At 48.6% G+C, this 230,686-nt stretch carries 192 protein-coding genes and 2 pseudogenes (2 of these 194 cut by a window edge); 98 read left to right on the forward strand and 96 right to left on the reverse strand.

The window, feature by feature from the left end; genetic code table 11:
• The 10 genes from CWM47_RS18510 to CWM47_RS18555 all read left to right on the forward strand — a co-directional run.
• On the forward strand, positions 1–596 hold the 3' portion of the coding sequence (locus CWM47_RS18510; protein WP_100993939.1) for an alpha/beta hydrolase. It extends 307 nt beyond the left edge of the window; only the last 596 of its 903 coding nucleotides appear in the window; its start codon lies off the left edge, out of view; it ends in the stop codon at positions 594–596.
• Between the two features lie 8 nt (positions 597–604).
• Positions 605–2,692: an alpha-L-fucosidase gene (locus CWM47_RS18515; RefSeq protein ID WP_100989710.1), complete on the forward strand. Its 2,088-nt coding sequence runs from the start codon at positions 605–607 to the stop codon at positions 2,690–2,692.
• A gap of 140 nt (positions 2,693–2,832) precedes the next feature.
• Positions 2,833–3,996: an esterase gene (locus tag CWM47_RS18520; RefSeq protein ID WP_100989711.1), complete on the forward strand. Its 1,164-nt coding sequence runs from the start codon at positions 2,833–2,835 to the stop codon at positions 3,994–3,996.
• Positions 3,997–4,008: 12 nt separating this feature from the next.
• Complete coding sequence (locus CWM47_RS18525; RefSeq protein WP_100989712.1) at positions 4,009–5,088, forward strand: esterase; 1,080 nt, start codon at positions 4,009–4,011, stop codon at positions 5,086–5,088.
• Positions 5,089–5,279: 191 nt separating this feature from the next.
• Positions 5,280–6,389 (forward strand): alpha/beta hydrolase-fold protein, encoded by a 1,110-nt coding sequence (locus CWM47_RS18530; RefSeq protein WP_100993940.1) that lies wholly within the window; start codon positions 5,280–5,282, stop codon positions 6,387–6,389.
• Positions 6,390–6,400: 11 nt separating this feature from the next.
• Entirely contained in the window at positions 6,401–8,338 is a 1,938-nt protein-coding gene (locus CWM47_RS18535; RefSeq protein WP_100993941.1) for an alpha/beta hydrolase-fold protein, read from the forward strand.
• A gap of 176 nt (positions 8,339–8,514) precedes the next feature.
• Positions 8,515–9,627 carry an endo-1,4-beta-xylanase gene (locus tag CWM47_RS18540; RefSeq protein ID WP_100989713.1) on the forward strand — a complete coding sequence of 371 codons (1,113 nt, stop codon included), beginning with the start codon at positions 8,515–8,517 and terminating at the stop codon, positions 9,625–9,627.
• 40 nt (positions 9,628–9,667) lie between these two features.
• On the forward strand, positions 9,668–10,720 hold the full coding sequence (locus tag CWM47_RS18545) for a glycoside hydrolase family 43 protein (protein WP_100989714.1): 1,053 nt from the start codon (positions 9,668–9,670) through the stop codon (positions 10,718–10,720).
• 24 nt (positions 10,721–10,744) lie between these two features.
• A complete protein-coding gene (locus CWM47_RS18550) occupies positions 10,745–11,806 on the forward strand; it encodes an endo-1,4-beta-xylanase (RefSeq protein ID WP_100989715.1) in 1,062 nt (353 codons plus the stop codon).
• Between the two features lie 130 nt (positions 11,807–11,936).
• Positions 11,937–13,916, forward strand: a complete 1,980-nt coding sequence (locus CWM47_RS18555; RefSeq protein ID WP_100989716.1) for a sialate O-acetylesterase — start codon at positions 11,937–11,939, stop codon at positions 13,914–13,916.
• A 42-nt stretch (positions 13,917–13,958) separates the two neighbouring features.
• On the opposite strand, the gene CWM47_RS18560 is transcribed toward CWM47_RS18555, so the two are convergent.
• From CWM47_RS18560 to CWM47_RS18570, 3 genes are read right to left on the reverse strand one after another with little or no spacing between them, the layout of a single operon-like run.
• Entirely contained in the window at positions 13,959–15,455 is a 1,497-nt protein-coding gene (locus tag CWM47_RS18560; protein ID WP_100989717.1) for a TolC family protein, read from the reverse strand.
• The gene (locus CWM47_RS18565) at positions 15,433–18,645 is read right to left on the reverse strand and encodes an efflux RND transporter permease subunit (RefSeq protein ID WP_100989718.1); all 3,213 of its coding nucleotides are present in this window, start codon (positions 18,643–18,645) and stop codon (positions 15,433–15,435) included. The genes CWM47_RS18560 and CWM47_RS18565 overlap by 23 nt, the downstream gene beginning before the upstream one ends.
• A gap of 35 nt (positions 18,646–18,680) precedes the next feature.
• Positions 18,681–19,817 carry an efflux RND transporter periplasmic adaptor subunit gene (locus CWM47_RS18570; protein WP_100989719.1) on the reverse strand — a complete coding sequence of 379 codons (1,137 nt, stop codon included), beginning with the start codon at positions 19,815–19,817 and terminating at the stop codon, positions 18,681–18,683.
• A 713-nt stretch (positions 19,818–20,530) separates the two neighbouring features.
• On the opposite strand from CWM47_RS18570, the gene CWM47_RS18575 reads away from it, so the two are divergent.
• Complete coding sequence (locus CWM47_RS18575; RefSeq protein ID WP_100989720.1) at positions 20,531–21,931, forward strand: chloride channel protein; 1,401 nt, start codon at positions 20,531–20,533, stop codon at positions 21,929–21,931.
• 19 nt (positions 21,932–21,950) lie between these two features.
• Here CWM47_RS18575 and CWM47_RS18580 read toward each other — a convergent pair whose 3' ends face one another.
• A complete protein-coding gene (locus CWM47_RS18580; protein ID WP_100989721.1) occupies positions 21,951–23,207 on the reverse strand; it encodes a cation:proton antiporter in 1,257 nt (418 codons plus the stop codon).
• A 93-nt stretch (positions 23,208–23,300) separates the two neighbouring features.
• On the opposite strand from CWM47_RS18580, the gene CWM47_RS18585 reads away from it, so the two are divergent.
• Positions 23,301–24,695, forward strand: coding sequence for a DUF389 domain-containing protein (locus CWM47_RS18585; protein WP_100989722.1), 1,395 nt, complete (start codon positions 23,301–23,303; stop codon positions 24,693–24,695).
• On the opposite strand, the gene CWM47_RS18590 is transcribed toward CWM47_RS18585, so the two are convergent.
• From CWM47_RS18590 to CWM47_RS18640, 11 genes are all read right to left on the reverse strand, one after another.
• Positions 24,681–24,950: a hypothetical protein gene (locus CWM47_RS18590; protein ID WP_157815995.1), complete on the reverse strand. Its 270-nt coding sequence runs from the start codon at positions 24,948–24,950 to the stop codon at positions 24,681–24,683. The genes CWM47_RS18585 and CWM47_RS18590 overlap by 15 nt on opposite strands.
• A 37-nt stretch (positions 24,951–24,987) precedes the next feature.
• Positions 24,988–26,352, reverse strand: coding sequence for a sensor histidine kinase (locus CWM47_RS18595; RefSeq protein WP_100989724.1), 1,365 nt, complete (start codon positions 26,350–26,352; stop codon positions 24,988–24,990).
• On the reverse strand, positions 26,349–27,026 hold the full coding sequence (locus tag CWM47_RS18600) for a response regulator transcription factor (protein ID WP_100989725.1): 678 nt from the start codon (positions 27,024–27,026) through the stop codon (positions 26,349–26,351). The genes CWM47_RS18595 and CWM47_RS18600 overlap by 4 nt, the downstream gene beginning before the upstream one ends.
• A gap of 345 nt (positions 27,027–27,371) precedes the next feature.
• Positions 27,372–29,588: a bifunctional alpha,alpha-trehalose-phosphate synthase (UDP-forming)/trehalose-phosphatase gene (locus tag CWM47_RS18605; RefSeq protein WP_100989726.1), complete on the reverse strand. Its 2,217-nt coding sequence runs from the start codon at positions 29,586–29,588 to the stop codon at positions 27,372–27,374.
• 122 nt (positions 29,589–29,710) lie between these two features.
• Complete coding sequence (locus CWM47_RS18610) at positions 29,711–30,805, reverse strand: alpha-amylase family glycosyl hydrolase (RefSeq protein WP_100989727.1); 1,095 nt, start codon at positions 30,803–30,805, stop codon at positions 29,711–29,713.
• Between the two features lie 213 nt (positions 30,806–31,018).
• Positions 31,019–31,981: an N-acetylmuramoyl-L-alanine amidase gene (locus CWM47_RS18615; RefSeq protein WP_157815996.1), complete on the reverse strand. Its 963-nt coding sequence runs from the start codon at positions 31,979–31,981 to the stop codon at positions 31,019–31,021.
• A 45-nt stretch (positions 31,982–32,026) separates the two neighbouring features.
• Entirely contained in the window at positions 32,027–32,779 is a 753-nt protein-coding gene (locus CWM47_RS18620; RefSeq protein ID WP_100989729.1) for a hypothetical protein, read from the reverse strand.
• Between the two features lie 165 nt (positions 32,780–32,944).
• The gene (locus tag CWM47_RS18625) at positions 32,945–35,077 is read right to left on the reverse strand and encodes a sensor histidine kinase (protein ID WP_100989730.1); all 2,133 of its coding nucleotides are present in this window, start codon (positions 35,075–35,077) and stop codon (positions 32,945–32,947) included.
• Positions 35,078–35,137: 60 nt separating this feature from the next.
• A complete protein-coding gene (locus tag CWM47_RS18630) occupies positions 35,138–37,105 on the reverse strand; it encodes a DUF5995 family protein (RefSeq protein ID WP_100989731.1) in 1,968 nt (655 codons plus the stop codon).
• 23 nt (positions 37,106–37,128) lie between these two features.
• Complete coding sequence (locus CWM47_RS18635) at positions 37,129–40,164, reverse strand: caspase family protein (RefSeq protein WP_100989732.1); 3,036 nt, start codon at positions 40,162–40,164, stop codon at positions 37,129–37,131.
• A 122-nt stretch (positions 40,165–40,286) separates the two neighbouring features.
• Positions 40,287–42,242 carry a response regulator gene (locus CWM47_RS18640; RefSeq protein ID WP_100989733.1) on the reverse strand — a complete coding sequence of 652 codons (1,956 nt, stop codon included), beginning with the start codon at positions 42,240–42,242 and terminating at the stop codon, positions 40,287–40,289.
• Positions 42,243–42,985: 743 nt separating this feature from the next.
• Here CWM47_RS18640 and CWM47_RS18645 point away from each other — a divergent pair.
• The 8 genes from CWM47_RS18645 to CWM47_RS18680 all read left to right on the forward strand — a co-directional run bounded on the left by CWM47_RS18645 (position 42,986) and on the right by CWM47_RS18680 (position 52,032).
• On the forward strand, positions 42,986–43,663 hold the full coding sequence (locus CWM47_RS18645) for a hypothetical protein (RefSeq protein ID WP_100989734.1): 678 nt from the start codon (positions 42,986–42,988) through the stop codon (positions 43,661–43,663).
• Positions 43,664–43,675: 12 nt separating this feature from the next.
• Entirely contained in the window at positions 43,676–44,140 is a 465-nt protein-coding gene (locus CWM47_RS18650) for a hypothetical protein (protein WP_100989735.1), read from the forward strand.
• Between the two features lie 18 nt (positions 44,141–44,158).
• The gene (locus CWM47_RS18655) at positions 44,159–45,952 is read left to right on the forward strand and encodes a hypothetical protein (protein WP_100989736.1); all 1,794 of its coding nucleotides are present in this window, start codon (positions 44,159–44,161) and stop codon (positions 45,950–45,952) included.
• Complete coding sequence (locus CWM47_RS18660; RefSeq protein WP_100989737.1) at positions 45,949–47,613, forward strand: ATP-binding protein; 1,665 nt, start codon at positions 45,949–45,951, stop codon at positions 47,611–47,613. Before CWM47_RS18655 ends, CWM47_RS18660 begins: the two co-directional genes overlap by 4 nt.
• Positions 47,614–47,768: 155 nt before the next feature.
• On the forward strand, positions 47,769–49,559 hold the full coding sequence (locus tag CWM47_RS18665; RefSeq protein WP_170069436.1) for a WD40 repeat domain-containing protein: 1,791 nt from the start codon (positions 47,769–47,771) through the stop codon (positions 49,557–49,559).
• A gap of 80 nt (positions 49,560–49,639) precedes the next feature.
• Positions 49,640–50,782, forward strand: coding sequence for an outer membrane protein assembly factor BamB family protein (locus CWM47_RS18670; protein ID WP_170069437.1), 1,143 nt, complete (start codon positions 49,640–49,642; stop codon positions 50,780–50,782).
• An 80-nt stretch (positions 50,783–50,862) separates the two neighbouring features.
• On the forward strand, positions 50,863–51,810 hold the full coding sequence (locus CWM47_RS18675; protein ID WP_100989740.1) for an outer membrane protein assembly factor BamB family protein: 948 nt from the start codon (positions 50,863–50,865) through the stop codon (positions 51,808–51,810).
• A gap of 3 nt (positions 51,811–51,813) precedes the next feature.
• Positions 51,814–52,032, forward strand: coding sequence for a PQQ-binding-like beta-propeller repeat protein (locus tag CWM47_RS18680; protein ID WP_100989741.1), 219 nt, complete (start codon positions 51,814–51,816; stop codon positions 52,030–52,032).
• 145 nt (positions 52,033–52,177) lie between these two features.
• On the opposite strand, the gene CWM47_RS18685 is transcribed toward CWM47_RS18680, so the two are convergent.
• Positions 52,178–54,181 carry a heavy metal translocating P-type ATPase gene (locus CWM47_RS18685; RefSeq protein ID WP_100989742.1) on the reverse strand — a complete coding sequence of 668 codons (2,004 nt, stop codon included), beginning with the start codon at positions 54,179–54,181 and terminating at the stop codon, positions 52,178–52,180.
• Between the two features lie 172 nt (positions 54,182–54,353).
• Here CWM47_RS18685 and CWM47_RS18690 point away from each other — a divergent pair, with 172 nt between their 5' ends.
• Positions 54,354–56,336 (forward strand): cellulose binding domain-containing protein, encoded by a 1,983-nt coding sequence (locus CWM47_RS18690; protein WP_100989743.1) that lies wholly within the window; start codon positions 54,354–54,356, stop codon positions 56,334–56,336.
• A 77-nt stretch (positions 56,337–56,413) separates the two neighbouring features.
• On the opposite strand, the gene CWM47_RS18695 is transcribed toward CWM47_RS18690, so the two are convergent.
• Positions 56,414–57,931, reverse strand: a complete 1,518-nt coding sequence (locus CWM47_RS18695; protein WP_100989744.1) for a DUF4832 domain-containing protein — start codon at positions 57,929–57,931, stop codon at positions 56,414–56,416.
• 224 nt (positions 57,932–58,155) lie between these two features.
• Between CWM47_RS18695 and CWM47_RS18700 the strand changes: the two genes are divergently transcribed.
• The 3 genes from CWM47_RS18700 (at position 58,156) to CWM47_RS38190 (ending at position 61,731) form a co-directional block, all read left to right on the forward strand.
• Positions 58,156–60,780, forward strand: coding sequence for a DUF7133 domain-containing protein (locus CWM47_RS18700; protein ID WP_100989745.1), 2,625 nt, complete (start codon positions 58,156–58,158; stop codon positions 60,778–60,780).
• Positions 60,781–60,961: 181 nt separating this feature from the next.
• A complete protein-coding gene (locus CWM47_RS18705; protein ID WP_100989746.1) occupies positions 60,962–61,159 on the forward strand; it encodes a hypothetical protein in 198 nt (65 codons plus the stop codon).
• A 134-nt stretch (positions 61,160–61,293) separates the two neighbouring features.
• On the forward strand, positions 61,294–61,731 hold the full coding sequence (locus CWM47_RS38190; RefSeq protein WP_157815997.1) for a hypothetical protein: 438 nt from the start codon (positions 61,294–61,296) through the stop codon (positions 61,729–61,731).
• A 166-nt stretch (positions 61,732–61,897) separates the two neighbouring features.
• On the opposite strand, the gene CWM47_RS18715 is transcribed toward CWM47_RS38190, so the two are convergent.
• Positions 61,898–62,611: a hypothetical protein gene (locus CWM47_RS18715; RefSeq protein WP_100989748.1), complete on the reverse strand. Its 714-nt coding sequence runs from the start codon at positions 62,609–62,611 to the stop codon at positions 61,898–61,900.
• Between the two features lie 283 nt (positions 62,612–62,894).
• Between CWM47_RS18715 and CWM47_RS18720 the strand changes: the two genes are divergently transcribed.
• The 5 genes from CWM47_RS18720 (at position 62,895) to CWM47_RS18740 (ending at position 70,601) form a co-directional block, all read left to right on the forward strand.
• Complete coding sequence (locus tag CWM47_RS18720) at positions 62,895–65,306, forward strand: outer membrane beta-barrel protein (RefSeq protein WP_100989749.1); 2,412 nt, start codon at positions 62,895–62,897, stop codon at positions 65,304–65,306.
• A gap of 205 nt (positions 65,307–65,511) precedes the next feature.
• Positions 65,512–66,312 (forward strand): hypothetical protein, encoded by an 801-nt coding sequence (locus CWM47_RS18725; protein WP_100989750.1) that lies wholly within the window; start codon positions 65,512–65,514, stop codon positions 66,310–66,312.
• Positions 66,313–66,332: 20 nt separating this feature from the next.
• Positions 66,333–66,998 carry a hypothetical protein gene (locus CWM47_RS18730; protein WP_100989751.1) on the forward strand — a complete coding sequence of 222 codons (666 nt, stop codon included), beginning with the start codon at positions 66,333–66,335 and terminating at the stop codon, positions 66,996–66,998.
• Complete coding sequence (locus CWM47_RS40055; protein ID WP_100989752.1) at positions 66,995–68,308, forward strand: ATP-binding protein; 1,314 nt, start codon at positions 66,995–66,997, stop codon at positions 68,306–68,308. The genes CWM47_RS18730 and CWM47_RS40055 overlap by 4 nt, the downstream gene beginning before the upstream one ends.
• Positions 68,309–68,621: 313 nt before the next feature.
• Positions 68,622–70,601 carry a response regulator gene (locus CWM47_RS18740; protein WP_100989753.1) on the forward strand — a complete coding sequence of 660 codons (1,980 nt, stop codon included), beginning with the start codon at positions 68,622–68,624 and terminating at the stop codon, positions 70,599–70,601.
• A 188-nt stretch (positions 70,602–70,789) separates the two neighbouring features.
• On the opposite strand, the gene CWM47_RS18745 is transcribed toward CWM47_RS18740, so the two are convergent.
• The 6 genes from CWM47_RS18745 to CWM47_RS18770 form a co-directional block, all read right to left on the reverse strand.
• Complete coding sequence (locus CWM47_RS18745; protein WP_100989754.1) at positions 70,790–72,043, reverse strand: MFS transporter; 1,254 nt, start codon at positions 72,041–72,043, stop codon at positions 70,790–70,792.
• 63 nt (positions 72,044–72,106) lie between these two features.
• Complete coding sequence (locus tag CWM47_RS18750; protein ID WP_100989755.1) at positions 72,107–73,366, reverse strand: arsenic transporter; 1,260 nt, start codon at positions 73,364–73,366, stop codon at positions 72,107–72,109.
• Between the two features lie 489 nt (positions 73,367–73,855).
• Positions 73,856–75,061, reverse strand: a complete 1,206-nt coding sequence (locus tag CWM47_RS18755; protein ID WP_100989756.1) for an endonuclease/exonuclease/phosphatase family protein — start codon at positions 75,059–75,061, stop codon at positions 73,856–73,858.
• 46 nt (positions 75,062–75,107) lie between these two features.
• Positions 75,108–76,058 (reverse strand): hypothetical protein, encoded by a 951-nt coding sequence (locus CWM47_RS18760; RefSeq protein WP_100989757.1) that lies wholly within the window; start codon positions 76,056–76,058, stop codon positions 75,108–75,110.
• Positions 76,059–76,135: 77 nt separating this feature from the next.
• Positions 76,136–77,518 carry a sensor histidine kinase gene (locus CWM47_RS18765; protein ID WP_100989758.1) on the reverse strand — a complete coding sequence of 461 codons (1,383 nt, stop codon included), beginning with the start codon at positions 77,516–77,518 and terminating at the stop codon, positions 76,136–76,138.
• On the reverse strand, positions 77,518–78,198 hold the full coding sequence (locus CWM47_RS18770; RefSeq protein WP_100989759.1) for a response regulator transcription factor: 681 nt from the start codon (positions 78,196–78,198) through the stop codon (positions 77,518–77,520). Before CWM47_RS18770 ends, CWM47_RS18765 begins: the two co-directional genes overlap by 1 nt.
• 615 nt (positions 78,199–78,813) lie before the next feature.
• Between CWM47_RS18770 and CWM47_RS18775 the strand changes: the two genes are divergently transcribed.
• Positions 78,814–81,309 (forward strand): YbcC family protein, encoded by a 2,496-nt coding sequence (locus CWM47_RS18775; RefSeq protein ID WP_100989760.1) that lies wholly within the window; start codon positions 78,814–78,816, stop codon positions 81,307–81,309.
• A 9-nt stretch (positions 81,310–81,318) separates the two neighbouring features.
• Positions 81,319–83,187 carry a proton-conducting transporter transmembrane domain-containing protein gene (locus tag CWM47_RS18780; RefSeq protein WP_100989761.1) on the forward strand — a complete coding sequence of 623 codons (1,869 nt, stop codon included), beginning with the start codon at positions 81,319–81,321 and terminating at the stop codon, positions 83,185–83,187.
• Between the two features lie 219 nt (positions 83,188–83,406).
• Here CWM47_RS18780 and bla read toward each other — a convergent pair whose 3' ends face one another.
• The 8 genes from bla to CWM47_RS18820 all read right to left on the reverse strand — a co-directional run bounded on the left by bla (position 83,407) and on the right by CWM47_RS18820 (position 94,593).
• Positions 83,407–84,456, reverse strand: a complete 1,050-nt coding sequence (bla, locus tag CWM47_RS18785; RefSeq protein WP_100989762.1) for a class A beta-lactamase — start codon at positions 84,454–84,456, stop codon at positions 83,407–83,409.
• Between the two features lie 46 nt (positions 84,457–84,502).
• The gene (locus CWM47_RS18790) at positions 84,503–85,831 is read right to left on the reverse strand and encodes an amidohydrolase (RefSeq protein ID WP_100989763.1); all 1,329 of its coding nucleotides are present in this window, start codon (positions 85,829–85,831) and stop codon (positions 84,503–84,505) included.
• Between the two features lie 30 nt (positions 85,832–85,861).
• A complete protein-coding gene (locus tag CWM47_RS18795; RefSeq protein WP_100989764.1) occupies positions 85,862–87,043 on the reverse strand; it encodes a cystathionine gamma-synthase family protein in 1,182 nt (393 codons plus the stop codon).
• A 241-nt stretch (positions 87,044–87,284) separates the two neighbouring features.
• Complete coding sequence (locus tag CWM47_RS18800; protein ID WP_100989765.1) at positions 87,285–88,400, reverse strand: aminotransferase class I/II-fold pyridoxal phosphate-dependent enzyme; 1,116 nt, start codon at positions 88,398–88,400, stop codon at positions 87,285–87,287.
• 85 nt (positions 88,401–88,485) lie between these two features.
• Entirely contained in the window at positions 88,486–89,760 is a 1,275-nt protein-coding gene (locus CWM47_RS18805) for a tetratricopeptide repeat protein (RefSeq protein WP_100989766.1), read from the reverse strand.
• Positions 89,760–91,124 carry a hypothetical protein gene (locus tag CWM47_RS18810; protein ID WP_100989767.1) on the reverse strand — a complete coding sequence of 455 codons (1,365 nt, stop codon included), beginning with the start codon at positions 91,122–91,124 and terminating at the stop codon, positions 89,760–89,762. The genes CWM47_RS18805 and CWM47_RS18810 overlap by 1 nt, the downstream gene beginning before the upstream one ends.
• Before the next feature lie 186 nt (positions 91,125–91,310).
• Entirely contained in the window at positions 91,311–92,636 is a 1,326-nt protein-coding gene (locus CWM47_RS18815) for a DEAD/DEAH box helicase (RefSeq protein WP_100989768.1), read from the reverse strand.
• Positions 92,637–92,727: 91 nt separating this feature from the next.
• Positions 92,728–94,593 (reverse strand): outer membrane protein assembly factor BamB family protein, encoded by a 1,866-nt coding sequence (locus tag CWM47_RS18820; RefSeq protein ID WP_100989769.1) that lies wholly within the window; start codon positions 94,591–94,593, stop codon positions 92,728–92,730.
• A gap of 238 nt (positions 94,594–94,831) precedes the next feature.
• Here CWM47_RS18820 and CWM47_RS18825 point away from each other — a divergent pair, with 238 nt between their 5' ends.
• Positions 94,832–96,175, forward strand: a complete 1,344-nt coding sequence (locus CWM47_RS18825) for a DEAD/DEAH box helicase (protein WP_100993942.1) — start codon at positions 94,832–94,834, stop codon at positions 96,173–96,175.
• Between the two features lie 196 nt (positions 96,176–96,371).
• Complete coding sequence (locus CWM47_RS18830; protein ID WP_100989770.1) at positions 96,372–97,514, forward strand: DEAD/DEAH box helicase; 1,143 nt, start codon at positions 96,372–96,374, stop codon at positions 97,512–97,514.
• A 122-nt stretch (positions 97,515–97,636) separates the two neighbouring features.
• Here the strand turns inward: CWM47_RS18830 and CWM47_RS18835 are convergent, their stop codons facing one another.
• Positions 97,637–98,134 carry a DinB family protein gene (locus CWM47_RS18835; RefSeq protein WP_100989771.1) on the reverse strand — a complete coding sequence of 166 codons (498 nt, stop codon included), beginning with the start codon at positions 98,132–98,134 and terminating at the stop codon, positions 97,637–97,639.
• Positions 98,135–98,416: 282 nt separating this feature from the next.
• Here CWM47_RS18835 and CWM47_RS18840 point away from each other — a divergent pair, with 282 nt between their 5' ends.
• From CWM47_RS18840 to CWM47_RS18850, 3 genes are all read left to right on the forward strand, one after another.
• Positions 98,417–99,109: a YMGG-like glycine zipper-containing protein gene (locus CWM47_RS18840; protein ID WP_100993943.1), complete on the forward strand. Its 693-nt coding sequence runs from the start codon at positions 98,417–98,419 to the stop codon at positions 99,107–99,109.
• A 103-nt stretch (positions 99,110–99,212) separates the two neighbouring features.
• On the forward strand, positions 99,213–99,668 hold the full coding sequence (locus CWM47_RS18845) for a YybH family protein (RefSeq protein WP_100993944.1): 456 nt from the start codon (positions 99,213–99,215) through the stop codon (positions 99,666–99,668).
• A 224-nt stretch (positions 99,669–99,892) separates the two neighbouring features.
• Complete coding sequence (locus CWM47_RS18850; RefSeq protein ID WP_240625336.1) at positions 99,893–100,804, forward strand: alpha/beta hydrolase; 912 nt, start codon at positions 99,893–99,895, stop codon at positions 100,802–100,804.
• Positions 100,805–100,831: 27 nt separating this feature from the next.
• Here CWM47_RS18850 and CWM47_RS40060 read toward each other — a convergent pair.
• Positions 100,832–101,011, reverse strand: a pseudogene (locus tag CWM47_RS40060) (cupin domain-containing protein); the annotation flags it as partial.
• 12 nt (positions 101,012–101,023) lie between these two features.
• Entirely contained in the window at positions 101,024–101,599 is a 576-nt protein-coding gene (locus CWM47_RS18855; RefSeq protein ID WP_317046634.1) for a cupin domain-containing protein, read from the reverse strand.
• A gap of 266 nt (positions 101,600–101,865) precedes the next feature.
• Here CWM47_RS18855 and CWM47_RS18860 point away from each other — a divergent pair, with 266 nt between their 5' ends.
• From CWM47_RS18860 to CWM47_RS18870, 3 genes are all read left to right on the forward strand, one after another.
• Positions 101,866–102,957, forward strand: a complete 1,092-nt coding sequence (locus CWM47_RS18860; RefSeq protein WP_100993945.1) for an SDR family NAD(P)-dependent oxidoreductase — start codon at positions 101,866–101,868, stop codon at positions 102,955–102,957.
• Positions 102,958–103,079: 122 nt separating this feature from the next.
• Positions 103,080–103,364, forward strand: coding sequence for a hypothetical protein (locus tag CWM47_RS18865; RefSeq protein WP_100989773.1), 285 nt, complete (start codon positions 103,080–103,082; stop codon positions 103,362–103,364).
• A gap of 267 nt (positions 103,365–103,631) precedes the next feature.
• Positions 103,632–104,975, forward strand: coding sequence for a phosphatase PAP2 family protein (locus CWM47_RS18870; RefSeq protein WP_100989774.1), 1,344 nt, complete (start codon positions 103,632–103,634; stop codon positions 104,973–104,975).
• Between the two features lie 96 nt (positions 104,976–105,071).
• Here CWM47_RS18870 and CWM47_RS18875 read toward each other — a convergent pair whose 3' ends face one another.
• Both CWM47_RS18875 and CWM47_RS18880 read right to left on the reverse strand, forming a co-directional pair.
• Complete coding sequence (locus tag CWM47_RS18875) at positions 105,072–105,875, reverse strand: NIPSNAP family protein (RefSeq protein WP_100989775.1); 804 nt, start codon at positions 105,873–105,875, stop codon at positions 105,072–105,074.
• Between the two features lie 134 nt (positions 105,876–106,009).
• Positions 106,010–107,125 (reverse strand): glycoside hydrolase family 18 protein, encoded by a 1,116-nt coding sequence (locus tag CWM47_RS18880; RefSeq protein ID WP_100989776.1) that lies wholly within the window; start codon positions 107,123–107,125, stop codon positions 106,010–106,012.
• Positions 107,126–107,350: 225 nt separating this feature from the next.
• Here CWM47_RS18880 and CWM47_RS18885 point away from each other — a divergent pair, with 225 nt between their 5' ends.
• The 4 genes from CWM47_RS18885 to CWM47_RS18900 all read left to right on the forward strand — a co-directional run bounded on the left by CWM47_RS18885 (position 107,351) and on the right by CWM47_RS18900 (position 112,332).
• On the forward strand, positions 107,351–107,785 hold the full coding sequence (locus CWM47_RS18885; protein ID WP_100989777.1) for a VOC family protein: 435 nt from the start codon (positions 107,351–107,353) through the stop codon (positions 107,783–107,785).
• A gap of 177 nt (positions 107,786–107,962) precedes the next feature.
• The gene (locus CWM47_RS18890; protein ID WP_100989778.1) at positions 107,963–109,510 is read left to right on the forward strand and encodes a Dyp-type peroxidase; all 1,548 of its coding nucleotides are present in this window, start codon (positions 107,963–107,965) and stop codon (positions 109,508–109,510) included.
• Between the two features lie 189 nt (positions 109,511–109,699).
• Positions 109,700–111,496, forward strand: a complete 1,797-nt coding sequence (locus CWM47_RS18895; RefSeq protein WP_100989779.1) for a M61 family metallopeptidase — start codon at positions 109,700–109,702, stop codon at positions 111,494–111,496.
• A gap of 221 nt (positions 111,497–111,717) precedes the next feature.
• Positions 111,718–112,332 carry a DUF3137 domain-containing protein gene (locus tag CWM47_RS18900; protein ID WP_100989780.1) on the forward strand — a complete coding sequence of 205 codons (615 nt, stop codon included), beginning with the start codon at positions 111,718–111,720 and terminating at the stop codon, positions 112,330–112,332.
• 5 nt (positions 112,333–112,337) lie between these two features.
• On the opposite strand, the gene CWM47_RS18905 is transcribed toward CWM47_RS18900, so the two are convergent.
• From CWM47_RS18905 to CWM47_RS18920, 4 genes are all read right to left on the reverse strand, one after another.
• A complete protein-coding gene (locus tag CWM47_RS18905) occupies positions 112,338–112,640 on the reverse strand; it encodes a hypothetical protein (protein ID WP_100989781.1) in 303 nt (100 codons plus the stop codon).
• A gap of 247 nt (positions 112,641–112,887) precedes the next feature.
• Positions 112,888–116,271 carry a DEAD/DEAH box helicase gene (locus tag CWM47_RS18910; protein ID WP_100989782.1) on the reverse strand — a complete coding sequence of 1,128 codons (3,384 nt, stop codon included), beginning with the start codon at positions 116,269–116,271 and terminating at the stop codon, positions 112,888–112,890.
• A 58-nt stretch (positions 116,272–116,329) separates the two neighbouring features.
• Complete coding sequence (locus CWM47_RS18915) at positions 116,330–116,821, reverse strand: DUF6169 family protein (RefSeq protein ID WP_100989783.1); 492 nt, start codon at positions 116,819–116,821, stop codon at positions 116,330–116,332.
• A 232-nt stretch (positions 116,822–117,053) separates the two neighbouring features.
• Positions 117,054–118,289 (reverse strand): Bcr/CflA family multidrug efflux MFS transporter, encoded by a 1,236-nt coding sequence (locus CWM47_RS18920; RefSeq protein WP_100989784.1) that lies wholly within the window; start codon positions 118,287–118,289, stop codon positions 117,054–117,056.
• 120 nt (positions 118,290–118,409) lie between these two features.
• Here CWM47_RS18920 and CWM47_RS18925 point away from each other — a divergent pair, with 120 nt between their 5' ends.
• Positions 118,410–118,826: a hypothetical protein gene (locus CWM47_RS18925; RefSeq protein WP_100989785.1), complete on the forward strand. Its 417-nt coding sequence runs from the start codon at positions 118,410–118,412 to the stop codon at positions 118,824–118,826.
• An 88-nt stretch (positions 118,827–118,914) separates the two neighbouring features.
• On the opposite strand, the gene CWM47_RS18930 is transcribed toward CWM47_RS18925, so the two are convergent.
• The 3 genes from CWM47_RS18930 to CWM47_RS18940 form a co-directional block, all read right to left on the reverse strand.
• Entirely contained in the window at positions 118,915–119,112 is a 198-nt protein-coding gene (locus tag CWM47_RS18930; RefSeq protein ID WP_100989786.1) for a PIN domain-containing protein, read from the reverse strand.
• On the reverse strand, positions 119,094–119,315 hold the full coding sequence (locus CWM47_RS18935) for a hypothetical protein (RefSeq protein WP_100989787.1): 222 nt from the start codon (positions 119,313–119,315) through the stop codon (positions 119,094–119,096). The genes CWM47_RS18930 and CWM47_RS18935 overlap by 19 nt, the downstream gene beginning before the upstream one ends.
• A gap of 75 nt (positions 119,316–119,390) precedes the next feature.
• Complete coding sequence (locus CWM47_RS18940) at positions 119,391–121,265, reverse strand: M1 family metallopeptidase (protein WP_100989788.1); 1,875 nt, start codon at positions 121,263–121,265, stop codon at positions 119,391–119,393.
• A 222-nt stretch (positions 121,266–121,487) separates the two neighbouring features.
• On the opposite strand from CWM47_RS18940, the gene CWM47_RS18945 reads away from it, so the two are divergent.
• Entirely contained in the window at positions 121,488–122,642 is a 1,155-nt protein-coding gene (locus CWM47_RS18945) for an epoxide hydrolase family protein (RefSeq protein WP_100989789.1), read from the forward strand.
• A gap of 48 nt (positions 122,643–122,690) precedes the next feature.
• On the opposite strand, the gene CWM47_RS18950 is transcribed toward CWM47_RS18945, so the two are convergent.
• Entirely contained in the window at positions 122,691–124,070 is a 1,380-nt protein-coding gene (locus CWM47_RS18950) for a M20/M25/M40 family metallo-hydrolase (protein ID WP_240625338.1), read from the reverse strand.
• Positions 124,071–124,196: 126 nt separating this feature from the next.
• Between CWM47_RS18950 and CWM47_RS18955 the strand changes: the two genes are divergently transcribed.
• A complete protein-coding gene (locus CWM47_RS18955) occupies positions 124,197–125,780 on the forward strand; it encodes an amidase family protein (protein ID WP_100989791.1) in 1,584 nt (527 codons plus the stop codon).
• A 292-nt stretch (positions 125,781–126,072) separates the two neighbouring features.
• Here the strand turns inward: CWM47_RS18955 and CWM47_RS18960 are convergent, their stop codons facing one another.
• From CWM47_RS18960 to CWM47_RS18970, 3 genes are all read right to left on the reverse strand, one after another.
• A complete protein-coding gene (locus tag CWM47_RS18960) occupies positions 126,073–126,708 on the reverse strand; it encodes a YciE/YciF ferroxidase family protein (protein ID WP_100989792.1) in 636 nt (211 codons plus the stop codon).
• 272 nt (positions 126,709–126,980) lie between these two features.
• Complete coding sequence (gene ggt, locus CWM47_RS18965) at positions 126,981–128,723, reverse strand: gamma-glutamyltransferase (RefSeq protein WP_100989793.1); 1,743 nt, start codon at positions 128,721–128,723, stop codon at positions 126,981–126,983.
• Between the two features lie 44 nt (positions 128,724–128,767).
• Positions 128,768–129,916, reverse strand: a complete 1,149-nt coding sequence (locus CWM47_RS18970) for a glycoside hydrolase family 5 protein (protein WP_100989794.1) — start codon at positions 129,914–129,916, stop codon at positions 128,768–128,770.
• A gap of 108 nt (positions 129,917–130,024) precedes the next feature.
• On the opposite strand from CWM47_RS18970, the gene CWM47_RS18975 reads away from it, so the two are divergent.
• Entirely contained in the window at positions 130,025–130,888 is an 864-nt protein-coding gene (locus tag CWM47_RS18975; protein ID WP_100989795.1) for a sugar phosphate isomerase/epimerase family protein, read from the forward strand.
• Positions 130,889–131,004: 116 nt separating this feature from the next.
• Here the strand turns inward: CWM47_RS18975 and CWM47_RS18980 are convergent, their stop codons facing one another.
• Entirely contained in the window at positions 131,005–131,829 is an 825-nt protein-coding gene (locus CWM47_RS18980) for a M15 family metallopeptidase (RefSeq protein WP_100989796.1), read from the reverse strand.
• A gap of 30 nt (positions 131,830–131,859) precedes the next feature.
• Here CWM47_RS18980 and CWM47_RS18985 point away from each other — a divergent pair, with 30 nt between their 5' ends.
• Entirely contained in the window at positions 131,860–132,204 is a 345-nt protein-coding gene (locus CWM47_RS18985; protein WP_100989797.1) for a DUF4260 domain-containing protein, read from the forward strand.
• 18 nt (positions 132,205–132,222) lie between these two features.
• Here the strand turns inward: CWM47_RS18985 and CWM47_RS18990 are convergent, their stop codons facing one another.
• The 3 genes from CWM47_RS18990 to CWM47_RS19000 are packed head-to-tail and all read right to left on the reverse strand — an operon-like array spanning position 132,223 to position 134,590.
• Positions 132,223–133,263, reverse strand: a complete 1,041-nt coding sequence (locus tag CWM47_RS18990; RefSeq protein WP_100989798.1) for an AraC family transcriptional regulator — start codon at positions 133,261–133,263, stop codon at positions 132,223–132,225.
• The gene (locus CWM47_RS18995) at positions 133,260–133,844 is read right to left on the reverse strand and encodes a Uma2 family endonuclease (RefSeq protein ID WP_100989799.1); all 585 of its coding nucleotides are present in this window, start codon (positions 133,842–133,844) and stop codon (positions 133,260–133,262) included. Before CWM47_RS18995 ends, CWM47_RS18990 begins: the two co-directional genes overlap by 4 nt.
• Positions 133,841–134,590: a helical backbone metal receptor gene (locus CWM47_RS19000; RefSeq protein WP_100989800.1), complete on the reverse strand. Its 750-nt coding sequence runs from the start codon at positions 134,588–134,590 to the stop codon at positions 133,841–133,843. The genes CWM47_RS18995 and CWM47_RS19000 overlap by 4 nt, the downstream gene beginning before the upstream one ends.
• A 232-nt stretch (positions 134,591–134,822) precedes the next feature.
• On the opposite strand from CWM47_RS19000, the gene CWM47_RS19005 reads away from it, so the two are divergent.
• Both CWM47_RS19005 and CWM47_RS19010 read left to right on the forward strand, forming a co-directional pair.
• The gene (locus CWM47_RS19005) at positions 134,823–135,656 is read left to right on the forward strand and encodes a GLPGLI family protein (RefSeq protein WP_100989801.1); all 834 of its coding nucleotides are present in this window, start codon (positions 134,823–134,825) and stop codon (positions 135,654–135,656) included.
• A gap of 43 nt (positions 135,657–135,699) precedes the next feature.
• Entirely contained in the window at positions 135,700–138,687 is a 2,988-nt protein-coding gene (locus CWM47_RS19010; protein ID WP_100989802.1) for an outer membrane beta-barrel family protein, read from the forward strand.
• A gap of 14 nt (positions 138,688–138,701) precedes the next feature.
• Here CWM47_RS19010 and CWM47_RS19015 read toward each other — a convergent pair whose 3' ends face one another.
• The 5 genes from CWM47_RS19015 to CWM47_RS19035 form a co-directional block, all read right to left on the reverse strand.
• A complete protein-coding gene (locus CWM47_RS19015; RefSeq protein ID WP_157815998.1) occupies positions 138,702–139,439 on the reverse strand; it encodes a TlpA family protein disulfide reductase in 738 nt (245 codons plus the stop codon).
• Between the two features lie 571 nt (positions 139,440–140,010).
• A complete protein-coding gene (locus CWM47_RS19020) occupies positions 140,011–141,081 on the reverse strand; it encodes a M42 family metallopeptidase (protein WP_100989804.1) in 1,071 nt (356 codons plus the stop codon).
• Positions 141,078–141,692: a DUF3226 domain-containing protein gene (locus tag CWM47_RS19025; RefSeq protein ID WP_100989805.1), complete on the reverse strand. Its 615-nt coding sequence runs from the start codon at positions 141,690–141,692 to the stop codon at positions 141,078–141,080. Before CWM47_RS19025 ends, CWM47_RS19020 begins: the two co-directional genes overlap by 4 nt.
• A complete protein-coding gene (locus tag CWM47_RS19030; protein ID WP_100989806.1) occupies positions 141,689–142,777 on the reverse strand; it encodes an AAA family ATPase in 1,089 nt (362 codons plus the stop codon). The genes CWM47_RS19025 and CWM47_RS19030 overlap by 4 nt, the downstream gene beginning before the upstream one ends.
• A gap of 75 nt (positions 142,778–142,852) precedes the next feature.
• On the reverse strand, positions 142,853–143,278 hold the full coding sequence (locus tag CWM47_RS19035; RefSeq protein WP_100989807.1) for a helix-turn-helix domain-containing protein: 426 nt from the start codon (positions 143,276–143,278) through the stop codon (positions 142,853–142,855).
• 133 nt (positions 143,279–143,411) lie between these two features.
• Between CWM47_RS19035 and CWM47_RS19040 the strand changes: the two genes are divergently transcribed.
• The 8 genes from CWM47_RS19040 (at position 143,412) to argB (ending at position 151,003) form a co-directional block, all read left to right on the forward strand.
• Positions 143,412–144,116, forward strand: coding sequence for a ClpP family protease (locus CWM47_RS19040; RefSeq protein WP_100989808.1), 705 nt, complete (start codon positions 143,412–143,414; stop codon positions 144,114–144,116).
• A 192-nt stretch (positions 144,117–144,308) separates the two neighbouring features.
• The gene (gene clpX / locus CWM47_RS19045) at positions 144,309–145,541 is read left to right on the forward strand and encodes an ATP-dependent Clp protease ATP-binding subunit ClpX (protein WP_100989809.1); all 1,233 of its coding nucleotides are present in this window, start codon (positions 144,309–144,311) and stop codon (positions 145,539–145,541) included.
• Positions 145,542–145,986: 445 nt separating this feature from the next.
• On the forward strand, positions 145,987–146,586 hold the full coding sequence (locus tag CWM47_RS19050; RefSeq protein WP_100989810.1) for a hypothetical protein: 600 nt from the start codon (positions 145,987–145,989) through the stop codon (positions 146,584–146,586).
• Between the two features lie 120 nt (positions 146,587–146,706).
• Entirely contained in the window at positions 146,707–147,396 is a 690-nt protein-coding gene (locus tag CWM47_RS19055) for a hypothetical protein (protein ID WP_317046635.1), read from the forward strand.
• Between the two features lie 177 nt (positions 147,397–147,573).
• On the forward strand, positions 147,574–148,737 hold the full coding sequence (locus tag CWM47_RS19060) for an aspartate aminotransferase family protein (RefSeq protein WP_100989811.1): 1,164 nt from the start codon (positions 147,574–147,576) through the stop codon (positions 148,735–148,737).
• Positions 148,738–148,842: 105 nt separating this feature from the next.
• Positions 148,843–149,109 (forward strand): GxxExxY protein, encoded by a 267-nt coding sequence (locus CWM47_RS19065; RefSeq protein ID WP_317046636.1) that lies wholly within the window; start codon positions 148,843–148,845, stop codon positions 149,107–149,109.
• A 50-nt stretch (positions 149,110–149,159) separates the two neighbouring features.
• Positions 149,160–150,122 carry an N-acetylornithine carbamoyltransferase gene (locus CWM47_RS19070; RefSeq protein WP_100989812.1) on the forward strand — a complete coding sequence of 321 codons (963 nt, stop codon included), beginning with the start codon at positions 149,160–149,162 and terminating at the stop codon, positions 150,120–150,122.
• Positions 150,123–150,220: 98 nt separating this feature from the next.
• Complete coding sequence (gene argB, locus CWM47_RS19075) at positions 150,221–151,003, forward strand: acetylglutamate kinase (protein ID WP_100989813.1); 783 nt, start codon at positions 150,221–150,223, stop codon at positions 151,001–151,003.
• Between the two features lie 66 nt (positions 151,004–151,069).
• Here argB and CWM47_RS19080 read toward each other — a convergent pair whose 3' ends face one another.
• Positions 151,070–151,615, reverse strand: coding sequence for a C40 family peptidase (locus tag CWM47_RS19080; protein ID WP_240625340.1), 546 nt, complete (start codon positions 151,613–151,615; stop codon positions 151,070–151,072).
• Between the two features lie 284 nt (positions 151,616–151,899).
• Entirely contained in the window at positions 151,900–152,334 is a 435-nt protein-coding gene (locus tag CWM47_RS19085; RefSeq protein ID WP_100989814.1) for a cytochrome B, read from the reverse strand.
• A gap of 90 nt (positions 152,335–152,424) precedes the next feature.
• On the opposite strand from CWM47_RS19085, the gene CWM47_RS19090 reads away from it, so the two are divergent.
• Positions 152,425–152,727: a DUF4286 family protein gene (locus CWM47_RS19090; protein WP_100989815.1), complete on the forward strand. Its 303-nt coding sequence runs from the start codon at positions 152,425–152,427 to the stop codon at positions 152,725–152,727.
• Between the two features lie 25 nt (positions 152,728–152,752).
• On the opposite strand, the gene CWM47_RS19095 is transcribed toward CWM47_RS19090, so the two are convergent.
• A complete protein-coding gene (locus CWM47_RS19095; protein WP_240625341.1) occupies positions 152,753–155,089 on the reverse strand; it encodes an efflux RND transporter permease subunit in 2,337 nt (778 codons plus the stop codon).
• A 437-nt stretch (positions 155,090–155,526) separates the two neighbouring features.
• Here CWM47_RS19095 and CWM47_RS19100 point away from each other — a divergent pair.
• The 3 genes and pseudogenes from CWM47_RS19100 to CWM47_RS19110 form a co-directional block, all read left to right on the forward strand.
• Positions 155,527–155,946, forward strand: a pseudogene (locus CWM47_RS19100) (transposase); the annotation flags it as partial.
• A 57-nt stretch (positions 155,947–156,003) separates the two neighbouring features.
• Entirely contained in the window at positions 156,004–157,083 is a 1,080-nt protein-coding gene (locus CWM47_RS19105) for an IS701 family transposase (protein WP_100989818.1), read from the forward strand.
• Between the two features lie 15 nt (positions 157,084–157,098).
• Positions 157,099–157,731 (forward strand): NAD(P)H-dependent oxidoreductase, encoded by a 633-nt coding sequence (locus tag CWM47_RS19110; protein WP_100989819.1) that lies wholly within the window; start codon positions 157,099–157,101, stop codon positions 157,729–157,731.
• 108 nt (positions 157,732–157,839) lie between these two features.
• Here the strand turns inward: CWM47_RS19110 and CWM47_RS19115 are convergent, their stop codons facing one another.
• On the reverse strand, positions 157,840–158,592 hold the full coding sequence (locus CWM47_RS19115) for a hypothetical protein (protein WP_100989820.1): 753 nt from the start codon (positions 158,590–158,592) through the stop codon (positions 157,840–157,842).
• A 154-nt stretch (positions 158,593–158,746) separates the two neighbouring features.
• Here CWM47_RS19115 and CWM47_RS19120 point away from each other — a divergent pair, with 154 nt between their 5' ends.
• Positions 158,747–159,772: a LacI family DNA-binding transcriptional regulator gene (locus CWM47_RS19120; RefSeq protein ID WP_100989821.1), complete on the forward strand. Its 1,026-nt coding sequence runs from the start codon at positions 158,747–158,749 to the stop codon at positions 159,770–159,772.
• Positions 159,773–159,823: 51 nt separating this feature from the next.
• On the opposite strand, the gene CWM47_RS19125 is transcribed toward CWM47_RS19120, so the two are convergent.
• A complete protein-coding gene (locus CWM47_RS19125) occupies positions 159,824–160,690 on the reverse strand; it encodes an AraC family transcriptional regulator (protein WP_100989822.1) in 867 nt (288 codons plus the stop codon).
• 137 nt (positions 160,691–160,827) lie between these two features.
• Between CWM47_RS19125 and CWM47_RS19130 the strand changes: the two genes are divergently transcribed.
• Genes CWM47_RS19130 through CWM47_RS19140 form a run of 3 tightly spaced genes read left to right on the forward strand, consistent with a single transcriptional unit; the run spans position 160,828 to position 163,994 of the window.
• The gene (locus CWM47_RS19130; protein WP_100989823.1) at positions 160,828–161,742 is read left to right on the forward strand and encodes a dihydrodipicolinate synthase family protein; all 915 of its coding nucleotides are present in this window, start codon (positions 160,828–160,830) and stop codon (positions 161,740–161,742) included.
• A 3-nt stretch (positions 161,743–161,745) separates the two neighbouring features.
• Positions 161,746–162,750 carry a 4-hydroxyproline epimerase gene (locus CWM47_RS19135; protein ID WP_100989824.1) on the forward strand — a complete coding sequence of 335 codons (1,005 nt, stop codon included), beginning with the start codon at positions 161,746–161,748 and terminating at the stop codon, positions 162,748–162,750.
• Entirely contained in the window at positions 162,747–163,994 is a 1,248-nt protein-coding gene (locus tag CWM47_RS19140; protein WP_100989825.1) for an NAD(P)/FAD-dependent oxidoreductase, read from the forward strand. Before CWM47_RS19135 ends, CWM47_RS19140 begins: the two co-directional genes overlap by 4 nt.
• A 29-nt stretch (positions 163,995–164,023) precedes the next feature.
• Here CWM47_RS19140 and CWM47_RS19145 read toward each other — a convergent pair whose 3' ends face one another.
• From CWM47_RS19145 to CWM47_RS19155, 3 genes are all read right to left on the reverse strand, one after another.
• Positions 164,024–165,289 (reverse strand): BamA/TamA family outer membrane protein, encoded by a 1,266-nt coding sequence (locus CWM47_RS19145; RefSeq protein WP_157815999.1) that lies wholly within the window; start codon positions 165,287–165,289, stop codon positions 164,024–164,026.
• A gap of 169 nt (positions 165,290–165,458) precedes the next feature.
• Positions 165,459–166,862 (reverse strand): tetratricopeptide repeat protein, encoded by a 1,404-nt coding sequence (locus tag CWM47_RS19150; RefSeq protein ID WP_100989826.1) that lies wholly within the window; start codon positions 166,860–166,862, stop codon positions 165,459–165,461.
• Between the two features lie 124 nt (positions 166,863–166,986).
• Positions 166,987–168,000, reverse strand: coding sequence for an NAD-dependent epimerase/dehydratase family protein (locus tag CWM47_RS19155; protein ID WP_100989827.1), 1,014 nt, complete (start codon positions 167,998–168,000; stop codon positions 166,987–166,989).
• A 242-nt stretch (positions 168,001–168,242) separates the two neighbouring features.
• Between CWM47_RS19155 and metG the strand changes: the two genes are divergently transcribed.
• Complete coding sequence (gene metG, locus CWM47_RS19160; RefSeq protein ID WP_100989828.1) at positions 168,243–170,291, forward strand: methionine--tRNA ligase; 2,049 nt, start codon at positions 168,243–168,245, stop codon at positions 170,289–170,291.
• 53 nt (positions 170,292–170,344) lie between these two features.
• Here metG and CWM47_RS19165 read toward each other — a convergent pair whose 3' ends face one another.
• Entirely contained in the window at positions 170,345–171,604 is a 1,260-nt protein-coding gene (locus tag CWM47_RS19165; protein ID WP_100993949.1) for a DUF2264 domain-containing protein, read from the reverse strand.
• A 156-nt stretch (positions 171,605–171,760) separates the two neighbouring features.
• Here CWM47_RS19165 and CWM47_RS19170 point away from each other — a divergent pair, with 156 nt between their 5' ends.
• A complete protein-coding gene (locus CWM47_RS19170; RefSeq protein WP_100989829.1) occupies positions 171,761–173,521 on the forward strand; it encodes an ABC transporter ATP-binding protein in 1,761 nt (586 codons plus the stop codon).
• A gap of 10 nt (positions 173,522–173,531) precedes the next feature.
• On the opposite strand, the gene CWM47_RS19175 is transcribed toward CWM47_RS19170, so the two are convergent.
• Positions 173,532–173,843, reverse strand: coding sequence for a hypothetical protein (locus CWM47_RS19175; RefSeq protein ID WP_100989830.1), 312 nt, complete (start codon positions 173,841–173,843; stop codon positions 173,532–173,534).
• Positions 173,844–173,894: 51 nt separating this feature from the next.
• A complete protein-coding gene (locus tag CWM47_RS19180; RefSeq protein WP_100989831.1) occupies positions 173,895–175,184 on the reverse strand; it encodes a hemolysin family protein in 1,290 nt (429 codons plus the stop codon).
• A 117-nt stretch (positions 175,185–175,301) separates the two neighbouring features.
• On the opposite strand from CWM47_RS19180, the gene CWM47_RS19185 reads away from it, so the two are divergent.
• Positions 175,302–176,009: an NUDIX hydrolase gene (locus CWM47_RS19185; protein WP_100989832.1), complete on the forward strand. Its 708-nt coding sequence runs from the start codon at positions 175,302–175,304 to the stop codon at positions 176,007–176,009.
• A 42-nt stretch (positions 176,010–176,051) separates the two neighbouring features.
• Here CWM47_RS19185 and coaD read toward each other — a convergent pair whose 3' ends face one another.
• From coaD to CWM47_RS19205, 4 genes are all read right to left on the reverse strand, one after another.
• Complete coding sequence (gene coaD, locus CWM47_RS19190) at positions 176,052–176,513, reverse strand: pantetheine-phosphate adenylyltransferase (protein WP_100993950.1); 462 nt, start codon at positions 176,511–176,513, stop codon at positions 176,052–176,054.
• 92 nt (positions 176,514–176,605) lie between these two features.
• A complete protein-coding gene (locus CWM47_RS19195) occupies positions 176,606–177,496 on the reverse strand; it encodes a DUF3822 family protein (RefSeq protein WP_100989833.1) in 891 nt (296 codons plus the stop codon).
• 76 nt (positions 177,497–177,572) lie between these two features.
• Positions 177,573–178,112: an NUDIX domain-containing protein gene (locus CWM47_RS19200; protein WP_100989834.1), complete on the reverse strand. Its 540-nt coding sequence runs from the start codon at positions 178,110–178,112 to the stop codon at positions 177,573–177,575.
• Positions 178,113–178,212: 100 nt separating this feature from the next.
• Entirely contained in the window at positions 178,213–178,650 is a 438-nt protein-coding gene (locus CWM47_RS19205) for a CBS domain-containing protein (protein WP_100989835.1), read from the reverse strand.
• A gap of 139 nt (positions 178,651–178,789) precedes the next feature.
• Here CWM47_RS19205 and CWM47_RS19210 point away from each other — a divergent pair, with 139 nt between their 5' ends.
• Complete coding sequence (locus CWM47_RS19210; protein WP_100989836.1) at positions 178,790–180,280, forward strand: ATP-dependent DNA helicase; 1,491 nt, start codon at positions 178,790–178,792, stop codon at positions 180,278–180,280.
• Between the two features lie 154 nt (positions 180,281–180,434).
• On the forward strand, positions 180,435–181,046 hold the full coding sequence (locus CWM47_RS19215; RefSeq protein WP_100989837.1) for a DUF4126 domain-containing protein: 612 nt from the start codon (positions 180,435–180,437) through the stop codon (positions 181,044–181,046).
• A 153-nt stretch (positions 181,047–181,199) separates the two neighbouring features.
• Here the strand turns inward: CWM47_RS19215 and htpG are convergent, their stop codons facing one another.
• Complete coding sequence (gene htpG / locus CWM47_RS19220; protein ID WP_100989838.1) at positions 181,200–183,029, reverse strand: molecular chaperone HtpG; 1,830 nt, start codon at positions 183,027–183,029, stop codon at positions 181,200–181,202.
• A 197-nt stretch (positions 183,030–183,226) separates the two neighbouring features.
• On the opposite strand from htpG, the gene CWM47_RS19225 reads away from it, so the two are divergent.
• Positions 183,227–183,535: a rhodanese-like domain-containing protein gene (locus tag CWM47_RS19225; protein WP_100989839.1), complete on the forward strand. Its 309-nt coding sequence runs from the start codon at positions 183,227–183,229 to the stop codon at positions 183,533–183,535.
• A 183-nt stretch (positions 183,536–183,718) separates the two neighbouring features.
• On the opposite strand, the gene CWM47_RS19230 is transcribed toward CWM47_RS19225, so the two are convergent.
• The 3 genes from CWM47_RS19230 to rplS all read right to left on the reverse strand — a co-directional run bounded on the left by CWM47_RS19230 (position 183,719) and on the right by rplS (position 186,010).
• Positions 183,719–184,648, reverse strand: a complete 930-nt coding sequence (locus CWM47_RS19230) for a bestrophin family protein (protein ID WP_100989840.1) — start codon at positions 184,646–184,648, stop codon at positions 183,719–183,721.
• A 45-nt stretch (positions 184,649–184,693) separates the two neighbouring features.
• A complete protein-coding gene (gene dapF, locus CWM47_RS19235) occupies positions 184,694–185,467 on the reverse strand; it encodes a diaminopimelate epimerase (RefSeq protein WP_100993951.1) in 774 nt (257 codons plus the stop codon).
• Positions 185,468–185,635: 168 nt separating this feature from the next.
• Complete coding sequence (rplS, locus tag CWM47_RS19240) at positions 185,636–186,010, reverse strand: 50S ribosomal protein L19 (protein WP_100989841.1); 375 nt, start codon at positions 186,008–186,010, stop codon at positions 185,636–185,638.
• Positions 186,011–186,125: 115 nt separating this feature from the next.
• On the opposite strand from rplS, the gene CWM47_RS19245 reads away from it, so the two are divergent.
• Complete coding sequence (locus CWM47_RS19245; protein ID WP_100989842.1) at positions 186,126–187,643, forward strand: NAD(P)H-hydrate dehydratase; 1,518 nt, start codon at positions 186,126–186,128, stop codon at positions 187,641–187,643.
• A 396-nt stretch (positions 187,644–188,039) separates the two neighbouring features.
• Here CWM47_RS19245 and feoB read toward each other — a convergent pair whose 3' ends face one another.
• From feoB to CWM47_RS19260, 3 genes are all read right to left on the reverse strand, one after another.
• The gene (gene feoB, locus CWM47_RS19250; protein ID WP_100989843.1) at positions 188,040–190,157 is read right to left on the reverse strand and encodes a ferrous iron transport protein B; all 2,118 of its coding nucleotides are present in this window, start codon (positions 190,155–190,157) and stop codon (positions 188,040–188,042) included.
• A 70-nt stretch (positions 190,158–190,227) separates the two neighbouring features.
• Complete coding sequence (locus tag CWM47_RS19255) at positions 190,228–190,461, reverse strand: FeoA family protein (protein ID WP_100989844.1); 234 nt, start codon at positions 190,459–190,461, stop codon at positions 190,228–190,230.
• A 78-nt stretch (positions 190,462–190,539) separates the two neighbouring features.
• Positions 190,540–191,304, reverse strand: coding sequence for a sulfite exporter TauE/SafE family protein (locus tag CWM47_RS19260; protein WP_100989845.1), 765 nt, complete (start codon positions 191,302–191,304; stop codon positions 190,540–190,542).
• 281 nt (positions 191,305–191,585) lie between these two features.
• Between CWM47_RS19260 and CWM47_RS19265 the strand changes: the two genes are divergently transcribed.
• From CWM47_RS19265 to CWM47_RS19320, 12 genes are all read left to right on the forward strand, one after another.
• Positions 191,586–192,260 carry a heme exporter protein CcmB gene (locus CWM47_RS19265; protein WP_100989846.1) on the forward strand — a complete coding sequence of 225 codons (675 nt, stop codon included), beginning with the start codon at positions 191,586–191,588 and terminating at the stop codon, positions 192,258–192,260.
• A gap of 64 nt (positions 192,261–192,324) precedes the next feature.
• Positions 192,325–192,984, forward strand: coding sequence for a cytochrome c biogenesis protein CcsA (ccsA, locus tag CWM47_RS19270; protein WP_100989847.1), 660 nt, complete (start codon positions 192,325–192,327; stop codon positions 192,982–192,984).
• Positions 192,985–193,100: 116 nt separating this feature from the next.
• Positions 193,101–193,355, forward strand: coding sequence for a CcmD family protein (locus CWM47_RS19275; RefSeq protein WP_100989848.1), 255 nt, complete (start codon positions 193,101–193,103; stop codon positions 193,353–193,355).
• 63 nt (positions 193,356–193,418) lie between these two features.
• Positions 193,419–193,859: a cytochrome c maturation protein CcmE domain-containing protein gene (locus tag CWM47_RS19280; RefSeq protein ID WP_100989849.1), complete on the forward strand. Its 441-nt coding sequence runs from the start codon at positions 193,419–193,421 to the stop codon at positions 193,857–193,859.
• Positions 193,856–194,053 carry a hypothetical protein gene (locus CWM47_RS19285; RefSeq protein ID WP_100989850.1) on the forward strand — a complete coding sequence of 66 codons (198 nt, stop codon included), beginning with the start codon at positions 193,856–193,858 and terminating at the stop codon, positions 194,051–194,053. Before CWM47_RS19280 ends, CWM47_RS19285 begins: the two co-directional genes overlap by 4 nt.
• Positions 194,050–194,316, forward strand: coding sequence for a type II toxin-antitoxin system RelE family toxin (locus CWM47_RS19290; protein ID WP_100989851.1), 267 nt, complete (start codon positions 194,050–194,052; stop codon positions 194,314–194,316). The genes CWM47_RS19285 and CWM47_RS19290 overlap by 4 nt, the downstream gene beginning before the upstream one ends.
• Entirely contained in the window at positions 194,313–196,976 is a 2,664-nt protein-coding gene (ccsA, locus tag CWM47_RS19295) for a cytochrome c biogenesis protein CcsA (protein WP_100989852.1), read from the forward strand. The genes CWM47_RS19290 and ccsA (CWM47_RS19295) overlap by 4 nt, the downstream gene beginning before the upstream one ends.
• 35 nt (positions 196,977–197,011) lie before the next feature.
• On the forward strand, positions 197,012–197,239 hold the full coding sequence (locus tag CWM47_RS19300; protein WP_100989853.1) for a hypothetical protein: 228 nt from the start codon (positions 197,012–197,014) through the stop codon (positions 197,237–197,239).
• A gap of 73 nt (positions 197,240–197,312) precedes the next feature.
• Positions 197,313–198,593 carry a hemolysin family protein gene (locus tag CWM47_RS19305; RefSeq protein ID WP_100989854.1) on the forward strand — a complete coding sequence of 427 codons (1,281 nt, stop codon included), beginning with the start codon at positions 197,313–197,315 and terminating at the stop codon, positions 198,591–198,593.
• Between the two features lie 42 nt (positions 198,594–198,635).
• Entirely contained in the window at positions 198,636–199,265 is a 630-nt protein-coding gene (gene pyrE / locus CWM47_RS19310; protein WP_394342021.1) for an orotate phosphoribosyltransferase, read from the forward strand.
• Positions 199,266–199,378: 113 nt separating this feature from the next.
• Entirely contained in the window at positions 199,379–199,816 is a 438-nt protein-coding gene (locus CWM47_RS19315; RefSeq protein ID WP_100989856.1) for an OsmC family protein, read from the forward strand.
• A gap of 25 nt (positions 199,817–199,841) precedes the next feature.
• Positions 199,842–200,291, forward strand: a complete 450-nt coding sequence (locus CWM47_RS19320) for a (4Fe-4S)-binding protein (RefSeq protein WP_100989857.1) — start codon at positions 199,842–199,844, stop codon at positions 200,289–200,291.
• Positions 200,292–200,308: 17 nt separating this feature from the next.
• Here CWM47_RS19320 and CWM47_RS19325 read toward each other — a convergent pair whose 3' ends face one another.
• The 5 genes from CWM47_RS19325 to CWM47_RS19345 form a co-directional block, all read right to left on the reverse strand.
• Complete coding sequence (locus CWM47_RS19325; protein WP_100989858.1) at positions 200,309–201,658, reverse strand: dihydrolipoyl dehydrogenase family protein; 1,350 nt, start codon at positions 201,656–201,658, stop codon at positions 200,309–200,311.
• Between the two features lie 117 nt (positions 201,659–201,775).
• Positions 201,776–203,407, reverse strand: a complete 1,632-nt coding sequence (locus CWM47_RS19330) for an ABC-F family ATP-binding cassette domain-containing protein (protein WP_100989859.1) — start codon at positions 203,405–203,407, stop codon at positions 201,776–201,778.
• A 92-nt stretch (positions 203,408–203,499) separates the two neighbouring features.
• Positions 203,500–204,594, reverse strand: coding sequence for a formylglycine-generating enzyme family protein (locus CWM47_RS19335; protein ID WP_100989860.1), 1,095 nt, complete (start codon positions 204,592–204,594; stop codon positions 203,500–203,502).
• Positions 204,595–204,645: 51 nt separating this feature from the next.
• On the reverse strand, positions 204,646–206,220 hold the full coding sequence (locus tag CWM47_RS19340; RefSeq protein WP_100989861.1) for a sulfatase family protein: 1,575 nt from the start codon (positions 206,218–206,220) through the stop codon (positions 204,646–204,648).
• 80 nt (positions 206,221–206,300) lie between these two features.
• Positions 206,301–207,239, reverse strand: a complete 939-nt coding sequence (locus CWM47_RS19345; RefSeq protein ID WP_100989862.1) for a hypothetical protein — start codon at positions 207,237–207,239, stop codon at positions 206,301–206,303.
• Positions 207,240–207,351: 112 nt separating this feature from the next.
• On the opposite strand from CWM47_RS19345, the gene CWM47_RS19350 reads away from it, so the two are divergent.
• From CWM47_RS19350 to CWM47_RS19360, 3 genes are all read left to right on the forward strand, one after another.
• Complete coding sequence (locus CWM47_RS19350) at positions 207,352–208,023, forward strand: porin family protein (RefSeq protein ID WP_100993952.1); 672 nt, start codon at positions 207,352–207,354, stop codon at positions 208,021–208,023.
• A gap of 80 nt (positions 208,024–208,103) precedes the next feature.
• Entirely contained in the window at positions 208,104–209,219 is a 1,116-nt protein-coding gene (locus CWM47_RS19355) for a serine hydrolase domain-containing protein (RefSeq protein ID WP_100989863.1), read from the forward strand.
• Between the two features lie 380 nt (positions 209,220–209,599).
• A complete protein-coding gene (locus tag CWM47_RS19360; RefSeq protein WP_100989864.1) occupies positions 209,600–210,052 on the forward strand; it encodes a UPF0158 family protein in 453 nt (150 codons plus the stop codon).
• A 53-nt stretch (positions 210,053–210,105) separates the two neighbouring features.
• Here the strand turns inward: CWM47_RS19360 and CWM47_RS19365 are convergent, their stop codons facing one another.
• Positions 210,106–210,846: an EcsC family protein gene (locus tag CWM47_RS19365; protein ID WP_100989865.1), complete on the reverse strand. Its 741-nt coding sequence runs from the start codon at positions 210,844–210,846 to the stop codon at positions 210,106–210,108.
• 110 nt (positions 210,847–210,956) lie between these two features.
• Here CWM47_RS19365 and CWM47_RS19370 point away from each other — a divergent pair, with 110 nt between their 5' ends.
• Positions 210,957–211,676, forward strand: a complete 720-nt coding sequence (locus CWM47_RS19370) for a murein L,D-transpeptidase catalytic domain family protein (protein WP_100989866.1) — start codon at positions 210,957–210,959, stop codon at positions 211,674–211,676.
• Here the strand turns inward: CWM47_RS19370 and CWM47_RS19375 are convergent.
• Positions 211,646–212,848, reverse strand: a complete 1,203-nt coding sequence (locus tag CWM47_RS19375) for a L,D-transpeptidase family protein (protein ID WP_100989867.1) — start codon at positions 212,846–212,848, stop codon at positions 211,646–211,648. The two genes, CWM47_RS19370 and CWM47_RS19375, sit on opposite strands and share 31 nt — an antisense overlap.
• A gap of 100 nt (positions 212,849–212,948) precedes the next feature.
• Here CWM47_RS19375 and CWM47_RS19380 point away from each other — a divergent pair, with 100 nt between their 5' ends.
• Complete coding sequence (locus CWM47_RS19380) at positions 212,949–213,887, forward strand: hypothetical protein (RefSeq protein ID WP_240625345.1); 939 nt, start codon at positions 212,949–212,951, stop codon at positions 213,885–213,887.
• A 61-nt stretch (positions 213,888–213,948) separates the two neighbouring features.
• On the opposite strand, the gene CWM47_RS19385 is transcribed toward CWM47_RS19380, so the two are convergent.
• The 3 genes from CWM47_RS19385 to CWM47_RS19395 form a co-directional block, all read right to left on the reverse strand.
• Positions 213,949–214,221, reverse strand: coding sequence for a hypothetical protein (locus tag CWM47_RS19385; protein ID WP_317046638.1), 273 nt, complete (start codon positions 214,219–214,221; stop codon positions 213,949–213,951).
• 117 nt (positions 214,222–214,338) lie between these two features.
• Positions 214,339–214,911: a fasciclin domain-containing protein gene (locus tag CWM47_RS19390; protein WP_100989868.1), complete on the reverse strand. Its 573-nt coding sequence runs from the start codon at positions 214,909–214,911 to the stop codon at positions 214,339–214,341.
• A 143-nt stretch (positions 214,912–215,054) separates the two neighbouring features.
• Positions 215,055–217,466, reverse strand: a complete 2,412-nt coding sequence (locus CWM47_RS19395; RefSeq protein ID WP_100989869.1) for a gliding motility-associated C-terminal domain-containing protein — start codon at positions 217,464–217,466, stop codon at positions 215,055–215,057.
• A gap of 716 nt (positions 217,467–218,182) precedes the next feature.
• Between CWM47_RS19395 and CWM47_RS19400 the strand changes: the two genes are divergently transcribed.
• The 4 genes from CWM47_RS19400 (at position 218,183) to CWM47_RS40295 (ending at position 220,350) form a co-directional block, all read left to right on the forward strand.
• Positions 218,183–218,650 carry an FKBP-type peptidyl-prolyl cis-trans isomerase gene (locus CWM47_RS19400; protein WP_100989870.1) on the forward strand — a complete coding sequence of 156 codons (468 nt, stop codon included), beginning with the start codon at positions 218,183–218,185 and terminating at the stop codon, positions 218,648–218,650.
• A gap of 123 nt (positions 218,651–218,773) precedes the next feature.
• Positions 218,774–219,727, forward strand: coding sequence for an L-threonylcarbamoyladenylate synthase (locus CWM47_RS19405; RefSeq protein ID WP_100989871.1), 954 nt, complete (start codon positions 218,774–218,776; stop codon positions 219,725–219,727).
• 58 nt (positions 219,728–219,785) lie between these two features.
• The gene (locus tag CWM47_RS19410) at positions 219,786–219,980 is read left to right on the forward strand and encodes a hypothetical protein (RefSeq protein WP_100989872.1); all 195 of its coding nucleotides are present in this window, start codon (positions 219,786–219,788) and stop codon (positions 219,978–219,980) included.
• 202 nt (positions 219,981–220,182) lie between these two features.
• The gene (locus tag CWM47_RS40295; protein ID WP_394342022.1) at positions 220,183–220,350 is read left to right on the forward strand and encodes a DUF6169 family protein; all 168 of its coding nucleotides are present in this window, start codon (positions 220,183–220,185) and stop codon (positions 220,348–220,350) included.
• 112 nt (positions 220,351–220,462) lie between these two features.
• Here the strand turns inward: CWM47_RS40295 and CWM47_RS19420 are convergent, their stop codons facing one another.
• The 3 genes from CWM47_RS19420 to CWM47_RS19430 form a co-directional block, all read right to left on the reverse strand.
• On the reverse strand, positions 220,463–221,536 hold the full coding sequence (locus CWM47_RS19420) for a phosphotransferase family protein (RefSeq protein WP_100989874.1): 1,074 nt from the start codon (positions 221,534–221,536) through the stop codon (positions 220,463–220,465).
• On the reverse strand, positions 221,533–222,807 hold the full coding sequence (locus CWM47_RS19425) for an acyl-CoA dehydrogenase family protein (RefSeq protein ID WP_100989875.1): 1,275 nt from the start codon (positions 222,805–222,807) through the stop codon (positions 221,533–221,535). The genes CWM47_RS19420 and CWM47_RS19425 overlap by 4 nt, the downstream gene beginning before the upstream one ends.
• A 103-nt stretch (positions 222,808–222,910) precedes the next feature.
• Positions 222,911–223,828 carry a 1-aminocyclopropane-1-carboxylate deaminase/D-cysteine desulfhydrase gene (locus CWM47_RS19430; protein ID WP_100989876.1) on the reverse strand — a complete coding sequence of 306 codons (918 nt, stop codon included), beginning with the start codon at positions 223,826–223,828 and terminating at the stop codon, positions 222,911–222,913.
• Between the two features lie 72 nt (positions 223,829–223,900).
• On the opposite strand from CWM47_RS19430, the gene CWM47_RS19435 reads away from it, so the two are divergent.
• The 4 genes from CWM47_RS19435 to CWM47_RS19450 all read left to right on the forward strand — a co-directional run bounded on the left by CWM47_RS19435 (position 223,901) and on the right by CWM47_RS19450 (position 228,266).
• Complete coding sequence (locus tag CWM47_RS19435) at positions 223,901–224,950, forward strand: RluA family pseudouridine synthase (RefSeq protein ID WP_100989877.1); 1,050 nt, start codon at positions 223,901–223,903, stop codon at positions 224,948–224,950.
• 80 nt (positions 224,951–225,030) lie between these two features.
• The gene (locus CWM47_RS19440; protein WP_100989878.1) at positions 225,031–225,483 is read left to right on the forward strand and encodes a GNAT family N-acetyltransferase; all 453 of its coding nucleotides are present in this window, start codon (positions 225,031–225,033) and stop codon (positions 225,481–225,483) included.
• A gap of 134 nt (positions 225,484–225,617) precedes the next feature.
• Complete coding sequence (locus tag CWM47_RS19445) at positions 225,618–227,885, forward strand: transglycosylase domain-containing protein (protein ID WP_100989879.1); 2,268 nt, start codon at positions 225,618–225,620, stop codon at positions 227,883–227,885.
• A gap of 9 nt (positions 227,886–227,894) precedes the next feature.
• Complete coding sequence (locus CWM47_RS19450; protein WP_100989880.1) at positions 227,895–228,266, forward strand: hypothetical protein; 372 nt, start codon at positions 227,895–227,897, stop codon at positions 228,264–228,266.
• Positions 228,267–228,268: 2 nt separating this feature from the next.
• Here CWM47_RS19450 and CWM47_RS19455 read toward each other — a convergent pair whose 3' ends face one another.
• From CWM47_RS19455 to CWM47_RS19470, 4 genes are all read right to left on the reverse strand, one after another.
• On the reverse strand, positions 228,269–228,901 hold the full coding sequence (locus tag CWM47_RS19455) for an NAD(P)-dependent oxidoreductase (protein WP_100989881.1): 633 nt from the start codon (positions 228,899–228,901) through the stop codon (positions 228,269–228,271).
• Between the two features lie 70 nt (positions 228,902–228,971).
• Entirely contained in the window at positions 228,972–229,649 is a 678-nt protein-coding gene (trmD, locus tag CWM47_RS19460; protein ID WP_100989882.1) for a tRNA (guanosine(37)-N1)-methyltransferase TrmD, read from the reverse strand.
• Positions 229,639–230,232 (reverse strand): ribosome maturation factor RimM, encoded by a 594-nt coding sequence (rimM, locus tag CWM47_RS19465; RefSeq protein ID WP_100993955.1) that lies wholly within the window; start codon positions 230,230–230,232, stop codon positions 229,639–229,641. Before rimM ends, trmD begins: the two co-directional genes overlap by 11 nt.
• 154 nt (positions 230,233–230,386) lie before the next feature.
• Positions 230,387–230,686, reverse strand: the 3' portion of a protein-coding gene (locus tag CWM47_RS19470) for a 30S ribosomal protein S16 (RefSeq protein WP_100989883.1). 450 nt of this gene lie beyond the right edge of the window; the window shows 300 of its 750 coding nt (coding positions 451–750); its start codon lies beyond the right edge, outside the window — the gene reads right to left on this strand; the stop codon is at positions 230,387–230,389.

Here is a 230,686-nt window from a genome sequence, read left to right on the forward strand (position 1 = left end):
TGGCGGCTTTCATTCTGAAATATCGGTTGCCTAGTGACGCTATCATGCCCGACAAAAAAATAGGGCCGTTGCAGGATGCCCAACAGGCCATAAAACTGGTTCGTGATGGGGCCGCCAAGTGGGGTGTAGATCCGGCTAAAGTGGGCGTTATGGGCTTTTCAGCAGGTGGGCATTTGGCTTCGACTGCAGCTACGCATTTCGAGAAAGCCTATATCGACAATACCAGCAACACCAACTTGCGCCCTGATTTTCAGATTCTGATTTATCCAGTCATCAGTATGCGCGATAGCCTGACGCACGGTGGCTCGCATGACAATTTACTGGGCAAAAATCCATCGCGGCAGGACGTTGATCTGTTCTCCAATGAATTGCAGGTACGGGCCAACACACCCCCAACGTACCTGACCCACGCAGCCGATGATAAACTTGTTGACGTGGACAACAGCATTATCTATTTCGAAAAACTGAGACACCTGAACGTGCCCGTCGAAATGCACATCTACCCCAAAGGCGACCACGGCTTTATTTTCCGGCATCCCGGCTGGATGGAGCCGCTGTTTGCCTGGATGACCATCAATCAGTGGATTAAAAACTGAGTTTGACCATGACTAAGCCTTTCTTTATTCAACTTGTGTTTTTTGTGCTGACCAGCCTTTCCGGCTTTTCACAATCGACACCGCCACAACCCGTTGGGCCGCTGCCCAATGCCAACCAGTTGCGTTGGCAAAAAATGGAATATTACGCCTTTATCCATTTTTCGATCAACACCTATACCGACATGGCCTGGGGGCTGGGTAACGAAGACCCGAAGCTGTTTAATCCGACGAAACTGGATTGTCGGCAGTGGGCGCGTATCTGTAAAGAAGCTGGTATGAAAGGCATCATTTTTACGGCCAAACACCATAGTGGGTTCTGCCTGTGGCCCTCGAAATACACGGAGTATTCGGTGAAGAATGTGCCTTGGCGCAATGGGAAGGCCGATATCGTCCGCGAACTGGCCGATGCCTGCAAAGAATACGGCTTAAAATTTGGCGTCTACCTGTCGCCCTGGGATAGAAACCATGCCGACTACGGCAAGCCGGAGTATATCACCTACTTCCGCAACCAGCTGACGGAACTGTTGACCAATTACGGCGACATTTTTGAAGTCTGGTACGATGGAGCAAACGGCGGGTCAGGCTATTATGGCGGAGCCAACGAAACCCGTAAGATCGACGCTAAAACGTATTATGACTGGGCCAATACTTACAAACTCGTTCGGAAACTCCAGCCCAACATCGTGATCTGGAACGACGGGGGCGACCGCGCCGACCTGCGCTGGGTGGGAACCGAAGCCGGGTACGTTGGTGAAACCAACTGGAGTCTGTTGAACGCTACCGGCGACGTACCCGAAGAACAACTGCGCCACGGTGTCGAAAATGGCAATGCATGGGTGCCGGGCGAAGTAAACACGTCGATTCGGCCGGAGTGGTTTTACCACGAGCGCGAAGACCGGAAAGTGAAAACGCTTCCCCAATTAATGGATACCTATTATAACTCCATTGGTCGGAACGGGACGTTGCTGCTCAATTTTCCGATCATGCCGAACGGGCTGATCAATGAATTGGATGAAAAAGCCGTGCAGGCATTCGCTAAAGCGAGAAACGAAGCGTTCGCGGTGAATCTGGCCAAAAACGCAACGGCGACGGCTTCACAGGTACGTGGTAAAAACGCGGCTTATGCTGCCAATAAAGCCATTGATGCCGATCTGGATAGTTATTGGGCAACGGATGATGCCGTTCGTAACGCATCACTGACGTTGACTTTCAATAAACCTACAGCGTTCAACCGCTTTCTGGTGCAGGAGCCCATACGCCTGGGGCAGCGGGTGAAGTCGTTTACGGTGGAAGCACTCGTCGATGGCAACTGGAAAGAGATTGCCAGAGAAACGACCATCGGCTACAAACGTATTCTGCGGTTTCCAACCGTCGAAGCAACGCAATTGCGCCTGACCATTCTGGACGCTAAAGGCAGCCCATTGATCTCGAATCTCGACGTGTACAAAGCCCCGCTGATTCTGACTCCCCCCATGATCACTCGCAATCAGGCCGGGGATATTCAGATCAAAGCCGGTGACACAGAGTCTGAACTTTATTACACGCTCGATGGCAGCACGCCAACCGCAGCCTCTGCCAAATACACCGCTCCGGTGAAAACCGGCAATGGTAAAGTTGACCTGAAGGCGATTACTTACAATCCGTTCACCAAACAGAGCAGTGTACTCAGCGAAGAAAAGTTTGACGTCGCCCGTAGCGCCTGGAAAATCCTGAGTACGGAGTCGAAGTCGGCGTATCAGGCTTTAGATGGAAACCCAGGTACGTCCTGGCATCAGGATAAAAGCCAGACGATGCCTGCCGATCTGATCATTGATCTGGGGAAAGAGGAAAATCTTACTGGTTTTCGCTACCTGCCTGCCCAAAACTGGTGGGAAGAGGCCAGCATCATTACCCACTATGAATTTGAGGTGTCGACCGATAACAAAACCTGGAAGCGGGTCAGTGAAGGCGAGTTTTCAAACATCAAAAACAGCCCGTTCTGGCAAACCAAACCGTTTGCACCGATCCGCGCCCGATACATTAAACTGCGGGCATTGAAAAACACGCAGGACGGTTCCGCGTCAGGCTACGCGGAAGTGGATGTTGTTACCCAGTGAGTGAGTCTCTTTTGCGATCCAGTGTTTGTCATCCCGACGGCAGGAGGGATCTTCGGTAACTGCTAAAAAAAGCCTCCTACCGAAGATCCCTCCTGCCGTCGGGATGACATAAAACAAATACCCCTAAACCCTAATAAACCATGAACCAACAATCAGTACGTCGACTATGGGTTTGCTTGGCCTTATTCTGCCTGTATAACGGGGCACTGGCCCAGCCGCCCCGTGGTCCGCTGGTGGTGTCGCCACAGGTGAACGCCGACAAAACCGTCACGTTCCGGTATCAGGCTCCGCAGGCGAAAGCGGTGGAGCTGAGTGCGCAGTTTGAAAAAGCGCCCGTGCCCATGACCAAAGATGCACAGGGCATCTGGAGCGCAACGGTAGGCCCCGTCAAACCCGATATCTATCCGTACAACTTTCGGGTAGATGGCGTATCGGTGATGGATCCAGCCAATGTCGCGTTTTTTCCTAACGAGCGGTTCAAAGCCAGCCTGGTCGACGTGCCCGGCGACACGCCCCTGATCCACGCCATGCGCGATGTACCCCACGGGTCGATCAACTACGAATACTATCCGTCGATGGAAGGCACAACGGGCTCTGTGGTCGTGTATACGCCACCGGGCTACGACCAGTCGCCAACCAAAAAATACCCGGTGTATTACCTTATTAGTGGCACGACCGATACCGAAGAGACCTTTTTTAAGGTGGGTAAAACCAACCTGATTCTGGACAATCTGCTGGCCGAAGGCAAGGTGAAACCGATGATCATCGTGATGCCTTACGGCAACATCGCGGCCCGCGTCGCTGAGCAAAAGGGAGGTACAAAACCCGCCGACCCGACTGTGCGGGATGGGGCCGATGCCGTAAAACGCGCCAACGATTTCACAACAGATCTGGTGAGTAACGTGATTCCGTACGTCGAGAAAAACTACCGGGCTATAGCTAATCGGGAGAACCGGGCCATCGGTGGGTTTTCGCGAGGAGGTGGGCAAACGCTTCGGGCGGCCTTCAGCAACATGGACAAATTTGCATGGGTGTGCGCCTACAGTTCCTACCTGTCGCCCCAGGAGATAGATAGTAATTTCAGCCAGATCGTGGCCAAGCCTGAGCAAACCAACAAGCAACTCAAACTGCTCTGGGTGAGCGTGGGTAGCGACGATTTTCTGTACAAAGGCACAGTGGAGTTTATGGATTACCTGAAGGCGAAAAAAGTGAACTACAAAAGCCTGATCACCGGCGGGGGGCATACCTGGATGAACGTCAAAACGTATGTTGCCGCCACTACACCACTGCTATTCCAACAATAACCGGCTACGCCCATGAAACGCATTTTATATAGTTTTCTGGCAGTTTTTGTTTCGGGTATTGCTGTGTTGGCGCAGCAACGCCCGCCAGCCATCAGTTCGCCCGACGTGCACGCCGATCACAGCATCACGTTCCGGTATTTTTCCCGAAACGCGAAAAAGGTGATGGTTTCCGGTGAGTTTCTGGCGGCCCCTGTCTCCATGACCAAAGACACGTCGGGCATCTGGAGCGTGACGGTGCCCCCGGTGAAACCCGACATTTACCCGTACAGCTTTATGGTCGATAGTGTGTCACTGGCCGACCCGAGCAACACGTATATCTTCGCTAACGAACGCTTTAAACGGAGCATTGTGGACGTACCCGGCGATCAGCCGCTGGTGCATTCGTTGCAGAACGTCCCCCACGGTAAAATCAGCTACCGCTATTACAAGTCGGGTACGTTGGGCACGACTCGACAACTGCTGGTATACACACCACCGGGTTTCAACGCCAATGGCAAAACGAAATACCCGGTGCTATACCTGATTCACGGCGGCTCCGACACCGAAGAAACCTGGACAAAAGTTGGCCGCGCTAACCTGATCGCCGATAACCTCATCGCGCAGGGAAAAGCCAAGCCCATGCTCATCGTGATGCCATACGGCAACGTCCGCCCCGCGCCGATGCCCGAGTTTACCAAAGACATGGTCAGCGACATCGTGCCGTTTATCGAAGCTAATTACCCGGTCATAAAAGAGAGCAAAGGCCGGGCCGTGGCGGGTTTCTCGGTCGGTGGCGGGCAGACGCTGAACATCGGCCTGACCAATCCAGCCACCTTCGCCTATGTGTGCTCGTATGCGCCGTATACGGCTACGGATGAGTTTAAAACGAACTTTTCGAACTGGTCGCCCGATGCAGCTAAGCTCAACAGCCAACTGAAACTATTCACCATCAGCGTGGGTACGGAGGATTTTCTGTACGAGCCCGTGAAGCAAAACATTGCGATGTTTACCGAAAAGAAAATCAAGGTCGAACCGCTAATTGTACCCGGCGGGCACACCTGGATGAACTGCAAACTATACCTCGCCAATACGTTGCCGAAGCTGTTCAAGTGAGTGCGTTTTTTATCATTCCGTGTTTTTGTCATCCCGTTTTTGTCATCCCGACGCAGGAGGGATCTTCGGTAGCCGGATATTTTCAGCCTCACCCGAAGATCCCTCCTGCGTCGGGGTGACAAAAACGGGATGGCAAAAGCCACGGAATGATAAAAAACAACCCAATTTTCCTAACACAAACCGATACACAAATGACACTCAAACCACTCGCGGCCCTGTTCATGGCCGCTCTACTCAGCACAACCTGTTTCTCGCAGGGACAACCTACGGAGGATTTTAAACCCTCTTCGCTAAATCAACCAGGTCAGGAATACCCGATGGTGAACTCGCAGGGCTACGCCCGATTCCGAATACTGGCTCCCAAAGCCGATAGTGTCCGGGTAAGCCTTGGACTCGGCGGTCGGGGCGGTACCATCCTCACCAAAGGAGACGATGGCTATTGGACCGGTACAACGGAAGGCCCTATGGATGAAGGCTTTCACTATTATAATGTAAAGATCGACGGCGGGAAGTTCAACGATCCCGGTGCGCTGAATTACTACGGTTCCGTTCGGTGGGAGAGTGGCATTGAAATACCGGCTCATGACCAGGATTTCTACGCCCTGAAAGACGTACCCCATGGTAATGTGCAACAGATTCTGTTCCCTTCGAAAAGTACCGGTACATCGCGCCGGGCATATGTGTACACGCCCCCGGGTTACGAGAAAGACAAATCGAAAAAGTACCCGGTGCTGTACCTGCAACACGGCTGGGGCGAAGATGAAACGGCCTGGAGCAATCAGGGACACGCCAACCTGATCATGGATAACCTTATTGCCGACAATAAGACAAAGCCATTCATCATTGTGATGACCTACGGCATGACCAACGAAGTGAAATGGGGGAAAATACGGGATTTTAAAATCGAACCTTTCCAGACCGTACTGACTGAAGAATTGATTCCCTATGTAGATGCCAATTTTCGCACCCTCGCCAATCGGGACAACCGGGCAATGGCGGGGCTGTCGATGGGGGGTATGGAAACCAAAGCGATTACCCTCAATAAGCCGGAGGTTTTCGGATATTACGGTCTGCTGAGCGGTGGCCTTTACAATCCGGACGATGTCAACGGCAAGCCAAAAGCAAAGCTTATTTTCATTAGTTGCGGCAGTAAAGAAAAACCCGATGGCGTAACGAAGGCAGTGGCCGATCTGAAAGGGGCTGGATATAATGCGGTGTCTTATGTATCCGATAAAACGGGTCACGAATTTCAGACCTGGCGTCGCAGCTTGCACGAGATGGCTCCACTACTGTTTAAATAGAGGTTATGAAAATGAACATACATAAAAGGGCTGCATTCCTGGGCTTGGGCCTTAGTCTACTGCTTGGCTCTGCGGTCTTTTCGCAGTCTATTGAAAAAGAAGCCCCAAAAGGCTTCGATCTGGTACGTTCGGGCATTGCCACGGGTAAACTCGATTCGATTAGCTATCCATCGAAGACCGTGGGTACGTCCCGTAAAGCGTTGGTGTACACCCCGCCGGGTTTCAACAAAAAGACGAAATACCCGGTGCTGTATTTGCTTCACGGCATTGGGGGTGATGAAAAAGAATGGCTCAAAGGCGGCAACCCGCAAGTGATTCTGGACAATCTATATGCCGAAAACAAGCTGCAACCCATGATCGTGGTTATGCCCAATGGCCGCGCCATGAAAGACGACCGGGCGGTGGGCAACATTTTCGATAAAGACAAAGTGGAAGCCTTCGCCACCTTCGAGAAAGACCTGCTTACCGACCTGATTCCCTTCATCGAAAAGAAGTATCCAACCCTGACTGACCGCGAGCATCGCGCCATTGCCGGGCTGTCGATGGGTGGCGGGCAGTCACTGAATTTCGGACTGGGTAACCTGGACAAGTTCGCCTGGGTGGGTGGCTTTTCATCGGCCCCCAATACCAAACGGCCCGAAGAGTTGGTGCCGAATCCTGATGCCGCCAAAAAGCAATTGAAACTGCTCTGGATTTCGTGCGGAGACGCCGATGGCCTGATCTCGTTCAGCAAACGTACCCACGATTATCTGTATCAGAACGGCGTACCCCACGTGTATTATGTGGAGCCGGGAGGGCATGATTTCAAGGTCTGGAAAAACGGCCTGTACATGTTCTCGCAGTTTTTGTTCAAGCCGGTCGATGTGGCGTCGTTGACCAAATATAGCGTGCTGGGCACACCTGCGAGTACCAATATCCGCAATGGCAAATACCCGCAGATTTTGCCCGACAACCGCGTCGTTTTCCGCGTGAAAGCGCCCGATGCGCAGAAAGTGCAGGTGGATTTGGGAAAGAAATACGACATGGTGAAAGACACCAGCGGCTTCTGGACCGCCACCACCGATTCCATCAGCCGGGGGTTTCATTATTACTCGTTATTAATTGACGGCGTAGCTACCGCCGACCCAGCCAGCGAATCGTTCTACGGCATGAGCCGCATGGCTAGCGGCATCGAGATTCCCGACAAAGACGGTGGTTATTATGCCATGAAGGACGTACCCCACGGCGACATTCGCATCAAACGTTACCTCTCGAAAGCGATGAATAGCTGGCGCGAAATGTACGTCTACACGCCACCCGGCTACGACAAATCGACGGACAAGTACCCGGTACTCTATCTGTTGCACGGCGGGGGCGAAGATCAGCGCGGCTGGGCTACGCAGGGAAAAACGGATATGATTCTGGATAACCTGATCGCCGAGGGCAAAGCCAAGCCGATGGTAATTGCTATGCTGGATGGCAACGTAGGCATGACGGGTGGTATGGCCGGTTTCAACGAAAATGTACTGAAAGCGTTTGAGAATGAATTGAAACTAGGCGCAATTCCCTTTGTGGAAAGCAATTTTCGGGTAGAGCCCGATGCGAAGAATCGGGCTCTGGCCGGTTTGTCTTTGGGTGGGTTGCAGACCTTGTATGCGGGCATCAAAAATACCGGCATGTTCTCAAGTCTGGGTGTGTTCAGCTCGGGCTGGTTCGCCAACAATCCAACGCTGACCGATCCGCAGTATGAATTTATGAAAACCAATGCAACCACCATTAACGGCAACCTTCAACACCTGTGGATTTCGATGGGCGGTAAGGAAGATATTGCCTATCAGAACTGCCAGATTATGATGAAGAAGTTCGATGAGATGGGCATCAAGTACAGCTACAGCGAATACGCTGGCGGGCATTCGTGGCCGGTTTGGCGGCACGATATCATGCAGTTTTCGCAGGTATTGTTCAAGTAACGAATGAGTGGTTTGTTCTCCGGTGTTTTTGTCATCCCGAAGAATGAGGGATCTTCGGTAAATGCTGAAAAATGCTTGCTACCGAAGATCCCTCATTCTTCGGGATGACAAAAACCAAACCATCATAACTAAAACTCGTCAATAAATCCAGACTCAACTCAGTAATAATACATTTTATGCTCCTGAAAAAATACGCCTTAGCCATCAGTTCGGTCGTACTGGTATTGGCCAACCTGACGCTGCTAAATACCACGTTCGCCCAGCAAATCCCATCGCTAAAAGACACATTTAAAAAAGATTTTGGTATCGGTACCGCCCTAAATAACGCCCAGATCGACGAGCGCGACCCGCAGATGACGGCCTTCATTGCGCGTCAGTTCAACATGGCCACGCCGGAGAATATCATGAAGTCGGCGCTGATTCATCCCGGGTGGGACACCTACGATTTTACGATGGGCGACAAGCTGATCGACTTCGGCAGGAAGCACAATATCAAAATCAACGGGCATACCCTGATCTGGCACAGTCAGTTACCTCCGTTCATTCGCGGCATCAAGAGTCAGGATTCGATTCGCACGTTTTTTGCCGACCACATCAAAACGGTGGCGGGGCATTATAGTGGCAAGGTGTATTCGTGGGATGTAGTGAACGAAGCGCTCAACGAAGACGGCACCATGCGGAAATCGGTATTTTTGCAATACCTCGGCGAGGATTTTGTGACAGAAGCCTTCCGTCTGGCGCAGCAGGCGTCGCCCAAAACGGAGCTGTATTACAATGACTACAACAACGAACAGCCCAAAAAACGGGCGGGCTGTATTGAACTCGTAAAAAAGATCAAAGCTGCCGGGGTACGTATCGACGGTGTCGGCATTCAGGGACATTGGCACGTGGGCAAAATACCGCTGCAGGACATTGAAGAAAGCATCATCCAGTATGCCGCTTTGGGGGTGAAAGTCATGTTCACGGAACTGGACATTGAGGTGCTACCCCGCAATTTTCAGGGGGCCGATGTGGGGCAGCGCATGGTCGCCAATGAACAATCGAATCCGTATCCTACCGCCCTGCCAGACTCCGTTCAGCAACAACTGGCCGCTGATTACGAAGCCCTGTTCAAGTTGTTTCTCAAGCACAAAGACAAGGTTACCCGCGTCACGTTCTGGGGTGTGAACGATGCCAACAGCTGGCTAAACAACTGGCCCATTCGCGGGCGGACCAGTTACCCGTTATTATTTGACCGAAACAACCAGCCGAAGCCCGCTTTTGAGAAGGTGATTGCGTTGAAGAAATAAAATTTTTAAAGAGACTTGTTCGCCAATAAATCAATTACTTATGCAACGCGTATTTACAATTCTTACCCTGGTTGCTCTAACCAGTTTCTCACTGACCGCCCTCGGCCAAACCAGCGCGGGTAAAACTCCGGTTTCCCAGCCCCTGGTATCGCACATGTATACGGCTGACCCCTCTGCCCATGTCTTTAACGGCAAAATTTACATCTACCCCTCGCATGACATTGATGCCAAAGATGTTAAAGAGGATGATGAGGGAGGCCACTTTGCCATGCGCGACTACCACGTTCTGTCGATGGATAAGATCGGTGGCCCTGTAAAAGACAACGGTGTCGCGCTTGATATTAAAGACATCCCCTGGGCTGGCCGGCAGTTATGGGCGCCCGATGCTACGGTCAAAAACGGTATATATTACCTCTATTTTCCGGTCAAAGACAAAGAGGATATTTTCCGCATCGGTGTCGCAACCAGCAAAAGTCCAACGGGCCCATTTAAAGCCGAACCGGAGCCAATTAAAGGTAGCTACAGTATTGACCCCACCGTCTTTCAGGATAGTGATGGCAAAGCGTATCTCTACTTTGGGGGTATTTGGGGTGGTCAGTTGCAACGGTGGGATAACAACAAGTACAATCCGAAAGGGGCATTAAAGCAAAAAGACGAAGTCGCTTACCTGCCCCGCATTGCGCGATTAAGTGCCGATATGAAATCCTTCGCTGAGCCGGTTCGGGACGTGCAGATTTTGGATAAAAACGGGAAACCATTTCTGGAAAAGGACAACGATAAGCGCTTTTTTGAAGCGGCCTGGCTGCATAAATACAAGGGGAAGTACTACTTCTCGTATTCTACCGGCGATACGCATAATCTTTGCTACGCGATCGGCGATAATCCCTACGGGCCTTTTACGTACCAGGGCGTCGTGCTGAAACCCGTACTCGGCTGGACCAATCACCATTCCATTGTCCAGGTGGGCTCAAAGTGGTATTTGTTCTATCATGACACACAACTTTCCGGAAAGACCCACCTCCGGAATGTGAAAGTAGCGGAGTTGACCTATAATCCAGATGGTACGATTCGGCCGGTCGAAGCCTACAACTAATAAGCCTCTAAATCTGATCTTGTTATGCATAAACTTCCCGCATACGCCCTGATTGTTCTGACAGTCGCTTTTGTGGCACCCGAAAAAGGGCTGAAAGACTATTACAAAAACTACTTTCCCATTGGCGTGGCCGTCAATCCGCGCATGGTGCAGCCCGGTCCGGATGCTGAACTGATCAAAGCCCAGTTCAACAGTATGACGCCCGAAAATGCCATGAAAATGGGGCCAATTCACCCCGAGGAGAACCGTTACAACTGGAAAGATGCCGACGCCATCGCTGCGTTCGCCCAGCAAAATAATATTAAACTTCGGGGTCATACGCTCTGCTGGCATAATCAAACACCCACGTGGTTCTTCACCGACTCAACGGGTAAAAACGTGAGTCGGGAGGTGCTGCTGGCCCGCCTGAAACGTCACATCACCGATGTAATGGATCGGTATCAAGGGAAAGTTTACGCCTGGGATGTCGTAAATGAAGCGGTTCCCGATACCGGTAACGGTATCTACCGGAAATCGAAATTTTACGAGATCATTGGCGAAGATTATATCGAGAAGGCGTTTCAATATGCCCACGAAGCCGACCCCTCCGTGCAGTTGTTCTACAATGATTACAATACCGAAAATCCATCGAAGCGGGAACGGATTTATCAGCTGGTGAAGAAACTGATCTATAAGGGAGTACCCATTGATGGTGTGGGTTTACAGGCGCACTGGTCAATCTACGAACCGACCGCGCAGGAGCTTGAAGAATCCATCAACAAATTTGCCAGCCTGGGCCTTAAGATCCAGTTTACGGAAGTAGATGTTTCGGTATACCCCAAAGAACACGAGCGCCGGGCTCATCGGGATACCGATAAAAGCGAGTTCACACCAGAAATGAATGATAAGCAGGCCGCCCATTACAAAATGCTGTTCGAGGTGTTTCGGAAGCACCGCGACAAGATCACCGGCGTTACATTCTGGAACCTCAGCGACAAATATTCCTGGCTCGATAACTTTCCCGTTCCCGGTCGGAAAGACTACCCCTTACTATTCGATCAGAACGGCAAGCCAAAGAAAGCGTACGAAAACGTCGTGAATTTCTGAAGAATTACGAAGGCGCTATCATTACATACTTATGCGTTGATCCTGTGTAGAAACCGGCGAAAGTGAACGCGTAAAAACCGCGTCAGTGCTTCTACCGCAGGCCATCGAACGGGTAATCGGAAAAAGATAAATGAAACTCAATATGATATCCGCAGGCAGGCTGTGCCTCATTAGTTTACTTCTGATAAGAACGGTAGCAGCACAGGCGCAGCTTCGTTTGCCCAGATTAATCAGTGATGGCATGGTACTGCAGCGGGATAAACCCCTGAAGGTATGGGGATGGGCAACACCCGGTGAGCGAATTACTGTACGTTTCAAAAATAAGACCGTCAAAACGGTAACCGGGGCAGCCGGGCAATGGCAGCTTACGTTACCGTCCATGCCGCCGGGAGGCCCGTTTACGATGGAAATCGCCGGAAACTCAAAACTCGAACTGACCAATATCCTGATTGGCGATGTCTGGTTTTGTAGTGGGCAAAGTAACATGGTCCACCAGTTGAACATCCATGACGTAACCTATGCCCGGGAAATTAAGGAGGCCAATTACCCACAAATACGACAGTTCTGGATTCCAACCCTGACGAATCTGCAGGCACCCCAAAGTGACCTTCCGGCTGGTCAGTGGAAAGCCGCCGTCGGGGAGGACGTCAGACCGTTTTCGGCAGTGGGGTATTTCTTCGCTAAAAAACTGTATGAAAAGTACCATGTACCAATCGGTATTATCAACGCGAGTGTAGGGGGTACACCCATCGAAGCCTGGACGAGCGAAGAAGGGTTAAAGGATTTTTCGGACCTGAAAGCAACCATTGACAAGAACAAAGACACGACCTACATCAACAGCATTAGCCGAAGACAACCTGCAACGGTCAACAGACCAGCGCCACCCGTCGATTTAGGGGTGACCGGTTCGACAAAATGGTATGATTTATCGTATGCACCGAAAGGCTGGCGGCCAATTAACGTTCCGGGCTATTGGGAGGATCAGGGTATTAAAGAGCTGAATGGCGTGGTGTGGTACCGACGGGAAATCGACATACCGGCTTCGATGACAGGTAAACCCGCCAGAGTCTTTCTGGGTCGAATCGTTGACGCCGATGAACTTTACATCAACGGCAAGTCGGTTGGCAAAACCACGTACATGTATCCCCAGCGTCGGTATCCGGTTCCGGCCGATGTTCTGAAAGCGGGCAAAAACATACTTGTGGTGCGGGTAACCAACAACGCTGGTAAAGGCGGCTTTGTACCCGGCAAACCGTACTGTATTTTCGCTGGTGCCGACACGGTTGATCTAAAGGGAACCTGGCAGTATAAGGTGGGTACGGCTTACCGGCCAATCGCCGGGGGCAATCCAGCCGGGGGCAATCCAGCCGGGGGCAGTCCAGCCGGGGGATTCAATGCCCAGAATCAGCCAGCAGCCTTATACAATGCGATGGTAGCCCCGGAAATAAATTACGCCATCACCGGTTTTTGCTGGTATCAGGGTGAGAGCAATGCGGGTAAGCCGCAGGAATATACAACCCTGCTGCCCGCCTTGATTCGTGATTGGCGACGTCTCTGGAAGCAGGGTGAACTCCCATTTCTGTATGTGCAGCTTCCCGGCTTTATGGAGTATAACTATCAACCAGCCGAGAGTAGCTGGGCCATTTTGAGGGAAGCACAGCTTAAGGCTCTATCGGTACCCAACACGGCAATGGCGGTGGCCATTGACCTGGGTGAATGGAATGATATTCATCCCTACAATAAGAAAGACGTGGGCGAACGACTGGCTCTGGCTGCGCTGAAAACAGCCTATCACGAAAACCTGGTTTATTCTGGCCCCACCTATCAGTCAGCCAGAATTGACGGTAACAAAATAGTGGTCAGTTTCACCAATGTCGGCAGTGGGTTGATTGCCAGCGACGGTGACGACCTCGGTGAATTTGCCATTGCAGGCCCTGACAAGAAATTCGTTTGGGCGAAAGCGAAAATTGATGGTAACCGCCTGATTGTGTGGAGTGACGAGGTCGCCAATCCCCACTATGTGCGTTATGCCTGGGCTGATAATCCCGTCAACCCCAATCTATCTAACAAAGAGGGGCTACCCGCATCTCCTTTCCGAACGGATCAATAAGCATTACCTGAATTGCCGCTTGTTTGCCGAATATTGTCAACGCTACTCCCAGCCGCCACCCAACGCCCGGTACAGATCCGTCAGGGCCAGAAATTGAGACTGCTTGGTTGTAATAAGGGCTAGTTCCGCTTCCAGCACGCTCCGTTGGGCGGTAATTACTTCCAGATACGACGCGTACCCACTCCGAAACAAGTCGTTTGATGTCGAGACGGCCTGCTCCAGAACGGCTACTTCCTGTGCCTGGAGTTCGGCTACTGTCCGGTAATTCTCAACGCCCTTCAGTTGGGTCGAAACCTCGCTGAAACCCGTTAGAATGGTTTGTTGATAGCGAAACAGCGATTCCCGACTCTGCGCCACCGATTGCTGGTAGTTGGCTTTGACAAAGCGTCGGTTCAGGATTGGTGCCGATAAACTGCCCAGCAAACCCGCAGCAATGGACATCGGATTGAAGAGTACCGCCGTTCGGAACGCGTTCAAGCCTACGTAAGCCGTCAGGTTCAGGCTGGGCAGAAATTCCGCACGGGCCACGTCGATGTCAATATTGGCGGCCTGAAGATCGAGTTCCGCTTGTCTAATGTCGGGTCGGCGAATCAGCATCTGTGCCGGGATACCCGTTAACGCCTGACCGGGAAGTTCACGAGCCTGAAGGGAATTGCCACGGGCAATGGGTTGCGGATAGCGTCCCAGTAATCGGTTCAACTGATTCTCGTTCTCGACAATCTGCTGCTGAACCTGTCCCTGCCGACTTCGGGTATTGAGAAGCTGGGCAGAGAATTGCTGAACGGCCAGTTCCGTTACCCGGCCCGCTTCTTTTTGTATGCGGACCAGAGTCAGCGCGTTCTGTTGATAGTCAATATTTTTTTGGAGAATTTCCAGCTCGCCATCCAACGCCAGCAGGGCGTAATAATGCCGCGCAATTTCAGCCACCAGGCCCGTTATGACCGCGTGACGCCCTTTTTCGGAAGCCAGAAGCCGTATATAAGCTGCTTTTTTTCGGTTGCGGAGCTTCCCCCAAATATCGACTTCCCATGTGCTGCGGGCACCCAGAAAATAGTCGGGGGTGGGGGTGGGGGTAAGCTGATTTCCCTGAACATTGTCGGATAAGTTCGTGTCGTAATTTCCAACACCTGTCATCGTGTAACGTCCGTACCGATCGACTCCCGCCGATGCCACCGCGTTAACCTGGGGAGCCAGAAATCCCTGGCTGTAATTGAAGGAAGCCCGCGCCATTTCGATCCGTTGTGTCGCAACCCGTAAATCCAGATTACCCGCCAGAGCGGTGTCGATGAGTTGCGTCAGTTGAGGATCGGCAAAGAACGTCCGCCAGTTCTGACCGGCAATACCCGCCGAATCCGATTGACCCCTGAAGGTAACAGGTACGGGCCGGGTTGACGATTTTATTACCGTATTGGGTAATTGACAACTGCTCAGAAACAGCAGACAGGCAATACTGCCCTGGGCTAGTATCTGGTGTAAGGGCTTGATTATAATTGTATTGCTCCGGTTGCGCGGTGAATTAATTCGGGATGGCCGTTCCATTTATATGTGTTTTGGTGGATATACTATTGAGCTCGGGCGTCTGCGCAGGATGGCCCTGCGGTTCGTCGTCGGTTGGGTGTTTGGGTTGAAAGCGTTCGGCGAGTTTGGCGAAGAAGACGTACAGGCCGGGTACGATTATCAGCCCGAACAGCGTACCCGTCAGCATACCGCCAGCCGCTGCCGTTCCAATGGATCGGTTGCCCAATGCACCGGCACCCGTGGCCATACAAAGGGGAACCAGACCCGCGATGAAGGCGAAGGAGGTCATCAAAATCGGGCGTAGCCGGGAAACAGCCCCTTCTACCGCTGCCTGCAAAATCGGTAACCCTTCCTTTTGGCGCTGGTTGGCAAACTCGACAATCAGAATGGCATTTTTGCCCAGTAGTCCGATGAGCATAACGAGGGCTACCTGCGCATAGATGTTGTTTTGCAGGCCCATCAGTTGCAGAAAGAAAAATGAGCCGAATATGCCCGTTGGCAGCGATAGTAGTACAGAGAGTGGCAAAAACACACTCTCATATTGGGCCATGAGGAGTATATAAACGAACACCAGACAGATCGCGAAAATGTAAATCGCCTGATTACCGGACTCAACCTCCTCCCGCGACATCCCCGACCATTCGTAAGCGAATCCTTTGGGCAGTTCCTGAGCCGCTACTTCCTGAACGGCCCGGATTGCATCACCGCTACTGTAGCCCGGTGCGGCATCGCCATTGATCATCGCCGAGGTGTACATGTTGTAGCGGGTAAGCTGTTCGGGACCATAGACGCGCTCCAGTCTGACAAAGTTGGCGTAGGGGACCATTTCGCCCTGGTCGTTTTTTACGCGCATGTTCAGCACATCTTCGGGCTTGGTTCGGTAACTCGGGGCGGCCTGTACCATCACCTTGTACATTTGGCCAAACCGGATAAAGTTAGAGGCATAGAAACTGCCCATCATCGTTTGGAGTGTACTCATGGCATTGTCGATTGACACGCCTTTCTGGGAGGCTTTTTCCTGATCGACATGCAGCAGATACTGGGGAAAATTAGGGTCGAAGCTGGTAAACGCATCACTGATTTCGGGCCGTTTTTTCAGTGCCTCGATAAAACCCTGCGCTGCTTTGGCCGTTTGGGTCAGGTCTCCACTGCGACCCCTGTCCAGCATTCGCAATTCAAAACCACTCGAATTACCGAAGCCCGGAACGGTGGGTGGCGGGAAAAACTGAATAGTCGCGTCGGTGATGCCTTTCGTTTTTTCTTCGAGGGTCGCAATCAGCTCCTGCATCGACAGGTTACGTTCGTCCCAGTGCTTCAGGTTAATCATCCCCATGCCATAGGATGCCCCCGCGCCGTCGGTCAGCAGGCTATAGCCCGCCAGCGTCGATACGTTTTCGACCGATTCCTGTTGGGACGCTATCGCTTCGATGGCATCCATCACCTTCTCGGTCCTGTCGACGGTAGCCCCCGGCGGGGTGGTCACATTGACGTAAATCATGCCCTGATCTTCGGTAGGGATGAAACCGCCCGGCAGAATGGTGCTGATGCCCCAGGTAGCCACAATGAACAACAAGAGCAGCCCCCACGTAATAACGCCACGGTTTGCTATCCGACTGATCAGGCCCTGATACTTGCCCGCCAGCGACTCATAACCCCGGTTGAATTTGGTAAAGAAGCGACCCAGCACTCCCGTCTTTTCACCGTGTACGGGCCGAAGCAGAATGGCACAGAGAGCCGGGGTAAGCGTGAGGGCATTGACACCGGAAATAACAATGGCAATGGCCAGCGTGAGCGAGAATTGCCGATAGAAAATGCCCACCGGCCCCGACATAAAGGCCACCGGAATGAACACTGCCGACATCACCAGCGTGATGGCTACGATAGCCCCGGCAATATCACTCATCGCCGAAAACGTGGCGGCTCGGGGTGTCAAATGGAGTTCCTCCATTTTGGCGTGAACAGCCTCAACCACCACAATGGCGTTATCGACCACAATCCCGATAGCCAGTACCAGCGCGAAGAGGGTAAGCAAATTGATGGAGAAACCAATCAGGCTCATGAAGGCAAACGTGCCTATCAACGCCACCGGCACGGCCAGAGCGCAAATCAGCGTGGAACGCCAGTCCTGCAAAAACAGGAACACGATAATGAACACCAGCACAAAGGCTTCGATGAGTGTGCGAATCACTTCATGAATGGATGCGTCCAGAAAACGCGATACATCGTAGGCATAATTGTAGGTCATACCCGATGGAAACGAGCTTTCTTTCAACTCCGCCATTCGTGTTTTTACGTTCGCGATAACGTCGCTGGCGTTGGAGCCGGGCCGCTGTTTAAGCATGATGGCCGCCGAGGGCCGTCCGTCGTTTTTGGAGAGTACGCCGTAATCCTGCGAGCCAAATTCAACATCGGCAATATCTTTCAGGCGCAGGGGTGAGCCGTCGGCGTTGGTGCGCAGGATGAGGTTTTCGTACTGGGCCGGTTCGAAAAACTTACCGGTATACCGGAGTACGTATTGGAGCGTTTGCGGGTCCTGGTCGGCACTTTCGCCCGCTTTGCCGGGAGCCGCTTCTACATTCTGCTTACGAATACCGGCAATCACTTCGTCGGGCGATATGTCGTAGGCCGTCATGCGGTCGGGCTTGAGCCATACCCGCATGGAGTAGTCGCGACTGCCCATGATGGCCGCAAAACCGACTCCGTCGATCCGCTTAAGTTCGGCCAGCACGTTGATATCGGCGAAATTGTAGATGAATTTTTCATCCACTTTCGGATCGTCACTAACAATGTTGAGGTACAGCAACATACTGTTCACCTCTTTTTCGGTCACGACCCCGGCCTTGATCACTTCTTCGGGCAGTTCGTCCATAACGGTCGTCACGCGGTTTTGCACGTTAACAGCTGCCAGATCGGGGTCCGTACCGACTTTGAAGAAAATGGTAATGAGCGAGGTGCCGTCATTCCCCGACATCGACGTCATGTACGACATATTCGGCACCCCGTTAATAGCGCGTTCAAGGGGAGTTACCACGGCTTTGACGCACACATCGGCACTGGCGCCGGTGTATCGGGTGGTTACCGTGACGGATGGGGGCACGATGTCAGGAAATTGCGTAACGGGCAGACCTGTCAAGGCCAACACACCCATCAGCACAATGAGCACCGAGATGGCGGTTGAGAGCAAAGGCCTTTTAACGAATATAGAAAACATAGGTATGACGGATTAGTGGGTATTCAGTCGGCTGTCTAGTCGCGGGCCGAGGCATATAACGCCTGTAAACTTTTGGCAGGAAGTGGTTTAGGGACAATGCTCATGCCCTCTTTCAAGCCCTGAATACCCTCATACACGATGCGGTCGCCGGGCTTGAGGCCCGATTGAACGATGTAGAACTGGTCGACCCGGCTGCTGGGGATAAAACTTCGGGTTCTGACTTTATTGGTGCCATCAACGACATACACGAAGTTTTTGTCCTGCACCTCGAAGACGGCTCGCTGAGGCACCAAAACGGCATCGTCCACGTCGGTTGTCAGGCGGACTTTGCCTGTAGCTCCGTGCCGGAGCAGGCGCTTGGGGTTGGGGAAGGTAGCCCGAAAGGCAATGGTACCTGAATTGTCCTCAAACTCGGTTTCGGCCGTTTCGATTTTCCCCTTGTAGGGGTATGGTGAATCATCGGCCAGAAGCAGATCGACTTCACGAACGGTCGTTTTTTCGGGGTCGAGCCGTTTTTTGATGAATGACAGATACTCTTTCTCCGATACGTTAAAGTACGCATACATCTCCCGAAGGTCGGAGATGGACGTGAGCAGCGCACCTTCTTCAATCAGGCTGCCCCGTTTGAAGGGAATCCGGTTAATTACCCCATCGAAGGGTGCGCGGATGCTGGTTAGCGAGACATGAAATCGGGCTTTACTTAAGGCCGCCCGGGCACCGTTGACAGCCGCCCTGGCCGTTTCCTTTTTTGCTTTGGCGAGCTTCAGTTCAGAGGGTGAAATGACATTTTTATCGACTAACAGTTTCACCCGACCCATTTCTACCTCGGCCGATTGTTCATCGGCCAGTGAGCTTTCCAGACTAGACTGTGCCCTGTCTACTTCAACCTGATATTCTGTTGGGTTGAGTTGAAAAAGAAGCTGGCCCTGCTTGACGGACTTGCCTTCATCGACCAGGATTTTATCCAGATAGCCCGCTACTCTGGCCCGGACTTCCACATTCTGCACGGCTTCCAGATTACTGGCGTAATCGTGGTCGAGTGTTGCGTCCTGGTTAGTCAATTGAATTACCGGAAGCGTTGGGGCCGATTCCTGTTTTTTCTCGCTTCGGACTGAGCAGGATGCTAATATAAGTGTACAGAGTAGGGCAGGTATACCTGAGTAAGCGCGCATAGATAAACTTGGGTCTGGTAGCGGGATGATTTTTTAGTCAGGCTTCTATCCGAATAGGAGATAGTTGCCTTTATCACACTGGCAAATACGATTGACCAAGTAAAGAGCAGCTTAAAAAATTATTAGAATTTCATTAGAGAAACTTAATCAGAGGGTATGCAACCCGCAAAAACACAATATTTCGTTTGACATATCCTGTTTCATATAAGTACACGCCACACACGATGTAGCTGAACACAAAATCGGTACCGGAGATCAACGCTTCAGTACCGATTCGATTGGGCATATTCAACTATGAAAAAAATAATGCAAATCTGGGAGGTTCAGGTGGACATGAAAGGTGCTTGTGTATTTATCTGTGATTTGTTCTTTATATAGATAATGCCTTGTTGATGTATTATGTAATGTTGAGGCTGTCTATGATTTTATTTCTTTTACAATATTCTCGCTTAATATCGAGTTTTTGTCATCCCGACGAAGGAGGGAACTTCGGAGAAGGTAGAGTTTTTCATTTCCCCGAAGATCCCTCCTTCGTCGGGATGACAAAAACTCGTTTGGAAACAAAACCCTAAACAATCTCGATACAAAGGTTATCACTACCGGTTATAACGGAATTAAAGAGTACTTAGAATTTGCTTAGACTTTCGGTTGCGCCTAATCATCTGCCTATGGCTGGCGTTATCAATACGCATCCGACTCAAATTTTTTACTGCATGGCGAATAGACCTTCCCGATATGCACAGGTGCTGGCCTGGCTCGATCAGCACATTATCAAGCGATTATATACCGAGCGTGTTCGCCGAATTATTCTCCAGAGTCTGCCGTTCTGGGTAGCTTCCCTGCTAACCGGACTTGTCGCCGTTGGCTACGAAGAACTGTTTGTCTGGGCTGAGAAAACCAGTTTCACCTGGATTCAGGACCATCCAATTCTCACCTTTATTACGACGCCTGTTGCCTTTCTGGCTGCCTGGTTTGTGGTGGCAAAACTGGCACCGGCAGCACGAGGTAGCGGCATACCGCAGGTTATGGCTGGGATTGAACTCTCGAACCCAACCACGCATGGCCGTACGGCCTACCTGCTGAGTATGCGGGTAGCCATTGTGAAGGTCCTTAGTAGTGTTGTCTTGCTGATCGGGGGCGGGGTTATTGGACGGGAAGGGCCGACCATCCAGATTTCGGCGGCTATTTTCAGGGCTATCAATCGGTTGCAACCGGCTGGCTGGCCGCAGCTATCCCGACAGATTGCACTCGTTACGGGTGGAGCGGCTGGTTTGGCGGCTGCGTTCAATACTCCGCTGGGCGGTATTGTCTTTGTGGTCGAGGAACTCACCCAAACGCATATCACCCGCTTTCGCACCGCTGTTTTTACTGCGGTTATCATTGCCGGTATGACCGCGCAGGCTATACAGGGGCCTTATTTATACCTGGGCTTTCCCAAAGTTACGGTTTCGACAGGCTGGTTTCTGGGCGTTATTGTGCTGGTAGCTATGGTTGCCGGTTTGGCAGGAGCTGTATTTGCCAAAGCGTTATTATGGGTAAATGACTTCCGTCGTCGGTTTCGCACGGTGGGCGAGCAGGCGGCCTGGGTAGCGGCTTGCGGGCTTGTACTGGCCGGGCTGGCTTACCTGATTGGGACCGATGCTGTGGGTACAGGCAAACCCATTATTAACCGGCTTTTGTTTCAGAACGATCACCTCACGGCCTGGTACCTTTTTCCGGTACGATTTGCGGGTATGGCGCTGAGTTACAGCAGTGGAGCCGCAGGTGGTATATTTGCCACGTCATTAAGTGCCGGGGCTATCCTCGGCGATGGACTGGCCCGGTTGATCCAGGTAACGCCAAGCGATACGAATCTGGTCATTCTGGTGAGTATGGTGAGTTTCCTGACTGGCGTTGTTCGTTCCCCGTTTACGGCGGCTATTCTGGTACTGGAAATGACCGACCGGCATTCGGCCATTTTTCAATTACTGCTGGGTGGTCTGATGGCGCAGGGAGCCGCGTCGCTGATTGATCCGGTTTCGTTCTATGAGCATCTTAAAGCCGGATTTGTCCGCGAAACTATGGCGCAACCGCTTAGTAATGAGCCAAAAGAGAAAGAAATTGAAGCTGACTAGGAGCGCGTATGCATGTGTTCTAATCCGCTTCGTCGGACGGGTATAATCGCCGAATGAGTCGCTCCATCGTCAAGCCCTGCCCGATTACGGAGAACAGGACAACTGCGTACGTAATGGTCACGATGAAGTCCTTCTGAGGTAAGGAACCGTCGATAGACAACGCCATTGCAATAGAAAGGCCACCCCGCAAGCCGCCCCAGGTCAGCATGATTGGCGCATTTTTGTCGAGGTCCAGCCAGCGTCGAGCCAGGGTAAAGGGGATGAGAATTGCCAGATACCGGGATACCAGGACCAAGAGCACGACCAGCAAGTAAATGGACCATTGCGTAATTTGAAAGTCGACCAGTAGCAGTTCAACGCCAATTAATACAAAAAGCAATGCGTTCAGAATCCCATCGACAAGCTCCCAGAACTTGTCGACATATTCTTCTGTGAGTTCGCTCATGGCATCCTGACGACGGTGATGACCGCCCACCAACAGGCCCGCGACAACCATAGCCAACGGCCCCGAAATATGTAGTTTCTGTGCCAGCAGATACCCGCCCATCACACCGGCAAGTGTTACAATAACTTCGGTTTGATAGTGGTTGATCGACCGCAAGACCCAGAACATGCTGTATCCCAGCGCAATGCCAAACAGAACACCTCCTCCGGCTTCTTCGAGAAATAACAAGGCGATCTCACCGGCGCTGATACTGTCTGCTCCGTTGATGACAATTCGGTAAATAGACGCAAACACAACAACCCCTACGCCATCATTAAAGAGTGATTCGCCAACAATATTGAGCTTAACATTGTCTGGTAGTTTGAACTTGGATAAGATTCCTAACACAGCAATTGGATCGGTAGGCGAAATTAACGCGCCAAACAGCAGGCAAAGTGGGTATGAAAAAGGCAGCGTGAGGTGCCTGGTTAGGAAGTAGAGCCCTGTTCCAACCAGGGCCGTACTTAGTAAAACGCCAACAAATGCAAACAGCATAACAGAGCGTCGTTCGACCCGGAGTTTGGCCGAATCGGTATGAAAAGCGCCCGCAAACAGCAGGAAACTCAACATCACATCGAAAAGCGCTTTCTCAAAGTCAATTTCGGCAACAGTCTGACGAACAAACGCCAACTGATCCGGGTAGACCGAGTTTAAGCCAATCAACAGGACTGAGAAGCCCACTGAACAAACCATAATGCCAATTGCATCGGGGAGCTTGAGCAGTTTTGTGTTCAGGTAGGCAAACGCGGCCGAAGCAACGATAAGTAGGGTAATGAGGGTAAATAGATCCATAAGCGAGTAGCGGAATTGAGCAAGTTTACATTAACTTTCCATTAAAACCGCGTTTTGTTTAGTATTAGTAACGAGTAACCGAATGTATAAATAATGACTCTCAACGACCAAAATACACCCCAAACTAAAAAGTCGGATACGTTAAGCCGCATCGGCGGGTTCCTGCGGGAACGGTTTAGCCTGGATGAGGATAAACAGGACGAAGCGGATGTAATTGAGTCGCTTCGTCGGGGGATCGACTTTCGGGGTATTAATCTTTGGACGCTCATTTTTGCCATTTTTATTGCTTCCATTGGTCTTAATGTTAACTCAACGGCCGTCATCATCGGCGCCATGCTGATCTCGCCATTAATGGGACCAATTATGGGAGTCGGGCTGGGTATTGGCATCAATGACCTGACAATGATTCAACAGGCACTGAAAAACCTGAGTATCGCCGTTTTTATCAGTCTGCTTACCTCTACCATTTATTTTTTAATCAGCCCGCTTCATATTGCTCAGTCGGAATTGCTGGCCCGGACGTCGCCCACCGTCTGGGATGCGTTCATTGCCTTTTTTGGTGGCTTGGCGGGTATTGTGGCCGGGTCACGACGGGATAAAATTACCAATGTTGTGCCGGGAGTAGCCATCGCTACGGCGCTGATGCCGCCCATCTGCACGGCGGGTTATGGGCTGGCATCGGGTAACCTGTATTATTTTGCCGGTGCATTTTATCTGTTCCTTATCAATAGCGTCTGTATCAGTTTAGCCACCTTTCTGATTGTCCGGTTCCTTGGGTATCATCAGAAACAATACCCCACGCCTGAAGTCGAACGGCGGGTGCGGAACACGATCTGGGTTGCGGTGCTGATTGTAGTGGTGCCGAGCAGTTATCTTGGGTATCAGATTGTTCGTAAAACCATTTTCGAGCAGAATGCAAAACGATTTATTACGAATGAATTCAAGTTCGACAACAGGCAACTTGTCAGTTACACTGCCCGGTACAATCGACATCAAAGTACACTGGAGCTTTCGCTGGTTGGCGAGCCCTTGGTAAAGGACTCGATCAATCTGCTGCGGGCTAAAATGCCACCTTACGGAATGGACGATGCCCAACTCATCGTCAAGCAAGGCAATTTTAAGGATGCCGAAATCGACGTCGATGCACTTAAGAATACGGTAACCGACCAGGTCATTAAATACAGTCAGTCATCCATTGCCCGCAAAGACCACATTATCGACTCACTGCGCCGGTACATCGACCTGACCCAATCGACGCATTTATCGGTAGCAGATCTGCGAAATGAACTCAAAACGCTCATGCCCGATGTGCAAACCTTTACCGCTGCACAGTCGCTGGTGATGAACCGGAACAGCACCCGGCCCGATACGGTGATGCTCGTGTACGCCCGGTTTTCCCGGAAGCATACCAAAGCTGAACGACAGCGCATTGAAAAGTGGCTTCAGAGCCGTACGAAAAGCAAGCGTATCAAGCTATTGGTAGAATGAGCCGGGAATACCGGCTAACCAGGCAATTAATAGGGTTAGAAGAACTATGGCGCTGATTAACAGGAGTAACCAGTCTGGTTTACGCGATTCTTGTTCGTACGGGTATTTTGATTTAGGGCGGGTATTCGGTGGGTTTGCCGGATTGAAAGGAGAGTAGGAAAGAGTTGCGTTTTTATCGGTCATCTTCGGGTCATGTTTAGGCATACGGACGGCTTTTCCGCTGGCCAAAATTGCCGGATGCGACTTAAAATTCACTGATAAACTCCTTAGAAATCCCTTAGAATTGGCGGGTTTACCGAGGTAATTCGATGCTAAAAATAGTTGGTTTGCCAGCCATTGACGTAACCTGGATTTTGCCCTGATGCAGGCGAATGATTCGCTCCACGAGCGAAAGGCCAACGCCATAGCCGCGTACATCGGCGGTTTGGCGGCTTCGGTAGAAAGGCTCAAAAATATAAGGCAGGTCGGCCGATGGGATGGAATGCCCTGTATTCTGAATGCTGATTGTCAACTTGCTTGGATCAAAACTAATGTGAATCAGTGCCTGCCCATCATCGGAAAATTTGCAGGCATTTTCCGTCAGGTTTTTCAACGCCGTTGCCAGTAAGGTTTTATTCCCCTGCACAGCCAGTTGGTCAGGATCATCGGGCAAGGCGCCAAGTTCTATGTTTACCTGATACCGTGAATTAACGGCTGTCACCTCATCCCGAATATCCCAAACAATCTCGTCCATTCGTACGGTATCGGTTAGCAGTCCGATGGCATCCTCCTGATTGACCTGCGAGAGTTTCAGTAATTCTTTGGTGAGTGTTGCCAGTTCGCTCACATCGTCGAGTACCGATTGAATCGTTTGCCGGTAAGCCTCCGGTGTTCGTTGATTTAACAGGCTGACTTCCAGTTGTGAGCTAATTTGCGTTAGTGGGTTTTTCAGCTCGTGTGAGACATTCGCCACAAACATCCGCTGCATCCGAAATGACTCGGCCACCCGGTCCAGCAAGCGGTTAATCGTAGCCGATAAACGACTGATTTCATCCGCATCGCCCTCAATCGCCAATCGCTCATCCCGATTACGGGGAAAGATGTCACTTACTATTCTGTCGATCTGCTGCATTGGCTGCAGGGCATCTCCGGCAAAAAACCAGCCTGAGAAGGCCGTAATCCCCGCAATCAGGCAGAATAAGGCCGCTAATGCCCATAAAAGCCGTCGTAAAAACTCATCGCCGTAGACGTTTACGGCACTGGCTATCACCACAAACTGACCCGACGCAGTCATGAATCGAGCCCCCGATACATAGTACCCATTCTGTTGAAAATCTTTCTGTTTAGCCTGTCGAATATCGGCTAGCAGGGCTTTTGGTATGGTTAGGCGCAGGTCTTCGTTGGTAATAAAGATGACTGAATCCCGGCCATCGAACACTATGATTTTCTGGCTGGGTAACTGATCTTTCCGTATACGGCCCAGTTGGTGAATCAGCTCGGTATCCAGCCGGTGCCGAATGAGCATATCACCCATTGTGTAAGCCTTTCGGTCGAGTCGCCGGTAAAAATCAGACGAAATAAAGTACCAGCAAAAGGCATAGATGCTCACAAAGGCCAGTAGTAAAATACTGGATACCAGTCCGGTAAAGCGTAAGGTTAGCCGGTTGCGAATTGTCATTCTTCTTTTAACATATATCCCATACCGAAGTGCGTGTGAATCAGCTTTTTCGGGAAATTCCGGTCAATCTTTTTACGCAGGTAGTTAATGTAAACTTCCACAACATTGGTGCCTGTATCGAAATTTATATCCCAGACGTGTTCGGCAATTGAAGGTTTCGATAAGACCCGTCCCTGATTACGCATGAGAAATTCCAGTAGCGCAAATTCGCGTGCGGTCAGTTCAATTGGTTGCTCGTCGCGCGTAACTGTCTTGGCATCCAGGTTCATTTCTATTCCGCCGTATCGTAACGTTTGGGCGGTCAACGATACCTGCGTACCCCGCTTGGTCAAGGCACGTATGCGGGCCAGCAGTTCGGCAAACTGGAAGGGTTTGGTCAGGTACTGGTCGGCTCCGGCGTCGAAGCCAGAAATCTTATCCTCTGTTTCACCCAGTGCGGTCAGCATCAGAATGGGGGTAGTTAGCCCCTCAGCCCGTAGCTGCCGACAGAGTTCATAGCCATTTAAGCCGGGCAGAATCAGGTCGGTAATGATGGCGGCATAGTTATTTTTCAGGGCCAGTCGTTTGGCAATTAACCCGTCGTAGGCAATGTCGACCTCAAACTGGCTTTCTTCGAGCCCCTGCTGGATCGCCTGCAACGTTTTGGGTTCGTCTTCAATGACAAGGAGTTTCATGTTGAATTACGCTAAGGGTAGTTTGTTCAGCAACAAGCTGCTCGTTTTACGGTGAAGAACGAACCAGATTCACAGGTTATTACGCGATTCGTGCGCCTATTGTTTTCGGCTCTCATCAATGTTGCGATAGAGCTAATTTCAGTTGGTTGACGATTTCGTACAACGGAGTACCACTTCGTTGTACAGAACCGCGCAATTGTTTTCGGCTCTAATCAAATTTCAAGGTTCCTTATCACTCTTATATACTTTTCAGGTACAAGCATGCATACGAGTTTTTCATAACGTCGGCCCGAACGGTCACGATAAACACCCCTGTTATCAAACGCTGGCTATAACACGCAGGAATCAGGCTTCTATCAGGACGTCATTTATTCGTTGCAGCAGCGTTTCTACGTCCTGTTGCCGGGCTAGACGATAGCGTGCAAACGATATTCCCGGCCCTACTTTCATTGTGTAAGCCCAATTTGGCAACTGACGAAACATATCCTCATCGGTGGTATCGTCGCCAATGCTGACAATAAAGTCATAGTGTTTCTGGTCCACGAGTGTCATGGCTACCGTGCCTTTGCTGTGTTGAGCAGGCTTAACTTCTACAACTTTATTGCCCTGAATAACAGTCAGTTGGGTAGACGATGAGACGCGTCGTAGCTGTGTGGCCAGGTCAATGGCATGACCTTCTACATCGTCGTTTTCTACTTTACGGTAGTGCCAGGCTATCGCCGTTTCTTTGCCCTCAACGAATGATCCGGGGAAACGATCAACAAATTGATTCATGGTTAAGCGAACGGGTTCAACCCAATCGTCACTCGATAAATCGAGTCGTTCCCAGGGGTGATCCGGTTTTTTCAGGAAGGCTCCATGTTCGGCTACCAGATGAACGGGAATATTTGTAAATATCTTCTCCAGAAACGACCGGTTACGACCACTAATAACCACTACATCGCTGCTCTGGGCCAGGTGTTCGAGTATGGTTTTTAAGGACTCAGACAGCCGGGCATCGGCCGGGTCGTTGACGATGGGAGCGAGGGTTCCATCGAAATCCAGCAGGAGCAGGCGCTTACGGGCTTCGCTAAACGTGGAAACAAATGGCTGAATGGGCAGGTCGGTTTCTAAATCGGTTGGTTTGCTGATCATTGTGTTAAAAGCTGAAAGGAAATCATGGCTCCACCGGAAAACGTTATGGTTTTGCAGATGCTTTCGCATGTGCACCAATCGTTCCGCCTGTTCGACCAATGGCATGACTAGAGCCTGTTTGATGGCATCTGCCACCTCCTGAGTATCGGTTGGATTAATGATGATGGCATCCGGTAATTCCTGCGCGGCTCCGGCTAATTCACTTAGAATCAGTACGCCTTTGTGATCCCATCGACTTGCAACAAATTCCTTGCAAACCAGATTCATGCCATCGCGAATGGGTGTGATCAGGGCAATGTCGCAGGCTGTGTACAGGGCCATCAACTCCGTGAAGGTCAGTGACCGGTACGAATACACGATGGGGCGCCAGCCAATGGTACCAAACAGCCCGTTGATACGCCCAACCGTTTCTTCAATTTCCCGCTTGAGTTCCTGATACTGCCCGATTTTATCGCGCGATGGAACTACTGTCATGACAAAAGTTACCTCGTCATGCCAATCCGGGTTCTGAATCAGGAACCGTTCGTAACCCAATAATCGGGAGGTAATGCCTTTCGTGTAATCGAGCCGATCCACCGAAAAGATTATCTTGTTGTGCCGAAGTAAATTTTTGTAATGCTGCTGGGTAGCAAACACTTCCGTGTCCTGTCCGCTTATATTAAACTTATTGAAATCGACGCTGATTGGGAAATCCTTGACAACGACCGACCGGTCGGGAAGTACAATTCGGTGATCAATTATGGGAAGGGTTAGTACCTCGGAAACACTCTGCAGGAAATGCTGGACGTAATCGGTCGTATGAAAACCAACAACATCAGCACCCAATAGGCCCTTGATAAGCGCCTGCCGCCAGGTTCGGGGCAGTAGTTTAATGATCTCGTAGTTCGGAAACGGAATATGAAAGAAGTAGCCTATGGAGGCTGATGGTATTGCCTGTCGTACCAGATCCGGCAGTAACATTAATTGGAAATCGTGAATCCAGACTAGATCGCCGGGCTCGATCAGTGCGGTTAATTCTTCCAGGAATCGAGTATTTGCCTGTTGGTAACAGTCAAAATCGTGTTCTTTAAACGATGCATAGGAAGGGAAGTAATGGAATAAAGGCCATATCAAATCGTTGCTGAACCCTTCGTAAAACCCTTTGTTAACCGCTTCGTCCAGGTAAACCGGATGGGCTACGAAGGTCTCATTTTCCAGCGCATCCGGCCCAAGCGCCTGAAGGGCTGAATCACCATGACCAATCCAATGGATTTTTGCCGCAGCGTTACCCTGATTCTGACCCATCTGTTCCGCCATCGACAGCACCGCCGAAACCAGCCCACCCGAATTCTGGAGGAGTGATGGTCCTTCAGATGTTTGCTGAATCGAGAACGGTAAGCGATAGGAAACAATAAGTAATCGTTTAAACGAAGAATTAAATGTGTTCATAGTGTTGATGCGCTACTGAACGCCCAGTGTCGACTAACAAAAGACGCGTCAACGACTTAGAGTAGGCTTAAGCAAACCTTAGAAACTCCTTAGAAACTCACCTCCGATTTATTGGATCCAGATTATCGACCAACTAACTCGCGCAGTGTTGATGAGAAATGCTCGTCGTATAGATAATCCTCCCGGTATGTTTTGATTGGGAGTTTACTGGCCTGGTAATCAGAACAGTAGCCATTGTATTGATCGGTAATTGAATTGGGGTCGATTTTTCTTTCCTGCTCAATAGCCGTTTCTCCGGTAAGCGACTTGTTCGCCCGTTCGTCGTCGACCAGCAGGCAATGATGGATGCCAGTTACTGCTGTCAATTGGTTCGTATAGGTTCTGATATCGTTCAGGATTTGGTCAGAGTCGGGCAAGGTATGCACTGCGTTTAGCCGGAGAACATCGACGTGGAAATCCCGAAACCACATCAGGGCATTGTCAATAATGTGTCGACGTTTGGCTTCCCGATGAGCATCGTGGGCGAAATTCGACTCATCCCGGTCTGCTTCCCTGTCGTCTGCATGGCGGCATGTTGCGTAGTCATTCTGCTTGCCCATCTCGGTGTAGTTCACATCCAGAACGACGGCGATACCGTCAAAGTGACAGATATTTATCAGGTGATGCAATTGATAAGGGCCACCAAAGCCAGCTTGTAGAGCATATGGGAAAAAGTCGGAAGTTGACTCAGGAGAGGATGAAATTTGCTTTATAAGCAGGGCATTGATGCCCAGTTTTTTCAATTTTCCCAACTTCTTGATGACGGCATCAACTGTTCCTTCGAGGCTGAACGTTTGTATATTGAGTTCAAAAAGAGTGTACTCATCCAGGGGTGGGTTGACCCAGCAGGAGTCTTCCCAGTAGAATTTGCTTGTGTCCACTGCCTGAGAGGAGCCGTTTACACCCTGTGGTTGGGTCAGCGATGCCGGATCGGCATATTTCTTATCATCATCAAGTATAAACGCGTAGGTATCACCGGGCTTCAGTTGGTCGGTGTCAAGGTGCCAGTAGCCTGAATTGTCGGCCGTTAACGGGAGGTATACAGACTCGTCATTGATGGCGAGCGCCACGTGTTTGGTTTGGGGAGCCCATATCGTCACATGGGCTTTTTGATCAGCGCTAAACGTAACGCCAAGCGTTCGTCTGGTTATATCGAATTGGTTTTTTACAACATTCATAAGTAGACAGGATAAACAGGCGTTGCTAACCAGCAATTCTGTAAGACAGTTATCAGGCTACTTTTGTTGCTTGGACCAGGCCCGACGTAAACCAAAGAACGCCGGGCCTACTTAAAATAGGCTTAAGATGATATTAGAAATTACTTAGAATGGCGCATCATCATATTGCTTCTTAAGCCAATTGCCGAAAACACCGCCATATTGCCGGGATACTTACTTGTTGATATTAATGATCACACCGGACTGAGTCGATTCGCTGACGGCTTCAGGAACGTCAACTGGCCTTACTTCTGTATCGTTGTAAGGTTCGTCTTCCCAAGCCGCCGATCTGGCCTGGGGCAGCAGTGGAATCATGGCCTCTTCGGATGTCAGCACCGGCCCCTCGATCAACTCGAAGTCCCGGCTTTGCTTTGGCGTAAAGGCTGCAGCCTTTACGCCGGTCAGTACCCGCGACCAGTTAAACGCTGGCCCAAGGTCCCACTTGCCACTGGCGCGATAGTTAATGTGCGATACAATACCCTTGAAGGTCAGAACATCAGGCGTTGTGAGGTAGCGTTTTGGTTCGGGGATAAATTGTCGGGGAATGCCATACTGCGTTGTCAGGTAGCGGAGCAGCACAATCAGGCTGTCGTACTGTTCATCGGTAAACGTAGCGTAGTTCGACTGACCCCGGAAGGGGGCAGGGATTTTCTGAAACGCGTCCGGTTGGGTCAGGGTGCAGTAGGTATCCCCATAAATCGTTTGAAGCCCATCTGGCTTGGGAGTCAATGGCCCGTAATTGGAAATCTCGATACCAATGGTGCGCTTGTCCTGATTATTGGCTGCGTTGCCAAGGGCGTCGCCCCCCAGGTTTCCTGACCAGAATTTGGCCGAAAATAACTGATAGATGGTGCCGTCGCGGGCAATCACAAAGGGCACCGACACGTGGTAATCCTGACGAGTGAGCGTGCTCATGTCACCACTCAGGCCACCAGCCGTGAAATGCAACACGATACGTTCTTTTGTGTAGACAGTATCATGGTAGTATCCGGACCGATGGGCGGGCGTACAGAGCAGCCCATTGAGGGTTAGTGACTCGTTGGGAACCGGCACGGCGATAGGACGAAGGGTGTACTCGCTCCCGTTACCGGTAAGGCGAAAGCGCTTTTCCAGAGCTGGTAAATTTGAGAAAACCATAAAAAGGAAGGATTGGGCTGACATTATTAGGTGAGACGGGTGGGCTTACAGATCAATTTCAGCAATAAAATCAGAGATTCTACCCCCAAGTTTGTCCTGAATCTGCGTTCGGATTCGGGCATATACGTCTTCATTCAGCGTCCCGGTTCTTGAGCAATAGTTCAGCTTGGTTTTGTCTTTGGTAGATTTGAAGAATAATATTTTCCTGATCTCGTTTGACGAGGTAAGCAAAAACGTACCCATTTGCAGTATAACAGTACCGTTCTCTTCCCGGGCCAGACCGATCTGGAAAGCGCCTTTGGATTGCGAGTGCGTATTTTTCTCAAAGGCACTTATTTTGCCGTTACTGTCGCTGAGTCCTTTGAGTGCCTCCAGCGTTTTGGTAATGACCACCATAAATGATCCGCCGAAGGCTGCCGTCAGAATACTGATAATGGCATTCTCGGCCTCGAAGACCGTGCCACTCGATTCGAAACTGGCGAATTCAGCCGCTTCAATGGCCCATCCCAGGTTATTCAGTACCCGCACAAACTCTTTGTACCAATCGACCAGTTGATTTTCGTCCGGGAATTTTTTGTTGGCGGCCAACTGGGCCAGCAGGACTGAATTGAGTACGTCGCTGCGTCGCTGTCCATTTATATCAGAGACGAACGATACCAGCGATTTGGCGTTCATGAACGACTGTTCGACACCTTCGGTCATGTCGGGTGCCTGCCAGCCTCGTTCGCTTGGGAATGCTTTTTTTGCATCCTCAAATTCCAGGTCCTGAACAAATTGTATAGGGTCATGTACTAGCATAATCGTAGGGTATGAGGAGAAGTTTAACAGGAAGAAATCAACAAAACAAAAGTAGATGAACCGGCCTTTGCAGACTTCCGCCTTTAGGACAGATGCTTTAGGATATCGGCCATTTTGCCCCGTATTTTCGGTTGCTACCCTAACCCCGAGAAGAAAAATCCTGCACTAACCGGCAAATGGAGGCAGTTGAATAAGGAACTCTGATCCTTCCCCAAACTGACTCTCCACACTCATTACTCCGCCATGCCCTTTTGTGATAACGTCATAACTTAAACTCAAGCCTAGACCGGTTCCCTGACCGGTTGGCTTGGTCGTGAAAAATGGTTGAAAAACCTTCTTCCTGATGCTTTCAGGGATACCCGTACCATTATCGCAGATACGAAGTTCTGCCTGTCCATTGCTAAAACTGGTACGTAAAAGAATCACCGGTTCATACCCTTCTTCCGCTTTTCGCTGGCGCTCCCGTACGGCGTAAAAGGCGTTGTTATACAAATTGATCAGTACCCGGCTTAATTCCTGAGGTACTACCCACTGGGGGGGTAATTTCGGGTCGAGGTCGGTTTGCAGGGTTGCCTGGAATGTGCTGTCTTTTGTGTGCAGATTCTGGTAAGCTAGTTGAAGGTATTCCTTCGCCAGGGCATTGAGGTCGGTCAACTGGCGTTCGCCTGACGTAGTGCGGGCATGTTCAAGCATTGCCTTGAGGATAGCCTCCGCCCGTTTTCCATGCTGGGTAATCTTCTGCAAATTCTGACTAAGCTCATCGGCAATACCAACCAGCTCGTCGGTATGTCCGGCCAGGACATTCTCTTTCAACTCATCGACTAATTCGGTACTCACTTCCGAGAAGTTGTTGACGAAGTTTAACGGATTTCGTATTTCATGAGCGATGCCTGCGGTTAACTCACCCAGAGAGGCCATTTTTTCTTTCTGGATGAGTTGGTCCTGGGTAGTCTGTAGCGTTGTCAGGGTCGCTTTTAAGGTTTCTTTCTGGCTATGAAGTTCACGGGTACGAATCTCAACCTGTTGTTCGAGAACCTGATTCTGGGTTTCGACCAACTGTCGGTTATCTTCCGAAAGCCGGAGTTGTTCCTTTATAGCCTCGTCCTGTTTTTCCTTCAGCAGATTTACCTTATACGAAAGCGCAAGGGTGAACAGAATAATTTCAAAACCTGAACCAATATGAATGCTGTTGTACGTCCAGAATAGATAGGGTAACTTCCCGTATGCGTACAACAGAAAAATAAAAATTGACGCGAAAAATACCAGATTCCCAACAAAGTAGAACAGAGCGGGCTTGAAGCCCTGTCGGTAGATGACGAAGGCAGTCACAATACTGTATACGCCTTCTGCCAGGGCAATCAGCGGAATAACGTCAATGGTTCTGCCGGTGCCGTTGCCCCAATAGGCAGTGATGACAAAGAGAATTGTACCCAGCACATAGGCGGCAATGGCCACCAGACCTACCCTGTAAAAATAGCTGGCCTGTTGACGTAATCGAAGGAAGTAAATTGTAAAGAGGACATGCATAAAGCCCGTCAGGCCTTCCAGCAAATTTCCGTAACGTTCAAATATGGGATTGTTTGCCCACAAAAACTCAGCCGTAAACCCCCTGTATAATGCCAGTTGCGCCCCAACGCTCAATACCCAGATGGCATACAGGAGGGTGTCCCGATCACCAAGCCGGACGAACAGCAACAGACTGTAAACAACAATGATAAGGATAAGCCCATAGTACAATCCATAAAAAAGATCATCGGTATGAACAGCCCCGAGCAGGTTAATTGCCGACCGGGCGTTTACATACAAGGCAGTCGTATAAATGCCCTGCATGTAAATGTAGAGCGTATGCGTCTGTCCTTTTGGTACATGCAATGGATAGATCAGTTTACTGAATCGGAAAAGCTCACGCGACTCGGTGACGAGCCGACCAAACTGTTGCCGGTTAACGATTTGGTTGTTGGCTACTTCAAAAACATCGATCCGCTCCGTACCGGAATAGACAAAATGCAGAAAGAAAGCGTCAGACACCTGATTCGTCAGATCGACGCGAAACCAGTAGGCCCTTTGATAGTCATCAGGGTGTATTTTCTGGTTTTGTGTGGGTGTAAACAGATAGTGACTACGATTTTGCAGTAACGAATCAATAGAAACCCGGCCGGGCTGGACCTCCAGCATCGAACTGTTTTTGAACAGATCATAGGCATGGGCCGGATCGCGAAGGAAGACAGTCTGGCCTTGCCCCTGCAGGCAGAGCAGGTAACTGATAATGAACCCAAGTAACCGAATAGTAGTCAGCATAGAACATTTTTCAAGTTAATATCAGTAACCAATTCGTTGGCAGGCCTTTGCTGGGGTTGTTTAGCTAACCAGGGGTAGCAGACTGCTCCGCAGCATCACGTCTATTTTCTGCGCGGGGGTACCAAATTCGTTTCGGGCGATCAGCGAAATCAGTAGACGAAAGGGGAGGGGCAGGTCTATAACTTTTGTGCCAGAGGCTACCGACCGGGCTTCAAGACTGGCAATTAACTCCTGTCGGTGAGTCTCGTTGGTTACTGCCTGTAATGCCAGACAGTCGCGCCAGGATTTTGCCCGGTTTTTTACCATGATCGAGCGCTCCATTGCCTTAAATCGAGTGTCGATCAGGCTCAGCGTTCGGCCGAGTGGGCGAAAAATCCGCCCCACGTTATCGTTCATCTGACCGTACATGTCATCGAAGAGGCCGTTCATCCTGTCGAAGTCGCGGGTGATGAGCGCCAGATCTTTATCACCGAAAACCTCCGTCAGCACAATGGGCAGGTCGAAGGTGATGTGGGCATTCGCTGCGGCAAAAATATGCTGGTTCGTTATCAGGTTCCGGCGGGAAGCATCAAAGGACAACTGCCAGGGAGCAGTTGCCGGTTTGCCGTCGAAGTAGCAGTTAATGGCGTCGAAATAGCGGTTGCCAAATCCCACATCCAGGCGTTCCATATCAACAGGACTCTCAAAAATTCCCTGTTTTAGTCCATCAGCTACCCGTTGCGTAACAGCCCGGTAAACGGCCGTAAAAAGCCCAATGGGATTGTTTTGCGCCCGAAAAAGCCGCGACAGTTTATCGAGGTAAAAAATAACATCGTTGATACGGTCGAGTTTCGGAATTCTAAAATCGGGCTGAATCGAATCCCAGTCGTCGGTCAGAGCTGAAGGCAGGTAAAACTGTTCACTTTTGGCCGCATTGCTGTAGGCCAGAAACTGGTTAATCATGCCATGACTAAACGCTCTGCCCAGAGCAGCCATAAGCACATGCTGGTTGTCGAGACCCCGAATGTTTTTATCGAACCATTGTACCGACTCCATAATGAATGAATCATCGACTTCGGGCGATGCCACCTGGAGCATGTCGGCATACTTGTCGCCAATAAAAAAACGGACAAAATAGGGCGATAAACGCTTGAGTGGGCCAATGATCATTCGCTCGTTCATCAGATCGATGCAGGCTTCGGTCAGTTCGGTGCCCTCTACCGACGGCCCCGACTGGTGTGCCAGAATAGCGTCCATCAGGCTCTGGCAAGTCGTTTCATCTTCCGACAGCAAGTCGGCGTCGATGCCCATCATCGTGCCGACCACATGCCAGAGATGCAGGTACGCTTCCCGTTCTTCGGGCGTTAAGGTAACCCCCAGTTGCTCAAGGCCCCTGATAATAACGACGCCGAACGAGAGTAATGTGCCAATCAGGTCTTCCTGGTTTATGGGTATACCGTAGGTCTGGGTGTCCCAGTTCCGCTCCAGGGCAAAATGGCGGATAACCGCATGCATGAGCCGTACTTTCTGAGCCGCTACGATGGCCGTGCCGTCCTGCTCGAAGTTGTCTTTGGTGAGTATATCGACAACGAACTGAGCTGTTTCCATGAGCCTTCGGCTAAACGCGTTCAACGAGCCGTCATGAACCCGCAGCCGACCGGTTTGGTAGAGCACCTTCGCCCCGCGCCAGCAGGTGTAGCAGAGGGGTAGGGATTTGCAAAGCAGGATGAGCAGTATTTTAGGTCCATGTTGCCGAAACACTTCGGCCGCAATCATCAGTTTGAAGGGTTCGGCAAAGGCTGGTAACTGGCGGGTCTTCACAAAATACCCTTCCACGACCTCTTTGACGGCCTTAGGCAGAGCATCGAATGCCGGATTCGGAAACTGTCGATTGCGGACGAGCATCTGAAAAATCTGATCGATCTCGCCTTTCTGGTTCGTCGCCAGCAGCGTATCAATTACCTGATCAGCCAGAGGGTCGCCCATCAGGCGCTTGCCTGCTAGAAAATCATCTGCCCAGCGGGTTGGGGTAACGGCGGTAATGGACATAGACGGTCGGGTGGGGACAAGGGTCAGACAGGGGCTACAAGCTCGTTTTTCAGGCGGGTGATGAGTGATACATATTTTGACGATACACTCAGGAAACCTTTGTCGTTTGGATGAATCTCGTCGTACCAGTAATCGGCCGGTTGCGCAGTTTTTCGGACAGTACCGCGCAAATCCAGATACGTCACGTTCGAATAGGTTTCGGCTAACTGACGAAGCTGTTCGTTGAATGTATCCACAATAAACCAAACAATGGCATCGCGTTCATCGGAATCGGTAATGCTATTTTTAGTCAGCACATCGCCCATCCAGATCATCTTTCCGGGGCGGTTATCCTGTCCGGCGGGAATAACATAATCGTACCCGTGAACGACTACCTGTACCGTCGGATAGCCCTGTTCTACCAGCCTCAAAATACGCGTATATCGGTCTTTCACTCCCGTTAAACTCGTCCAGAAGGCATCTGTCAGGTAACGCTTAGGCCCATCCATACCGACTATAGGCTCACTGCGGATAAAACTGGTAAAATAGGTGCCAAGTAAATCATTGCCCCCGCCACTGAGCAGGAAAAAATCGGGCTTAACCTGGGCAATAGCTTCCAGAAACTCACTGTTTTTTAGGTAGTCCTCCAACGTTGCACCAGCAGCTGCTACGCTGAATACCGAATACACACCCGACAGATAATCGATCACGTCGCGCAACAGGAACGGGTACTGAAACCAGGAATCACCTTCCGCAACGATGCGTATGCGATCGGGATACCGCACCAGATTCTGCCGGTACTGTCGGTTTTGAAGCTGGCGGGCCACCTTGTTGGCGAGGGCAAGCGACAAATCAGCAAAAAGTCCCCGCTGTTCATCGGTAATGCCCAGAACCCGAAGGTCAGGTCGGAGTTTCAGCGTAGGGTTCAGACTCGCGTCGGTATTGGTTTCGAAATACAATCCCAGCGCGAAATCAGCTAATTGATTATCCCGTGCAGCATCACCCGGCAGGGTCAGCATCTGGTTCAGCTCCTCCGTGCTTACTGTGTTAACTAATGGATTAATTAATTGCAGCGTGAGTGTCTGGCTGCTCCACTCAGGAAGCGGTTCTGTCTCGTCGGTGTCTGTATCAACACCGCCCCGATTCGCCTTGTTTTTTTGTAAATCCGACAGCACAACGGGAGATTCCAGTGCCTCAAGAGTGAAAAACGCCAGTGTTTTTTCGGATAAAGGGTCTGTTGTAATCAGTAGTTTAAAATATTCTGTAGACGACGGCCAGTTATATTGACGAATGACCTCTTCCAGCCGTAGACGAATGCTGTCCATTCGGCCGGTGGGTGATTTTTTGTCGGCAAGACCCAGCGAAACCCGTTGTCCCGGTTCAAGGCGGCAGTTGATGGGCAAAAAGCCGGGATAAGCCATAAAATCCCTTGACAGGTATAAAACCGTACAATACAGGGGCCGGTCGGTGGGGTTTGTCAGGTTTACCGTCAGCGTACTCGTCCACTGACCAGCCGCCTGAACGAACGAAACCGGAATAGGGGCCGGGTGAGCCTCCGTTAGTGTAAGCGGTTGTTCTCCCTGCCGGGCTAGTTCAACCGTCAGCAAGGGTGCCGTTGCGGCAGGGTTACGTAGATTCCTCAGGTATTCCCACTGGGCAATGTGTCGTAAATAGTTGGTGAGCCGGGTTACTACCTGAGGCTCATCGGCGGGAAGCGCTCTAACCAGCGGCTGGTTATCATTCTCGGGGTGAGTGAGGTAGTAAAGCCCATAACGACAGTGAAGTGTATAGTCGGCATTCGTTTCGACTTCCTCCGGAATGACAACCCCGTCGGTGAGTGACTGGCCAGTGGTCTCCGCCGGACGAGTCAACAAGTCGGCGATATCAGCCGATGGGCCACCATGATTGATCAAATGCAATCGGATGGCCTGCATCATCAACCCCTGAATTGTTGCCTGGTAAACCTGCGTTTTGTCTAACCGGGACTGAACGTCATCGGTCAGATCGAGAACCGTATAGTCTGACCCGATCTTGTTTATCTGAGCCGGGAAGCTTTCGCTGCCGGTCGAATCCTGTATTTGTATGAGTTGATCGGTATCGCTGACGCCATGAATTGCGCCAACATCAAGCAACCAGCCTTTCTCTGTATTGTATGTCGCCGAAACCCTGAGCGTATCAGGGTCGAGGGGGCGATTTAGAAATCCCCGGTTCAGTAGCAGGTCATGTTCACTGCCAACTACGTATACACGTGGTTGTTGGTCGAAACTAAACCGCATGTACTGGCGTACCCGGTTGTGCAGGTCCCGGTACGACACATCACCATGAGCGGCATTGAGCACGGTTAACAGATTCTTCGTGAAAATACCGTCTCCATTTACTTCTACCGCACTTTCGTCAGACTCACAGGCGGCCATCTGGACATGGTCGCCCTGGGGCATGGCCACTTCCAGACCCTGTTCGTTGATCTGTTCGGCAGACAGGACATTGTGGAAGAAAAAAGCCTCGTACGGTCGGCAGGGCGCCGACTGCGATAAGCGTCTTTCGCGAACATCCTGCCCGGCCATTGCTTCGGTCAGTAGATCGGCGGCCCGGGTATTGTCGCCGGAATGGCAGCAATCAAACAGGGTTACGACATGCGCACCCGTAGCGCTCAGGGGAGCAATCAGGTAGCGAAGTTCTTTGTCGGTCAGTAAAAACTCCCAGGGCTTTGTTGTTTGTGCATCATGGCAAACCAGGCACTCAAGTTTACCATCCGTTTCTGTAGTCCATATAGACCGGTCGGCTTCTTCCTGCGCCCCATGCCCGGCAAAATAAAACAGGATCGTATCGGCTGGCCCGGCCTGGGCAAGATGTGTCCGGAACCCATCGATCAGAGCCGCCTTTGACGCTTCGTTATCGGTAAGCAACCGTAGATTGAGGGTAAAGTCGGGTAAATTTTGCAGGTAACGGGCAACGGCCCGGGCATCGTTGGCAGGCCCTCTCAATGGCCTGACTCGTTCATAGGCCCCTACACCTATTACCAGGGCATAAAGCGAAGGGTTGTTTCCTGACGGGCTTGATTCGGTAGTTATATGGCTCATGGAAAGAGGTTTATGAACGTGCTGGATGATCTATGCGGACTACTGATGTAAAAGTAAGCTACTGATCAAAGATACTTTTTCGACAATCGGCCAAGTTGATATGACTTTGGGGCAGGCCCAATTCAGTACTGTTTAGTCATATACTCTGACGGGGTTTTCTCGAAAAAATCTTTGAAAACCGTACTAAAATAGGCGGGGCTTTCATAGCCAACCATATAAGCTGCTTCAGACACGTTGTTGCCCTGGCGCATAAGTTGCACCGCTCGTTTCAGCCGATACTGCCGAATAAAAACAGTGGCGGGCATATTGACAAGAGTGGTTAACTTTCGATGCAGCGTTCGGCGGCTCATACCAATTTCGCTGGCCAGTTCATCGACCCCGAAAGCTCTATCGTCAAGTCGCGCTTCAATGAACTTATTCAATGTATGAATAAAGCTGTCTTTTTGCGCTTCCGTCGCTACTGTGTTTTCTGAATGGGTGAGTTGATTGTAATAGTGTTCCCGTAACTTTCGTTGCCTGTCAAGCAGGTTGTGGAGCCGTAATTTGAGTTCGTCAATATGAAAAGGCTTGGTAATATAGTCATCTGCTCCATGCTGAAACCCATCAATACGGCTCGGCTGCGATACTTTCGCGGTTAACATCAGCACGGCAATATGATCGGTCTCCGGGTTTATTTTAAGTCGACGGGTCAGTTCGTAGCCATCCAGTCCGGGCATCATGATATCGGTAAGGATAACATCCGGGAGTTCATTGCGGGCTATTTCCCAGCCTTCAATACCGTCGTTGGCCGTTATTATCCGATAGCTTTGGGCGAGTTCAACAGATATAAAGGTGCACAATTCCTGATTGTCCTCCACAACCAGAATCAACGGCTTGTCCTTTTCGGATGAGGGGTGAGTAACGGGCGAACCGAACGAACTCTCTACCGGCAGGGCAGGGGCTGGCTGTGTCGTTTCAACTTCATGATTTAAGACAGGGGAAAGGGGCAGGTCAACCAGAAACGTTGTACCCGAGGGTTGATCCATGCCATACGGAACACTATATACGCTTACACTCCCGCCCATGAGTTCGGCCAGTTCTTTCACCAGCGAGAGGCCAATGCCCGTTCCAGGAGTAGACACATAAGTCGATGACTCCACCTGATAGAACCGGTTGAATACGTATGTCAGTTTTTCGGGGGCAATACCGATACCTGTATCCAGTACGGTCAGCTGTATACGATCCTTATGGCTGGCAAGGCGAACGTGTATGGAGCCCTCCTTCGTAAACTTCAGGGCATTGGAAAGTAAATTATGGATAATTCGCTCTACTTTATTGGGATCAAAATAAAACAGGGATGTTAACTGACACTCGTAGGACAAGCGCAACTGTTTCTGTTGCGCAATTGGCTCGAAGGCACGAACAACCTGTCCTATAAAATCCCCCAGGTTAGCGGCTGATTGTACGAGGGTTAGATGCCCTGATTCCAGCTTAGCCAAATCCAGCAACTGATTGATCAGCTGCAACAGCAGCTGCCCGTGTCGTTCAATACTGCGTAATCCTTCCTGTAAGTCAAAAGGCTCGCGGTATCGCTGTATCAACTGCTCCACCGGCGAGAGAATCAGCGTGAGTGGTGTACGTAACTCATGCGTGATGTTGTCGAAAAAGCGGGTTTTCAGGGCATCGACGACTTTCAACTGGTTGGTTTCCCGCATCTGCCTGATGTGTTGTACCGTTTTTTCGATGGTTACCTCCAGATCCGAGAAATCAATCGGTTTACAGATAAAATCAAAAGCGCCCCGGTTCATCGCCACGCGAATGTTTTCCATATCGTCGTAAGCCGATATAATCACTGTGCCCAGTAACGGATTTAGTGCGGGTAGTTGGGCGAGAACAGTCAAACCATCCAATTCCGGCATGTTAATGTCCAGCAGCACTATATCGATGTCGGGCTCCTGCCGAATTTTTTTCAGGGCCTCCAGCCCGTTGGTCGCGAAGCGAAACGCATACACGTTCTGCTGAATTTTGGTTCGAAATTTACCCAGGAATAGAGGCTGTAAATCTTCTTCATCATCGACGACAAGAATGGTGGTTGTCATTTAAGGTAGTACAGCAAGTTCAGGTAAAGAGGATACGTAAATGTATGTATAAGCGATACTAAAATAGCTTTTTAAATGAGCTTAATACGCTTTTGTAGAAAAAAACATACATGTGGCCGAAATACGAAACAAATTGGCCTGATTTAAGAAGCGATTTTTTGAAAACAACCAGACTTTTGATACACAACTGATTCGGAGTTATGTGTTTCGCTGGAAGTGGCCCATTCGCGGAGTATCTGGATAAATTTTTCTCAAAATCTATTTATTCGCATTCTTGCGCATCTCGACGAAAATTTCTGTGTTTCTTCTGCCGAAATTATAGTTTTTACTTTTTTAACCTGGCCGGACTCGGTCATACGCTTGTACAGGGTAATTTAGTATAATCAAAATAAAGTCAAGAAAATTTTCATTATAAAACGCTTAAAAATGATTTTCGGAGCTTTAATTAAACAAGGTTATTTCCCTTATATGTACATGCATTGTATTGATTCGTGGCATCGGGTTGTATAAGTGTTTTGGGTGAAATTAATTTTTTAAATTAAGTAAATTCAACTCCATACTACTTAATAGCTTTATAGAGAAAATCGAGTTTATAGCGCGTTGAACTTTAACCAAGATATAATTGACATAACCTGCTTCTATTGCTACATACTTTTCTGAAGTTTGGTAATAAAATTCAGTTAGAATTGCAATTGAAGAATGCCGAATCTACTCTTAACTTGTGCTGATAAATCAATAAAAAAATGAAAGCAATTATTTTTTTTGTTCTCATTTCGGCCAGCAGTGCTCTAGCACAAAACCGATCTATCTATCTAAAAGTCAAGGATGTAAAAACAGATACAGCCAAAAAGCAGATTGTTTTTCGTTACCAACTGGGTAATATTGCGCCAAAAGATTCACTGGGAGTAATTATAAGAAGAGCAAATGGCCAATTAGTTAAACTTAACTCTGTTTACGGTGATGTTGGCATGACATTAACAGACGGAAGGAAGAAAACTATATTCTGGAATCCCGTTGCTGATCGCCAAAAATTTGATGAAGATATTGGCATATTTTTTATTGTTAAAATTGGCGAAAATCAAGGCCTTACCAGAAAGCAATATTTCGACTTGGGGCGGTGGACGGCTAGTGCCGGTTTGGTTGGCTACAGCGCCTGGGAAGGGTTAAGTATTGGTAAGGCGATCCGGACTTACAATAGTTATAACGCACCAATTAACATTTCGGCTAAAGAGAATCTGGATGCGGAGATGGATAATATTCAACATCGTCAGCAGCAATTCTATCGTATAGTGGCTGTTTCAGTAGCAACTGTATTAGCTAATGTTACTATATCACTGATTCAGTCAAAATTTAAGCTCAAACCAACCAGATTTGGGTTAACCGGTAACAAGTGCTGTGTTGGTGTTGCCTATAAATTTTAAGCATCTGATCTGATGAAAAAATATATACTCTTTATGCTAATTATACTGCCCATTTTTTGTCATGCGCAGGGTCGTATTTTTAAAGGAATTGGTAGCCTTGCCCGGCATAATAAGGTTGCCAGAAGTGCTGATACAGCCTGCGTTTGTCAACACTTGAATACCGCAGTACTTTTCCCCAGGCCACCAGAAATTTTTGCCTTTACAGATACACTGGCCAATGCATCGAACTTCACCATAAAAGCCTGTATCAAAAACCTGAAATCGGCCGAGGGTATACGGTTGACCCTGAATGGGGAAGAACAATCTATTCGTGAACAGACGACATCGTTTGCCATTGCTAAAGATGAGTCGTGCCCTACGGGCTATTTTTTTAGCTATACACTTACACAGTCTACTTCCCGCAATACCGTGAGTCTGGAGGCTCGTAATGAGGGCGGTGCAACCCTGCGCTATCTGGACGTTCCTGTTGTCAAATAAACTACCAACCCTCAACTCATGGCACAACCATTAGTCGTTATTGCCTATGCCAATAATCCGGAGCATCCGCTGCCGGGCCTGCGTGAGGAAGATGATCAGGTGCATCAGTACCTGCAAAGTCGATCGGCCATTCAGCCCTTTCGGATTGTCCGCGAATCGTTTGCTACCCGCGACCGGCTGGTGGCTCTGCTCACAACGCCCGAAGATAGGGATTCACTAGTGATGTTTTCCTACAGTGGCCATGCGGCTGGCGATCGATTGATTACCGAAAACGAAACAACGAACGCCAGCGGGTTGTCCAGTCTGCTCAGTCAATGCGCCAGCCTGAAACTGGTGGTGCTGAACGGATGCTCTACAGTTGGGCAGGTTAAGCTGATCATGTCGGCCTTTGAGAAACAAAATAGACCGGCACCGGTCATCGTTGCCACCTCGGCAACGGTGGGCGATGGGGCCGCTAAAGATTTTGGCATTACATTTTTCCGGCAATTGTTTCTCTATAACAGCTCGCTGGAACGAGCGTTCGATACGGCTCTGGGAGCCGCTCAGACACAGGTGGCCGGTTCGGAGATACTCGTTGACAAAGGTGCTGGACGAGGAGCCGTCGATCTGTCGGTCGATGATGACCGTGTCTGGGGTATTTATCCGTCGTCCGGCGATTCTGAAAATTCACTAAACTGGACGTTGAGCCGGGAGCTGTCGCCCCAAACGGCGGTTGCGTATGAACCTAACCGTGAGTTGTTCAGAAGCCTCATTGTCACGCTGCGCAAATTCAACCCCAGAATACAGGAAATCTGGGACAATGAACAGGGCATGCTCAACGATTTTTCACCTTACGATGATGACTTGCTAAAGAGTTTTCCGCACCCTATCAGCGTTCAGCTTCGCAAACTTCGGGCCATCCGGGGCCGGAGCGATGGTGAGGAAATGAAGTTTTACAATCAGGCAGGCCGCGATCGACTCTGGCAGTTGTTACGAACCTATCAGACGATCATTAACATTATGATGGGTATTCTACAGGCTGAATGGTGGAACAGTCTGAGCAGCTCCCCGATAATGGATTCCTCAACGGTTGGGTCGGCCGGCCTTTCCGGTTACGGCCAGCGCCCGAAATATGAATTAGCCAGTCAACTGGCAGATAAACTTAGGGAGCACCAAAATACCCTGTTTGTGACGGAGCTAATGAGTAATGAAAGTCTATTCGCTCAAATTGCCAAATCCGGCGTCTATTTTGATGGCTTACAAGCTGGAATTGAGCGAATGTCGGAATCAGAAGCGAATGGCGGCTGTCAGCTTGCCGAAAAGCATTTATCTGAACTTCTGAAAAACGTGGCGTTCCTGACACAGTATAAGCTGATTTCGGTCAAGAACATTTCGATTGTTAAAAACAGAGTAGCTACCCAGCCCCGCTACACGCACCGAATCTACCAGTATTGGCAGACCTACCTTGATCCTATTCTTCGCAATACAACCTCCGATTATTTCCTGGACAATACGTCGGTATTACTGCAAAAAAAGACCGGGAGCCCCAGCGAATATCTGAATTTGTCGCCTTTCTTGATCGACGAAAATACCTTTCAGGAAAAAGCGACACTATCGAATCTGTTTGCCTGGCAGGTTATCCGAAGAAATGGGGAAGAGTTGGTATATGAACACCTGCTTCGCTACGATGGGCCCCGCCTAACGCTGTGCGAAGTGGACCCTACTATAGCTACGGATGAGGAGCAACAGCGCAATCTGCTGTATTTCGAAATGAAAAAACAGTTGGATGCTTACTTCGGATTAAAAGAACCTCAAACGTCGGCACGTGCATGAAAAGCCCCTTCAAATTTCTGGATGCCTATACGCTGGCCGACAAAGCCGTGTTTTTTGGCCGGGCAAAGGAAAGCAAAGCGCTTTACCAGCACGTACATGCTACTTCACTGGTGCTGGTTTATGGGTTATCGGGAACGGGAAAAACCAGTCTGGTTCAATGCGGATTGTCCCAGCGTTTCGATGGCCCGGACTGGTTTCCGTTCTTCTTCCGGCGGGGTGACAACATAAATGAGTCGACTCTGGATGCGCTAAGTAAAGCGTTGGTTCGCCCGGCAACTGCCAATGATTTACCTACACTGGTTAATTCGATTTTTCGCCATTATTTACGACCTGTCTATCTCATCTTTGACCAGTTTGAAGAGCTGTTTACCGTAAAAAACTCTGCTTTCGACGATGGTGAGTCGGTTGTAAACGCCAAAAAAGAACAGGAACAGTTTTTTGAGTCGTTACACGCCTTACTGATTCGCTCGGAAGTTCCCTGTAAAATTCTGCTCATCATGCGGGAGGAGTTTATTGGTCAACTCTATGAATATGAGCGAATTGTGCCCACACTGTTTGACTTTCGACTTCGGGTGGAGCCGATGACTGCGGGCACGATTCAGCAGGTGGTTGAGAAAACGTTTGAGCGGTATACCATCACGAGTGAGCCCACCGTAACAGAAGCAATTACTAAAAACCTGCTGCGGGGGCAAGCCACAAGCCAACTGGCCTACCTCCAGGTGTATATGGACCGGCTCTGGCGCGAAGCTCAGGAACATGCCCAGCGGGAGGGGCGGTTGCCACTGGCTGATAAACCGGTGCGGATCACCGAAGCAACGTTACAGCAAACCGGCGATGTGAGTAATGTCCTGAACCGCTACCTGAACGAACAGGAACACGACATCCAGACAAGGCTCAGTTTGCCGGACGATGCCATCATGAAAGTGCTGGACTACTTTGTTACCGCTGAGGGGACAAAACAGCCTATGGCCTACAAACTAGTCAACGATCAGCTTTTGGTGAGCAAGATTGAAGTACCCGACCTGACAGGGCAACGACTCAGCAACTGCCTGCTCGACTTGGAAAAAGCGCGGCTTATTCGTCGGGATGATAGTTTTCTGGAGTTAGCTCACGACTCGCTGGCGGGTATTATCGACCAGAAACGAACGGCAGAACAGCGGCTCCTGAACAACCTGATCCAGAGTTTTAAAGTCAACTATGAATTGTATACCCGGCAGGGAGGATTACTAAATACGCAACAGGTTGCTCTTTATGACCAGTTCGGGCAAAAGCTGGTGCTGGAACCAGCCGTGGTCAACTACATTGAGCAAAGCCGGACCGAGAACACACGGGAAGAAGATGCACTCCGAACAACAAATAACAAGTTGAAGCGGCAAGCCCGGATGCTGATCGGTTTTGTTGCTGTTGTGTCTGGTCTGGGCATAGTGAGCGGGATTTTTTATTTCCAGTCTCAGCGGAATTTGAACGAGGCTAACCGGGAGAAAGCTAACCTTCTCCTGATTGATGCAGAGACATATATAAAGAGTAAGGACTTTGGCGAAGCAAGTACAAATATCAAACGAGCCCGGTTACTGCTACCAAATAATGAACCCCAACTTAGCACCAAGGCATTAACGCTGAGCAAAAGTATTCCCGGAAACGCTTCTAAAAAAACTAACTGATGAAGGCGTCAATCTTACTTCTCCTCTTTTTACCAGTTCACTGTTTTTCTGTTCAAGCTCAACAAAAAGCTAGTGATAAGCCTCCATGTGTTTTATTGACGCGGTTGTTGAAGCAGGCTGAAAATTTCGAAGCGGCCAAAAATTTCAAGGGTGCCTTGAACAAGTTAAATTCTGCCCGAATAGCCGCCAGGAATTGTGATGACGAGAGTTCGACCCTTGTCGATAATCGGATAGATAGTGTTTATCAAAAGATTATTGACTTAAAAACGAAAGCTGAACAGGCAAGCGCCGAAGCCAACCTGGAAAGAAAAAAGGCATTGAACGCTAGTAAAGCAGCAATTATATCAAAAAGACAGGCAGAGTATGAGAGAAATGAAGCACAACGGGCAGTTGTAGCGGCAAAGGTAGCCAATGAAGAAGCTTTGAGGGCGGCCCAACGAGCTGTTCTTGCCGCTCAACGTGCCGATAATTTGGCTCGGATTACAGAAGCGTCCCGTCTAAGAACACTCGCTTTGCAGGTGAAAGACGATGAGCCAACCCTGGCGTTACAACTCATAAAGAGAGCCTGCGATACATCTTATTTCCAGTATAGTTATGCCACAGAGACGCTTCACTCAATCGTATCGACAACGCATCCAGCGTCCTTCTACCTCAAAAAATTCGAGAAAAGATCGGATGATGTCAGCAGCGTTGTGCTGTCGAAAAATGGGCAATTTCTGGTCATTGGCCAGTATTCAGACTCGTTAACGATATGGGATCTGACCAAAACGCCAGATCAGGGAGTTGACCAACCAACCGCAATTGCCGCCGGGCAGAAAGGGGCTGTGCTAAGTCTGGCAACATCTGCTGATGGGAGCGTTATCGCTAGTGGCGACACCAGGGGGAGCATCCATATACGAAGCAGTACACTGGAAACGCAACTAATTCTGGCCGGGCATGAGGGTGCTGTTCTGAGCGTTGCCATAGCCGAAGACAAAAGCCATGCTGTGAGCAGTGGGGAAGATAAAACGGTATGCGTTTGGGATTTAACGACCGGAACCCTCGAAAAAAAACTATCCCTACAAAATGGTAATACCTTACTACAGTATGGCGATGTTATACAGGTCTGTTTTTCGCCGGACGGCAATTGCATTGGTACAGCCGGAAATGATGAAGTTGTTCGGGTTTGGGATTGGCATAGCGGAAATGTACTCGCCACGCTGGAGGGCCATCTCGGCGCCGTACGCTGCGTGGCCTTTTCGCCGGATGGAAAATACATCATCAGTGGGGGAGACGATAAAATGGTCAAGGTGTGGGATTGGGCGAAAGGGCTACTCATTCACTCCCTTTCGGGGCATCAGGGCGCGGTGAACAGTGTGGCTTTTGCATCCGATACGGCTGATTATGTTCTGAGCGCCAGTCAGGATAATACGGTAAGGGTCTGGGATTTACGCAACAGCCGGATGTGCCGTGAATTACGGGGGCACAATAAGTCCGTTTTTGCCGCCGGGTTCTATGACAACAGCCGCTATATATACAGCGGAAGTTATGACCGTACCGTCAAGCTTTGGGACTGGAAGCAGGACCACATGGTAAAGCCAAATTTTCTGGCAGTACAAAGTAGAAAAAACGCAACCACCATAACCTCTGATGAACCAAAACGCCAACGGGATGAAGGTAGCCCGGTTGCCTTTTCGATAAGTGACACGACACGGTTCAGTCAATATGTGATTACGCAGGGTTCTGAAAAAACGATCTGGTTATGGAATGCCGCACCGGCAGCTAAACCGGCTTATATCCTTTATGATGTAGACAACGAGTCGGGGTCTTTCACGGAGGATATACCCATTATCAACTCAAGGCTATTGTATCAGGCTCTTTATCAAAAACTGATCAAACAGAACGGGAAGTTAATTCCCGGTATGACGACCGAAGATCGGTCAAGATTTTTGACTACCTCTCAATAACTAATGGTATGCCTGCTCATTTTACAACTCACACCAAATTTGTTGACTCAACTCAAGATCGAAAAAGATACATCCACACCATGTCAAAACAGCTTTATAGTCTCATTCTGGTACTTGGTTTAGCCTTTCTAGTAATCAGTTGTTCGGAGTGGAAGGTTTCCCCTTTCGACATTGCTTACCCTATCGTATATATTGGGGCAACGAATGGGAAAGTCTATGCTCTGAATGCCAATACAGGTGAAAAAGAGTGGCAGTTCGTTTCCAGTAGTCCGATAACGGCGAGCACTTCTTTCGCAGATGGGGTACTTTACGTCGTCAATCATGATGGTAATGTCTATGCACTGGATGCTAAAACGGGTACGCAGAAATGGATTTTCGCTACGGGCGGAAATAGCTATTGCAGCCCGCTGGTAGCCGGAGGAGTGTTATATGTGGGAAGTCTTGACCAAAAAATGTATGCTATAGATGTCAAGACCGGCCTAAAAAAATGGGAATTTGGAACGGGCGCACAGATCAGGTCTAATCCGGCCCTATTTGATGGTAAAATTTACTTCGGCAGTTACGATCACTCGTTTTATGCACTCAATGCGCAAAATGGTAAAGAAGTTTGGCGCGTTGAAACGGGCAGCACGATCTGGTCTTCACCAGATTTTTCAGAAGGCCCCGGATTAGTGTACGTTGGCAGTGCCGACCATAAGGTATACGCTTTCAATATGAACACTGGTGATCCAGTCTGGGTTTTTGAAACAGATTGGACAGTTGATTCAAGTCCCTTTGTGGCGTTGAATAATAAGGTATACATCGGTAGTCGTGACCACAATGTATATGCCTTGAATATGTATAATGGCAAAATAGATGGGGTATATAGGGCTAACGCCGAATTCTATTCAAGTCCAATAGTCGCGAACGGAATTCTGTATTCGGGCAATGATGACAGACACGTATATGCGCTTGATGCGGTTAATATGAAAGATAAAAAGTGGGAATTTTTAGTGGGTGCAGACGTCAGTGCTAGCCCTGTTCTGGCAAATGGACTGCTGTATATAGGAAATTGGGATAGAAATTTCTATGCGCTGGATCCGGTGACGGGGACGGTCAAATGGAAATTCAACGACGTAGAAGATGGTGCGCCTAACGTGCAGGTAGATGGTGCGGCAATGGTTGTGCTGGGAGGGAAAGTTATTGGCTTTTATCCATCCACTACTGGCTTACAGAACAAGTAAAAGGGCCATCATGAAGCACTGATATACTGAAAGCTCCGGGTCGGAGAGAATGATTGAATCACCAAAACTACATTGACGCCATGCGAAAATATCTTTGTGATTTTACGTTACTCCTTGGCTTGGTCTTTCTATTGACCAGTTGCTCGGAGTGGAAAGTTGCTCCCTTTATCTTTAATCTGAAAGGGCCTATCGTGTATTGTGCCTCTTCGAACAGCAAAGTCTATGCGCTGGATGCCAATACGGGCGAAAAAGTATGGGAATTCTACACCGGGCAGCCGATAAATGCCAGTCCTTTTTTCGTTGATGGGGTACTCTATGTCGTCAATCAGGCGGGTAAAGTTTTTGCCCTGGATGCCAATACGGGTACGCAGAAATGGGCATTCTCAACTGGGGTCGCCGATGGTTACGGGAATAGATACTCAAGCCCGATAGTAGCCGAAGGATTGCTCTACGTAGGTAGTACAGATAAGAAGATGTATGCCCTGGATGCCGACACCGGCCTGAAAAAGTGGGAATATGCAACGGGTGGGGAGATAAAGTCCAGTCCTTTGCTATACGACGGGAAAGTTTTCTTCGGTAGTTATGACTATTCATTTTATGCACTTGACGCGAAGGCAGGCACTAAAATATGGAGTGTAAAGACGGGCAATACAATCTGGTCGTCACCCGCTGTTTCTGCAGCGCTCGGCATTGTTTATGTTGGTAGCGCTGATCAAAATTTATATGCATTCAACTCGGGAACCGGCGATAAGGTCTGGGCCTTTCCGGCAGGAGGAAAAGTTGATTCCAGTCCATTTGTGGCACCAAACGGACTGGTATATGTAGGGAGCCGTAGCCGCGATCATAAAGTATATGCTGTGGACTTGTTGAGCGGTCAGAAAAAAGGGGAGTACGGCGCCAATGACGATTATTTTTCAAGTCCGGTCGTTGCAAATGGGTTTGTTTACATCGGCAATGACGATAAACGAGTTTATGCGCTTAATGCCGCCTATCTGGCAGAAAAAAAGTGGGAATTTTCTGTGGGCTAGTTCGTGAGTTCCAGCCCTGTTCTGGCGAATGGGCTTCTATATGTGGGTAGCTGGGATAAAAACTTCTACGCGCTGGATCCCATAACCGGTAAGGTTAAATGGAAGTTTTCGGATGTGCAGGTAGATGGCTCATCGAACGCACAGGTAGATGGTGCATCGATCGTTGTGCAAAATGGAAAAGTTATCGGGTTTTATCCATCCGTAAGTGGCGCCAACAATTAGCAGGCACACCCACTGACTAAAGATTCTCGTTTAGCCAAAGTTCGATCAATTTTCTTTTGCTAATTGATTGATATAGAGTCTACACTGGCTACATATGGGTATCGGCCTGGGGTTATCCCAAACGTTTGCCGGATAAAATAGACCCCTAAAACTTCAGATTCTGAACCCGAACGGCGTTTAGAATCGCCAGCATTGCCACGCCAACATCGGCAAAAACCGCTTCCCACATCGTAGCAAGGCCACCCGCTCCCAATACCAGCACAATGCCTTTGACAACCAGAGACAGAGTGATGTTCTGCCAGACAATCCGGCGGGTTGCCCGCCCAATGGCAACAGCCATAGCAATTTTGGCCGGTTCATCATTCTGAATGATCACGTCCGCCGTCTCAATGGTTGCGTCAGACCCCAGGCCCCCCATGGCTATCCCCACATCTGCCAGGGCTACCACAGGGGCATCATTGACACCGTCGCCGACAAAGGCTAGTTTCGACTTCGGATTAACTGACAGATCAGATTTGAGTCGCTCAACCTGAGCTACTTTGTCTTCGGGCAGCAAATCACCGTACCACTCGTCAACACCAACCTGTTTCGCCACCGCTTCGACTACGGCCGACTTGTCGCCCGACAGCATGACCGTATAGATTCCGTCTGCTTTCAGCCGTTTTACCGCTTCGGCTGCGTCAGCTTTTAGTTCATCGGCGATGGTGAAATAGCCCGAAAAGGCTCCGTCGAGAGCGGTCATGACAATTGTGAAGGGAATTTGGGTCAGGGCTTCATCGAACGGGATGCCGAATTTTTGCAGCAGTTTGGCATTGCCTGCCAGCATCTGTTTGCCATCGACCAGCCCTTTCAGGCCATGACCGGGAATTTCTTCCACGCCTTCGACGGAAATCGATTCATACCCTTTCCCTCCGTCCTTGCCACGGGCATAGTCCAGTATGGCCGTGGCTACAGGGTGGGTCGATTTACTTTCCAGGGCCGCTGTCAGTCGGGCCAGTTCCTGCGCATTTATGCCCACCGGTTTCACTTCCTGAACGGCAAAGACACCTTTTGTCAGCGTACCTGTCTTGTCCATGACAACGGTTTTAAGCTGGGTCATCAGGTCCAGAAACACCGAGCCTTTAAACAAAATACCCTGCTTTGATCCCGCGCCGATTCCACCAAAATACCCAAGCGGAATGGAGATGACGAGCGCACAAGGGCAACCGATAACCAGAAATACCAGGCCCCGATACAGCCAGTCCCGAAAGACGTATCCGTTCCCCTGATCATGGGATAAGAAAAAATAGGGGGCAATGGTGATGAGTAAGGCCAGGCCGCAAATAGCTGGCGTATAGATTTTTGCGAAGCGGGCTATGAACTCCTGCGTCTGTGCTTTACGGCCCGTTGCCTGCTGCACGAGTTTGAGAATACGCGACAGTTTGGAATCCTGGTAGGGGGTAGTTACATCCATTTCCACCAGAGACTGCCTATTGATCATGCCCGCCAGAACCGCTTCGCCTTTTGCAATTGTGCGGGGTACACTTTCGCCCGTTAAAGCCGCTGTGTCGAACGTGCCCTGATCGGAGCGCATTGTTCCGTCGAGCCCTACTTTCTCGCCCGGCTTCACCTGAACCACAGCCCCAACCGCCACCGTGGCGGCCTTCACCGTCTGGGGCCTGCCCTGTTGAAGCACGGTCACTTCATCAGGACGAACATCCAGCAGGGCCTTAATGGACCGACGCGCCCGAAGAACGGCCGCATCCTGAAACAACTCGCCGATGGTATAGAACAGCATGACGGCTACCCCTTCCGGATATTCGCGAATACCGAAAGCGCCCAATGTAGCCACGCCCATCAGAAAGAATTCAGTGAATACATTACCACTCGCAATGCCTTTCCAGGCTCGGTTTACTACTGGCCAGCCAACAGGAAGGTAAGCGGCAACATACCAGATAAGACGAACCGGGTCTTTGAACCAACCTGCGTACTTATCCAGAACGATACCTGCCAGCAACCCCAGCAGGCTGATAATAACGGGAGCGTAGGTGCGTAACGTTTGTACAGGGCCGGTCTTAGTCGGAGCAAGATCTGCTGCGGGTATGGTTTCTTCTTCGATTAGTTCGACGTCATCGTCGTGGTCGTGCTCGTGGTTATGCTCGTCTGCCATGTATTGTTGTTTTGAACTAAACTCAATTAATCGTCAATAGGCTTTTTACAACCGTAAGCTTTTTATGTTCAGGCGTATAGCCCCGTATGCTCACTTTATTCGAAAGTATGGTTATATGCTTATTTTATTATACTTTATGCTGTCATCTCAACTTCTAAATCGACCTTGACGCATGAATCAATCTTTACTTGCAACGATCCGTTTTTGGGTGTGGTTCACGGCCATTCTTATAACAAAGATGGCTGTGGCAAACCCCAGGCCTGTAGGAAGTGTAGGCGCAGTCCCAACGATCACCGTTTCACCCGCTTCGCTGACCATTCTGAATTACAGCGAATATGAAGGCCAGTATCCAGCAACGTATACCGTGTCAGCCACTGGCTTAACGGCAGATCTGGTCATAACCGCCCCGCCTTTTTTCCTCCTTAGCGCTCAGGGAAACACCGGTCCCAGTCTAACTATTCCCGCGACGAATGGTACCATTTTATCTACTCAAATTTCGGTAATTCTACTTTCCTCCTCTCCCGGTACATTAACAGGCGTTGTTACAAATAGCAGTGGTTCGGCTGTAACCACCGTAGCCGTCAGCGGTACGGCCCTGGGTCAATCCGAGACCGTAAGCCCAACCACACTGAATCCGTTTACGACCACAGTTGGTCAGCCCTCCACAGTGCAATCGTATACCGTGACCAATCGGGGAGGATTGTCCGTATATGTTTCTGCTCCAACTGGATTCGAGATTCGCACGGGGACTAATCCCTTTGGCTCAAGTCTGGTGATCAATCCCAGCCTGACCTTTGCCAGTACACAGATCGATGTGCGGTTGACAGGTGCGGTGGTTGGGCCAGTCTCGGGGGTGATTTCGCAGGACACGTATTATCATGCTGCTCATGGGGTTTATCCGGTCGCTGTAAGTGGTACTGTTTCGTCCGGCAGCGCACTCCCGGCTCTAAGCGTCGCTTATCGGGACGCTGACTATGGTAACCGAACCAATCAAATCATCCGACCTTACCTTCAGCTCAGAAATGAGGGAACTACGCCAATTCTGTACAGCCAGCTTACGCTTCGCTATTGGTTTACCTCCGAAGGCAGTTCACCACCAACCAATCTGGCGGTCTATTATTCTCAACCAGGACTTGTGCAGATGAGGTATGTGGCGCTGGACCAGCCCCGACAGGGTGCTTTCGGCTATGTCGAGTATAGCTTCAAAGGCACTGGCAGCCTACCGGCCAATGGCAATTCAGGACCAATCGAGACTGGTATTCAGAAGGCTGACCGCTCAAACTTCAATGAGTCGGATGATTATTCTTACGCGGCTAATTATGCCGCCTATACGCCAAACAGCCGCATCACGGCCTACCTGAACGGGATGCTTCTTTGGGGGCAGGAACCGTCACTAGCTACACCGCAGACTATCGTGCGGGCCTATTCAGCGGCCAGGAACAGCCCGTCGGCTTCGCAGATTACTACCCGGATCGATCTGCGTAACGAGGGCAATACACCAATTCCGGTGCAGGATTTGAGCATTCGTTACTGGTTCACGTCCGACAATGGTCAACTGGCCCAGGTCCATGTGGACTATGCCGATATCGGGGCTGCTAACGTGCAGGCTCGGGTGGTTCCGTTAGCTCAGGCAGTACCGGGTGCTGACAGCTATGTAGAACTCAAGCCCGTAAGCAATGCGACACTGGCCCCAATGAGCAGTTTGGGTGCAATTGATTTCCGGCTGATGCGTTCGGACAATGGCTTACTGGATCAGCGGAATGACTACTCCTACGCGGCCAACTACGGCACAGTGGGGCTAAACTCACATGTCGGCGTCTATCTGAAGGGGGTGCTGGTCTATGGCAGTTCTCCTGAAGGAACTTCCGGACGAGTGGCAGCAGTTGACGAGTTGCTGCCCACGCTTCAGCTACGGGTGCTGGGCAATCCTGTGGTCGGTTCTCAAGCAGAAATGGAGATCAGCGGGGCCGCTGGTCAGTCAGTTACGCTGCGGCTGTTGGACTTGCAGGGGCGGTCGTTGCACGAACAGCGTATTGAGCAGGCCGGTACGCTGGAACGGGTGCGCGTGCCGATGGGCAATGGACAGGATTTATTGCTCTTAAAGGTGAGTACCGCGACGCAGCAACAGCAGGTGAAGCTGATCAGATCCAGATAATCCAGTTAATTGTCCAGCAAAAAGCCCGGATCGGAAATGATTCGGGCTTTTTTTATCAGTGCTTATCCTGTCGATGTTTATGGCCCGACAATAAGAGTATGCTTCAGGTTATTGTACCCTGTGCGATCTTCCCAAAGGTCCGTATTGGCCAGCCTGATACTATAGTTCGGATTTTGGGCGAGTGAACTATACCCGTCAGGCAGGTTCAACAGTAGTTCGTAGCGACCTGCTTTAAGGGCAGCCGGAAGCTGAAGCGTATGGCGTAGCTGATGAGAGCCGGGAGATAACCGTCGGACATCCGTTTTTAGTGTAATGCTATGAATGGCACCATTATCCGTATTTCGCAGGATGAGTTGAAAAGGCCTGGGATTGTAAGGGGCGCTATAGCCTACATTTTGCAGAATCAGGTCAATCTGTAGTCGCTGGCCTGCCTTAACATGGTCAGGAATTGTCGCTGACCGTAGTACGAATCGGTAACCCAGCCGACGACGGATATTGTCCATACATCCCTGCGTTTGCCAGTCATTGTTTACCTCGTTATTGTAGCTGGCATTCAGGTAGCTGTAGTGCATCAGGGCCATTTCCTCCTCGGCACGACCCAGAGGGGCACAGTCATTTTGCGGACTGAACGCATCGTCACAGGTTTCGCCCCCCACCGCCGTATACCGACTATCCTGCGCCATATACCGACGTAGGGGAATCGTGGCCGGGCCGCGCTTTGTCGAGGAGTTGCCGACATCATAAAAGGTGCCGTAATCATCTGCACTGGCTAAAAAGCAGTCGTTATGAAAGCCGATTCGAGCGAGGTCGGAAGTGGTGTATCCATCCCCGGAGTTCATGGCGGCCGATGTAATTGGTGCTTTGGGTCCATACGCAAACCGCTGCTTGATCTGTGGGGTGCGAACCTGCACCATGCGGTCTTTAGGCAAGGCTTTCAGCAGAGCGGCCAATACCTGATTACGATCCCGCCAACTGCTGTCGGGTACCACGCCAAGACTATTGGTCGACGCATCGCCAAAATAATCAGTGAAGTAATTTTCGCCCCAAATGCCAATAAACCCCATTTGCAGCACGGCAATAACAGCGGCATGTTCATGAAGCAGGGGGCTTAACTGGCTGATATGCGTCAGCACGATTGCTTTAGGGGCATCGCCATAAGGTGGACAAATTTTGTATTGATCCGGACAGGTACCCGTTGTCGCCTGTTCCGTATAGGCAAACCGGAGAATGAGCTTAACGCCCGCCTTTTTGGCGATAGCAAAGTCATTGCTTACTTTTTTAAGGAAATCCTCGCTCAGTGGGCTGCTTTTAAAGGTTTCCAGTCGATAGCTCCGATACACTAGAGAACAGTTAATCGAATAAGTGGCCTTGGAAACGCGCTGGGACTGGGTTCGATACAGTGCCAGTTTAGCCGAATCGAGGGGTACGAATCGAGCGGAAGACGTACTGATCGGGATATAAAATCCCCGTTCGGGGTTCGGGAAATCCTGCTGACTTTCTATGTAAGTCAAGTGATGGTTCTGTGCCTGGAGAACTGTCTGGCTAAGCAACATATAGACAACTAATCCCGGCAACAGCCGTAACAGGTGGATCATGGGTGATAAATTACTTGTACGAGGCTAAAGTTAAGCAAAAGCCTACGGGCAGTACAACCCGGTACGGATAAAGTCCGATAGATTTACTCGCTTTTGTGTCATGCTTACCGGAGCTGCAATCCTTACTAACAAGATATACTGTCGGGACTGATTAAAACCAGTGCTATAGAGTGCTTTAGTTATGCAGGCATCAATCATCCACGATTATTAATCAATCGCAACGCATGTACAAGATTTCGTTAAGCTTCTTTTCCGCCTTTCTGCTGAGCTTTGGCACAAATCAGGACTTGGGGCAGAGCAAGAAACAGGCCGTTGTCACGGCGGTTTCCCAGGTACCGGATTATCCGGCTGATTTACAGGTAACGCCTTTCACCGGCCCTGATCTGACTCCCAGTCCGGCGTGTCTGGCCGTAGCTCCAACCGGCGAGGTATTTGTTGGGGTCGATAAGCAGGGGTCGCTGGGTAAAAAACCGAACATGGGTAGCATTGTGCGGCTGGTGGACCAGAATAACGACGGGAAAGTAGACCTGCATACAACGTTTGCCAGCGTAAATAACCCAAGGGGTATCATTGCCCTGGGCAACCAGTTGTTTGTGTTGCACGCCGTTTTCTCGCCCGAAACCGGGAAGGCTACGGGAATGAATCTGGTGGTATTTGAGGACAAGGATTGGGATGGACAGGCAGATGGTCCGTCCAAACCGCTGGTCGAGCATATTAGTAACGCCAAATTTATTCAGGAGCGGGGAGTGGATCATGCAACCAATGGTATCCGAATGGGGATCGACGGCTGGATATACATTGCCGTGGGCGACTTTGGTTTCCATGATGCGGTAGACCGCTCGGGGAAAAAGCTAACCATGCTGGGCGGAGGGATTGTCCGGGTAAGGCCGGATGGGACCGAAATGGAAATATTCTCCCACGGCACGCGTAACATCTACGACGTAGCGATTGACCCGTACATGAATATCTTCACGCGGGACAACACCAATGATGGAGGAGGCTGGAATATTCGTTTCAGCCATCAGCTTCAATCGGGCGAGTACGGCTATCCAATGTTGTTCAAGCATTTTACCGACGAGATCATTCCCGCTCTGGTCGATGTTGGTGGCGGGTCAGGTACGGGTGCTTTGTTTTTGGATGAACCTACCTGGCCGCAAAAGTACAATAAGGTGCCCATGATGGCCGATTGGGGTCGCAATCAGCTATACATTCACCGGGTCACGCCCGACAAAGGCTCGTTCACTCAACAGGAAGAAGCCTTTATCAAACTACCCCAGATTACCGATGTAGACGTGGATGGCTCGGGCCGACTGTATCTGTCAGCCTGGAATGGGGCGGGTTATTCGGGAAATCCTGACAAGGGCTACGTCGTGCGGGCGGTGCCGCAAAACTGGACCTACCAGCCTTTCCCGAATCTTAAAAAAGCCTCGGTAAAAAAGCTGGGCACATTGCTTACCTCGACGAGTGCGGTGGCGCGGTTATATGCTTCTCAGGAACTGCTGACCCGTCCGGAAAAGCAAGCGGCAAAAGTCGCCTGGAAAGTGGCTTCAAATCAGAATCTGCCGTTAGCTAACCGGGTGGCGGGTATCTTCACCTACGCCCAGGCCAGCGGAGAAAAAGGGATTGACAAACTGGCCAGCCTCACTCAGGATGCATCCGTCAGGGAGTTCGCTCTCCGGGCACTGGCCGACCGAAAGCCGTTCATCAAAAACGTGCAAATGGAGCCTTTCGTACAGGGAGTGAACGATCCTTCGGAGCGGGTACAGATCGCTGCTTTGATTGGTCTGGGTCGCCTGGAGCGAGCCGACGCGGCAACTACATTACTGAAAGTCAATGTGCCTAATTCGTTTGTTGCGCCGGGTAAAGACAGCGAAGGCCCGCATGCCACGCCCAATGCCTCCCTCGTTCCGGCCCATCTGGCGGTTCGCTCGCTGGTGAAGCTGAACGCTGTTACGGCCTGCGTGCAGGCAATCAACTCCCCAAATGCTACCCTGGCGCTATGGGCTTTGCGGTATATGCCTACGCCGGAAGCAGTAGATGGGTTAATTAGTGCGTACCAGCAGGCCAAAGACGGGGCTATTAAAAGCCAGATCCTGACTACGCTGGGGCGCTTATATAAACAGGAAGCCCCGTATGATGCTTCCTGGTGGTGGAGCACCCGCCCGGATACGCATGGTCCCTATTATAAATCGGTCGTTTGGGATTCATCCCCCACTATCAAAAAAATGTTGGTTGCCGAATGGCAGCAGACCAGTGATAAACAGTTTTTTGTCGACCTCAACAGTCGATTACGTCTGGATATTGCTGAGTTTGGGGTGGAGGAGCCGGTGGCCATTCAGCAGGAAAATAAAATCGACCTGGACAAAATTCGCAGTAAAAAGGGGCAGGTTGGCGAAGCGTCGATCGAAGATGTGATGCTGGCTATGGCAAAACTACCGGGCGATGCAGCCCTGGGTAAAACCTTGTTTGCACAACAAGGCTGCGTGGCCTGCCATAGCCTCTCCAGAAACGAACCAATGAAAGGCCCTTTTATGGGGCAGATTGGCTCAATTATGAATCGGGAACAGATTGCGGAGTCCATTTTAAAACCAAACGCATCCATATCACAGGGATTCGCCACCGTGTCGATTACCGCAAAAGGGAATAAGAACTATACGGGATTTATTACGGAGGAGTCTGCTACCCGATTGGTTCTGCGGGACATTGGGGGGCAAGTGTATACCATCAAAAAAGCTGACTTGCTGAGTCGAAAGGAAATGGAATCGTCCATGATGCCGACGGGCTTAGCCAGTGCCTTGTCGTATGATGAGTTTGCCTCGCTGATTACATTTTTATCACAACAGAAATAAATCTGTATAATATTATTTTGCTATGTATAATACATCTGTAATATAAAGCTGTTATTTTTAGCCCATAACTAACAAAAAGGGTAAAGCTCTAGTCCAGTCAAGGCTATAGTCGTGCAACCGGTTAGCGGATATGCGACCGTGGTCTTGACTGGGTACCCCACCTGTTTTTCATTTAGATGTTATGGCTACCAAAAAGAAGCAGTTAATCCGGGTCGTGTTCGACGTACTCGATGAGATGAATCATAATCTTCAGCAAAACGGAGACTTATCGGTTGCCGCGAACGATCCGGACGAGGCCATTGATTGGGTGTACGCTGAAATGCAGCGACAATTCAACCAACCCGGCATCCGCCTGACACGGGTTCGCATTTGTGCCTGAAAACCCTGTTGTTATATCAATAAATGAACAATAGACCACTTGCTCATTAATTAGGAAAAATCCAGCGAGGTTTCTGCATGTAGAGTTATTCTATCAATCAACAAGACGGTTGCTTAACAACTACATGTAATGTTATGAAAAAGATCATTTTAATGGGAGCCATGCTGCTGGCAGTAGCGTCTTTCAGTGCTCAGGCACAAACAACTAATTCAGGTAGCACCAGTGGCACTGGTAACGGAACCAACGGTTCTGCCAATCAGAATGGCTCCTCAACTACCAGTGGTACAACCAATGGGTCCACGATGGGTACTAACTCAACGGATGGGTCGAGTACATCGGGTTCGGGTAAGATGAACCGGAACAAATCGAGCCGCCGTTCCAGCATGGGAACGAACTCGTCCAGCAGTGGTACGATGAGTGACGGATCTACAAGTGGAACGACTACCAGCGATGGTACGACATCGGGCCAGGGATCATCCCAGGGCCGCAGTGGTCGTAAGGCGAAAAGTGGCAGCGGTAGCAGCAGCCAGGGCAGCTCGTCGTCGTCCGGCACTACTCCGCCAAACAAGTAAAGTAGACAAAATGACCCTTCTGTAGTCAACGATCTACAGTAGCGAAAGAAGGTTTAGAAAAACCCTTAACTAGTAAAATGAAGTCGTTTAATGCTTGTAAAGAAAAAAGTCGGTTCCTGTCAGGGACCGACTTTTTTCTTTACAAGCATTCATCCTGGTTACGTTTTTATTTATGGCTGATTGCCAGCGTCGGAGCTGAATCCGGTCGGTTAATCTGGACAACAGCGTCACGCTGACCATAGACAAGGGTTACTGGCTGTTGGTACTCCTGAGTCGAACTCTTCACCCGAATTTGATAAGTGCCGGGAGGCATTTCGCCAAAGTTAAGATGATGCCGACTGGCGCTTAAATGCGTTACATGTTCGTAGACAACGGTTTTCTCCGCAGACAAAACAGTAATGGTTAACCGATCAAGCGTTGGATTGGCAAGCACCACATGAACCGCTGGTTTGCCTGCCGGCGTATAGAGTTGCACCCCAAACGCCAATTCTGCCGGATTAAGACTGGTCGGCGTTTCGGCCCTTCTCGAAACCGGACGTTCCTGTTCGACGTAGGGTAAACTGGCGGTACGTACAGTAGTCGCTACCAACTGGTTCGCTGTCAATCTGTTCAGAGCCTCGTCAAGTCGGCGGATGTTTTTAGGTGATAATTTGATAAACCTGTTGGGCATGGATTCCTGATACACCAGTTGACTATCCGAGTTATAAAAGCGAACCAGGGTTCCATGGATGTCAGTATTTGTTTTCAGGTTCCAATACCCCCCGTGTACAGTGTTAGCCCGAGTAAAATGGCCAGTCTCCTGGCTGAAGGCTGGAGTAGCCAGTCCTACGATCAATACGCTTTTCAACAGGGCTTTCAGGGAAAAAAAAGTGGTTTTCATGGCTTTATGTTTTTAGTGTTTGCTGAAACGGCGATCCGTTTTCTTTAGCAATGTTCCCGGTATTTGGCGGCTTAGTCGACTTGATTCAGGCCAAATGTGTGTGCTTTTCGGTCATCTCCTGATTGTCCGGAAAGCATACACATTTGGCTGATCAGCAGAGGGGCTATGGCACAAATGCACACGCTTGTGGCTGAAAACCAAAAGGCGATCCGGAGTTGGTGATGGACCTTTGTTAGGACCTTATGTCAGGTCGTAATGATTTCATCCTCAATATATTCCGGCCATGAAAACGGTACTCATCTATCTTCTGTCCACTGCACTCATCAGCCCTGTACTGGCCCAGACAACGGTTCGCGGCTCCCTGCTCGACAGGGCGAACAAGCCCCTTCCTTTTGCCAGTATTGCGTTGATCAACGCCCGCGATTCCAGCCTGGTAAAAGGTAATCTTGCCTCGGCTGAAGGTCAATTCCTGTTTGAGCAGGTAAAGCCCGGCCAATACCGGATCAGCGTAACGATGGTGGGGTTCCAGCCCACCAAAAGCGCCGTTATTACCGTGATTGATTCTCCGGTGGTCGTGCCTGCTCTGCTACTAAATGAGACCACTCAGGAACTGAAAGAGGTGGCTGTCTCGGCGCAGAAACCTTTGTTCGAGCAGCAGATCGACCGCATGGTTATCAATGTGCAGAGCAGCATTATGGCTGCTGGAAGTACAGTTCTCGATATTCTGGAACGCTCTCCTGGCGTTACAGTCGACCGGAATAATAGTGTGCTGGCCATGAATGGGAAACAGGGCGTGATGGTCATGCTCAACGGCAAGCTTTCGCGCATACCGCTAACGAGTTTACTGCCTATGTTGGGCGGAATGAATGCGGGTAACATTGAAAAAATTGAACTGATTACCACGCCCCCGGCTCAGTATGACGCTGAAGGCAATGCCGGCCTGATCAATATTGTTACCAGGCGCAATACCAGTCTGGGTACAAACGGATCGTGGACGACTAATTTCGGGTATGGCCGCTGGGAGCGGGCGGGCGTATCGGGCAACATCAACCGTAAAACGGAGAAAGTAAGCCTGTTTGCCGATTACTCCGGGCAAATGAACCACCTGATTCGACTGTACACCTTCAGCCGGACACTGACCCAACCTGTTCCGACCTATACGGAGGGGACTATTACCCGGAATCAACGCGACTGGGTTCATAATGGGCAGGCTGGCCTCGAATGGAGCCTGAACCCCCGAACGACCTTCAGCAGCCTGGCCACTCTTCAGAACTACCAATCGAATCAGATCGCGTTCAACTACGCCAAAACCACCCGGCTTGGGCTTCCTCTGACCGAGGTGAACGTTCGGGACGACGAACTGAACGACACCTGGACGTATACGGGCAACGTGAATCTGCGTCATACACTTCCCAAAGGGGCCATCAGCGTGGATGTAGACTACATCCATTACTGGAACAATAATCCGCACCGCTATCAGTTCGACACCGATTATAAACAGGAGAATAGACTTGAGCGGGAATTTGTCCGGAATTCAAAACAGACGCCTATCCGGCTGTGGGTTGCCAAACTGGATTACAGTCAAAACCTGAACAAAACGATCAAGCTGGAAACGGGAGCCAAAAGCACGTTTGCTCACTTCAATAACAACATTCGATTCGAACGACAGCAGAACGACAACTGGATCGTTGACTCTACGTTGAGTCAGAATGTGCAGATGAACGAGACCATCTGGGCCGGATACATCAACCTTGGCGGGCAGGTGACAGCCAAAAATCGCCTACAGGCCGGGCTTCGCTACGAGCATACTCAAACTGATTTGCGCACCATCGATGGGAAACCGCTGGTGTACCGCAACTACGGAAACTGGTTCCCTACGGTGTTCTGGGTTCATACGCTGAATCCAGCCAGCAGTATACAACTGTCGTATAGTCAGCGCATTAGCCGTCCAACGTTTCTGCAACTGGCACCCTATTTATATTATGCTGACCCCAGCAACTCCGGCGGTGGCAATGAACGACTGTTGCCGGGGCTTTCGAAGGTCATCCAGGGCACCTATCAGTTCAAAAAGAATTTTTTGCTTACGCTGGGATATACCCGCATCATAAACGCCATTTCATTTAATCTGACGGTTATTCCCGCCGAGAACCGTCAGGTAACCCGGCCGGAGAATCTGGATCAGGCCGACAATCTGTCACTTACGTTTAGTTTCCCGCTCGTTCTGACGCCCTGGTGGCAAATGCAGACTAGTTTGTTGGGCTATCGTCAGGCTACGCAGTTCACCCAGGAGGGAATTACCCAACAGCAACACCAGCATGCATTTCGCCTGACACATAGCCAGACGTTTACATTGCCCCACAATTTTGCGGCTGAGGTATCTGGCTTTTACCAAAGTCGCAGCCTGATTGGCGTGATGCACCGCCGTCCGTTCGGAGTCCTGAATATAGCGGTAAAAAAGCAGCTTCCGGGCAATAAAGGCTCGTTGCGGCTGGCGGGCGAGGATCTGCTCTGGAGCAGTTTTTTAGCTTATGAAGTGAGTAATCCTTCGCAGGGCTATTCGGCTACCGCTGGTGGTCGGGGTAATCATACACGCTTGCTACGGTTGACCTACACCCGCTCGTTTGGCAATCAGAAAGTGAAGGTGAACACGACGCGAATAACCGGCTCCGACGATGAGCGCAAACGGATCAACTAAGTAAAGAACCATCTGTACGGTTTTCATAGTCAATTGGCTAAAAAGCAAAGCCTTATGACTGAAAATCAAACGTCTTTTCGGATGGTAACGGCGAAATTTGTCTGAAGCAGGGGGTACGTAAATGAATAGATACTCAACGCACTCCCGGTATGTACCCGATGAAGAATAGACTTGTGAATTTTTAAACCTTTTTAGCCAGACAAAAATGAACTTTACTTTCTCGAAGGATCTCAAAGTAATCTTAGATACCAAGGTGGGCATCTTTGATGTTCCAGTGGATGGCAGCCCCCGCTTCACTAATTTGGAAACTGCGTTCGCCAGTGAAAAGCAGCGCATTGACAACGTCAGGATGCCCGCTGCCCCTGCTCCCGAACAGCCAGTAGTAAACGAAATGGCCCCCCAAAAAGCTATTTCGTTTACCATTGCACCGCTGCCCATTACTACGTTGGTAGAAAGTATTAACGCGTTGAGGGATGAACCTTTGCCGACAGGCCAGCCCAAACTTACCCATTTAGGTATTTTTTACGGACTTACGCCTGATACCAACCAAATCGTACTGGTTATGCGAGGAGTCTTTTTAGATGGTTCCGACGATGGCGAGAAATTGCATTTGACACCATCAGTGATGTCTACAAAACAGTTCACCAGCTTAAACCTAACCCCTTCCAAGAAGTCACAGTTGGCCTTGCTGAACCAGTTCGAGCAGTCATTCCGGTCCATTCATGGCGAGGATAATTTTATCACGGGGGCCTATATGCAATTTGATCCTTTGCTAAAGGCATTAAGCGATTTGGATAAGGAACACTGCCCCCTGCTGTCCATTCGCTTTGGCTTTATGGAACGTGTTGAAAACTCGAATAGCCCGTTCAACCGCAATTGTTTTCACCTTATTTTCAGGGGTTTACACGCCGATGGTCAAACGCCTTCGGTAAAGCAGTTCTCCACTTTCGATGATGAGCCGGGTTATAGTGGACCCAAGCCAAGCACCCCGCCTTTCGGGCGATAAACAAATAAATCTGACGTGTGATGAAGCTGGTCGATATAGCGATGTTTCTCGTGTATGTAGCTACCTACATCGTTGTGATTCCTGTTGGGGTTGGCGCTTACTATAGTAAATATCTTTCCCGGACAGGGTCTATTTTGCTGCTTGGGTTGTCGATTGTTCTGCTTCTGGATTTGCTGTTGTTGTTGTTTGATTTGACAGCCACTCTAACCTTTCTGTATCTGTTTTCAATTGCCGATGTGCTGATGATGGCCACTATCTTTTCGTTGCTCATCCGTCGTAGAAAAGTCCGGATAGTCTTTTTGTGGCTTGGTCTGTTACTGGTGCCATTTATCACCCTCGATGCTTTTTTTATTTCGGGACTGACTAATAATGGCTTCAGTAACGCGGTAGCCAAGGCCTACATACTGACCATCGGATTGTATTACCTGAGCCAGGTATTGCAAACCGATATTCACATACCGTTGGCCAGGCAGCCTATGTTCTGGATAAGCGTCGGTGTTGTGACCTATAATCTGGTTGGTGCATTCGATCTGTTCCGAGAGCCCCTTGCCGGCTATTCGCAAACACTTTATTTGCAGTACTATATTTTCTGGTCGATCATCACCATCGGCATGTACATCGGCTTCGCCTACGCGTTCTGGCTGAGTGCATATGTAGAAACGTCAACAAGCCGCACTGATCCATGAAACCTGCCCTTTTTCTGCTCATTGCTGCGCTTTGGTGGCAGGTTGCGTGGGGGCAGCGTAGCCTTCCATCGACCCGGATTGTGGCGGTGAAGGCCGGAAATAATCAGAAAGATTCGGCCTTCACTACCATAAGCTTATCCCAAAAACAACCCATCCGGCTGGCCAACAATCAGAATTATCTACTGTTTAGCTTTGCCGATGAGCATAATGCATCGCAGAAAACAGTTCAGTATAAGCTGAAGGGACTTGATTATGCCTGGATCACCTGCACCAATTGCTCGCAGGCACTGTATGCTCACCTGGATGGTGGCGACTACACGTTTCTTGTCAAACCTGCGTCACCGAATGCCACGGCCGACGAATTTGCTTTCGTTATCGAAGGAGCCGTCTGGCACAAGTGGTGGTTTATTCCTCTGCTCTTTCTGTATGCGCTTGTTTTCGTTGGTGTGTGCATCTACTTTTTTGTCCTGTATCGGTTTCGTCAAAAGCTTCTGGAGCAGCGCCACATTCACCGGGTAAAGATGGCCTCAATGGCCGAGCTCACTGCCGGTATTGCCCACGAGATTCAGAACCCGCTCAACTTCGTCAACAACTTCGCCGAAGTGTCGGTCGAGTTGATGCACGAACAACGAGAAGCCTTATCAAAAGGTGACCTGGACGAAGCAAACTACATTGCCGACGATCTGGAGGAAAATCTGCAACGTATCGCTCAAAACGGGCAACGGGCCAGCAACATTGTCAGGGGGATGCTCGAACACGCCCGCATCAGCACCGGAGAGCGGGAGCCCACTAATCTTAATGCCCTCTGTGAGGAATACCTGCGGCTGGCTTATCAGGGGATGACCCACTTTGGCGCATCGCCGGACCATGGACTGCCGGCCCGGGTTCAATTTGCCTGCACGCTGGAAACTAACTTTGACCCCAGTCTGCCTTTAGTCCCGGTGGTGCCGCAGGACATCAGCCGCGTATTGCTTAACCTGTTTAACAATGCTTTTTATGCCGTGGGCCAGAAGCAGAAAACAGCTTCAATGGATTACCAGCCGACTGTTACGGTCAGCACAGCCCTGCTTCGTCATCAATCTGACCGCCGAGCAGTCGAACTTCGGATTTGTGACAATGGAACGGGCATTCCCGACGCGATAAAAGAGAAGATCTTTCAGCCCTTTTTTACGACCAAGCCCACCGGCGAAGGCACGGGGCTTGGCTTATCGTTGAGTTATGATATTATTACCAACGGACATGGGGGCGAAATGACGGTGCAGTCGCAGCAGGGTGAGGGCGCAACGTTTATACTGAAACTAATTCTGTAGCCGAGTTTTCGACCAATACCATTTGGGCATCCATCAACATGCCCTGTCTGCTTCCATTTAATAGATATAGCGTGCTTCGCCTACCAATAGGTAAGAATAGTGAAGGCTTTAGGCATTAATTTGAAAATGAATTAGTTAATTAGCTCTGTAACTGCTAGTTAAAGCCGTTTCTTTTCCACGGAAAGCATGGGTTAGAGTTGGATCGGCCAGGCCATGAACAGCATAATCGTGGTTGATGAATTGATTTCAGCTTTTTGACGCAGAAGCTACCTCAGTATGCAACGAGTCTATTGTTGTTTTCCCACCTTTCTCCATGAGCACCAAGATACTGGTAGTGGACGACGAAGTCAGTTTACAACCACTTATGCAACAACGTTTCCGGCGCAAAATACAGGCTGGCGACTATGTATTCAGCTTTGCAACCAGTGGTCAGGCAGCGCTGGCTATTTTAAAAACTGGACCGGAGGTGGATGTATTGCTGCTTGACATCAATATGCCCGACATAGACGGCTTGACTTTACTTAGCCAGCTCCCGCAAGTAGCACCCACCAGCCGGGCGTTGATGGTATCGGCCTATGGCGATCTGGCCAATGTACGCACTGCTATGAACCGGGGTGCTTTCGATTTTGTCATGAAGCCTATTGATTTCAAGGATCTGGAACTGACCATTGATAAAACGGCCCGCCATGTGGGACAGTTGCGCGAGTCGATTCATGCAAAGGCCGTTGCCGAGTTAAAGGCCCGATTTTTCGATAACATCACGCATGAATTCCGGACTCCGCTCTCGCTCATTCTGGCTCCCGTTGATAACCTGTTGCAGAATCCCCGACAGGACGAGGCACTACGCCGGAGCCTGCTTACCATCCAGCGGAATGCAAATCAATTACTTAACTTAATTAATCAACTCCTTGACCTGGCCAAACTGGAAGCCGATAGTCTGCCACTGCTCGAGTCGAGCGGGGATGTTATCACTTTTCTGGACGATGTTGTCAACTCCTTCGGCGCAATGGCCGATCAGAAACAACTTTCCCTGACGTTTTCCAGTAACCTTCAGCATCAGGAGATCAATTTTGATGTCGATAAATGGCAAAAGATTCTCGCCAACCTTATGTCGAACGCCATCAAGTTTACGGCCGCCGGCGGTAAAGTCGCCGTGGTTTGCGTGGTGGGCCAAAAGCAGTTGGTCCTGACGGTCGCCGACACGGGAGTGGGTATTCCACCGGAACACATAAGTCGAATATTTGATCGGTTCTATCAGGTAGATGCTTCCCTGACCCGAGCCTACGAAGGGTCGGGAATTGGCCTCTCGCTAGCGTATGAACTGACGCGTCGGCTAGGGGGGCATCTCTCCGTCGAAAGTCAGCCGGGCCGTGGTACCATTTTTACGGTCGAGCTGCCTATCCAGAAAGTAGTTAAATCCGCCACCTACGGGATACGGATACAGCCCCGGCCAACGGTTCCTCTCTGGGTGGAAGACCATCCGCTAACTACCAATCTGGAAGAATCTGACCGTCCGCTTATTCTGTTGGTCGAAGATAATTCGGAACTGATCACCTTCATCGCCGAATCACTTTCGGGTCAGTACCGGATACTGACCGCTGCCAATGGTCGGCAAGGGCTGGAACTGGCACAGCGTGAATTGCCCGACATTGTGGTGTCGGATGTGATGATGCCTGAGATGGATGGCTATCAATTAACTCATCAGTTGAAAAATAGCCCCGACACCAATCATATTGCCGTGCTTTTGCTTACAGCCCGTTCCGGTGTTCAACACCGTCGGGAGGGCCTGTTGGAAGGGGCCGATGATTACCTGACAAAGCCGTTCGATATGACAGAGCTGACATTGCGACTCCGGAATATGGTTAGTCGGCAGCAGAAAATACGGGATTATTATCTGCGATCTCTCACCAAACCGGACCCGCAACCAACGCTTACCGTGCCGGAAGCAGATAAACCGGTTACCCCTCAAACCGTGTTTATGAACAAACTCTACAGATGTATCGAAACACATCTGGACGAATCTGCTTATAGGGCCGAAGCGCTGGCCGACGATATGGCCATGAGCGTACGAACCCTGACACGCAAGCTTCATTCGCTGGTAGGGGTAAGCCCCGCCCGCCTAATTCGCACCTACCGGCTTCGGCGTGCCTGCGACCTGCTTAAAATTGGGCATCCGGTTTCAGAAACGGCTTATCTCGTTGGGTTTGAGCATCCCACAAACTTTGCCACTGCGTTTAAAGAGGTATATCAACAAACGCCCACAGAATTTGTGGCAGCCGACCTTAAACGATAGCTGCTTTTATCTCCCTTTTTAAAAACCAGCATTGCCGGGCCGTCAACAGTTTCGACAGTCCGGTCAACGCGTCATGACTGTTTCAGCCGTTAACGAAGTGGCGGGTGCCAGTAGGAAAACGATACCGGCTGCTGATGTTGCCGATTTCCGGAATCGGCCTTGGCATGGACTATTCATTAGGGTCTTTACTAGGTATCCTTTTTCGCTTGCGGACTCGTTTCCGGTACAAAAAACCACAGAACGGCAAGAGCTACAAGAGCCAGGGCAGCTAGTGTCAGGAAGGCGACGTTGTAACTGGTTCGCTGGAGTAAAGCACCGGCAAAGACGTTGCTGAGCGAGGAGCCTAAGCCAACAGCCGTAGCAATTGCACCCTGCGTGGTATTGAATAGCCCACTACCGCTGGTTAAATCTGAGACGATCAGAATGGAAAGAACCCCGAACAGGCCCGCGCCAACGCCATCCAGAATCTGAATAGCGACGAGCAAAACAGGATCATTAGTGAGGGTGTAGAGCAAACCCCGGATGGGGAGCACAGCAAAGCCGATGAGCAGCAACCGCTTACGCCCTTTGGGAGCCAACTTTCCTGTGAGGTGACTGACAGGAATCATAACCAGTTGCGCGACAATAATGCAGGCCGACATGTAGGCCGATGAAGCCCCGGCGTTGATGCCTTTAGCCAAACGCTGCCCTAACAGGGGCAACATGGCGGCATTGGCGAAATGAAAAAGTACACAAGCCAGCGCGAAAAACAGAATGGATCGGTTGCCCAGTACGGCCCGGATACCGGTTGGCTTCCCTTCCGGATTTTCCGGCTCGTCTTTCGGCCCCTTTCCCCGCGCCAGTTCATGGTCGATGTCGGTTTCACGGATGCGCCAGACGGCCACGCTACTGAGCAGCGACATGACGGCCAGCAACACAAATATCCCTTCCGTTCGGAGGTAATAACCAATCAGGCCAGCCATCACCGCAGCAAATACATTCCCCGCGTGATTGAATGTTTCGTTTCGACCCACCCGTCCGTCGAGTGCTTTTGGGCCAACCAGCCCGAGGGTCAATGCGGCAATGGCGGGAGCAAACCAGGCCGCAGCTACCCCCATCATGGCCTGACCGCCCAAAATGACCCCATACCGAGGCCAGGTGATGGTAAGCAGAGCTGCCGTAGCAATTAACAGCGATGCCACAACAGACAGGATGCGTTTTCGGCGTGTACGGTCGACAAGAGCACCAGCGGGCGTCTGGGCCACTACGGTTGCAATACCCATCACCGACATAGCAATACCAATTGTTTGGGCGTCCCAATGCAATGTGGTGAGCAGATAAATAGCCAGGTACGGACCCAGCCCATCGCGAACATCGGCCAGAAAAAAGTTGGCCGCATCCAGCGCGCGAAGACTGATTTTGCTGGCTGTGTGTTTTGGGGGTTTAGCGGGGGTGTCGATCATTTTTGCGTAAATGAGTAGAAGACTAACGCAGGTAACTGGATGTATGTACCCAATCGGGGAAAGCTATGCCAGTCGATAATACAGCCATACGGTGCCCAGTGTAAATAGAAGCGCGGTTAGCATGACCGGAATGCCGAGCTTGAGAAATGCCCAGGCGCTAACCTGCTGCCCTTCCCTACGTAAAGCGACCAGCCAGAGTATAGTCGCCAGCGACCCCGTTACCGACAAGTTCGGCCCCAGATCGATACCAATCAGGATGGCGCTTTTGATTACGTCCGGTACCTGACTGACCTGCACCACCGTACCTGCTATTAGCCCGGCGGGTAGGTTATTGACCAGGTTGCAGGTTAGCGCAACGCCAATCCCACTTACCCAGGTTGTCATCGCTATTGAACGGGTTGTGCTGTCGTGTAGCAGCGTTGTCAGTTGCTGAATAAGGCCGGTTTTGACGAGCGCTTCTACAAGCACAAACAACCCTGCAACCAACGGAAGTACAGACCAGGAAACCTCTTTGATGACGACAAGCGGATTTAGTCTCGCCCGAATCAGGACAAGAACCGTTGTGAGGATACCCGTGATAGCGGTCGGCAAACCCAGCGGCCTGTCCAGCGCGGAGGAAACCAGTAGAACAACTGCCGTAGCGGCAATACCGAGAATGGCCAGACGCCCACCGGGAGACAGCGCTGGAATGGCAATGGCTGTTTCAACGGATTCGGTTAGTGCCTCTCGCTGGGTAAAACGAAGCACTGCATACGTAACACCAATCGACACCAGCGAAGGCAGGGTATATTGAGCTAGCCAGGCCAGCAGGGGGGGCATGTGGCTCCCATAAATAACCAGGTTAGCCGGGTTGGAAATGGGCAGCACAAACGATGCGGCATTGGCAATGAAGGCACAGATAAACAGGTAAGGCAATGGATTTTTCACCTTTGCAGCGTTGACGGCGGCAGCCACGGCCGGCGTAAGCACAACAGCCGTGGCATCGTTGGATAAAAACGTAGTGACGACGACACCCACCAGATAAATCAGCAGAAATAGTCGGCTGGCTGATCCTTCGGCGCGTTTGGTGGCATGAGCCGCCAGCCAATCGAACAGGCCTTCTTCTCGGGCGGTTTCGGCCAGCAGCATCATGCCCGTTAGAAACAGGTACACGTCCAGCCCCTTAGCGATACCCGAAACGCCTTCGGAAACGGATAATAACTGAAAGATCAGGAGTAAAAGCGCCCCGGAAACAGCCCAAACGGCCTCAGGGATGTTGAAGGGTCGGATGATGACACCCGCGATGGATACAAACGTGATAATCCAGATGAAAATGTGAGTCATGTAATCTTGTTTGCCTGTAGTTAAAATGATGGTTTGCCAGTTCTGTTATTAACTGTCAGACAGCCACAAAGGAAAAAGGGCTTGCTTAGGTTTACGTTAGATTAGTATTAATTTTTCTTCATCCGTTGCGTGCCACTGGCAGTATAATTATCAGAGCGTGCGGATTACTGTAATGATGACTGGATACTGTGAAAACCATGCCACAAATGTGTGGCAAACGGCAATGAATTGATTCGTAGCGGTTTACCAAAACCTAATTCGTATATTATATTGACTGGTGTGGGTAGTTTTACTCAAAGTTGTAGATAGTGTGGTATTTTTTGAAATTTAGAATTATTCTGTAAATCAGTCGTATAAGATTAAAATTCAATTAAAGAGAATGGGAATCTTACTTAGTTGACCGCAAAAAATAAGCCTCATCCATTGATAGGAGGAGGCTTATTTTTTGATGGCTGCTGTTTTCACGAATAGCCATTCGCAGTAAGTTGCTTATTTTTTTGTTGCTACCAGCTTGGCCGTATCGAATGGCTGAGGGGTACGATGAACAAGCTTGTCAGTCGACATTGTCAACGCCTTTTTGAGGACATACTGAGCCAGTACAGGAAAATGATCGGAGAAGGAAATGCCAGATAGAGTCTGGCACGTTTTAATATGCCAGTCATGGCTAACGAACTGCTGGTCTATGCGCACACAATAAGGGTGGCGATTCAGCGTAAATCCAAGTCCCTGCCCAGCCTCTTCAAATGCATTGGTGAAGTTTTGGGCCAGCTTTCCGTAGGAATAGCCAATGGGTGTTTCGTTTAAATCGCCACAAATAATAACGGGATATCGACTGCCCACAACATACGATTCTACCTCCCGGAGTTGCTCGTTTCTATGCTCAAAACCTTCTTTTAACCGGCAAAACGTATCAAAAACCTCTCGTATAAATTGGCCTGATTTACCCGCCCGAAAAGCCTCCATGGCCTGATTTGTGCGAACACCCATCGACCACAAATGCACGTTAACAACCCGAATGGTGTCGGTTCCATAGGCAATATCGGCGCAGAGGAACCCATTGATGTCAGGCCCCTGCGTTCGGTTCCAGATACGGCCATATTGATTCAGTATCGGGTAATTGGAAAATAAAGCCAGCCCTATTTCCCGGTCTTTGTCAAAACACGTCAGCTTTTCAACTTTAGCCAGGTATTGGTTCTCGATTTGTGCATTGGGGGAATATTCCTGAAAACAGGCAATATCGGCTTTCAACGCCGATGCGTCGAATCCAGTAGCTGTTGGCCCTGTTGGAAATGTTTCGCTGTTAAAGCTCAGCACTTTCAGGGTGTTCACCTGACTTAAATTCAGGTCGCCGGCGGGTATACCCCACAGCCTTTTTACAACCATAAACGAGCATAATATCCAGATCAGACCGGCTGTTGCCACCGTCTTTTGTTTCTTGTAAAGCAAATAGATGCAGGCAACCAATCCACAGGCCATAGCTAGTGGTAAACTCATCATGACAAAGCCGGTAAGCCAATGGTTAACCATTGGGTAGTAGCAAAATGCCATAGTAACAAACAGATAACCAAGTGTTGTATACGCAAGTGGGAACCGCCGGTATCGACTGAAAAGCAGGTTGCCCAGGCCCAGTACCGTTTTCAGTAAAAGCTGGACTACTGCCGACAAAATGCGTATGAATGTATAAAAAGTTGCCATCGTTTTGTCCGTTAAATAGCGAATATGAACGCCAATGAAGGCTGCATTACTTCACGTCGAAACGACCATCGCCGATCCTGAAGCCTTCCGCGTATAATTCAACGGTGTAGACACCCGGCTTATAGGGAGAATCCCGGCGATAGAAGATATCTACCCGTTGGTCACTATTGTCAAAAGCCACTGTCTGGTGGATGCTGTAGCCAATCTCGCGCCCCTCGTACCCCACAACTCCGCTCGTGCCGCTTTCACTGATCACCGCTCCGTTAGCGTCCAGAATACGTATGTATATGTCTTTATCGTTCTTCAGGGCCAGTGGATTTGATAACAGCGTAAACGAAATTTTCAGGCGGTCGATGCGCGATGCTTTATAGGTACCGCCCCGGCGTTCTTTTCCATTGGACGCTACCGCCAAAATGTCCATATTAACGGCTTTTATGGCCGAGGCCAGCGTCACTTTATTTTTTAGGTCAGCGTTCTGAACGGAGTAATCAACCACCGTTTTTACAAGGGTTGCCTTATCCTGCTTTAACCCTTCGTTTTCGCTGATAATGCTCTGTTTTTCCTCTTCAAGGGCTCGATTTCGGCTTAGTAATGTGCCATTTTCGGCCTTCAGCTTACGGATATCACCCTCGTTTACGACCAGAAAATTTTTGTAGTCCCTGATCTTTAAATCGTACTGCTGAATCGAAAAACTAAGGTCGTACTTTAGTTTTTTCTTGTCGGTCTCTAGCTGCCGTTTTATGCGTTCCAGCTCGGTAAGACTGCCACCGAGTTGACGAACTTCAACTATTTTCTGGTCCAGGACCGTTGAAATGGAATCGAGCTTTAGTTGAGTGGACGCAAATTGCTCTACTTTGGTCGTTAGCTGTTTCTGAACTTCCAGGGTTTCGTTGCGGGAGCCAAGAAATAAATAGGCCAGTAAAGCCAGGATGCCGACAAGTGCCCCGATGGTCATGTTCAGCACGCCCTGTTGATTGCTTGTTGCTTCTGCTTCCATTTTCCTGTTTCGAGAGGTAGTGGTACAAAGCAACAACATCGAACTTAAGCCGGACTTAAGCTGACCTTAAATTTACCTTAAAATGGGCTGGCCGTCGAAAAAGTCAGGGTGAAAGTCGTGCCGTTGAGGGATGAACTTACCGCAATATGGCCTTGGTGAATCTGCGTAACCTGCGAAACGATAGCGAGCCCAACACCATGCCCATTGCTCGACTGGGCCGTTGAATTGCTACGGAAGAACGGTTGAAAAATGTGAGGTATGTCGGCCTTTGGTATGGGCGGGCCTTCGTTAAAAATCGTAACGGTTATCGTGCCTCTACTTGATTGAAAATTAACGATAGCCGTTTTTGCGGGCGAAAATTTACAGGCGTTATCGACGAGGTTCATGAGCAATACCAGCAGCGACGCTCTGTTTCCGTTCATGATCAAAGCTTCTTCATCGTCCGGAAAATCAGTAAATGTAAGCTGGATTCGGTAGTCTTCATTCCAGGCCTGCAACTGGGTTTTTGTTTCCCATAAAAGCTCATCCATTCGAACTGGCTCAAAGGGCATATTATTGCCCTGAATTGATGTGTTGGCCAATTCCAGCAAGGTGTTTGTGAGTTGTATCAGGTTTCGGGTGTCTTCCTGCAACGAATGAAGCGTTCGTTCATATACCTCTGGATTTCGCTGCTGAATGAGCGCGACATCAATCTGCGCGTTGATTTTTGTGAGTGGATTTTTTAATTCATGCGACACATTCGCAATGAACATTTTTTGTGTTTTCAGCGCCTGTTCTATTCTGTCGAGCAACCGGTTGAAGGTGGCTACCAGCAGGCCAATTTCGTCAGAACGATTTGGGTGCTCAACCCGTTTTTCTACATTCTCCGGAAAAAAAGTATTGACCTGCCGGATAATACCCGACATGGGAGCCAGGGCCCGGTCGGCAAAAAACCAGCCCGAAATACCAAGCAACAGGATGGCCGACAGAATCATAACCATCAGGATCTTCCTCAAGTCGTCAAGTGCTTCTTTACTGGTTTGGTCAATGCCACTAACAATTACCCAGTTTTTGCCCTGTCCGCCCGTCAGGTGAATGGCTACGATCTGGTACTCCTGCTGATGCAGGTACAGAATCTGGGAGGTCGAGTCGAGTTGCGGAATAAATTGCTCGTGGAAGTGGGCATTTGCCGGGTTAGTTGAAAATAATACCGCCCCGGTTTTTTCATTATAAACCGAAATGTTCTCATTAAGCAGAGGGACTTTTCCGGCCGCGTCGATAAGTCGCAGAACGGTACTATCCGTTTGCTGTAAATCAAAAAGGAGGGTGGTAGTTGTAATCGCGCGGTCCTGAAGGCGCTTGAAGAATCGTTTTTCGAGGTAAAGCTTACTAAAAAAATAAACGCCAAGCGAGAAGAAAAGCAGGATAAGCGTTACAATAAGAACGAATTGGTAGGTGAGCCGGGTACGAATATTCAGCATTATGACAACAGCTTTACGACGTATCCCATGCCAATTTGCGTATGTAGTAACTTGGGTTCGAAGTCTTTGTCTATCTTTTTGCGAAGGAAATTGATATAGACTTCAATAATATTGGTGCCGGTATCGAACGTCAAATCCCAGAATCGCTCGGCCAGTTCGACTTTGGAAATTACCCGGCCCTGATGGCGTAGAAAGTACTCCAGCAGTTGAAATTCTTTGGCTGTCAGGGATATTTCTTTACCGGCACGTATTACTTTTTTAGTGTCCGGATTTAATTCCAGATCGGCAATTCTCAAGAGGTTGCCAGTTTGAACTGTCCCGCTATTGCGCCTAGTTAACGCCCTGACCCGCGCCATCAGTTCGCGAAATTCAAACGGTTTAACCAGGTAATCATCTGCCCCTGCGTCCAGCCCCATAATTTTGTCGTCGGTAGTCCCGAGGGCGGTCAGCATCAGAATTGGCGTGAGTATATTGGCTGCCCGCAGCTTTCGACAAAGTTCAAGGCCATTTATCCCCGGCAAGATAATATCTGAGATAATGAGGGCATAGGTTGAGCGGGTTGCCAATTGGAAACCCATCGTCCCATCATAAGCTACATCAACTTCCCAGTGGTGTTCTTCAAGGCCTTGTTTGATGCTCTGTACTGTCTTGACTTCATCTTCAATAATCAGAATGTTCATAACGCGACTAATTCTTCACTCGAATTTATGGAAATAATACGATAGATGCCCTTTCAGTGTCTAGCGCAGACTTATCTAGTAGTAAGTTGGTTTTGAAAATGACTGCAACTATCTGCTCATACTATACTCATAAATATGCCTGTTTTTTGCGTAATTATTCTAATATATTTATAAGTATATTCACCTGTTTATGTCACTTTTTAGCGCAGAATTAACGATTTTATAAGGATTAATTTATTGTTAAAAGTATTAAAAATAGATTAGAGGCAATTTGCTTTTACTGAGATTAAATTGACTGTTTCGGAGAAATCTTAGAAATGCATTAAAATGGTATGAAAAAGTTTGGCTCGTGCTTCTGCCTGAACTTAACTTAAACAACATTAAAGTAGATAGAACAGCACTTGATATCCCAGACGACACCTGAAAAGCTTACGTTGTTCAGGCTTTTACCTGTTAGTAGGCCAGGGGTTGATTGTTTTCTTATAAGCGATGTTGGTGATTGAGCCAGCGATTACCGCTGTTGTTTTCCTGTTCAGAAGTTGTAGAATACACGTTCCGTCATCAATATAGGTAGGATGTTTACTGCCTTTTTATAAACACACCGTTGCTTTCGCTATGAATATGCCCAACTCTTTATTTGATGAACATAACGTGCTTCATGAGTTGAAGCATTTCTTGCCCGCTCAGGCCCCTTTAAAAGACTTTGTTCACCATAATACCTTGCACTCTTTTCAGGAGTTAACGTTTACCAAAGCCCTACAAAAAGCTTCTGAAATATTTGGTTATAAAGTTTCGCTTTCCATCGATGAATTTCGATCACTATATGTGTCAAAACGTATACGGGCGGACGTTCTTCAGCGCATTATAGTCCAGCACAAGGGCGAAAAACGAGCGCATGAGTGGACAGAAATTATGCTGAACAAGCCTTATCCATTGGCTCACCAGCCGCGCGTGGGTTCGCTTCGGGCTAACTGGAAGAAAGAGTACTATGTCGATCTGGATTCTCTGGTTCACCCCATTCTTTTCCGAATCCTGTGCAGTTACCTCGATCAGGGCATTTCGATCTGGAACTTCCCGATTCGTGATAAAGATTTCCTGTCGTCCATGCGTGAATTGGAAACGAACAGCTTCACCAGTGTTTTCAGGACCAGCCAGGTTAAAGACCTTTTTCTAAATACGAGTTGCGGTATTAAAGACTTACTCGACAGGCTGATTGGCGATGAGTCGCTGTACGAACATTACCTGTTCGATCAGCAATTTGCCCATTCGGGCTGGTCCGGTCTGGTAAGTGTGGTTGAGGAGTTGCCCGAAACCCTGCTCGATGCCCGCAAAATATCCCTGCATGATCTGATTGTATTCGAACTTCTGCTGGAAATCGACGCGCTTGAGTATCATCACAAGAACAAGTGGACTCCTCTGGGGAGCTGGTTGAAACACAGACCCGTAGCCCTTTTTGCCGACACGCCTGATACCGAACAAAGTGAAGTGCGTACCATCTGGCAGGACGCATTTGAGTGGAGTTATTACGATCAAGTCATTGCCGGACTTGAACTGGAAGTACATAATGAGATACGTATCGCCGACAAGAGTTTTCAGGCTATGTTCTGCATTGATGACCGGGAGTGTTCATTTCGGCGTTACCTGGAGGAGTTTGACCCTGCCTGCGCAACCTTTGGTACGCCGGGTTTTTTTGGCGTTGACTGCTTCTTTCAGCCCGAAGACGGGAAATATTACACCAAGATTTGCCCTGTTCCTATCTCGCCCAAGCATTTAATAAAGGAGACTGGGGTTACCAATAAACGTCAGCAGGACTTTCACTTTAACAAGCATGCTCATTCGTTTCATAGCGGTTGGCTGATCTCTCAAACACTGGGTTTCTGGTCGGCTTTTCGTTTGATACTGAATATTTTTAAACCAACCATGAGTCCGGCGGCTGCTTCGTCGTTTAAGCACATGGACCATTTATCTACGCTTACGATTGAAAATCAACACGTAGAGGATATCGAAAATGGGCTGCAAATTGGGTACACCATCGACGAAATGGCGGCTCGTGTAGAAGGTCTATTGAAGAGTATCGGGCTGGTTGACGACTTTGCCACGATTATTTATGTCGTTGGGCACGGCGCAAGCAGTATCAACAACCCACACTACGCGGCCTATGATTGTGGTGCCTGTTCGGGCCGGGCCGGGTCGGTAAATGCGCGATCCCTGTCGTACATGGCCAACCACCCGAAAGTAAGAGCAATTCTTGGCGAAAGAGGGCTAATGATTCCGGACACAACCCAGTTTATCGGCGCACTGCACGACACCACCCGCGATGATATTGCTTTTTTTGATGAGGCTTCACTGTCGCCGGAGAACCTGGAAAAGCATCAGAAAAACAAAGAGACCTTTACAACTGCGCTGGACTCCAATGCAAAAGAGCGGTCGAGACGGTTCGAGTCGATCAATAGTAAACTAAGTCCAAAACAAATCCACAATAAAGTCCGGGAGCGGTCGGTTTCCTTATTCGAACCTCGCCCTGAACTCAATCACGCCACTAATGCGCTGACCATTGTGGGCCGTCGGTCGTTATCGAAAGGGTTATTTCTGGACAGGCGGTCATTCCTGAATTCGTACGATTATCGGGTCGACCCGGATGGAATCTATCTATTCAACATTCTTAAAGCTGCGGCTCCCGTTTGTGGCGGTATAAACCTTGAGTATTTCTTTTCGCGCGTAGATAACCAGCAGTTAGGCGCGGGTACGAAACTGCCGCACAATGTGATGGGCCTCATTGGCGTAGCCAACGGAATGGACGGCGATTTGCGACCGGGATTACCGAGCCAAATGATTGAAGTACATGATCCTGTGCGCATGTTGTTTGTTATTGAGCAGTTTCCCGGCCTTGTTCTGGATGTTATCAAACGATTATATGCCACCTATGAATGGTTTATCAATGAGTGGGTTCATTTAGTGGTTATCGATCCTGACACACAAAAAATTTATGTGTTTAAAGAGGGCGAGTTTACAGAATACCATTCCGCGATTCATCACGTCGATACGGTATCAAACATTACACCTTTGATCGAAACGCACCAGGAAGACCTTCCAATTTATATACTCTCTTAGGATCAACACATGGCATTCCTTCTTCAGTTTTTTATTTTACTACCAATACTTGGATTTTTAGTTATTCTGCTAATTCCCGAAAAAAAGGAAATACTCATTTCCTGGACGTGTTTTGGTTTTGTTGGGTTACATTTTATCCTCGCCATTGGCTTTATCGCTGACTGGCTATTTAATGGACATCCAGAGTTGAACCTTAAAGATATTGTTTTGCTGCACGCGGCTGATTATGAGTTTTTAATCGACTTCTATTTTGATGGAATTACGGCAGTTTACCTATTAGTTGGCTCTATTCTTACATTTTTAGTGACCGTTTATAGTCGCTATTATCTACATAGAGAGGATGGCTACAAACGGTTTTTTACGACGATCCTATTTTTTTACATGGGGTATAACATCACTATTTTCTCCGGCAATTTTGAAACACTTTTCATTGGTTGGGAAATACTGGGTATATCTTCATTTCTGCTGATTGCGTTTTATCGGAATAAATATCTACCAGTAAAAAATGCAGTAAAAGTATTCTCTGTATACCGAATTGGTGATGTTGGTTTATTACTGGCTATGTGGATGAGTCATCACCTGTGGCACGAAAATGTTACGTTTATTGAGCTTGGTGATTATGCGCGGGTACATGAACATTTGCAGACCCACAGTCTCATTGGCGTATTTATCTCACTGATGATTCTGGCCTCGGCATCGGCAAAATCGGCTCAATTACCTTTTTCGTCCTGGCTACCCAGAGCTATGGAAGGGCCAACCCCATCCAGCGCTATATTTTATGGGTCACTGGCGGTTCATCTGGGTGTTTTTCTGTTACTCAGGACCTTCCCTTTCTGGGAGCAGCAAACTTCCGTTCGTATTCTGATTGCTGTCATAGGGCTAACGACAACCATTGTCGCGTCGGGAATTGCCAGAGTGCAATCGTCTATCAAAGCACAAATTGCCTATGCTTCCATTGCCCAGATTGGGCTGATGTTTATTGAAGTAGCGGCTGGTCTGGAAAGCCTTGCGCTGTTCCACTTTGCCGGTAATGCCTTCCTGAGAACCTATCAATTGCTGGTTTCACCATCGGTCGTGAGCTACCTGATTCGGGAGCAGTTCTACACGTTTTATAAGACACAGCGGTCGGTGGAGGATTTTATTCCTAAAAAACTTGCCTACACATTTTATATGCTGGGTATTAAGGAATGGAACTTGGATTCGATGATGTATCGGTATTTATGGAACCCCGTAAAATGGCTGGGCAATCGGTTAAATTTCTTTACGTTGAATAGGTTATTATTCGTGTTTGTGCCGTTTTATTTAATTGGCTTATTCTGCCTGTACAATCGGGAAATTATTCCAGAATCAATATCCGCTTATTTGCCTGTTACTTTTTCGTTTACGGCGCTGGTTTTGGTTATGAAATCATTTACAAAGCGCAAACGAGCGCGTGTAGCCTGGCTATTAACGATCATGAATCACTTTTTCGTGGTGTTGGCAATTTCGTTTAATGAGACGTTCAATTACTCACAGGGCCTACTGTATTTAAGTGGTGTTTTTGTGGCGGGTGTTACCGGGTTTGTTTGCCTGAGCCGCCTGAAATTTATTGAGAAGAGTATAAACCTGCAACAGTTTCATGGCTATTCAAAAAAGCACCCGAAACTGGCATTTGTATTCCTGCTCGCCTGTTTGGGCGTATCTGGGTTTCCAATTACGCCCACGTTTATTGGCGAGGATTTGATGTTTAGTCATATCCACGAGAACCAGGCGATTCTTGCGCTTTTTACATCGCTAAGTTTCATTATTGATGGGCTGGCTATTATTCGAATCTATGCTCGGATATTCCTCGGCCCATACGAAAAGTCGATGTACGAAATGGCCTACCGATCGTATTGATTGATCGTATTTTTTGAGCTTGTTTTAGTAAGCTTTTCCGTGGTGTCGGGTTCTTAAACCTCATTAAAGGATTTTTAACCACAGAGGCACAGAGAACACAGAGGTTAAATGGGATAAAAGCTCGCCCATTTAACCTCTGTGTTCTCTGTGCCTCTGTGGTTAAAAATCCTTCAGTGAGGTTTATTTTAGAAAGCTTTCCTCGATTCCTAATTAACCGAATTATTTGACCGTATTCGACACCACCGCAGGCTGGTACAAAAAGTAATCGTAGATTGAGCGAGCTGCGTGTGCTATTGTTTGCTCCCGTTCGGCAAGGGGCATGGGCGAGTCGCCGACAAAAACGGCAATGGCAATATGACCCGCATCGCCCGGTAAGGTAATGATGCCAACATCGTCTGTAGCACTGCCGTCCAACGACCCCGTTTTATGGGCAATGACTGTATTAGGCGGTAGATAGCCTTTGAGTCGGGCGGCTCCACCCCGGCAACGCTCCATAACGCCTAGCAACAGCGCCCGACTTTCGGGTTTGAGGGCCGTACCGCGGTAGATTTGGGTTAATAGATTGACCATCGCATCGGGGGTTGAGGTGTCACGCGGGTCTATTTTGAGTCTGGCAGCTGCAGCCCGTCTTGTTTCCGGCGTAGTAGTGCTATCCAGTTTTGCGTAAAAACCGAGCGTCCACTGGCTGGAAGGCGGTAGCGTGATACCTTCGAGGTCGGCAATTAATTGGATAATGGTTCGGTCGACAGACATACCCTGAATGCCCAGCGTCTTCAACCGGTTCTGAACGGCCTGTGTACCCCCCACCAACCGAAGGAGAATATCCGTTGCCGAGTTATCGCTAATGACCATCATCAATTCCAGCAGGTTCTGGACAGACAGTTGAACGCCGGGTTTGGCGAAGAGAACATCCAGCGTGCCGCTGCCGGGGTGCAAATCGGACGGTTGTAAATCGACCATCGTCATCAGCGACAATTTGCCCTGCTCGATCAGCGTGAACAGTTGTACGGCAATGGCGACCTTTACCGTACTCGCCATTGGGAATCGTTCCTGTAGGTTCAAACTCACCTGTTTCCCTGATTCGAGGTGCAGGGCACAAATGCCCACTTGACCTTTCGCCAGTGCCGCGATGCGTTCCAGTTCCTGATTTAGCCGTTGCGTAGCTATATCTTTTTGTCCAGTTGTAACAGGTTGGGCAACGCTCAGGCTGTTGATGAGCAGTAATAAGCCTAGTAGTAAGGAGGTGATTTTAGGGAGGGTTAAGTTCATTGTAGAGAGGTTTTAAAGATATAGGCTATACGGCCTTACGGCCGCGCTACTTTTTCTGATCCATGTAGTTCACCGTCAGGTGGCAGAGAGCTTTTACGCCATTAGTGAAGCTACTTTCATCAATTTGAAAATCGGGGGTATGGTGTGGGATTTCGTTCGGCTTTTTGTCTTTCGGTCGGGCACCCGTACTGAAAAAGAAACCGGGCACTTTCTGTGCGAAATACGCAAAATCTTCCGAACCCATGCCCGAGGGGACTAACAGCACATTGGTCATACCCGCCAATGATTGTAACGTAGGTACCATCTTTGCGGTCAGCTCTTTGTTGTTGACCAGCATCGCATCTTCCATATTGATCGATACATCGGCCGTAGCGCCCGCACTTTTGGCAACGCTCGTTACGACCTCTTTTATCCGCTTGTAAAGGGTATTTCGCATGGTGGTGTCGAGCGTGCGGATGGTGCCGATCATGGTGGCTTCTTCGGGAATGATGTTCTCCCGGTTACCGGCATGAAAGGCCCCAATGGTCAATACGGCGGCATGTTCGGTGAGGGGCATGTTCCGGCTGATGATCGTTTGCAAACCCATGATGATCTGGGCACCCGTTACAATCGGATCAACGCCAGACCAGGGCGCGGCACCGTGCGTTTGCTTGCCGTAGATAGTTATGCGAAAGATGTCATTCTCGGCACTGACACTACCGGGACGATAGGTGAATGTGCCTACGTCGTTACCCGAAGCAATGTGCTGGCCGAAAATTACATCAACTTTTGGATTATCCAGAACGCCTTCTTTCACCATGAGCTTGGCTCCCCCTTCTTCACCAGTTGGCGGTCCTTCCTCACAGGGCTGGAAAATAAACTTGACGGTTCCGCGCAACTCGCTTCGAACGGATGCCAGCACTTCGGCTGCACCCATGAGCATAGCCACATGCGAATCGTGGCCGCAGGCGTGCATGACGCCCGTTTTTTTGCCGTTATACTCGGTCGTGACCGTTGACTTGAAGGGCAAATCGACCCGTTCAGTTACGGGCAAGGCGTCCATATCGGCCCGTAGAGCCACAACCGGGCCGCGCTTGCCACCAACGAGTAAACCGACTACACCCGTTTTTCCCACGCCGGTTTGTACGTCTATGCCTAGTGCCTGCAAGTGAGCAGCTATTTTAGCAGCCGTGCGAAACTCACGATTGCCCAGTTCGGGATTCTGGTGAATATCGCGTCGCCAGTCAATGACTTTTTGGGTCAGCCCATCGGCAGTTTTGTCCATTCGGGTCAGTAGAATGTTCGTTCCGGGCGCAGAACCGACTTGAGCAAAGCTGGAAAACGATAGTAATCCCGTCAGCAGGTAACTAGTGAGTAACTTATAGAAGTTGGGCATGGCGGAAGGATGCTGTCTCGTACAAATAGATTACAGAGTAGCCAGTGCACTCTCCAGATCAGTAAGCAGATCGCTTACGTTCTCAATACCAACAGAGTACCGAATCAGGCTTTCGGGTATGCCAAGGAGTTTGCGTTGCTCTTCCGTCAGCTCAACGTGGCTGGTGGTTCTTGGTGGGCCAGCCAGCGTACTCACCGAGCCGAGACTGGCGGCCAGATGTACAAACTGGAGTTTTGGCAGAAACTTCTTCACGTTGTCGTAGCTGCCAACCAGCGAAAAACTCATGATACCGCCAAACCCCGACATCTGTTTTTTGGCAACGTCATGGCCGGGGTGCGTCTCGAGACCCGGATAAAATACGTCACTAACCTTTGGATGCGCTTTCAAATAACGGGCTATGGTGAGGGCTGAAGCATTTTGCCGCTCAATGCGCAGTTCCAGCGTTTTCATGCCTCTGGCGATCATGTAAGCGGCATCGGCCTGTAGGCTCGCCCCGTTAATTTCCCGAAACTGGAACACTTTCTCAACGAGTTCTTTAGTGCCACACAATACGCCACCCATCGCATCGGAATGGCCGCCCAGAAACTTGGTGGCGCTATGGACAACCAGGTCAGCCCCCAGTGCCAGCGGGTTCTGGTTGATGGGTGTGGCAAAGGTGTTGTCGACTACCGTAACGGCCCCCACTTTTTTAGCGGCCGCTGCCAGTCGGGCTATATCGACGACTTTGAGTGTCGGGTTGGTGGGCGTTTCGAGGTAAAGAACGTCGCAGCCTTTGGCTACTTCGGCTTCTATTTCGTCAAAGTCCGTAGTACCGCAGAGGGTAACGTTTACCTGATAACGGGGGAGGAAGTCAAGAAAGAGCCGACTGGCACCGCCGTATGTATCTTTGATGGAAACCACTCGTTTGCCGGGTCCAAGCAGGGCAAATAAGGTGTTGCTGATAGCGCCCATGCCGGTAGCAAAGGACGTAGCCGCTTCGGCTCCTTCCAGAATCCGGATTTTTTCTTCGAGTACGTGAACAGTAGGGTTGGTGTTGCGGCTATAGATGTAGCCTTCAGCCTTGCCGGTTGCCACATTATGCCACTCATCGAGGTCGTGATAGGCAAAGGCAACGCTCTTGACAATGGGGGTTGTAACGGCACCGTTGGGTAACGGGTCGGTTTCTCCGGCCCATACGGACGCGGTACTTTTTTTGTACTTCGAAAAATCCATTCGTTTATAAAGTTATGTCACAGAGATGCACGGTTATTACACAGAGATACGCTGAGAAAAATGAGGTTCACAGAGGCTTTTTTATTTCCTCTTAGGGAAATTACCCTGGCTCCGTGATATTTTGGTTGTATTGTACTATATCTACTTTTTATTGCCGAAAAATAATGACCTGCTGAGTTGTCAGGCTGATTTTCGGCAACAAGTTGAGTGAGAGGTAATAATACACAAAAAAGGAGTTGCTTTACTCCGTTATATGCTCTTTCAGGCAGCGTTCAATGTTTAGCAGACCCGTGGTCAGTTCATCCGGTCCGGGGTAGCCGAAGCCGATGCGCATGTATATTTTGTCTTGCTCGAACCAGTGCCCCGGTCCGACAATAGTTTGGTAAGTAGCAAAAAGAGAGGGGTAAAAGGTGTCGGTATCAAGGGTGTAACCGGCTTTCAGACGCGGGAAGCAAACGACGCCCGCTGTGGGTTCTACCCAGTCGAGGTAGCGCGTTTGCGCGAAGAATTGCTTGGTAATCGCAAAGTTCGTTCGAATATGCCTGTGTGCTTCGGCAAGTCGGCTGGCCTGATTTTGTAAAATATGTACCGCAATCTGTTCATCCACCACCGAGTTTGTAATCATGATCTGCTCCTTTGCGGCCAGAAACCGGTGCATGAGCGACGTATCGAGGCAGATGATCCAGCCGATGCGAATGCCCGGCACGCCAAACGCTTTCGACAGCGAACTCACCGAAATTACGTTCCTGCTTTTTTCGGCCAGATAGGGGATACGCGGTGTCTGAAAATTCAGGTAGCGGTACGTTTCGTCTACCAGCAGGTAGCAGTTGTGCGCTTCAGCCAGAGCTACCAGTTCATTCAGGGTCGTTTCCGGGACAATCGTGCCCGTTGGATTGTGCGGGTTGGTGATGCTGATGAGCCGCGTGTTGGGCCGGATAGCCTGCCGAACCTGGTCGACATTCAGAACAAACTGTTCCTCGAACGTCAAGTCAATCAGGCTCATTTCGCAGTTGATGGCCCGTGGCGTTTCGAGGTTGGTCGCGTAATTGGGCCGTACAACAACCATATGGTCGTTTTCACTGAGCAGGGTTGTGGCAATGATAAACAGTGCCGTAGCCGCACCGCTGCAAACCAGCACATCGGCGGGCGTCAACACGGCGCTCTCGCTGGCAATGCAGTCAAGTAAGTCCGGGTGGCCCCGATGGTGCCCGTAACACAAAAGCAACTCACCCAGATTAAGGTTGAGTTCGTTTAATTTACTATCGCGAACGGAGCTTTCAGCCAGATTATACTGAATAGTTGAATAGCCAATTTCTTCCGGCGATTCGATTTCAATCGGCATTCGGGTGTAGCGCATACATGGGTCTGGTGGGCTTCGAGGGCTTAAAGTAGCCATTTGTCGCCAGTTATGTGCAAACGGATTTGACCAGTTCTGTATAGGCTTAGTCTACTGAGTTTTCCGAATTGTTTTGTATTGACTGAACGATCTGATTGAATTTTTCTTCGCCGATTTGCTCTTGAGTTCTATCAAGATAACCTCTGGTTATTTCAGCATTAGGTGAACCAATCTCGACGAATATATTGAAAGCACGTAGCAGTAAGGGGAAAGCTTTATCAATGTTTTGATCAACATTAAAATAAATGGCACCCATATTATTCAGCGTCGCTCCTTCACCCTGTCGGTCACCTATTTCCTGTTGAATCGCCAGGCTCTGTTGTAAATACTGCAAGGCCTGCTCATTGTCTCCTCGGGCTCGATAAATCTGGCTGATGTTATTCAGCGACGTTCCTTCACCACGTCGGTCACCTATTTCCTGTCGGATCGCCAAGCTCTGCTGTAAATATTGCAAGGCCTGCTCATTGTCTCCTCGGGCTCGATAAATCTGGCTGATGTTATTCAGCGTCGCTCCTTCACCACGTCGGTCACCTATTTCCTGTTGAATCGCCAGGCTCTGTTGTAAATACTGCAAGGCCTGCTCATTGTCTCCTCGGGCTCGATAAATCTGGCTGATGTTATTCAGGGCCCTTCCTTCCCCCTGCCGGTCACCTATCTGCTGCATAATCATCAATGTTTTTTGCAAATAGGTATATGCTTCTTCGTAGTCAGAGAGCACAAAAGACAACGTTGCCAATTGAGAGTAAAGTGAAGCTAGAAGTAGCTGATTGTCGGGTTCAGTTGTGGTAACTTGCCGGAGGAGTCGTTGAATTTCGGCTTGTTTTTCTTCTCTCGTCTGGCCTCCTAAAGATGAAGATTCTGATTCTGGGCTTATAAAATCAGTAGCCCTGTCGGGCGCTTCCCTATAAAAGTCTAATTCAAGGGAGCGCAGGGACCACCAGTCGGGTACTTTCTTCGGCACCTGTATATATTGACTTGGTTCTATGAAGCAGATCAGTGCGATGTCAAGGCGGGCAAAGGCATCCCGGCGTTGGTTGAAGGCCACGCAAATAGACTCGTTACCTTCCCGGAAAAGCCAGCCAAAGTCAGGAATGAGTACGATGCCTTTTTTTACGGCCAATAGCTCATCGTTGATGTGGCGATAATCTTTATCGGCCAGGCGTAATTCAACCGGTGGGCGATCAGGAAACGTAGTGCGGAGCCAATCGGCAATGTCTTTATACAGGCTATACCGGTTGTGCCCGATTAGAATAAACCGGAATGTCTGCTGGCGCAGTGCATTTTTTAATTGCAGGAGTTCATCATCGAATTGTGATTCCATCAGGCTTCTCCAACAACGCGGTGCTGGTATAATCTAGACACTTCCAACAGGGGATTCACCCGCTTATAGGTGCCATCGTTGTATTCAAAAATGATTTCTTTTTCCAGAAGATTTTGACTAGAACTGTCGAAGCCAATTGGGTTTCCTGCATCCAAATCGGTTTTGAGCGTTTTCAGGATGGAAAAGTCAGCTGGTTCGAGATAGCGGGCGGTAGCGTTGCCGAGTTTGTCGATGGCCCGCTGCATATTCTCATTTGTAATCTGTCCAACATTCGTATCGGCCTGCCAACCTGCCTGTTCGATGATCCGAAGCAGTTGTCGGGGCGATCCTCCACTATAGTGAATGGCCAAATGAATGGTTTTGGGAGAGTCGAATAACTCTACAGCTACCCGTTTACAGACGAACTCTTCAAACCGCTCAATAGCTTCATGAACGATACTGCCATCACGGTCAATAATTTTGATGAAGGGGAAGGTGATGATCTCACTAAAATTACGAATGTGCTGCTCCTCCTTCATTAGCTCAATGGGTAGGGTAAAAATCGTATTGGCTTTAATTTGCCGGATACGATTTGACTCATCCATGATAATGGCCCGTCGGGTTGTCGCACTCATTGTCTTTTCGAGCCCGTCGACAATAAACAGCACTTCCTGGCCTTTCCCTTCTCGTCTTAATTGTTCGTTGGTTTGTTCAATGAACGTATTGAATTTGATGGAAAAGTCTGGAAAACGGTTTTTAATAGTGGTGCGAATAGCGACGGCCCGTTCGTAGCTGCCAGAAAGGCCAAGTTTGAGTTTGGTCGTAACACCCAATAATTTACCCAGTAGACCTGCAACCGAGAACGGGCTGTCATTATCGACTTCCAGTTCGGCATTTCCTTCGGCTTTCAGGCTACGGTTAATCTCGTTTACGCGTTCCTGAAACCATTGGTTCATGCTTTCAAGTATGTCGTCGCTTACGCTTAAATCTACTTCGGCGGCTTTTTGAAGTAATTTCTCTAACTGAAAAACAAGAATGTCCATATACTGAACATTATCCATGTCCAATTCTTCATCGACGTTGCAGGTGACGACAAAAAAGCAGTCGGGAGAGTGCAATAACTGGGCGTATTTAGCTAGTTCGGATGTTTTGCCGGAACCGCGCATACCTGCCAGAAAGAGTAATGTTTTGTTTGAACGATTAGGTTGATAATTGAAGCGGTAGTGACCATCGGGTTTTGTTACGTTCAGAATGCGCATAACATCACGCTCCTGAAAGTCTCCTCTGAGGTTCTTGAAATCGACGTAGAATTCGTCGTTCGGCGTCACAGGTTCCAACTTATTAACGGCCGCATCAATCTCGTCCATCCGCGTTGCCTTTTTCATGTATCTCTTTTTTTACAAAAGTAATCAGTTTGAATTTCCTGCAAGTAAAATCGGATGTTTCACGCATTTGGTGACGCACATCAGGATGTTGTGTGATCATTTATGAACGTACAAACCAGAAGTACAATTTGGTTACTAGGAGGTTTCGTAGTATCACGTTCTGAACTGTATGTAAACTACCTTGCTTTACCGCGCTACCTCAATTTTATACTTCTTGCCCTTCATCTTTTCCTGGCTGATTTTTGCCAATAGCGCGGGTACTTTCTCGTGTTTTACTGCTGCAAACGAAATGAAATCCTGTACGTCGATTCGGCCAAGATCGCCTTTTTCAAGGCCGCCTTTTTGCGAGAAAAAACCAACGATGTCAACTTTGTTGAGCTTGTTTTTCTTGCCACCACTCACATACAGCGTTACAAAATCGGGCGGGTTGGGCAAGGGCTGTTTTTTTGTTGGCAAATGAAATTCTTCGAGTGAGTCGTCCAGATAATTCGGCGGTTGCTCGTCCGACGATAGAATCACATAGGCTGTCCCCGATGCGTGCATCCGGGCGGTGCGGCCGTTGCGGTGCGTGAATTCGTGTTCCTGCAAGGGCAGGTGATAATGGATCACGTATTTCATTTCGGGGATATCCAGCCCCCGCGCGGCCAAATCCGTCGTGACGAGGTAGCGGGTGCTGCCATTTCGGAACTGGATAAGAGCCCGTTCGCGGTCGGCCTGTTCCATGCCGCCATGATAGACAAGCGAATGAATGCCCCGTTCGGCCAGCAGTTCGCTGGTGCGTTCGGAAGCATCCCGATGATTACAGAAAATCAGGGCAGATTCGGAATCGAGCGTACACAGTAAATCAAACAGCGTGTCGATTTTATCTTTCGATTGGGAGTAAACTACTTTTGTGGTTAAGCCGGTCTGTTCATCAGCCGGAGCCTCGAATGATAGCTTAATAGGTGATTTGAGTCGGATAAAATCGGGTATGCTGATGCCTGATGTGGCCGAAACCAGCACACGTTTTTTAAGGTTACGCAGCCCCCCGACAATGAAGTCCATTTCGTCGTGGAACCCCAGTGCCAGCGACTTGTCGAATTCGTCCAGCACCAGCGTATGAATACCCGTCAACGAGAAACTTCGGCGGGTAATATGGTCGGCAATACGACCGGGTGTTCCGATCAGAACGGCGGGCGGATTGCTCAGGTTTTTGATTTCAGTCTCTACCGGATGCCCGCCGTAGCACACATTAACTTTGTAGCCCGTCGCCATTTTCTTCCAGACCTGTTCAATCTGGATGGCCAGTTCGCGGGAAGGGGCCAGAATAAGGCATTGTACGCTTGTTTGGCCGGGTTTGAGCAGGCTAAGAATCGGAAGCAGAAAGCCAATGGTTTTGCCGGAACCCGTGGGGGCGATCAAAAAGGCATCATTGTCTTGCAGAATGGCTTTTTGGGCGGCTTCCTGCATTGGATTTAAGGCCGCAATGCCTAGGCTTGTCAGGACGTTTGCTTGTTGCTGAGGGGTTATCATCCCGTAAAAGTAACCCGTTTTGTAGTACCGACCGTCTCGGTTGGGTGCGACAAGTCAATCTTTATATATCGCCCGACCGGGGCGGTCGGCACTACTTCTCGACCTCAAAAGCCAGCAGCACATTTCCCGGCAGTTCGCCAAATAGCCCATAACCGGAATTGACAAACAGCATACCATCGGCCACAACCGGCGAGGGGCCATCCAGCGAGCCGCCTTTGCCCTGAACGCCGTTTACCGTTTCATAGGCATGTACTGTATCATAATCCCAAATGATTTTACCATCAATGCTCGAATAAGCCCGAATATGTCCATCGAGCGCCCCGGCAAACACAACGCCCGGAATCACGGTTGGGGCGGCTGAGTTGGCTTCAATACAGCCTTTTTTGTCGCCACAAGGCGGACTGGCCGTTTTCCAGACCAGCTTGCCTGTAGCAACCTCAAGGGCATAAATGCCCGGTGCCGGGCGATGAAGGGAGTCCGTCTTGCCGAATAGCGCATATTTATTGTCGGCGTTGGCTGCATACACATATTTGCCGTCGGTGGCCATGCCCCAGTGAATACCGCCCAGCGCACTGCCCAGACCAACAGCCGTTTTCCAGATCAGTTTGCCATCATCGGGCGACAGGCCATACACCATTGCCGACTTCTGGCCAACAACCAGCATGTCGTTGCCATTTGGCTGTTTCACCAGAATAGGGGCCATACCAAAATCAAGGTCGTTGCCCGGTTTGTCTGGGCAATTGGGGCCGCCGGGACAGCCCATGTTCCACGCATCATTCTGGGTTGCCTGAAAATTCCAGGCCAGTTTACCCGTTTTTAGATTCAGCGCCTGAATGGCATCGCTCGTGTTCGTAACGGGATGAGTGTAGTTTTCGCCGGTACCGATATACAGCAACCCACGTTTGGTATCGACGGTTGGGCTGCACCACACAATGCCACCGGCTGGGCCGTAGGCCGGTGTACCATCTTTCTTTTTACCTGTCTCCTTTGCTTCTTCGGCAATGACCCGGTGCCGCCACACCTCATTGCCCGACTGAGCATTGAGCGCCACCACCTCGCCCGACGATGAGCAGCAGGGGTAGCCGGGCATCAACACCGAAACCACTTCCAGCGACGTAAGAGGCACGTACACCATATTATCATACACCACTACCGAACCCGTATTGGCCGCTTGTGAATGCTGACCGACTCGCTTCTCCCACAAAAGTTTGCCGGTTTTTACGTCGAGCGCATAGACATTAGTGGCATTGTCGGCAAAAAAAGCTTGCGGGCCACTGGTTTTCTGAACCACATGAATGACCCCCCGAATGGCGGCCTTAGCCGTAAAGTGCCAGCCGATTTTGCCGGACTGTTTGTTGAGGCAGTACACATCGCCAAACTGCGTGCCCATAATCAGCCAGTCGCCAACGATAGCCGGTTTACTCCGAACCTGATTGACATCGGGAAAGGCAAACGCCCATTTCAGTTTGAGCGAGCCCACGGAAGCAGCCGTAATACCTGCCTGTTTGGCCGTGCGAAAGCCCGTCCCTTCGAGGTCGCCACCCCAGCCAGTATGCGTGATTGCTATTTTTTTCGCGTCAGGCAGCTTGAATTGGGTGTAGGCTTCTTTCGGAATTACGGTTTCAGTTAGTGGTTTATTGGATAGCCATTGTGCTACCGCTTTTCGTTGCTCGTCGGAAAGGTCTTTAGCCTGCACGCGCATTTTCCCTGTTTCCAAAGCCGCCAGAATAGCGCGGGGCGGCATGGAACTAAGGATAAAATGACCCGGCGCTTTCAGAGAGGCTTCGGGCTTATGGCAGGTGTTGCAAGTCGTCATATACACCTGTTGCCCCAATTTGGCAATGGCCGGGTCGAGCGTCTGGCCAAAACAGGTCGTTGCCCAGAGTAGTGAGCTTACAAAAATGAGCCCAAGGCGTTTATTGATAGCGAAATCTTGCGGTTGATAGGAGGTATTCATACTGATTAAGAAGCGGTTAGTCAACTGATAACTGGGCCTTATGAAAGGTAATCAATGAAAAGTAAAAGTATGATACATAGATAGGGTAGAAAGCTTTTTAGGACGAATGCCTGTTTCTATTGGATAAACGTTGGTTTAGGTGGAGCGAGATGTTGTTCGGGCGGGTGCTTGACCCGCGCAGGACGTGGTGGGCTCAGGGAATAGCCTTACCTTCGTAGTCTATTTGACTGGTATGGCTATGACTTTCGACGAACTGAATCTGAATAAACCCCTCCTGAACGCCCTCAACGATCTGGGGTACACAACACCTACTACCATTCAGCAAAAAGTATTTTCGGTTGTTATGTCCGGCCAGGATGTGTGCGGTATTGCTCAAACCGGAACGGGTAAAACATTTGCTTATCTGTTGCCTACTCTTCGCCAGTTTCAGTTTTCCAAAGACCGGATTCCCCAGATGCTGATCATCGTGCCCACCCGCGAACTGGTTGTGCAGGTTGTGGAAGCGGTTAAAAAGCTGACTACTTATATGAACCTTGTGGTAGTGGGCGTATATGGGGGCGTCAACATGAAGGCACAAACGGTAGAGGTACAACAGGGACTTGATATACTGGTCGCTACCCCCGGTCGGCTGGCCGATTTTATGTTGACTGGTGGCTTGAAAACGAAAGCGATCAAGAAACTCGTTATCGACGAATTTGACGAAATGCTGAATCTTGGCTTTCGTACTCAATTGAAAATTATTCTGGATTTGCTGCCCCCAAAACGGCAAAACCTGCTCTTTTCGGCTACGCTGACAGACGATGTTGATCAATTGGTCAATGACTATTTCAACAAACCCATTCGGGTTGAAGCGGCCCCAACGGGCACCCCGCTGGAAAAGATTGAGCAGTCGGCCTATCTGGTACCTAATTTTTACACGAAAATAAACCTGCTTACGCTGCTGCTAAACCGAAACGCAGCCATGACAAAAGTGCTGGTTTTTGTGGCGACCAAACAATTGGCTGACGACCTGTTTGATGAACTGGAAACGGGTTTCCCGGATCAGGTGGGCGTTATTCACTCCAATAAAGCGCAAAACAAACGCTTTGAGGCCGTCAATAACTTCAAAGCGGGCACTTACCGTATCCTGATCGCTACCGACATTATTGCGCGGGGTATCGACGTGGCCGATGTATCGCACGTGGTCAATTTCGATTTACCCGAAGTGCCCGAGAATTACATTCACCGCATTGGACGAACAGGTCGGGCTGACCGGACGGGTATTGCAATTTCTTTTATCACGGAGAACGCAAAAGAGGAGCAGGACGCTATTGAGCAGCTAATGAACCAGCCGATTCCAGTGGTTCCGTTGCCCGATAATCTGGTCATTTCAGACGAATTGACCGACGACGAAAGGCCTAAAGTAAACATGAAGGCTATCGAAGTCAAAATCCCCAAACGGGAGGACGTTGGTCCCGCTTTTCATGAGAAGAGTGCTAAAAATCAGAAGGTTAACGTTCGTCGGGATATTGCCGCCGAAAAGATGCTGAAATATGGTCGGCCAATCAAGCGGGTAGGGGGTAAGAAGAAACGGGATAAGTAGGGTTTACCTCCCCCAACTTACCACCCCCAACCCCCTCCTAAAACAGGAGGGGGCTCAGTAACGGGGTACCCTTCGGCATAGCCCCCTCCTGTTTTAGGAGGGGGTTGGGGGTGGTAAGTTGGGGGGGGCAAATTCTTACGATCATTTTAGGACATATAACAACCGCTCTACACATAACAATTACATCACATTCTTTATGCCATTTTCAGAACTCGGTTTGTCGAAACCACTCGTTAAAGCAGTTGTCGCTCAAAAGTATCCGAAGCCGTATCCTATTCAGTTAGAGGCCATTCCGGCTATTCTACAGGGCAAAGATATTTTGGGGATTGCCAAAACGGGATCGGGGAAAACGGCCAGTTTTGTATTGCCAATTCTGGAGTTGTTTCAGCGGAAAAGTGCAGCCAGAAACCGATATATTAAGGCCCTCGTCCTGGTGCCAACCCGCGAACTGGCTGGTCAGGTGGCGGAGGTTTTTCAGACGTTTGGCGCCAACTTGCCCCGTCCGGTAAAGACCGTAGCCGTGTTTGGCGGGGTTTCGATCAACCCGCAGATGATGGCGTTGCGAAATGCCGAAATCGTTGTGGCTACACCCGGTCGATTGCTGGATTTGATGGCGTCCAACGCACTACAGCTTTCAGATGTTGACATCCTCGTGCTGGATGAAGCCGATAAAATGCTGGAACTCGGTTTCGAAGAGGAAATGGAACTGATCTTCGACCGCTTGCCCCGAGATCGGCAGACGATTCTGTTCTCGGCAACATTAGGCGATGCTATTCAGGATATCAATACAGCCCTGCTGCATAATCCGGTAAAAATAGAGATCGTTGAGGAAGAGCAAAATCTGGATTTGATCAAGCAGATCGCCTATAGGGTTGACCCCGAACGGAAAGGCCCCCTGTTGCGCTACCTGATCAAAACGAACGAGATGAAACAGGTGCTGATCTTCGTATCCTCTACCCGAACGGCCGATAATTTAGTCGTTAAATTAAATAAAAATGGTATTCAGGCGGCTGCTATTCATAGCGGCCGAACACAGGGTGCCCGAACGGATGCACTCACTAAATTTAAAGCCGGAAGGCTGGTTGCCCTTGTGGCTACTGATTTGATTTCCAGAGGAATCGATATTCAGTTGTTGCCATACGTTATCAATTTCGAACTTCCCCGTTCCCCCAGAGATTATGTTCACCGCATTGGCCGAACCGGACGTGCCGAAGCAGAAGGGGAAGCTATTTCGCTGATTTGCCCCGAAGACGAGCATCATTTCAAAATCATCCAGAAAAAGATGGGCAAACGAGTCGATATGATCGAAACCGAAGACCTGGATTTGATGGGCTACTGATTAAAAAGCTAAGAAATTGCTTTATGTTGATTAGCACGCTTAATTCTATCAGGGCATAAAAATGCGGTGATATGGCTTTAAACCATACCACCGCATTTTTATGCCCTGATAGTTAAGTAGTATCAAAATCCCGTCTCGTCGGCACTTGGTCCGTAACTGCCGGGAATGGGGACATTCAGTAAGCGCAAATCCACCCCTAACTGCGCCCGGTGGTGTACGATCTGTGAAAAGGTCATCCGAATCACTTCACCATTGGTCGTTTTACTCAAAATGGTGTCCCCATTACGGAGCGTCCACATAGGGTTTAGCTGATCATCCGTAGCGTTGCTCAGCGACGTTTCGCCATTAGCCAGCGAACGCTCGAAGTAATCCAGCAATTCGTCCGTGTTGTTGATAGGCTCTGGCGAATAGGGGCTGGTCGCAAAATCAAGTCCGTCGGTTGTTAGCGCCAGAGCAACCCAGGAGGGCAAATCAGCAATATGGGTAGTTAACTGACGGATGGTCATACTTTTTGGATGTGGCTGCCAGTCATACTTGTCATTCGGCACCCGTTCGAGCATTTTACGGGTCGTCTGAGCTTCCTGTTGCATTTCCTTTACCAGCATTTGAATAAGTGACATAAGCTATTGATTTTGGTTTATGATACAAAGTAAAGGTCAGATACTGACAGCCCTATGTCAGTAGTGTTTTTCTAAAATTCATTATTTTTTCTGCTGGTGAAAAATGTCTTTTTTCATTAACTAAGGCACTTTTTGCCAGTAAATGCATAACTGTAAATAAACAGGAACAAGCTTACTTTTTAAACCAAAGCGGCCAATATTAATCTCAGAGTAAACAATAGCAGAAAAAGTTAAGTTGATTACTGGATGTATATACGTACATCTCTCACCAAAAATGACGCTATGAAAACGATTCACAACATGACTGCATTAGTACTCCTGATGAGTATTCTGGGTCAATCAATAGAGACAAAGGCCCAAAACTGGGGCCCTAAAACGAAAGGAACTGTTATCGGTACCGGTATTGGGGCGGCTGCGGGCGCTATTATCAACAAACGGAACCGCGCTGTAGGGGGTGTTATCGGGGGTATTGCCGGTGGCGTAGGTGGTTATGCCGTTGGTAGTCAGGGTAAGAAACGCTGGAGCCCACAGGCCAAAGGAACCGCCATAGGGGCAGGTGTTGGTGGAGCCGCAGGGGCCATCATTAACAAACGGAACCGCGTAGTCGGTGGTGTTATTGGCGGTGTAGCCGGTGGAGCTGCTGGCTATGCTATTGGTAAGGTTAAAGACAATAAAAATAAAAAAGAAGCGGCCCAAATTGCCGCTGCTAACCGGGCCGCAGCCGAGCGCGCCGAAGCCGAACGCAATGCTGCTGTTGCAGCCAGAGCTGCCGGACATAAGCGGGAAACGGACAGTAAAGAAGCTGTTGCGGTCGCTTCGCCCAAACCGGGCGCCGTCGTTCAGCCAGTGGCAATGCTGGCTGCAAATACAACGGTGCCATCCTACGTAATTCCGGCAGGCTATCTGCAAAATGAAACCTACGGTGATCCAACCGCTCCGTATGGTATGTCTGAATACCGGCGCAAAAGCTGGTAATCACCTGAGCTAATCCTGTTTTTTTCTGGTCATTGAGCGACGCTTTTACAAACGTCGCTCAATGACCAGTGCTTTTCACTCACTAACTTTATAATCAATGTATATGAAATATTCATTTGGAATAGTACTTGTCACTATGCTTTTTACGGCTTGTTCGCCATCGGGCGATGCTGTTAATGTTCAGGATCTGGACCGGCAGTTTATTGACGCCTGGAACAATAAAAACGCCGATAAAATAACGGCACTTCTGGCAGAGGATGTGGATTTCCTGCAAGGGAATGTCCATTATAAAGGTAAGTCGGACGTGGCTAAGCAATGGGTACAGGCAACGCTGCCAACCCTTGCGAATTTGAAAACCAATGTCGTTAGTTCTGCAGTCGATACGCACGTGGCCTATGAAGCAGGTACCTTTGCCGTCGATGTACTAACCAACGAGCCGGAACAGCCCAAAGCTTTTGGCGAAGGAAATTTTATGCTTCTCTGGAAAAAAGGTGATGATGGCACCTGGAAACTCAGCTACGCACAACTTGAAGATTTGCCGGTGCAGGCCAAGAATTAAGGAGCGATTTTTACTGGCAGACTGGCGCGGGTATTTACCCGTGCCTTTTCATGAAGTCAGTATGTACTGACGCAAGCGAACCGGGACGCCGGACCGGCTTGCTATATGTAAAGGCACGGGTAAATACCCGTGCCAGTGTAAGGGCCAGTGCGTCAGCGTGACCCGCGCCAGCATTGCCAATTAATGTCTATATTTAATCGGCAAATGTGTAGCTTACCAGTGTAATGACTCGATTCCCCAACATGCTCTTTCTTCGGTTACTCTGGCAGATTCCGACCAGCCTGGTTCTTGTATTTATCGTATTGCTGTGCTTAAATGAATATGCTATCGCTCGTCCTGGTCGGCGGATAAAAGACATTTCGTATGTGACAACAAACGCGCCGGGCGTTGATGCCCAACGGCATTTACTCGATGTTTATACCCCCCGGAAATCAGTCGGCACCGCCAAACGGCCTGTGGTGATGTTTATACATGGCGGCAGCTGGAACAGCGGTAATAAGGATATTTATTCAATTATTGGACGTCGGTTGTCTAAACAGGGCGTTGTTGCCGTGATTATCAATTATCAGCTTGCGCCCGCCGTTTTGGTACCCACTATGGCCGACGATTGTGCCCAGGCAGTGAAATGGACTACCCGGCACATTGCCGATTATGGTGGTGATCCCGACCGAATTTTTGTGATGGGGCATTCGGCTGGGGGTGGGCTTGCTGCTTTGTTAGCCACCAACGATCAACTATTTACAAACCTTGGTATGTCGAAAAATCCTGTAAAGGGAGCCATTCTTGATGATCCTGCTGGTCTGGACATGTTCGATTACCTAACCAAAATGGAGTATTCCAACGACCAGCAATACCTGATTCCTTACGGAAAAGAACCGGCGATTTGGCGTGCGGTGTCGCCCATATATTACGTCAGTGACCATACGCCCCCAATGCTGATGTACTCGGGAGAGCGAACCTATCCCAGTATTACTGATAGTTCCCGGCGTTTTGATAAACTGCTTCAGGAGCATAAGATAAAACATGATTACAAGGTGTTGCCCCATAAAAAGCATATTCCTATGGTTACGCAATTGTTCTGGCAGCACAACATTATTTACCGGGAGCTTTTGGTACTTGTTGGAGCGGGGAAGTGAATAAAGTTGTAAAGCTATCAATCGGAACTACTCAAACTGGAATGCGAAGTAGGTGCATGTGCCCTTACCTGTGTTCTGGATTGCGTGTGGGACGTTGGATTCCAGATAGATAAGGTCACCCGGTGCTGCCGGATGCAACTTGCCATTTATGCTTTCCTGAGCCGAGCCGTCCATCATAAGCAGGATTTCAGCCGCCCGATGCGTATGGGGTGGGTGACTCTATAAGCCCTGGTTGAGCGTTGTTACATGCATCTCAAAACGCCTGGTCATGGCAGTAGCCCGGTCGAACATGCGCCTGATTCCTCCCTTATCGTGTGGCTGAAAGGTTACCCCGTTCCAGTCGATCCAGAAAGAACCGCCTGCTTTTTTGCCTCGTTCGGCATCGACAGGTTCTTTCGATGCATAGCGCATCACGTAATAAGTAGCCGCAGAGTCACCCTGATTATTGAACCCATGTTCGTCGCCCGGCATCATGAGCGCGATACTGCCGGCGCTGAGCGTTTTTGTTCGTCCGGCAATAGTAACGGTCAACTTTCCTTCTTTAATAATAATCAGTTCTTCATCATCGTGTTTATGTGCCGGATGGGGAGCCTGATGAGGTGGCAACGTCGTGGCATGAATCTCAATGTGTTGGAAGTCAGTTGCTGTACCTTCCAGAATGGCCCTTTGCTCGGATGCCGGTTTCCTCGTTATGGGTAACTCGGCCCACGCATAGGTTTTCGATACGATGGGTTGCATCGGGTCCGGTTTGAGTAAAATACCAAAGGTGAAAAAGGAAACGATCAGGAGTTTCATAAGCAGGCCAGTTTCTGCCTTACAAAGTAGATTGCGTAGCCCGATTACTCGCAGGCGGTTGGTAACCGGTGCTCTTGTCGCTGCAATAGATTTTTGGCAATAATTGCACTGCTGCCATAGGGCAGTTAGGTGGGTAGGATTTGTTCATATCGTTGAACAACCATAACCTTCCGTCTAAATGAAGGTTATGGTTGTTCAACGATATGAACAAACCATAACCTTCATTTAGACGGAAGGTTATGGTTGTTCAACGATATGAACAAACCATGAGTGTTTCCATTCCAACCAAAGCCCTTTTGTGGGGACTTGCCGGCATAGGCGCCTGGACAGCCGTTAAAGCAGCGCTTGCTCAGAAACGTAAAATTGATTTCAGTGGCAAAACGGTTTTGATAACGGGCGGCTCGCGGGGGCTGGGCCTTGAATTAGCCCGTTTATTGGCAGAAGAGGGCGCAAATCTGGCCATCTGCGCCCGCGACGCCGACGAACTCGACCGCGCTGAGACCGAGCTTAACGAATTTGGGATTTCTGTCTATACAGAGGTTTGCGATGTTACGAATAAAGTTCAGGTAGAACACTTCGCCGAAAATGTTCGGCAGGCACTTGGTCCTGTTGATGTGCTCATTAATAATGCCGGGATAATCATAGTAACGCCTTACGAACACGCTACCGAAGACGATTTCCGACAGGCAATGGAGACGCATTTCTGGGGGTCGTTTTATATGATAAATGCGGTGCTTCCACAAATGTTGTCCCAAAAAGAGGGTGCAGAAAGTCGGGGCAAATCCATGCCGGGCACCTCCATGCCGGGCACCTCCATGCGGGGCCGTATTGTGAATATAACGTCGATTGGCGGGAAGCTGGCGGTGCCGCATTTGTTGCCTTATTCGACAAGTAAATTCGCTATGGTCGGCTATTCGGAAGGGTTACGCGCGGAGTTGTTGAACAAAGGAATTTACGTCACCACAATCTGTCCCGGACTAATGCGTACCGGTAGTCCCCGCAATGCCATTTTTAAGGGCCAGAATGAGAAAGAATACGCGGCTTTCAAAATCAGTGATTCAATACCTTTCTTTACTATGGATTCTGTAGATGCGGCCCGCGAAATTGTGGAGGCCTGCCGCTATGGTGAAGCTGAGCGAACGATTACGTTATCCGCCAAAGTTGGCGCTGCCATTCAGGGGGTGGCCCCGAATCTGATGGCCGAGACAATGGCTATCGTAAATAATATGCTACCTGATCCCGGCGGCATTGGCGAACAGCGGGCTTTGGGAAAAGATAGCGAAACCACCCTCTCCGAGTCGGTGCTGACAACGCTTACCGACCAGGCCGCCGAACGGAATAATGAGTTCGACAGCTAACTGGATAACCGACTTCAAACAACAGCAGCGATTTTGTGTTTAGTTACTGAATCTGTTCAGAAATGACTGAATAGAAATTGGTTATCAAATCACTCACTAATGGGTTTAGGCCCACAAATGTTATGAAAAAAGTACTTGTTGTTTTTGCTGCCCTTGCATTAACCCTGACTGCCGCGCAGGCTCAGGATAGTAAAATGAAGAAAAAAGCCGATGTTGTTGAAGCGAAAGCTGAAGTAGCCGGTGACAAAGCCGCTTTGAAAGCGAATAAAATGGAACGCGAAGCCGCCAAAGCGACTGGCGATAAAGATGCACTTAAGGCAGCTCGTAAAGATCGGGTAAAAAAGGAAGGCGAGTTGATGAAAGATCGCGCCAAGAAGGATGCTAAAGTCGTGAAAGAGAAAATCTAGTAAGACCTTTTTATAAAATGCATAAACGCTCGGTTTATACAAACCGGGCGTTTATGCATTTCGGCCTGTAGTAAGTGCGTTATTATTCCCCTTCTGAACAATCAGGCCTTTTCAGTAACGCCATTTATTGGGGGAGGGCTGGTATATGCAAAGCCGTTGGCTTGCCAGCAAAAAATCAGTATAAACCCTTGTTGTTAAAGGTATTTATGCGCTAAGTGGAGATGAATAGTCGTGTTAATTTTGATGTAACGCCAAACTCTACTATTAATGAAGACTATTCTATTGTTGCTCGTCATAGGCTTACTGACCATAAACCGAAACCCCACTCAGATTGACCAGCGGGCGGGTTCATGGAAAACATGGGTAATTCCATCCGGCGAAGCATATCGACTACCTCCCCCGCCCAACGCTACAGCTACGCTATCCGAAGAAAAGGAATTGCTGACAGCCCAGCGTCAGCGTGATTCTGCGGCTATTCAACGTATAAATTACTGGAATGCAGGTGCACCGGGCTATCGCTGGCAGACCGCCATCGAGAAGTTGAATAATGGGTTTCCGCCCGCCTGGATACGCGGAAAAGCCTTGATGAATATTGCTATATATGATGCAACCGTTGCTGCCTGGCAAACAAAATATACATACCATCGTCCACGCCCATCAACGCGAAATAAAGCCCTGATTCCCTATTTAACTAACCTCGACAGCCCTTCGTATCCCTGCGAACATGCGGTGGCAGCCGGGGCGGCATCGGCCATATTGGGGTATTTGTTTCCGGCCAAAGCTGATTCGATCCGGCAGGTGGCCGAGCAGGCATGTCGGTCGCGGGTGCTGGCTGGTGTGGTCTATCCGAGCGATAGCAAAGCTGGTTTCGAACTGGGACAGCGGGTGGCTCAAGCGGTTATTGCCCTGGCCAAAACCGATGGTGCTGATGCGGTCTGGGATGGAAAACGCCCTACCGGTACGGGCTTGTGGAACGACAAACGTCCACCCATTGACCCCATGATGGGGGCCTGCAAACCGTGGGTGCTCGCGGCAGGCAATCAATTCAGGCCGGGGCCGCCCCCTGAACCAGTTGCGGATATGAAGGAGCTTAAACAGTTTAAAAAGACACCCCGCTCCATCTATCGTGCGGTTTACTGGGCCAATAATGACTTCTGGGGAGGTGAGATTGATCGAAAACTGTTTGAACATAATCTACACCTCGATGCGCCACAGGCCGCCCGTGCATACGCTCTGGTGAGCATAGCGGCTAATGATGGCTATATTGCCTGCTGGGATGCCAAATACACCTACTGGTCCATTCGCCCCGATCAGTATGACACAACCTATGTGCCGCCCCTAATGGGTACTCCTCCGCATCCCAGCTATCCGTCCGGCCACGCGACAATCTCCAGCGCCCGGGCCACCGTACTGGGGTATCTATTTCCGGAAGACGCGCAGTATTTTCTGGATAAAGCGAAAGAAGCGGCCGAATCACGTTTTGAAGGTGGTGTTCATTTCAGAATCGATAACGTCGTTGGCCTTGACATGGGCCATAAGGTAGGGGAGGAGGTTATAAAACGCGCAAGGCAGGACGGCGCAGATGGGTCATCACAAATTGTGCGTAAATAAAATTGGCCTTTTGCTTAAACCCGTGCCGCAGCAACCTCGTGAATTAGTAGGATGCCGTGGCACGGGTCTAAGCGAAAGGCCTGACTGTGATAAAGATTAAATCTGGGAAAAAGCCGCAGGCACTAAAAACGTCCGGGTAATAGTCGAAATGATTTTATCATTCGCATACTCAGGCATGGAGCTGATCTTTTTCCAGTCGGGGTCACTGCCAAATTTCTTCCAGTTCTGGTCGTGTTCTTCCATATTGTCAAATGTCAGGAGGTAGGTCAGATTAGGGCGCATGGGTCCAATCAGGGTTTCACCGAAAAATACCGGCGTAAGCCCTACCCGCTTAAAAATGGCTATTTCGCCCGCCTGATTAAACATTTCGATTTTCTTTTTTCCCGTCGTTTCGCTGGGGCTTTCATACCGGCGTAACTCAAAGATTCGTGGCTTTTTCTCGGGCAATTCCAGTCGGGGCATGTTGGTAAACGCTTTTAGCAGGGAGCTTTCAATGCGTTCATAAGCTGGTTGAGTGGCTTCGGCAGTTAAATACTCAGCTCCGGCCTGCTGGTAAGTCGAGTCACTGGCCAGTTGGTCGGATACCTTAATGTAAGCGTCCAGTGAGGTAAAGGGTATAACAACAACCAGTTTTGTAAAGCCTTGTGGAAGGTATTCGGTAAATACCCCTATAGTCTTGCTGCCTAAGCGATTGTAGGCTGGAATGGCTGCTTGCTGAAAATAATTCTGGACCGTTTTGAGTTGGTTGCCGTTTTTTAGGGTGTATATCCGCAGTTCATAAAACTCCGGGTTTTGGTTTTGTTGGGTCTCTGAGGCAGCTGCGGCCTGATTTAATGGATTCATAACCCCAGCCACCGAGCTGGTAATAAGTGATGCTTTCACGAACTGACGTCTTTTCATAAAGAGTGGTTTTTACTGATTGCTGGCGAAATGCTGGTATTTAGCCACCCCGTAAAGTGTGGATACTGGCTGTTCTACCATAAGAGTTTACTTAAATCCTGATTGCCATAAGTACCGGCTTTTTCGCGTTGATACTACAAATTCCGGTTTATTTCGTTCAAAAGATACGTTTTCGGATCGTTGAAGTACTCCCAAAACATGACGCCCGCCAGGTTGTGCTTTTTCACGTAGGTACATTTGGCCTTTATGGATGCCTCGTCGTCGTAGGAGACAAAACGTTTCAGGGCGGCATTGTACAGGTAGGGCGCTTTGGCTCGCCGGTCCCAGTGGCGTTTGTAAGCCGGATTTGTCAGTAAGCTATCTTTAATGAAGGTGTAGCCATCGCCCCGTTCAACTTTCGTGATGGTTCTGGGATAGATGTCGGGATTGTCGTTTTGCAACTGCCATGCCCGCCCATAAAACGCCACACCCAGCACGAGTTTATTGGCAGGAACGCCCGCCTTTTCGTACAACTTTACGGCCCGGTCGCCGGAGCTTTCGTTATCGACCTTGCCCGATGAGCGCAGGTTAGTGTGATGCCCGGCCAGCGGACCACCGGTGAAAAAGTCGTAAGCCATCACGTTGATATAATCCAGGTATTGTTGAGCTTTAGCCATGTCGGTATGCGTGAAAATGGCCTCGAATCCGGGCAGGGCTGTCGTAACCAGATAGTCCTTGCCGGTTTGTTGCTTCAGGGTGTTGAGCTGTTCCCGAAGGGCTTTAAACAGCAGCGTAAAGTTTTCTCTGTCTTCGGGCCTGAACACGTTGTCTTCGCCTTTCATGCCGGGGTACTCCCAGTCAATATCGACGCCATCCAATTGATACTCCCGGACAATATCGACCGCCGAAGCCGCAAAGGCGACTCGTCCCGTATCGCTCACGACGGCATCGGAGAAGTTCTCGCTCCATGCCCAGCCGCCAATCGAGATCAGTATTTTGAGGTTTGGGTTACGCAGTTTAAGCCGGTTCAGGTTCTTGAAATTAGTTGAGTCGGTGGCGAGATTATGGAGCCAGGCCCGGTTCTTCCGAACATCGACAAAGGCGTAATTAATGTGTGTCAGTTTCTCGGCGGCAATCTTGTCTGTATCGACCAGGCCGCGAAATCCGCCCACATAGGCGAGCACAATCCGTTTGGCGGCAGGGTCGGGTTTAAAACCGGCAAGGAACAGGGAAAAAGAGAAGAACGTGAGAAGATAAACGGTTCGAGACATGGAGAAGAGCGTATTGGATAGGCAAAATAATTGAAAAGTTTGGGCTTTGCAGCCGGTTTATACCGGGCTTTATGTACAGTAAACGGCCACGGTGCCGAATTGTGCTAAAGCGAATAAATAAGCTATCTATTGACGCAAAAAGCCCTTTTTTTGCCGCATTTACACATCTTCTATTCGATGTTTCAACGGTACCTTTATTAAGTAATCATTAAAACAAAAGTACGTATGGCAACCAAAATTTTTGTAAACCTACCCGTTAAAGACCTAAACAAATCGGTCGAGTTCTTCACCAGTCTTGGGTATAACTTTAACCCTCAGTTTACGGATGAAAACGCTACCTGCATGATCATAAGCGAGGATATATATGTCATGCTGCTGGTTGAGGAGTATTTCAAAAGCTTTACCAAAAAAGAAATCGCGGATACCAAAATAAGCGCGGAGTCTATCATCTGTCTATCGGCTGAGAGTCGTGAAGGAGTAGACGAATGGGTGAGTAAAGCGGTATCCGCCGGAGCCACAACGCCCAATGAGCCACAGGATCAGGGACTCATGTATGGTCATGGGTTTCAGGACCTGGATGGCCACCTATGGGAAATTATGTACATGGACCCAAGCGCCATAAATCAGGAGCAACCAGCATCAGAAATCAGCGCTCAATAAGACAACTATAAAATCTGAATTAAAATAAATAGTGTAGAAAACCTATTCAAACAGCCGCAGCGGGTCATTCCTGTTGCGGCTGTTTATTATACATATAATCCTTGTTTCCTCATTAGCAAGTCCTTACGACTAAATAGTTGGCGTACAGATGTATGTACTGCCAAAACTCGCACTCCTATGCCTCCACTATTTTTAACTCAAAAAGGACTAAGCTATGATGGCCCTGAGTTCAATGCCATTGCCAATGATTTACAGGGCAATATCCTCAAGTCACATGGGCGCAATCACACATCAAATATTTTTTTTAGGTTCTACCCCGGTAAAGCTAACCGGGCAAAGCGGTTTATTCGGGAGTTTTCACACCTCGTCACATCAGCGGCCAAACAGAAGGCGGATACACTCGATTTTGAAAAAAATAATAACCAGCATCTTTTCACCGGGCTTTATTTAAGTGGAGCAGGTTATGAATATTTAGAAATACCGGTAGCCCAAACGCCACAAGACCCCCAGTTCAGGGCAGGTATGGAAGCATCCAAAAATAATTTGGGCGATGTCCCGTCAAACTGGGATGAAGGCTACCGTGATGACTTTGTTCACGGTATGATCCTGCTGGGATTTGGCGGCACTGAGCGGGCGGATATCCTGGATTGGGAAACCATGAACATTATGAATGCACTTCGGCACGATGGTCTGGCCCATGTGTTTGTGGAACGTGGCGACGGTATCAAAAATGCAAATGACGACGACATCGAACACTTTGGGTATGTAGATGGCATTAGCCAGCCAAAGTTCTTTCAAGAGGAGCTAAATCCAGATCTGACAACCAACTGGAATCCGCTGGCATCCTGGGATCTGGTTCTGGAAGAAGATCCCGGCGGAACGCCCGGTCAATCGTTTGGCAGCTATCTAGTATTTCGTAAACTGGAACAGCACGTCCGCGATTTCAAGCAGGCCGAACAGGTATTGGCTACAGCACTAGGCCTCGGCGATGGTATCGTCAATCCAAAAGAAAAGAACGATGCCCGTGAAGTAGCCGGGGCTATGATCATTGGCCGGTTTGAGAATGGAATGCCTGTTACGCTTAGTTCGGCGGATGACAAGCTGAACGCACACCACGATCCAGCTATCCCGGTGAGTGGCAAGTTTGTGGGAAAACTCAACAACTTTACTTACGAAAGTGATCAGGACGGGGCACGTTGCCCATTCCACGCCCACATTCGTAAATCGAACCCACGGGGCGAAACAACGCAGTTTCCCGGCGAGACAATTGAGAAAGAGCAGCTCCATACAATGGCTCGCCGGGGAATCATCTACGGCCACCGCGATGTTCATCCAAACGAGCAAAACGACCTTTCGCAATTGCCCAATGGGGGAGTTGGTCTGTTGTTTATGAGTTTTCAACGGGTACTGGCCAATCAGTTTGAGTTCATTCAGCAATCGTGGGTTAATCAGGATAATTTCGTTTTCGCCAGAGAAAATCCCCCGCCAGCATTGCATACGGGAAAAGACCCTGTCATTGGTCAGGGTGCGTTTGATCCATTAATGCACCGATATGCCCGCAAGTATGATGACGCTACAACGGTCGCTGTGCTGGCCGATCATCTGCATACGGTGCCCGATCCACACAGTACGCTCCCGGCTATTGCCGATTTCGGGAACTTCGTAACGACGCGGGGAGGGGAGTATTTCTTTGCGCCCAGCAAAACGTTTTTAAGCTCTTTATAAAAAACAGTGCCTAACCAGAAACAGCCGCCCTCAAAGGCGGCTGTTTCTGGTTACGGGAAATAGAACAACTAGGTCAATGAGTCGTGAACGTGGCACCGTTTATCCGCAAATAATTCCGCAAGAACCATGTGCCTTCTTGCTTTTTGCTGATTCAACTAACTTGCTCTTCCCTATTGATAGCCAACTTATATGAAGCTAGTACGCCTTTTTTTTCTGGGCACTGCCCTGCTTGTTGCCCGGTTCTCGTTGGCCAAACCAACCACTCCGCTGGTGTATGAGGTGAACCTGAACGACCGCACCGACGATCAGTTCAAGGTGACCCTGCACGTGACTGGCTTAACAGCCGAGAATGCCATTTACCAGTTTGCCTCCACTGCTCCCGGCACCTATCAGGTTATGGACATTGGCCGTTACGTTCGGTCGTTCAAGGCGTTTGATGCCAAAGGCCGCGAACTGAAAACGAAACAGGTCTCCACCAACCAATGGAAATTTGACCAACCCCAAAAAGTAAGCACCGTTCAGTACAGCATTGCCGAAACCTGGGATACGCCCGTCAACGAACATAAGCCGTACAATATGTGTGGAACATCCATCGAAAAAGACCACGTGCTTATTAACGGGCAGGGTGTATTTGGCTATCCGGGTGGCATGCAGAACGCGCCCATTGACCTGAAGATCGACTTCCCGGCAGAATGGTCGGTTGGAACGGCACTGGAGAAAAACGACAAAGGTTATTTTACCGCTGCCAACTACGACCGCATTGTCGATTCCCCCATTTTATTGGGTCGCCTGACAAAAGCCACCACGACGGTTGCCGGTGCACAGATCGACGTGTACACCTACTCTAAAAACGACAAGATCAAGTCCGACCAACTGCTCACCAACATGCAGTCGATGCTAACGGCGGCCGGGCAGTTTTTGAAGCAGTTGCCCGTTAAACATTATACCTTTCTATATCACTTCGAGGATCAGGATTGGGGAGCCTGGGAGCATTCGTACAGTTCGGAATACGTTATAAAAGAAGAGGAGTTCTCAAAAAAACTGGCCGACAACATGACATCGATTGCCGCGCATGAGTTCTTCCATGTTGTCACGCCGTTGAACATTCACAGCGAAATAATTCAGCAGTTCAACTTCGTAACACCAACACCTTCCGAGCATTTGTGGCTCTACGAAGGCGTAACAGAATGGGCTAGTGATGCTATGCAGTTGCGGGGCCAGATCATGGACTTACCCACTTATTTTGATGAACAGAGTCAAAAAATAGCCTACGATAAAAGCCTCGATACAACCTACAGCTTAAGTAAACTGGGCCTGACCTGTTACACAGACGAAGGGCAGCGTCAATACGGGAACATATACGCCCGTGGTGCGTTGGTGGCCGGTTTGCTGGACATTCGCCTGTTGGAGCTATCGAATGGCAAGCGCGGTTTGCGGGAGGTTATCAACGAACTGGCCACAACGTACGGACCCAATCAGGCCTTTCCGGAAAAAGAATTCTTTACCATCTTTACCCAAAAGACGTATCCCGAAATTGCTGACTTCTTCAACAGATACATAAAAGCCGCCGAGCCCTTGCCGTTTAGCGAGTATTACGGCAAATTAGGCATAACCTATGCGCTGTCTGTACCGACTGGCCAAAAAGTGCCTTCGATGGGTATGGGAGCCAGCTTGGTTGACAATAAATTCTTGCTGAGAACCGTAGGTGATTCGCTGCGTAAAGCTGGTTTGCAGGAGAAAGATGAATGGATTGCGTATAATGGAAAGCCCGTAACGATGGAAACAATTGGGGCCATTCAGGACGAAATGAAGCAGCAGAAAGCTGGAGATGTTTATGAGTTGACAGTCAAACGGGACGGTCAGGAAATACGCGCGAAAAGCACGGTTTATGAAAAAGAACTTGTGCGCAACTATCAATTTCAACTCGACCCGCAGGCAACGCCCCAGCAACTACAATTACGCGAGGTCTGGCAACGAAATTTATAAAAGAACTTTTTTGAGAAATTTATTCCTGAAGCTGTTTAAACCTTCTCTTTTGGTGAAATTTAGATTTTTTTGTCATCCCGACGCAAGGAGGGATCTTCGGTAAGCTGGATCACTTCATCTTGTCCGAAGATCCCTCCTTGCGTCGGGATGACAAAAAAATCTAAATGTGAGCTTGATGGTAAAAGTTTCAACGCTTCCCTCTCTAAACATCCCTCTTAACCATGAGTAAGCTGAAGAAACTATTTGGTCCCTATAAAAACGACATCTGGAAACAACTGGCTCAGGAAATCGACGCTGATTTTATTGAGAGTCGTTTTTTGAAAGATAGTAAAGTAGAAGCGAGCGTGAAGGAATGGACCGTTACACTGGATACTTTCGTTGTGCCGGTCGGAAAAGTATTCATCACCTATACCCGAATGAGAGCCCCCTATGTGAATAAGGACGGGTTTCGATTCAAACTATATCGGAAAGGTTTCTTTAGTGACCTGGGTAAAAAAATGGGGATGCAGGATATTGACGTCGGCTTCCCTGAATTCGATGATCGGTTCATTATTCAGAGTAAGGATGAGCATAAACTTCAGCGCCTGTTTGCAAATCCTAAACTACGGGAATTGATTGACGCCCAGCCCGATATCAGTTTGGAGGTGGAAGACGATGATGGCTGGCTTTCGGCTAAATTTCCCGAAGGCGTAGATCAGTTGACGTTTAAAGTGGTAGGCGTTATAAAGGACATAGAGCTGTTAAAACAGCTCTATGTCCTTTTTGCCGAAACGCTGAATCAGTTATGCTTGATTGATTCAGCTTACGAAGATGATCCCAATATTATATTCAAATGAACTTCCTAATTCATGCACAACGGAATCAGGTGGATAACACGTTGATTAGTCGTTTGTGACAAAAGCGTTTCGGCAATGCGAAGCGTATCGGCCAGAAAAGCAACAACTTCGTGTTCGTAGGCTGCCAGCACGGCAGCCACAGTGAAATTAGTGATCTGAAAGGTCAATATAGACCGATCCGGAGGGAGGTTTTTTCGTAATGGAGCCTTAAGCACCACAACAATGGTTTGATTGTCCTTGTACGGATAGGCATCGGCTACGAATGAAAGCTGATTGACTGCGTCGATTTCATGATCTAATGTAGACATAATAGATACGGTGGGTAATAAGTTGGTGGGGTGAATACATTTGACGTATAATTAATAAATAGTTTCTAAATGTTCAGTTATATACAGAAATATAATTTTGAATTTAATGCAAATAGTTACTGATTCGAATTTTTAATATCACTTCTGTTAAGAGTATTTGTTCGTTAATTGATCAGAAAAAGAAGTCGATTCGGAAATTTCATAGAACGAAGTTACTGATCAGTTAAGCTCGCGTTCATGACTTCCATCAGCTTAACAACTGTAGTAAGTCATTCTTTGACAGAGATTTTAGTATAGATATATCAGTTCTGACAAGATTATCGGCCAGTTCCTGCTTGCTTGCCTGTAGTTCAAGAATCTTTTCTTCGATTGTATTTGGGCATAGTAAGCGAATTGCCATAACGTTTTTCTTTTGACCAATTCGGTAACTTCGGTCAATAGCCTGATTTTCAACCGCTGGATTCCACCAGGGGTCTACTAAATACACATAGTCGGCCTGGGTCAGGTTGAGGCCATTACCCCCGGCTTTGAGGCTGATTAAAAATACCCGTACCGTGTCGTCGGACTGAAACCGGTTCACACTGGCGGCCCGGTTTGTGGTTTGTCCAGTAAGGTATTCGAAGCTAATCTGCCGGGTTTCTAATTGTGTCCTGATGAGGTCGAGCATGGTTACAAACTGTGAGAAGACGAGGATTTTATGGTTCGGTGATTTGTTCTCGATCTGCTCCATCAGCACGTCGATTTTCGCTGAAGAGTTTCCGTAAAATTCTTCATCGTTAAGCAGCACCGGCGAGTTGCAAATCTGGCGTAGCTTGGTAAGTCCCTGCAATACATGCAGGCGAGCCCGTGGAATATCACCTTCTTTAGTTGTCAGCAGGTAATTTCTGAACTCCTGTTCGTAAGCGTCATACACGCTCCGTTGTTCCGGCCCCATTTCGCAATGAAGTACCATTTCCGTTTTGTCGGGCAGTTCGGTGGCTACCTGTGCTTTTGTTCGGCGAAGGATGAACGGACTGATTCTGGCCTGGAGTTCGCGGGCACGTTGCCGGTCGTCAAACTTGTCGATGGGCGTTGAGTAGTGTGCTTTGAAATAATTGTAACTGCCCAACAGGCCCGGACAGGCAAACGAAAGCTGTCCATACAGGTCGAAAGTATGGTTTTCGGTGGGAGTGCCTGTCAGCACAATCTTGTTGCGCGAATGCAACAGCCGCGCTGCCTGATAGCGTTGCGATTCCGGGTTTTTTATTGCCTGCGATTCATCCAGAAAAACGTAGTTGAAGGCGTATTCTTTTAGAAAGCGAATCTCGGACAGAAGCGTGCCGTATGAGGTAAGTATAATATCATATTGATCGAACTCCTTTTTCCTCAGACTACGGTTGGCTCCATAAAATGTATGAATCGTGAGACTTGGCGCAAACCGGGCTACTTCGGCCTGCCAGTTGAACAGGAGGGAAGTTGGCACCACAATCAGGTTTGTATACGTATGATTCTTCATGCGCTGCAGCAGGATAAACGCAATGATCTGGAGTGTTTTCCCAAGTCCCATATCGTCGGCCAGACAACCGCCAAACCCCACCTCATCCAGAAAATTTAACCAGTTTAACCCTTCTTTCTGGTAATCGCGAAGCGTGGCCTGTAACTCCGTTGGCACCGCAACGGGCCGAATGGACTCAAAATCACGGAAACCTTTGGCGAACAGGGCCAACTGGTCTTTCACGTCGTTCATCAGTTCATCGTCGGTATACAACTCGCGTACACTCGAAAAGCTGACTCTGGGTGTGCGGATCTGCTCATCGACCACGTCGCCCGCCTGGAAAAAAGCCGTAAAGCGTTCGAGCCATTCGGTGGGTAATACGCCCTGGGTTCCATCGTCGAGGGTAACAAAACGGCTTTTGTTTTTTATGGCTTTGTGGAGGTGTTTGAGCGATACCCTTTGTTTGCCGTAGGTGAGGCCCAGCGAAGTTTCGAACCAGTTGAGCCCACTGCTCACATTGACTGAAACCCTGGCTTTGTTGTGGTTTAGTTTGTTGTTTCTGAGCGTATTAAAGCCAAGAATGTGAATATGCTGACTGGTCCAGGTATCAAAAGCAGATAGAAACCAGTTCTCATCCAGCACGTGTTTTTTGTGTAGATAGAAGCAGGACTGGTTCAGTTGATCGTAGAAATCAGGGTGCGCCTGAAGTACCGCCATCGTAAGTTGAATTTCGGCGGCATCGTCGCGGGTGACCGTAAACGGCTTCCCTTTGCTGTCGACGGACTGTATCTGGCGTTTAGACAGAACTGGCACTTCGACGTTTCCGTATTTGATAACGGGTGTGATCTGAACGTAGTTTTCGGAGTCTGACAGGTAAATGATCCGTTCCCGTTCCTGTATAAAGCCGCCTTCAGACAGTTGCGCGGGTGTTGCCGGTTTCAGGTAGGTGTACTTTATCTGCACCCGGTCTTCGAGCGAGGTCAGGACTGTTTGCCGAAACTCCTCATACTTCGATTGGTGAATGACGATTCGGTTATTAGTCTTGTTGAAATAATGGATAACCGGCAGATAGTCAGTGTTTTCAATAAGGTAAAGTGCATCATCGAGCAGAAGAAAGTAATCGTATCTGATAACGAGTTTATGCAACTCATGAGCGGTGCCGTTATGACTGAGTGACCCCCATATTTCGTAGAAATCACCCTCTTTTCGCACTGTTAAAGTAAGGTCGGCCTGTAGGCTTTCCAGTTTTATCGGCACGAGCGAGTGGGAAGTGATGTTTTCTGAAACACTGGCTGAGTGGTAGTAAACGCCCATTTTTAATGGGTTTTTTGCCACCAGCCGCAGGGCGGCCAGATCTATATCCTCTTTCTTTGAACGATGATGATTCTGGAATTTAGCTACTGCCGAATAGAACTTTACTTCGCTCAGGTTATCGACCTGCGTGAGTAGATCAAACGGCTGGAGCGAATGGAGCGGGTTCTTTATCCGGCCATTTTTAGCCGTATTTGCATCAAAAAGTTCAAGGCAAAAATTTTCGTAAAATCGGTGTTTCGTAAAGACCAGGATTCGTTTCAGGTTTGGGCTGGGGTCATCTATGAGCGGCCCAAATGGCGTCGCCTTCGGCAGTAACTGGGCCGTCAGGTATTCTTTATCGGCCTGATTTAGTCGAATGAGTTCCGGGCGTTTAGGGTGGATATGTATGGATTTATTCTCGATTTCTACCTGAAAAAAATCGTCGGGGAACGGCTCATTCTCTAGCCCATAGTCTTTGGCAATCCGTTTGATCGCTTCATGCCGGAGGGGTGTGTCGAAGAAGATGAGGAGTTCATTTCGCCGAATTATTGCCGATAAAACCTGTACCTGATGTGTACATAATGTGTCTTTTGGCGCAGTACAGGCACAGGACACCCGCAGTGATTGCTCTGTTTGTCTGACGACCACAAGTGGGAAATAGGCTGAGCGCGAAGCGGTAGTAAATGAGCCATGATGCAGATCAATGAGTTGTGGTACAATATCGGCGTAGTCATCTGCCGACGACACGAATCCACCACTATGTTTGGCCAGCAAACTATCTGTCAGCGTAGAAATCGTGATACCTTCCAGACAATAGATGGGTTTTTCATTGGGGATATCACGTCTATCCGGCTGAATGGGCATTATCGTTTCTTTTTTTATTACAACAGGAAGGGTACATTGAGATAATCATTCTGCTTACCTACTTCTCAAAAACTTGCCGGAACATTCTGTTTATTTCCTTTTCAGCTGGATGATTTCGCAGGAAGATGACAGATGAATAAACTCGTTCGTCGGGGTTTTTGTGATCAAGTTTCACAAAAGCGTCTTTGCTCACTCGAAGATACGAACTGTGAAAAAGCCTGTTTCTGGCTGCCTCTTGCTCATCGTCTAAGCTACAGACATAATTAATCAACGCAGTGGGCGATGCTTCAAAAGTGAGCAGGAGAGCTTTTATAACAGTTTGTTCAACACGTGGATCTTTATGTTGAATCTGTCCTGCCAGATGGGTTATCGAAAAAGAGTAAACGGCATTAACAAAAGACGACTCAAACAAATAGTCTGAGTCGTCTGTAAAGCTTATTTTATAAAGTATTCCAAAATCTGTCTCAAAAGTGACCCCGTTCTCAGCGTCCTTCAGCAGGTACGGTAAAGGGCTCAACAAACTTAACTCCGGCTGGTTTTTTGGTTTCATCGCCACTCTTTAAGTACTCCTGAACACGTCTTTTTTTATCTAACATCTCCCGGGCGAAGTTCTTCGGGCATTCTACTGTTGTTGCCATAACCTGTAGATGTTTACGTGGAAAATCGGTAGATCTTGTGCAAGATACTAACGATTGCGGGTTGCCGCAACTTGCCGTTTCTATCTGTCTTGTTGGGCGTTGCCGTTTCTTTTATTGCCGTTAAATGCAAGCGTAACTAAGGCATTACAACATAACCTCGGTCATGGGCTCATCAAGATCACCGGGTTTGGGCTGGTAGCGAATAACGCGTTCGCCAATCAGAAGAATGACCAGGCCAAGGATAACACAAACCGTCATAACACCCACCATCGGGATCGCCGTATTGTTATGCAAGACGCTAACGGCCGCTGAAATAATGGAGCCAAAACCCATACGAAAACTGCCCATCAAAGCCGCAGCACTACCAGCATGACGGGAAAAAGGTGCCAGCGACAGAGCCGATGCATTGGGGTTTGTCATGCCTTGCCCGCCCAGAAATAGAAATAGCATCCCGATAAGACCAAACAGACCATACCAGCCCGCCCAGGTGCCAATAACCAAAAGCAGCCCGACAATAGATTGATAAATCAGGGTTGTAAAGATGATCTGCTCATTACTGAACCGTTTTAGCAAAAACCGATTCAATTGCGTTGGGCCAATCATGGCGATGGCCAGAAAGGCAAAAATCCAGCCGTATTGCTGTTCGCTGACGTGATAAATGGTCATGAACACATCAGAAGAGCCTGCTAGATAAGCGAACGGGGCGGCCGTGGCAATGCCCCCTACGAGCGAATACGTCAGAAATTGGGGCTGTTTCAGTACGGTAAAAAAACTGCCCATAACCGCCTTCGGACGTAAGGATAGAGCCGGGTCGGGTTGTTTGCCGTCGGGTAAGAAAAAAAAGACACCAACCAACATCAAAGCCGCTACGACAGCCAGAATGATAAAAATAGAATGCCAGCCAAACGCTATCGTCGCATACCCACCCACCGTTGGGGCTATCATAGGCGACACGGCAATAACCAGCGTGAGCAACGAGAATACCTGTGCGATCTGGTTAACGGGAAATAAATCGCGCACCAGCGCCTGGGCGGCTACCAGCCCAACGCAACCACCCAGCGCCTGTAAAAGCCGCATCAGGATGAGCATATCGATGGACGTACTTAACGCACAGCCCACCGATGCGGCTATGTACACGAGTAAACCCGCATAGAGCGGCAACTTGCGCCCAAACCGATCCAATAACGGGCCGTATAGAAGTTGCCCTACCGAAATGCCGACTAAATAAGCCGTTAACGAGAGCTGAACCTGCGAAATGGGCGTGTGCAGGTCTTTGGCAATAGCCGGAAATCCCGGCAAATACATGTCGATAGAAAAAGGACTGATAGTAGACAGAATGCCCAAAATCAGAATACTAATAAAGTGTTGTCGGCGAGTCATGCACGCAAAGAGGAGGTCCTGCTTTAAATACGTGTTCCGGGAAACTATTGTTCCCATTGGGTGCGCTGCCTACTCTGTCACGGGCGTATATTGCGCCAAATTCCAACCCCCGAATCGTTTATGCAACTTCGTCTTCTTCTAATATTGCTCTGTGGCCTTGCGCTGGTAAGTTGTAAGAAAGCGGACACCGCGCCCGATCTGGCGGCCACTGTTGTGGGTACGTATACACTTTCCTCGTTCAGTACAACCGGCACACAACCCATTGCCATTACCGATGTTACGAGCGGCACTGCTGTAGCCACGCGAAACGGGAATGCACTAACCAATGTAGTGTTCGCTATCAATTTTGTGGGGAAAGCCGCAGGTGTAGAAGCAAAATTGTCGCAAAGCCAGCCGATCGAATTAACCCAGTCGGGAAGCAACATTGATCTGTACTCGGGCACCACAAAGGTGGGTACGTATAGTAATAAAGTGATTACCGTTTCCAACTACAATGTTAGCGGCTTCACCGTGAATTTTACGGCGACGAAACCGTGAGAGCGTTGATTTTAACAGGGTCAGGAAAATGTGCCAATATATTCACGCCTTGACTTAGACTCAGGTTGAAGAGGAACGTTTTTTAACTTCACAGTTCATGCAGATTGATACACGTTAATCCGGCAATAGCCTGAAAGTCTTTGGTGTTGCGGATGATAATGGTTCGGCCATGTACCAAAGCCGTAGCTGCAATAATGGCATCGGGAAGTTTTATTTTCAAATTCTTACGCAGGCCTATACAAGCATCAATAATGGCGTTGGTGTCTATTAAATACCGCGATCCCATTCGTTGCGGCTTTGAGTTACGTGTTCCTGCATTTTTTCGCCTTCTTCGTGGCTAAGTGTACCGAAAAAATCGGAAGGTTTTCGTTTTAGGGCTTCCAGTGTTTTCAAATCCTGGTGTTTTGCCGTGATGCTGTTCCAGTCCTCAATGGGTATCACGATGGCCGTATGTCTGCCCTGGGCATCGGAAAGATACTGTACGTTCATGATAAGAAGCGTCTAATGTATTCGTAAAAATAGGCAATACACCCCTTTAAAACCAATTCAGTTATAGAGGCCTGCCTACTTCGCTTTCCAGCTATTATTGCTTTCGTCGGCATCCATGAAAATGCCGCCTTGCAGCGATACCGACTGGATTTTCTTTTTCGTCGGAATTTTCACAATTGCCTGTTTCTGATTTGTTTGCCAGATTGCCGGGGTCTGATGGATGGTTTCGGTAGTGCCATCGGCAAATGTCAGGACAACATCGACCGGTGCTACGTAGCCACCAATATTCTGAATGGTGATGGTCGATTGAGCCGCTGTGGAAACGACGTTCTGAATGGCGAAGTCGATGTAGTTGTTGCTGAAAAACCAGTTGTTCCAGAACCAGTTCAGGTCTTTGCCCGATGCACTGTTGAAGCTGTAAAACATGTCCCAGGGAGTGGGATGCTTGCCGTGCCAGCGATTCATAAACTCAAGCAGACTTTTCTTAAACTCTGCATCGCCTAACAACTCTTTGAGAGCCAGATAACCAATGGCCGCTTTCCCATACTCGTTGTTGCCCATAGCGGCTCCGCTTAGTACGTTGGCTGGCGTTATGATCGGCAAATACTGCTCTGCCGACGGATCTTTGATCCAGCCTCTAACCCGAAACAACTGGAAGTTTTTTGTGGCCTGCTCGTTCCCTAAATCGGCCTGGCTGATCAGGTATTCAAAGGCCGTAACCCAGCCCTCATCCATAAAGCCGTAGCGTGTTTCGTTAATGCCCATATAGAACGGGAACCACGTATGGGCAATCTCGTGCTCGGCTACAAAACGCGAGAAATTCAAATCGTTCGTTGTCCCGTCGTTCACCATCATAGGGTATTCCATATCGGCAAATCCCTGAACGATAGTTGTTTTTGGATATGGGTAGGGAACCCCGGGTGTATTGTTTGAGAACCAATCCAGCGAGTGCCGCCCGAAACTAACCATTTGATGGAAATCTTTGGCCGTATCCAGAAAAGCCGCCTGTACGCTCGACCGCCGGTTCGTTTTCTTGTCCACCACTACGCTCGACGCATCCCAGACATAATGATTACTGATGCACAAAGCCATGTCGGGAACGTAGCTGGCTTTCCATTTCCAGGCGTTGACAGGCTGTTGGGTCGTCACGTTTTTTGCCATTAAATCGGCCAGTGTTGCTACGTGAATCAGCGAGTCTGTTTGAAGGGATTCGCTCAGGCGCTTGGCATAGGTGGGTTGCAGTACTTCGGTTGCGTTCTGCAAATCGCCGGTGGCCCACACGATGTAATCTTTCGGCACGTTGACCGTGAGGGTATAGTCGTTGAAGTCGTTATAAAATTCCTGTGCTTCTGTAAACGTGGTGCGATCCCAGCCATAATAGTCGTCCATAACGGCCACTCGGGGGTAGAAATAAGCCAGAAAAAACGTCGTCGAATCGAGCGCGCCTTCGCGCCCGCTTTCAACAGAAACATCATAATGCCAGTCGAACGAGAGTTTTACGGAGTCGTGGGGCATAACCGGCTTGTTCAGCGAAACCTGTCTTTGCGTAGCTGTTCCGGCATCCCGCCAGGGTTTTACGGTATTGTTCTCCGTGTATTTGTCAATTGAAATGCCCGACGTCAGGTAGTCTGTTGACACTGGCGATTGGCGGGCTGAGCCGGGTTTGTGGCTATTAAGAATCAGCTTGAAAACGAGTGTTTTAAGTGTATCCGGACTGTTGTTAATATAAGTGATTTCTTCTGTGCCGCGTATGGTTCGATTGGGTGGCATAGCGTTAATGGTGATGTTGTAGCGGGCAAAATTCTGCCAGTAATTTTTACCGGGCTTGCCATCCATCGAACGCGTTCCTTTCTGATAGGCCTGCTTAACATTACGCGGCATATACAAATTCTGGGCATTGGCGGCTCCGGCCAATAGGGTTATAGAAAAAGCTAAAATCAGTGATTTCATTGTATTGTGCTGACGGGTTGGTTCCGTAATAGATGCAGTTTATGAGTCGTTGCAAGCTAATAAAAAGAACTTTGTCTACGTCAGGAATGGGAAGAACGGTATGATAAAAAGCGTCAGGGAAAGGCGATGGATAAGACTAACAAATTGATGGAACGGTGGTTTACTGGGAAATAGATGTTTTCTAAAACAGATCATAAATAGCTGGACAAAAACGTTTTCTTTATGGAACTACAGCCTTTCAGGATTTCTATTCAGCAGCAAACGCTCGATGACCTGCGTGAGCGATTGGCCCATACACGCTGGCCTGATGAGATAAACGGAGCCGGGTGGTCATATGGCACTAACCTGGCTTATCTTAAAGAACTGACTGACTATTGGCAACATCATTTCGACTGGCGGAAACAGGAAACTATGCTTAATCAATTGCATCAAGCCAAAACGACAATTGATGGGTTGGGTGTTCACTTTATTCATGAACACGGGAAGGGGCCGAAACCATTGCCGATTATTTTGTCGCACGGCTGGCCAGACTCGTTTTTTCGGATGTATAAACTCATTCCGCTGCTTACTGACCCGGAAGCAAATGGAGGTAGTGCCGAAGATGCGTTCGATGTAGTGGTACCGTCAATTCCGGGCTATGGTTTTTCGGATCGACCAAAGGAGAAGGGCTTTAATCAACAACGTATTGCCGAAATATTCAGTCAGTTAATGACTCAAGTCCTTGGCTACCCTAAGTTTGGCGCTCACGGTGGCGACTGGGGGAGTAGCATCACGGAGCAGATTGCCTTTGCACACCCCGATTCCCTGGTGGGTATTCACCTAACCGATATTCCCTTCATGCACCTGTTTACAGTAAAGCCCGACGATCTGACCCCCGAAGAGCAGGCGTATATGAAAGCGGGCCAAGCATGGCAAATGAGTGAAGGAGCTTATGCCCTGATTCAATCTACGAAACCACAAACGCTGGCCTACGGCCTGAGCGATTCGCCGGTTGGTTTGCTGGCTTGGATACTGGAAAAATTTCATATCTGGAGTGACACGAACGGGGATGTAGAAAGCAAGTTTACAAAAGATGAGCTATTGACAAACGCAACCATTTACTGGGTAACGGAAACGATCAATTCGGCCAATCGACTGTACTATGAATCGCAGCACAATCCACCACAAACCGGTGCCTCAAGAACTGACGTACCCACAGGTATCGCACTATTTCCCAAAGATCTGATCAAGCCGCCCAAAGCGTTTGCCGACCGGTTTTTCAATGTTCAACGCTGGACAGAAATGTCTAAAGGCGGGCATTTTGCAGCGCTGGAAGAACCGGAACTTCTGGCAGAAGATATTCGGGCATTTTTTCGGCCATTGCGGTCGGGGGTTTAGCTAACGAAGAATATAGAATAGACCATTATTCTATATTCTTCATTAATATCACCGCTTAGCTCGCGTCTTTATCGGCGAAGCCACTGTGCCTCTATCCATGCCAGCTTCGGCAAGCAACACCAAGAGGATGCGCTGCATACCCAGATACCCTTTGTCATTCAGCCACCATTCATTAAGCGAATGCTCGCCACCGCCGATTCCACCACTGCCGATGGTGATGGCCGGAATGCCTAACGCAATGGGCGTGTTGGCATTCGTAGATGCGACATCCAATTGAGGGACTGCGTTCATATAGGTCGTTGCGGCCATAGCCCGCTGAACAATGGCCGAGGAAGGGTCAGTTTTCCCCGATGGCCGATCGCCAATCTTCTTGACGTCGACCGTTAAGTCGGGTCCCTGCCGTTTGATACCGTTTTCTTCTGCCAGTGCCCGTTTAACAGCCGCTTGCAGCAATTGATCAACCTCGTTGAGTTTTTCGGGACTTTCGGACCGCATGTCGATTTCCATCCACGATTCGTATGGAATGGCATTAACAGAGGTGCCTCCGCCTATCACGCTGACACTGTAGGTCGTTTTAACACCCTGCCGCGTGGCTTTATCCGCTTCGGTAGTAAAATAATAAATGGCCTTTCCCTGCGCACTGTGTGGGTTAACGATACCGAACGAGCCGTAAGAATGCCCACCGGGCCCTTTGAACGTAACCCGGTAGCGATGCGAACCCAGGCCACCATGAACAATACTGCTAATACCATCGCCATCGACGGCAATATATGAATCGACTTTTGGACCACCTTGCCGCAACAAATGTTTTACGCCCCTAAGGTCGCCCAGTCCCTCTTCGCCCACCGCGCCAACAAATAGTACGTCGGCATCTGTTTCAATGCCGGCTTTCTCCATGCCTTTCAAAACGGCTAGTATCGCAGCCAGCCCACGGGTATCATCACCCACACCGGGCGCGTACAGGGTATCGCCTTTCTGCTTGATTTTTACGTCGGTTCCTTCCGGAAAAACGGTGTCCAGATGCGACTCGACAACTACCGTTTTCTTGCCGGATCGTCCTTTCCGTTTGGCAATCACATTGTTTACCTCGTCAATCCATACCGAATCGGCACCGGCTTCGCGCATCATGGCCGCGAATTTTTTGGCCCGTACATCTTCCTTGAAGGGGGGCGAAGGCGTTTCGACCAGATTACGATGGTCCTGACTCGTTTGAGGCTCCAGGTCGATGAAAATCTGGAATGCTTTTTTTACGGCGGGCTGATCGGCCAAAGCCTTCACTTCGTCCATATAGCGCTTGTCAATACCAGACGGTGACGAAGTTTTTGGCTTTGTTGACTGAGCCAGTATTGGTTGGGTCGTGATATGAAGGGTGGTTAGGGCGAGTACAAAAAGAGTTGATATTCGCTGCATCGGGAGGGCGTAAGCCATAATAACGTGTTGAAAGAAATATGAAATTAGATTATTTGCTGATGATGAGTTTTGTTCTGACTTTTAGATTATTATTATGGTAAAAACTCATTGTAACGTTCGTAAAGTTATTCTTTATTCTGCTAAATGAAGAAACACATACTTTCTCTTTTATCTGTTTGCGCGCTTCTGACTGCCTCTGTCAATGCACAGTCGTTCAAGGCCAGGCACCTACAGGAAGCTACCGTATCCAGTCTGCATGACGCCATGCAAGCGGGAAAACTGACCGCCGTGCAACTGGTTCAGCTCTATCTGGATCGGATTGCGGCCTATGACAAGCAGGGGCCTTACCTGAATGCCATCATCATGGTCAATCCCAAAGCGTTATCCGAAGCCCGTCGGCTCGATTCGCTTTTTAAGATTACCGGCAAAATGGCAGGACCGCTGCATGGTATACCGGTCATTGTGAAAGACAATTACGACACCTACGACATGCCAACAACCAACGGCACACTGGCCATGAAGACGTCGATTCCGCCCGATGATGCTTTCGTTGTGCGGAGAATTCGGGAAGCCGGGGCCATTATTATTGCGAAGTCGAATCTGGCCGAATTTGCCATGTCGGGGCAGTTTTCGGTAAGTTCTATTTTGCCGGGCTATTCACGAAATCCGTATGATACGAAACGGACAACGGCCGGGTCGAGCGGGGGAACGGCGGCTGCGGTCACGGCCAATTTTGGTGCCATTGGACTCGGTACCGATACCGGAAGCTCTATTCGGGGACCAGCCTCTCACCAAAGTCTGGTTGGGTTCCGACCAACGCTGGGCCTTGTCAGTCGCGATGGCATTGCGCCGTTGGCCATGACTAACGATACCGGCGGGCCCATTTGCCGAACTGTAGAAGACGCTGTGCGTGTGCTCGATGTAATTGCGGGGTATGACAAGGCCGACACCGTAACGAAGCATAGTGCGGGTAAAATTCCGCAAACCTATCGGCAGTTTCTGGACAAAAATGGGCTGAAAGGAGCTCGTATTGGCGTTTTTCGGCAAATGGTTATGCCGAAAAATTCAGACCCCCAGGTTTATGCCCTGTTCAATAAGGCGCTGGATGAACTTCGGGCTGCCGGAGCTATCGTAATCGATTCGGTTCGGGTGCCCGAGTTGGATACGATCAATAAATCCTTTGATACGATTCCGCAGTTACGACGCGATTTCAATCTGTATCTGGCTAGTTTGGGGCCAAATGCTCCGCACAAAACGCTGGCGTCCATTATCAAATCGAAGCAGTTTCACCCCTATCTCGAAAAGTCATTGCTGGATGCACAGGCCGACACGCTGGCTCCCGAAGCGCATAAAGGCTGGGCTAAAAATCTGGCATTGCGCGAACAATTACGCCAGTTGTTACTTCGGGCTATGGATTCGACGCAGGTGGATGTGCTGGTGTATCCGTCGTTCAGCTACCCGCCCCGGCTAATCGGTGATTTGAATACGCCTTCAGGAACGAACAACAATGCGTTATCGCCCCCAACTGGGTTTCCGGCTTTTTCGGTTCCTATGGGCTTTACGTATGAGAATTTGCCAGCCGGTTTGCAGTTCTTCGGTCGGCCGTTTAGCGAGCCAACGCTCATCCGATTAGCCTATGCATACGAGCAAGCCACGCACCACCGCCGACCGCCCGACAGCACACCAGTTCTGTCGAAACGGAAGCGCAAAGCTGAGACTATTCAGTAATGTTCTCAAATCCTCATTGAGTTGACGTTTAGACAGGCTCGAGAATAGTGGATTGAATTAGCATAAAAAAAAGGATTTAACCACAGAGACGGTCCGCCGATGCGGCACGGAGAACAAAGAGGTTCGAAAGGATAGAAAGTTACCCAATAAACCTCTCTGTTCTCCGTGCCGCATCGGCGGACCGTCTCTGTGGTTAAATCCTTTTATGTTTATTGTTCACGTTATAAAGCATAAGCCCGCAGAAAATAACATCTGCGGGCTTATGTATTTTTGAGAAACAGCAAGTGAATTTTTATATGCCCAGCGGGCCACCCAGCGTGACGTTCGAATCCGAACCGGGTATATGACGGCTGGCGTGATGACTGCCGGGGTGCTTTTCTTCCTCTTCTTTAGAGCGGTTGTTGACAAACGATTCAGCCAGAATTGTCAATTTGCGATCTTCTTCTTTCTCCTCTTCCAGCGTTTTGGCGAGCAACTCTGCCGACTGGCTGAAGTCGAGTGTTTTGGCTAATGTCAGCAGGGAGCCATAGGCTGCAATTTCGTAATGCTCAATCTTTTGAGCGGCAATAATAAGGCCGGCATCGCGTGTAAGGGAGCCTGGCTCGGTTTCTGAAATAACTCGTTTGGCATCACTGATCAGTCCGTCGATGGTGTCGGATGTGTGTGTGGCTACTTTTATGCCAATAATCCTGAAAATCTCTTCCAATCGCTCTACCTGTACCCGACTTTCGTTTTGATGATTAATAAAAGCACTTCCTACCTCGTTGGTTGTACTGGCTTCTGCCTGGTCGCCCAGCGCATCGACGGCCCGCTTCTCGGCATAGTAGACGCTTTTTAATTCACTAATAAACAGGTCCCGTAATCCTTCGTCTGTATTGGAATCGTTTCCACTAAAAAAGCTTGCGATTCGATCTGCCAGGGCTGCCATAATTTTTAAATGATTTAATGTTTATTGTTTTATCGAAAAACGTACCGCCAAATCTATGCCATATGCTGATTATCTGATACATAGGGTATTATTTTTACTAGCCTATGGTTATAATTTTCTACAAAATACGTAGCGAATTATCAACCACTGTCATACCGAAATGTAATCCAGGTAACGATAATGTCATCGTTAAGTAAGCAATAGTTTTGCCCCTAAAAATAGACTATTTGTGCATATAAGTTTATTGATTTCGGTCACTCGATAAGCTGACATTAGTAGCCTGCCGCCTGGCCATCCTTGCGCATTTCTGTGGCTCCTCTATAAATTCGATTAACAGGGTCCCACAGGATAGCCTGATACCCGCCGAAGAAATCGGTTGGAACCAAATGGTGACCTCGCTTTTCCAGTTCTGTTCGTACCTGTGCCGAGATGCCGCTTTCTAACGCCAGTCGGCCACCATCTGTCATCAGCGTACCAATGGGTTCGCTACTCCCCGAATGACTAAACCGGGCCGCATCCCCCGCTTCCTGTACATTCATGCCGAAGTCGATGATGTTGCACAATACCTGTAAATGGCCCTGTGGTTGCAGGGCACCCCCCATGACGCCAAAGCTCAAAAAGGGCTCTCCATTTTTGACGACGAAACCGGGAATTATCGTGTTAAAGGGCCGCTTTCCCGGTGCATAAACATTCGCGTGATCGGGCTTCATCGTGAAACTTGTACCCCGATTGTGAAAGACGAAGCCCAGCCCATCGGGAACCATACCGCTGCCAAACTCCAGCATATTGCTTTGAATCAGCGAAACCATATTACCCTCCGCATCGGCCACAGTCAGGTATACCGTATCGCCAGCGCGGAGGGCCGGGTCACCAGCATCCAGATGCTCAGAGGCTTTTTTAAGATCAATTAATTTTCGGCGGGAAGTTGCGTAATCTTTCGTAAGTAACCAGTTGATCGACGATTTAGCAAAGTCGGGATCAGCATAGAATTTGGCCCGGTCTTCGAAAGCCAGCTTTTTGGCTTCAACCAGCACGTGCAGATACTCGGCGCTATTATGCCCCATGCTTTTCAGGTCGAAACCTTCCACGATGTTCAGCATTTGCAGAACGGAAATTCCCTGGCCGTTGGGTGGTAATTCAAAAACGTCGTACCCTCTGTAGTTCGTCGATATCGGATCAACCCATGTACTCTGATGGGTGGCTAAGTCAGCTTTGCGAAGATACAACCCTGTTCGACGGGCGTAACGGTCAATGGCGTCGGCTATAGTTCCCTTGTAAAATGCATCCCGCCCGCCTTTCGCCAGTTTCTCGTAAGTAGCGGCAAGGTCTGGATTACGAAATACCTGACCTTCAGTGGGTGCTTTCCCATCGATCAGAAACGTTCGGCGAAAATTGTCAAACTCCTGGACAACGGCTTCGCTGGCCGCCAGACGGGCTGCGGCTACCTGCCATGAATAGGCAATCACCTGCGGAACGGGAACGCCTTCGCGGGCGTAGCGAATGCCCGGGGCCAGCAGCATTTGCATGGGTAACTTGCCAAAACGCTTGTGCAATGTAAACCAGCCATCGACTGTTCCGGGTACAGACACCGATAGGGGGCCATACAGAGGAATCTGCGGCTGTTTCTCCAGTACTGTATGTAAGGCATCGAATGACAGCCCTTTGGGTGAGCGGCCACTGGCATTGAGACCATATAGTCTGCGGTCTTTCGCCGACCAGACAATAGCAAACAAATCGCCACCAATACCACCGTTATTGGGTTCTACTACGCCCAGAGCGGCATTGGCGGCAATAGCGGCATCGACGGCAGTACCGCCCTGTTTGAGAATGTCCAGGGCAATTTGGGTAGCCAGCGGATGACTGGTGGCTACCATGCCATGACGGCCCAATATGGGACTTCGGGTAGCGAAATTAGGCCCTGTAATCCGGTCACCCTTGCCAGTCAATTGGGCGTAGATTGGAAAGGCAGCAAACCAGATCAGTCCTAAACAATAGGCAAGGCCACGGATATTCATGTAGGGTATGTGCGGTTAATAAAAGGGGGCTTTTGTCAAAATGTTTATACTTTTCTAATCAAATCCAGTAACTTCTGGTCCAGCTTGTAGCCGTGCCAGTCTTCATAAACCACGTCGGAACGGCCCGAGTTTAGAATGCCGAAATCGCCAATAAATTCCCAAAGGGCAAAGCCAATGCCGTTGGCCGATAAAATACTGAGCACGTCGCCAAACCAAGCCAGGAACACATCGTGGGGCGTTTTATTCCAGCAGCCGCATTCGCCACAATGCACGCCAACGCCTTTGTTGACCAGCTCGATCCAGGGTTGATAGAACGTTTCGAGCATGGCGCGGCTCAGGTATTTATCGCCAACCTGACCCGGCCATTTGGGTTCGGGCAGGTGCTCGGGGTCTTTGTTGGCCCAGGGTGCTTTGTAGTGCGAAATGATTCCCGGCGTATAGCCCCGACAACTTTGGGCAATGTTCAGATCGGCAATGGATGGTATGACCGATGAGCCCGTATCGTTGCCGTCGGCAATGATGAGGTGAGTCTTGTTTTCTTTCCAGATGGCCTCCGAAGCGGCCAGCGCTACTTTTCGATACATCTCCCCCGGAACGGTACTGTGTTTGGCGTGCTGGTCGTTCATATCAGCCCGTAGGCTGGGCTCGTTCAGCAGGTCGAAGCTGATTTTCTGCGACGATACGTTTTTATAACGTTTAGCCCACATGTTCCAGTGGAAGCAAAACGCATCGAGCGCAACCTGATCGGTCCAGAGATTGTAAGGCTCATTGAAGCCCGCGTTGACGCAGTAGCCCGGTGCCCGGTGCAGGTTCAGACTAACATGCAAATTGTGCTTATGGGCCATAGAAACCAACCGGTCAATCCGGTCAACGGCCTGCTGGTCAATTTGATAAACTTCGTCGGGGGTGATGTTCCGGCTCCGGTCGAATTTGAGGTAATAGGGATACGCCATCGGTAGCCGAACAAAGTCGAAGCCCCAGTCCTGCATCCATTTGAGGTGGTCTTCTTCGGTAGCCCGGCGACTCTTGGAGGGGTCGGGCGAGAAGAAATCCAGCAGATTGAAACCCTTCCATTTGGGTAACTTATTTTTTGTTGTGGTTTGTTGTAACGGTACAGCCAAAAGCTCCGGTCCGGCGGTGCTCAGGGCTGCCGTAAGCAAACCCGTGTTCTGAATAAACGTTCGTCGTTGCATGTGAAAAAGAGCCTATACTAGATTGAATCTACTGAAATCAAAACGTCCTGCATAAGTAAAAGTAAGGTAAAGGCAGCCTTTTCGGGAAACCGATTAAAACCTATAACCATGAAAAAAACCATTTTCTCGTTGTGTCTGACAACGGCCATTGCGCTGAGCATTACCGATAGCTTTGCCCAGAAAGGCAAACCACTCTATACGTTTCCGTTGGGCGTTGAGTCCTATACCTACCGTGCCAGCTTTCCCAAAAGCGTAGTCGCTACATTAGATACCATCAAGGCACTCGGTATTACTGATATGGAAGGGGGCGCACCCAAGGGCATGACAGAGGCAGAATTTAAAAAACTCTGCGATGAGCGGGGTATCAAAATTTCAGCTACAGGAGCCGGATACGAACAGATCGTGAAAGACCCAATGGATGCCGTCAATAAGGCAAAAGCGCTGGGTGCTTCTTTTGTTATGGTGGCCTGGATTCCTCATCAAAAGGCGAATTTTAACCTCGACAATGCTAAAAAAGCCGTTGAAGATTTCAATCGGGTAGGTAAAGTGTTGAAAGACAATGGCATTACGTTGTGCTACCATAATCACGGCTACGAGTTCCACCCGTATGAAGATGGTACCTTGTACGACTACATTGTCAAGAATACCAACCCTGAGTATGTATCGTTCGAGATGGATATTTTGTGGACACAGCATGGCGGAGCTGACCCTGTTGCGTTACTGAAAAAATACGGCAGCCGCTATAAACTGATGCACTTGAAAGACCTTAAAAAAGGCATAAAAGGTGATTTGACCGGTGGCACCCCCGCCGAAAACGATGTAACGCTTGGTGATGGTCAGGTGAATATCCCGGAGATAATTCGTTTAGCTAAAAAAGCAGGGGTGAAGCACTACTATATCGAAGACGAAAGCAATAAGGAGTACGAGCAAATGCCTAAAAGCATTGCTTATCTCAAAAGTTTGAAGGAGTAATTAGATAGGTTTACAAAAAGGGCCGCTCATCAAGAGGATGGGCGGCCCTTTTTAATGTCCGTAGCGCGGGTGGAAACCCGCGATTATATGTAGGCAGTCGCGGGTTTCCATCCGCGCTACTTTTTATTCGCTTTGCGAATGGCGTCATGCCACAAATCATAGGTAAAGCAGCTTTCCCAACCCTTGAAATCATAATGCCACCACTCCCACGGGAAAATGGCAAAACCAACCCCTTCCATCGCCGATCGTAAAACGGCCCTGTGAGCCAGTGAAGCACTATCCGACTGCATGAAGGACTGGAAAGCGCGAGGTGTAGTCTCGTCGTAATCGGATGGCATCGACAGGCGTTTGCCGGTTTTTCGGTCATATAGCGACAGGTCAATCGCCATACCCCGATTATGGCGGGAGCCTTTATGCGGATCGGCCACGAAGGTGGTGTCTTTGATAACTTCGTAGAAAATCTCCGTTACGGCATACGGGCGGTAACCATCGAAGAATATAAAACCAAATCCCTGTTTCTCTAGATTTTGGCTGGCTTTTTGAAGAGCCAGTGCCGCTGTCTTTCGCATAAACACATCGGCGGTGGGGTACAGTTTTCGCTTGACCAGGTTATTGGTGGTGGCGTAGGTAACGTCGAACTGGGCATCGGGAATCAATGTGCGCATATCGACCAGTTCATTGTCGGGGTCTGTTGCAACAAGCTGTTTGTATATCCCTGCGTCATTTACCACTGGAAGACCATACTTGCTTTTCGGAAGGTTGAAGGTCGTTGGTGTAGGCTGCGCCAGAGCAGACGTTAGTAAACCAACAGACAGGATAGTGAGTAAGGCTTGAGGCAAATAGATCGATTTTGTCATCGTTTTCTTGACGTTTAAGTTTTCGTAATTGGTCAGTCGATTTGCATAGTTGGTCAGCGACTGGACGGGCACTTCACCGGACATTTGTAATGTACTTTTGACACAGACAATCACATGAAAACGCTCTTAAAATCCGAAGAATTGATTCAATTTCTGGCCGCTATCTACCTATTCTCTCGCCTTAGTTTCGCCTGGTGGTGGTTTCCTGCCCTTATTCTTGTTCCCGACATAAGCATGATTGGTTACCTGATTAATCCGGCCATTGGAGCCGTTTTATACAATATGGTCCATTATAAGGGATTGGGCATTGTCATTGGCTTACTAGGCTTGATGATGGGCAGTCAATTATTGATGCTCATTGGGGTTATCCTTTTTGCTCACTCCAGCATGGATCGCATCATGGGCTACGGCCTCAAGTATTCTGACAGTTTCAAGCATACGAGCCTGGAGAGTTTATAACACGAGTGGAAAACTGCACTACCAAGCCTGAGCCAATCGGTAGGCGCCTGGTGTTTGACCGGTCCATTTTTTGAAGGAACGGAAAAATACACTTGGTTCGGCAAATCCCAGCAGGTAAGCAATATCGGTTGTGCTGAAATTTGGCTCACGAAGATGACTAATTGCTAACTCTTTGCGGGTTTCATCCAGCAACTGTTGATAGGTTGTGCCACCATCTTTCAAGTGAAGCTGCAACGTTCGAACACCCATCGCCAGCCGGTCGGCTATTGTTGTCAACGCTGGTTCTTCGCCTTTCATCATCGAAACAATCTCGGCCTTAACCCGACTTTTTAGGGATGGCGTTTGAAGCTGACTGAGGATGTCGCTGGCATGTTTCTCGAAAAGTGGAAACAGATTTGGATTTGCATTTAAGATGGGTGTATCCAGTATAGTTGCATCCAGAAGCATAGCGGTTTCATTGGCATCGAACGTGAGTTTGGCCGGGCCAAAAACACGCTCATGTTCGCACGTGTTGGCCGGGCGTGGGTAAGCAAACCGAATTTCCTGTGCGGTGATCTGTTGACCGGTTAAGGCACGAATGACCGATAGATAAATTGATAGCTCTGAGTTGAGGGTATGATCAACGTAAATAATATCGGGGCTGGTTATGTGAAGTGACAGGATATACGTTGAACTGGATGGATCGTCGGATGGAATAAGCTTGCCCGTAGTTTGCACACCTTCGCAGGCAATAGCCTGATAGTGGCAAAGTTTGTCGAATGCCTTTCCTAACGTTGGGCTATGCATCATGACATAGGCCAACACGCCCAGCGTTAGCGGGTTGACCAGTTCACCAAGTTTCAGGGTAATGGCCGGGTCATTTGTAACGGAAACGACTTCCCGCCAGAGGGCCTGTACCTGCCGAATCAACACCCGACCGTCGGGGTCACGAAGCTGATCGGGCGTAATGCCAACCGCACGAGCCAGCATATCGGCATCCGCTCCCTGTTGCCGGGCGGCAAACAGGATCAAATTGATGGAGCCAACAGAAAGGGTATCGTCAGGTTTAAGGTGGGTCATTTAGGGAAAATCCGTTCGTAGCGAATCGTTAACTCGGGAAATGTCCGGCTGGGAATATCGCCTGATTCGTAAATATCGACCAACGCGTATTCGCCATTTTCCAGAACATACACATGGACGATGTTTTCCTTCGGCACAACAATCCAGTATTCCTTCACGCCCGATTGCTCATACAAATTGTATTTCTCGTTGAAGTCCTTCTTGATCGTGCGGGGCGAGGTAATTTCAATAACCCAGTCTGGCGCGCCTAGGCACCCACTATCGTCCAGCTTGGCTGGATCGCATATTATACACAGGTCGGGCTGAACAACGGTGTGCAGTTGGTCGGGTTTGCGTTCATTCCGAACCGGCAATCGCACATCGAAAGGCGCTGTGTAAATTTGACAATCCTGATCGCCGAAGAAAATACTAATGTCCACCAGAAGATGACTTACAGCCAGTTGGTGCGCTCGTCTGGGCGCGGGCGACATCCGGTATAATTTCCCTTTGATGAGTTCAACGCTTTCGTCAAACTGCCATTTCAGGTAATCGGCGTAGGTGTAAGTGCCGTTGGGGTCAAGTTGTGAGATGTCGGTAATCATGAGTCGTGCCGGGCGATTTCGTTACGCAAGTTCCTAAAATAGTCGGAAGCCCGCAACAATCGGCTTCCGTACCAGGAAAACATTTCGCCATCCACCAGCATCACCCGCGCCGACGGGCAAATTGTCTGCAACTCGGTCCTGTGTTTTTCCGTAAACGGGTAAGGCTCCGATGACAGAAAGATCAGATCAGGTTGCGCACTCTGCACATCGTCGGGCGTAACTACGGGGTAGCGGGTTTGATTGGGAAACGCATTTTTGAAACCGGCTACATCCAGCATAGCGTGAATAAATGTGTCATTGGCAGCCACCATGTAGGGCTTTCGCCAGATCAGGTAAGCGACATCCAGGTGTAAAGCAACCGGTGGGGGAGCAAGGTCATGTTCGATTTGCTGTGCCATCGTTTCGGCTTTCAGACGTTTACCAACCAGCGTTCCGACCTCACGAATCATGTTCAGCGCATCAGGTAAAGTCCTCATGTCTGTCACGTGAACGGGATAGAGTTGCTGGAGTTCTTCGACCTGTTCGCGCGTGTTTTCTTCTTTATTGGCAATGATCAAATCAGGATTTAACGCTTTAACCAGATTAAGATTCACCGTCTTTGTGCCACCGATCACCGCCTTATACTTAACTTTATCGGTGGGGTGAACACAGAACTTTGTGATACCTACCAGTTCATCATCCAGCCCCAGATCGAATAGCAATTCGGTTTGCGAGGGAACCAGCGAAATAATACGTTTGGGGTTCATAGACAGACTTTCAGTAGCAAAAAAAGGCAACTCAGATCCTTTTTAACCGCTTTTAACAAAGTTTTGCTTGAGAGCTTTAAATTTTATGCAACGTTTACCATAGGAATCCTTCATTTACGAAGGCAACCAGCTTTTAGTTACCTACCCAGCACAGCTCAAAAAGACCGTCACAGGCTTTATGAGGCTGTATTGAAACCGATAAACTTCACCGCTCTTTTACTTTTTAAATAAAATGAAACAGTCCCTTTTCACTCTTGTTGCTGTCGGGCTTTGCGTCACGACACTCTACGGACAAACGCCTGTGTCGGGCAAGATTACATACGAAGGTATGCGCCAGATTGACCGTTCCCAAATGCGGATGGTCATCAATGGCCAGGAAGTTCGGCCCGGTAGCCCCGGTGCCCCCGATGCTCCCGAAGGTGCACCTGAAGTGATGTCATTCACCCAAAAACTGGTGTTCTCGGGTACTATGGCTAAAGAAGAGCGTGACCGCGGGCAAGGCGGAATGATGATGCGCCGGGTTGAAGGTAGCCCGGATGGAGCTGGTGGCGTTCGGGAAGGTCGTCCGCGAAATGTTAACATGAGACCTCCATTTGACCAACAGACATTTCTTGATCTGGCCAATCACCAGCGGGTCGACGTGTTGACCGTAAAAAAAGACTCAACCCATAGTGATATTTACCGTTCCGAAAAGCCTATGCCAGCTGCTACGGACTGGACGGCGGTTGACAAAACGAAGAAAATTGCGGGCTATCTATGCCACAAAGGCACGGCCACACGCAAGAAAGAAACCTACACCGTTTGGTACACTACCGACTTGCCGTTTACTTACTCGCCCGTTGCCGACCTGACGCCCCCTAAAGGTGTTGTGTTACAAATTGAATCGGATAGTGAGTCCTTTAAAGCAACGGGTGTGTCGATGGAGGCCGTAGCCGAAGCCAGTGTACAGCCACCCAAAGAGGCCAAGAGTATAACAGCCGAGGAAATGGAGCAAATCCGCCGGAAGGGCATGGCCGATTTTCGGCAGAAAATGATGCAGAATATGCCCATGCGGAGCCAGAACTAGGTTTATAAGGAATAATGTAAAGTGAAAAAATGTATAATGGAAAATGAAAAACTTACTGACTGTTAAGCAATTGGGCCGATTTGCGTTATTCCTTACTCATTGTACATTATTCATTAGCTTCAGCAGTTTTGCGCAGTCTACTATTCGTGGGCAGGCTGTCGATTCGCTCACGCGAAAGCCACTTCTTGAAGCCTCGGTTTCACTGTTGCTGGCCCGAGACTCATCGCTGGTGTCGTTTGGTATTACCGATGGTGAGGGACAGTTTACGTTCCCCAAAATCGCTGAAGGCCAGTATCGGTTACTCATCTCATATGTAGGCTATCGCAGTCGCGCCAAGCGGGTTTCGGTTACAGGTGCTAACCCCACAACCGACGCTGGTACAATAGATCTGGTAGCGCAGTCGCAAACCTTGACCGAAGTATCGGTGCAGGGCGAGCGGGCGCCCATTGCCGTTAAAGGCGATACGCTGGAGTTTAACGCGGGTTCGTTCAAAACCCGTCCCAATGCACAGGTAGAGGATTTGTTGAAGAAACTGCCGGGCGTAGAGGTTGATCGTGACGGTAACGTAAAAGCACAGGGCCAGGCCATTACAAAAGTATTGGTAGATGGAAAACCATTCTTTGGCAACGACCCTAAAATGGCCACCCGCAACCTTCCCGCTGATATTATCGACAAAGTGCAACTCTTTGATCAGGCTTCTGAACAGTCGGCTTTCTCGGGTGTGGACGATGGCGACCGGGAAAAAACCATCAACATTACCACCAAGAAAGACAAGCGGAAAGGGTCGTTTGGCCAGCAGACCATTGGCGCAGGGCCAAAGCCGGGCGATGATGCGAGATATTCAGGCAGAGTCAGTTTCAATCGGTTTAATAATGGCCGTCAGATTTCGGTGCTGGGTATGGCCAATAACGTGAATCAGCAGGGCTTTACGGCCTCGGATTTAGGACTTGGTAATAACTTTGGCGGAGCCGGACAAGGGCAGGGTGGTGGTGGAGGTAGCAACGTAGTTCGTGGTGGAGCTGGTGGTGGTAGTGGTAACGGCGCCGGTCAGGTGGGTAGCAATGCCATTACAACGTCTTGGGCAACAGGCATCAATTACCGCGATGGCTGGGGCAAAAAGATTGACGTGGTCAGCAGCTATAACGCCAGCAACACCAACACCCTCACCAACCAGCAAAGTCACCGGGAGAACGTGATTCCCAGCGGCACATCCGGCACAATTCCTACACGAACGGATGCCGGATTTGTTCGTGACCAAACCAACGGGTCGGATAATACCAATACAAATCAGCGGGTCAATCTTCGGCTCGATTACCGAATCGACTCGATGACGACGATCCGGGTTATTCCGAGTTTGTCGTGGCTAAATTCAACCTATAACAACCAAAGCGAAGCCAGAACGCTTACCAATGAAGGTGTTCTGGCCAATTCGAGCCAGACCAACTATAACTCAAATGGTAGTGGCTTCACCGGCAATAACTCCCTGCTGCTCTTTCGTAAATTCCAGAAAAAAGGCCGGAGTTTTTCGGTCAACTGGAACATCGCCTTCAACAACCAGGATAATGAAGGAATCAATAAGTCGGTCAACCAGTTTAACGGCTCGTCGACCAGCCTGACGTCGGGCATTATCACAAAGGATACCGTAACGGGTATTACTACGCAGACCATTAACCAACGCAACAACCAGCAAACGCATTCGATGACCAACACGGTCAATGTAAGTTATACGGAACCGCTGTCGATGCGCCAAACCCTTGAATTTCATTACAATCTGTCTAATAATCATAATACGTCGGACCGGGCGGTGAACGATTTTAACGGACTAACGAACCAGTACGACCAGTTAAATCCCTTGTTGAGTAACAACTTCGTGAACGACTATGTAACGAATCGGGGTGGGCTGACGTGGCAAACGAAGCGGCTGAAATACACCTACGCGTTCGGTCTGGACGCGCAGCAGGCAAGCCTTAATTCCGATAACCTTAGTCGCATCGGCGGACCGCGCGAAACAAACCTGAACCGCACGTTTTCAAACCTGTTACCAAACGCGTTACTGACTTACAATTTTGCGAAAAGCCGGAGGCTCCGATTCAACTACCGGACCCGGATCAATGCGCCATCGGTAAACCAGTTGCAGCCGGTGCCCAACAACACCAACCCGCTCAATATTCAGTTAGGTAATGCCGGTCTGCAACCGGAATACAGCCATACGCTATCCCTGAACTACAATCAGTTTGATGCGGCTACGTTCCGAAATATGTTTGTTTTCCTGAACGCCAGCCGAACGGATAACAAAATCGTTAACTCAACGGTATTCAACCAGTCGGGCGCGCAGACGACAACGCCTGTAAATACCAATGGATATTATACGGTGAACGGGTCGTTTGTCATTGGCCGACCGCTTAAGTTGGGGGCGCAAAAAACGAACCTGAACTTATCGACTAACCTGACCTATAATCAGGGAATGAGCTTTATAAACAACCAATCCAATCAGGCGAAAAACTGGCTGATTGGGCAGGGCGCTACGATAAGCTCAAATTTTACGGAGAAGCTGGACTTGAACCTGTCGGGAAATATTAACTGGCAATCAGCGAAGTACTCGTTGCAACCGCAGCAGAACACAACCTTCCTGAATCAGACAGTTACGCTCGATGTCTATTACCAGTTACCGCTGAAGTTTACCTTTTCCACCAACGCTTATTTCAATCATTACGGCGGAAGTTCGGCCAACTATAACCAGTCCTACACGCTCTGGAATGCCACCCTGGCCCGGCAGTTGTTCAAGCAGAATCAGGGAGAGCTGCGCTTTCAGGCATTCGATTTGCTGAACCAGAACCAGAGTATCGTACGGAACGTAACCGACACGTATACCGAAGAAGTACGGAGTCGGGTGCTGAACCGCTATTTCATGATTAGTTTTGTGTATAACCTACGTAGTTTCAGTGCGGGCGTTACGGCTCCACGCGATCCATTTCAGCAGCAGAATGGGGGAGGGCAGCGGGGACAGGGCGGTTTCCGGAGGAATGGCTAGTTGATGTGATGCACCTAAGGGGATGTTGTATTTTTAGGTTGCGTATGCAGCCAGTTCCTGATTGAATCATCTAAGTCAGAGAATTTAAACCAGACTTGTTTGTAATAAACCGTTCCGTCGGGATTAATTAAATAAGCCATGTTGGGTGCCTGACCGAAGGCCAGCCAAAAATCATTCGTAGGTGTATCTACTAAAACAGGGACTGTTAACGCATTTTGCTGTTGCCATTTTTTTGCCAGTACCTTCCGTTCACCATAGGTTTTTGCCTGTTGCGCTTCTATATGATCCCGGGTATTTGCCGAGGCAATATCTACACGATTATTCGCTGAATAAGGACTAGCAATATCCGACGGATGCGCATCAATCGTATAAACGATATAGGTGTTGATCTTGCCTTTGTAACGTGCTGTTAACAAATTAATGTCCGGCATATTACGGCGACTTATATCGCACGTATAACTTCCCGAAATCAGCAGTAAGGGTTTATTACTTGTCAGAATTTCGGATAAGGAGTATTTCGTTCCATCCAGCGAGTAGAGAGTAAAGTCGTTGACTTTTTCGCCTTTCTGATAACCCAATTTAACGAAGTTGGTGAAATTGTCTTTGATCCCTTCTGAAACAGGAAGATCTATTTTAGCTGCATCGCTGGGTAATTTCTTTTGGCTATTGGTATTTACCGTTGTATGGCTCGTATGGCAGGATGTCAGGGCAGCAAAAGCAAGCAACCCAAGCAGGCAGCTTATTGATTTCATCTTCATAACGTTTAATGAGAAACTGTATAGGTATGCGCTAATTAACTGTTTGTATAGGAATAATGAACGCACTTAATCGCTGGACGATAACAATGTATAAAGCGAAATTAAACGAAATTAGACGTCGGAAAAATTAAAAATTATCTAAAACAGGTAGAGTTTATAAACCAGTTTATAGTTAGCAATACGATTTACTTATACTGTATTTGATAGAATTACTTAGCAACGATACGCTTTATTTTTGCAATTAATGAATATGCAAATGGTGGTAGTTAGAGCAGCTATTTAGTTAATTGTACTTAGTCAATGGGCGTTAACAAGACTAGCAATATTCTCTATTAGCTATCAACGAGTGCGTAAAATACTTACGGCTTCTATAGTGCTTTTATTAACGAAATAGTAGTTGATACTGAGTAAGTATTTTACCTTGACTAAGGTAAACTACTTACTCAGATAGTTTAAATTATTCTGACCAAGTCATCAGTTTATGAACTGTACAATTTTTGAAATAGTAAACTCATTCGTATAATTTGATATAAAGTCCCGCACTAATCAGCGCGGGACTTCACCTCTATTTTATATACCGAAAATCCTCATTGCCTTTCAGGGCTAGCAACGTTTCGTACATGAGCTTGATAACATTCTGCACATCGTCCATATGGACGGTTTCAACGGTGGTGTGCATGTATTTGAGGGGCAACGAAATCAGGGCTGATGCAATACCTTCGGTTGCATAGGCAAAGGCATCGGTATCGGTGCCCGTCGAACGGCTAACCGCCTGACGCTGGAACGCGATTTCCTGCTGTTCGGCCACACCGATCAGAAAATCAAGTACATTGTTCTGTACGGCAGGGCCGTAGCACAACACCGGACCATCACCACATTTGAGGTCACCCTGTTCTTTTTTGTCGTACTTCGGCGATTGCGTGTCGTGCGTTACATCGGTACAGATAGCCAGATCGGGCTTGAGCCGACGAGCGATCATCTCGGCGCCACGCAGGCCAATTTCTTCCTGAACGGCGTTGACGATGTATAAGGTAAATGGCAGAGTTACGTTGTTTTCTTTCAGGAGTCGGGCTACTTCAGCAATCATGAAACCACCCATCCGGTTGTCGAGTGCGCGGCCAACATAATACCGGTTGTTCAATTCCATCAGGCCATCCACAAAGGTGCAAACGGTGCCAACATGAATACCCATGTCCAGCACTTCCTGCTTGGTGGCGGCCCCCACGTCGATGAACAGGTCCGTTACTTTGGGGGCTGTATCTTTAGCCAGATCGCGAACGTGAATAGCGGGCCAGCCGAAGACACCTTCGACAACGCCTTTCTTTGTGTGCAGATTTACCCGCATCGAAGGCGCGATGACCGCATCGGAACCACCATTCCGGCGCACGAACAGGTAGCCATCGTCGGAGATGAAATTGACAAACCACGAAATCTCGTCGGAGTGCGCTTCGATCACGACAGAGTAGCCCTTACCGGGTCCAATTACGCCAACGGCGGTGCCATACGTATCGACAATGTACTCGTCGGTATAGGGTTTGAGGTAATCCAGCCAAATCTGCTGCCCCGATGCTTCGAAGCCGGTGGGTGAGGCATTGTTGAGGTACTGATACAGGAAACTTTTACTGTGTTCGTTCATTGGATGCTAAAAAACGGGTCTAAAAATTCTTTTAGTGCTTTGAGGGGCAGGTGTTTTGGGTCAAGATTCCAGTGGTCCTTATTTAAAAAGTTACGCTTATCGGGTTTGCTTATAAGATCGCGTTGCGATTCAGAATGACCAAGTATAGATTCGAGGTAAGCAAAAATTTTGCCCTTCCGATTGGGGAGATAATAAAACTCGTTCGAGCTTAAACAACTTTCGTACACTTGCCAGCAGTCAAAAAATGGCTGGTGAGTAGGATTGTAAATGATTTCCAAAATAGATTCCAAATCGCCTGTCTGGCTATTGTTAGGCCAAAGAAAAAAATCAAATTGATAAATAGCCGCGAGTTTAGCAACAACTTCTTTTCGTTGTGTAAAATCATCATCGGCATCAAGAATAACAACATTATGGATTTTGTTCTCTTGGTTCTGAGCGAAATTTATCTTGTTTAAATGAATAACTTGTTCAAAACGATGTTTGAGATTATCCTTTCCATCTAATACATCAATGTATGAGTCGGGTAATTCTTTATTGTACCAATAATGAATGATGTCTTTTAAGAATTTACGGTCGCTTGGACCTTCTACGTAAAATTGTACACTACTCATCGTTGCCCTCCTCTCGTATTAATGCCATTAGCAAGCGAAAACTCAAACTCTTCGAAGGTATAAGTAAAGGCTTTTACGTCTCCTTGTTTATTTTCAAGCAGGGTTATATTTCGGGCGTCGGCTTGATACTGCTGCATTTCTGAATCTTCCAAGGCTTCTACGAATGCTTGCTGGCATTCAAGACTATGAGTAGTAGCGAAAAGCTGCACGTTGTATTTCGCGCAGAGCTGAATGATTATTTGCCAATAACCTTTCAAACGGGTGAAGTGAATGCCTGAACCAATTTCATCGACCATTAAACGTCGATTTTTTGTAATAGATATCTCCATCAATATTCGAAGCACTTTTACTGTTCCATCACCATATCGAGTTATTGGAAATATTCCATTGTTATCAAACAATGTAAGGGAAAGAACTTCTTGGTTTGCACGGAATTTGTGTACTCGTATTTCTTCTATATCGCTAATGAACATCTTTGAATTACGCTCTAATTCTTTCCTTGCTTCTTTATTTGAATTAAAGTATTCATAAAAAAAGTCAACTAAAGAGTTAGTGTAATTAGCATTTGCTTCAACGAAAGGTGTATAATGATCTATGTTTAGATTCAGATTTTCAAAGTAAGCTCCAGTTATATTAAAACTCTCATTTCCATTTATAGTAGAGTTTAACTTTAACCATTTGTTAGATAAATTAGAAACTATATTATTCCTGATAAATACTTTATCGATTTCGCTAAGATTATTCTGCGCTAAGATGCTTATCGAATATTTTTCATTCTGATTGATTTGAACATTTATGGGTTCGCTAATTCTTTTAAAAAAATAGGACCAAAAATCCGTTGCCTGAATTGATTCTTTATTGAGCCCATCAGCAAAATTGTGTTTGTGTCGAGTTACAGCCATTGATAAATAAGCGTGAGCCAATCTATTTATATCCTCATCAAACGTCAACGCTTCCAGCACCGACGTCTTCCCTACATTGTTGTCTCCCACAATCAGGTTGAACTGCCCCAGGTTGCTCATCTCGAAGGAGTCGAACCGCTTGAAGTTCTCAATTTTGAAGTAGGTGAGGTGTTGCTTTTCCATAAATAAGGCTGGCTTCGCTAAAGGAAGCGTTGCGAACAAATGTACTAAATGGACAGGTATCTCCTGCGTTGTCGATCAAAACCCAATCCGCTCCCGTTTTTGCTCTACGCCCATCGAGCGCAGCACTTCCATCGCAATCCGGTCGTCGTATTTGCGCTTCCAATAGTCGGCTTCCAGGCGCAGTTTGTCCAGTTCGAGCTGTTGTTTCTCGACCACAAGGCGAAGGGTTTCGAGTTCGTGACTAGCCAGTTCATCGGCTCTTATGTCGACAACCTGGGCGGGTAGGGCCTCATCCGTTAGCAGAATTAGTGGCGATATTGCCAAAACGTTTGCAATTTGGGCCAGTCGGGAGAGGGTCAGGTCGGTTTTTCCGCGTTCAATGTCGCCATAAGCCGTTGTGGACAGATTGAGTAAATCGGCCATGTTTTCCTGCGATAAACCGCGCTGAAGGCGCTGTAAGCGTATTTTTTCGGCCGGACCGCGGTTGATGTGGGTGCTCATATCAAGTGTCAACGATAAAATCTAAACCAGAACTGACAAGGTTTTTCGGTATGATAACGCAATTTTGTAACGAAACAATTCTCGAACTTACACCAAGCGTTCTTGGTTTTCAAATTAAGAAGTAAACCCAATTATGAATTACGAAAAAGAATTCCGCAATTTCGCCGTGAATCACATGGGTCTTAATGGCCTGACTGTGGACGGTTACGTGAAACACACCGTTGAAAATAACTCGGTTGAGAACCATAAGGTTGACAACATGACTCGTTCGGTCATTGAAGAACGCCCGATGAATTTCCGTGAAGTCGACGTGTTCTCACGGCTTATGGCCGACCGGATCATCTTCATGGGCTTGCCCGTCGATGACAACATTGCAAACATCATTGTTGCTCAGTTGCTCTTTCTGGAGTCGGCCGATCCTAAAAAGGATATCCTGATGTACCTCAATAGCCCAGGTGGTTCGGTTTATGCCGGTTTGGGTATTTATGACACCATGCAATATGTGCGACCCGACGTAGCCACGGTTTGTACTAGCCTTGCAGCCTCAATGGGTGCTGTATTGCTGGCTGGTGGTGCTGCCGGAAAACGGTCGGCGTTACCACACGCCCGTGTCATGATTCACCAGCCATCGGGCGGTGCCCAGGGAACGTCGAAAGACATGCAGGTGACTATGAAAGAAATGCTCGAATTAGAGAAAGATTTGTATCGGATTCTGGCTAGCCATTCTGGCCGTACATACGAAGAAATCGAGCAGGCATCTGACCGCGACAAATGGTTCCGGGCTGAAGAAGCGAAAGAATATGGCTTAATTGATGAAGTCCTGCGCCGGGAAAAATAAGCTGGCTTGGCAGTTTGATTACCAATCAATAACTTTGTTAGTACCGAACGACTCAGGCTCGCCTGGGTCGTTTTTTTTCTCGAAATTAGCTCAATATTTTTTTATATCAACTGTTTAACTGAACTCAGCTAACAAACGTGTTTAACACGATGTTGTCCGATAACCCCCAGCCCATTTACCCTGCAACCGTTCATGCCACAAATTAGTTGCTCGTTCTGTGGACGACGCAAAAACGAAGTAATGATGCTCCTGTCAGGCATCGACGCACACATATGCAATTACTGTATCGAGCAGGGGCATCAGGTCGTGCTTGAAGAAATGCGTCCAAAAAAGAGTGAACCGGCCGAGGTGAATATTAAGCTCATCAAGCCAATTGACATGAAAAAGCACCTCGATCAATATGTTATTGGTCAGGATGATGCGAAGAAATCCATTACGGTTGCTGTCTATAATCATTACAAACGGTTAATGCAGCCAAACACCAATGATGATGTGACAATTGAAAAGTCGAACATCATTATGGTTGGCGAAACAGGCACGGGTAAAACCTATCTGGCCCGCTCGATAGCCAAAATTCTTGAAGTACCTTTTTGTATTGCCGATGCCACCGTCATTACCGAAGCGGGCTATGTGGGCGAAGATGTCGAGACGATTTTGACGCGTTTACTGCAAGCCGCCGACTACAATGTTGAAGCCGCCGAACGGGGTATCGTTTACATCGACGAGATTGACAAAATTGCCCGCAAATCAGATAACCCGAGCATCACGCGCGATGTAAGTGGTGAAGGTGTTCAACAGGCGTTGTTAAAACTATTGGAAGGGTCGGTCGTGAATGTGCCGCCACAGGGAGGCCGCAAGCACCCCGACCAGCGCCTGATTGCGCTCAATACCGAGAATATCCTGTTTATCTGTGGTGGTGCTTTTGATGGTATCGAACGGCACATTACCAAGCGGATCAACACCCGACCTATTGGCTTCTCGGGCAATCGCCCATTGAATGACACCTTCGAGCGGGGGCACCTGATGCGCTATATTTCGGCGCTTGATCTGAAGTCTTTCGGGCTGATTCCCGAATTGATTGGTCGTTTGCCGGTATTGACTCACCTTGAACCGCTTGACCGGTCGGCACTGATGCAGATTCTGACAGAGCCCAAGAACGCTATCACCAAGCAATATGATAAGCTGTTCAAAATGGAGGGTATCACCCTGCATTGGGACCCAAGCGCACTAAATTACATTGTCGATCAGGCTTTGCAATACGGACTGGGTGCACGGGGGTTGCGTTCCATCTGTGAGTCTATTATTACTGACGCGATGTTTGAAATGCCTTCGCAAACGGCTGTCAAAGAGTTAACCGTTAGTCTGGAATACGCCCGCGAAAAATTTGGCAAATCCAGCACGCATCAGTTTCGTTCCGTAGCCTAACCAAGGGATAATAAGCAAAAAAAATCCATTCGGTCTCAAATTTGAGACCGAATGGATTTTTTTTGCTTAAACGATTCCGGGCTTGAAAAAGGTGAACTACATAGTAATAAAGGGGTACTATCTCTTTGACAGAAGTCATCAGGCGAGTTTTATACGTTCCCATCAATCTGTTTCCCTACTTACACTTATGTACTAGTAATCAGTGCTTTAGTCGCTTGTGTGTCAATTCAATTTGCCTATCTGTTTGCTTACGGCAAGCAGTGGGAACCAATACGCCTTATAATCCCATTCAATAACATTCGTTAGTCGGGCTATCCGTCATTTATAGAATTTCCCTGATTTGAACGCAACAGACGAAATTATTTTGAACAACGCGCTAACAAATGAATAAAGTTATAGTTCATCAGGTTGATAACTCAAACGTTCACTAAATAAACTATACACTATGAGCATGTTCTCCAAACACATTTTCACTGCACTTTTAGGCGCGGCCGTTCTTTCATCCTGCAGCCGTCCAGTAGCTTATTTCCAGCCTGGTGCACGTGAACATTTTGCCACCGCACCAACAAAAGTTTCTACAGAAAATGTTGCTACCGGCACGTCCGAAATAACGGCACCAGTAGCTGAAGCACCTGCCGAGCAAGTTGCCAAGGCCGCTACAGCCCTCGATCAAATGGACGCCATGGTGCGTAATGATAGCAAATTGAGCGCTGACAAATCGGTTCAAAAACGATTGAATCGCGTTCGAACATTATTGGCATCAACCTCGGCCAAATCAACCCTGGCACCTACAGAGGTAAGCGCTCCTAAGAAAATGAATCTGGTAGAGCGGATGATGGTGAAGAAGATGAATAAAAAGATCAGCAAACAACTTGCACCTGCGAATCCAGAAAAGACCATGTCCAATCAGGGGACGTTAGCCGCTGGGGCCGTGTTGGTAATTATCGGTTTGTTATTGTTAGTGCTGACTTCCGGTACGGCTGCAACAGTTGGTCTGGTTGCTATTCTGGTGGGTGCCGTCATTCTCCTTGTTGGCTTGCTATAAGATTTTTGAAAACGTAGAATAGTCCTGTCAACAAAAGGCAATCCCAAATTGACAGGACTTTTACGAATTGTTGGGCCAATCGCTCTAATTCACAACCACTTTTTCTTAATGTCTTAACAAATGCATAAAGTTGCAGTTGTTGAGAAGAATCTTTCAATCGTTTATTTCAAACCTTACACTATGAGCATGTTATCTAAACACCTTTTTACTGCCCTTCTTGGTGCTGCCGTTCTTTCATCCTGCAGCCGTCCTGTGGCTTATTTTCAGCCCAGCGCCCGCGAAAACTTTAAATCGGCTCAGCCAAATGTTGCTGTTGTTACGCCTGTTGAAGCCGTTCAGCCAATTACAGAAGCACAATCTGTCGATGTAGTATCAACAACGCCTGCAACTGTTGTTCCGGTTGAGCAACAAGTAGCTCAAACAAAGCAGGCCGTCGAGCAGGTTGAAGCGTATGTACGCAATGATAACAAACTGGCTTCGAACAAAAAGCTAGCTAAGCGTATGGTGAAATTGAATGAAATGCTGGCGATTACAAGTGCTAAAGCAACGGTTTCCGCAAATGCGGCTCCAGCGAAAAAAATGTCGCTGATGGAGCGTACGATGCTGAAAAAAATGGACAAGAAAATTAAAAACCACGTGGCTCCAGACCAAACAAAGGCTATGAACTCAAATGTTCGGCTGGGTGTCATTATTGGCATTGTTGGCTTGCTGTTACTTATTTTAGGGGGTGGTAGTGTGTTAGGTGTTATAGGTGGCATTGGCTTAGTTGTTGGCCTGGTATTAATTCTTCTGGGTGTTATTAATGCCTAAGTAGGCAAACCAACACCAGTACTATTTTAGGCGTAGACGCTTCCTGTCAGGATAGCTTCTACGCCTATTTTGTGTTTTAAACCCTTTTTACGCTGATTATCCGTAAACTTGCACCTCATTTATAGGAAAGTGCGAGATTCGGTAAACGCGTCCGGCACGTTTAGATCATCAAAGAAAATGGCTGAGCTTTTTAACGTTTATCCGCTATACGATATTGAACCTACCCGGGCACAGGGTAGCTACCTTTGGGATGTCGATGGAACCCGCTATCTCGATCTTTATGGTGGTCATGCGGTGATTTCTGTGGGGCATACGCACCCACGCTATGTGACAGCATTGACAGACCAACTGAATAAAATTTCGTTTTATTCCAACTCAGTCAAAATTCCGCAACAACAGGAATTAGCCGATAAATTGGGCGCTCTGTCGGATCATCCTGATTATTCCCTTTTTCTTTGTAATTCGGGGGCCGAGGCCAACGAAAACGCCCTGAAGCTGGCATCGTTTCATAATGGCCGGACGCAGGTGGTAGCCTTTACCAAATCGTTTCATGGCCGTACTGCCGGTGCCGTAGCGGCTACAGATAATGCGTCGATTGTTGCGCCCATAAACTACAACAAGCACGTTTCCTTTCTGCCTTTCAACGATGCTACTTCGGTTCTAACGGGTATCACTACCGAAACCTGCGCTGTCATTGTTGAAGGCATTCAGGGCGTTGGGGGTATACAGGTGGCTACCGACGATTTTTTGCAGACGCTCCGCCGTCGCTGTGATGAAACTGGCGCGGTGCTGATTCTGGATGGTGTTCAGTGCGGATATGGCCGGTCAGGTAAGTTTTTCTCGCACCAGTTTAGCGGCATCGAAGCGGATATTATCTCGATGGCTAAGGGTATGGGCAATGGCTTTCCTATTGGTGGCATCCTGATATCGCCCAAGTTCAAAGCCAGTTACGGACTGCTGGGCACGACCTTTGGAGGTAATCACCTGGCTTGTACGGCAGGTATTGCGGTGCTTGACATCATGAAAGACGAAGGGCTGCTGGAGAATGCCACGCGCATGGGTAACTATTTTATGGATGGTATTCGGCAGATTGGGGGCTATAAAGACCTGCGCGGTCGGGGCCTGATGATTGGTATCGAATATGATTTTCCGGTCGATGCACTCCGCAAGACGTTACTATTCGAGCACAAGCAGTTTACGGGTGTAGCCGGTAAAACGATTATCCGGTTGCTGCCTTCGCTGGCCATCGGCGTTGACGAAGCCGATCAGTTTCTGGAGGCTCTGCGTATGTGTTTGAACACGGAGCAGACGGAGGTTGCCACGGAGAACACGGTAAAATGATTAGGCAGGAGGCACCGATGGTTTAATTGGATGTGCGATAAAAGTTCATTGGGGCTTAGGTCAGGGTCTTTTAAAGTCAGCAATGACGAATGCTTAGCCTACGAGATGACAAAAGCCGGTATCTTTTTTGAGCGGCAAAAGGCAATGCCTATTATTTATGATGAATTAAAACTGGAAACTGGTTACCGTGTAGATTTATTTGTAGAGGGCAAAGTCATTGTTGAGCTAAAAGCTGTCGAAGCCCTAAATAATGTGCACTTTGCACAAGTCATGACATACCTCCGGCTGGCAAACTGTCGTTTTGGATTGCTGATGAATTTCAATGTGTCTCAGTTGAAGGTTGGAATTAAACGTGTTGAAAATGAACGTTAACCTCCGTTTTTTCCGTGTTGACCTCCGTTTCTCTGTGTTAAACTACTTTAATGACCAATTTTCTCTCCCTCGCCGACGTCACCAGTATTGACGACCTCATTCAGTCCGGCCTGGCTGCCAAAGCCAACCCCTTTGCCGATCAACAGCTCGGCAAAAACAAAACTATTGGCCTTATCTTCTTTAACTCCAGTTTACGTACCCGGCTAAGTACACAAAAGGCGGCCCAAAATCTTGGTATGAATGTCATGATGATGAACGTCGGGCAGGATAGCTGGGGGCTGGAAATGGAGGAAGGCGTGCTCATGAATGGCGACAAAGCAGAGCACGTTCGCGAGGCAGCCGCTGTGATGGGCCGCTATTGCGACATCATCGGTATTCGCGCCTTTGCCGAACTGAAAGACCGCGACAAAGACTACCGGGAACAGGTGATGCATCAGTTTGCCACCTACGCCAAGGTGCCCATTGTAAACCTCGAATCAGCCACGCGTCACCCACTGCAATCACTGGCCGACTGCATTACAATTGAAGAGGCCAAACTGGTAACCCGCCCCAAGGTGGTGCTTACCTGGTTACCACATTTTAAGCCGTTGCCACAAGCCGTTGCCAATTCGTTTTGCGAATGGATGAATGCTCGTGTTCAGTCGGGAAACGTCGATTTTGTAGTGACCCACCCCAAAGGCTATGAACTAGCCCCCGAATTTGTTGGCGACGCTCCCGTAATCTACGACCAGAGCGAAGCATTTGCCGGTGCCGATTTTATTTATGGCAAAAACTGGTCGTCTTACACCCAGTATGGGCAGGTGCTTACACAAGACCCCTCCTGGGCAGTCACGATGGATGACCTGAACTTGACAAACAATGGAAAATTTATGCATTGTTTACCCGTTCGCCGTAACCTGAAAGTGTCCGATGCTGTATTGGATAGCCCACAATCGCTGGTTATCGAGCAAGCTGCCAATCGCGAATGGTCGGCGCAGGCAGTATTAAAAGAAATTTTAACGAATTTAGGTTAACACAGAGAAACGGAGGCATTCATAAAGTGCACGAAGATTAGCCTGATTTCTTTCGTCTACTCTATGAATTTCCCTGGTTCGCTGTGTTTTACAAAAACATGGATAACCTCACTGTAATAAAAATTGGCGGGAATATTATTGATGATCCAGCCGCACTGAAACGGTTTCTAACGTCTTTCGCTGGCCTGGCTGGTTCCAAGTTATTGGTACATGGCGGAGGTAAAATAGCCACACAGGTAGCCGAAAAATTAGGTATTCAAACGGTTATGGTTGAAGGCCGTCGCATAACCGACCAACCCATGCTCGATGTGGTCACGATGGTTTATGGTGGTCTGGTCAATAAGCAAATTGTAGCCCGGCTTCAGGCATTGGACGTGAATGCCATTGGCATGACCGGAGCCGATGCCGGAACGGTACTGGCTAAAAAACGCCCTGTTAAAGACATCGACTATGGTATGGTAGGCGATATTGACGAGGTAGATTCGGGGCAGATCCAGTTTTTTTTACGACAAAGCCTGACACCCGTTTTTGCGCCAATCACCTATACCAGTTCGGGCGACCTGCTGAATACAAATGCGGATACAATGGCGTCGGCTATTGCAGTCGATATGGCTCATCATAATCAGGTGACGCTAATCTATTGCTTTGAAAAAAAGGGCGTTCTCAATGACCCGGCAGACGATAACAGCGTCATCAACGAACTTACACCCGCGCTTTATGCCCGGAATAAGGCCGAGGGAACTATCAATAAAGGCATGATTCCCAAGCTGGACAATGCCTTTAAAGCGCTGGGAAGCGGTGTTTCTAAAGTTATCATCTGTCATGCCGACGAACTGGCGATGGCTGTGCAGCAGGGAGCTGGGACGACCTTAAAAAAATAAAGCGACCGGAAGGTCGCTTAGATAAATAGTGCTATAATGAGAGCGGCTTTCTGGCCGCTTTACTTTTTATTTTTGGGTTAGTAAATGCGCCACACGCCGAATACCCATATAACGATGCTGGTAGTAGCTCGCACTCAGGTAATCGTAGCGAACGCCCCCGTTCCAGGCTGAATGAATGAATTTTATGCGGTCACCAATGACTTCAGTAATCAGGCCAACATGACCAATTCGATTGCCTCCTGAACTGTGTCCTTTGAATAGAATCAAATCGCCGGGTTGGGCCGATTCTTTTTCAATGGCAGCACCAACGTTCCCCTGAGCCGCACTTGAATGTGGTAACGAGATGCCAAACTTATTAAAGCAGAAGCGGGTAAAACCGGAACAATCAAAACCACTCGTTGTCGTACCACCGGAGCGATACCGAATCGAAAGATGAGCCTTCGCGAAGTTGATTACATTATGAACGAGCGGAATTTGCTCGTAGAAACTTACTTTGTTCGACGTTACGGTGGGTACGTCAGATACCTTGTTTGTTTCGGTGGGTACGGTTTGGGCTTGAACGATGCCAAACGAGACAATACAAACTACTGTCAGGAGCACTTTTCTCATCATAGAATTGAGGTCAAATCCACGTTACGTATGATAAAAGTACCGAATTGATGCCATTCTACCTATTAGGTGAGAATAAATTTCCACACATATGCAGGAATATTTTCCATGCCAACTTTCTAAGTTGTTGACCGTAAACTAATTGAAGGCCGATTTTTTTTGAAAATGGATGTGAAATAATAGACTATTAAATCTTTGTTTCCTATAAAAAAGCCTGAGTTTCGTTGGTCGAGCTGAATACAGTGACCAACAAAACGCAGGCAAATAACCCAGTTTTATTCTACTACTTAAAACCAGCCTGCGCCAGCAATTCGGAACGGCCAGGGAATTGACGCCAAGATAAGCAGCAATCCTAAGCCGTAAAAAATGCCCACCAGGCGTTGTTTCGCTATCGCGTCGGAAGCCCGTTTCGAGCGGGAATACCCGATTGTGATCAGCACAAGGGCTATTAACATGCCGGTTGTATGTTCTACGCTATAGAAACGATAGAATTTATCGCTCATCTGGCTGAAGTCAACTTTAGGGCTAATAAACAATAGAATAAGGCCCAGCACGAGTTGGGTATGCACGGAGATCAGCGTGAACAGATACAGTTTTCGGTTACCATCTGTATAACCGCTGCGGCCCTGCCATTTGCCAATGGCTGTAACGACGGCGGCTATGAGTAAAATAAGAGCTATCCAGCGGAGTCCCGAGTGGGCGTGTACTAATCCAGAATACATGAGTTGATTGATTTATCGCACAAATTTAGTTGATTGGCAAAGAAACAACCAAATGGTCAACTTACACCGCAAATTGGTTGTTTACCGATTATGATTCTTTACAACACAACCTACAGCGTTGCCGAAGAGGTGTCGTCTGACTGGCTCCGCTGGATGAAACGCTTCTTTCTCCCAGCTGTCATGGCTACCGAACTGCCGGTTGGCCACAGGGTTTTACGGTTATTGACCGAACTGGAGAATGGCGGTACAACGTATTCCGTACAGCTTGATTTTAACACAATGGCCGACTACGCTGCCTACCAGCAATACCATGCCGACACCTTACGCCAACGTATTCAACACCGCTTTGGCAATCAGTTTATTTCATTCGATACCCTTCTGGAAGAAGCGTAAATGAATGATGAGTAATTACTAAATCTTAATTCTGGGCGTTCTGTGCCGCTTTTTTGAGTCTTTTCCGGTTGCGCTGTTTGTCAACTGTCAATAAAAATGCGGGAAGCAGAATCAGGTTCGACGCCATGCCCATCAGCAGCGTGATAGAAACCAGAATGCCAAGGGCCACTGTCCCCTGAAAAGTCGATGCCGCAAAAATGGCAAAGCCCGCAAACAGAATCATGGCCGTATAGAACATGCTGATACCGGTATACCGAATCGTTTCGGAAACCGCCAGATTAAGCCCTGTCAATTTGTTTCGTAGTTCGTCCCGGTATTTGGTGATGAAATAGATCGTACCATCCGACGAGATGCCAAAGGCGATACTGAAAATCAGAATGGTAGAAGGTTTTAGGTGAATATCGCAAAAACCCATAATCCCGGCGGTAACGATCAGCGGCACTACACTCGGCAGAATCGCAATCAGGCTCAATCGGATGTCGCGCAGCAGAATAATGAGAATGACAGACACCAGCAAAATTGCCAGTACTGTGCTTTCGGCGAGGTTCGTTAGCAGGTAATCGTTGCCTCGTGTGAAAACCACACTGTTGCCGGTGATATTCACTTCATACTGTTCATCGGCGGCTACGCGTTTCCCGGTTGCCCGGTCGATATTAAAAATCGAATCGGCTTTCGGCTGGAGCTCATTCAGCAGTTGTGTTGTGCGAACCGTGCCTACATCGGGCATCTGGAAACTAATACGGGTATACCGAAATGTGCTGTCTAAGTAAGCTTTGAATGCCAGGCCACCACCGGCATTTTTAGCCCCTTTGAGTTGGGGAGCATAGTTTGCCAGTTGGCTAAGTTCCAGGGCACCCGGCAGGGCATAGTATTTTGGATCGCCCCCGCGATAGGATTGATAAAAGAACTTTACCGCTTCAACCAGCGAGAGGGGACGCGTAAACTCATTGTATTTACTGAATTCGCGTTCAAGCAATTTGATTTTTGTCAGAGTTTGCGGAGTTAACACCCGGCCAGGACGTCTGGCATCGATACTCACCTCGAAGGGCATCACCCCCTTAAACTTGCTCTCGATGAATTTTAGATCGGTATAAATTGGGTCGTTTTTGGGTAAGTCATCGACAACGTAGCCAATAGGGTTAATCTGGAGGGCACCCACAATAGAAATCGCTGTTACTATGCCAATAAATGCATAAATGGCTGTTCGGCGAGTGTGTACCAGGACATCAACCCATGTCAGGAAACCACTTACCTGCTTACGTTCTAAATGACCGCGTTGTTTTGCGTCAGGCTTTGCGAGGTAGCTAAAAATAATGGGTATCAGAATAAGCGATACTACATAGGTTGTCATAATTCCTAAGGCAGCGACCAGACCAAATTGCACCAGGAGAGGGCTTCCCGTGAAGTAGAATACAAAAAAACCAATACTCGTCGTGACGTTAGCGAAGAAAGTCGTTTCACCCACTTTGCTGGTGGCAATCATCAACGCGTCCTCTTTACTACGCTTGCGGTTCAGTTCTTCGTGGTAACGATTCAGCAGGAAAACTGCATTTGGTACCCCAATCACGATAATCAGTGGGGGAATCAACCCCGTAAGCAGCGTAATGTCATAGCCTAACAGAACAATGTAGCCTGTAGCCCAAATTACAGCGATCCCTACTACAGCCAGTGCTGCCAGCACAACAGTAAATGACCGGAAAAAATAAAATAAAATCAGCGCGGTCACCAGGAATGCCAACCCCAGAAACAAAAACATTTCTTTGCTGACTTTAGCCGTAAACTCCGTTCGGATATAAGGCATTCCAGACATGTGTACCGTACTCTCAGAGCCCGAAGAAACAGAACTGGTCAATACGTGCCGACGGCCAAACGAATCGGCGACGGCTTCTACCTGTCGAACCAGCGAAATCCGGTTTTTGGTGTTTACCACCTTCTGATCGAAAGTGATGGCCATGAGGTGCGCCCGGCCACTACTGTCGGTTACCAGTCCCCGATAGAAGGGTAGGGAGGCAATGCGTGAACGGAGACTGTCTAACCCAATCTGGTCGGTAAGGGGTTTGGGTACCAGGGGCTTAATACGAAACGTGCGAGCCGAGTCGTCACGAATAACATTATATAGATTCGCATTCGACACAACATCTTTTATTCCCTCGATGTGCTTGATTTTTTGACCCAGTGCATACCAGTCGTTGAAGAACCCAAGCTGATACATGCTGTCTGTTTCAATGGCCAGCACCATTACGCTGCCATCCTGCCCAAAACGTGATTTGAACGCTTCGTATCGCTGAAAATCGGGATCGGTAACCGGTAGAATCTTGGCGAGTTCGTAGGAGAGTTTGACTTTACTGGCTTGATACCCCATGAAAGTCGTACCAAGCAGTACCGCAATTATCAGGGCTATTCTATTTTTTAAAATAAAGGAGGAGATACTTTGCCAAATCATACCTAATTAACGCCAAATAAGGTTGCAAGGTACGAAAAAAGGGTAGCGTTTAAGAAATGTGAATACCGCCTTATGTTTATGTAAGCAATATAATAAATAAAATATATCTTAAAATAAATACTTTATGTATTATTAGGTACATTTATTTAAACTGCTGTATACTCGAGTTGACTTTTAAGTATGCCGTAGTTTTCTGAGAAATATTGTTGCTAACCTGAGCATCTTTACTGTATTGTTAGCTATACCAAGTCCTGATTCTCAGAATACCCTGGCTAAAAGGTAGTAAAGTAAAAAATTGCTACAGACTGAATAACTGATGTTACGCCACCTTCTGGGCGGTTGGTTTAAATTTGAGTATGCAGACTACACTTGATCTCTATACCGACTATCTACTCAGTAGCTTTGGACAAACCACCGCTACCGGACTTTCCCGCTTAACCGACGGGGCAGTTGGCCACGATGCGGTCACGGATTTGCTCAATCGACTTCAAGGCGATAATCGGACCCTATGGCAACATGTCAAACCCCTAATCCACCAAATTCAGGAACCTGACGGGCTTTTGTTGACCGATGACAGCATCGCTCACAAGCCACATAGTGATGAAAATGGACTGGTGACCACCCACTATGACCATACGAGTGGGCAATATGTGCGAGGCATCAACTTTGTCAGCCTACTCTATCAAACCAGCCAAGGCCAGTGTCCACTCAGTTTTGAGCCCGTCATTAAAACGCAGCAGTGCGAACGGAAAACGCGCCAAGTAGTCTGGCGATCAGCTAGCTAGCTAGACTGATGTTACGCCACCTTCTGGGCGGTTGGTTTAAATTTGAGTATGCAGACTACACTTGATCTCTATACCGACTATCTACTCAGTAGCTTTGGACAAACCACCGCTACCGGACTTTCCCGCTTAACCGACGGGGCAGTTGGCCACGATGCGGTCACGGATTTGCTCAATCGACTTCAAGGCGATAATCGGACCCTATGGCAACATGTCAAACCCCTAATCCGCCAAATTCAGGAACCTGACGGGCTTTTGTTGACCGATGACAGCATCGCTCACAAGCCACATAGTGATGAAAATGGACTGGTGACCACCCACTATGACCATACGAGTGGGCAATATGTGCGAGGCATCAACTTTGTCAGCCTACTCTATCAAACCAGCCAAGGCCAGTGTCCACTCAGTTTTGAGCCCGTCATTAAAACGCAGCAGTGCGAACGGAAAACGCGCCAAGTAGTCTGGCGATCAGAGCGCACCAAACACCAGATGTTTCAGGATATGGTGCGGCAGGCCCATCAAAACTCGGTTCCCTTTCGCTATGTGCTGGCCGATTCATGGTACACTAATTCGGACAACATTAACTTGGTGCTGAGTTTAAAGCACCATTACTTAGGTGCCGTTAAGTCCAACCTCGAAGTTGCCCTCTCCAAACACGACCGGGCTAATGGTAAATTCGTCAAAATCAGTAGCTTGAAACTCCAGCCAGGCACCGTCCTAACCGTCTTCATTCGCTCGGTGGCAAGCCCCGTGGCGATCTGTGACGACATCTTTCCCAACAAAGATGGGTCAGTCGGTGAACTGCACTTGCTGACCACCGATGTGACGATGACTTACCAACAACTCCTGACAACTTACCAAAAACGGTGGGGCATCGAGGAGTACCACAAATCACTCAAACAGAATGCGTCGCTGGAGAAATCTCCTACGCGCACCCACCGTACTCAAGCTAACCATCTGTTTGCCAGTATCTGCGCCTACGTCAAGTTAGAGCGTTTGCGGCTGAGATCTGCCACCAATCACTTTGCCTTGAAAGGGCGGTTATATCTCAAAGCCATGCAAGCGGCTTTTGCCGAATTAAACAGCCTGAAAAATCAACTTAGCCAAAAGCCAACAATGGAGTTGGCGTAACATCAGAACCTAACTATGGAATTATTAGACGCAATGAGCTGGCGGTATGCCGCCAAAAAGATGACCGGGGCAAAAGTCCCAGCCGAAAAAATTGACACGATTCTCGAATCGATTCGCTTATCGGCATCGTCGGTGGGTCTGCAACCCTATACGGTTATCGTGATCGAGAACCACGAGTTGAAAGGCAAAATTCACGAGTTGGCCTGTCCGCAACCACAAATTGTCGAAAGCTCTCATTTGCTGGTTTTTGCCTCATGGACAGGTCTGGAAGCGAGCCAGATCGACACATACATTCAACTGATCGCCAACACGCGGGGCGTTACAGTCGAATCGCTGACTCCCTTTGCTGATTCGATTAAAGGAAACATATTAAGCAGAACCGTCGAAAGCCGGGATAACTGGACAGCCCGTCAGGCATACATCGCCTTGGGTTCAGCCCTGATTGCTGCTGCCACCGAACACGTTGATGCAACGCCTATAGAAGGTTTCAACGCCAACGCCCTCAACGAGCTTCTGGACTTGCCAGCCAAAGGTTTACAAAGCGTTGCATTGCTCGCATTAGGCTATCGGGACGAAGAGCGGGACTTCCTGTCTAAAGCGCCTAAAGTACGTCGCGCCAAAGAAGACCTCTTCATTGAGTTGGCATAACCCACTGATCACAATCTACAAAAAAAGCCTTCTGTTATCTGACATAGGGCTTTTTTTGAGTTGAAACTGGTTTAACATTTAAGTAGGGATAATTGCAATTTCGACCTATCACCACACCCGGCTGGCCACCAGATTGATCAGAACGTTCACGATAAACGCAATGCCGAACGACAATGCGATAGAAAACTGACTGAGCAGAAAGGCTTGCAAAAACAGAAACGTAGTAAAACCCAGGAGCCCCATTACCAACCCGCGAAGCGTGGCAATGGTGGCGTTACTACCTTGTAATGTGTGCGAAAAAATAGCCAGTACAGTCGTCATGATTGGAAAAGGCGTTAAAATGCCGCTCCAATCGGGGCCCAGCATACGCGCCAGTCCGGTAATAGCCAGCACAAATAATGTGGCAATAATCATCCGAATAGGAATGTCGAACGGTAGGCGCCTTGTAGAGATGAGATGACCCGTTGGCTTGGGAAAAAAGTACAAAGCCAGTAGAACGGTAGTTATTACGATGGCATAGCTAAGCAGTAAATTAAGCTGTAAGTAGTTAAAAAACACTGCAGTCGCCGTGTAGAGTCCGTACGAAAGTAAGATTGTAGGCAACCAGCTTAGCTTTCTGGAAAATGTGGCGTAGCTAAGACAAAAGCTGATTAATGCCAGAATGCCGGTCATTGATCCCTGAATGGAATGGATGCCAAAAGCTGTGCCCTGTTCAAGAATAAAAAACAAGAGAATAGGTCCGGCAACCCACGGCATACTTCCAATCAATCCGCCAACCTTATTCCCCCATTTCCGAATTGCCAGCGTGACCAGCGCGATGACCGAAGGCATCAGCGTTACTTTTAGGAGGAGTATATTCATCCGGGCAAAGTTACAAGCCTTTCCGTTCCTACCACCGCTTCACGTGCAGGAACGTTTCAATCTACTGGAAATCGAGGGGCCATATCCGCATAGAGTACTTACCTTTACAGGGCAGATTATCGTTCGCCAGGTATCGTTGAGATGCTCTCTAATCATGAAGAATACACCCGTAACCATTAAAGATATAGCGCGTTCGCTGAACATCTCTATCTCCACAGTATCTCGTGCATTACGCGGCCTGCCGGAGATTCATCCAGACACCCGTAATGCCGTTGTTAAGCTGGCCGAAGAACTGGATTATCAGCCCAATCAACTAGCCAAGAATCTGGCAAAAAGCCGCACCAAGACGATTGGCGTGATTGTACCGAATCTCAGCTATCACTTCTTCTCGGCCATGCTAAATAGCATCGAGGAAGCCGCGCTTCAGGCTGGCTACAGTGTGCTGGTTTGCCAATCGAATGAATCATATCTGCGCGAAATTACCAATATCCAGAATTTACAACGAAGTCAGGTAGAGGGGTTTATCATATCACTTTCGCGCGATACCGACAACTATGAGCACGTTGAGCGACTGGCACGTAAGAATGTTCCCTTAGTGCTGTTCGACCGGTATGCCGAAAGTATCGATGTGTCGAAAGTTATTGTCGATAATGAGGCCGCAGCCTTTAAAGCAACCGAACATTTAATCGAAAATGGCTGCCAGCGAATTGGCTTCCTGGCGGGTCCTGCCCGATTATTATTGAGCAATCAGCGAATAAAAGGCTATCAGGCCGCACTCGCCAAACATAACCTGCTGGTAGGCGATCAATATGTGTTACACTGCGACTACACGCAGGAAAACGCCATCATGCAAACACTGGCTATGACGAGTTTACCACAACCACCCGATGGGATCGTTACGATTAGTGATCGGGTCGCCTTTCCGGCCATCTACGCCATGAAGCAAAAAGGTCTCCACATTCCCGATGATGTTGCGGTCGTAAGTTTTAACAACGAACCGGTATCTGCCTTTTTCTCACCGGCGCTGAGCAGCATAAGCCAGCCCATTCAGGAAATGGGCGCCGAAACCGTGAAGCTCCTTCTCAAACAATTAGACGCCACCGTAAACCCAATTCCAAGAGAAACTAAAATTATGGAAACCCAGCTCATTGTGCGGGCATCATCGCTTCGAACACAGTAGAGCCCTACAGCCGCCAAGTCCGGAAAACTTGACAATTTCTAGAAGATTAGATCACATCCGATAGCTTCGGATATAGTCACCCGGTGGCATTCCCACAGTTTCTTTAAACTGTCGATTGAAATTTGACAGATTCGTGTAGCCGCAAGTGAAGGCAATCTGGCTGATAGTTGATTCTGATTCGCGCAGATACCGGCAAGCATGTTCGATACGAACCTCATTGAGTACTTGTGAAAACGTTTTACGGGTATGTTGCCGAAAAAAGCGGCAGAACGCACCGGGCGTCAGATTCGCCACGTTGGCGACATCATCCAGCGCAATAGGCGACGCATATTGCTGAAATATGTAGGAAAAAACCTGCTCCAACCGACGCTGATCGTCCGGGCGTTGTGGTCGTGCAAAGGCTGTAGCCGATAGAATTTCCCGGTCAGTGTTCGTCGCCAGATTATCTAATAACGTCAGTAAACTCATCAACTGCTCAAATGGCCGTTGCTGGGGCATACCTTCCAGTTGTTCTGTAACGGCGTTTCGGACACCACAACGAAGCCGGACACCATGCTGCGCTTCCTGAAATAGAAACTTCAGATGCTTTGTTTCCGGCAAACTCAACATTGTGGCTTCCAGATGCTCCGGTCGGAACAGCACCGTTATCAAGCTGGCCAATGGAGCACCATCAAGCTCAAGGTAACCGGGGTCACTTCGCAGAACGTGAGGCAAATTTGCCCCCAGCAATAAAATGTCGTATTGACAAAACCGGTCAATTTTATCCCCAACAATTAACGTACCTTCACCCTGTTTGATGAGTGTCAGCTGTATTTCTGGATGAAAGTGCAAGTGCCCGTAAAAATGAGGAGCACTATCCTGCTCAATCCGAAATGAGCGATCATCTATTGTCGGAACCCGAAAAAGCAGCGGCTTCATCAATACCAATTTAACCTGAATAACACTATTCTTAGCCTAACGTGGTGAAATAAGTATTAGTATTCATGAATTACTAGTAATGAAGCGAAGAAATTTTTGATGAACTTTGACCGTATAACATCATAATCCGATCGCCAATGAATGTATCAGTACAGTGGGAAGGTGTCTATCCCGCACTCCTAACGCCATTTACGGCGAACGACGAACTGGACTTGCCCCTTTTCGAGACTAATCTGCATGCTCAACTCGACGCAGGTGTACATGGATTCATCATTGGCGGTTCATTGGGCGAAGCCAGTACGTTGTTGAATGAGGAGAAAATAGCTCTGCTCCAGTCGGCATTGGGTGTTGCGCAGGGGCGGGTGCCGGTATTGGTTAACATTGCCGAACAAGGCACCAAACAGGCAATTGCCCGCGCCCGTGAGGCCGAGGCAAACGGGGCCGATGGGCTGATGCTCCTGCCGCCCATGCGCTACCCTGCCGATGCCCGCGAAACGGTTACGTTTTTCAAATCGGTAGCTGAAGAAACAACGCTGCCAATCATGATTTACAATAATCCATACGATTATAAAATCATGACGACAGTGGCCATGTTTGCCGAATTATCGGCATTACCCAACATCCAAGCGGTCAAAGAATCGACCCGCGATCTTACCAATGTTACCCGGATGCGCAATGCCTTTGGCGACCGGTTCAAACTAATGGGTGGCGTTGATACGCTGGCTCTGGAAGCCCTGTTGCTGGGTTGCGATGGCTGGGTTGGTGGTCTAGTCGATGCATTTCCTCAGGAAACAATGGCTATTTACGACCTGGTGAAAGCAGGCCAACTCGCCGAAGCCCTGGCCATTTATCGCTGGTTCATGCCCCTGCTTGAACTGGACATTCACCCCAAACTGGTACAGTACATTAAACTGGCCGCCACAGCAACGGGAATAGGTTCGGAGTATGTGCGGGCACCCCGTTTACCACTTGTGGGAACCGAGCGCGAACAGGTTCTCCATGTTATCAAAACGGCAATGGCGAATCGTCCGGTTTTGACTACAGCTCAGTAAGTCATGGCAGAATACCACTTTTTCTGTATCGACGCCCACACCTGCGGCAATCCGGTTCGGGTTGTTACAGGCGGCAGCATTCCGTTTCTGCAAGGCGAAACGATGAGCGAAAAACGGCAGCACTTTATACGCGAATTCGACTGGATTCGAAAAGGGCTGATGTTTGAGCCACGCGGTCACGATATGATGTCGGGCAGCATTTTGTACCCCCCTATCGACCCGGCCAATGATGCGGGCGTGTTATTCATCGAAACCTCCGGTTGCCTGCCCATGTGCGGCCACGGCACCATCGGAACGGTTACGGTGGCTATCGAACAAAACCTGATTCGCCCCAAAACGCCCGGCGTTCTGATGCTGGAAGTGCCAGCCGGACTGGTGCGGGCCGAGTACCAACAGGATGGCAAGAAAGTAACGTCGGTGAAGATTACGAATATTAAATCATATCTGGCGGCCGAAAAACTACCGGTAGAGTGCCCGGATTTAGGATTGCTCACGGTCGACGTTGCCTATGGCGGCAATTTTTACGCCATTGTTGACCCACAACCGAACTTCCCCGGCCTCGAAAACTACAAAGCCGAGCAATTGATTGCGTGGGCGCGGGTCATGCGCGAACGGATGAATGAAAAATACACCTTTGTTCACCCCGAAAATCCGACCATCAATGGGCTCAGCCACATTCTCTGGACAGGTAAGCCGATCAAAGAGACCTCCACGGCTCGAAACGCAGTTTTTTACGGTGACAAAGCCATCGATCGCTCACCTTGCGGCACGGGCACATCGGCACGAATGGCGCAGTGGTATGGGCAGGGGCGTCTGAAACCGGGCGAAACCTTTGTCCACGAAAGCATTATCGGATCAATTTTCAACGGTCGTATCGAAGCCGAAACCGAGTTGGGAAATCACCCGGCTATTGTACCGAGCATCGAAGGCTGGGCCAGAATTCATGGCTACAATCACCTAATTCTGGACGAAGACGACCCATACGTATTTGGGTTTCAGGTAATATGACACATGTTGGCATTGTTGGCGGGGGAATTATTGGCCTAAGCTCGGCTTACTACCTGCATAAAGCAGGACACCGCGTTACTGTATTTGATCAGAATCCCATTGCCGACGGCTGCTCGTTTGGCAATGCAGGTATGATCGTACCCAGCCACATTATACCGCTGGCACAGCCGGGCATGATCGCGAAAGGAATGCGCTGGATGCTCAATTCCACCAGTCCGTTCTACGTAAAACCTCGTCTAAGTGCCGAACTAGCGCGTTGGGGTTGGCTTTTTTATCGCCACTCCACCGCCGAGCACGTTGAACGGTCAATTCCAATTCTGCGCGACATAAGTTTACTGAGCAAACGATTGTATCAGGATTTAGCTGCCAACGGCGATCTGGAGTTCGAGTGGCAGGAACGGGGCCTGCTGATGCTCTACAAAACCGCATCGGCCGAGCACGAAATGGCCGACGAAGCAAATGTGGCGAACCGGGCTGGTATCGAAGCGCGTGTACTCAGCAGCCAGCAAGTGCAGGAACTCGAACCACACACGCGGGTCAACGTGCGGGGTGGTGTACTATACCCCGGCGATGCCCACCTGAATCCGGGTGAACTGGTTCGTTCTTTGGTGACCTACCTGCGTAAACAAGGCGTTACCTTCCTGGAAAAGCACACGGTGACAGGCTTTGAAAAGAATGGTTCACGGGTCAACGCTGTACTAACGACGGAGGGCAATTATCCCATCGACGAGCTGGTCATTGCCGGGGGTGCCTGGTCACCATCGCTGGCCCGATTGCTGGATTTGAGTTTGTCGATGCAGGGTGGAAAAGGGTATAGTTTCGTACTTCGGAATGTAAAAAATAACGTTCGCATTCCGGCCATTATGCTCGAAGCGCGAGCAACCGCCACTCCCATGGGTAACGATCTGCGCTTTGCCGGAACACTCGAAGTAGCCGGTACAGACATGACCGTCAATATGAACCGGGTACGAGGTATTTTTCAGTCTATAAATCAGTATTACCCGGATGTACCGGTCACCATGCCTGAGGTCGATATGGTGTGGCGCGGACTTCGTCCCTGCTCGCCTGATGGACTACCCTATATTGGTCGCACCGAACGATATTCGAATGTGGTGCTGGCAACGGGACATGGTATGATGGGCTTAAGCTTAGGACCTGCAACAGGTAAGTTGGTAAGCGAAGTGATTAGTGGAGAAGCTGATAGCATGGACATTTCTGCCTTTAGCGCGGATCGGTTTGCATAATTACAAGCTAGCCATCTGCCCGACTAACCTTAAAAAACCTCACCAAAATTGAGGAATAATCCCTGCGCTCCGCCAATACCAAAGCCATAGTCAATGGCAAAGTTGAGGTTGGAGTGCTTATTCATTTTCACTCGTAAGCCAACGCCCCCACCCGGCAGCAACCGGCCAAAGTGGTTTGTGTTGGGATAGTCGCTATAGGTTTGCATGTTGGTAAACAGAACGGCTCCCAACAGGCCACTCGGGAGTAATTGCGCTCGGTACTCCGCTTCCAGATACACCAGATTCCGACCCCGGTAGCGGCCCTGAACGTAGCCCCGACCCATATTCGAGTAGGTATCCCAACCTGTACTGGGTAAGTCGAGATAAGGGGCCTGGCCACCCAGACTAAGCCAGTTCATATTCCAGAAAGCCAGAATATGGCGACCATTGGACGACAGCGGCACATATTTTCTAAAATCGGCAATGACCGATTGCCAGTTTTGATCGCTGCCCAGCAAGCGTAAATTTGGCCGAACAACAACACTTCCAAAAAAGCCGCTCTGTGGGTTGTTGGGATTCCGCCGGTTGGTATATTGGACACTGAATGTTGGCCCGGAAGAAACGGTTTTGGTCATTGTTCCATACCGCTCAAAATCGTCGTTCAGTTGGGGGGTACTGTTCACATCCCGAATATTCCAGTGATAGTCGAGCGCATACCCAACACCAACCGAAAGATTGGGAGCAACCTGCCGCAATACGGCCTGCTGGAGTCGCATATACGAATACGTTAAGTGATCGTCAGCGTTGGCTGGTGAGTTACTGCCCAGCCCAAAATTATCGGCAGAATAGTCATAGTAACGCCAGTCTGTAACGATGTTGAAGCGATTATCCTTCGTCCAGAGGTTTAAAACGACCGGCACAATGATCTGGTGATATTGCGTGTACTGGGGCGTAAAAATAATGGTGGAGATATTTTGTTCTGGATTCGCACTGGTGAAGGACAGATTCGCATTTAGCCCAACCGCTACCCCCGTTTGAATGGCGTAGGCCAGTTCTGGAAAAATTGTGGAATGAAGGCCGGGCTTCGCATGATCGCTTCGTCGATGGCCTTTCTTATTGATAAACCGGTAATACATATCCCAGATGTCGGCCGATGAATCGGACTCGAATACGTACTGCCAGTTGTGTTCAGGAACTTTTACAGAATCGGTTTGTGCCAGACTATTGGCTGAAAAACAGACAATTAGTATCAGGCTAAAACGTACTATTCGTCTAATTCGATAGTAAATTAACAGACAGCCTATCGGCTTTTTCATGTTACGGTAAACGAAATTAATTATATATATTAATCTGGCTGACTAACCCATTCTGGTATCGTTCCGTTCAACTCATAGAAATCAGACCACAGCCTCACCTTTCAAAACACGAAGTAACTAAAAAGCCGCTGCTCTTTCGGGCAGCGGCTTTTTAGTTAAGTCATTCCAATTACTCTTTCTTATACTGTTGAATAATTTTGTAAAGTGCTTTCTGTTTTTCCAGTTCGGGAAAGAACTCGAATAGTTGAACGTGTGCATCGTAGTCCAGCGAAAGGGCCGCTTCCAGTTGAATCAATGATTCGCGGTAGTGACCGGCATGAATTAGATACACAGCCGAACGATAATATAAATCAGCTTCGGCGGGCATATCGTTTATACCCGACTGAATGATATCGTTTGCCCGCAGAAAATCACCCTGATCGAATGGTACCAGCGACCATGTCAGGTATACATCGGGGTTTTCGGCATCGACCTCAGCCGCTTTTTCAAACGCTTCGACACTCGAAATAACATTCCCGATCTTGTATTCTGTTTCGGCCACAGCCAGATAATACTCTCCGTTCTGATCGCTCAGTTTTACCGCTTTTTGCAGAAATGGCAACGCTTCGTACCATTTACCTGATTCACTCAGGCAAACACCGATACCATACCAGGCTTCGTCCCATTTAGGGTCTAGCTTGATCGCTTCGCGGTATTCCTTTATGGCTTCGGTAACGCGATCCTGCTTTTCAAGGCTGGCACCAAGATGACAATAGGTGTCAGCCGTTGCTTCTTCGTATTTTAACGTCTCCCGATAACAGACTTCAGCTTTTTCGAACAACCCTAAATTCATGTAGGTGTTACCCAGGTTGAAATGCGCCGACGCAAAATCATCTTTAATAATAACGGCATAGTCGTAGGCTTCAGCGGCTTCGGCATAACGACCGAGCTTGCTATAAGCGATCCCTATGTTATACCAGGCATTGTACGAATAGGGGTCCGTATCAATTAGTTGTTGATAATAGGACAGGCTATTCTCTAACTCGCCGGTTACGTCCAGACAAAAAGCCAGTTCATACAGCGCGTTTTCATTATTGATATTCAGCGCTATCGACTTTTTGTATTGTGTTATGGCTTCATCATATTTACCCCAGTTCTGGTAGCTCTGACCCAGTTGAAACAGAATATCATCCTTTTCATCGGCTCGGTCGAGCAACTCTTCCAGAATTTTGATAGATTCTTCATACCGGCCAGCCATGTTCAGCACCGACCCTTGCATAAAGGGTACATCAAGGTCGCCGGGGTTAAACAAAGAAGCCCGTTCCAGCAAATCCAGCGATTCATCGAACCGTTGAAAATTAGCCAGAATTTGGGCTTTATCAAGCATTAACTCCAGCGCATAAGGGAAGTTTTCCAGACCGGCTTCGGCGGCTTTAAACGCCTTGTCTAAATCACCCTGATTGAGGTAATGTTCAATCATTTGTTCATAGACATCCAAATCGAAAAACTGACTTTGCTGCTGATCCAGCATCTGCTCAAAACGCCGGATTGATTCTTTAATATCGCCTTCTCGTTCTTCGAACTCTTGCTCCATGCTATTGCCTTCAAAATGTGGGCGGATAGGGGCCGCACCAATGGTGCGATTTATCCTTTGGCAGTGAAATATAAACTCAAAAAAGCAAAACTCCAACCCCGGAACCGAAAACTTACGGACCGTTTTAAGGCTGCCCGAAGGCGGTTGCCACTCGCTTCAGGGTCTCGCTCAACGCTTGATACTGAAAATCAAGCACCTTCTCTACTTTGTGCCCATCGTACTGGTACATCGAACTCGCCGACCGTGCAGTTTCCCGCGTAATAAGCGGTGACTTCCCCATCACCCATGCCCGAACGGCTTCCAAAGGCCAAAGTAATTGGGTTAACACCGGTGGAATCTGCATCGTTGGCGGGCGTTTGCCCAATACGGCAGCTATATGTTCTAACAACGAACGATACGGAATGGTGCCCCCATTGAGGATGAACCGCTGCGACTTCACCTCCGACTGCATTAGCCTGACGAGCGCGTCTGTCACGTCGAGCACGTCGACATAATTGACTAAACCCGCCGGGTAGAATGGTCGTTCGTCCTGTACGTATTTAATGAGTTGCAGGCTGCTTCGACTCCAATCGCCCACGCCGAGCACGATAGTTGGATTGACCATCACCGCGTTAAGTCCTTCAGCCACAGCCCGCCAAACTTCCAGTTCGGCCCAGTACTTTGTTTTGGCATAAACGGAGTTGTTCGGCGACTCTTCCCATTTATTATCTTCATTGATCAGGATAGCCTCGCCAGCCTTCCCTCCTTTCACCGTTGAGCGGCCAATAGCCGCAACTGAGCTAACGTAGCCGAATTTCCGTATGCCCGCTTTCAAACAAACATTAACCATGTTTGCGGTGCCTTCTACATTAATAGCTTCCATCCGGTCGCGATCTTTCGGCACAAACGAAACGATGGCAGCCGCATGAATAACATCGGAATCTGGACGTATAGCCGCTTCGAGCGAGGGAATATCCAGAACGTCGCCCTCGTGCCAGGTAAGTTGGTCGGCAACATCTGTCAGCAACCCATATCCGTTTTCAGGACGAAAAAGTGCTGTAACCGAATGGCCGTCGGCCAGATACCGCCGGGCAATATGGGAACCGATAAAACCGGTAGCGCCCGTAATAAACACCGGATTATGTAGTGATGATGTCAATTGAAGTTTTTGATTTCAAACCAGTTAAGGAAATTATTCGTATTCGGCGTGGTGTTCTCCATAGCAGACCGGCTTTAAAATCGAGATGATACAGGCTTTCCGGCATCATCTGTTTGTGTAAACATAACAACGTTCGGCCTTGAATTGCTAATTTTGCGGTCAATTAGTGGTTTGGCGGTATAACTGGTATTAACCTTTAGACGCCGGAACTACGTATCAGCCACTAGTCACTAACCACTACTATGTTAGAAAATCCCCAACGCTATACTGTTACGGCAGCCCTGATCTATGCAAACGGCCCTATTCACATTGGGCACATTGCCGGATGTTACCTGCCCGCCGACATTTACGTTCGCTACCTTCGCTCGACGGGTAAAGATGTTGCCTTTATCAGCGGCACCGACGAACACGGTGTACCTATTACAATTAAAGCCAAGAAAGAGGGCATTACTCCCCAGCAGGTAGTTGATAAATACTACGGCCAGATCAAACAGGCGTTCAGTGATTTTGGCATTTCGTTCGATATTTATTCGCGGACGTCGAACCACATTCACCACGAAACTTCGCAGGAGTTTTTTACCAATCTCTATGAGAAAGGCGATTTTGACGAAGAGGTGACGGAGCAGTATTACGACGAGGTAGCCGGGCAGTTTCTGGCCGACCGGTATATAGTAGGTACCTGCCCGGTTTGTGGTAACCCCCATGCCTATGGCGACCAGTGCGAACGCTGCGGCACCGCCCTGAGTCCCACCGAACTAATCGAGCCACATTCCATGCTGTCTGGCTCCAAACCAGTACTGCGCTCAACCAAGAACTGGTTTCTGCCGCTGGATCGGATGCAGCCTAAAATTGAAGATTACGTTAACAGCCACCCCGAGTGGAAAACAAATGTGGCCGGTCAGTGTCAGTCGTGGTTGAAAGAGGGCTTGCGTCCCCGTGCCATGACCCGCGACCTCGACTGGGGCATCAAAGTGCCCCTCCCCGATGCAGATGGTAAAGTTCTGTACGTTTGGTTCGACGCACCAATCGGGTATATCTCCATGACCAAAGAATGGGCTGCTGAGCAGGGCCGGGACTGGGAATTATACTGGCGCGATGAGCACACCAAACTGGTCCACTTTATCGGTAAAGATAACATCGTTTTCCACTGCATCATTTTCCCGGCCATGCTGATGGCCGAAGGCAGCTTTATTCTGGCGGATAATGTTCCTGCCAACGAGTTCATGAACCTGGAAGGCGACAAAATAAGTACCTCGCGCAACTGGGCCGTCTGGCTGCACGAGTATCTGGACGAGTTGCCCGGCAAGCAGGATGTACTGCGGTATGTGCTGGCGGCCAACGCCCCCGAAACCAAGGACAGTGAGTTTACCTGGAAAGACTTCCAGACACGCAACAACGCCGAACTGGTGGGCATTTTCGGCAATTTCGTAAACCGGGCCGTTGTATTAACCCAGAAGTTCTGCGATGGCAAGGTACCTGCCATTGGCGAGTTGACAGCGTACGACCAACAAGTATTTGACGAACTTGCGCTTTTCCCTGACCGTATCGGGCAGTCTATCGCCAATTATAAATTTCGGGAAGCACTAGGGCATTTGATGGATTTAGCACGCCTGGGTAATAAGTATTTAGCTGAAACCGAACCCTGGAAAGTTGTCAAAACCGATGCGCTTCGGGCGAATACGATCCTGAACATTGCCCTTCAGATTTCGGCTAATCTGAGCATTGTTTGCGAACCATTTTTACCCTTTACAACCGAGAAACTACGAAAACAACTGGGCATTACTGAGCACTTTGACTGGACCAATGCGGGCCGGGCCGATCTTTTGGTTGAGGGTACTGAACTGGGTAAAGGAGAGCTTTTATTCGCCAAGATTGAGGACGACGAAATAAATAAACAGATTCAGAAATTACTGGATGCAAAACGCATGAATGAGTTAGAAACGAAGACCGTCCCCGCCCTTCGGGATGAGATTACCTACGATGACTTTGCTAAAATGGACATTCGCATCGGCACCATTACCGAAGCCGAACGGGTACCCAAAAGCGACAAATTACTAAAACTGAAAGTTGACGATGGCTTAGGCGGACGTCAAATTCTGAGCGGTATTGCCAAGCATTTTTCGCCTGAAGAGATTATTGGCAAACAGGTTACCTTCCTGGCCAATCTGGCCCCTCGCAAAATGATGGGTTTCGAATCGCAGGGTATGATCCTCATGGCAGAAGATCGTGATGGTAAGTTAGCCCTTATCGCCCCTGGCGACGCCGTCTGGAACGGCGGAACGGTGAGTTAATCTGGTGCGATCTGGCACGGGTAAATACCCGCGCCAGATCGCACCAGATTAACTCATCCCTTCATCGCATGGTCTGTAGGCACGTTTTGCCCCGACCAGATTTTTTTGGATGTCCAGTCCACTGCCGGAGCCGACCAGAACGGGTCTGATACGGGTAAGCCTAGAGGTAAAAACGCCACCGAACACAAATACAGACTCCCCGTTGAAATATAGGTTTCGCCAATAGCAGGCTGGTGGCCGCACAAGCCAATCTGAAGCCACCCCTTGCTATCAAATGTTCCGTTGACGTCCATTGTTCGGTGAATGACGGCCGTCAGTGCTGAGCGTGCCTGACCCGGCGACAGCTCAGTAGGCATGTTTCCCTGCAAAGCCATTTGGGCGAGTAATTGAAACGCTCCGCACCGATACGCCAGCGACCGACCAAATGCAGCAAACGAGCCATCGGGATTTATTAGTCGCTCCTGTATAACAGCATATCGTTGGGCGCGAGTCAGTAACATGTCAAATAACCCCTTTTCGGCTTTTCCGGCATCTGCCAGGGTTTTAACCACATCCAGCAACATGGGCTGAATTACGTAACTGTTGTAATAATCCCAGTGAAAATCGGGACCATCACCATAAGCGCCATCGCCCTTGTACCAGGCCTGATGTTGTCGAATCGCGTAATCCATCCGAACCTCATCGCCTGAACCGGTATATTTGAGTAAGGCAGCTTCGACCATCGCCGTGAATAGCAGCCAGTTACTATAGCCCGGCTTGATTACCCGGCTTGTCTGCAAGGCTTTTATCACATTGGCTTGTTCGCTTGTGCTTAGTGCATGCCATAATTTTGGGGATCGAATCAACCCATGCGCCAGAAAAGCGGCATCAACTAACGGCTGTCCTCCTTTTGTGAAGTTTAAGTAGTCAGGTGATTTAGGATCAACGCCATTGGCAATGGCCTGTCGGGCCATATCCAGATAACGTTGTCGAAGCAGGCTTTCCTGTACATCATCGTCGGCGCTCAGTTCGAGCCAGGGCGCAAGCCCCGCCATTGTCCGACCGAGAGCTTCGAGGTGCGACACGACAATACGGCTTGCCTGTTGGCCCGGCGCGGATTCAATCGGCATAGCGGATTTTAAACGGTTCTGCGACAGGGCCGATAGCACCGGATCGGCAATTTTCAACAGCGTTTGCAGCCAGTAAGCCCGGTCATCGCTGGTTGCCCTATTGGTAGTCAATAGTGCTGATAAATTGCTGGTTGTATTCGTTGCTCCAATGCCCAAAGTGACCGGCAAGGCCGTTGCAAGCCGGGTAAACATCCGCCGTTTCATAAAATATTTTTGATTCAGGTACTTGTCAAACAAAGCGGCAGTCCTTTTTTTTTACTGTTGACAGGTCAAGTAAGCCCGCCATCAAATCGGCTTCAGGCTGAAACGTTCGGCCTAAAAAGACTGTTACCAATCTGAACTCGCCATTATAGTTACCCTGTGAACGAAGAACAGAAAAGCGGACGGATTTTTGATTTAGCTATCCTCCGACGGTTGTATGCGTTTGTGAAACCTTATCAGACGCGCTTTTATTCCCTTATTGGCATCATCATGCTGGCGGCTTGTCTGGCTCCGCTAACCCCATTACTTATCCGATACACCATCGACAATGTTATAGCGATGGGCGATTATCAGCAGTTGACGACAATGCTGATCATCATGATTAGTGTTCTGATCGTTCAGGCCATGATTCAATTCTTGAACACCTACCTCTCGGGCTGGCTGGGACAGTATGTTATTCGTGACATCCGTATTCAACTGTACCAGAAAATATTGCATCTCAGGCTCAAGTTCTTTGACAATACACCCATTGGTCGGTTGGTAACTCGTTCCATTTCGGATGTCGAAACCCTGGCCGATGTGTTCAGCGAGGGAATGGCGGCCATTGCCGGCGACATTCTACAATTGATACTGATCATTGGCGTCATGTTCTATACCGACTGGCGGCTGGCGGCCATCAGTCTGTCGACCATCCCGCTTATGCTGTTCAGCACCTATGTGTTCAAGGAAAAGATCAAAAAGTCTTTTAATGAAGTTCGTACGGCCGTAGCCAACTTGAACTCTTTCGTTCAGGAACACATCACGGGCATGAACATTGTCCAGATTTTTGGTAGCGAAAAAATTGAAGCCGAAAAATTTCGGGTCATTAATCAGGAGCACCGCGCGGCTAATATTCGCTCCATCTGGTACTACTCGGTCTATTACCCCGTTGCCGATATTATTTCGGCAGTAGCCGTTGGTTTAGTGGTGTGGTATGGTGCCAAACAAATTATTAGTTCGGATGTGACTTTCGGTACGGTTACGGCCTTCGTAATGTTTATCAACTTATTTTTTCGCCCGATCCGGATGCTGGCCGATCGGTTCAATACACTTCAGATGGGTATTGTCAGCACAGACCGCATTTTAAAACTGCTGGACAGCGATGAGTTCACGGTCAATGATGGCACGTTCGCTCCTACCACCATCAAGGGCGAAGTTGAGTTTAAGGATGTCTGGTTTGCCTACAACAACGAAGACTGGGTGTTGCGTGACATTTCGTTCCGGGCCAATGCGGGCGAAACCGTGGCATTTGTAGGGGCAACAGGTGCAGGAAAATCATCCATAATCAATCTACTGAGCCGTTTTTACGACATCAACAAGGGCGAAATTCGGATTGATGGTACTGATGTTCACGAATACGAACTCGGCCACCTCCGCAGGAACATAGGTGTGGTGTTGCAGGATGTTTTCCTGTTTTCGGATACCATTGAGAACAACATTACCCTTGGGGATAAACGAATCAGTCGGGAGAAAATAGTCGAAGCCGCCAAACTCGTTGGTGTACATGAGTTTATTGAACGACTGCCGGGTGGATATGACTACAACGTAATGGAACGCGGCTCAACACTTTCGGTTGGACAGCGACAATTAATTTCATTCGTACGGGCTATGGTTCAGGATCCAAAGATCATTGTCCTGGACGAAGCGACCTCATCTGTCGATACCGAAACCGAAGAAATGATTCAGGATGCGATCAGCAAATTAATGAAAGGGCGTACCGCCATTGTTATTGCCCACCGCCTGTCTACCATTCAGAAAGCAAACAATATTATTGTCGTAGATAAAGGCCGTATTGTTGAGCAGGGCAATCATGAAGAGTTACTTCAGCAGGAAGGTTTTTACGCCAATCTATATCGGATGCAGTATAAAGAAGTTGTATAGGCAGGGCAACCTACGACCGCAACGCTTCTTCTTCATCATTCAGCCCGGCGCCGGTAGTACCTTCGGTAATCACTTTGTGGCCCGATACGTTAGGCTTCTCATTCATAGGACCAGGACCACTACCGTCGAGCGCATAAGCGATTGAGTCGGCTAAATCATCGGGAGCAATTTTTGCAGATTTTTCCGCAACTTTCGGGTATTTTTCACCCGCTTGCTGATCAATTACTTCTTCATCTGCATTGGGATCATTGTCCATACCGGAAGGAACACGGCTGGACGTACCGCCGGGTAACTCGTTGGAATCGAGGCTGAAGTGTCGCATGGATGTTAATGAGTTTAGTTTCTGCTATAACCCATTAACTAGCCTTGCAGTTTATTCTTCGGTCATTTTCTTTACCAAAATTTTATCGATCCGGCTTTTGTCCATATCGATAATTTCAAATTGGTAACTATGCCAAACGAACGTTTCGCCGGCCTTGGGGATATCTTTCAGAATGTGAAGGGCAAATCCGCCAAGTGTATCGAATCCGGTCAATTCACGCCGGGCCTGTGCTGTAACATTAATGGAGAAGTACGACAGGAAATCCTCAAATGGAAGTTGCGCATCGATCAGGAATGTACCGTCTCCGCGTTCGCGAATTTCGTAATCTGAATGAATATCGTCATTGATGTCGCCCACCAGTACGTCCAGAATGTCGTTCAGCGTAATAACGCCCAACACCCCGCCATATTCGTCCACAATTATACCAACATACTGCCTGCGCTCCCGAAACCGCTCCAGTACCTGATAGGCTTTGTTGTTTTCAGGAATAAAGAGCACATCCCGTTTCATGTCGCTCAAATGAAGTAGTTCGTTTTCGAGATCTCTTCCCAGAAAGTCTTTCGTATAAATCAGGCCAACGACCTCATCGACTCCCCCATTGCAAAGCGGGTAGACCGAGTGTTTATGTTCAAGAATCCTGGCTTTATTTTCGGCGGGGTCATCCTCCATGTCGAGGAAAACAATTTCCTGCCGGTTTGTCATTAGCGACGTAATTTTACGGTCGCCAAGCTGAAAAACATTTTGCACAATTTCCTGTTCAATTTCTTCAATAGCCCCGCCGGACGTTCCCTCCTGAATTAAACTTTTAATTTCTTCTTCTGTGACAGCACTTTCGTTTGGCCGAATATTCAGCAATTTGAGCAGTAAATCACTTGAAATCGTTAGCAGTGCGATAAACGGAGAGGTTAGTCGCGAGAGGAAAAGCATGGGAGCCGCCATTGTCTTGGCAATACCTTCGGGATTCGACAGGCCAATCCGTTTAGGCACCAATTCGCCAAAGACAAGGGAAAAGTAGGTTAGCAGCAACAGCACCAGTACAACGGCCACAGAGTGCGCGTAGGGGCGAATAAATTCAACCTGGGCAACGTACTCCTGAACGTCGGTCGTCAATTTATCGCCCGAAAAAATACCCAGCAAAATACCGATGAGCGTGATGCCAATTTGAACTGTCGACAGAAATCGGTTGGGTGAATTGGATAGATCGAGAGCAACCTGCGCCTGGCGATCTCCATTTTTAGCAGCTGTCTCTAATTTGGATTTGCGAGAGGATACCAGGGCGATTTCTGACATTGAAAACACGCCGTTCAGCAGTGTCAGAAGAAAAATAATAAGAAGTTCCACAAAGAGGATGGTTGGCCTGTTGCAAAAATATAGAAATGGAACTGGTTTGCAACAGGTTTAACAATGCGATAGACCATCTGTTTCGTTACTTTTACGCTTTGAACTGCATATTCATCGATGATTGTCTTTATTAATGACCGGCCTATTCGGCTCGTTGGCCCAAAAGCCGCTGCGAAACTTACTAATCCTGTGTTGGCAAACCATCCAGCCTTTATCGACTATGATCAAATTGTCGACGCACGATTAGAAGCCCTTAAGCAAGATGCGCTACACGGCCACCTTCTCATCCTGAATGCTACACCCGCCACCATCAGCAAATTACTTGCGCTGCTTCAAAAAGCCGATGTCAATCAATTGCTGTCTGTTACACTGGGATGCCTTGATAAAGAAATCTGCGAAGACGCCATCAAAAAGCCATTTAAGGTAATCAAAGCGGCCGGGGGCGTCGTCTTTAAAGGCGACAAAATGTTACTGATGTTTCGGCGGGGTGTTTGGGATCTTCCCAAAGGCAAACTGGACGATGGTGAATCGTCACGGCAAGGCGCGGCTCGTGAGGTAAAAGAAGAAACAGGTGTTAAGGTCTCCGTGAGCGAGCGTATCTGCACCACCTGGCACACCTATAACCTTAACGGCAATCGAATTCTGAAACGTACGAAATGGTACCGGATGAAACTGATCGACGACAGCCGCATGGCCCCGCAAGCAGAAGAAGATATCGAGAAAGTTGCCTGGTTTGACCGTCGGGAAACGAAACTGGCAATGACAAACTCCTTCAGTTCAATCCGGTATGTGTTGGATGAAGTAGCAAAACAATTTATTAGTTAATGGTTGTCTGTCTTTACTAATACCCATTAACAAATAACCATTTTATTTCTTCTCTATCTGGTAAGGGAGAAATTCATTGACATCCTGCCCATACCGATGTAAATCGCGAATAATACTGGAACTGATAGGCGCCAGATGCGGAGACGTGATCAGAAAAACAGTCTCAACATCTTCATAAATGTATCGGTTGACCTGCGAGATGCCATTCTCGTACTCAAAGTCGGTTGTGTTACGCAGACCACGTAGCAGAAACTTTGCTCCAATCGTACGGGCAACATTGGCGGTCAGGTCATCGTAATTAATAACCCGAACGGCAGGCTGGTGGCGGAAAGCCCCTTCTATAAGCTCGGTAATTTGCTCCAGCGGAAAATAGCGCACTTTATGGGCATTGCGCCCAATGCCAATAACGACTTCATCAAATAACTGCAAACCACGTAAGACAATATCCTCATGACCTCTCGTAAAAGGGTCGAATGAGCCAGGAAAAAGAGCGATGCGTTTCATAGTGAACGGGTGAAAAGCGAGCGGGTAAAACCGGTCTGCCGGAGCGGAACGTAAGAGTCGCATTTCCATTCTGGCGACACGGCTTCATCGGTTCACTCTTTTAGTAAACCTAACCCGTACAAACTCAGATAGCGATGGTCGGGCAGGTCGTCAAATTCGGGAGATAAAGGTAAACCGGGCGGTATTGAACCAAAAGTTAAATAAGGCAAAAAGCGGCTCAGTTCCGCATAAGCCTCAGCAAAGGGGGTTATTTCTCCATATAGAGAAACGCGGGTCAACGCGGGATTCAGCTTCTGTTCATCCAGTACATACAGAATATAATACGTTAAATCCTGCACATTCTTGTACCCAAAGCGATTGCAGTAACGAACCCGGTGCAGGCTTCGGTAGATGACTGTAACGAACTCATCTTCAAAAAACAGGTAGATATTATCGGGTGTCAGTGCAAGGCGATCAAGATCAGCCGTAGCCAGAATCAACGCGCCAACCTGATGAACAAAGGTTATGGGTTGAAGCGGATAAACTTCCGAGAAGAAATCGGCTAACGGATGTTCCAGGTTAAAGACCGACAGAAAGCCTTCATCCTGATGAGCGAACGACTGGGCAAATTCATGTGCCGGCAATGCACTGCCACGCATCAGCGCCAGATAGCTACCCGCATACTCTTTGCGGAACAGCGGAGCAGGTATGAGTGTAAACGAAGGTGAATTGACGCCGATTCGTATTTCCTGCCAGGGCCCGGCCGACAGTATAGGATGCTCCCGAAAGACATCGGGCAAAATCCCCGTCATAGACCGGTCATTCAGCAACGATGGAAATGTATAATCGTTGAGATATAGACCGCGTCCACCCTTGTCCTGCACCATAAATCGAAAACGATCCCGCCCTACTTCAAGGCTCAATACCGATTTGTCGGTAAGCCGTGGGTCGAATGAGTCGGATCCTATAGATACAGTGGGCGTGAGGGTCAAAGCGATTTGCACAATATCGGGCAGCTACTAGTTAAGCATTTAAGTAAACAATTAACCTTTTGAAAACGGGTAAGTCATTATCGATGTTTTACTGTAAATAGCCTTTCAGCTTGAAAACATCATCCATCGACTCACAGTAACGAAAAAGATCATGGACTTCATTGGGGGGGTAACTCTTGATTTCATCAAAACTCATCAAGCGAACTTCCTGAATTATTTGCCCATCGGCACTCATTTCGGGGTCAATACCTTGCCGGATAACACCGCTGACTGCTCTAACCTCAAAAAACAGCTCCAGGGCATGCAGCGGTGGCAGCATAAATTCATTAACAAACAACATACCACCAATTTCTACTTCCAGCCCGGTTTCCTCAATGAATTCCCGTATAAGTGCTTCTGGCGCTGTCTCGCCAAACTGCGCCCCACCACCGGGTGGACACCAGAATATATTGGTTGGACCAATACCCCGATGGCGGACCATTAATAGTTGATCCCCTTCGCGATACAGGCCGCAAACGCGTAGCCGAAGCCGATTTCCATACAACTTAAGTACTTCCTCCCGGGGCGAATCCAGGCCAGGCGAATCTACAGCGGATTTATCAACTACTTGCGTCACGATATAATACATATTTGGGGACGCAAAGGTACGGAATAATTTATGCACGAGATAGGATGTGTGATGTATGAAATATTCACGACCCCATACATCATACATAGTACATCCTACATCAGTATGGGCTTCCTGAGATGTAACTTTCGAGCGAGTCGATCCGAACTTTCTGGTCGCGTATGATTGCCGTTACCACGTCATTGATCGAAATAATCCCAATCAGCTGGCCTTTGTCCATAACGGGCAAGTGACGGATATGCCGGTCAGACATGGTTACCATACAGTCTTCAATCGTCTGTTCGGGCGCAATCGTGATTACATCAGCCGTCATAACATCAGCAATGCGGGTATCGTCGGAATGGCGATCTTTCAGGATTACCTTGCGGGCATAGTCGCGTTCGGAAAAAATACCGGTTAGCACGCCTTTATCGACAACGAGTAAAGCACCTATGTTTTTGTCGGCCATGACCTTCAATCCTTCAAGAACTGTTTGGTCGGATGAGATGCTGTAGAGGGCGTTAATTGACTTGCCCTGAAGTATTTGGCGTATGTTCATGGGGAGTGAGGTTTAGTAGTGGGTGAATATAGGAAAAAGGCAGAAGGCAAGAAAGAGCAAATGAAAAAAGGATTAAAAAATTGAGAATCAGGCTTTTTTTAGCCTTTCCATTTTCCTCCTTTTTTCGTAAATTAGTCCCATGAACGAAACCCAAACGGCCGCTGAATTGCTGGCCAAACGTTTCCCTTTTAAGCCTACACCGGGTCAGGAACAGTTTTTTTTACAGATTGGCCAGTTTATCACTCCCCAGAAAGTTGAACACTATCGCGACTGTTTTTTATTACGCGGTTATGCAGGTACCGGCAAAACCACCCTCGTCGGTACACTTATAAAAGTACTCCCCCGCTTTGGTTATAAATCGATTTTGCTGGCCCCTACCGGGCGGGCGGCTAAAGTCATGACCAATTACGCGAAGAAACCGGCTCAAACCATCCACCGTAAAATTTATCGCCAGGTATCCGACCCCGGCTCGGGTAGCCTTGCCTTCCAGCGACAGAAAAACTACCACGAAGACACGCTGTTTATTGTCGATGAGGCTTCTATGATTTCGGACGAAGCTGACTTTGGCGGAAAAGGGTTGTTGACTGACCTGATTGACTTTGTTTTCGAGAATCCCGGCAATAAGCTTATGCTTGTGGGCGATACGGCCCAGCTTCCCCCCGTTGGCCGCGAACTGAGCCCGGCCCTGGATCGGGGCTTTCTGGCCAGTGCCTTCGACATGACGGTTTATGAACAGGAATTGACCGAAGTCATGCGTCAGGACGAAGAATCGGGAATACTCTATAATGCAACCGGCCTCAGAATGTTGCTCGATGGGGTGTCCTCTACCCCCAAAGCGGTGGGCTTTGATGCGCTCCTTACCGATAATGCCAGCACCGGCACGGGTGAGATGCCGGAGATTAAACTCAATGTTCGCTCATTCAATGACATTTATAAGATGCCATTGATGAAACTGGAAGACGGTATTCGATACGCTTACGATAAATATGGTCGGGAGAATACAGCTATCATCTGCCGCTCCAACAAAACGGCTGTTCAGTATAACCAGTTTGTTCGGCGAATGATCGACCAGTGCGAGGAAGAACTCGACGCGGGCGATATGCTTATGATTGCCCGAAACAACTATACCGTACTGGATGATGACTCTCCAGCCGGATTTCTGGCCAACGGCGAGTTTGCCGAGGTACAAAAAATTAGGAATAAAGAAGATATGCACGGGTTCAGGTTCGCTACGGTTACGCTGCATTTGGTCGATTATGAAGAGCAGCCTGACTTTGAGGCTAAAATCATGCTTGATACCCTTCATACATCGGTGCCTTCGCTGGCGGCAGACCAATACAAGGCGCTGTATGAGAGTGTAGCGAAAGATTATTTCTACATCAAAAGCAAAAAGGAGCGCTCGGAAGCCATACGGCGCGACCCCTACCTGAACGCTTTACAGGTTAAATTTGCCTATGCCCTCACTTGTCATAAAGCACAGGGCGGCCAGTGGAGCGCGGTATTTGTCGATCAGGGATTCCTGCCGGAAGGACAGGTCAATGACGAATTTGTCCGGTGGTTATATACGGCATTAACCCGTGCTACAGATGAAGCATTTCTGATGAATTTCAATCCGCAGTTTTTCGGTTAAAAAAACAATCACTTCCAGTATTTAGTAATTGGTTTACGGCAGTTCGCCCATAAGGTGAGCCCCTTTCGCCAACTACGTGTGATGATGGCTCCCGAAAATCAGCAAAATTGAAAACAGTATACGGTATACTGACCACCAACTACCAGAAAAAATTATGTCTCTCGAATGGATTATGAGTGCCTGCATTGGCGTTGGCCTGGCCGCTTGCTGCGGCTTCCGGGTGTTTGTGCCGCTGTTGATTGCCAGTGCAGCTACGAAACTCGGCATTGTTGGCACCATGACCGGCTTCGAGTGGCTTGGCGGGTGGCCTGCCCTACTGGGCCTTACGGTTGCAACCGTGGTTGAGTTGGGCGGCTATTATATTCCCTGGCTAGATAATGTGCTCGACACAATTGCCACACCCGCATCTATTATTGCCGGAACGTTACTGAGTACGACCTTTCTTCAAATTGATAACCCTCTATTACATTGGGGATTGGGCCTTATGCTTGGCGGAAGTTCGGCGGGTATTATTCAGGCGGGGACAAGTTTACTTCGGCTTGGCTCAACAGCTACAACGGGCGGAGCGGGCAACCCTGTGGTAGCCACGGGCGAAAATATTGCCTCCTTCAGCCTGTCCATCTTTAGCATCTTCTTACCACTTGTAGCGGTGGTCATCATTGCATTAGTACTTATTTTTATTGTTGGTCGGCTGGTGGCTCGCAGGAAAGTTTGGTTCAGCCGGGCAGGGAAACAGAACCGCACAGGCGGCCCTGCGGGATTTTAACAAGATTTAAAAGATTAAATAAGATTGCTAGCATAAAAACAAAAATGCTATCCAGCATAAACCCTTTATATTGACGATTTAAAAGAGTAGACAGGATTGTCGTTTTTACGGTAGCAATCCTGTCTACTCTTTTAAATCTTGTTAAAATCCCGGTCACAGAGCAGCCACTGTCCGCTTCACAAACGCAGTTAGTTCAGAACCGGTAAGCATATTCTGCGACAGAAGAGCCAGATCATATACCTGTTTTACTAATGATTTTTGCGAGTCGGCATCAGCTTCAGCCAGAATCTTACCAATCAATGGGTGATTTGCGTTAACAACTACGTTATACGTATTTGGCAGATTTCCGTAAAAAGACTGCTCACCCGATAACGCCGACATATCCTTCATCCGACGCATAAACTCCGGCAAGGTGATCGTTACGGGCAGTTCGTCTACGGGTTGGGCCTCTACACTCACATTGAGCATCTTGTTGTCCAGCACCTGATCGAACACGTCTTTCAGTTTCGTCTGGTCAGCTTCTGAAAGTACACTTTCATTATTCAGCCCCTTGTCGATAAGCTTATCCAACGAGTCGGCATCTACGCGCTGGAAGTGGACTTTTTCAAGCTTTTGTTCGAGTGCGTTAATGAAGTGAGCGTCGATAACATTGTCCATCAACAGGACATCGTAACCCCGCCGACGGGCCGATTCAATATAGGCGTCCTGTTGTTTGCGGTCGCTGGTGTAAAGCAGTACCAGTGTATCGTTTTTATCGGTCTGATTAGCCTGCACTTTCTCGCGGTACTCGTCGAGCGTTGCAAACTCGCCTTCTGTATTCTTGAGCAATACAAAGTTTTTGGCTTTCTCCCAGAACTTATCGTCGCTCAAAATACCGTATTTGATAAACAGACCGATATCGTCAAACTTCTCTTCAAATGCCTTGCGGTCGGCATTGAACAAGTCGTTCAATTTATCAGCTACTTTCCGGGTAATGTAGCCATTGATCTTCTTAACATTCGCATCCGATTGCAGAAAGCTCCGCGAAACGTTAAGTGGAATATCCGGCGAGTCGATAACGCCATGCAGCATCATCAGGAAGTCGGGCACAACATCTTTCACCTCGTCGGTAATAAATACCTGACGGCTGTATAGTTGAATTTTCTCACGCTGAAAACGAAGTTCGTTTTTGATGCGGGGGAAGTATAGGATACCGGTCAGGTTGAAGGGGTAGTCGACATTCAGGTGAATCCAGAACAGGGGCTCCTCGCCCATTGGATACAACTCCCGATAAAATGTCTTGTAATCTTCGTCGGTAAGATCCGCAGGTGACTTTGTCCAGATAGGCGTCGTATTGTTAACAACCTTCTCATCGAACTCAACCGGAACGGGCAGGAAGCGGGCGTATTTGTCCAGAATGCCCTGTAAACGGCCTTTATTCAGAAATTCTTCCGAATCGGGGGCGATGTGCAGAATAATATCCGTTCCACGATCGGCACGTTCGGCAGGCGACAGTTCAAATTCTGTTGAGCCGTCACATGTCCAGCGAACGGCCTCAGAACCGTCGCGGTACGATTTTGACACGATATCAACTCTTTCGGCAACCATAAAAGCCGAGTAAAAGCCTAAGCCAAAATGACCGATGATTTGCCCTTTATCGTCCGTTTTGTCTTTGTATTTATCCAGAAAGTCAGTTGCTCCAGAGAAGGCAATCTGGTTGATGTATTTCTTGATTTCATCGGCTGTCATGCCAAGCCCGTTATCACTGATAGTAATCGTTTTCGCTTCTTCATCGAGCGAAACGGTAACTTTCAAGTCGCCCAGTTCACCGCCGAATTCACCAAACGAGGCCAGTTGACGTAGTTTTTGGGTAGCATCAACAGCATTTGACACCAATTCACGCAGGAAAATTTCGTGGTCGGAATAGAGGAATTTTTTGATGATGGGGAAGATATTCTCGGTATGAATCGAAATCTGCCCTTTTTCGTTTTGTACTGCTTCCATAATATATTGTTAAATGAGATTATGAGCTTGCCTGGGCAACGTCAAATCCTGTTCCACCCTATCCGTTTATGACAGATTGACAGATTTTTTTTACTATTCAGTCTAACTTCACGATTAATCGTCAGGGCAGGCCTACCGGCAAACGTATATTTACGACTACAGACAAACAGGCTTTATAAATAGATTGTTGATTGTATATGCTTGCACATACTTACACTGACATTTCTCTGTCAGAGCTGGAGAAACTTCGTCATCAACCGCATACGGCCGTTGTCGATGTACGCGATGAGTGGGAGTTTGATGAGTTCAACCTTGGCGGACTGAATATACCCTTATCTGATATACGCACCCGAAAAGCGGAGCTACTCCCCTATCATACATTGATTGTCGTTTGTACGAATGGCGTTCGCAGTCGGGTGGCGGCTAAGGATTTTTTACGTCAGCCAGAGCTCAAAAGCAAAACTATTTACCACCTGCATGGTGGCTTAGTTGAAGACGTCGATTAGTTATTCTCGATTTAACTGTACTTTACACCTTGACGTAGTTCATATTAGTGTGTAAAAAAAGGATTTAACCACAGAGACACAAAGTGCACAGAGATGAGAAAGTTTGCCTTTTTCATCTCTGTGCACTTTGTGTCTCTGTGGTTAAATCCTTTTTTATCTCTACATCTGCGCCCGACCTTCGTACTAAGTGACAATCGTAAAGCCGGGCTTGGCGGCCAGTTTCTCGACGTGAGGCAGATTGATTTGTAGAATATCATGAACGTTTACCCGAATTAACTGACTTAGCTGATTCAAGGGCAAATCGTTACGTTCAAACCCAAAAGGCTCTTCAATTTCCTCGCCAATCATTTCAAGTCCGACAAGAATATAGGAAGCCAGTAAAACCGCCGGGATCGTAAGGTATCCAAAAGCTGTCATGACTGTAAAGGGCAGAAGAACGACATAAAACATGATAAACAGCTTAATAAATAACGTATAGGAAAACGGAATCGGTGTGCTTTTTATACGTTCACAAACGCCACAAACATCCATCAGCGTCGTTAAATATTGATTGAGGTTGATGTGCTGCGATTCGGAGATATGGCCTTCACGGTATAAGGCTTCCGTTTTTGCCCAGAGTTGATTGGCTACCCCGGCAGGCTTATGATCGAAGTTGCTCAGGTCGCGCCGTTCGCCTTCCTCAACCATATCCAGTTCACTTACATTGCTGCTATCACGCAGGTGGTTCTTGAGGGCAAACGGGAAGTTAGATATAGCTTTAGCGTAAAAATTGCGGCTGGCTGTATCACCTTCCGGCAATACAGCATTAAAGAATATTGCCAGATTACGGCAGTTATTCACTAAAGAGCCCCATGCCTGACGCCCCTCATAGAAACGGTCGTAAGCTGTGTTTGTCCGGAAGATGAGCAACAAACTAAGCAATATACCCATGGCGCTCAGAAAAGAACCGGGGGTATCTTTCAGCCGTAAATCTATGTAACGCATCTCTGCAATCGTGATCAGAATCACGTATATGGCAATAACTATTAACCGGCGAACCAATGCTTTTGCGGTGGGGCCAGTATGAAAATGCCAGATAGATGGCAGTAACCCTGCGTTTTTGTAGATGATCATTCGGGTGCATTAATGCATAACTACCTTATAGAACAACCCAAACCTTTAAACGGTTATGGTTCCGGCAAAAACTCTTTCAGCCGGGCCAATCAGGTAAATGTCATCGAACCCACCATTGTCCAGGTGATTGAATGACACGCGCAGGTTGCCCCCAATTGTTTTGATCATCACAGGAGAAACCATTTTCACCTGCTGGTGAGCCACTAAAGCCACAGCCGTTACGCCCGTTCCGCAGGAATAGGTTTCGTCTTCAACACCCCGTTCATAGGTTCTGACAAATACGCTCTTATCGTCAAGTACCTGCGCAAAATTAACGTTCGTTCCACCGGGTTTAAACGAATCACTATAACGAATGGCACGTCCTTCGGCCACGACATCTAGCGATTCCAGATCATCAACAAAGACAACGACATGGGGAGAACCCGTGTTCAGGAAAGTTAATCCATTGCGGTCTTCAATACCCGAAACGGGGCTCATTTTTAGCGAAACGCTATCTGCGTTTACAACGGCCTTATGTTCACCATCGACCGCCAGAAAACGCACTTCCTGATCAAAAACGCCTAAGTCGTGCGCAAATCGGACGATACAACGCCCACCATTGCCACACATGCTGCCTTCTGCTCCGTCAGCATTGAAGTACACCATACGGAAATCATAGTCGGTATCTTTTTGAAGCAGGATCAGGCCATCGGCTCCAACACCAAACCGCCGGTGGCAAAGTTGTTCAACAAGCGCCTGATTAGATGCGGGGAATGTGCCATTCCGGTCGTCGACTACTACAAAGTCGTTGCCAGTGCCCTGATATTTAAAAAAGTCCATAAAGTCTGGGCCAAGCCGCCACGGCGGACCGTTCCAGCGTGGCCGTTTACAGTTTAAAGGGGCCAAGCTGGAACGGTCCGCCGTGGCGGCTTGGCCCAAACATAGCCAACACGAAAAAAGCCGCCTTTACAGACAGCTCTTTCAAACACTTTATGCAGAACGAAGCAATTAAGCTGCTGCAACGACTTTTGGCTTGCGCTCTTTAACCCGAGCAGCTTTACCCTGACGACCGCGTAGGTAGAACAAACGCGCCCGACGAACTTTGCCCAGACGAACAATTTCAACCTTGTCGATATTGGGTGACAGAAGCGGGAAAATCCGTTCTACGCCAACGCCATTTGATACTTTGCGGACAGTAAATGTCTCGCCACCAGTGCTTGGATTCCGGCGTTGAATTACCGTTCCTGTAAACACCTGGATGCGTTCCTTATTTCCTTCGCGGATTTTGACGTGTACATTCACCGTATCGCCCGCCCGGAACGCAGGCAACTCGGCGCGACGTTGCGCGTTGTCTGCCTCCACTAATTTGATTAACTCGCTCATGACCGTATATAAATCGCCAGATAACTATTTGCGAAATGAGCCGCAAAGATAGTAATTTTCTCAGTAGCAGAAAATACTTTTGTAAAATTACGCGCTTGTACCAACAACCAAACCCATGAAAATACTGAACGTAGATCAAATCCGTTCCCTTGACCAGTCCACAATTCAACACGAACCCATCGCACCGATCAATTTGATGGAGCGAGCGGCACACACTTTTGTCGAGTGGTTTGTCGATCATTTTCCGGATACGATTCACACAAAAATTTTCTGCGGTTTAGGCAATAATGGGGGCGATGGAATGGCTATTGCCCGGCTGCTTTTGGAACATCAGTACCCAATCGAGGTATACGTTGTTCGCTATGCGCCACGAGAATCCGATGATTTTATGCATAACCATCGTAGGCTTAAATTACTTCTGGATTCTATTCACTACATCGAATCTACGGCAGATATCCCGGCAATCCGCCATAATGAAGTGGTGATTGACGCTATTTTTGGTTCCGGTCTTTCACGCCCAACTGAAGGTATTGTTAAAGACACCATTCAAGCTATCAACCGGGCACCGGCAACAGTGGTTTCTGTAGATATTGCCAGCGGCCTTTACACCGATCAGCCAAACGAGCCGACAGATGTAATTATTGAACCCGATTACACTCTTACGTTTCAGTTGCCAAAGTTGGCGCTTGTTTTACCAAAAAATGGCCCCTACGTCGGCAATTGGCATATTTTAGATATTCGTCTTCACAAGCGGTTTATTGATCAGGCACCAACGTCTTACTATTTTACCCAGCCTAGCGAAGCCAGATTATTACTTCGAAAACGAAACCGTTTTTCTAATAAAGGTACGTTTGGTCATGCCCTTCTTCTGGCCGGCAGCTACGGAAAAATCGGGGCGGCAGTACTCTCGGCAAAAGCCTGCCTGCGGGCAGGTGTGGGATTGCTTACGGTTCAGGTTCCCCAGTGTGGATACACAATTCTGCAAACCGTTGTGCCCGAAGCCATGTGTAGTCCTGATCGGCATCAAAACATTCTTACGGGCATTGCACCATCTGATCAGGCAGGCCACGAAAGTCTTGATCCGTCCGACTTCTCGGCGATAGGCATTGGCCCCGGTATTGGTAAAGCTCCCGAAACGCTGGCCATGCTGAAAGGCTTGTTGCCGAGCCTGAAAAAACCCATTGTTGTTGATGCCGATGCCTTGAATCTGCTGGCGGAAAATCGTGAATTGCTGAATCATATCCCCCCGAGTAGTATTCTTACTCCTCATCCCAAAGAATTTGAGCGACTGACCAAAAAGTGGAGTAACGACTATCAAAAATTAGATCTTCTGCGTGAGTTTGCAAAAAAAAACAAGATCGTCGTCGTCCTGAAAGGAGCTTTTTCGGCCATCGCGACACCCGATGGTGATATTCATTTCAACTCGACAGGCAACCCTGGACTAAGTACCGGCGGAACGGGCGATGTATTGACAGGCGTTTTAACGGCTCTATTAGCCCAGGGTTATGATCCAGTTGAAGCAGCCGTGCTGGGTGTATATGCGCATGGATTAGCGGGTGATCAGGTAGCCAGTCAGCGAGGGTCTATTGGTATGACAGCGTCTGATGTCATTGATGCGTTGCGATGGGAATAAATTTACCAGAAAGTGTGTATTTTATTCTACACATGATATTTCGTTTACCTATATCAATACTGATAAATTAACCGTTTACGAAATATAGCCAAAATGCCTACTTAGGTACCATAGCAGATTCAGCAATTCTGCATTTCTGGCAGGTTGAGACCTAATTACAGGCCCAAAATTTGCGTGCAGTAGTATGAAACAGCATACTACTGCACACCATGAAACACACAGCACAACGAGATTGGCGTACGAATCGAACCTCTCGAAAGAGTCGCATAAATTTTGATCAAACATCTGCTATTGGGGGACTCACTGTAGCACTCTTTGCTTACATTGTGTACTACTTCATTTATCCAATGATTGCCAAAGGATTACTGTGGTAACTCTTACAAAAGCCGTTGCGACTCACTTCATTAATTGATAGGTAGCAAAGGCTGCAACATACGCTAAAACCATCATGTAGGTTAATTGTACGGCTGGCCACTTCCAGCTCTTGGTTTCGCGTTGGGTAGCGGCTAATGTGCTCATGCACATCATAGCGAATACGTAAAAAACCAGCAGCGACCAGGCAAGGGCGGGGGTATACATAACTCCTCCTGTTTCAGGATTTTTTTCCTGACGCAGCCGCTCCCGAATTGTTACTCCCTCATCATCCCCACCATCGCCGATGCTGTAAATCGTTGACATTGTACCAACGAACACCTCGCGGGCGGCAAACGAACTCAGCAGGGCAATACCAATTTTCCAGTCATAGCCGAGCGGCCGAATAACTGGCTCAATAAAGTGTCCGAAATTCCCGGCATAGGATGCTTCGAGTCGTTCGGAGGCAATGCGATTTTGCAGGGCGTCGGATGAGAGTGTTGAATTTTGTTGTTTAACCAGCTTTTCAGCCTGTTCCATTGAATCGCCGGGGCCATAGCTGGCTAATACCCACAACACGATCGAGATAGCCAGAATAACCCGCCCGGCTTCCCACACAAATGAGCGAACACTTTCCCAGACCGTAAGCCCAACGTGGTTCCAGCGGGGCAGTTTAAACGTAGGCAATTCCATAATGAAATAGCCACGCTCCTTTGTTTTAAGCAGAATTTTCAGAACGTAAGCAGCTACCAACGCACTAACCAGACCCAGGAGATATAAACTCATCAAGGCAAGCCCCTGAAGGTTAAAAACGCCTAATACGCGCTGGTTAGGTACAACTAAGGCAATAAGGATTGTATAAATTGGCAGGCGAGCCGAGCAACTCATCAATGGCGTTACCAGAATGGTAATGAGCCTGTCGCGCCGGGTACCAATACTGCGTGTGGCCATAATGGCCGGAACAGCACAGGCAACTCCCGAAATAAGCGGCACCACACTCCGGCCGTTCAGCCCGAATTTGCGCATAATCCGGTCCATAATGACCATTACACGAGACATATATCCCGATTCTTCGAGTAAGGCAATCAGAAAAAACAGGAAGGCGATCTGCGGAATAAAAACAAGAATACCTCCAATACCAGCCAATATACCATCAGTGAGCAGGTCTGTAAGAGGACCGGGCGGCAAACTCGTTTTGAGCTGCCCGTTGAGCCAGGCAACACCCGTATCGATGGCATCCATAAATGGCTGCGCCCAGGCAAAAATGGCCTGAAAAAGCAGTAGTAATATAAACCCAAAAATGGCATACCCCCACACTGGGTGCAACAGTACTCTGTCGAGTTTCTGACTCCAGGTTGGCTGATTAATAGGCCGCTTATCGGTAACGACTTCCGTTACGATTGCAGCTATACGTTTATAGCGGGTGATGGTTTCATTCGCCTGAAAGGTTGTTACATTAAATTGATGCGACTCAATAATGGTATCCAGCCCCATCTGTTGCTGACGATTCAGGAAGGAGACGCCGTCATGCTGGATAATATATTGTAAGGCGAGGTAATTATTGTCGAGATGGTACTGCGTTTTAGTATCAGCTATAACTTCAGGGACTTCATCGACTGGGTCGAAGAAAAGTTTACCCGGCAATACCGGCTCCTGGATTTGATCCAGAACGGCCTTTTTCAGTAAATCAAGTCCTTCACCCTTCCGTGCATTAATACGCACAACGGGCACGCCCAAACGCATTGCCAACCGAACAGAATTGATCGCTTTTGTTTGCTGCTGCGCCACATCAAGCATATTCAGCGCCAGGACGGTAGGCACGCCGAGGTCGGTAATTTGCGTAAAGAGCAATAAATTTCGGTGGAGATTGGCCGCATCTATCACTACAACGGCAACATCGGGGTAGTCGGGATGGCTGGGGTTGGCCAGAATATCGGTAACGATCTGTTCGTCTAACGACTTTGGGTAGATGGAATAAACGCCGGGAAGGTCAATAACGGTGGCGGTGTTCTGCGTATCAATGGGCCACAGTCCGGATTTTTTATCCATTGTGACGCCCGGAAAGTTACCCGTCTTCTGACGCAGGCCGGTCAGTTGATTAAATAGCGATGATTTACCGGCATTGGGGTTGCCAACGAGGGCAATGATAGGAGACGATTTCAAGACACAAGTTAAGACGAGGCCGCCCGAACTCGAAACATCAGGACGGTGCCATCCGCACGGTTAAGTACAGTTAATCCTCATTTTGAATCATGATTGTAGCCGCTTCCGACTTGCGCATTGCCAGGCAATAACCCGCTACGTTCAGGCAAATCGGATCACCAAGCGGAGCTTTGCTGTGCAGGCACACTTCAGCACCCGGCAGGCAGCCCATTTCGAGCAACTTAAGCGACATCAATTGATTGTTAAACGACTCAATGGTGGCTCGTTCTCCAATTTTCAGGTCAGCTACGCTACGTTTGCTCATGGTCTTGGTGAGGCTAATCTTTATTTAGATTCAGTTTAATTAACGCAAGATTACAACGGAAAGTTTATTGATGCAAATCTATCTGAGCAAATCCCACGCAAACCGTAAAATGGTTGCTGCAATGAGAAATAAAAAGAATACCCGAATGAATCGATTCCCTTTTAATATCGCCAGACGTGCCCCTAAAAAAGCTCCTGAGAGGCTGGCAATGGCCATGGGGAATGCAAATGCATAGAGAATTTTCCCTTCATTTATAAAAAATAAAGTGCTGGCCAGATTAGTTGACGCATTGACCAATTTAGCATGAGCACTAGCCTTGAGGAAATCGAAGCCAATGAGTGCAATGAAACCAAGTACAAGAAAGCTGCCCGTTCCGGGGCCAAAGAAGCCATCATAAAACCCGATACCTGCCCCCATAAACCACATGCGCTTCTGCTGCTGACTTGCCGTTACCACCCGATGCGACACCTGCCCAAAATCTTTTTTTATCAGTGTATAAATGAACACCCCAATTAGAATGACCAGAGCCAGAGGTTTCATGAAACTATTCGGCACTCGGGAAAGTACCCAGGACCCAAACCAGGAAGCCCCAAAGGCAATGGCCATCATCGGTCCAATAAATCGGCCAACCACCGCAACACGTCGGCTATACTGAAAGGCACCCATCAAGCTACTGAACATAGACGGGATTTTGGTCGTCCCAATCAGGGTTGGCACCGGGTACCGGGGTAGCGTAAATAGCATAGCGGGCGTTTGGATAAGCCCTCCCCCACCAATAATTGCATCGACAAAACCAGCCAGAAACGAAAAGCCACACAACACTAAAACCGCAGAATAATCCATCAAAATAATAAGCCCTTTACAAAAAACCTATACCCTAAACTTTGACTTTAAATGAGCCTACAGATAGAGATACAATCACCTCAGCAGTCTGGATAATCGAAAAAATAGGCACAACGTTCATGTAGACATTAAGAAGAGGAAGTAAGCTGCTTTTGTCTTCCGGTAACGTTTCCCGACTTACAGGAACAGGAAATCAGGAAACGAATGCCCAAGAGAACCTAAAACTATTTCTTTCGTGCATCAGCATTGCGCTGTAAATTTGCAGAATTAATAGACAGAGCATGGCAGAATCGGTACGGCAGATGAGTGCATTGATGCGGAAGGAGTTCCTGCTGGAATGGAGGCAACGCTATGCCCTCAATGGTATGCTCCTGTATATTGTCGGTGCCGTGTTTGTGTGTTACCTCAGCTTTAACGCCCGACGAGGCCAATTGACGCCTATTGTCTGGAATACGCTGTTCTGGATTATTTTGCTGTTTACGGCGATCAATGCCATTGCCAAGAGTTTTGTACAGGAGCGTGCCGGACGGCAATTATACTACTACACATTAGCCAGTCCGCAACAGATTATTCTGTCCAAAATTCTATACAACACAGCCCTGATGTTAATGCTGGTCTTTCTGGGCTTCGGGGTATATGCGTTTGTATTGGGCAATCCGGTAAACGACGTGCCACTTTACATGTTGACGCTGGTGCTGGGAGCAATCGGATTTGCGTCGTCACTTACGCTGGTATCGGGCATTGCCAGCAAAGCCGAAAACCCGGCAACGTTGATGGCGGTATTGAGCTTCCCGATCATTCTACCCCTGCTGCTCATGCTATTGAAAGTGTCGAAAAATGCCCTCGATGGTCTTGACCGAAGCGTAAGCTGGAACGAGATAGGAACCGTGCTGGCTATAGACGCTATTGTCCTGACACTTTCGTGGTTGTTATTTCCGTTTTTATGGCGGAGTTGAGTAACGCGGACATCCTGTCCGCATTTATTAAACATCATGGCGGACAGGATGTCCGCGTTACTATATGAAAAAGAATTGGTGGAAGGCCCTTTCGGTCTTGATTTTGGTTTACGTGATTCTTCAAGGGCTATTAGGCGTTGTGCCGCGCCAGCCGATTCTAAACGAGAGCATTCGGAATGTGTATTTCCACGTGCCGCTCTGGTTTGGTATGATCGTTCTGTTGCTGACCTCAGCGGTTTACTCCATCAGATACCTGCGTAGCGGTCGGTTTGACGACGATCTGGTGGCGGTTGAGTTTGCGAACTCGGCCATTTTATTTGGTCTTTTAGGTTGCCTGACGGGTTCGATCTGGGCCAACTTCACCTGGGGCGAACCCTGGCCGAATGACCCCAAACTCAACAGTGTAGCCGTTGGTATGCTTATGTATCTGGCTTACCTTATTCTGCGTGGTTCGTTTGACGACGAACAGCGACGTGCCCGGATTTCGGCGGTTTACAACATCTTTGCCTTTGCGGTGTTCGTTCCCCTGATTTTCATCGTCCCGCGTTTAACCGACTCGCTGCACCCCGGCAACGGCGGCAACCCGGCTTTTGGCAAATACGATATGGACAACCGTATACGGATGGTGTTTTATCCAGCCGTTATTGGCTTCACCTTACTGGGGGTCTGGATTACCGAGCTTCGGGTACGCTATCGGCGTATGAAGGCGGCTATAGATGATTAAACTCATGTGTAGTCCCAATAACATGTGTAGTCCCAATAACTAGCATTCCGGAAACTACCATTCCGGGAATGTTTCAGCTTATCTTTGCGTTATTTTTCTAACTACTTCAAACGACAATGCGACTGCCTTTTCGCCTACTCTCTCTCCTGATAGCCCTGCTTTTTTTTAGCCAAACCCTTATGGCGCAACAGCCGGTTCGTGAGGGCATTGAAATGGCCGACCGTCTCCGTTCCGATGGTAAAATATGGGTGGTTGTGGCGGTAATCGCTACCGTCTTTACCGGTATTATCGTCTATCTCGTCCGGCTTGACAGACAGATCGGTAAATTGGAACAAGAAGTGAAAGACAAAAAAAAACAATATAGTTTGTAGTCTATTCTGTGTAACTCATACATCATAACGACGATTTACAAGCCGTTAAATCAGGTAACCAACATGAAAATCTCTCACATAATCGGCATTATTGTTATTGCAGTAGCCATTGGAGTTATTGCCAGCACAGCAGGCGACGCCAGTGTGTACACAACCTTCGCAAAAGCTGAGCAAATGAAAAAAGATGGCGACGACAAAATGATTCACGTTGTCGGTAAGCTTCAGAAAAATTCACAGGGCCAGATTACGGATATGCTCTACAATCCCGCCATTGACCCGAACCACTTTGAGTTTACACTTATAGACAATGACCAGCGAGCACAAAAAGTGGTTTTTAACAGTCCCAAACCTCAGGATTTCGATCGTTCGGAGCAGGTCGTTATTATTGGGTCTATGCAGGACGACCATTTTCAATGCAACAAAATTTTGCTAAAATGCCCATCAAAGTACCAGGATGGTAAGTTGGAAACAACGGAACACGAGGCAAAAACGGCACAACTATGAGCGTTCAGGAAATAGAGAAAGCAGCAAAAGAATTACCAGTTAACGAACTAGATGGACTAGTAACACGTCTTTTTGATTTTTTTCATGAGCAGTGGGATAAGCAAATAAAAGAAGACGCTGAAGCGGGGCGGCTCGACGATTTGCTTAATGAAGCCCGAGAGGATATTCGTACGGGTAGAACAAAACCTTTATGAATCATCATACCACGTCAAAATTCTGGAAACGTTATTACAATCTGCCTGAAGCCGTTCAGGACTTGGCAGATAAGAATTTTGAACTACTAAAGATAGACCCATCGCATCCATCGTTGCATTTCAAAGAGATTAGCGGAAAAGAAAACTTATGGTCAGCACGTGTAGGTGATCATTTCCGCGTGTTGGCCATACACGAAGACGAATTCTATTGGTTCTGGATAGGCTCTCACGCAGAGTACAATCAACTCATTAAGCGATTATGATACATACCACAGTCGGGCAACTCGGCCACTTTTTCGTTATCCTGTCGTTCGTTACAGCTCTGGTTGCAACGGTCGCTTACTTTTTCTCAGCCCTGGGGTGGGGTAAAACCGCACAAGCTGAAGTCGTTGAGGAACGTCAGTTAGCCTATGCCGGGGAGTCTAGCCTGGGCAGTAAAAAGGCTAAACACAAAACACCATCCAATCAGGCAAATCGCAATCCATTGGCGGACAAGGATGACTGGCGGACACTGGCGCGGTGGGCTTTTTATATTAACGGTGCGGCCGTGATTAGTGTAGCCTCCTGTCTTTTCTATATCATTTATAACCATTACTTCGAGTATCACTACGCCTGGAGTCACTCCTCTCGGGCGTTGCCGGTTCAGTACATGATTTCGTGTTTCTGGGAAGGACAGGAAGGGTCATTTTTGCTCTGGTTGTTCTGGAATGCTGTATTGGGTGCCATCCTGATCCGGACGAGCGGCAAACAGTGGGAAGCCCCCATGATGGCTATTTTTGCGCTGGTTCAGGCTTTTCTGGCATCCATGATTTTAGGTGTAATCTTTGGTGATACATTTAAAATTGGCTCCTCGCCGTTTCTATTGCTGACAGAAGCCATGCCCGATGCTCCCATCTTTACGGCCGACCCAAACTTTGTGCCTAAGGACGGGAATGGTCTGAACCCGCTGCTTCAGAATTACTGGATGGTTATTCACCCCCCAACGTTGTTTCTTGGCTTTGCGCTGGCGTTAGTTCCCTTTGCCTATTGTATAGCTGGTTTATGGCGCAACCAACCCCTTGAATGGATTCGGCCTGCCTTACCCTGGACGCTCATTGGCGGAATGGTATTGGGTGTGGGCGTCATGATGGGCGGCTATTGGGCCTATGAAACCCTAAACTTCGAAGGCTACTGGAACTGGGACCCCGTCGAAAACGCAGTGTATGTTCCCTGGCTGGTGCTGGTGGCTGCCTTACACACGATGCTGATTGCCAAGCGTAGTTCGGCAGGGCTGAAAATGGCCATTATTCTAACGATCTCTACATTCATCTTAATTTTATACTCCACGTTCCTGTCGAGAAGCGGTATTCTGGGTAACGCATCCGTTCACTCATTTACCGACTTAGGTTTGTCGGGGCAGTTATTGATGTATCTGATGGCTTTTGTTGTGCTGGCAGTAATTTTAGCCGCCGTCAAATGGAAATACATTACTGCCGATAAAGAAGAGGCAACCGTATACACCAAAGAATTCTGGGTATTTATTGGCGCCACAGTATTGTGTCTGGCCGCATTTCAGGTCATTGCCACAACGTCGATTCCGGTTTATAATAAAATTATGGAGTCGTTCGGCAAGGTGTCTAATCTGGCTCTTCCCGCCGATCAGGTGGCGCACTACAGTAAATTCCAGATCTGGTTCTTTGTGGTAATTGCCTTGCTGAGCGGTGTCGGTCAATATATGTGGTGGCGTAAGGTGGATCATAAAAAGTGGGATTCGTTGATCACACCCGGTATTCTGACGCTACTCCTCTGTGCCAGTCTAATTTCTTTCGGTGGGATGAAGAATCCCATTTATATGGCCCTTCTGGTGGCTTCGGTCTTCGCACTGATGACCAATGGAGCCATTTTGCTGGATGTTGTAAAGGGTAATTATCGGCTTTCTGGTGGCGCGGTTTCGCACATCGGTATGGCCCTGATGCTTATTGGCATTCTGTATTCGGCGGGTTATACAAAGGTCATCTCGATCAACAACAGTGGTCTGCTCATCTCAAAGCAGGAGGAGTTTACGAAAGACAATAACCGACAGAATAAGGAAAATACGCTCTTATGGCTCAACCAGCCTGAGCGTATGGGGCCCTACCAGCTTACTTATCGCGGCAAACGAATCGAAGCCCGCGACGTGCCGGGGTACATTCCGCGCAATGACGTCGAGGTGATCGAAGGCGACTTTCATGGTATTGCCCAACGCGATATTGAACAGAATGGTAAGATTTACCATAAAAAAGGTGATACCCTGGCCCTATACCCGGAAAACACCTATTATGATGTTGAATATAGGGATACCGATGGTAGAATTTTTAACCTGTATCCCCGTGCTCAGGTAAACGAGCGCATGGGATTACTTGCCTCGCCCGACATCAAACACAAAACGGACCGCGATATGTACACCTATGTATCGTCGGTGCCTGACCCTAGTGCCGAAAATACATGGGAGAAAACGGAGACGTTCAGTGTGGCTATTAAAGACACATTTTTCCTGAACGATTATGTGGCTATTCTGGACGATGTTGCACGCACAAACCAAGTAGAAGGTCTGGAGCTTACAGATACCGATGCCGCTGTTCGGGCAAAAGTTCGGGTGCTCGACAAAAATGGCGAACATATTCTCACCCCTGCTTTTGTTATAAAAGATCGCATGGTGGCTCACCCAGCCGAAGTAAGCGATGAATTAGGTGTACGGATTCAACTGAATGAAATTGACCCGCGAACAGGCAAATTCACCTTCGCCGTTAATCGGACACAGCGCGACTACATTGTGATGAAGGCGATTGAAAAGCCACTTATCAACATCCTCTGGATTGGAACGCTAATCGTTGTCATCGGCTTCCTGATCGCCACATTCCGGCGGTATCGGGAATTTGGCAAAATGCAAAACAAAGCTGTTTAAGATTTATGGTTTACCGTATACGGTAAACCAACCCTATGAAACTTTCTGAAATCCTTCTTTTAGCAGTCGCTGCCGGTTTTTTAGTCATCTGGATTGCCGAGTATCAACGCACCACGTTTGGCGATAGCTACTGGTTGTTAATGCTATTTCTAGGCTTTATTCTGGCTTTTCAATACGTCAGAAATAAACGGATCGAAAGGGAAAAAGCGGTCTCTCCAACAATTAAACAAATGGTCGAAGACCGGAAGAAGAAAAAGAAATGATGAATGACAAGTGATGAATGGTGTGCATTTACATTCTATTCTTCACTTATCATTCATCATTCATCATTAAAAAATGGAACCCTACGCTCTTTTATTCGGTGCCTTACTTGCCCTCGTGCTGGCCGGTTTTTTCTCGGCAGTAGAGATGGCCTATGTATCGGTTAACCGATTATACTTTGAGCTTCACAGCAAACAGGGGCCATTGAGTGAGAAACTAGTCTCGGGCTTTTTAAAAAATCCCATTCTTTTCGTCGGAACGACCCTGACTGGCAACACGCTTTTTCTGGTACTCTATACCGTTTTAGGGGTTACATCCCTCAACCCATTGTTAATTGCCGTATTGCCCGAAAATTGGGCAGCACATGAATCGGTTGTTATCACGATCGAAACGCTGATTCTGACGCTTATCTTCCTGCCCGTTGCCGACTATATTCCCAAAAGTCTTGCCCTCATTCATCCCGACCGTTTTCTGGAAGCTTTGGCGGTGCCGCTTTGGGTTATCTATAAAGCCATTGCCCCTGTTGTTCGGGTATTGGTTGGCACGGCACGCTTCTTTATCCGATATGTGCTGGGCAAACGCAACCCCGAAATTCGCCCGGTTTTCGGTCTCACCGACCTTAACCATTACTTACAACAACTCAACCAGAAGGCCGACACGGAGCAGGATGTAGAGGTCGATACGAAGATATTTAATAATGCTATCGAGTTTCGCGATGTACGGGTACGCGACTGTTTAGTGCCTCGTACTGAAATTACGGCTATTGCTGTGGATGATACCGTCGAAGATCTTAGGTTGGCCTTTCAGGACAGCGGTCACTCAAAAATCGTGGTATACCGCGACACAATTGACGATGTTATCGGGTACTGCCATGCGCTGGCGCTGTTTAAGAAGCCAGCAACCGTTGAGGAAATTATTACGCCTATTATTGTTGTTCCTGAAACCATGCCTGCTCAGGATTTGCTGCTCCGTTTTTTATCGGAACGAAAAAGCCTGGCGCTCGTAGTCGACGAATTTGGCGGCACGGCGGGCATTGTGAGCGTAGAAGACATGGTCGAACAGATTTTCGGTGAGATCCAGGACGAATATGACACCAACGAAGACTGGGTGGAGCAGCAGCTTGACGAGTCCAACTGGCTGTTGAGCGCCCGGCATGAAATTGACGATCTGAATAAAACCTACGACTGGACGATTCCCGAAGGGAACTACGATACACTAGGTGGCCTTATTTTAGAAACCCATGAGGATGTGCCTCAGGTTGGCGAGGTAATTGAATTCTCGCCTTTTACATTTACTATTATTTCTATGGACGGCACACGGATTGATACCGTGAAAGTCCATTTGAGAAAAGAGTGATCCACCATTACTTGTGTTCTTTTTTACTACATCGTGAATAAATTGTCTGTTCAAAAAACGGTAGCGCGGCATTTGCTGGCGGTACAGGCTGTCCGGCTCAAGCCTAATGAGCCTTTTACCTGGAGTTCGGGTTGGAAATCCCCTATTTATTGCGACAATCGGGTTACGCTGGCGTATCCTGAGGTGCGCACTTACATTAAAAATGCACTCGCAGAAGCCATTCGTGAGCGTTTTCCTTCGGTAGAAGTGATTGCCGGTGTAGCTACGGCGGGAATTCCGCAGGGGGCTTTAGTCGCTGATGTTCTAGGCATCCCCTATTGTTATGTGCGGCCCGAACCGAAGGCCCACGGGATGGGAAAGCAAATTGAAGGTCATTTGTCGAGTGGCCAGAAAGTTGTTGTTATTGAAGATCTGATTTCCACAGGGGGCAGTTCGCTGAAGGTTGTCAATGCCCTTCAGGCAGCGGGTGCCGAAGTCCTTGGCATGGCCGCCATTTTCACATACGGCTTCCCATTGGCCGACCAGAACTTTGCCAGTAAAAACGTGCCGTTAATATGCCTGAGTAACTACGACGCTCTTTTAGTCGAAGCACAGGCTCTCGACTATATATCGGCAGATGCTATGGAATCTCTTGCCGCCTGGCGTCAGAATCCGGCGCAGTGGGGGCAGTAGCTATTGGTCATTAGTTGAACTGTTATTAAGTTATGAATCAGTAGTTTTTGATTAATAGCACTCGTTGAATGAGGTTTATGCAAATTACTATTAACCAATAACTTATAACTAAAATGGCTACCCTTACCGCAAGCATCGGACGAACACCTTATGAAACGCACCTGTCAACGGGTTCTCAGGTTATTGTAGCCGACGAACCCGTTGACATGGGCGGGCAGGATCGAGGAATGCGGCCGGGTGAGTTGCTGGCTGCATCCCTGGGAGCCTGTACCGTAATGACGTTACGGATGTATGCCGACCGCAAAGGGTGGCCACTCGAATCTGCGGTTGTGCATGTCGATTATAGTAATGACATTGAGACAAAACGCTCTCTTTTCGTTGTAAAGTTGATCTTAAACGGTAACTTGACCGAAGATCAACGGGCGAGGTTAACAGAGATGGCAGACCGATGTCCTATTCACCGGGCACTCCAGAACCCGGTTGATTTTGAGACCATTCTGATCGACGATGCTGGTAGTAAACAACGCCAGTCATTGGAAGTCGACCTGTAAGACATTCATCTACTCAGCAAAATCTATGAATACGGCCGAGCATAATCAGACACCGGACATCACAAAAACCTACACCAATGGTGAGATTACTGTTGTCTGGAAACCCAACGTGTGTATCCATTCGAAACTCTGCTGGACTCAGTTAGCCACGGTATTCAATCCACGAGAGCGCCCTTGGGTAAACATGACTGGTGCCGATACGCAGCACATTGCTGAACAAGTGGACCGTTGCCCATCGAAAGCATTGAGTTATTTTCGAAACGAGGAGCACATTCAACCAGAAGCGATACAGGCCGAAAGTATTGTTGAGCCAATGCCCAACGGCCCTCTGCTTGTCTATGGAAATTTGACCGTAAAAAGCCCGGACGGACAAGAAACGAAGAAAAATAAGGTCACAGCATTTTGTCGGTGCGGAGCCAGCAGCAACAAACCTTACTGCGATGGTTCGCACATTAAAGCGGGTTTTGTAGGCTGATACAAATTAACAGGACATCAGTCGGGCAGCATCGAACTCAGGTCTGATCCATGCGTTGGGTAAGCCAGCAGTGTATTTCTCAGATCTTCAGCCGTAATATGGTGCTTCATGGCTAACGTGAATAAGTTTATAACTTCGTCGCACCCAGAGCCAAGAAGGTGGGCACCAACGATCTCATCGGTCTCTTCGTCAACCAGGGTTTTGAAAGCCGAAAATGATTCGTTGATACGTCGGCTTGTGTACCAATCATTGGTTTCCTGAAAGGTAACCTTCACCTTCCTCCCCTGCTTTCTGGCCTGCTCTTCGGTCAGACCAACAGACGCTAATGTCGGTATAGTATACACAGCCGATGGTGTTGGATTGTCTGTGTAGGCTTGTCGATTTCCAGTCAAAATATTGTTGATTGCAATTTTTCCTTCGTAGGAAGCTAGCGGAGTAAGCGGCAGTCCTTTATCGGCCACATCGCCACAGGCATAAATTGCTGGATTAGACACACTTTGCAGGAATTCATTCACGGCCACCCCTTTCGGACCAACCTTAACACCTGCTTTTTCCAGTGCCAGTTCTGCCACATCGGCAACGCGTCCGGCGGCATGAATGACTAGATTTGTAAGGATAGACTGACTTTCCCCTGCCTGTTCATAGCGAACCGTCAATCTATCTTTTTGCCCCTCAACGGCTGTTACATTAGCTTCTAATAGAATCCGAATACCCAGGGCTTCCATTGCCTTTACGAGTAAGCTTACCAGATCGGCATCAAAGCCCTCCAGAGGACGTTTTCCCTGATGAAGAATTGTGACCTTTGCTCCGGCACGAGCGGCAATATGTGCAAACTCGAAGGCAATGTAGCCCCCTCCCACCATCACGATCTCTTCCGGCAATTGTGATAGCTCCAGAAATCCTGTACTGTCGATCAGTAATTCCTCACCGGGAATGTTAAGTGGCTTAGGTCGTTGGCCGGTAGCTACAACAATGTGATCGGCGGTGAGTTCATCCTGGCCAACTCGTACCGTCTTTGGCGATAAAAAGGTAGCCACTCCATGATAAAACTGAATGCCAAGGTCTCTAAATTTTGCTTCGGTATTTTCAGGAATGGGTTCCGTAAACGTTTTTTTGAACGCCATCAAGTCAGGCCAGTTAATCGTTGCCGCACTGGCAATACCGTTCCCTGTCATTTGTTCCGACCGGGCTACTATTTCAGCCGCCCCAACCAGTACTTTTTTAGGGTCACAACCCCGCTGCGAACAGGTACCCCCAAAGGGTAATTTATCAATAATAGCAACAGACTTACCCGCTTTCCTGGCCGTCTGGGCAACGGTTGCACCCGCCGAGCCGGTGCCAATAACAATAAGGTCAAAAATAGGCATACTCAGTACTAGCTAATGAATGGTTAAGCATATAACCCAAAACCAGCCCTACCGGCTAAAAAAAAGTGGCTGATCCTTTCGGAATCAGCCACTTTGTCTATCGTAATGTATGTAGTTCTACGCTACCGCTTCATATAACTCTTCGCGTTGCGCTTTCACACGTTCGTCGGAGAGGTATTCATCATAGGTCATCAGTTTGTCGAGAATACCGACCGGGGTGATTTCGACAATACGGTTAGCAACCGTTTGCACGAACTGGTGGTCATGCGAGGTGAACAGAATCGGGCCTTTGAAATCAATCAGACCGTTGTTCAGCGATTCGATCGATTCAAGATCGAGGTGGTTCGTTGGTTCATCGAGCATTAGCAGGTTAGCGCCCGACAACATCATTCTCGATAACATACAACGCACTTTTTCGCCCCCGCTCAACACCGTAGCTTTCTTGAGCGACTCTTCGCCCGAGAACAACATACGACCGAGGAAACCCCGAATAAAGCTTTCGTCTTTCTCAACCGAATACTGCCGCAGCCAATCGACAAGGCTTAGATCGGTCTGGAAGAATTTCTCTTTTTCAGAATCGGTTGGGAAGTAAGCCGAAGTAATGGTTACACCCCAACGGAACGTACCTGAATCTGCCTTCCGTTCGCCCGCAAGAATATCCAGCAAGGCCGAAACGGCCAAACCATCCCTACTAAACAGGAAAATTTTATCCTGCTTGTTCATAGTAAAGGACAGATTTTCAAATAGTTTCGTACCATCTTCCGCCGTGTAGGTCAGATTTTCGACAGTAAGAATCTGGTCACCAGGTTCACGCTCGGCCTTGAAGTTCACATAAGGATACTTCCGCGATGACGGCTGAATATCTTCGAGGGTAAGTTTTTCGAGCAATTTACCCCGACTTGTAGCCTGTTTTGATTTCGATGCGTTGGCCGAGAAGCGACGGATAAATTCTTCGAGTTCTTTCCGCTTATCTTCAGTTTTTTTGTTCTGATCCTGCCGTTGTTTCAACGCCAGTTGGCTCGACTCATACCAGAACGAGTAGTTACCCGCAAAGAGCTTCACCTTGCTGAAATCAACGTCGACGATCTGCGTACAGACCTGATCTAGAAAGTGCCTATCGTGCGATACGACAATGACAGTGTTATTGAAGTTAGCCAGGAAGTTTTCGAGCCACAACACCGACTCAACGTCGAGGTTGTTGGTCGGTTCGTCAAGTAATAGGACATCCGGGCTACCGAACAATGCCTGAGCCAGCAGAACCCGCACTTTCTCGGAACCGTTGATTTCGGACATTGGCGTATAATGCATGTCTTCTTTAATACCAAGACCCGACAGCAGACTGGCGGCATCAGACTCAGCATCCCAACCGTTCATCTCGGCAAATTCCGATTCGAGTTCGGCAGCTTTTTCGCCGTCAGCATCCGTAAATTCTTCTTTAGCATACAGAATATCTTTCTCCTGCATGATGTCATACAGGCGTTTGTTGCCCATAATTACCGTTTGCAGAACTGGATATTCATCAAAAGAGGATTGATTTTGGCTAAGCACCGACATCCGTTCGCCGGGTGTCATGATCACCGAACCCGTTTGTGGCTCAATTTCGCCCGACAGGATTTTTAAAAACGTTGATTTACCGGCTCCATTGGCGCCAATAACACCATAACAGTTGCCGGATGTGAATTTTATAGTTACGTCATCAAAAAGCACCCGCTTACCATAGCGCAGTGAGACGTTTTGTACCGATATCATGTTGTGATTTTCTGTTCAGATTGAACGGCAAAGATACGAATTTTTGGTGAAATTTGGGGGGAAGGATAGAACCGTCCGTGCGGTTCTATTTCTCACTTGTCCCGCACACAACGAAAACCGAGGTTATTACTCCCGCTGCTTACCTCTCCTTTTCCCCGGCTTCCGGCTTTGTAGCGAATACAGTACTCATCACTGCACAGAAACGAACCGCCACGCTGTACTCGTTTTATAGCATCGGGTTCGTCGGGATCGTAGCTATCCGATGGGCCTTGCGGATTATTATTCACCAATTTCGTGTAATAGTCCGGGCGATAATAATCCTGACACCACTCCCACACATTACCATCCATATCGTACAGGCCATAGGCGTTGGCGGGGAACGATTTCACAGGCGCAACGCCTACAAAACCATCTTCGGTCGTGTTATGATCGGGGAAACTGCCCTGGTAGATATTGGCGATCCATTTCCCGGAAGGCTTTAGCTCATCACCCCAATAGTAAGTATGATTTCCTTTCCCCCCTTGTGCAGCAAACTCCCATTCGGCCTCAGTGGGCAAGCGTTTCCCGGCCCATTTCGCATAGGCAAGGGCATCGTCGTAGCTAACATGAATAACCGGTTCATTCTCGTGCCCTTTCAGGTCACTCGCTGGCCCTTTGGGGTGCTGCCAGCTAGCCCCTTTAACATATTGCCACCAGCGTAGTGGATTCTCCAGCGATACTTTCTGAGCAGTTGGGGTAAAAACGGCTGATCCGGGCACAAGCTGTTCAGCAGCAACGCCCGGGTAATCAGCCGGATTCAGTGGTCGTTCGGCGATGGTTTTATAGCCCGTTGCCGTCACGAATTTGGCAAATTCGGCATTGGTTACTTCGTGTTCGTCCATCCAGAAGCCCTTCACGTTTACGGAATGCACTGGCCGCGAATCGACAAACGCATCGGCTCCCATCAAAAACGTACCGCCCGGTATCAAAACCATTCCGGTAGTACTTCCCGCTACCGATTCCACTCCTGCGGCTGCGTTTCGGATAGCGGCCGACCGGGATGGCATTCCCTTCGCGATGCAGGCCGCAGCAGAATCTGCCGACGCCTGCGCCAGTTCTTCTTTCGATTTAGAGGTCGAATGACAACTGATTAATCCACAAAAAAGAGAACTGCCTAGTAACAAAGACAAAACGTATCTTCCACGCATACTATTGACGACAAAAACGTTACTTCTTCTAACCGCTGCCGTTGATTTTTGTCATGGCTTACTTTCCAACAGTTTGAGCGCTTCCTCATCTTTATACTTCACAATCTGCTCTTTCAGTTTCCCTTTCAGCGAGGCTGTAATGGTTTCATACCCTTTTGCGCCGTACAGGTTTTTCAGATTCTGAGGATCTTTCTGAATATCATATAACTCCCAGAAATCATCGGGACCGTAAAAACGCGCCAGGGTATAGCGGTCTGTGCGCAGCCCAAAATGGGGTGACACGTGGTGCGGTTGCGGATATTCATAATAATGGTAATAGGCCTGATCTCGCCAGCCTTTCTGTTGGCCTTTCAGCAGGGGCAAAAACGATTCTCCCTGAATATACGCTGGTATGGGAGTGCCAGCCAGGTTGAGTAACGTAGGCGCCCAGTCAACATTGGAAACTACCTGCCGAACCTGACTGCCGGGTTTGATAACGCCCGGATACCGAATCACAAACGGCGTTTTCAACGACTCTTCATAGATCCACCGCTTATCGAACCAACCATGCTCCCCCAAATAAAAGCCCTGATCCGACGTATAAACGACTATTGTGTTTTTAGCCAGACCGCTTTTATCCAGGTAATCGAGCAACTTACCAATGTTGCGATCCAGCGAATTCGCAACCGACAGGTAGTCTTTCATATAACGCTGGTATTTCCATTCAACTAACGCCTTACCGCTGAGTTTCTTTTCGTCGAACTCTTTACTGATTTTATTTTCGTAGTACTCATAAAACGGTTTTTTCTGTTCTGGCGTAAACCGATTATAGGAAAACATGGCTCCTTTGGCGTCATAATCGGCATGTATTTTCAGGTCCCTATCCAGAATCATGGTTTTATCGATACTCATATCCTGCTTTTGGGCGGCCGTACGTCCTTCGTACTTGTCGTAAAAGGTAGCGGGTAAAGGGAATGTAACATTATCATAAGCCCCTAAATCTTCGGGAGCTGGTAGCCATTCGCGGTGGGTTGCTTTGTGGCCCACGACCAAAAAGAAAGGCTTAGAGGCATCCCGTTTATCAAGCCAGTCGGTCGACAAGCTCGTCACTACATCGGTAACGTAGCCCATGCGTCGGGTTGTCTTGTTATTAGAGTCGACAAAATCGGAATTGTAATAACTGCCATGCCCCGGTAGTATGTTCAGGTAGTCGAAACCGTGCGGCAGGCTGCCCAGGTGCATTTTCCCAATCCAGGCAGTCTGATAGCCATTTTTCTGTAACTCCTCCGCAAAAACGGGCTGATTAATATCAAATACCTTCTCATTGAATTTATAGCCATTCCGGTGCGAAAACTGGCCGGTTAGCAACGTGGCCCGGCTTGGTCCGCAGATGGAGTTGGCCACAACATTGTTGTAGAGAATGGCTCCTTCCCGAGCGATCCGGTCGATGTTGGGCGTTTTGGCCAGTTTACTTCCATAGGCACTTATCGCCTGCGAGGTATGGTCGTCCGAAATGATGAAAATAATGTTGGGCCTGGTTGGCGGGGCAGTTTCCTGTTCTTTGATGCCATGACCAATCATAGCCAGCAAACCGGTAAACACCGCACCCACTGCAAGAATGAAGATCGTTGTATTTTTTCTGTTCATAACAGGCTTAAAATTTGAGTATTACTAAAGCAGCTTCTGGATAAAGGTCTTTTAACAATGTTTTTTACTTTTATACAGGCTTATACTCCCACCTTTGCCAGTTCCTGCCATGACAGTAGCCCAATAGCCAGAACGGCCAGTGCAAGACCAATTTTGTTGGCGGTCGATAGCTGTTCCCGAAAAAATACCGCAGCCAACAGAGCCGCCAGCAAAATAACACCAATATTATAAAGCGGATACACAAAAGCCCCGTTGCTACTAAAAGCCGAAAGGGCCAGCAGAAGCATATAAAAACTAAGAAAATTAGGCACTCCCAGTGTTACAGCGCCAATCAGGCTTTTGGCTTGAAGTTGTTCTTTACCCTGAAAGGCCCGTATACTTAACATGAGCAGGCCAGCAACAACGGCCCCCAAAACCATCGTCAGAGTTACCTGGACGGTTTTATCGGACGAAGGAATGTAGTGCAGATTCATATAATTGATCATGGTGTTGGTGGCTCCATAAAACAGGAAAACACCCACTGGCAGCAGGACATTCAGCCCGAAACGACTTTGTTTTTGTGCTATGGCATCGTCCTGATTTTGTACGGGTGGTTCTTTTTTATAGGTACTCAAACCCACGGCAACTACCGCGAGAACCAGACCCAGATAGTTGAACGTATCGAAGCCCGATACACCCCCACCCGTTCGGAAAACGAACAGGCTAAAACATACCGGAATCACCAGCGACAGGTTATTCGCCAGCGAAGTGGCCGTAATGCCCATGCGCTGTGTGGATGCTCCCGACAACAAAAACGTTAGTATGAAACCCACCCCTAATCCGAATGCCAGCCATGTCCAGGTTTGCGAAAAATCTATTGAGAACGATTGACCAGCGGGTAGTAGCAACAGCCCTGTTACAAAGCAAACCGGGTAGTTGAAGACGATGGCCTGGAATGTATTGACCTCATAGCGCGGGAACAACCGAAAATTCAGCAGCAGAAGTACCGAAAATAAGATGCTAAGGCTTAAAAAGAGCATGAGCGCGGGGAATCGGATTGGTAATTTTCGGGCGAAGTTACTCCACGCTTCGGTTGTCCGCTTATCTTTAGACGCTGTTTTATCGACCCTCCCGAAAAAAAGCATCTTCGTTATGAACACGAATCTTCGTCTGCTTCTCGCCCTTCTGTGCTTGCCAACGACTGTATTGCTGGGGCAGCAAAAGCTTTCGATGTCGGTAACGGTGGCCCCCACGCTTTCGCATACGAATTACAACTACCGCTTTTTTTATCCAAACAGCGACGGTCAGGTTGTGGAACCGGTATATATGAATGGTCCCCGCTGGGCAAATGGCTATTCGGCAGGGTTATCGCTCCTGTACACCTACGCCCCCGACTGGACGGTTTCATCGGGTGTCTGGTTTCAACAGGTAACTACCCGACAGGCTCGTCAGGCGGCTTCTGGCGAGGGCACCGTTACGGTGCATAACCGGATTGTTCGCATTCCGCTGTTGCTCAGTTACACATCGTCGATGAAACGCTTATCACCCTATTTTTCACTCGGCTTGCTAACCGATGTTCCCATTCCCTCACGGGTGATTGTTACCCGAACGGGGCAGTCAACGCAGTACTTAGGGCTCGAAAACAGCCGCCGTCCCATTTTCCACCTTCTTGTTGGTGCTGGCGTTCAGTACAAATTGAATCGGCGGTATACGCTCATGGCACAACCCGTCTGGACCTATAAATTCGGACAACTGGGCGGAGCCAGTACCTACGACGCTTCGTTTGAGGTTAGTATGCTGACGCAGGTGGCGTATACGTTTTAAATCAAAAGTTAGTGCAACTCTTGCAGTTAGCCCACCTCTTTTGTTAAACCCAATCAGCTGATCTCTTTTTACGACCTATTATGAGCCATTTTTTTTGCCTATTCATATTTATATCAGTAACCCTCTCGGCAAACTCACAGTCCCTGCCAACCACACTTGTCCCTGGGCGGGTTGACTCGTTCATCACACAACTCATGGACAGTACGCAGGTGCCGGGCTTGTCCATAGCGATCATCCGGGATAATAAAGTTCGCTACAGCAAAGGGTATGGCCTGACCAAAGCTGACTCTACCCAGCGAGTTAGCTCAGAAACAGTATTCGACGCAGCCTCGTTGAGCAAACCGGTCTTTGCGTACGCTGTGTTGCAACTGGTGGAACAGAGCCTGATCGACCTGGATAAACCTTTGTTCGAGTATTTTCCCTACCCCGATGTGGCGGCAGATGAGCGGTACCGAAAAATTACCGCCCGCATGGTGTTAAGCCACCGAACGGGTTTTCCGAACTGGCGTAAAAACAGAAAACTACCTCAAATGGCGATGGTAGCTACACCCGGCGAACGATTTGGCTATTCGGGCGAAGGCTATTTTTATTTGCAGAAAGTGGTGGAGAAAATTTTGGGTAAATCCCTGAATGTAATTATGACAGAGCGGGTGTTTATTCCCTTAAAAATGACTCGTAGCAGTTATATCTGGAACCCCGCTTTCGACGCTGACTTTGCGCTGCCGCATACCGATGCCGGACAACCGGAAACCAAGTACAAGTCCAGTCAGGCGAATGCAGCCTATTCATTGCAAACGACTGCCGACGATTATGCCCGGTTTCTACTAACCATTTTGACACCTTCGGGCATCAAGGCAAGCACAGCCAACCTGATGTTATCACCTCAGGGTCGATTACCCAAATCGTTTTCGGGTGGCGACTCACTCTCGACAACCCTAAGTTGGGGCTTAGGCTTTGGCTTGGAAAGTACACCAGCCAACAGTTATTTCTGGCATTGGGGCGACAACGACACCTACAAATGTTATGTAGTTGCCAATCAAAAAAGCCATGATGCAGTCGTGTATTTCACCAATTCGGCCAATGGATTAAGCCTAATCGACGAGATAACCCGGCAGTTTATGGGCTTCACCCCATCGACGGTCAACTTTCTGGGTTACAAACCGTATAAAAAAGAGCAGGGTCGATTGAAGCCGTAAAACTCTTAACCAGAAAGGGTGATCTTTTAAAAGCAGGTGAATAATCGTGTGCGATAAATGCGCTAGAAGTCTGACTAAGTACTTGGACTTGGCACTTTACAGCAAAAAGGTAAAACATTTAGCAAAATGGCTGGCATATTAACAGGCACCTACAGGGCTTTCTTATAAAACTGAATTTGCCCATTACCAGATAAAATGGCCCCGACGGATAATACAGATTGAACGGATTTTCACAGAAGCCTGATTTAGACCCGCTTGCCAAGTTTCTGCTGTCCAAAAGCCTCTTTACTGGTTTCGGCTTGATCGAGCCAGATATGTATTTTTTTAGTAGATTCGCCCGTTCGTGTACACCGATTGACTGTGTCTTAACAGCACCTACTATGGCGACACTTGGTAAGCAACAAATCAACGAAATTGCTGAGCAACTGGACTGCGGGTTCCGGGCATTCTGGCACAAAATAACTGGTGAGCTAATTTTTATCCCCGATACTAGGAAATTTCCCTATGGCGATGATGGTGCATTTGAGGAAGAGAATGAGCAATTAGACGCGAATCGGGATGATTATGTCGAAATTGAACCGATGGAATCAAGAGATTCTTTTCGAGTTATGGCAGACTTTGCCGAAACCCTGACAAATAAAACGGTTCAGGATGCGCTTTTTCGAGCGTTGAACAAACGAGGTCCTTTCCGGGAGTTTAAGTATGTGATCGACAACTCGGGCGAATACAGGCAGCAATGGTTTAACTTCAAAAATCAACGATACATTGATTGGGTGACCCAACAGGTAAACGCCTATAATGAAGAAGACTCACAGCTCTATTTCTCTGATTGACAGCCTGCATATCCATTTTTTCTGTCAACTTCAGTTTTTTGGATTATGGCCGTTTACTCTCTTAACAAGGCCGGTTGGTCTTGCAGCAGGCGCATACGGTAGGCATTCATGGCCGTGCGGCCAAGCTGGTTGACCAGCCGGTAGTTGACCACAATACCTACAGCGGCTCCAATGCCCGGAATTAATTGCGCCATTTTGGCCAGATCAATATAATCGCGGTACTCCTGCTGGAAAGTCAACCAGTCGAACTGGTTAATGTCGTCGGGTAGTTGGCGGCTGTGTTCAGGCCAGTTGGCAATGTACTGGTAAACCACCTGCCGACTTTCCTGGCTGGAAAAAGCCAATTGAAATATATACAGGATAAAAACCCGCTCGCGGTAGTCCTTCACCGAATAGCCATACAGGCTGGCAATCTCGAACAGCATTTTCATCTTTAAGCTAAGCAGTATCGGAAAATCGGCCAACCCGAGGAGGAAGCCTCCAGCTCCTGTTACGCCCCCCTCGGCCGCACTGGTTTTCTTATAAAATTCAATGCGCCGGGCTACAGCCGCATCCCGCTGAATGAGCGTTTGCCCTTGTATTGGGGCACGGTTCAGAAACTCCGCCCCGAACAAAACACCGCGCGTCATTTGCTTGATGGCCGCCGTAACGATAGCATGTACCCGATCTGGAATAATCCGATTTATACGCCGTTGCAGCGACGTGGAGAGCTTTCCAAAGGTTGAAGGTGGCTTTTGCATGGCCTGTTGCCAGCGGGTCAATTCGTTCCGGACGGCTTGTACGTAAGGGGTCATATTACCTAAATTTGGCAAAAAGTGCTATCTTCATCGAATCAAATGATCCGTAAGCTTGTTGAATTTACATGCAGCATCCTCATAAACCCCAACGTCGCAAGTTAGTAGGTATGAAGAATGTTCTTCTGCTTATGGTTGCTCTGGTAATCGTTTACGTTGCCAGCACCGCCTACAAAACCGTTCCGACAATAGCCGTTAAGGTGCCTGTGCCGGCTTCAGTAAAAACCAAATCCATTGCGCATCTCGATGTTTACGACCAGTTGAACCTGAGCAAGGCCGGTTTGCAGAAGAGCGTTTTTGAATACGCGCTGCGTGGCTGGCAGAAGATCGACACGGCGAAATCCATGCTTACCATTGTTGACTTGAGTCAGCCGTCGAGTCACAAACGATTGTATGTGGTCGACTTGTTCAATAAGAAGCTATTATTTAACACCTACGTTTCGCACGGACGTAATTCGGGCGATCTGGTGGCAAAGAAATTCTCCAACACCCAATCATCCTTTCAAAGCAGCCTGGGTTTTTACCAGACGCTCAATACGTATATGGGTAAGCATGGCCTTTCGCTTCAGTTGAAAGGGCTGGAAAAAGGCTTTAACGACAATGTCTTTAATCGGAATATTGTACTTCACGGTGCCGATTACGTTTGCGAGGATTTTATTCGCAAAACCGGCCGACTGGGACGTAGTCAGGGATGCCCTGCAGTACCGTATGCCGAATCGAAAGGCATTATTCAGGCGGTTAAAGGCGGCTCCTGCCTGTTTATCTACTCGCCGGATTCCAACTACCTGAAACAGTCAGCTTATTTGTCCAGCGAATACACGTCGTTGTAAAAATGTAGTTTCCCAGTTGAGTCAACATCCGCCACGTTGTAGACGATAAATACGGGGAAGCGCTTTGGAATGGGCAACGTTTTGGGCTTTTGATCAATCAGGCACTTATTCATAAAAGCGGCATCGAAGGTTGGTGTACCCAGCACCAGGTTGGCCAGCTCAACAGGCTTTTGTACCCGAACGCAACCATGACTCCGCCAGCGGTCGGTGGTGTTTTTGAACAAGTCCCGGCTGTTTGTATCGTGCAGGTAAATTGCTAAAGGATTGGCCAGGTTAAATTTCAACAACCCAAGCGAATTTTCACAGCCTGACGCCTGTCGAACGCGATATGGAAAATTCGTTTCCGATAACTCCTCCCAGTTTATATCTTCCGGGTCAACTTCATGATCCTTCGCATCGAGAATCTGTAAATTCTGGTTGTAGATGTAGGCTATGTTTCGCTTCATACGAGGCAGCATTTCTTCCAGCGCAATATTTTTCGGTACGTTCCAGTAAGGGTACATCACAATATCCTGAATGTAAGTCGCCATACACGGAGTCATCTTGTCGGGTTTTCCGGCAATGACCTGCATTGGCAACAGTCGCTTACCTGTCCGGTCAAAAACGTTTAATTCGCCCGCCGGGATATTGACCAGCACAAACTGGTCGGGGTCGAACCGATTGATATATCGGTAGAAATTTAGCGTCTGCCGAATTAACCGCAGTGAATCGGCCAAAGCGGGGCTGCTGCCCTGTTTACGAAGTCGGTTATAATGTCCAACCAGTTGTTTATAGGGTGCAAACGTAGACAGAGTATCCAGCGAAGCCGGATCGGCTTTGGCAGACCAGGTCGAATCAACTGTCTCTTTTAGACCGCTAAATGCCATTCGGGACGGTTTCTTACCATACCGAATTTCCTCCAGTACGTCGGTTAGTTTTTCCTCATTTCGAGCGGCATCGGCATTTAGCGTAAATCGAGTCGTATCAATCCCCACTGAATCAGCATATAAACACGCCTGATGCACAAGTTGAGCCACCTGTTGTGAGCGCTCTTCGGTCTTTTCTTTTTTATTATCCGTCTTTGCCTGTTCGGGCGTTGTCTGTTTATTTGTAATCAGGTACTTACCCACAAAGAATAGAGCGACCAAACCCACTACTACTACTGCGCCAATTCCGATTCTTCGTGTATTCATGTTTGATTTTTTTAATGGTAGTTACAACATATAACACGGGATGCCTCCCATTGGTTGTAAAATTATGTATCAAACAAGTCACTATTCAGCTAACTGACAGATGAGATCGTCACGCGCACAACTCATTTTAATGCTTTCGCTGGTCGCTATTCTGACCTCCTGCCGGTTATTCAGCAGCCAACCCCTTGCGACATCCCATAACTATTGTGAACCCACGATTGCCTACCAGTATGATTCGACATACCTGCCATTGGCCGATGTTGAGACAATTTTGAAAATCGATTCCAGTTTAACCCACAGATACACACGTCACGACTTATTACTGGCCAATGCAATGGGTATTTTACCATTACTGCGTGAGTTAATCAGTCTGGAAGGCAGCAACCAGCTCAATAGCCGGGTGGACATCCTGACAAAATACCAGCAAATTCTCAACCGGATTATACTGACGTCTACTCAGATTTCCGGTTTAGCCGCCGAGTTGGATTGTGAAAGTGAGCGAGCCGAACGAATTGCTACCTATTTAGATCAACGTGATGCCCAGCGCATACGGCGACTAACGATTCTATCCGTCGTTCTGGGCGCTGCTACAACAGTAGCCACCGCCCTGATTCATGCCGATGGTACGGCCAAAGTTGTTGGTATTGGGGGCGGAGTTCTTGGTGCTGGTTTTGGCGGACTGGCCGCTACGTCCTCTACGCATTCGGTCCCGTTTCATCATGATCGAAACTTGTTAGCCGACATTTGGTATCAGCCCAAACAGTCGTCTGTATATCCACCCATGATCTGGTACTTCCTGAATGAGAAAGTATTCAGCAATCTTGGCGAGCATACCATCAGCCACAATACGCGCCAGCGCTGGCAGGACTACGTTATCAATGGAACTTCTGCCGATCAGCAAGCTCTGTATTTTGGGAAGGGTGGCAATTATGAGGCCGATGACCTGCATAACCGGGCCAATATGCTGAATCAACTTCAATCATCGGTTCGATCCATCAACCAGGATTTGCAGAGTCTGGTGCTCTCGTTAACGAGGTGATTGTTGGCACTCGTGACGTATAAAGCAACAAAGGCGTTTCAGAAAAGAAACGCCTTTGTTGTTAGCTGTAAGCTGGTTTATCAATATCTGGTTTGGGATTTGGATTTCGATTAGGGTGTCCCATACGAACATTTGCTCCCGGATTTTCTCCGTCCATATACTCATCTTCCAGCGCATCTGGTGCTAATTCTTCCGCATCAATTTCACTCCCTACACCACTGTTCCCTTCGGCTGACTGATCGGCCAAACCAGCTGGCGAAATCGCTTGCTTTGCCCGAATGATATCTTCTTTTTCCTGATTTTCCATACCGTTTTTGGGTTTCGTTTTGAGCACTCATTTCTACGTCTAACTCCGGTTATTTAAGATTGTTTATCAGCCCGGATACACAAAAAGCACCAAACCCATTTTAAAATAGATCCGGTGCTTTTTGCGTATAATCTTTACCAACTATTATTTCGATACAGTCGGCATCAGAACGGTATCAATCGAGTGTACGATACCATTGGTAGCCTCCACATCAGCCTGATTTATTGTGGCCGTGTTACCAGCCCCATCGGTTATGGTTATGTTATCGCCCTGCTTTCCTACGGTCAGGGTTCCACCCGTTACGGTTTTAAGTTTCTGCCCATCCTGCAACTGATCAGCCGTGAATTTCCCTTTCACGACGTGATAGGCCAATAGTTTTACCAGTTTAGGCTTGGCGGCTGGCTTCCAGAACTCATCAACAGTGCCAGCAGGTAGTTTTTCGAAAGCCTCGTTCGTCGGCGCGAAAACCGTGAAGGGTCCTTTTCCGCTGGCTTGCTCAGTTAGACCCGACACCCGCAGCGCCCGAAATAAAATGGTGTGGCTCGCCGACTTTGCCGCACTAATCGCCAAATCTTTTCCGGTCGATGTGCCTGCCTTCATAGTCGTTGTGGCAGTTGTTTGTACGGACGAATTCACTTCCTGCGCTACAACCGACACACAGGTGCCAACAAAAAGGGATAGGGCCATTGCCCATCCCAAATATGGTTTCTTGTTCATTTTGGATTTAGTTGGAAATTAAACATACGACCTGTTCTATAAACAAGCCCGAAACAAACGTTTCGATTTGTTGATTAAACGGTCAGCCTACCGCTAAAAATTGCCTTCTAACTGAAGAAATTGAGCGAAAGGGCCAGTATTGATTAATGGATAACTGTTAATTGCCCCCGATAGGTTGTGGTCAATGAGCCGTTTAGGGTACGAATCTGGTACGTATAAACGCCCATTTCTACGGGTTCCTGGTGGTAGGTTCCATCCCAGGGCTGTGCGTATCCTTTCGAGAAAAAAAGTAATTCGCCCCAGCGGTTAAAAATTGACACCTCGACCTGCGGAAATGAACTGATGTTTGGAATTACCCAGGCATCGTTCTGCCCATCGGCATTGGGCGAAAAAGCTGATGGAATGTAGAGGGGTTCACTGACCTCAACCAGCACAGAAAAGGTAGCCAGACAACCGCTTACGCTAATAGCCGTTAGCTGGTAAGGCGTTGTTTCTATTGGGTTGGCCTCAGGACTGGCCACATCTGTCTGGCTCAGGGCCGTTGGCGGTTCCCAGTGGTAACGAGAAATAGGTTCATTACTCTGGGTTACTAATTGTACACTACTCCCTTTTACAATCCCGTAAACCGTTTGCCCGGTCAATACAGGCCCTGGAGATACAACAGCCTGACGACTTTGGGAAACCCGACACCCATCAACAGACAGTATAGTATACGTCAGTTTGTGCCACCCCACGCCCGCTACTGCCGGATCGAAGCGATCACCCTGCACCCCCGGTCCGGCATAAATGCCGCCTGTGGGTTGGGCTTTTAGCGATACGATGGCGGTGTTCGTAATACAAACAGGTGCCAACGAATCAAATTGAACCGTTTGGCGATCAAATTGTCCCAGTTCGTATTTCTCGGAAAGAGCCGTGCAACCTGTTGGGGCAGTTGCGGTAACCTGATAGGAACCCGCCTGCCGCGCCGTTAGCACAGGCGTGTTGTCGGTTAACTTCGCTCCATCCCGCTGCCATATATAACTGGCACCACCTTCAGTCGCTGCCGTAAGTTGCACCGTTGAATCAGGACAAAGCTTTGCAGCAGTTGCACTTATTTTAACGGTGGGAACGGCATTTATGGTTACCTGAAGGCTATCCAGTCCGTCGCACCCCGCTAATGCTGACTTTGTGCTTACTCGATAGGTTCCTGACTGATATACGCGAAGCGTGGCCTGATCACCACCAAGTGATCGTCCATCCCGACGCCATTGATACTGCGTACCCGGTTGCCCGTCGGCCTGTATAGTAACGGTGTCGCCGGTGCAGTAAGGAGCCGGAGATGTTACCGATAATTTGACAGGTTGGGCTATTGACACTGTCACCTTCACAGCCTGTGATGTGGTATCGTTTGCACACACATTGGCCTGGCTTTTAACAACCGTATAGACACCCGATGCAGTCACCTGAAGGGTATCTGTTATAGAGCCGCGTATATTGGCTCCATCTTTCTGCCATTGATAGGCCCAGATCGGATTTTTCTCCACACTCAGCACCAATGGTTTACTACTGCTACACCAAGTGATGTCCGAAGAAGCTTTACCATCAGACAGAACTACCGCCGGGGGGGGAGTATTTTTAGAGCAGTCGACAACGGGTAATTGAAAATCCCGGCGTACTACGCCAATGCGTTCACCATTCCGATACTCTTCGCATTGAACGGTAAACAGGTAAAGTCCTTCTTGATTAGCCCGAACGGTTAGTTGGCCTGTTGTAGCATTAATGGCAAGGGCTGGGTTACCAGGTATAATATTTGCTAAGCCGTAACCTGGTGCCCACGTAATTGTAGGGTAACTGGCTCGTGACGATTGGTCAACACTAGTTGGTACGCCCCGATTTGTGTACCCATTAAGGGGAGTAACGAGTGAATACCGTAGCTGGTCGCCATCGCTATCTGTTGCTGCGGCATCAAATGTAAATGGTTTGTTGATGCAAATATAATCACCGTTTGGCAACTGGAAATCAGGCGCTGAATTGGTGAACTTCGACCCGTTTTTCGTCATGGCCGGAAATTCCATGTAGAAGACCATGCCAACTCCATCTGCCGAAGCACTATTTACATTCGTCAGATTGTCGTTTCGGCAGCAACGTTCCCACACAATATAATACCCGCCGGGATCGGTATATTTATTGGTGTCGAACTGGTAGTTCTCGTAATAATTAGCTTGCGTAAAATTCAGCTGACGGAGCGTAGCACAGGCTGTATTATCGAACGTAAGCGGTAGGGTTTCCTTGAGCAAAAGGGTGATTCGCTCAACAAGAATCGGATTCTTCTTTCGGTAAACCAGCAATGTTACCGAATTGTCTTTGTTACCAGTGGGGCCTGGCACGACTTTGGTTTCATCCCAGTACTGATTCAATTGTAATAAAAAGAGGCCGGGTGTCGTGCCAACCGCCCGCATACTCATGTCGCCCCCAATGATGTGTGTTGCCCGGGCGCATAAGGATAAAAGCAAACTAATTACCAGCACTGTCCCCGTCCTTACCAGTTGGGGAATTTCTTTCGACACCACTTGCATAACGCCCGCACCATTTATTCAACCTAACACATTCAGTTTTACAGAAAAGTCATACTGAATATATAAATGTTTATGACAACATACTGTTGATCAGGTAAAGCTATTTATTATATGGTGGTAATAGAGTGTGCAAATAGACCTATCTTATTGTACGGTCTTACACTTTGGAAATAACAGGATTGATACGCCTGCAAAATGATTATTTTGATAGAACACCCTTAGCAATAAGGTATGGGATCAAAAGCCAGAGTAAGCCTTTGATTAGAAAGAATAGGAAGCCACCCCAACCGAAGCGTTTGAGCCAAATCTTGAACCGCTCATTCATAGAACAAAGATAAGGATTTACGTCTTTGAAAATCCCCGTACTCGTTTACATTGATTCCCGATCGTTAAATCTGATTCCTGAATTGAGTGCAGAAAATTTGTCATCCATTTTAACATGTTTCCTAGTTATAGTAAATTAGGAAACGAATGCCTTCCCCGAATAAAGTTTCCAGTTAATTACCTGACTTCCATTAATTTATATAATATTTCCAATTACTATTCTGCCCTTTAGTCAATGGTATTTACCTTTTCCATTGCCTAACTAAAAAGGTAGACATCCAGCTCGTAAAGGCCTGACTGATTCCATTTCGAACAAATTATACCAAAAAATAACAGCAACTTTGTTCCCTCAGTTGTTAGTAATACAGAAACATTATTGGGCAGAACAAATCATGAATATTACAAAAGACAAAGTTGCCGCCATCCATTATACCTTGCGCGATAGCGATGGTAACGTACTGGACTCCAGCCAGGGGCGAGATCCATTGTATTACCTCCACGGGGCAAATAACCTGATTCCGGGTATGGAAGAAGGGCTGGAAGGCCGCACTAAAGGCGACGTACTTAAATTGGACGTCGATCCTGAAAAAGGCTACGGCAAACGCGATCCTCAACTTATAGAAGAGGTTCCACTAAAAGCCTTTGGTGGCCAGAAAATTGAGGTTGGTATGCAGTTTGAAGCCAACGACGGACAGGTCATTACGGTTACCAATGTTGGACCCGAAACCGTTACCGTCGACGCAAACCACCCCCTTGCCGACCAGAGCTTACATTTCGATGTTGAGGTTATTGAGGTTCGCGACGCCACGTCCGACGAATTATCGCACGGCCACGTTCACGGCCCCGGCGGGCATCATTAAAAATAAGGAAGAGAGGGAGGGAGGGGAAGAGAGGGATAAGTGATTAAACTAGTTGCATTCTTCCTCCTCTCCTCACTTACCTCCTCTCCTCCCTTTTTCTCCCTATCTTTGCACTACAAAATCATGGCACAGATAGGTACAGATATTGGAAGTGCAAAAGCATTTCTTGAAGCGGGCAATGTAGTGGGTATCCCAACCGAAACCGTTTATGGATTGGCCGGTAATGCCCTTGATACAGACGCAGTTCTGACAATTTTTCGGGTAAAAAATCGCCCGTCGTTCGATCCCCTCATCGTTCATACAGACTCGTTCGATAAGTTGAACCGGTACGTTTCGCATATTCCTGAACTGGCTCGCAAACTGGCAGAAACCTTCTGGCCGGGACCGTTCACGCTCCTCCTACCCAAGCGCGACCTGATTCCAGACATTGTAACGGCTGGCCTGCCCATGGTTGCTGTTCGCATCCCGAACCACCCACTCACTCTCGACTTACTTCGCTCCCTCGATTTCCCTCTGGCAGCTCCCAGTGCCAATCCATTTGGCTACATCAGCCCAACAACAGCGCAGCACGTTGTCGATCAACTGGGCGATCAGGTGCCGTATATACTGGATGGTGGTCGGGCGGGCGTGGGAATTGAATCGACTATTATTGGCTTTGAGAACAACATAGCTACTGTATTTCGGTTAGGCGGTATGGCGTTGGAACAGATTGAGCAGGTTATTGGCCCAGTTGCGGTGCGAACGCATTCCACCTCAAACCCTAAAGCGCCAGGTATGTTGAGCAGCCATTATGCACCCCGGAAACCCTTGATTCTCCTGCCCCCCGGCACGAGTCCTGATCCGGGCGAACGGGTTGGTGCGCTGGCATTTCGGGAACCCTTTGGCGGGATACCCGCTCCAAATCAACGGGTTCTCTCTCCCACCGGCGACCTGAACGAAGCCGCCAAAAATCTCTTTGCGCACCTGCGCGCATTGGATAACCTGGCTATTGATGTTATTTATGCCGAACCCCTGCCAAACGAAGGACTTGGCTGGGCCATGAACGACCGGCTCAGGCGAGCCAGCGTGCAGGAATAAAGTCTGGCATTTTTTTGTCCGAATTTGGTTTTAGCTTTAGAAAACGAACGCAACGGCCATGATAACTGAAGAACCAAACAAAGAAGCGCGGCACCAACAGGCAGTACTTGTTATCCGGCAGATGCTGGCGAATAAGAAAGTCGCTGAAAAAGAAGCTATTGAAGCGTATAAAAACAATCCAGCCAAACAAGCGCGGGTTGCTAAACTGCGTCGTGAGAATGAAGAACAAGGAACCCCTATCGTTAGGCTATAAAGTTGATAATGACCCAGACGATCCAAACGTATTCATTTTTGAAACTATTAATGCGATCATCTAGTAAGTAAAGTTTACATCTAGTGGTTACATTTTTACTCACGATCCTGAAATTCAGCCGTTTGTATTTGAGATAAGCATCCTTGTTCTTGAGATCCCACTGAACAAAAAACCTCCGGGCGACAAACTTGTTCCCCCGACAATAGCCCAAATTTTTGCCAGTTTCTTTGAGCAGCATGAGCGAATTGTCGTGTACGCTTGTGATACGTCTGATAAACGTGGCCGAGTCAGACAACGGAAATTTACGAGTTGGTTCAAGCTTTATGAAGGCGGCATTTTTTTTCAATTCAGCGACATTATAATCGATTAAGCAGGGGTCCCCTATTTTATCACGCTACTTGTCAAAAATAGCAACCCATTCCGTCGTCGCCTACTGATAGCTTTCGATGATTTATTGATGGACTACAAAAAATAGTTAGTCCTCACAACTCCCCACTTTCTATTGCCGAATCGGCTTTCCCAGCAAGCTCGATAATCATTGGCAATAAGTGCCCAAATCGCGCATCCTGACTATGTCCCTGTTTCCAGCGATCATAAATTTGCTGGGCAATTACAGCGTTTTTGTAAAGCCCGAATACATAATAGAACAGGATATTGCTCAGGTCACGACCGCTTTTTTCGGTGTATCGGCTTACGACTTCCTGCCGGGTCAAATTTCCCGGAAGCCAGGTCAGGTTGAAATTTCTATAGGCCGGACTATCACCCGCTTCGGACCAATAAGCCAATGTAGCCCCTAAATCCATGAGCGGGTCACCAACCGTCGACATTTCCCAATCCAAAACACCTTTTATAACTGGCAGTGGTTCATTTGTCGTTTCGTCGGAAGCCAGCACAACATTGTCGAATTTGTAATCGTTGTGCAAAAAAGCAGGTGCCTGTTCGATGAGGTAGTTTTCCTGTAGCCAAATCCCGGCCTTGTCCATGGACGGTATTTTATCGGTTTCGGCGGCACGATAGCGTTTTATCCAGCCCTCCACCTGCCGCTGCACATAGCCTTCCGGTTTACCTAACTGGATAAGACCGGTTGCCATAATGTTCAGGCCATGAATAGCCACCAGATTGTCTATCAATGCTTCGGATAACTGCCGCATCCGTTCGGGAGTGAGATTCAGCGCAGGAGCCATCGACGCCCGCAGAATAACGCCATTCACCCGCGTCATAATGTAAAACGGTGCGCCCAGCGGATCGGAGGTTTCGCAGTAAACAACCGGTTCGGGAGTCTTATCATACTGCCCTCTTAGGAGTGACAATACCCTGAACTCCCGCCCCATGTCGTGACCGCCTTTGATGTTGGCCCCAAACGGGGGGCGACGGAGTACAAACTCCCGGTCGGCAGTTTTGAGCAGATAGGTCAGATTTGAAAATCCACCTGCAAACTGCCGCACATCCAGCACTTGGCCAACGTCAGACGCATTCGTCTGAAGAAACTCATTCAGGGCCGTCAAATCTAGTTCTTCGCCCGACCGAACAGCACGAGGCAAATCTGGAGTCATCATAAATCATTCAGCATTTTCTCTCTCTCCATCATCTGGCGGAATTGCCGCAACTCCCGTGCTTTCTGCTTAATATCTAATCCATATTTTTTCAGGATACTGATCGCCATGTTCTGTTTATGAACCTCATCGGCCCCATCCCAGATACGCGCTCCCCGTTCGTGGCGGTACATTGCCGATAGAACGGTATCATCTGTAACACCCAACGCTCCATGCACCTGAATGGCCCGGTCGAGAACGCGTAGAAATGCATTGGCAACATAGAATTTAATGGCAGATACGGCATCACGCACGTTGCTTACACCAACTGTGTCTATCATGTGGGCCGTGTTCAGCACATATAACCGACAGGCATCTATTTCGGCCCGGCTTTCGGAGATAAAATCCTGAATAAACTGCTTTTCGCCCAGCATGACGCCGTCTTCAATTTCGCGCGAAACAGCGCGTTTGCACATAAGGTCAAACGCTTTTTCGGCATTACCAACCCACCGCATGCAGTGATGAACGCGTCCAGGCCCAAGTCGCTCCTGAGCCAGCCGAAAGCCCATGCCTTCGCCCGCAATGACATTTGAGAGCGGCACCCGGCAATTTGTATAGGTCACTTCGGCATGGCTGAACCAGCCCTCACCCGCTTCGCCAAACACCGGAATGTTGCGCTCTATAGTGAAACCCGGTGTATCGGTAGGGACAATTATCATGCTGGCACGCTGATGGGGAACCGCGTCGGGATTAGTCACCGCCATCACCACCGCAAACGTCGACCCATCTGCCGATGAGGTGAACCATTTGCGGCCATTAATAACATAGTCATCGCCATCCCGTACAGCCAGTGTAGCCATGCGGGTGGGATTTGAACCGGCAAATTCGGGTTCGGTCATCGAAAAACAGGACCGGATTTCGCCCGCCATGAGTGGTTTTAAGTACCGCTCTTTCAACTCGCTGGATGCGAACTTGTGAAGCAGCTCGGTGTTGCCAATATCGGGAGCCTGACAGCCAAATACATAATGACCAAAAAAGGGCGCATGAGCCAGTGCTTCACTTATTTGCCCGAACTCGCAGAGGGTAAGGCCATGCCCGCCATCCTGTTCGGACAGATGCAACCCCCACAAACCAACAGCTTTTACAAGCGTTCGTTTCTGGTCAAGAACCGGTATCAGATCGGTTAGTTTATTATGAGAAAAGCCAACTTCGAGCGGAATCAATTCCGTTTCGACAAATTCGCGAACCCGTGCAAGCAACGGCCTGACGCGTTCGGTAGTGAAAATCGTATCCATAATATAATCTCGTATAGAGCTGGGCAAATTATGGTATTTTTTCACACCAAAATAGCACGTATCGAAAATGAGTTGACTTATTCACTTTTCATTCTTCACTGGCTTATTTGTCCAGTTCCGCACTTCGCCCCTGCAAGCCGCCTGTATGCACCGCCACAACGGTTGCACCCGCTGGAAAGTACCCTTTTCGGGCGAGGTCATAGATTCCGTAAAGCATTTTACCGGTGTAAACCTGCTCCAGCAATACGCCCGTTTTCTGTTCAAAGCCCCTGATGAAATTCAACAAGTCGGAGGTGGTTTTGGCGTACCCGCCGAAATGATAGTCATGTACCCGACAGCCTCTGGCTGTCGGCGGGAACAAGGTCGACAGCCAGAGGCTGTCGGGTACTTTCAACACAACAAAGCCCAGCACACTCGTCTGTGCTGAAGCCGATTGTGCCAACCCCGCCACAGTGCCGCCCGTTCCAACGGCACAACACACATAATCGGGCGCATAACCCAATTGGGTCGTTATTTCGAGAATGATTTCGGCAGTGCCTTTAATAGCTAGTTCATTCGTTCCGCCTTCGGGCACAATATAACAAGGCCCAATTCGAGCAGTCAACTCCGCAAGAAACGCTGGTGTTTCTTTTTGTCGATACGCTTCCCGACTCACGAAGTGCAACTGCATACCGCTCTGTTGGCAAAAAGTCAGCGTTTCGTTTAGTGGCTTTCCGGCTAGTTCATTCCCCCGCACAACGCCTATGGTTCGAAAACCAAACGTCTTGCCAGCCGCAGCCAGGGCAAAAAGGTGATTTGAATAAGCCCCGCCAAACGTCAGCAAGGTTGTAAACCCCTGTTCTCGAGCGGCAAGTAGGTTGTATTTTAGTTTGCGCCACTTGTTGCCCGATACCAACGGATGCAGCAAATCGTCACGCTTCAGCAACAAGTTGATGGCTACCGATTCAGGGAAGGGGTCGATGAGTGGCTCAAGTGGCGAGTTACTCACCAATTCGGCAAGTTGCCGGGCAAGTTCGCCCATAATGCGTATTTTTGTAAATTCATTACAAACCTATAAGCTTTTTGAGACCTTATAGGTTTTTTAGGTATAACAATGCTAGCGGAAACGGAAGACGAATTACCAGAAGACGACGAATTATACGAACACCACCGTATTGTGGTGGACAAAGGCCAAAGCCCGTTGCGCATTGATCGCTTCTTGATGGATCGATTGCAGAATGCCACGCGTACTAAACTTCAGGCCGCTATCGATGCAGAATCGGTACGTGTCAACGACAAACCGACCAAAGCCAGCTATAAAATCAGGCCGTTGGACATTATCACCGTTTCGCTTGCCCATCCCCCCCGCGAAACCGATGTCAAGCCCGAAAATATTCCCATCAACATTGTGTTTGAGGATGATGACCTGCTGGTAATCAATAAAGTAGCCGGTATGGTTGTTCACCCCGCTCATGGAAACTGGGACGGTACGCTGGTGAATGCACTTGTTTACCATTTCCAGAACCTGCCCACCTCGCGAAACGGCGAAATCAGGCCTGGTTTAGTCCACAGGATCGACAAAGATACATCGGGACTTATGGTAATTGCCAAAACGGAATTTGCCATGACCTACCTCGCCCGGCAATTCTTTGAGCACAGTATTGAACGCACTTACAATGCCCTTACCTGGGGTGTTCCGAATCCGCTGAATGGCACGATCACAGGCTTCATTGGCCGGTCAATCAAAGATCGTAAAGTGCAGGCGATTTATGATGACGAATCGAAAGGCAAATGGGCCATTACGCATTACACAACACTGGAGGAACTTGGCTATGTTGCTCTGGTCCAATGTAAACTGGAAACCGGCCGCACGCACCAAATCCGGGCACATTTCAAACACGTAGGCAATCCATTGTTCAATGATGCAATGTATGGCGGTGACCGAATCCAGCGCGGCACTCCCGTTGGTAGTTACAAAGCCTTTGTCGAAAATGCCTTTAAATTATTACCCCGTCAGGCATTACACGCCAAATCGCTGGGTTTCACACACCCGCGCACCAAAGAATGGCTCCAGTTCGATTCTGAATTGCCGGACGATTTCCAGGCCGCCCTTACTAAATGGCGGAACAAAATGGCAAGTCGGGCAGCCGGTTCAAATGATTGATAAAGTAGTACGTTAGACTTTTTGCTTAATAAACCACCTAATTTAATAATCCAATCCCGTTCACAACTCACTCCTGTTCTATGATTTCAATTCGTCCTGGCACCCTCGAAGACATACCCGAAGCTTACGATTTAGTGACCGAACTGGCTATTTATGAGCGAGCCGCCGATCAGGTCACCAATACTGTCGAACAAATGGCCGTTGACGGTTTTGGTCCGAACCCCCTCTTTGGGATGATCATGGCCGAAGATTCCGACAGTCAAAAAATTGTTGGAATGGCCTTGTATTTTTTCCGGTACTCGACCTGGAAAGGCAAACGTCTATATCTGGAAGACATCATCGTGACAGAAGCATTCCGTGGCTATGGTGTTGGCAAATTGCTGCTTGATGCTACCATCGAAATGGCTCGTGAAACAAAATGCACGGGTATGATGTGGCAGGTACTTGACTGGAATGAACCCGCTATTGGCTTTTACAAACAGTTTGGCACCCGTTTCGACGATGGCTGGACAAATTGCCACCTGGATTTTTAGTGGAAAAAGTGAACGTAAGTAGAATGAGTGTGGTGGGTGTAATAAGTACTTATTCACTTATGCCACTTACGTTCACTTTCTCCCTTTCCTCCCCCCAATTCCTTATCTTTGCGTTTCGAGCATAGACATTAAGCATGACGTATCGTCAACGGAAAGCCATCCGCATAGCAGGGTGGGTGTTTTTAAGTATTTTTTTGCTGGCTCTCGTGGGTGCTGGCGTTGCCTATTCCAAGCGGGAAAGCCTGTTAAAAACTGCGCTGGAACGGGGTATTCGTAAAGCAAAACGAGATTATAACCTCGACGTTAAAATTGGCTCCGCAAAATTTACTGGACTAAGCTCACTGGCCTTTACCGATATTTCGGTGGTGCCGGAGCAGCGTGATAGTTTGGCCCATATCCAGCGGGTTGAACTGGACGTACGTTTCTGGCCGTTGCTCGCAGGCAAAATTGGCCTCTCGGGTATGACCCTCGAAAATGGGTTGATTCAGGTAATCAAACGCGACTCCCTTTCAAATATTGATTTCCTGCTGCACCGGAAACGCGATTCGACAGCGGTGGAAAGTACGCCATCAGAAACGAGTCGACGGACAAATCTGGCTGATGTGGCCGAAAACCTGATCGATAATATTCTATCAAAAATCCCCGATGATCTCAATATCAATAACCTGGAGTTCAGGGGGGTTGATGTTGGCAATGACACGATCAATCTGCTTACCCAAACGGCCGTCATCAAGAACGAGAACGTTTCGTCAACGATCAAGCTGAATGGCAATCAGGCAACCTGGCATGTATCGGGAACTGCTGATCCCGGCGACCGGGAGTATAATCTGGCCTTATATGCTGAAGGGCAAAATGGTCGTCCAAGACCCATTGAGTTACCTTACATTCAAAAAAAATACAACCTTAAAGTACAGGCCGACACATTACGGGCTGAACTTCGGGATGTGGATCGCTCGCGGGGGGAATTCCGGCTCGAAGGGGCTGGTTCCGTTAGAAATTTGCGAATTAATCATCCGGCCATTGCCCGAACAGATGTACTTGTTAGCCGGGCTGCGATAGATGCCAATCTGTTTGTGGGCGAAAACTACGTGGGTGTTGATAGCTCGTCAACCCTACACCTTGGCGAAATAAGCGCCCGGCCATTTGTAAAATATACGCTTCCCGATAAAACATCCTCGACCGGGCAGGGAAAGCAGTTCGACGTTCAACTGCATACAGATCAATTAGACGCTCAATCCATTTTCAACTCCTTTCCACAGGGGCTTTTTGAATCGCTGGAAGGTATGCAGGTGTCTGGTAAACTCAAATACGATCTGGCTTTTCAGTTTGATACCGCACTACCTGATTCGGTAAAGTTTAACTCTGGTCTGACGCAGGAAAACTTCCGCATTGTTAAAATGGGCCAGACCGATTTTTCTGCCATCAATCGGCCGTTTGTCTATACACCCTACGAAAAAGGGAAGCCCGTTCGCGATATTATGGTTGGCCCTGCAAATCCGAACTACACCCCGCTGAACCAGATTTCGCCCGATTTACGCAACGCCTTATTGACGTCGGAAGACTATAACTTCTTCACTCACAACGGTTTCAACGAGAAAGCCTTCCGGGTATCCATTGCGACCAACTTCAAAGAAAAGTCGTTTAAGCGCGGAGCCAGTACCGTTTCGATGCAGTTGGTTAAAAATGCCTTTCTAAGTAGGAATAAAACCCTCTCCCGAAAGATTGAAGAAATTCTGATCGTCTGGCTTATCGAGAACGAACATATAGTTTCGAAGGAGCGGATGTATGAAGTATATCTGAACATCATTGAATGGGGGAAAAACATTTACGGCATAGGTGAAGCAGCCAGTTATTACTTCGCCAAAAGCCCGGCAGATTTGAATTTAGGCGAAAGTATTTTTCTCGCTTTCGTTGTACCCCGCCCAAAAGCCGCACTAAATTGGTTTGTTCCGGATGGCACACTTCAGGTTCGGAATGTACGCGGCTATTTCAAGCTGATTGGCCGCATTATGGCTCGACGTGGCTTGACTGTACCCGACTCCGGTGCCTATGGATTTTATGACGTTCGACTGCGCCAGGGTCTGCGCCGGGAAGTGGCTCCAGTCGATTCACTGTTTCAGGGCGATAGCCTGATGACCGATCCGGCAGATGTTGAGGTAGATGAAGAGGAAGGTGCAAATGGCATCGGCAATTTCTTCCGCCGACTGTTCAAAGGCAAAAAAGCAGACGATAATCGCAGCAATGACGAGCAGCCTACCGTTCAGCCAGACCGTCCGGAAGCACTCCCCAGTGAACCAGCACCTGCTGATACCGTAAAAACCCGCAAGCAGCTACGACAGGAAAAACGGGAGCGAAAACGTCGGGAAAAAGAAGCGGAAAAAGCGTTGGAAGGCAATCAGTAAATTTGACGTATGAAATCCCTATTTAGACTTTTGCTCATTGTCGTGGTATTTGGCGGCCTTATTCTTTATGTCGTTTCCCGATATAATAACACGTCCCTTACGCCACAAACAATTGACCTGACCGTTGATTGCTCCGACTTGGAAAATGTATTGGTAACGTCGACGGTAAATGTCGTTGTCTCGAACCTGTCATCCCGATCGCACAACGATGTGTCGGTAAAAGTTGTGGCATTCGATGAAGCCGGAAAGGTTTTGAAAGAAAAATACACGACGTTCTCCCGTACCTTATCGCCCAACAGCAATTTCGACAAACCCGTTACGCTACCAGCCGGGACCAAACGTTGTGACTGTAAAATTGTGAGTTCACATCCTGTCAAGTAGGGCTAACGTCCTGTTATCGTCACGGCTTTCTGTAGGTAGGTATCTTTATCCAGTTGATCCAATAAAAAAGCTGCCACATCGGCACGGCTTATTCTCGGCATAGCGAACAATGAAAACGGCAGGTGTTCGCCAAGCCGCAACTCGCCAGTCAGGGCACCATTTGTCAGAATTGTTGGACGCACAATTGTCCAATCGAGGTTACTTTCCTGAACGAATTGTTCCTGCTTTTCTTTTTCGGCAATGACACCACTCAAGAATGTTTTGATAAACAGTTTACTGGGAAGCGATGCTTCTTCATAACTCGTCCCCACCCCCAGCGACGACACCACAAGAAGTTTTTTAACCCCTGCCTGCTTCATAACCGCAATTAGATTTTTTGTTCCTTCAGCCACAGCTTCGTCTTTCTGACCCGGTCGGCTCCCAAGCGAGCACAGGACAGCATCCTGCCGTCGAATGGCGGGTAACAATGTATCGGGCTTTAATACATCGCCGGTTAAGACGGTCAAATTAGGGTGTTGAATGGAAAGTTTGGCCGGGTCACGGACAAAGGCTGTCACAAAATGGCCTCGATCAAGAGCCTGCTCTACGATCTGGCGTCCGGTACCTCCGGTGGCACCTACTACTAGTAACTGCATAAAAATAACTGGATTGGGGTATGTCTATAACCCAAATCCAGCTATTCGGTTTTTTTAACCGGCGTTACCCTTATAAATCAAGCAAGTCGGGGCGTCGAACTCGTGTTCGCTCAAGTGCCTGCTCATGTCGCCATTCGTCAATTTTAGCTTCATGACCCGATAGTAAAATATCAGGTACCCGATGGCCTTCAAATTCGGCAGGGCGGGTATAAACTGGCGGGGCAAGGAGGTTATCCTGAAACGAGTCGGTCAAAGCTGATGTTTCGTCGTTCAAAACCCCCGGCAATAACCGGATAATGGCATCTGACAAAACACAGGCCGCCAATTCACCACCTGACAGTACATAGTCGCCAATACTTATTTCTTTCGTAACGAACAGTTCCCGGACGCGCTCATCGACGCCTTTGTAATGGCCACACAGAATGATAAGATTCTGTCTTAAGGAAAGTGTATTCGTCGTTTGCTGATTCAGGCGTTCGCCATCGGGCGTCATGTAGATAACTTCGTCGTATGTGCGCTCTTCCTGTAGCGACCGGATGCATTGGGCAATCGGTTCAATTTGCATGACCATACCGGCCCCGCCCCCAAACGCGTAGTCATCGACTCGCCGGTGCTTGTCGGCGGTGTAATCGCGCAGGTCATGTACGACCACCTCAACGTAGCCTCCCTGTTGCGCCCGTTGCAGAATCGAGTGGGCAAAAAAGCTGTCCAGCAGACGGGGCAGACAGGTAATGATATCAATCCTCATCGGTAGTATCATTATCGCCGTTTACCTCTTCTCCTTCATCCGGCTTGTTGTTCTCTTCCATATAGATTTCCAGTAAGCCATCGGGCAATACCACATTGAGTTTCTGGTTTGCCCGATCTACCGTCCGAACGATGTCGCTATTGATAGGAATCAGGACTTCTTTCCCCTGATAATCCATTGTGATCAGATCCTGTGCGTTCATGGCATATACACCCTGCACAATTCCCAACTCACCAGCTTCAGCATCAACAACCTGATAACCAACAATTTCGTGAAAATAGAATCGGGTCTCGTCTGTAATAGGCTCCAGTTCATCCAATGGCAGAAACGCGCCACAGTTAATAAGTCGTTCGGCCTGCTCAATCGTGTCGACATCCTCAAAAGCAATAATAGCGCGACTGCCTTTGACAATGGCGATCGATTCAATAAAATACGGAATCAGATCCCCTTTCACTTCCAGCAACACCGACTCCAGGTCGGCGTATTCGGCCGCATTGTCAACATCCAAAAAAAGTACTAGCTCACCACTAACGCCGTGCGTTTTGGTGATATGTCCTACCTGATAACAATCGTCTTTAGTCATAATGTAACGCGGTTGGAAAGCCGCACTTATAGCGTCAAAAGGCGGCTTTTTACGGGAACACCGCCAGGCCGCGTATCGTACAAAAATAGCCTGCTCAACGATGAACAGGCTATTTATTACCATTTTTGCAGGAGCACCGGGCTCCATAGAAAAATTATTCAGCAGCCGGAGCGTCCGTTGCAAGTTTTTCTTCTGTTGCAGGAGCAACTTCAGCTACGGGAGCAGCAGTTTCTTCAACAACTGGAGTAGTTTCAGCTACAGGAGCAGCAACTTCTTCAGCTACGGGAGCAACTTCAGCAACTGGGGCAGCTGCTTCTTCAGCTACGGGTGCTGGTGCTTCTACCGGAGCAGCAGCTTCAACTACAGGTGCTTCTTCAGCTACTGGAGCGGCTTCGGCTACAGGGGCTTCTTCAACAACGGGAGCAGCTTCAACTACAGGCTCTTCTACCTTGTT

Origin of the sequence: Spirosoma pollinicola (assembly GCF_002831565.1) — a bacterium.
GTDB classification, from domain to species: domain Bacteria; phylum Bacteroidota; class Bacteroidia; order Cytophagales; family Spirosomataceae; genus Spirosoma; species Spirosoma pollinicola.

Bases quoted from the DNA above. Each gene is read 5' to 3' on its own strand.
- CWM47_RS18705 (WP_100989746.1), top strand. From the start codon at position 60,962: ATGGCTACCAAAAAGAAGCAGTTAATCCGGGTCGTGTTCGACGTACTC.
- CWM47_RS18960 (WP_100989792.1), bottom strand. From the start codon at position 126,708: ATGGCAGCCCTGGCAGATCGAATCGCAAGCTTTTTTAGTGGAAACGAT.
- CWM47_RS19425 (WP_100989875.1), bottom strand. From the start codon at position 222,807: ATGGATACGATTTTCACTACCGAACGCGTCAGGCCGTTGCTTGCACGG.
- CWM47_RS19015 (WP_157815998.1), bottom strand. From the start codon at position 139,439: ATGAAATCAATAAGCTGCCTGCTTGGGTTGCTTGCTTTTGCTGCCCTG.
- CWM47_RS19085 (WP_100989814.1), bottom strand. From the start codon at position 152,334: ATGTATTCTGGATTAGTACACGCCCACTCGGGACTCCGCTGGATAGCT.
- CWM47_RS19040 (WP_100989808.1), top strand. From the start codon at position 143,412: ATGAATTACGAAAAAGAATTCCGCAATTTCGCCGTGAATCACATGGGT.
- bla (WP_100989762.1), bottom strand. From the start codon at position 84,456: ATGAACTTAACCCTCCCTAAAATCACCTCCTTACTACTAGGCTTATTA.
- CWM47_RS18940 (WP_100989788.1), bottom strand. From the start codon at position 121,265: ATGAAATCACTGATTTTAGCTTTTTCTATAACCCTATTGGCCGGAGCC.
- CWM47_RS19125 (WP_100989822.1), bottom strand. From the start codon at position 160,690: ATGAAGCCGCTGCTTTTTCGGGTTCCGACAATAGATGATCGCTCATTT.
- CWM47_RS18650 (WP_100989735.1), top strand. From the start codon at position 43,676: ATGAAAAAATATATACTCTTTATGCTAATTATACTGCCCATTTTTTGT.
- CWM47_RS18640 (WP_100989733.1), bottom strand. From the start codon at position 42,242: ATGACAACCACCATTCTTGTCGTCGATGATGAAGAAGATTTACAGCCT.
- CWM47_RS18725 (WP_100989750.1), top strand. From the start codon at position 65,512: ATGAACTTTACTTTCTCGAAGGATCTCAAAGTAATCTTAGATACCAAG.
- CWM47_RS19285 (WP_100989850.1), top strand. From the start codon at position 193,856: ATGAGCGTTCAGGAAATAGAGAAAGCAGCAAAAGAATTACCAGTTAAC.
- CWM47_RS18800 (WP_100989765.1), bottom strand. From the start codon at position 88,400: ATGCGCTACACCCGAATGCCGATTGAAATCGAATCGCCGGAAGAAATT.
- CWM47_RS19275 (WP_100989848.1), top strand. From the start codon at position 193,101: ATGCGACTGCCTTTTCGCCTACTCTCTCTCCTGATAGCCCTGCTTTTT.
- CWM47_RS18795 (WP_100989764.1), bottom strand. From the start codon at position 87,043: ATGGATTTTTCGAAGTACAAAAAAAGTACCGCGTCCGTATGGGCCGGA.
- CWM47_RS18920 (WP_100989784.1), bottom strand. From the start codon at position 118,289: ATGACTCGCCGACAACACTTTATTAGTATTCTGATTTTGGGCATTCTG.
- CWM47_RS18875 (WP_100989775.1), bottom strand. From the start codon at position 105,875: ATGAAAAGACGTCAGTTCGTGAAAGCATCACTTATTACCAGCTCGGTG.
- CWM47_RS19185 (WP_100989832.1), top strand. From the start codon at position 175,302: ATGATTGTCTTTATTAATGACCGGCCTATTCGGCTCGTTGGCCCAAAA.
- CWM47_RS18955 (WP_100989791.1), top strand. From the start codon at position 124,197: ATGAAGAAACACATACTTTCTCTTTTATCTGTTTGCGCGCTTCTGACT.
- CWM47_RS19030 (WP_100989806.1), bottom strand. From the start codon at position 142,777: ATGGAAAAGCAACACCTCACCTACTTCAAAATTGAGAACTTCAAGCGG.
- CWM47_RS19115 (WP_100989820.1), bottom strand. From the start codon at position 158,592: ATGAATATACTCCTCCTAAAAGTAACGCTGATGCCTTCGGTCATCGCG.
- CWM47_RS18905 (WP_100989781.1), bottom strand. From the start codon at position 112,640: ATGTCTACATTAGATCATGAAATCGACGCAGTCAATCAGCTTTCATTC.
- CWM47_RS18930 (WP_100989786.1), bottom strand. From the start codon at position 119,112: ATGGGATCGCGGTATTTAATAGACACCAACGCCATTATTGATGCTTGT.
- CWM47_RS18605 (WP_100989726.1), bottom strand. From the start codon at position 29,588: ATGAACACATTTAATTCTTCGTTTAAACGATTACTTATTGTTTCCTAT.
- CWM47_RS18695 (WP_100989744.1), bottom strand. From the start codon at position 57,931: ATGATCCACCTGTTACGGCTGTTGCCGGGATTAGTTGTCTATATGTTG.
- CWM47_RS19080 (WP_240625340.1), bottom strand. From the start codon at position 151,615: ATGATGAGAAAAGTGCTCCTGACAGTAGTTTGTATTGTCTCGTTTGGC.
- CWM47_RS18565 (WP_100989718.1), bottom strand. From the start codon at position 18,645: ATGTTTTCTATATTCGTTAAAAGGCCTTTGCTCTCAACCGCCATCTCG.
- CWM47_RS18645 (WP_100989734.1), top strand. From the start codon at position 42,986: ATGAAAGCAATTATTTTTTTTGTTCTCATTTCGGCCAGCAGTGCTCTA.
- CWM47_RS18570 (WP_100989719.1), bottom strand. From the start codon at position 19,817: ATGCGCGCTTACTCAGGTATACCTGCCCTACTCTGTACACTTATATTA.
- CWM47_RS18690 (WP_100989743.1), top strand. From the start codon at position 54,354: ATGAATCAATCTTTACTTGCAACGATCCGTTTTTGGGTGTGGTTCACG.
- CWM47_RS18630 (WP_100989731.1), bottom strand. From the start codon at position 37,105: ATGTCCATTACCGCCGTTACCCCAACCCGCTGGGCAGATGATTTTCTA.
- CWM47_RS19390 (WP_100989868.1), bottom strand. From the start codon at position 214,911: ATGAACAAGAAACCATATTTGGGATGGGCAATGGCCCTATCCCTTTTT.
- CWM47_RS19405 (WP_100989871.1), top strand. From the start codon at position 218,774: ATGGCACAGATAGGTACAGATATTGGAAGTGCAAAAGCATTTCTTGAA.
- ggt (WP_100989793.1), bottom strand. From the start codon at position 128,723: ATGAATATCCGTGGCCTTGCCTATTGTTTAGGACTGATCTGGTTTGCT.
- CWM47_RS19165 (WP_100993949.1), bottom strand. From the start codon at position 171,604: ATGAAACGGCGGATGTTTACCCGGCTTGCAACGGCCTTGCCGGTCACT.
- CWM47_RS18635 (WP_100989732.1), bottom strand. From the start codon at position 40,164: ATGAGCCATATAACTACCGAATCAAGCCCGTCAGGAAACAACCCTTCG.
- CWM47_RS19060 (WP_100989811.1), top strand. From the start codon at position 147,574: ATGGCTGAGCTTTTTAACGTTTATCCGCTATACGATATTGAACCTACC.
- CWM47_RS18540 (WP_100989713.1), top strand. From the start codon at position 8,515: ATGCTCCTGAAAAAATACGCCTTAGCCATCAGTTCGGTCGTACTGGTA.
- CWM47_RS18810 (WP_100989767.1), bottom strand. From the start codon at position 91,124: ATGAAAAAGGCAACGCGGATGGACGAGATTGATGCGGCCGTTAATAAG.
- CWM47_RS19140 (WP_100989825.1), top strand. From the start codon at position 162,747: ATGACACATGTTGGCATTGTTGGCGGGGGAATTATTGGCCTAAGCTCG.
- CWM47_RS19255 (WP_100989844.1), bottom strand. From the start codon at position 190,461: ATGAGCAAACGTAGCGTAGCTGACCTGAAAATTGGAGAACGAGCCACC.
- CWM47_RS18895 (WP_100989779.1), top strand. From the start codon at position 109,700: ATGAAGCTAGTACGCCTTTTTTTTCTGGGCACTGCCCTGCTTGTTGCC.
- CWM47_RS19020 (WP_100989804.1), bottom strand. From the start codon at position 141,081: ATGAACGAACACAGTAAAAGTTTCCTGTATCAGTACCTCAACAATGCC.
- CWM47_RS18910 (WP_100989782.1), bottom strand. From the start codon at position 116,271: ATGCCCATTCAGCCGGATAGACGTGATATCCCCAATGAAAAACCCATC.
- CWM47_RS18675 (WP_100989740.1), top strand. From the start codon at position 50,863: ATGCGAAAATATCTTTGTGATTTTACGTTACTCCTTGGCTTGGTCTTT.
- CWM47_RS18915 (WP_100989783.1), bottom strand. From the start codon at position 116,821: ATGAAACCAAAAAACCAGCCGGAGTTAAGTTTGTTGAGCCCTTTACCG.
- CWM47_RS19225 (WP_100989839.1), top strand. From the start codon at position 183,227: ATGCTTGCACATACTTACACTGACATTTCTCTGTCAGAGCTGGAGAAA.
- CWM47_RS19320 (WP_100989857.1), top strand. From the start codon at position 199,842: ATGAATACGGCCGAGCATAATCAGACACCGGACATCACAAAAACCTAC.
- CWM47_RS19205 (WP_100989835.1), bottom strand. From the start codon at position 178,650: ATGAACATACGCCAAATACTTCAGGGCAAGTCAATTAACGCCCTCTAC.
- CWM47_RS19280 (WP_100989849.1), top strand. From the start codon at position 193,419: ATGAAAATCTCTCACATAATCGGCATTATTGTTATTGCAGTAGCCATT.
- CWM47_RS18765 (WP_100989758.1), bottom strand. From the start codon at position 77,518: ATGCTGAATATTCGTACCCGGCTCACCTACCAATTCGTTCTTATTGTA.
- CWM47_RS19455 (WP_100989881.1), bottom strand. From the start codon at position 228,901: ATGCAGTTACTAGTAGTAGGTGCCACCGGAGGTACCGGACGCCAGATC.
- CWM47_RS19335 (WP_100989860.1), bottom strand. From the start codon at position 204,594: ATGCGTGGAAGATACGTTTTGTCTTTGTTACTAGGCAGTTCTCTTTTT.
- CWM47_RS19070 (WP_100989812.1), top strand. From the start codon at position 149,160: ATGACCAATTTTCTCTCCCTCGCCGACGTCACCAGTATTGACGACCTC.
- CWM47_RS19375 (WP_100989867.1), bottom strand. From the start codon at position 212,848: ATGAATACACGAAGAATCGGAATTGGCGCAGTAGTAGTAGTGGGTTTG.
- CWM47_RS18670 (WP_170069437.1), top strand. From the start codon at position 49,640: ATGTCAAAACAGCTTTATAGTCTCATTCTGGTACTTGGTTTAGCCTTT.
- CWM47_RS18840 (WP_100993943.1), top strand. From the start codon at position 98,417: ATGAAAACGATTCACAACATGACTGCATTAGTACTCCTGATGAGTATT.
- CWM47_RS18610 (WP_100989727.1), bottom strand. From the start codon at position 30,805: ATGAATGTTGTAAAAAACCAATTCGATATAACCAGACGAACGCTTGGC.
- CWM47_RS18750 (WP_100989755.1), bottom strand. From the start codon at position 73,366: ATGACTCACATTTTCATCTGGATTATCACGTTTGTATCCATCGCGGGT.
- CWM47_RS18790 (WP_100989763.1), bottom strand. From the start codon at position 85,831: ATGCCCAACTTCTATAAGTTACTCACTAGTTACCTGCTGACGGGATTA.
- CWM47_RS19300 (WP_100989853.1), top strand. From the start codon at position 197,012: ATGAAACTTTCTGAAATCCTTCTTTTAGCAGTCGCTGCCGGTTTTTTA.
- CWM47_RS19330 (WP_100989859.1), bottom strand. From the start codon at position 203,407: ATGATATCGGTACAAAACGTCTCACTGCGCTATGGTAAGCGGGTGCTT.
- CWM47_RS19260 (WP_100989845.1), bottom strand. From the start codon at position 191,304: ATGGATTATTCTGCGGTTTTAGTGTTGTGTGGCTTTTCGTTTCTGGCT.
- CWM47_RS19445 (WP_100989879.1), top strand. From the start codon at position 225,618: ATGACGTATCGTCAACGGAAAGCCATCCGCATAGCAGGGTGGGTGTTT.
- CWM47_RS19230 (WP_100989840.1), bottom strand. From the start codon at position 184,648: ATGATCATCTACAAAAACGCAGGGTTACTGCCATCTATCTGGCATTTT.
- CWM47_RS19120 (WP_100989821.1), top strand. From the start codon at position 158,747: ATGAAGAATACACCCGTAACCATTAAAGATATAGCGCGTTCGCTGAAC.
- CWM47_RS19135 (WP_100989824.1), top strand. From the start codon at position 161,746: ATGGCAGAATACCACTTTTTCTGTATCGACGCCCACACCTGCGGCAAT.
- CWM47_RS19435 (WP_100989877.1), top strand. From the start codon at position 223,901: ATGCTAGCGGAAACGGAAGACGAATTACCAGAAGACGACGAATTATAC.
- CWM47_RS19215 (WP_100989837.1), top strand. From the start codon at position 180,435: ATGTCTCTCGAATGGATTATGAGTGCCTGCATTGGCGTTGGCCTGGCC.
- CWM47_RS19145 (WP_157815999.1), bottom strand. From the start codon at position 165,289: ATGAAAAAGCCGATAGGCTGTCTGTTAATTTACTATCGAATTAGACGA.
- CWM47_RS18825 (WP_100993942.1), top strand. From the start codon at position 94,832: ATGACTTTCGACGAACTGAATCTGAATAAACCCCTCCTGAACGCCCTC.
- CWM47_RS19050 (WP_100989810.1), top strand. From the start codon at position 145,987: ATGAGCATGTTCTCCAAACACATTTTCACTGCACTTTTAGGCGCGGCC.
- CWM47_RS19210 (WP_100989836.1), top strand. From the start codon at position 178,790: ATGAACGAAACCCAAACGGCCGCTGAATTGCTGGCCAAACGTTTCCCT.
- CWM47_RS18550 (WP_100989715.1), top strand. From the start codon at position 10,745: ATGCATAAACTTCCCGCATACGCCCTGATTGTTCTGACAGTCGCTTTT.
- CWM47_RS18770 (WP_100989759.1), bottom strand. From the start codon at position 78,198: ATGAACATTCTGATTATTGAAGATGAAGTCAAGACAGTACAGAGCATC.
- CWM47_RS18745 (WP_100989754.1), bottom strand. From the start codon at position 72,043: ATGATCGACACCCCCGCTAAACCCCCAAAACACACAGCCAGCAAAATC.
- trmD (WP_100989882.1), bottom strand. From the start codon at position 229,649: ATGAGGATTGATATCATTACCTGTCTGCCCCGTCTGCTGGACAGCTTT.
- CWM47_RS19150 (WP_100989826.1), bottom strand. From the start codon at position 166,862: ATGGAGCAAGAGTTCGAAGAACGAGAAGGCGATATTAAAGAATCAATC.
- CWM47_RS18885 (WP_100989777.1), top strand. From the start codon at position 107,351: ATGGCAACCAAAATTTTTGTAAACCTACCCGTTAAAGACCTAAACAAA.
- CWM47_RS19305 (WP_100989854.1), top strand. From the start codon at position 197,313: ATGGAACCCTACGCTCTTTTATTCGGTGCCTTACTTGCCCTCGTGCTG.
- dapF (WP_100993951.1), bottom strand. From the start codon at position 185,467: ATGGACTTTTTTAAATATCAGGGCACTGGCAACGACTTTGTAGTAGTC.
- CWM47_RS19105 (WP_100989818.1), top strand. From the start codon at position 156,004: ATGCAGACTACACTTGATCTCTATACCGACTATCTACTCAGTAGCTTT.
- CWM47_RS18900 (WP_100989780.1), top strand. From the start codon at position 111,718: ATGAGTAAGCTGAAGAAACTATTTGGTCCCTATAAAAACGACATCTGG.
- CWM47_RS18730 (WP_100989751.1), top strand. From the start codon at position 66,333: ATGAAGCTGGTCGATATAGCGATGTTTCTCGTGTATGTAGCTACCTAC.
- CWM47_RS18980 (WP_100989796.1), bottom strand. From the start codon at position 131,829: ATGTCCGGTGAAGTGCCCGTCCAGTCGCTGACCAACTATGCAAATCGA.
- CWM47_RS18860 (WP_100993945.1), top strand. From the start codon at position 101,866: ATGAGTGTTTCCATTCCAACCAAAGCCCTTTTGTGGGGACTTGCCGGC.
- CWM47_RS18685 (WP_100989742.1), bottom strand. From the start codon at position 54,181: ATGGCAGACGAGCATAACCACGAGCACGACCACGACGATGACGTCGAA.
- CWM47_RS19325 (WP_100989858.1), bottom strand. From the start codon at position 201,658: ATGCCTATTTTTGACCTTATTGTTATTGGCACCGGCTCGGCGGGTGCA.
- CWM47_RS18925 (WP_100989785.1), top strand. From the start codon at position 118,410: ATGCAACTTCGTCTTCTTCTAATATTGCTCTGTGGCCTTGCGCTGGTA.
- htpG (WP_100989838.1), bottom strand. From the start codon at position 183,029: ATGGAAGCAGTACAAAACGAAAAAGGGCAGATTTCGATTCATACCGAG.
- CWM47_RS19035 (WP_100989807.1), bottom strand. From the start codon at position 143,278: ATGAGCACCCACATCAACCGCGGTCCGGCCGAAAAAATACGCTTACAG.
- CWM47_RS19450 (WP_100989880.1), top strand. From the start codon at position 227,895: ATGAAATCCCTATTTAGACTTTTGCTCATTGTCGTGGTATTTGGCGGC.
- CWM47_RS18780 (WP_100989761.1), top strand. From the start codon at position 81,319: ATGGCATTCCTTCTTCAGTTTTTTATTTTACTACCAATACTTGGATTT.
- CWM47_RS19370 (WP_100989866.1), top strand. From the start codon at position 210,957: ATGAAGAATGTTCTTCTGCTTATGGTTGCTCTGGTAATCGTTTACGTT.
- CWM47_RS18740 (WP_100989753.1), top strand. From the start codon at position 68,622: ATGAGCACCAAGATACTGGTAGTGGACGACGAAGTCAGTTTACAACCA.
- CWM47_RS19430 (WP_100989876.1), bottom strand. From the start codon at position 223,828: ATGGGCGAACTTGCCCGGCAACTTGCCGAATTGGTGAGTAACTCGCCA.
- argB (WP_100989813.1), top strand. From the start codon at position 150,221: ATGGATAACCTCACTGTAATAAAAATTGGCGGGAATATTATTGATGAT.
- ccsA (WP_100989852.1), top strand. From the start codon at position 194,313: ATGATACATACCACAGTCGGGCAACTCGGCCACTTTTTCGTTATCCTG.
- CWM47_RS18615 (WP_157815996.1), bottom strand. From the start codon at position 31,981: ATGGTTTTCTCAAATTTACCAGCTCTGGAAAAGCGCTTTCGCCTTACC.
- CWM47_RS19410 (WP_100989872.1), top strand. From the start codon at position 219,786: ATGATAACTGAAGAACCAAACAAAGAAGCGCGGCACCAACAGGCAGTA.
- CWM47_RS18830 (WP_100989770.1), top strand. From the start codon at position 96,372: ATGCCATTTTCAGAACTCGGTTTGTCGAAACCACTCGTTAAAGCAGTT.
- CWM47_RS19355 (WP_100989863.1), top strand. From the start codon at position 208,104: ATGAGCCATTTTTTTTGCCTATTCATATTTATATCAGTAACCCTCTCG.
- CWM47_RS18855 (WP_317046634.1), bottom strand. From the start codon at position 101,599: ATGAAACTCCTGATCGTTTCCTTTTTCACCTTTGGTATTTTACTCAAA.
- CWM47_RS19000 (WP_100989800.1), bottom strand. From the start codon at position 134,590: ATGAACCCCAAACGTATTATTTCGCTGGTTCCCTCGCAAACCGAATTG.
- CWM47_RS18870 (WP_100989774.1), top strand. From the start codon at position 103,632: ATGAAGACTATTCTATTGTTGCTCGTCATAGGCTTACTGACCATAAAC.
- CWM47_RS19395 (WP_100989869.1), bottom strand. From the start codon at position 217,466: ATGCAAGTGGTGTCGAAAGAAATTCCCCAACTGGTAAGGACGGGGACA.
- CWM47_RS38190 (WP_157815997.1), top strand. From the start codon at position 61,294: ATGAAAAAGATCATTTTAATGGGAGCCATGCTGCTGGCAGTAGCGTCT.
- CWM47_RS19365 (WP_100989865.1), bottom strand. From the start codon at position 210,846: ATGACCCCTTACGTACAAGCCGTCCGGAACGAATTGACCCGCTGGCAA.
- clpX (WP_100989809.1), top strand. From the start codon at position 144,309: ATGCCACAAATTAGTTGCTCGTTCTGTGGACGACGCAAAAACGAAGTA.
- CWM47_RS19350 (WP_100993952.1), top strand. From the start codon at position 207,352: ATGAACACGAATCTTCGTCTGCTTCTCGCCCTTCTGTGCTTGCCAACG.
- CWM47_RS19065 (WP_317046636.1), top strand. From the start codon at position 148,843: ATGACAAAAGCCGGTATCTTTTTTGAGCGGCAAAAGGCAATGCCTATT.
- CWM47_RS18935 (WP_100989787.1), bottom strand. From the start codon at position 119,315: ATGAACGTACAGTATCTTTCCGATGCCCAGGGCAGACATACGGCCATC.
- CWM47_RS19200 (WP_100989834.1), bottom strand. From the start codon at position 178,112: ATGTATTATATCGTGACGCAAGTAGTTGATAAATCCGCTGTAGATTCG.
- CWM47_RS18620 (WP_100989729.1), bottom strand. From the start codon at position 32,779: ATGCTAGTACATGACCCTATACAATTTGTTCAGGACCTGGAATTTGAG.
- CWM47_RS40055 (WP_100989752.1), top strand. From the start codon at position 66,995: ATGAAACCTGCCCTTTTTCTGCTCATTGCTGCGCTTTGGTGGCAGGTT.
- CWM47_RS18850 (WP_240625336.1), top strand. From the start codon at position 99,893: ATGACTCGATTCCCCAACATGCTCTTTCTTCGGTTACTCTGGCAGATT.
- CWM47_RS18945 (WP_100989789.1), top strand. From the start codon at position 121,488: ATGGAACTACAGCCTTTCAGGATTTCTATTCAGCAGCAAACGCTCGAT.
- CWM47_RS18995 (WP_100989799.1), bottom strand. From the start codon at position 133,844: ATGATTACCGACATCTCACAACTTGACCCCAACGGCACTTACACCTAC.
- CWM47_RS19420 (WP_100989874.1), bottom strand. From the start codon at position 221,536: ATGATGACTCCAGATTTGCCTCGTGCTGTTCGGTCGGGCGAAGAACTA.
- coaD (WP_100993950.1), bottom strand. From the start codon at position 176,513: ATGAAACGCATCGCTCTTTTTCCTGGCTCATTCGACCCTTTTACGAGA.
- CWM47_RS19025 (WP_100989805.1), bottom strand. From the start codon at position 141,692: ATGAGTAGTGTACAATTTTACGTAGAAGGTCCAAGCGACCGTAAATTC.
- CWM47_RS18990 (WP_100989798.1), bottom strand. From the start codon at position 133,263: ATGACCCACCTTAAACCTGACGATACCCTTTCTGTTGGCTCCATCAAT.
- CWM47_RS18555 (WP_100989716.1), top strand. From the start codon at position 11,937: ATGAAACTCAATATGATATCCGCAGGCAGGCTGTGCCTCATTAGTTTA.
- rimM (WP_100993955.1), bottom strand. From the start codon at position 230,232: ATGACTAAAGACGATTGTTATCAGGTAGGACATATCACCAAAACGCAC.
- CWM47_RS18600 (WP_100989725.1), bottom strand. From the start codon at position 27,026: ATGAAACTCCTTGTCATTGAAGACGAACCCAAAACGTTGCAGGCGATC.
- CWM47_RS18580 (WP_100989721.1), bottom strand. From the start codon at position 23,207: ATGGATCTATTTACCCTCATTACCCTACTTATCGTTGCTTCGGCCGCG.
- CWM47_RS18775 (WP_100989760.1), top strand. From the start codon at position 78,814: ATGAATATGCCCAACTCTTTATTTGATGAACATAACGTGCTTCATGAG.
- metG (WP_100989828.1), top strand. From the start codon at position 168,243: ATGTTAGAAAATCCCCAACGCTATACTGTTACGGCAGCCCTGATCTAT.
- CWM47_RS18625 (WP_100989730.1), bottom strand. From the start codon at position 35,077: ATGCTGACTACTATTCGGTTACTTGGGTTCATTATCAGTTACCTGCTC.
- CWM47_RS19090 (WP_100989815.1), top strand. From the start codon at position 152,425: ATGATTCTTTACAACACAACCTACAGCGTTGCCGAAGAGGTGTCGTCT.
- CWM47_RS19345 (WP_100989862.1), bottom strand. From the start codon at position 207,239: ATGCTCTTTTTAAGCCTTAGCATCTTATTTTCGGTACTTCTGCTGCTG.
- CWM47_RS18530 (WP_100993940.1), top strand. From the start codon at position 5,280: ATGACACTCAAACCACTCGCGGCCCTGTTCATGGCCGCTCTACTCAGC.
- CWM47_RS18575 (WP_100989720.1), top strand. From the start codon at position 20,531: ATGGCGAATAGACCTTCCCGATATGCACAGGTGCTGGCCTGGCTCGAT.
- CWM47_RS18520 (WP_100989711.1), top strand. From the start codon at position 2,833: ATGAACCAACAATCAGTACGTCGACTATGGGTTTGCTTGGCCTTATTC.
- CWM47_RS19175 (WP_100989830.1), bottom strand. From the start codon at position 173,843: ATGCGACACTTCAGCCTCGATTCCAACGAGTTACCCGGCGGTACGTCC.
- CWM47_RS18655 (WP_100989736.1), top strand. From the start codon at position 44,159: ATGGCACAACCATTAGTCGTTATTGCCTATGCCAATAATCCGGAGCAT.
- CWM47_RS18890 (WP_100989778.1), top strand. From the start codon at position 107,963: ATGCCTCCACTATTTTTAACTCAAAAAGGACTAAGCTATGATGGCCCT.
- CWM47_RS19340 (WP_100989861.1), bottom strand. From the start codon at position 206,220: ATGAACAGAAAAAATACAACGATCTTCATTCTTGCAGTGGGTGCGGTG.
- CWM47_RS19095 (WP_240625341.1), bottom strand. From the start codon at position 155,089: ATGGGGTATCAAGCCAGTAAAGTCAAACTCTCCTACGAACTCGCCAAG.
- CWM47_RS19290 (WP_100989851.1), top strand. From the start codon at position 194,050: ATGAATCATCATACCACGTCAAAATTCTGGAAACGTTATTACAATCTG.
- CWM47_RS18815 (WP_100989768.1), bottom strand. From the start codon at position 92,636: ATGATAACCCCTCAGCAACAAGCAAACGTCCTGACAAGCCTAGGCATT.
- CWM47_RS18535 (WP_100993941.1), top strand. From the start codon at position 6,401: ATGAACATACATAAAAGGGCTGCATTCCTGGGCTTGGGCCTTAGTCTA.
- CWM47_RS18845 (WP_100993944.1), top strand. From the start codon at position 99,213: ATGAAATATTCATTTGGAATAGTACTTGTCACTATGCTTTTTACGGCT.
- CWM47_RS18805 (WP_100989766.1), bottom strand. From the start codon at position 89,760: ATGGAATCACAATTCGATGATGAACTCCTGCAATTAAAAAATGCACTG.
- CWM47_RS18880 (WP_100989776.1), bottom strand. From the start codon at position 107,125: ATGTCTCGAACCGTTTATCTTCTCACGTTCTTCTCTTTTTCCCTGTTC.
- CWM47_RS18835 (WP_100989771.1), bottom strand. From the start codon at position 98,134: ATGTCACTTATTCAAATGCTGGTAAAGGAAATGCAACAGGAAGCTCAG.
- CWM47_RS18595 (WP_100989724.1), bottom strand. From the start codon at position 26,352: ATGACAATTCGCAACCGGCTAACCTTACGCTTTACCGGACTGGTATCC.
- CWM47_RS18760 (WP_100989757.1), bottom strand. From the start codon at position 76,058: ATGGAAGCAGAAGCAACAAGCAATCAACAGGGCGTGCTGAACATGACC.
- CWM47_RS18545 (WP_100989714.1), top strand. From the start codon at position 9,668: ATGCAACGCGTATTTACAATTCTTACCCTGGTTGCTCTAACCAGTTTC.
- CWM47_RS18560 (WP_100989717.1), bottom strand. From the start codon at position 15,455: ATGGAACGGCCATCCCGAATTAATTCACCGCGCAACCGGAGCAATACA.
- CWM47_RS18585 (WP_100989722.1), top strand. From the start codon at position 23,301: ATGACTCTCAACGACCAAAATACACCCCAAACTAAAAAGTCGGATACG.
- CWM47_RS19010 (WP_100989802.1), top strand. From the start codon at position 135,700: ATGAAAAACTTACTGACTGTTAAGCAATTGGGCCGATTTGCGTTATTC.
- CWM47_RS19245 (WP_100989842.1), top strand. From the start codon at position 186,126: ATGAAAATACTGAACGTAGATCAAATCCGTTCCCTTGACCAGTCCACA.
- CWM47_RS18820 (WP_100989769.1), bottom strand. From the start codon at position 94,593: ATGAATACCTCCTATCAACCGCAAGATTTCGCTATCAATAAACGCCTT.
- CWM47_RS18975 (WP_100989795.1), top strand. From the start codon at position 130,025: ATGAAAAAAACCATTTTCTCGTTGTGTCTGACAACGGCCATTGCGCTG.
- CWM47_RS18755 (WP_100989756.1), bottom strand. From the start codon at position 75,061: ATGGCAACTTTTTATACATTCATACGCATTTTGTCGGCAGTAGTCCAG.
- CWM47_RS18515 (WP_100989710.1), top strand. From the start codon at position 605: ATGACTAAGCCTTTCTTTATTCAACTTGTGTTTTTTGTGCTGACCAGC.
- CWM47_RS19110 (WP_100989819.1), top strand. From the start codon at position 157,099: ATGGAATTATTAGACGCAATGAGCTGGCGGTATGCCGCCAAAAAGATG.
- CWM47_RS19005 (WP_100989801.1), top strand. From the start codon at position 134,823: ATGAAACAGTCCCTTTTCACTCTTGTTGCTGTCGGGCTTTGCGTCACG.
- CWM47_RS19315 (WP_100989856.1), top strand. From the start codon at position 199,379: ATGGCTACCCTTACCGCAAGCATCGGACGAACACCTTATGAAACGCAC.
- CWM47_RS19380 (WP_240625345.1), top strand. From the start codon at position 212,949: ATGAGATCGTCACGCGCACAACTCATTTTAATGCTTTCGCTGGTCGCT.
- CWM47_RS18700 (WP_100989745.1), top strand. From the start codon at position 58,156: ATGTACAAGATTTCGTTAAGCTTCTTTTCCGCCTTTCTGCTGAGCTTT.
- CWM47_RS18525 (WP_100989712.1), top strand. From the start codon at position 4,009: ATGAAACGCATTTTATATAGTTTTCTGGCAGTTTTTGTTTCGGGTATT.
- CWM47_RS19360 (WP_100989864.1), top strand. From the start codon at position 209,600: ATGGCGACACTTGGTAAGCAACAAATCAACGAAATTGCTGAGCAACTG.
- CWM47_RS18950 (WP_240625338.1), bottom strand. From the start codon at position 124,070: ATGGCTTACGCCCTCCCGATGCAGCGAATATCAACTCTTTTTGTACTC.
- CWM47_RS19130 (WP_100989823.1), top strand. From the start codon at position 160,828: ATGAATGTATCAGTACAGTGGGAAGGTGTCTATCCCGCACTCCTAACG.
- CWM47_RS19265 (WP_100989846.1), top strand. From the start codon at position 191,586: ATGGCAGAATCGGTACGGCAGATGAGTGCATTGATGCGGAAGGAGTTC.
- CWM47_RS18985 (WP_100989797.1), top strand. From the start codon at position 131,860: ATGAAAACGCTCTTAAAATCCGAAGAATTGATTCAATTTCTGGCCGCT.
- CWM47_RS18720 (WP_100989749.1), top strand. From the start codon at position 62,895: ATGAAAACGGTACTCATCTATCTTCTGTCCACTGCACTCATCAGCCCT.
- CWM47_RS19440 (WP_100989878.1), top strand. From the start codon at position 225,031: ATGATTTCAATTCGTCCTGGCACCCTCGAAGACATACCCGAAGCTTAC.
- CWM47_RS18865 (WP_100989773.1), top strand. From the start codon at position 103,080: ATGAAAAAAGTACTTGTTGTTTTTGCTGCCCTTGCATTAACCCTGACT.
- CWM47_RS19400 (WP_100989870.1), top strand. From the start codon at position 218,183: ATGAATATTACAAAAGACAAAGTTGCCGCCATCCATTATACCTTGCGC.
- rplS (WP_100989841.1), bottom strand. From the start codon at position 186,010: ATGAGCGAGTTAATCAAATTAGTGGAGGCAGACAACGCGCAACGTCGC.
- CWM47_RS18970 (WP_100989794.1), bottom strand. From the start codon at position 129,916: ATGCAACGACGAACGTTTATTCAGAACACGGGTTTGCTTACGGCAGCC.
- ccsA (WP_100989847.1), top strand. From the start codon at position 192,325: ATGAAAAAGAATTGGTGGAAGGCCCTTTCGGTCTTGATTTTGGTTTAC.
- CWM47_RS19055 (WP_317046635.1), top strand. From the start codon at position 146,707: ATGCATAAAGTTGCAGTTGTTGAGAAGAATCTTTCAATCGTTTATTTC.
- CWM47_RS18660 (WP_100989737.1), top strand. From the start codon at position 45,949: ATGAAAAGCCCCTTCAAATTTCTGGATGCCTATACGCTGGCCGACAAA.
- CWM47_RS18715 (WP_100989748.1), bottom strand. From the start codon at position 62,611: ATGAAAACCACTTTTTTTTCCCTGAAAGCCCTGTTGAAAAGCGTATTG.